The sequence below is a fragment of the Escherichia whittamii genome (genome assembly GCF_014836715.1).
In the GTDB taxonomy this organism is placed as follows: domain Bacteria; phylum Pseudomonadota; class Gammaproteobacteria; order Enterobacterales; family Enterobacteriaceae; genus Escherichia; species Escherichia whittamii.
The window spans coordinates 119,233-349,918 of sequence record NZ_JACSQI010000003.1; the positions used below are offsets into that span (position 1 = coordinate 119,233).

General features: G+C 49.4%; 202 protein-coding genes, 5 tRNA genes, 1 other RNA gene and 4 pseudogenes (2 of these 212 running past the window's edge). 87 read left to right on the plus strand and 125 right to left on the minus strand.

The genetic code is table 11. The annotated features are described in order from the left end of the window. Together csdA and csdE are read left to right on the plus strand one after the other, a co-directional pair. Nucleotides 1-245: the end of a cysteine desulfurase CsdA gene (gene csdA / locus H9644_RS06325; protein ID WP_191773797.1), read on the plus strand. It extends 961 nt beyond the left edge of the window; only the last 245 of its 1,206 coding nucleotides appear in the window; its start codon lies beyond the left edge, outside the window; its stop codon occupies nucleotides 243-245. Beyond that, nucleotides 245-688: a cysteine desulfurase sulfur acceptor subunit CsdE gene (csdE, locus tag H9644_RS06330; RefSeq protein ID WP_064528274.1), complete on the plus strand. Its 444-nt coding sequence runs from the start codon at nucleotides 245-247 to the stop codon at nucleotides 686-688. The genes csdA and csdE overlap by 1 nt, the downstream gene beginning before the upstream one ends. Before the next feature lie 56 nt (nucleotides 689-744). Here csdE and tcdA read toward each other — a convergent pair whose 3' ends face one another. Continuing rightward, nucleotides 745-1,551: a tRNA cyclic N6-threonylcarbamoyladenosine(37) synthase TcdA gene (tcdA, locus tag H9644_RS06335; protein ID WP_064528276.1), complete on the minus strand. Its 807-nt coding sequence runs from the start codon at nucleotides 1,549-1,551 to the stop codon at nucleotides 745-747. A 238-nt stretch (nucleotides 1,552-1,789) separates the two neighbouring features. Beyond that, the gene (gene mltA / locus H9644_RS06340) at nucleotides 1,790-2,887 is read right to left on the minus strand and encodes a murein transglycosylase A (protein WP_130235985.1); all 1,098 of its coding nucleotides are present in this window, start codon (nucleotides 2,885-2,887) and stop codon (nucleotides 1,790-1,792) included. A gap of 209 nt (nucleotides 2,888-3,096) precedes the next feature. On the opposite strand from mltA, the gene H9644_RS06345 reads away from it, so the two are divergent. The 3 genes from H9644_RS06345 to H9644_RS06355 all read left to right on the plus strand — a co-directional run bounded on the left by H9644_RS06345 (nucleotide 3,097) and on the right by H9644_RS06355 (nucleotide 3,393). Beyond that, nucleotides 3,097-3,173 (plus strand) — tRNA-Met (locus tag H9644_RS06345). 33 nt (nucleotides 3,174-3,206) lie between these two features. After that, a tRNA-Met gene (locus H9644_RS06350) sits at nucleotides 3,207-3,283 on the plus strand. Between the two features lie 33 nt (nucleotides 3,284-3,316). Then, nucleotides 3,317-3,393, plus strand: a tRNA-Met gene (locus tag H9644_RS06355). A 79-nt stretch (nucleotides 3,394-3,472) separates the two neighbouring features. Here the strand turns inward: H9644_RS06355 and H9644_RS06360 are convergent. The 6 genes from H9644_RS06360 to amiC all read right to left on the minus strand — a co-directional run bounded on the left by H9644_RS06360 (nucleotide 3,473) and on the right by amiC (nucleotide 10,217). Then, nucleotides 3,473-4,420, minus strand: a complete 948-nt coding sequence (locus tag H9644_RS06360) for a phosphoglycerate dehydrogenase (protein ID WP_191773799.1) — start codon at nucleotides 4,418-4,420, stop codon at nucleotides 3,473-3,475. A gap of 71 nt (nucleotides 4,421-4,491) precedes the next feature. After that, the gene (locus H9644_RS06365) at nucleotides 4,492-5,088 is read right to left on the minus strand and encodes a KpsF/GutQ family sugar-phosphate isomerase (protein ID WP_105289274.1); all 597 of its coding nucleotides are present in this window, start codon (nucleotides 5,086-5,088) and stop codon (nucleotides 4,492-4,494) included. Nucleotides 5,089-5,090: 2 nt separating this feature from the next. Continuing rightward, entirely contained in the window at nucleotides 5,091-6,266 is a 1,176-nt protein-coding gene (locus H9644_RS06370) for a MalY/PatB family protein (protein WP_064529847.1), read from the minus strand. Continuing rightward, nucleotides 6,266-7,846 carry a PTS transporter subunit EIIC gene (locus H9644_RS06375; RefSeq protein WP_105289273.1) on the minus strand — a complete coding sequence of 527 codons (1,581 nt, stop codon included), beginning with the start codon at nucleotides 7,844-7,846 and terminating at the stop codon, nucleotides 6,266-6,268. Before H9644_RS06375 ends, H9644_RS06370 begins: the two co-directional genes overlap by 1 nt. Before the next feature lie 31 nt (nucleotides 7,847-7,877). Further along, complete coding sequence (locus H9644_RS06380; RefSeq protein WP_064529880.1) at nucleotides 7,878-8,702, minus strand: PRD domain-containing protein; 825 nt, start codon at nucleotides 8,700-8,702, stop codon at nucleotides 7,878-7,880. A 261-nt stretch (nucleotides 8,703-8,963) separates the two neighbouring features. Beyond that, the gene (amiC, locus tag H9644_RS06385; protein WP_044189882.1) at nucleotides 8,964-10,217 is read right to left on the minus strand and encodes an N-acetylmuramoyl-L-alanine amidase AmiC; all 1,254 of its coding nucleotides are present in this window, start codon (nucleotides 10,215-10,217) and stop codon (nucleotides 8,964-8,966) included. A 231-nt stretch (nucleotides 10,218-10,448) separates the two neighbouring features. On the opposite strand from amiC, the gene argA reads away from it, so the two are divergent. After that, the gene (gene argA, locus H9644_RS06390; RefSeq protein WP_064529846.1) at nucleotides 10,449-11,780 is read left to right on the plus strand and encodes an amino-acid N-acetyltransferase; all 1,332 of its coding nucleotides are present in this window, start codon (nucleotides 10,449-10,451) and stop codon (nucleotides 11,778-11,780) included. 286 nt (nucleotides 11,781-12,066) lie between these two features. On the opposite strand, the gene recD is transcribed toward argA, so the two are convergent. The 13 genes from recD to H9644_RS21780 form a co-directional block, all read right to left on the minus strand. After that, complete coding sequence (gene recD, locus H9644_RS06395) at nucleotides 12,067-13,893, minus strand: exodeoxyribonuclease V subunit alpha (RefSeq protein ID WP_064529845.1); 1,827 nt, start codon at nucleotides 13,891-13,893, stop codon at nucleotides 12,067-12,069. Next, entirely contained in the window at nucleotides 13,893-17,435 is a 3,543-nt protein-coding gene (recB, locus tag H9644_RS06400) for an exodeoxyribonuclease V subunit beta (RefSeq protein ID WP_064529844.1), read from the minus strand. The genes recD and recB overlap by 1 nt, the downstream gene beginning before the upstream one ends. Next, on the minus strand, nucleotides 17,428-20,316 hold the full coding sequence (gene ptrA, locus H9644_RS06405; protein ID WP_064529843.1) for a pitrilysin: 2,889 nt from the start codon (nucleotides 20,314-20,316) through the stop codon (nucleotides 17,428-17,430). Before ptrA ends, recB begins: the two co-directional genes overlap by 8 nt. Nucleotides 20,317-20,491: 175 nt before the next feature. Beyond that, the gene (gene recC, locus H9644_RS06410; protein ID WP_064529842.1) at nucleotides 20,492-23,860 is read right to left on the minus strand and encodes an exodeoxyribonuclease V subunit gamma; all 3,369 of its coding nucleotides are present in this window, start codon (nucleotides 23,858-23,860) and stop codon (nucleotides 20,492-20,494) included. A gap of 12 nt (nucleotides 23,861-23,872) precedes the next feature. Beyond that, entirely contained in the window at nucleotides 23,873-24,196 is a 324-nt protein-coding gene (locus H9644_RS06415) for a prepilin-type N-terminal cleavage/methylation domain-containing protein (RefSeq protein WP_064529841.1), read from the minus strand. Next, entirely contained in the window at nucleotides 24,181-24,588 is a 408-nt protein-coding gene (locus H9644_RS06420) for a DUF2509 family protein (RefSeq protein WP_064529840.1), read from the minus strand. The genes H9644_RS06415 and H9644_RS06420 overlap by 16 nt, the downstream gene beginning before the upstream one ends. Then, on the minus strand, nucleotides 24,585-25,148 hold the full coding sequence (locus H9644_RS06425) for a prepilin peptidase-dependent protein (RefSeq protein WP_064529839.1): 564 nt from the start codon (nucleotides 25,146-25,148) through the stop codon (nucleotides 24,585-24,587). Before H9644_RS06425 ends, H9644_RS06420 begins: the two co-directional genes overlap by 4 nt. Further along, on the minus strand, nucleotides 25,139-25,609 hold the full coding sequence (locus H9644_RS06430; protein WP_064529879.1) for a prepilin peptidase-dependent protein: 471 nt from the start codon (nucleotides 25,607-25,609) through the stop codon (nucleotides 25,139-25,141). The genes H9644_RS06425 and H9644_RS06430 overlap by 10 nt, the downstream gene beginning before the upstream one ends. A 185-nt stretch (nucleotides 25,610-25,794) precedes the next feature. Continuing rightward, nucleotides 25,795-26,589 (minus strand): thymidylate synthase, encoded by a 795-nt coding sequence (gene thyA / locus H9644_RS06435; protein WP_000816232.1) that lies wholly within the window; start codon nucleotides 26,587-26,589, stop codon nucleotides 25,795-25,797. 6 nt (nucleotides 26,590-26,595) lie between these two features. Then, nucleotides 26,596-27,471, minus strand: a complete 876-nt coding sequence (gene lgt, locus H9644_RS06440; RefSeq protein WP_191773801.1) for a prolipoprotein diacylglyceryl transferase — start codon at nucleotides 27,469-27,471, stop codon at nucleotides 26,596-26,598. Between the two features lie 150 nt (nucleotides 27,472-27,621). After that, the gene (ptsP, locus tag H9644_RS06445) at nucleotides 27,622-29,868 is read right to left on the minus strand and encodes a phosphoenolpyruvate--protein phosphotransferase (protein WP_064529838.1); all 2,247 of its coding nucleotides are present in this window, start codon (nucleotides 29,866-29,868) and stop codon (nucleotides 27,622-27,624) included. A 12-nt stretch (nucleotides 29,869-29,880) separates the two neighbouring features. After that, a complete protein-coding gene (gene rppH, locus H9644_RS06450) occupies nucleotides 29,881-30,411 on the minus strand; it encodes an RNA pyrophosphohydrolase (RefSeq protein WP_064529837.1) in 531 nt (176 codons plus the stop codon). A 352-nt stretch (nucleotides 30,412-30,763) separates the two neighbouring features. Beyond that, nucleotides 30,764-30,910 carry a hypothetical protein gene (locus H9644_RS21780; RefSeq protein WP_274540061.1) on the minus strand — a complete coding sequence of 49 codons (147 nt, stop codon included), beginning with the start codon at nucleotides 30,908-30,910 and terminating at the stop codon, nucleotides 30,764-30,766. Nucleotides 30,911-31,095: 185 nt separating this feature from the next. Here H9644_RS21780 and mutH point away from each other — a divergent pair, with 185 nt between their 5' ends. The 5 genes from mutH to H9644_RS06475 all read left to right on the plus strand — a co-directional run bounded on the left by mutH (nucleotide 31,096) and on the right by H9644_RS06475 (nucleotide 35,886). After that, nucleotides 31,096-31,797 carry a DNA mismatch repair endonuclease MutH gene (gene mutH / locus H9644_RS06455; RefSeq protein WP_064529834.1) on the plus strand — a complete coding sequence of 234 codons (702 nt, stop codon included), beginning with the start codon at nucleotides 31,096-31,098 and terminating at the stop codon, nucleotides 31,795-31,797. A 59-nt stretch (nucleotides 31,798-31,856) separates the two neighbouring features. Beyond that, entirely contained in the window at nucleotides 31,857-32,570 is a 714-nt protein-coding gene (locus tag H9644_RS06460) for a TerC family protein (RefSeq protein ID WP_064529833.1), read from the plus strand. A 137-nt stretch (nucleotides 32,571-32,707) separates the two neighbouring features. Beyond that, nucleotides 32,708-32,926, plus strand: coding sequence for a lipoprotein YgdR (ygdR, locus tag H9644_RS06465; RefSeq protein WP_061090702.1), 219 nt, complete (start codon nucleotides 32,708-32,710; stop codon nucleotides 32,924-32,926). A gap of 107 nt (nucleotides 32,927-33,033) precedes the next feature. Then, complete coding sequence (locus H9644_RS06470; protein WP_191773804.1) at nucleotides 33,034-34,074, plus strand: NADP(H)-dependent aldo-keto reductase; 1,041 nt, start codon at nucleotides 33,034-33,036, stop codon at nucleotides 34,072-34,074. Nucleotides 34,075-34,230: 156 nt separating this feature from the next. Then, complete coding sequence (locus tag H9644_RS06475; protein ID WP_225221309.1) at nucleotides 34,231-35,886, plus strand: DUF4139 domain-containing protein; 1,656 nt, start codon at nucleotides 34,231-34,233, stop codon at nucleotides 35,884-35,886. Nucleotides 35,887-35,924: 38 nt separating this feature from the next. Here the strand turns inward: H9644_RS06475 and lplT are convergent, their stop codons facing one another. Together lplT and aas are read right to left on the minus strand one after the other, a co-directional pair. After that, entirely contained in the window at nucleotides 35,925-37,118 is a 1,194-nt protein-coding gene (gene lplT, locus H9644_RS06480; RefSeq protein WP_191773806.1) for a lysophospholipid transporter LplT, read from the minus strand. Further along, nucleotides 37,111-39,270: a bifunctional acyl-ACP--phospholipid O-acyltransferase/long-chain-fatty-acid--ACP ligase gene (gene aas, locus H9644_RS06485; protein ID WP_064529830.1), complete on the minus strand. Its 2,160-nt coding sequence runs from the start codon at nucleotides 39,268-39,270 to the stop codon at nucleotides 37,111-37,113. Before aas ends, lplT begins: the two co-directional genes overlap by 8 nt. 586 nt (nucleotides 39,271-39,856) lie before the next feature. Here aas and galR point away from each other — a divergent pair. After that, nucleotides 39,857-40,888: an HTH-type transcriptional regulator GalR gene (gene galR / locus H9644_RS06490; protein ID WP_191773809.1), complete on the plus strand. Its 1,032-nt coding sequence runs from the start codon at nucleotides 39,857-39,859 to the stop codon at nucleotides 40,886-40,888. 6 nt (nucleotides 40,889-40,894) lie between these two features. Here the strand turns inward: galR and lysA are convergent, their stop codons facing one another. Next, on the minus strand, nucleotides 40,895-42,157 hold the full coding sequence (gene lysA, locus H9644_RS06495) for a diaminopimelate decarboxylase (protein ID WP_064529828.1): 1,263 nt from the start codon (nucleotides 42,155-42,157) through the stop codon (nucleotides 40,895-40,897). A 121-nt stretch (nucleotides 42,158-42,278) separates the two neighbouring features. Here lysA and lysR point away from each other — a divergent pair, with 121 nt between their 5' ends. Next, on the plus strand, nucleotides 42,279-43,196 hold the full coding sequence (lysR, locus tag H9644_RS06500; protein ID WP_191773811.1) for a DNA-binding transcriptional regulator LysR: 918 nt from the start codon (nucleotides 42,279-42,281) through the stop codon (nucleotides 43,194-43,196). A 4-nt stretch (nucleotides 43,197-43,200) separates the two neighbouring features. On the opposite strand, the gene ygeA is transcribed toward lysR, so the two are convergent. The 5 genes and pseudogenes from ygeA to H9644_RS06525 form a co-directional block, all read right to left on the minus strand. Beyond that, a complete protein-coding gene (gene ygeA, locus H9644_RS06505) occupies nucleotides 43,201-43,893 on the minus strand; it encodes an amino acid racemase (protein WP_064529826.1) in 693 nt (230 codons plus the stop codon). Nucleotides 43,894-44,011: 118 nt separating this feature from the next. Continuing rightward, nucleotides 44,012-44,188, minus strand: a pseudogene (locus H9644_RS06510) (MFS transporter); the annotation flags it as partial. A gap of 489 nt (nucleotides 44,189-44,677) precedes the next feature. Beyond that, nucleotides 44,678-45,439, minus strand: a complete 762-nt coding sequence (gene kduD, locus H9644_RS06515; RefSeq protein WP_064529824.1) for a 2-dehydro-3-deoxy-D-gluconate 5-dehydrogenase KduD — start codon at nucleotides 45,437-45,439, stop codon at nucleotides 44,678-44,680. 28 nt (nucleotides 45,440-45,467) lie between these two features. Continuing rightward, a complete protein-coding gene (gene kduI / locus H9644_RS06520; RefSeq protein ID WP_064529823.1) occupies nucleotides 45,468-46,304 on the minus strand; it encodes a 5-dehydro-4-deoxy-D-glucuronate isomerase in 837 nt (278 codons plus the stop codon). 278 nt (nucleotides 46,305-46,582) lie between these two features. Then, nucleotides 46,583-47,770 carry an acetyl-CoA C-acetyltransferase gene (locus H9644_RS06525; RefSeq protein WP_064529822.1) on the minus strand — a complete coding sequence of 396 codons (1,188 nt, stop codon included), beginning with the start codon at nucleotides 47,768-47,770 and terminating at the stop codon, nucleotides 46,583-46,585. Nucleotides 47,771-48,024: 254 nt separating this feature from the next. Here H9644_RS06525 and H9644_RS06530 point away from each other — a divergent pair, with 254 nt between their 5' ends. From H9644_RS06530 to H9644_RS06550, 5 genes are all read left to right on the plus strand, one after another. Continuing rightward, a complete protein-coding gene (locus H9644_RS06530) occupies nucleotides 48,025-49,254 on the plus strand; it encodes an amino acid permease (protein ID WP_064529821.1) in 1,230 nt (409 codons plus the stop codon). 460 nt (nucleotides 49,255-49,714) lie between these two features. Continuing rightward, nucleotides 49,715-50,347 carry a helix-turn-helix transcriptional regulator gene (locus H9644_RS06535; RefSeq protein WP_191774059.1) on the plus strand — a complete coding sequence of 211 codons (633 nt, stop codon included), beginning with the start codon at nucleotides 49,715-49,717 and terminating at the stop codon, nucleotides 50,345-50,347. A gap of 335 nt (nucleotides 50,348-50,682) precedes the next feature. Then, nucleotides 50,683-51,498: a winged helix-turn-helix domain-containing protein gene (locus H9644_RS06540; protein WP_191773814.1), complete on the plus strand. Its 816-nt coding sequence runs from the start codon at nucleotides 50,683-50,685 to the stop codon at nucleotides 51,496-51,498. Further along, complete coding sequence (locus H9644_RS06545; protein ID WP_191773816.1) at nucleotides 51,485-51,967, plus strand: hypothetical protein; 483 nt, start codon at nucleotides 51,485-51,487, stop codon at nucleotides 51,965-51,967. Before H9644_RS06540 ends, H9644_RS06545 begins: the two co-directional genes overlap by 14 nt. Before the next feature lie 601 nt (nucleotides 51,968-52,568). Then, nucleotides 52,569-53,975: a winged helix-turn-helix domain-containing protein gene (locus tag H9644_RS06550; RefSeq protein WP_191773818.1), complete on the plus strand. Its 1,407-nt coding sequence runs from the start codon at nucleotides 52,569-52,571 to the stop codon at nucleotides 53,973-53,975. 164 nt (nucleotides 53,976-54,139) lie between these two features. Here H9644_RS06550 and H9644_RS06555 read toward each other — a convergent pair. Both H9644_RS06555 and actS read right to left on the minus strand, forming a co-directional pair. Then, nucleotides 54,140-54,213: transfer RNA gene (locus H9644_RS06555), tRNA-Gly, on the minus strand. A gap of 78 nt (nucleotides 54,214-54,291) precedes the next feature. Continuing rightward, the gene (actS, locus tag H9644_RS06560) at nucleotides 54,292-55,050 is read right to left on the minus strand and encodes an amidase activator ActS (RefSeq protein WP_191773820.1); all 759 of its coding nucleotides are present in this window, start codon (nucleotides 55,048-55,050) and stop codon (nucleotides 54,292-54,294) included. A 376-nt stretch (nucleotides 55,051-55,426) separates the two neighbouring features. Here actS and xdhA point away from each other — a divergent pair, with 376 nt between their 5' ends. The 3 genes from xdhA to xdhC are packed head-to-tail and all read left to right on the plus strand — an operon-like array spanning nucleotide 55,427 to nucleotide 59,089. Continuing rightward, entirely contained in the window at nucleotides 55,427-57,724 is a 2,298-nt protein-coding gene (gene xdhA, locus H9644_RS06565) for a xanthine dehydrogenase molybdenum-binding subunit XdhA (RefSeq protein WP_191773823.1), read from the plus strand. 10 nt (nucleotides 57,725-57,734) lie between these two features. After that, nucleotides 57,735-58,613 carry a xanthine dehydrogenase FAD-binding subunit XdhB gene (gene xdhB / locus H9644_RS06570; RefSeq protein WP_191773825.1) on the plus strand — a complete coding sequence of 293 codons (879 nt, stop codon included), beginning with the start codon at nucleotides 57,735-57,737 and terminating at the stop codon, nucleotides 58,611-58,613. Beyond that, entirely contained in the window at nucleotides 58,610-59,089 is a 480-nt protein-coding gene (gene xdhC / locus H9644_RS06575; protein ID WP_191773827.1) for a xanthine dehydrogenase iron sulfur-binding subunit XdhC, read from the plus strand. Before xdhB ends, xdhC begins: the two co-directional genes overlap by 4 nt. Nucleotides 59,090-59,129: 40 nt before the next feature. Here xdhC and H9644_RS06580 read toward each other — a convergent pair whose 3' ends face one another. Beyond that, nucleotides 59,130-60,908 carry a sigma-54 interaction domain-containing protein gene (locus H9644_RS06580; RefSeq protein WP_064529814.1) on the minus strand — a complete coding sequence of 593 codons (1,779 nt, stop codon included), beginning with the start codon at nucleotides 60,906-60,908 and terminating at the stop codon, nucleotides 59,130-59,132. Nucleotides 60,909-61,386: 478 nt separating this feature from the next. Between H9644_RS06580 and ygeW the strand changes: the two genes are divergently transcribed. From ygeW to arcC, 5 genes are all read left to right on the plus strand, one after another. Further along, nucleotides 61,387-62,574, plus strand: a complete 1,188-nt coding sequence (gene ygeW, locus H9644_RS06585; protein ID WP_001360948.1) for a knotted carbamoyltransferase YgeW — start codon at nucleotides 61,387-61,389, stop codon at nucleotides 62,572-62,574. Nucleotides 62,575-62,631: 57 nt separating this feature from the next. Beyond that, on the plus strand, nucleotides 62,632-63,828 hold the full coding sequence (dpaL, locus tag H9644_RS06590; RefSeq protein WP_105289272.1) for a diaminopropionate ammonia-lyase: 1,197 nt from the start codon (nucleotides 62,632-62,634) through the stop codon (nucleotides 63,826-63,828). 57 nt (nucleotides 63,829-63,885) lie between these two features. After that, nucleotides 63,886-65,097 carry a YgeY family selenium metabolism-linked hydrolase gene (locus H9644_RS06595; RefSeq protein ID WP_064529812.1) on the plus strand — a complete coding sequence of 404 codons (1,212 nt, stop codon included), beginning with the start codon at nucleotides 63,886-63,888 and terminating at the stop codon, nucleotides 65,095-65,097. Nucleotides 65,098-65,312: 215 nt separating this feature from the next. Then, nucleotides 65,313-66,698: a D-phenylhydantoinase gene (hyuA, locus tag H9644_RS06600; protein ID WP_064529811.1), complete on the plus strand. Its 1,386-nt coding sequence runs from the start codon at nucleotides 65,313-65,315 to the stop codon at nucleotides 66,696-66,698. A gap of 47 nt (nucleotides 66,699-66,745) precedes the next feature. Next, nucleotides 66,746-67,678, plus strand: a complete 933-nt coding sequence (gene arcC, locus H9644_RS06605) for a carbamate kinase (RefSeq protein ID WP_064529810.1) — start codon at nucleotides 66,746-66,748, stop codon at nucleotides 67,676-67,678. Between the two features lie 157 nt (nucleotides 67,679-67,835). Here the strand turns inward: arcC and yqeB are convergent, their stop codons facing one another. After that, nucleotides 67,836-69,461, minus strand: coding sequence for a selenium-dependent molybdenum cofactor biosynthesis protein YqeB (gene yqeB, locus H9644_RS06610; RefSeq protein WP_191773829.1), 1,626 nt, complete (start codon nucleotides 69,459-69,461; stop codon nucleotides 67,836-67,838). 47 nt (nucleotides 69,462-69,508) lie between these two features. Then, a complete protein-coding gene (yqeC, locus tag H9644_RS06615; protein ID WP_064529808.1) occupies nucleotides 69,509-70,279 on the minus strand; it encodes a selenium cofactor biosynthesis protein YqeC in 771 nt (256 codons plus the stop codon). Nucleotides 70,280-70,380: 101 nt separating this feature from the next. Between yqeC and mocA the strand changes: the two genes are divergently transcribed. The 8 genes from mocA (at nucleotide 70,381) to ghxQ (ending at nucleotide 83,709) form a co-directional block, all read left to right on the plus strand. Further along, entirely contained in the window at nucleotides 70,381-70,959 is a 579-nt protein-coding gene (gene mocA / locus H9644_RS06620; protein ID WP_064529807.1) for a molybdenum cofactor cytidylyltransferase, read from the plus strand. 321 nt (nucleotides 70,960-71,280) lie between these two features. Further along, nucleotides 71,281-74,379: a putative selenate reductase subunit YgfK gene (gene ygfK / locus H9644_RS06625; RefSeq protein WP_064529806.1), complete on the plus strand. Its 3,099-nt coding sequence runs from the start codon at nucleotides 71,281-71,283 to the stop codon at nucleotides 74,377-74,379. A 2-nt stretch (nucleotides 74,380-74,381) separates the two neighbouring features. Further along, nucleotides 74,382-75,710: a putative aminohydrolase SsnA gene (gene ssnA, locus H9644_RS06630; protein WP_191773831.1), complete on the plus strand. Its 1,329-nt coding sequence runs from the start codon at nucleotides 74,382-74,384 to the stop codon at nucleotides 75,708-75,710. A 50-nt stretch (nucleotides 75,711-75,760) separates the two neighbouring features. Further along, complete coding sequence (gene ygfM, locus H9644_RS06635) at nucleotides 75,761-76,540, plus strand: molybdopterin-dependent oxidoreductase FAD-binding subunit (RefSeq protein WP_191773833.1); 780 nt, start codon at nucleotides 75,761-75,763, stop codon at nucleotides 76,538-76,540. After that, complete coding sequence (locus H9644_RS06640) at nucleotides 76,537-79,407, plus strand: molybdopterin-dependent oxidoreductase Mo/Fe-S-binding subunit (protein ID WP_191773835.1); 2,871 nt, start codon at nucleotides 76,537-76,539, stop codon at nucleotides 79,405-79,407. Before ygfM ends, H9644_RS06640 begins: the two co-directional genes overlap by 4 nt. A 164-nt stretch (nucleotides 79,408-79,571) precedes the next feature. Continuing rightward, complete coding sequence (gene xanQ / locus H9644_RS06645; protein ID WP_191773837.1) at nucleotides 79,572-80,972, plus strand: xanthine/proton symporter XanQ; 1,401 nt, start codon at nucleotides 79,572-79,574, stop codon at nucleotides 80,970-80,972. Between the two features lie 17 nt (nucleotides 80,973-80,989). Continuing rightward, the gene (gene guaD, locus H9644_RS06650) at nucleotides 80,990-82,306 is read left to right on the plus strand and encodes a guanine deaminase (RefSeq protein WP_064529801.1); all 1,317 of its coding nucleotides are present in this window, start codon (nucleotides 80,990-80,992) and stop codon (nucleotides 82,304-82,306) included. A gap of 35 nt (nucleotides 82,307-82,341) precedes the next feature. Continuing rightward, nucleotides 82,342-83,709: a guanine/hypoxanthine transporter GhxQ gene (gene ghxQ / locus H9644_RS06655; RefSeq protein WP_191773839.1), complete on the plus strand. Its 1,368-nt coding sequence runs from the start codon at nucleotides 82,342-82,344 to the stop codon at nucleotides 83,707-83,709. A 35-nt stretch (nucleotides 83,710-83,744) separates the two neighbouring features. Here ghxQ and H9644_RS06660 read toward each other — a convergent pair whose 3' ends face one another. Together H9644_RS06660 and ygfT are read right to left on the minus strand one after the other, a co-directional pair. Next, nucleotides 83,745-84,233, minus strand: coding sequence for a 4Fe-4S dicluster domain-containing protein (locus H9644_RS06660; protein ID WP_064529799.1), 489 nt, complete (start codon nucleotides 84,231-84,233; stop codon nucleotides 83,745-83,747). After that, nucleotides 84,233-86,152, minus strand: coding sequence for a formate-dependent uric acid utilization protein YgfT (gene ygfT, locus H9644_RS06665; RefSeq protein ID WP_191773841.1), 1,920 nt, complete (start codon nucleotides 86,150-86,152; stop codon nucleotides 84,233-84,235). Before ygfT ends, H9644_RS06660 begins: the two co-directional genes overlap by 1 nt. A 436-nt stretch (nucleotides 86,153-86,588) precedes the next feature. Here ygfT and uacT point away from each other — a divergent pair, with 436 nt between their 5' ends. The 3 genes from uacT (at nucleotide 86,589) to idi (ending at nucleotide 88,835) form a co-directional block, all read left to right on the plus strand. Then, nucleotides 86,589-88,037: a urate/proton symporter UacT gene (gene uacT / locus H9644_RS06670; RefSeq protein ID WP_064529797.1), complete on the plus strand. Its 1,449-nt coding sequence runs from the start codon at nucleotides 86,589-86,591 to the stop codon at nucleotides 88,035-88,037. Nucleotide 88,038: 1 nt separating this feature from the next. After that, a complete protein-coding gene (locus tag H9644_RS06675; RefSeq protein ID WP_064529875.1) occupies nucleotides 88,039-88,164 on the plus strand; it encodes a hypothetical protein in 126 nt (41 codons plus the stop codon). Between the two features lie 122 nt (nucleotides 88,165-88,286). After that, nucleotides 88,287-88,835: an isopentenyl-diphosphate Delta-isomerase gene (idi, locus tag H9644_RS06685; RefSeq protein ID WP_064529796.1), complete on the plus strand. Its 549-nt coding sequence runs from the start codon at nucleotides 88,287-88,289 to the stop codon at nucleotides 88,833-88,835. A gap of 43 nt (nucleotides 88,836-88,878) precedes the next feature. Here the strand turns inward: idi and lysS are convergent, their stop codons facing one another. The 5 genes from lysS to xerD form a co-directional block, all read right to left on the minus strand. Next, nucleotides 88,879-90,396, minus strand: coding sequence for a lysine--tRNA ligase (lysS, locus tag H9644_RS06690; protein ID WP_191773843.1), 1,518 nt, complete (start codon nucleotides 90,394-90,396; stop codon nucleotides 88,879-88,881). Nucleotides 90,397-90,405: 9 nt separating this feature from the next. After that, a protein-coding gene (prfB, locus tag H9644_RS06695) for a peptide chain release factor 2 (RefSeq protein WP_095522726.1) occupies nucleotides 90,406-91,504 on the minus strand; the annotation gives its coding sequence in 2 pieces (ribosomal slippage) (nucleotides 90,406-91,428 and nucleotides 91,430-91,504; 1,098 coding nt in all). 90 nt (nucleotides 91,505-91,594) lie between these two features. Further along, a complete protein-coding gene (recJ, locus tag H9644_RS06700) occupies nucleotides 91,595-93,328 on the minus strand; it encodes a single-stranded-DNA-specific exonuclease RecJ (RefSeq protein WP_064529794.1) in 1,734 nt (577 codons plus the stop codon). A gap of 5 nt (nucleotides 93,329-93,333) precedes the next feature. Continuing rightward, nucleotides 93,334-94,044 carry a bifunctional protein-disulfide isomerase/oxidoreductase DsbC gene (dsbC, locus tag H9644_RS06705; protein ID WP_064529793.1) on the minus strand — a complete coding sequence of 237 codons (711 nt, stop codon included), beginning with the start codon at nucleotides 94,042-94,044 and terminating at the stop codon, nucleotides 93,334-93,336. Between the two features lie 24 nt (nucleotides 94,045-94,068). Beyond that, nucleotides 94,069-94,965 (minus strand): site-specific tyrosine recombinase XerD, encoded by an 897-nt coding sequence (xerD, locus tag H9644_RS06710; protein WP_191773845.1) that lies wholly within the window; start codon nucleotides 94,963-94,965, stop codon nucleotides 94,069-94,071. A 111-nt stretch (nucleotides 94,966-95,076) separates the two neighbouring features. Here xerD and fldB point away from each other — a divergent pair, with 111 nt between their 5' ends. Continuing rightward, complete coding sequence (gene fldB, locus H9644_RS06715; RefSeq protein ID WP_191773846.1) at nucleotides 95,077-95,598, plus strand: flavodoxin FldB; 522 nt, start codon at nucleotides 95,077-95,079, stop codon at nucleotides 95,596-95,598. A 39-nt stretch (nucleotides 95,599-95,637) separates the two neighbouring features. On the opposite strand, the gene H9644_RS06720 is transcribed toward fldB, so the two are convergent. Further along, nucleotides 95,638-96,045, minus strand: coding sequence for a protein YgfX (locus H9644_RS06720; protein ID WP_191773847.1), 408 nt, complete (start codon nucleotides 96,043-96,045; stop codon nucleotides 95,638-95,640). Next, nucleotides 96,026-96,292 (minus strand): FAD assembly factor SdhE, encoded by a 267-nt coding sequence (sdhE, locus tag H9644_RS06725; protein ID WP_000354046.1) that lies wholly within the window; start codon nucleotides 96,290-96,292, stop codon nucleotides 96,026-96,028. Before sdhE ends, H9644_RS06720 begins: the two co-directional genes overlap by 20 nt. 251 nt (nucleotides 96,293-96,543) lie before the next feature. Between sdhE and ygfZ the strand changes: the two genes are divergently transcribed. Next, nucleotides 96,544-97,524, plus strand: coding sequence for a tRNA-modifying protein YgfZ (gene ygfZ, locus H9644_RS06730; RefSeq protein WP_064529789.1), 981 nt, complete (start codon nucleotides 96,544-96,546; stop codon nucleotides 97,522-97,524). Between the two features lie 418 nt (nucleotides 97,525-97,942). On the opposite strand, the gene trhA is transcribed toward ygfZ, so the two are convergent. Further along, nucleotides 97,943-98,602, minus strand: a complete 660-nt coding sequence (gene trhA / locus H9644_RS06735; protein ID WP_191773849.1) for a PAQR family membrane homeostasis protein TrhA — start codon at nucleotides 98,600-98,602, stop codon at nucleotides 97,943-97,945. Nucleotides 98,603-98,765: 163 nt separating this feature from the next. Continuing rightward, on the minus strand, nucleotides 98,766-99,077 hold the full coding sequence (gene yqfB / locus H9644_RS06740) for a N(4)-acetylcytidine aminohydrolase (RefSeq protein ID WP_064529787.1): 312 nt from the start codon (nucleotides 99,075-99,077) through the stop codon (nucleotides 98,766-98,768). A gap of 44 nt (nucleotides 99,078-99,121) precedes the next feature. Here yqfB and bglA point away from each other — a divergent pair, with 44 nt between their 5' ends. Further along, nucleotides 99,122-100,555 (plus strand): 6-phospho-beta-glucosidase BglA, encoded by a 1,434-nt coding sequence (bglA, locus tag H9644_RS06745; protein WP_064529874.1) that lies wholly within the window; start codon nucleotides 99,122-99,124, stop codon nucleotides 100,553-100,555. Between the two features lie 47 nt (nucleotides 100,556-100,602). On the opposite strand, the gene H9644_RS06750 is transcribed toward bglA, so the two are convergent. The 4 genes from H9644_RS06750 to gcvT form a co-directional block, all read right to left on the minus strand. Next, nucleotides 100,603-101,496, minus strand: coding sequence for a transporter (locus H9644_RS06750; RefSeq protein WP_191774061.1), 894 nt, complete (start codon nucleotides 101,494-101,496; stop codon nucleotides 100,603-100,605). A 458-nt stretch (nucleotides 101,497-101,954) separates the two neighbouring features. Beyond that, on the minus strand, nucleotides 101,955-104,828 hold the full coding sequence (gcvP, locus tag H9644_RS06755) for an aminomethyl-transferring glycine dehydrogenase (protein WP_191773851.1): 2,874 nt from the start codon (nucleotides 104,826-104,828) through the stop codon (nucleotides 101,955-101,957). Between the two features lie 118 nt (nucleotides 104,829-104,946). Further along, nucleotides 104,947-105,336 carry a glycine cleavage system protein GcvH gene (gcvH, locus tag H9644_RS06760; protein ID WP_001295377.1) on the minus strand — a complete coding sequence of 130 codons (390 nt, stop codon included), beginning with the start codon at nucleotides 105,334-105,336 and terminating at the stop codon, nucleotides 104,947-104,949. Between the two features lie 23 nt (nucleotides 105,337-105,359). Next, nucleotides 105,360-106,454 (minus strand): glycine cleavage system aminomethyltransferase GcvT, encoded by a 1,095-nt coding sequence (gcvT, locus tag H9644_RS06765; protein ID WP_191773853.1) that lies wholly within the window; start codon nucleotides 106,452-106,454, stop codon nucleotides 105,360-105,362. 288 nt (nucleotides 106,455-106,742) lie between these two features. Between gcvT and H9644_RS06770 the strand changes: the two genes are divergently transcribed. Then, a complete protein-coding gene (locus H9644_RS06770; RefSeq protein WP_123057965.1) occupies nucleotides 106,743-106,826 on the plus strand; it encodes a hypothetical protein in 84 nt (27 codons plus the stop codon). A 73-nt stretch (nucleotides 106,827-106,899) separates the two neighbouring features. Here H9644_RS06770 and ubiI read toward each other — a convergent pair whose 3' ends face one another. The 4 genes from ubiI to ygfB are packed head-to-tail and all read right to left on the minus strand — an operon-like array spanning nucleotide 106,900 to nucleotide 111,229. Next, nucleotides 106,900-108,102, minus strand: coding sequence for an FAD-dependent 2-octaprenylphenol hydroxylase (ubiI, locus tag H9644_RS06775; RefSeq protein ID WP_191773855.1), 1,203 nt, complete (start codon nucleotides 108,100-108,102; stop codon nucleotides 106,900-106,902). 22 nt (nucleotides 108,103-108,124) lie between these two features. Then, nucleotides 108,125-109,303 carry a 2-octaprenyl-6-methoxyphenyl hydroxylase gene (ubiH, locus tag H9644_RS06780; protein WP_191773857.1) on the minus strand — a complete coding sequence of 393 codons (1,179 nt, stop codon included), beginning with the start codon at nucleotides 109,301-109,303 and terminating at the stop codon, nucleotides 108,125-108,127. Then, a complete protein-coding gene (pepP, locus tag H9644_RS06785; protein ID WP_191773859.1) occupies nucleotides 109,300-110,625 on the minus strand; it encodes a Xaa-Pro aminopeptidase in 1,326 nt (441 codons plus the stop codon). Before pepP ends, ubiH begins: the two co-directional genes overlap by 4 nt. Nucleotides 110,626-110,650: 25 nt before the next feature. Continuing rightward, nucleotides 110,651-111,229 carry a UPF0149 family protein YgfB gene (ygfB, locus tag H9644_RS06790; protein WP_191773861.1) on the minus strand — a complete coding sequence of 193 codons (579 nt, stop codon included), beginning with the start codon at nucleotides 111,227-111,229 and terminating at the stop codon, nucleotides 110,651-110,653. Between the two features lie 167 nt (nucleotides 111,230-111,396). Between ygfB and zapA the strand changes: the two genes are divergently transcribed. The 3 genes from zapA (at nucleotide 111,397) to H9644_RS06805 (ending at nucleotide 112,574) form a co-directional block, all read left to right on the plus strand. After that, entirely contained in the window at nucleotides 111,397-111,726 is a 330-nt protein-coding gene (gene zapA / locus H9644_RS06795; protein WP_001276008.1) for a cell division protein ZapA, read from the plus strand. 41 nt (nucleotides 111,727-111,767) lie between these two features. Then, nucleotides 111,768-111,951: non-coding RNA, 6S RNA (ssrS, locus tag H9644_RS06800), on the plus strand. Between the two features lie 20 nt (nucleotides 111,952-111,971). Then, nucleotides 111,972-112,574, plus strand: coding sequence for a 5-formyltetrahydrofolate cyclo-ligase (locus H9644_RS06805; RefSeq protein WP_064529779.1), 603 nt, complete (start codon nucleotides 111,972-111,974; stop codon nucleotides 112,572-112,574). A 24-nt stretch (nucleotides 112,575-112,598) separates the two neighbouring features. On the opposite strand, the gene fucO is transcribed toward H9644_RS06805, so the two are convergent. From fucO to H9644_RS06860, 11 genes are all read right to left on the minus strand, one after another. Beyond that, a complete protein-coding gene (gene fucO, locus H9644_RS06810; protein ID WP_191773863.1) occupies nucleotides 112,599-113,750 on the minus strand; it encodes a lactaldehyde reductase in 1,152 nt (383 codons plus the stop codon). A 56-nt stretch (nucleotides 113,751-113,806) separates the two neighbouring features. Beyond that, the gene (locus H9644_RS06815) at nucleotides 113,807-114,073 is read right to left on the minus strand and encodes an HPr family phosphocarrier protein (RefSeq protein WP_191773865.1); all 267 of its coding nucleotides are present in this window, start codon (nucleotides 114,071-114,073) and stop codon (nucleotides 113,807-113,809) included. Nucleotides 114,074-114,106: 33 nt separating this feature from the next. Next, nucleotides 114,107-114,760, minus strand: a complete 654-nt coding sequence (locus tag H9644_RS06820; protein ID WP_191773867.1) for a class II aldolase/adducin family protein — start codon at nucleotides 114,758-114,760, stop codon at nucleotides 114,107-114,109. Between the two features lie 20 nt (nucleotides 114,761-114,780). Further along, nucleotides 114,781-116,838: a BglG family transcription antiterminator gene (locus H9644_RS06825; RefSeq protein WP_191774063.1), complete on the minus strand. Its 2,058-nt coding sequence runs from the start codon at nucleotides 116,836-116,838 to the stop codon at nucleotides 114,781-114,783. 41 nt (nucleotides 116,839-116,879) lie between these two features. Then, entirely contained in the window at nucleotides 116,880-118,247 is a 1,368-nt protein-coding gene (locus H9644_RS06830) for a PTS galactitol transporter subunit IIC (protein WP_064529776.1), read from the minus strand. 31 nt (nucleotides 118,248-118,278) lie between these two features. After that, nucleotides 118,279-118,557, minus strand: a complete 279-nt coding sequence (locus tag H9644_RS06835; protein ID WP_064529775.1) for a PTS sugar transporter subunit IIB — start codon at nucleotides 118,555-118,557, stop codon at nucleotides 118,279-118,281. A gap of 20 nt (nucleotides 118,558-118,577) precedes the next feature. Further along, nucleotides 118,578-119,060: a PTS sugar transporter subunit IIA gene (locus H9644_RS06840; protein WP_191773869.1), complete on the minus strand. Its 483-nt coding sequence runs from the start codon at nucleotides 119,058-119,060 to the stop codon at nucleotides 118,578-118,580. A gap of 339 nt (nucleotides 119,061-119,399) precedes the next feature. Beyond that, complete coding sequence (locus H9644_RS06845) at nucleotides 119,400-119,444, minus strand: hypothetical protein (protein WP_191774066.1); 45 nt, start codon at nucleotides 119,442-119,444, stop codon at nucleotides 119,400-119,402. A gap of 243 nt (nucleotides 119,445-119,687) precedes the next feature. After that, complete coding sequence (gene serA, locus H9644_RS06850) at nucleotides 119,688-120,920, minus strand: phosphoglycerate dehydrogenase (RefSeq protein ID WP_064529774.1); 1,233 nt, start codon at nucleotides 120,918-120,920, stop codon at nucleotides 119,688-119,690. A 254-nt stretch (nucleotides 120,921-121,174) separates the two neighbouring features. Next, on the minus strand, nucleotides 121,175-121,834 hold the full coding sequence (gene rpiA / locus H9644_RS06855) for a ribose-5-phosphate isomerase RpiA (RefSeq protein WP_024191163.1): 660 nt from the start codon (nucleotides 121,832-121,834) through the stop codon (nucleotides 121,175-121,177). Nucleotides 121,835-121,889: 55 nt separating this feature from the next. Continuing rightward, nucleotides 121,890-122,786, minus strand: coding sequence for a LysR family transcriptional regulator (locus tag H9644_RS06860; protein ID WP_191773871.1), 897 nt, complete (start codon nucleotides 122,784-122,786; stop codon nucleotides 121,890-121,892). A gap of 100 nt (nucleotides 122,787-122,886) precedes the next feature. Here H9644_RS06860 and H9644_RS06865 point away from each other — a divergent pair, with 100 nt between their 5' ends. From H9644_RS06865 to scpC, 8 genes are all read left to right on the plus strand, one after another. After that, nucleotides 122,887-123,513: an FMN-dependent NADH-azoreductase gene (locus tag H9644_RS06865; RefSeq protein ID WP_191773873.1), complete on the plus strand. Its 627-nt coding sequence runs from the start codon at nucleotides 122,887-122,889 to the stop codon at nucleotides 123,511-123,513. Nucleotides 123,514-123,529: 16 nt separating this feature from the next. Continuing rightward, nucleotides 123,530-123,790 carry a YdgH/BhsA/McbA family protein gene (locus H9644_RS06870; protein WP_064529772.1) on the plus strand — a complete coding sequence of 87 codons (261 nt, stop codon included), beginning with the start codon at nucleotides 123,530-123,532 and terminating at the stop codon, nucleotides 123,788-123,790. Between the two features lie 179 nt (nucleotides 123,791-123,969). Beyond that, nucleotides 123,970-124,407, plus strand: coding sequence for a ferredoxin reductase domain-containing protein (locus tag H9644_RS06875; RefSeq protein WP_225221310.1), 438 nt, complete (start codon nucleotides 123,970-123,972; stop codon nucleotides 124,405-124,407). A gap of 69 nt (nucleotides 124,408-124,476) precedes the next feature. Further along, a complete protein-coding gene (gene argP, locus H9644_RS06880; protein ID WP_000828349.1) occupies nucleotides 124,477-125,370 on the plus strand; it encodes a DNA-binding transcriptional regulator ArgP in 894 nt (297 codons plus the stop codon). Between the two features lie 203 nt (nucleotides 125,371-125,573). Beyond that, complete coding sequence (scpA, locus tag H9644_RS06885; RefSeq protein WP_191773876.1) at nucleotides 125,574-127,718, plus strand: methylmalonyl-CoA mutase; 2,145 nt, start codon at nucleotides 125,574-125,576, stop codon at nucleotides 127,716-127,718. Next, nucleotides 127,711-128,706, plus strand: a complete 996-nt coding sequence (gene meaB, locus H9644_RS06890; protein ID WP_191773878.1) for a methylmalonyl Co-A mutase-associated GTPase MeaB — start codon at nucleotides 127,711-127,713, stop codon at nucleotides 128,704-128,706. The genes scpA and meaB overlap by 8 nt, the downstream gene beginning before the upstream one ends. A gap of 10 nt (nucleotides 128,707-128,716) precedes the next feature. Beyond that, nucleotides 128,717-129,502 (plus strand): methylmalonyl-CoA decarboxylase, encoded by a 786-nt coding sequence (gene scpB, locus H9644_RS06895; protein ID WP_191773880.1) that lies wholly within the window; start codon nucleotides 128,717-128,719, stop codon nucleotides 129,500-129,502. A gap of 25 nt (nucleotides 129,503-129,527) precedes the next feature. After that, nucleotides 129,528-131,006: a propionyl-CoA:succinate CoA transferase gene (gene scpC, locus H9644_RS06900; RefSeq protein WP_064529767.1), complete on the plus strand. Its 1,479-nt coding sequence runs from the start codon at nucleotides 129,528-129,530 to the stop codon at nucleotides 131,004-131,006. On the opposite strand, the gene srsR is transcribed toward scpC, so the two are convergent. From srsR to argO, 3 genes are all read right to left on the minus strand, one after another. Next, complete coding sequence (gene srsR / locus H9644_RS06905; protein WP_064529766.1) at nucleotides 131,003-131,899, minus strand: LysR family transcriptional regulator SrsR; 897 nt, start codon at nucleotides 131,897-131,899, stop codon at nucleotides 131,003-131,005. The genes scpC and srsR overlap by 4 nt on opposite strands. 170 nt (nucleotides 131,900-132,069) lie before the next feature. Beyond that, complete coding sequence (locus tag H9644_RS06910; RefSeq protein WP_064529765.1) at nucleotides 132,070-132,810, minus strand: oxidative stress defense protein; 741 nt, start codon at nucleotides 132,808-132,810, stop codon at nucleotides 132,070-132,072. Nucleotides 132,811-132,902: 92 nt separating this feature from the next. Continuing rightward, complete coding sequence (gene argO, locus H9644_RS06915; protein ID WP_191773882.1) at nucleotides 132,903-133,538, minus strand: arginine exporter ArgO; 636 nt, start codon at nucleotides 133,536-133,538, stop codon at nucleotides 132,903-132,905. A gap of 115 nt (nucleotides 133,539-133,653) precedes the next feature. Here argO and dctP point away from each other — a divergent pair, with 115 nt between their 5' ends. After that, the gene (dctP, locus tag H9644_RS06920) at nucleotides 133,654-134,697 is read left to right on the plus strand and encodes a TRAP transporter substrate-binding protein DctP (RefSeq protein ID WP_105289267.1); all 1,044 of its coding nucleotides are present in this window, start codon (nucleotides 133,654-133,656) and stop codon (nucleotides 134,695-134,697) included. Nucleotides 134,698-134,738: 41 nt separating this feature from the next. Here the strand turns inward: dctP and mscS are convergent, their stop codons facing one another. The 4 genes from mscS to epd all read right to left on the minus strand — a co-directional run bounded on the left by mscS (nucleotide 134,739) and on the right by epd (nucleotide 139,377). After that, nucleotides 134,739-135,614, minus strand: coding sequence for a small-conductance mechanosensitive channel MscS (gene mscS / locus H9644_RS06925; RefSeq protein WP_064529763.1), 876 nt, complete (start codon nucleotides 135,612-135,614; stop codon nucleotides 134,739-134,741). A 361-nt stretch (nucleotides 135,615-135,975) separates the two neighbouring features. Next, nucleotides 135,976-137,055 carry a class II fructose-bisphosphate aldolase gene (gene fbaA, locus H9644_RS06930; RefSeq protein ID WP_000034372.1) on the minus strand — a complete coding sequence of 360 codons (1,080 nt, stop codon included), beginning with the start codon at nucleotides 137,053-137,055 and terminating at the stop codon, nucleotides 135,976-135,978. A gap of 90 nt (nucleotides 137,056-137,145) precedes the next feature. Beyond that, nucleotides 137,146-138,309, minus strand: a complete 1,164-nt coding sequence (gene pgk / locus H9644_RS06935) for a phosphoglycerate kinase (protein WP_064529761.1) — start codon at nucleotides 138,307-138,309, stop codon at nucleotides 137,146-137,148. A gap of 48 nt (nucleotides 138,310-138,357) precedes the next feature. Then, complete coding sequence (gene epd / locus H9644_RS06940) at nucleotides 138,358-139,377, minus strand: erythrose-4-phosphate dehydrogenase (protein ID WP_191773884.1); 1,020 nt, start codon at nucleotides 139,375-139,377, stop codon at nucleotides 138,358-138,360. Nucleotides 139,378-139,749: 372 nt separating this feature from the next. Here epd and H9644_RS06945 point away from each other — a divergent pair, with 372 nt between their 5' ends. Genes H9644_RS06945 through H9644_RS06965 form a run of 5 tightly spaced genes read left to right on the plus strand, consistent with a single transcriptional unit; the run spans nucleotide 139,750 to nucleotide 142,826 of the window. Next, entirely contained in the window at nucleotides 139,750-140,181 is a 432-nt protein-coding gene (locus H9644_RS06945; protein ID WP_191773887.1) for a PPC domain-containing DNA-binding protein, read from the plus strand. A gap of 22 nt (nucleotides 140,182-140,203) precedes the next feature. Then, entirely contained in the window at nucleotides 140,204-140,782 is a 579-nt protein-coding gene (locus H9644_RS06950; protein WP_064529758.1) for an ECF transporter S component, read from the plus strand. Beyond that, complete coding sequence (locus H9644_RS06955; protein WP_191773889.1) at nucleotides 140,783-141,490, plus strand: energy-coupling factor transporter transmembrane component T; 708 nt, start codon at nucleotides 140,783-140,785, stop codon at nucleotides 141,488-141,490. It begins immediately after the preceding gene. Next, a complete protein-coding gene (locus H9644_RS06960; protein WP_191773891.1) occupies nucleotides 141,478-142,155 on the plus strand; it encodes an ABC transporter ATP-binding protein in 678 nt (225 codons plus the stop codon). Before H9644_RS06955 ends, H9644_RS06960 begins: the two co-directional genes overlap by 13 nt. After that, complete coding sequence (locus H9644_RS06965; RefSeq protein WP_191773893.1) at nucleotides 142,149-142,826, plus strand: ABC transporter ATP-binding protein; 678 nt, start codon at nucleotides 142,149-142,151, stop codon at nucleotides 142,824-142,826. The genes H9644_RS06960 and H9644_RS06965 overlap by 7 nt, the downstream gene beginning before the upstream one ends. Here H9644_RS06965 and H9644_RS06970 read toward each other — a convergent pair. Genes H9644_RS06970 through cmtB form a run of 6 tightly spaced genes read right to left on the minus strand, consistent with a single transcriptional unit; the run spans nucleotide 142,798 to nucleotide 148,152 of the window. Next, nucleotides 142,798-143,511 (minus strand): nucleoside/nucleotide kinase family protein, encoded by a 714-nt coding sequence (locus tag H9644_RS06970; RefSeq protein WP_064529754.1) that lies wholly within the window; start codon nucleotides 143,509-143,511, stop codon nucleotides 142,798-142,800. The two genes, H9644_RS06965 and H9644_RS06970, sit on opposite strands and share 29 nt — an antisense overlap. Beyond that, nucleotides 143,508-144,017: a fumarase E gene (fumE, locus tag H9644_RS06975; protein ID WP_191773895.1), complete on the minus strand. Its 510-nt coding sequence runs from the start codon at nucleotides 144,015-144,017 to the stop codon at nucleotides 143,508-143,510. The genes H9644_RS06970 and fumE overlap by 4 nt, the downstream gene beginning before the upstream one ends. A gap of 21 nt (nucleotides 144,018-144,038) precedes the next feature. Further along, nucleotides 144,039-145,004 (minus strand): class II fructose-bisphosphatase, encoded by a 966-nt coding sequence (glpX, locus tag H9644_RS06980; RefSeq protein ID WP_191773897.1) that lies wholly within the window; start codon nucleotides 145,002-145,004, stop codon nucleotides 144,039-144,041. Then, the gene (locus H9644_RS06985; RefSeq protein ID WP_191773899.1) at nucleotides 145,001-146,278 is read right to left on the minus strand and encodes a zinc-binding dehydrogenase; all 1,278 of its coding nucleotides are present in this window, start codon (nucleotides 146,276-146,278) and stop codon (nucleotides 145,001-145,003) included. Before H9644_RS06985 ends, glpX begins: the two co-directional genes overlap by 4 nt. A 14-nt stretch (nucleotides 146,279-146,292) precedes the next feature. Further along, complete coding sequence (cmtA, locus tag H9644_RS06990) at nucleotides 146,293-147,681, minus strand: PTS mannitol transporter subunit IICB (RefSeq protein WP_191773901.1); 1,389 nt, start codon at nucleotides 147,679-147,681, stop codon at nucleotides 146,293-146,295. 27 nt (nucleotides 147,682-147,708) lie between these two features. Beyond that, nucleotides 147,709-148,152, minus strand: a complete 444-nt coding sequence (gene cmtB / locus H9644_RS06995; protein ID WP_064529749.1) for a PTS mannitol transporter subunit IIA — start codon at nucleotides 148,150-148,152, stop codon at nucleotides 147,709-147,711. Between the two features lie 377 nt (nucleotides 148,153-148,529). Between cmtB and H9644_RS07000 the strand changes: the two genes are divergently transcribed. Continuing rightward, the gene (locus tag H9644_RS07000; RefSeq protein ID WP_064529748.1) at nucleotides 148,530-149,438 is read left to right on the plus strand and encodes a prohibitin family protein; all 909 of its coding nucleotides are present in this window, start codon (nucleotides 148,530-148,532) and stop codon (nucleotides 149,436-149,438) included. Between the two features lie 217 nt (nucleotides 149,439-149,655). On the opposite strand, the gene tkt is transcribed toward H9644_RS07000, so the two are convergent. Further along, entirely contained in the window at nucleotides 149,656-151,647 is a 1,992-nt protein-coding gene (tkt, locus tag H9644_RS07005; RefSeq protein ID WP_064529747.1) for a transketolase, read from the minus strand. 277 nt (nucleotides 151,648-151,924) lie between these two features. Here tkt and loiP point away from each other — a divergent pair, with 277 nt between their 5' ends. Further along, on the plus strand, nucleotides 151,925-152,683 hold the full coding sequence (gene loiP / locus H9644_RS07010; RefSeq protein ID WP_064529746.1) for a metalloprotease LoiP: 759 nt from the start codon (nucleotides 151,925-151,927) through the stop codon (nucleotides 152,681-152,683). A gap of 246 nt (nucleotides 152,684-152,929) precedes the next feature. Here the strand turns inward: loiP and speB are convergent, their stop codons facing one another. From speB to yqgD, 6 genes are all read right to left on the minus strand, one after another. After that, complete coding sequence (gene speB / locus H9644_RS07015; protein ID WP_000105566.1) at nucleotides 152,930-153,850, minus strand: agmatinase; 921 nt, start codon at nucleotides 153,848-153,850, stop codon at nucleotides 152,930-152,932. A gap of 135 nt (nucleotides 153,851-153,985) precedes the next feature. Continuing rightward, entirely contained in the window at nucleotides 153,986-154,717 is a 732-nt protein-coding gene (locus tag H9644_RS07020; RefSeq protein WP_064529745.1) for a hypothetical protein, read from the minus strand. 145 nt (nucleotides 154,718-154,862) lie between these two features. Then, nucleotides 154,863-156,839, minus strand: coding sequence for a biosynthetic arginine decarboxylase (gene speA, locus H9644_RS07025; protein WP_064529744.1), 1,977 nt, complete (start codon nucleotides 156,837-156,839; stop codon nucleotides 154,863-154,865). 8 nt (nucleotides 156,840-156,847) lie between these two features. Beyond that, complete coding sequence (yqgB, locus tag H9644_RS07030; protein ID WP_002461303.1) at nucleotides 156,848-156,979, minus strand: acid stress response protein YqgB; 132 nt, start codon at nucleotides 156,977-156,979, stop codon at nucleotides 156,848-156,850. Between the two features lie 93 nt (nucleotides 156,980-157,072). Next, a complete protein-coding gene (locus H9644_RS21790) occupies nucleotides 157,073-157,216 on the minus strand; it encodes a hypothetical protein (protein WP_274540060.1) in 144 nt (47 codons plus the stop codon). A 110-nt stretch (nucleotides 157,217-157,326) separates the two neighbouring features. Continuing rightward, nucleotides 157,327-157,578 (minus strand): protein YqgD, encoded by a 252-nt coding sequence (yqgD, locus tag H9644_RS21795; RefSeq protein ID WP_064529737.1) that lies wholly within the window; start codon nucleotides 157,576-157,578, stop codon nucleotides 157,327-157,329. A gap of 55 nt (nucleotides 157,579-157,633) precedes the next feature. Between yqgD and metK the strand changes: the two genes are divergently transcribed. From metK to ruvX, 8 genes are all read left to right on the plus strand, one after another. Next, on the plus strand, nucleotides 157,634-158,788 hold the full coding sequence (metK, locus tag H9644_RS07040; RefSeq protein WP_064529736.1) for a methionine adenosyltransferase: 1,155 nt from the start codon (nucleotides 157,634-157,636) through the stop codon (nucleotides 158,786-158,788). A gap of 483 nt (nucleotides 158,789-159,271) precedes the next feature. Then, nucleotides 159,272-160,666: a galactose/proton symporter gene (galP, locus tag H9644_RS07045; protein ID WP_064529735.1), complete on the plus strand. Its 1,395-nt coding sequence runs from the start codon at nucleotides 159,272-159,274 to the stop codon at nucleotides 160,664-160,666. A gap of 76 nt (nucleotides 160,667-160,742) precedes the next feature. After that, a complete protein-coding gene (locus tag H9644_RS07050; protein ID WP_064529870.1) occupies nucleotides 160,743-161,240 on the plus strand; it encodes a SprT family zinc-dependent metalloprotease in 498 nt (165 codons plus the stop codon). Between the two features lie 94 nt (nucleotides 161,241-161,334). Further along, on the plus strand, nucleotides 161,335-162,042 hold the full coding sequence (gene endA / locus H9644_RS07055) for a deoxyribonuclease I (protein WP_191773902.1): 708 nt from the start codon (nucleotides 161,335-161,337) through the stop codon (nucleotides 162,040-162,042). A 78-nt stretch (nucleotides 162,043-162,120) separates the two neighbouring features. Beyond that, a complete protein-coding gene (rsmE, locus tag H9644_RS07060) occupies nucleotides 162,121-162,852 on the plus strand; it encodes a 16S rRNA (uracil(1498)-N(3))-methyltransferase (protein ID WP_130207905.1) in 732 nt (243 codons plus the stop codon). Nucleotides 162,853-162,864: 12 nt separating this feature from the next. Then, nucleotides 162,865-163,815, plus strand: coding sequence for a glutathione synthase (gene gshB, locus H9644_RS07065; RefSeq protein ID WP_064529731.1), 951 nt, complete (start codon nucleotides 162,865-162,867; stop codon nucleotides 163,813-163,815). 108 nt (nucleotides 163,816-163,923) lie between these two features. Then, complete coding sequence (locus tag H9644_RS07070) at nucleotides 163,924-164,487, plus strand: YqgE/AlgH family protein (RefSeq protein ID WP_191773904.1); 564 nt, start codon at nucleotides 163,924-163,926, stop codon at nucleotides 164,485-164,487. Next, nucleotides 164,487-164,903: a Holliday junction resolvase RuvX gene (ruvX, locus tag H9644_RS07075; protein WP_000017111.1), complete on the plus strand. Its 417-nt coding sequence runs from the start codon at nucleotides 164,487-164,489 to the stop codon at nucleotides 164,901-164,903. Before H9644_RS07070 ends, ruvX begins: the two co-directional genes overlap by 1 nt. Nucleotides 164,904-165,138: 235 nt before the next feature. Here ruvX and H9644_RS07080 read toward each other — a convergent pair whose 3' ends face one another. Then, nucleotides 165,139-166,119: a PilT/PilU family type 4a pilus ATPase gene (locus tag H9644_RS07080; protein ID WP_191773906.1), complete on the minus strand. Its 981-nt coding sequence runs from the start codon at nucleotides 166,117-166,119 to the stop codon at nucleotides 165,139-165,141. Nucleotides 166,120-166,136: 17 nt separating this feature from the next. Between H9644_RS07080 and yggS the strand changes: the two genes are divergently transcribed. Genes yggS through hemW form a run of 5 tightly spaced genes read left to right on the plus strand, consistent with a single transcriptional unit; the run spans nucleotide 166,137 to nucleotide 169,442 of the window. Further along, nucleotides 166,137-166,841, plus strand: a complete 705-nt coding sequence (gene yggS, locus H9644_RS07085) for a pyridoxal phosphate homeostasis protein (protein ID WP_191773909.1) — start codon at nucleotides 166,137-166,139, stop codon at nucleotides 166,839-166,841. A 17-nt stretch (nucleotides 166,842-166,858) separates the two neighbouring features. Continuing rightward, nucleotides 166,859-167,425, plus strand: a complete 567-nt coding sequence (yggT, locus tag H9644_RS07090) for an osmotic shock tolerance protein YggT (RefSeq protein WP_001094831.1) — start codon at nucleotides 166,859-166,861, stop codon at nucleotides 167,423-167,425. Continuing rightward, nucleotides 167,422-167,712, plus strand: a complete 291-nt coding sequence (yggU, locus tag H9644_RS07095) for a DUF167 family protein YggU (protein WP_191773912.1) — start codon at nucleotides 167,422-167,424, stop codon at nucleotides 167,710-167,712. Before yggT ends, yggU begins: the two co-directional genes overlap by 4 nt. Nucleotides 167,713-167,719: 7 nt before the next feature. Further along, nucleotides 167,720-168,313 carry an XTP/dITP diphosphatase gene (locus tag H9644_RS07100; protein ID WP_064529720.1) on the plus strand — a complete coding sequence of 198 codons (594 nt, stop codon included), beginning with the start codon at nucleotides 167,720-167,722 and terminating at the stop codon, nucleotides 168,311-168,313. Beyond that, nucleotides 168,306-169,442 carry a radical SAM family heme chaperone HemW gene (hemW, locus tag H9644_RS07105; RefSeq protein ID WP_191773913.1) on the plus strand — a complete coding sequence of 379 codons (1,137 nt, stop codon included), beginning with the start codon at nucleotides 168,306-168,308 and terminating at the stop codon, nucleotides 169,440-169,442. Before H9644_RS07100 ends, hemW begins: the two co-directional genes overlap by 8 nt. Before the next feature lie 64 nt (nucleotides 169,443-169,506). On the opposite strand, the gene H9644_RS07110 is transcribed toward hemW, so the two are convergent. The 5 genes from H9644_RS07110 to trmB form a co-directional block, all read right to left on the minus strand. Then, complete coding sequence (locus tag H9644_RS07110) at nucleotides 169,507-170,514, minus strand: DUF1202 family protein (RefSeq protein WP_191773914.1); 1,008 nt, start codon at nucleotides 170,512-170,514, stop codon at nucleotides 169,507-169,509. Nucleotides 170,515-170,630: 116 nt separating this feature from the next. Next, on the minus strand, nucleotides 170,631-171,677 hold the full coding sequence (gene ansB / locus H9644_RS07115) for an L-asparaginase 2 (RefSeq protein WP_000394132.1): 1,047 nt from the start codon (nucleotides 171,675-171,677) through the stop codon (nucleotides 170,631-170,633). A gap of 175 nt (nucleotides 171,678-171,852) precedes the next feature. Beyond that, nucleotides 171,853-172,572 carry a YggN family protein gene (locus H9644_RS07120; RefSeq protein WP_191773915.1) on the minus strand — a complete coding sequence of 240 codons (720 nt, stop codon included), beginning with the start codon at nucleotides 172,570-172,572 and terminating at the stop codon, nucleotides 171,853-171,855. A 183-nt stretch (nucleotides 172,573-172,755) separates the two neighbouring features. Beyond that, entirely contained in the window at nucleotides 172,756-173,082 is a 327-nt protein-coding gene (locus H9644_RS07125) for a YggL family protein (RefSeq protein WP_064529714.1), read from the minus strand. Further along, nucleotides 173,082-173,801, minus strand: coding sequence for a tRNA (guanosine(46)-N7)-methyltransferase TrmB (gene trmB, locus H9644_RS07130; protein ID WP_169018087.1), 720 nt, complete (start codon nucleotides 173,799-173,801; stop codon nucleotides 173,082-173,084). The genes H9644_RS07125 and trmB overlap by 1 nt, the downstream gene beginning before the upstream one ends. A 160-nt stretch (nucleotides 173,802-173,961) precedes the next feature. Between trmB and mutY the strand changes: the two genes are divergently transcribed. From mutY to nupG, 4 genes are all read left to right on the plus strand, one after another. Next, on the plus strand, nucleotides 173,962-175,014 hold the full coding sequence (mutY, locus tag H9644_RS07135) for an A/G-specific adenine glycosylase (protein ID WP_191773916.1): 1,053 nt from the start codon (nucleotides 173,962-173,964) through the stop codon (nucleotides 175,012-175,014). Between the two features lie 26 nt (nucleotides 175,015-175,040). Continuing rightward, nucleotides 175,041-175,316 carry an oxidative damage protection protein gene (locus H9644_RS07140; protein ID WP_000091700.1) on the plus strand — a complete coding sequence of 92 codons (276 nt, stop codon included), beginning with the start codon at nucleotides 175,041-175,043 and terminating at the stop codon, nucleotides 175,314-175,316. 64 nt (nucleotides 175,317-175,380) lie between these two features. Continuing rightward, a complete protein-coding gene (gene mltC / locus H9644_RS07145; RefSeq protein ID WP_130208053.1) occupies nucleotides 175,381-176,460 on the plus strand; it encodes a membrane-bound lytic murein transglycosylase MltC in 1,080 nt (359 codons plus the stop codon). 199 nt (nucleotides 176,461-176,659) lie between these two features. After that, nucleotides 176,660-177,916 (plus strand): nucleoside permease NupG, encoded by a 1,257-nt coding sequence (gene nupG / locus H9644_RS07150; protein ID WP_064529710.1) that lies wholly within the window; start codon nucleotides 176,660-176,662, stop codon nucleotides 177,914-177,916. Between the two features lie 48 nt (nucleotides 177,917-177,964). Here the strand turns inward: nupG and speC are convergent, their stop codons facing one another. Then, on the minus strand, nucleotides 177,965-180,100 hold the full coding sequence (gene speC, locus H9644_RS07155) for an ornithine decarboxylase (RefSeq protein ID WP_191773917.1): 2,136 nt from the start codon (nucleotides 180,098-180,100) through the stop codon (nucleotides 177,965-177,967). Nucleotides 180,101-180,262: 162 nt separating this feature from the next. Next, nucleotides 180,263-180,463, minus strand: coding sequence for a hypothetical protein (locus H9644_RS22045; protein ID WP_449757718.1), 201 nt, complete (start codon nucleotides 180,461-180,463; stop codon nucleotides 180,263-180,265). 38 nt (nucleotides 180,464-180,501) lie between these two features. Between H9644_RS22045 and H9644_RS07160 the strand changes: the two genes are divergently transcribed. Continuing rightward, nucleotides 180,502-181,209, plus strand: coding sequence for a DUF554 domain-containing protein (locus H9644_RS07160; RefSeq protein WP_064529708.1), 708 nt, complete (start codon nucleotides 180,502-180,504; stop codon nucleotides 181,207-181,209). A gap of 105 nt (nucleotides 181,210-181,314) precedes the next feature. Next, nucleotides 181,315-181,390 (plus strand) — tRNA-Phe (locus tag H9644_RS07165). 199 nt (nucleotides 181,391-181,589) lie between these two features. Here H9644_RS07165 and H9644_RS07170 read toward each other — a convergent pair. From H9644_RS07170 to tssB, 5 genes and pseudogenes are all read right to left on the minus strand, one after another. Then, nucleotides 181,590-182,696 (minus strand): annotated as a pseudogene (locus H9644_RS07170) (VasL domain-containing protein); the annotation flags it as partial. Nucleotides 182,697-182,801: 105 nt separating this feature from the next. Further along, complete coding sequence (locus H9644_RS07175) at nucleotides 182,802-183,041, minus strand: hypothetical protein (RefSeq protein WP_064529707.1); 240 nt, start codon at nucleotides 183,039-183,041, stop codon at nucleotides 182,802-182,804. Between the two features lie 9 nt (nucleotides 183,042-183,050). Beyond that, nucleotides 183,051-183,512: pseudogene (locus tag H9644_RS07180) on the minus strand (type VI secretion system ATPase TssH); the annotation flags it as partial. Continuing rightward, a pseudogene (locus H9644_RS07185) lies at nucleotides 183,509-183,673 on the minus strand (type VI secretion system contractile sheath large subunit); the annotation flags it as partial. The pseudogenes H9644_RS07185 and H9644_RS07180, both read right to left, overlap by 4 nt. Before the next feature lie 24 nt (nucleotides 183,674-183,697). Continuing rightward, on the minus strand, nucleotides 183,698-184,195 hold the full coding sequence (gene tssB / locus H9644_RS07190) for a type VI secretion system contractile sheath small subunit (RefSeq protein ID WP_064529705.1): 498 nt from the start codon (nucleotides 184,193-184,195) through the stop codon (nucleotides 183,698-183,700). Between the two features lie 643 nt (nucleotides 184,196-184,838). Here tssB and H9644_RS07195 point away from each other — a divergent pair. From H9644_RS07195 to H9644_RS07230, 8 genes are all read left to right on the plus strand, one after another. After that, entirely contained in the window at nucleotides 184,839-185,330 is a 492-nt protein-coding gene (locus H9644_RS07195) for a hypothetical protein (RefSeq protein WP_191773918.1), read from the plus strand. Further along, complete coding sequence (locus H9644_RS07200; protein WP_064529703.1) at nucleotides 185,327-185,662, plus strand: lysozyme inhibitor LprI family protein; 336 nt, start codon at nucleotides 185,327-185,329, stop codon at nucleotides 185,660-185,662. The genes H9644_RS07195 and H9644_RS07200 overlap by 4 nt, the downstream gene beginning before the upstream one ends. A 718-nt stretch (nucleotides 185,663-186,380) precedes the next feature. Continuing rightward, nucleotides 186,381-187,364, plus strand: coding sequence for a KpsF/GutQ family sugar-phosphate isomerase (locus tag H9644_RS07205; protein ID WP_191773919.1), 984 nt, complete (start codon nucleotides 186,381-186,383; stop codon nucleotides 187,362-187,364). 71 nt (nucleotides 187,365-187,435) lie between these two features. Further along, entirely contained in the window at nucleotides 187,436-188,584 is a 1,149-nt protein-coding gene (locus H9644_RS07210) for a capsule polysaccharide export inner-membrane protein kpsE (RefSeq protein ID WP_000905918.1), read from the plus strand. Between the two features lie 23 nt (nucleotides 188,585-188,607). Further along, nucleotides 188,608-190,284 (plus strand): polysaccharide biosynthesis/export family protein, encoded by a 1,677-nt coding sequence (locus tag H9644_RS07215; RefSeq protein ID WP_010348153.1) that lies wholly within the window; start codon nucleotides 188,608-188,610, stop codon nucleotides 190,282-190,284. A gap of 9 nt (nucleotides 190,285-190,293) precedes the next feature. Next, nucleotides 190,294-191,034: a 3-deoxy-manno-octulosonate cytidylyltransferase gene (kdsB, locus tag H9644_RS07220; RefSeq protein WP_191773920.1), complete on the plus strand. Its 741-nt coding sequence runs from the start codon at nucleotides 190,294-190,296 to the stop codon at nucleotides 191,032-191,034. Continuing rightward, nucleotides 191,031-193,058 (plus strand): capsular polysaccharide biosynthesis protein, encoded by a 2,028-nt coding sequence (locus tag H9644_RS07225; protein WP_191773921.1) that lies wholly within the window; start codon nucleotides 191,031-191,033, stop codon nucleotides 193,056-193,058. The genes kdsB and H9644_RS07225 overlap by 4 nt, the downstream gene beginning before the upstream one ends. 34 nt (nucleotides 193,059-193,092) lie before the next feature. Continuing rightward, nucleotides 193,093-194,334, plus strand: coding sequence for a capsule biosynthesis protein (locus H9644_RS07230; RefSeq protein WP_191773922.1), 1,242 nt, complete (start codon nucleotides 193,093-193,095; stop codon nucleotides 194,332-194,334). Between the two features lie 119 nt (nucleotides 194,335-194,453). On the opposite strand, the gene H9644_RS07235 is transcribed toward H9644_RS07230, so the two are convergent. The 28 genes from H9644_RS07235 to glcD all read right to left on the minus strand — a co-directional run. Next, on the minus strand, nucleotides 194,454-195,794 hold the full coding sequence (locus tag H9644_RS07235; protein ID WP_191774068.1) for a glycosyltransferase family 2 protein: 1,341 nt from the start codon (nucleotides 195,792-195,794) through the stop codon (nucleotides 194,454-194,456). 128 nt (nucleotides 195,795-195,922) lie between these two features. Continuing rightward, complete coding sequence (locus H9644_RS07240) at nucleotides 195,923-197,092, minus strand: nucleotide sugar dehydrogenase (protein WP_064529698.1); 1,170 nt, start codon at nucleotides 197,090-197,092, stop codon at nucleotides 195,923-195,925. Between the two features lie 137 nt (nucleotides 197,093-197,229). Further along, complete coding sequence (locus H9644_RS07245; RefSeq protein ID WP_064529697.1) at nucleotides 197,230-198,357, minus strand: polysaccharide pyruvyl transferase family protein; 1,128 nt, start codon at nucleotides 198,355-198,357, stop codon at nucleotides 197,230-197,232. Continuing rightward, complete coding sequence (locus H9644_RS07250; RefSeq protein ID WP_191773923.1) at nucleotides 198,354-200,423, minus strand: glycosyltransferase family 2 protein; 2,070 nt, start codon at nucleotides 200,421-200,423, stop codon at nucleotides 198,354-198,356. Before H9644_RS07250 ends, H9644_RS07245 begins: the two co-directional genes overlap by 4 nt. Before the next feature lie 409 nt (nucleotides 200,424-200,832). Continuing rightward, entirely contained in the window at nucleotides 200,833-202,602 is a 1,770-nt protein-coding gene (locus H9644_RS07255) for a hypothetical protein (RefSeq protein WP_064529695.1), read from the minus strand. Between the two features lie 44 nt (nucleotides 202,603-202,646). Next, nucleotides 202,647-203,672 carry a UDP-glucose 4-epimerase GalE gene (gene galE / locus H9644_RS07260; protein WP_191773924.1) on the minus strand — a complete coding sequence of 342 codons (1,026 nt, stop codon included), beginning with the start codon at nucleotides 203,670-203,672 and terminating at the stop codon, nucleotides 202,647-202,649. 20 nt (nucleotides 203,673-203,692) lie between these two features. Continuing rightward, entirely contained in the window at nucleotides 203,693-204,361 is a 669-nt protein-coding gene (locus tag H9644_RS07265; RefSeq protein WP_064529693.1) for an ABC transporter ATP-binding protein, read from the minus strand. After that, a complete protein-coding gene (locus tag H9644_RS07270; RefSeq protein WP_064529692.1) occupies nucleotides 204,358-205,134 on the minus strand; it encodes an ABC transporter permease in 777 nt (258 codons plus the stop codon). Before H9644_RS07270 ends, H9644_RS07265 begins: the two co-directional genes overlap by 4 nt. Nucleotides 205,135-206,272: 1,138 nt before the next feature. Then, nucleotides 206,273-206,809, minus strand: coding sequence for a GspM family type II secretion system protein YghD (gene yghD, locus H9644_RS07275; RefSeq protein ID WP_191773925.1), 537 nt, complete (start codon nucleotides 206,807-206,809; stop codon nucleotides 206,273-206,275). 1 nt (nucleotide 206,810) lies between these two features. Next, nucleotides 206,811-207,989 (minus strand): type II secretion system protein GspL, encoded by a 1,179-nt coding sequence (gspL, locus tag H9644_RS07280; protein WP_191773926.1) that lies wholly within the window; start codon nucleotides 207,987-207,989, stop codon nucleotides 206,811-206,813. Further along, nucleotides 207,986-208,963 (minus strand): type II secretion system minor pseudopilin GspK, encoded by a 978-nt coding sequence (gene gspK, locus H9644_RS07285; RefSeq protein WP_191773927.1) that lies wholly within the window; start codon nucleotides 208,961-208,963, stop codon nucleotides 207,986-207,988. The genes gspL and gspK overlap by 4 nt, the downstream gene beginning before the upstream one ends. After that, nucleotides 208,960-209,565 carry a type II secretion system minor pseudopilin GspJ gene (gene gspJ / locus H9644_RS07290; RefSeq protein ID WP_191773928.1) on the minus strand — a complete coding sequence of 202 codons (606 nt, stop codon included), beginning with the start codon at nucleotides 209,563-209,565 and terminating at the stop codon, nucleotides 208,960-208,962. The genes gspK and gspJ overlap by 4 nt, the downstream gene beginning before the upstream one ends. After that, entirely contained in the window at nucleotides 209,562-209,933 is a 372-nt protein-coding gene (gene gspI / locus H9644_RS07295) for a type II secretion system minor pseudopilin GspI (protein ID WP_191773929.1), read from the minus strand. The genes gspJ and gspI overlap by 4 nt, the downstream gene beginning before the upstream one ends. Then, complete coding sequence (gspH, locus tag H9644_RS07300; protein WP_064529687.1) at nucleotides 209,930-210,493, minus strand: type II secretion system minor pseudopilin GspH; 564 nt, start codon at nucleotides 210,491-210,493, stop codon at nucleotides 209,930-209,932. Before gspH ends, gspI begins: the two co-directional genes overlap by 4 nt. A gap of 3 nt (nucleotides 210,494-210,496) precedes the next feature. Further along, nucleotides 210,497-210,952, minus strand: coding sequence for a type II secretion system major pseudopilin GspG (gene gspG, locus H9644_RS07305; protein ID WP_001087296.1), 456 nt, complete (start codon nucleotides 210,950-210,952; stop codon nucleotides 210,497-210,499). A gap of 16 nt (nucleotides 210,953-210,968) precedes the next feature. After that, entirely contained in the window at nucleotides 210,969-212,192 is a 1,224-nt protein-coding gene (gene gspF, locus H9644_RS07310; protein ID WP_191773931.1) for a type II secretion system inner membrane protein GspF, read from the minus strand. Further along, on the minus strand, nucleotides 212,192-213,685 hold the full coding sequence (gene gspE, locus H9644_RS07315; RefSeq protein WP_191773933.1) for a type II secretion system ATPase GspE: 1,494 nt from the start codon (nucleotides 213,683-213,685) through the stop codon (nucleotides 212,192-212,194). Before gspE ends, gspF begins: the two co-directional genes overlap by 1 nt. Further along, complete coding sequence (gspD, locus tag H9644_RS07320) at nucleotides 213,685-215,745, minus strand: type II secretion system secretin GspD (protein WP_000498829.1); 2,061 nt, start codon at nucleotides 215,743-215,745, stop codon at nucleotides 213,685-213,687. Before gspD ends, gspE begins: the two co-directional genes overlap by 1 nt. A 29-nt stretch (nucleotides 215,746-215,774) precedes the next feature. Next, nucleotides 215,775-216,734: a type II secretion system protein GspC gene (gspC, locus tag H9644_RS07325; RefSeq protein ID WP_191773935.1), complete on the minus strand. Its 960-nt coding sequence runs from the start codon at nucleotides 216,732-216,734 to the stop codon at nucleotides 215,775-215,777. Between the two features lie 15 nt (nucleotides 216,735-216,749). Further along, a complete protein-coding gene (gene gspS2 / locus H9644_RS07330) occupies nucleotides 216,750-217,160 on the minus strand; it encodes a type II secretion system pilot lipoprotein GspS-beta (RefSeq protein WP_191773937.1) in 411 nt (136 codons plus the stop codon). A gap of 65 nt (nucleotides 217,161-217,225) precedes the next feature. Then, the gene (gene pppA / locus H9644_RS07335; RefSeq protein ID WP_191773939.1) at nucleotides 217,226-218,035 is read right to left on the minus strand and encodes a prepilin peptidase PppA; all 810 of its coding nucleotides are present in this window, start codon (nucleotides 218,033-218,035) and stop codon (nucleotides 217,226-217,228) included. Between the two features lie 329 nt (nucleotides 218,036-218,364). Beyond that, nucleotides 218,365-222,909 carry a lipoprotein metalloprotease SslE gene (gene sslE, locus H9644_RS07340; protein ID WP_191773950.1) on the minus strand — a complete coding sequence of 1,515 codons (4,545 nt, stop codon included), beginning with the start codon at nucleotides 222,907-222,909 and terminating at the stop codon, nucleotides 218,365-218,367. Nucleotides 222,910-223,404: 495 nt separating this feature from the next. Then, complete coding sequence (glcA, locus tag H9644_RS07345) at nucleotides 223,405-225,087, minus strand: glycolate permease GlcA (RefSeq protein ID WP_000259282.1); 1,683 nt, start codon at nucleotides 225,085-225,087, stop codon at nucleotides 223,405-223,407. Between the two features lie 355 nt (nucleotides 225,088-225,442). After that, on the minus strand, nucleotides 225,443-227,614 hold the full coding sequence (gene glcB / locus H9644_RS07350) for a malate synthase G (protein ID WP_191773952.1): 2,172 nt from the start codon (nucleotides 227,612-227,614) through the stop codon (nucleotides 225,443-225,445). Between the two features lie 21 nt (nucleotides 227,615-227,635). Beyond that, on the minus strand, nucleotides 227,636-228,040 hold the full coding sequence (locus H9644_RS07355) for a heme-binding protein (RefSeq protein WP_064529678.1): 405 nt from the start codon (nucleotides 228,038-228,040) through the stop codon (nucleotides 227,636-227,638). Nucleotides 228,041-228,044: 4 nt separating this feature from the next. Further along, nucleotides 228,045-229,268, minus strand: coding sequence for a glycolate oxidase subunit GlcF (gene glcF / locus H9644_RS07360; protein WP_064529677.1), 1,224 nt, complete (start codon nucleotides 229,266-229,268; stop codon nucleotides 228,045-228,047). Nucleotides 229,269-229,278: 10 nt separating this feature from the next. Continuing rightward, on the minus strand, nucleotides 229,279-230,331 hold the full coding sequence (gene glcE / locus H9644_RS07365) for a glycolate oxidase subunit GlcE (RefSeq protein WP_191773954.1): 1,053 nt from the start codon (nucleotides 230,329-230,331) through the stop codon (nucleotides 229,279-229,281). Next, a protein-coding gene (glcD, locus tag H9644_RS07370; protein ID WP_191773956.1) for a glycolate oxidase subunit GlcD crosses the window boundary here: on the minus strand, nucleotides 230,331-230,686 show its end. It continues 1,144 nt past the right edge of the window; only the last 356 of its 1,500 coding nucleotides appear in the window; its start codon lies beyond the right edge, outside the window; its stop codon occupies nucleotides 230,331-230,333. The genes glcE and glcD overlap by 1 nt, the downstream gene beginning before the upstream one ends.

Below are 230,686 nucleotides of genomic sequence, written 5' to 3' on the forward strand. Positions count from 1 at the left end.
TCCGCTGCCAGGACTCCAGCCTGCTGGCCTTTGATTTCGCAGGCATTCATCACAGCGATATGGTGACGCTTCTGGCGGGATATGGTATTGCCCTGCGCGCCGGGCAGCACTGTGCTCAACCGCTGCTGGCAGAGTTAGGCGTAACCGGCACACTGCGCGCCTCATTTGCGCCATATAATACAAAGAGTGATGTGGATGCGCTGGTGAATGCCGTTGACCGCGCACTGGAATTATTGGTGGATTAATGACGAACTCGCAATTCGCCGGACATCCGTTCGGCACAACTGTTACCGTAGAGACGCTACGCAATACTTTCGCGCCACTGACGCAATGGGAAGACAAATATCGCCAGCTGATTATGTTGGGGAAACAACTTCCTGCTTTGCCAGACGAATTAAAAGCCCAGGCCAAAGAGATTGCCGGATGTGAAAACCGCGTCTGGCTTGGATATACCGTCGCTGAAAACGGCAAGATGCATTTCTTTGGTGATAGCGAAGGGCGCATTGTGCGCGGCCTGCTGGCCGTGTTGCTGACTGCCGTTGAGGGCAAAACCGCCGCCGAGTTACAGGCACAGTCGCCGCTGGCATTGTTTGATGAACTGGGATTGCGTGCGCAACTTAGCGCCTCTCGCAGTCAGGGACTGAATGCGTTAAGCGAGGCAATTCTCGCCGCGGCGAAGCAAGCTTGATGTTACACAGTTCCAGGTCGGATAAGACACACCCGTCGTCGCATCCGACCTGATATTTACCCCTGACGCGCCGCTTTCGCCATCATCTTCTTCAGCGCATGAGAAACCGCAACAAACCCAAAGGTGGCGGTTACCATCGTCGCGGCACCAAATCCAGATGCACAATCCATCCGCTTCGGCCCTTCTGCCGTGGCTTTCATCGCACACACCGTACCGTCTGACTGCGGGTACACCAGCGCTTCGGTAGAGAACACACAATCCACGCCGAGCTTACCTTTACTGTTTTTCACCACGCCAAAATCGCTTTTCAGGCGCTCGCGCAGCTTCGCCGCCAGTGGATCCTGAATCGTCTTCGCCAGATCGGTAACCTGAATCTGCGTCGGATCAATCTGCCCGCCAGCACCACCTGTCGTGACCAGTGGAATCTTATTGCGACGGCAATAAGCAATAAGGGCCGCTTTGGGCCGTACGCTGTCAATAGCATCAATCACGTACGAATAACCGACGCTCATATATTGCGCTACATTTTCCGGCGTCACGAAATCATCGACGACTGTTACACGGCACTCAGGGTTAATCTGGCGAATGCGCTCCGCCATCACTTCTGCTTTTGCCAGCCCGACGTTATCGCGCAGGGCGTGAATTTGTCGATTAGTATTGGTGACGCACACATCATCCATATCAATAAGCGTTATAGCGCCAATCCCCGTTCGTGCCAGCGCTTCCGCCGCCCAGGAGCCGACGCCACCGATACCGACCACACAAATATGCGCATCAGCAAACAGTTGCAACGCTTTTTCACCATACAGACGCGCAGTGCCACCAAAACGCTGACGCCATGCATCACTAATTACAACAGACATAGCACCTCAGAATTAAAAAGGGCGAGGTTATCCCTCACCCTAAACGCATAAATGCCTGATGCGCTACGCTTATCAGGCCTACATAACTCCTGCAATATATTGAATTTGCATGATTTGTAGGCCGGATAAGGCGTTCACGCCGCATCCGGCATGAACAACGCGCACTTAGCTAACAATCAAAGGACGAGGTTATCCCTCACCCTGTCATATCCGTTAAAACGGCATAAAGAATAACACATCAGCCGCTAAAGACGTTACCTGCCCCTGGGGCCGTTTTCAGCACCCAGACACGGCCATAGTGGTTGTACCAACCTGCGCGGTGTCCGGCTTCTGGTCCAATCCCCTGGTAGATATCGAAGTGTTGGCCTTTGATTGCACCACCGACATCCAGCGCCACCATCAGACGCAGTTCGTACTGACCGTTAAATTTGCCGTTATTATCCAGCAGAGGAACTTCTGCCAGCAAGGTCGTCCCCGCCGGGATAATGCTGCGGTCAGACGCCACCGAAGCACGACCAACCAGCGGCACCGCACTTGCTCCTTTCACCGGTGCAAAAGACTGCGGTTTAAAGAAGACGAAAGACGGGTTCTGCTCCAGCAGTTCGCGAACTTCGGCTTCACTGTGTGTTTCCCCCCAGTGACGAATCGCCTGCATCGACATATCTTCTTTTTTCACTTCGCCACGATCGATTAGCACCTTGCCAATACTACGGTAGGCATGACCGTTCTTTCCGGCATAGCTGAAGAAGTTAAGCGGGCTGCCATCACCAAAATCAATATACCCGCTACCCTGCACATCCATAATGAAGTTATCCATCAGAGAGTTGCTGTAAGCGAGGATATATTTATCGCTCAATGCTCCGGCGTAGATCTCCGCACGAGACGGCAAACGCCCACGTTTTGGCGGCATACGGTAAATAGGATACTGGAACTCGCCCTGACGAGTATGGCGCGCCTGAATCACCGGCGTGTAATAGCCCGTAAACTGCACGTTACCGTAATTATCCGCACCTTCCATCTGCCAGGCGTCAATGCCGAACTGGCGCATATTGCGGGTATCACCGCCCGCACGCAGCCACTCCTGCACGGCGTTATAAACGCTACTCTGGTTGCCATACAGACGCGGCGACGCGTTACGGATATGGTTAATTTGTTCGGCAAAATCACCGGCGTTAATCGGCGCGCCAACGGCATCTGGTTGGTTCACCAGAGAGAAAGGCTGGGTAAATTTCCCGTCTTTATATTGCTGTCCGCGATCGGTTGGTTTGGAGGAGCAGGCGGCTAGTATCGTCACAACCGCGCCCATAAGAAGGTACTTTACCCAACGTCCTTTCATCGTTCTCTTCTTCAGGTTAAAAAAATAAGGCGTTAATGAAGATAACAAACCGTCGCCTTTAATGAAATCCGTAGTGTTACCTGATGCAAATTTTGTACAAAAAACAGACTTCAATGCTTTGTTTTTGTTCAAAGTCATGCCAAATACGTGATCCGGGTAAAAAAAAGGTTGCATGAAAACGCGAGCAGAGTATAGTGCGCATCCACGGACGCGGGGTGGAGCAGCCTGGTAGCTCGTCGGGCTCATAACCCGAAGGTCGTCGGTTCAAATCCGGCCCCCGCAACCAATTAAAATTTGATGAAGTAAAGCAGTACGGTGACGCGGGGTGGAGCAGCCTGGTAGCTCGTCGGGCTCATAACCCGAAGGTCGTCGGTTCAAATCCGGCCCCCGCAACCAATTAAAATTTGATGAAGTAAAGCAGTACGGTGACGCGGGGTGGAGCAGCCTGGTAGCTCGTCGGGCTCATAACCCGAAGGTCGTCGGTTCAAATCCGGCCCCCGCAACCAATTTATTAGAATGCTGATAAACCGCAATGTGTTTCACAGATTGCGGTTTTTTTGTACCCGAAATCTTCCTTTGCTGAACTCACAGCACGTTTTTTATCTCCCTTCCCGCAAAGAAATCAATTATCGACCTGGCTACGTGTATACCGGTTTGCTGGTATGACTCAACGGTGGCGGCGGCAATATGTGGCGTTGTAATGATATTTTTGGCATGCAGCAGTGGACTAAATTGCGCCAGCGGTTCAGTGCTAAATACATCCAGCGCCGCAAAAACATTCCGTTCCTCAATAACCTGAAGTAAAGCCTCTTCATCCAGCAGTTTTCCCCTGGCGGCATTGATGATCAACGAGCCGTTACGCATCATCGACAAATATTTGTGGCTAATGAAGTTCTCCAGATCAGGAGAAAAAGGCAGAAGAATTATGATGACATGCGACTGCATGAAGATATCTTCAATCGATACAAACTGAACTCCAGCTTTGTCGGCGAGCTGATAATCAGGTTGTTTGTCAAAAGCTAAAAGCTCAACATCAAAGCCAGACAACCTTTTCGCCAGTGTTTTGCCAATATTGCCGTAGCCAATCAGACCAATACGTTTCCCTTGTAACTCGCAGCCATGCGACTCACCCCAATAACCATTTTGCATCGCATGATAACTACCGGGGATATTTCTCATGCTCGCAAAAATAAGACCAATGATAAATTCCGCGACCGCATTTGAATTAATCCCAACCGCATTATTGACCACAATACCTGATTGTCGTGTCGCGCGAAGATCAATATTATCTATCCCCGTCCCGAATCTCGATATTATTCTCACACCAGGCAGCAGTGATAGTGTATCCACCTGATAACAATCTTTTCCGGCAATGACCGCGCAAATAGATTCCCGTAATACGGTGGATTCTGATTTAACCAGATGTTCAATATTATTCTTAATAATAAGGTTAAAATGATTTTCTCTTAGCAGCTTGCAGGCAGAAACACAACGCGCTGAAAAGCTGGGAACGGTGACCAGAACGTTTTTCATAGCTGACACTCACTTCAATGAACGCCACCCCAAAAGATGGCGTGACCGGTTACTGTATTTATATTTTGAAATTATGAATTTGCTTTAATGCCGAGCGCACCTCCTGGATGATATAAGCCGAAATCAGCACGAGTAAATTTTTTCAATTCGGAGAGTGCAAGCGCCACCGCATCACCAACAACCAGAACGACTGTCGATGAACATGATGGCGCTAAACCTAAATTATCCGCCTCACTTTTGACGGGAATTTCAACGGATAAATCACAACTTATCGCAAGCGATGAGCGATGACTGCGGGTAAAAGAGATCAAATAATTACCCATTTTTTTCAGACTAGGCAATGTCGCCAGGATTTCCGCCGTCTCACCACTGTTTGAAATAAGAATAATAATATCGTCTTTAGCCACCATACCAAGATCGCCGTGTACGGCTTCAGTACCGTGAACGAAAAACGAGGGAGTTCCGGTGCTGGCAAATGTTGCGGCGAGTTTCCTGGCAATAATACCGGACTTGCCAACGCCAATAAAAACAACTTTCCCCTGACAAGATTGTAATACTTTAATTAAATTTGCAACTTCCGAAAGGGGGGAATCAATAACTTCTTCAACTGCTTTATGTTCGTTACGCATAAAATGTTTAATAAGATGGATAAGATCCGTATTGTTCATTTTTATTTTTCCTGATTAATATTTTTAATTACACTCGCAAGACGCGTAAGCCCCATATATAATTTTTCTCGACCGCAGGCCAGGTTCAGACGAAGGTAGCCCTCCCCCTCCGTTCCGTAGACATACCCCGCCATAATGCCCACTTTACCTTCATGAATTAATCGACTGTAGAATTCATCAAAGGGATAATCAATAGCAGAGCAATCAATCCACGAAAAATAGCAGCCTTCAGCGGGCCTCACGATCAATTCTGGAATGTTTTCATTCAGATACTGCTGGGTGAATTGAATGTTAGAGGCAATATGTGCCTTCAATGAATTTAACCATTCCTCACATTCGTTATAGGCAACAATCGTTGCAATTATATTCAGTACTGATGGGGAGTTTACGAAATCGCGATACCTCGATATCGTTCTGAACTTATGATTAAAATTCTCGTCAGTTGAAATCATATATGATCCTGTTAGCGCAGGAACATTAAATGTTTTTGATATCGAATTAAACACCACTATTTTTTCTTTTTTTATTTTAAGCGCGGATGTGAAACTACGATTAAAAACAAAATCACTATGAATTTCATCTGAACATAACCAGACATTATGTCTTACACAGCTTGCAGCGATTTTATGCAGATCTTCTTCCGACCAGACTGTTCCTGTCGGGTTATGAGGATTACATAATAATACCATCTTTGCGCTTTTAATCTTAAGATCAAAATCTTGCCAGTTGATAGCATAGCCCCCCTCATTTTTTATGATCAAAGAGGTTGTCAAAATATTTCGCTCGCTATGTTTAATTACATCAAAAAATGCGTTATAGACAGGTGTAAAAATGAGGATGTTATCACCACGCGATGTCAATAACTCTATTGCTTTAGCAATGGAGTACATCACACTGGGGCTATAGGTTATCCATTCAGGTTTAATGTTTGTTTGATATTGTTGATGATACCAGTTTACTATTGCATTCAGATATTCATCATGTTGCCAACGACTGTACCCTAAAATCGGGTGTTCCAGGCGTTTTTTTAATGCCCTGACGATAGCTTCCGGTATCGGAAGATCCATATCTGAAATAGAGAATGGTAATACATCTTTTACACCAAATCGGTCCTCACAAAAGTCCCATTGGGTACAATATGTTCCTTTGCGGGAAACAGGAGTATTAAAAAAGTCCATCAGCTTATCCCCATATAGTTATCCATATCCCGACGCAGGGCGATGACTTTAGTGCCAATAATGACTTGTAAGGTATTTTGATCAAGTTTAACAACCGCGATCCCGCCGGCTCTTTTTATTGCAGACTCGTCAATCAATCCCATATCTGCGATTGTTAAACGTAAACGAGTTACGCAATTATCCAATGATTTAATATTCTCTTTACCACCAAGCGCCTTAACCATCTGCTCCGCCGCTTGCAGCTCTGATTTATTAAGAGTTGGGATATCCGCTATAGCCGTATGTTCTTGAGCGTTCACCGTGACAGGACTGGACTCTTCACGTCCTACAGTCATCAGGTTAAATTTGAGAATGGTCCAACGGAACACAAAGTAATAAATAAAGAAATAGGCCACTTCGACACACACCGCGATTGGCCAACCTGTTCTTGTGCCACGCAATACGCCAAAGCTAATAAATTGAATCAGGTCGCCAGTAAATCCCATCTTCACGCCCATATATGGCAAGACCATGTTGGCGAATCCATTCATAAAGGCATGGAAGACAAACAGCAGCGGACTGACAAATAAGAACAAAAACTCAATCGGTTCGCTAACACCACCAATAATCACCGTAAGCACACCAGAAATGAGCAATGCTTTGATAGCTTTTCTATTTTGTGCATGGGCGGTGCGATACATCGCCAGCGCGGCACCAGCCAGACCATACTGGATCATCAGTTTGCCCTGTTCCATTTTCCCCGCCAAATCCAGCGGAATGACCGTATTCTCTTTGACGTACGCCATAAACATGTTCAGGGTGCCGTAATACTCTTCGCCGCCAATCACTGCCGAACCGCCGATTGGAGTAAAGCGGAAAACTGACGTCACCAGATGGTTTAAGCCAAAAGGAATCGTCACGCGTTCGGCAACTGCATAGAAGAAATAACCGACAGGACCGGAAGTTGATATCCAGTGGCCAATGAGCATGAAGAGATTGAAAAACGGCGGCCAGATAAAAGGGATGATCAGGCCAAATCCGCTCATCACAATCAGTGTAATGATAGGCACCAGACGCGGACCACTATAAAAACCTAATGATTCTGGAATGCGTAAGTTAACGATCTTCTTATACATGCTGGCGACTAATAACCCAGCAACAATCCCCCCCAACACGCTGGTATTGTAGGACTGGATCCCCAGAATGATGGTTTGCCCATGTGTCGACATTTGGTCAGCAGCGACCAATAAGTCGTGCTGTTTAAGATAAAAGTTCGTTCCCAGATGCATTGCCATAAAACCAATTAAGCCAGAAAAAGCGCCATAGGCTTTATCCTCTTTCTCTTTTAATAATCCTAAGGGAATCGCTATCGCAAACAATACAGGTAAATTAACAAAGGCAAACAAACCAAGGCTAACAATGAAATCAAGTATGGTTTTAATTATTGGAATAGCCAGAAATGGAATTAACTTTGCCATATCATCACTGGCTAAACCACTTCCCAGCCCTAGCATCATGCCACATACACTTAGCAGAGCGATGGGATACATAAATGCCTTCCCCAGGCTCTGAAAAAAACTCCAGGCTTTCTTTTGTTTCATGCGGGTTATCTCATATAAATGTTATATATAATTAGTCCATTAATACTTTGGTGCGAATAGAGAGATATAATTTTTCTTCCAAAATCAATTCATATTTAAAAGTGGCGTACAGATACCTTTCAATTTCATGAATAGCGTGTTGCAACTGAATATCTTTCTCAAGAAACTGCTCATAGATATCACCAATATCTTTCTGTTTTATTTTTTCATTGCATAATACTCGACAAGAAAAATACTTAAGATGCATCATAAATCTTGAGTAGTTAAATGAACTCCTGTCCACCCTTCGGTTATAAACACCCTCGATAATCTCCGTAATTTTTTGAGACAACTCAATAATCCGTACCGATTCATAATCAATTGAGTTTTCATAGTTATTTAAAATATGTAATGCAATAAAACCAATCTCATCATCCGGAAGCTGAACGCTAAACTGATCATTGATGATGGTTAATGCATCCCGGCTTATAGCATATTCTGCTTTGTACAACGCTTTGATTTCTTCAAGGAAAGCATTATTAATTTGTATTCCGGCGGTGACTCGGGATATTGCATTCGAAATGTGATCGGCAAGAATAAGCAATAGCGATGGATTTAACTTTTTTTCAAGATTGTACTCCGCGTAGTGCACTATCTTTTCGGCGACAAACACATACTCAATATCCACATGTTCAATCAATTTATAGAGTTTATTTTTTTGCTCATTTCTGACATAAAAAATTCTGTTAGCAGGATGCTCAGGTACAGGCATGCCATATTTTTTGTTGTAACCGACGCCAGGTCCAGAAATGATAACCTCCTGTCCATTCATCGATGCCTGCACACAATTATTGTTCATGACTTTTTCGATGATCATTTCATGGCTCCAAAAAAAAAGGCAAGGCACGTCAGAAGTAATGATTACTTCAAACATTGCCTTGCCTGATTTAACAGTTACAAGATGACTAACTAATGCGTATACCTTACACGGGATTGTGTTTAATAAAAGAGACGCCAGACTTATTTTTCTGGCCAACTTTCAAATATTCGACAACAATCACAAAATCACTGTCTAATATTCATATCAATAATATTGACTCAATGAAACATAAACCCATTGAATAAATAAATTAAAACATCATCCCCTTCGCGCCAGCGTCGCCCCATCGGCAAAATACGCTTTAATACCCGCAAGAATAGACTCCGCAACTTCCTGCTGGAAAGTTGCCGTTTTCAATTTGCGCTCTTCTTCAACGTTACTGATAAACGCCGTTTCGACCAGAATGGATGGAATATCTGGCGCTTTCAGCACGGCAAACCCGGCCTGCTCAACCTGATTCTTATGCAGCTTGTTGATTTTACCCAGCTTATTTAGCACAGCCTTACCAAACTTTAGGCTGTCGGCAATGGTCAGCGACTGCACCATATCAAACATGGTGTGGTCGACATAGCGGTCGCCGCTTTTGCTCACGCCACCAATCAAGTCAGAGGCGTTCTGGGTTTGCGCCAGATATTTTGCCGCAGTACTGGTTGCGCCTTTGGTAGAGAGCGCAAACACCGAGGAACCGCTCGGCTGGCGACTGGTAAAGGCGTCGGCATGAATAGAGACAAACAAGTCAGCACGCTGTTTCTGTGCTTTTGCTACGCGCACTTGCAACGGAATGAAGATGTCTTCATTACGCGTCATGTAAACCTTCATATTGCCCTCTTTCTCGATCAGAGAGCGCAGACGGCGAGCTATTTGCAATACCACGTCTTTTTCGCGCGTTTTGTATTTCCCCACCGCGCCAGAGTCTTCGCCGCCGTGGCCAGGGTCAAGCATAATGACAATCGGACGATCGCGCCCTGCCTTGCCAGGCTGTGGGCCACTCTGTGCAGGCGGCACCTGCTTTTCGAGGTCGCCTTTATTGTAATCTTCCAGCAGTGCCAACAGTGGGTCCTGCATGTCCTGAGCATTGGCCGGATAAAGGTCCATCACCAGGCGTTCTTTAAACCCGGCGACCGGCGCGAGGGCAAACATCTGCGGTTTTACATTTTGCTTTAACTCAAAAACCATCCGCACGGTTTGCGGATCAAATTGGCCAACGCGTGCCGACTTGATGAACGGGTCGTCAGCGCGGATTTGCGCAGCCATCCCCTTGAGCACCGAGTTCAGGTTTACATCTTCGATATCCACCACCACGCGTTCAGGGTTACTCAACGCAAACTGCTTATATTTCAGCTGACGATTTGATTCTACCGTCACACGGGTATAGCTGGATGCAGGCCAGACGCGCACCGCCACGACCTGACTGACCGCAGCCAGACTCACCTGGCTTACGCTCAATAGCCACATGGCGCCCGCGCCTTGCAGTAAACGACGGCGGCTGATTGCAGTGTTGGATCCTGACATGCCTCTCCCGAGCAAAAGAAATCTAAGCTGTGTAACAAGTAAACGACCAATTTGACCGGAAACTTTAGCGAAAGACGCATAATCTGTCATCTATAAAAAGGTAAACATTCTATTTATATTCACGGTATTACTGATAAAAAAGTCGCTCCCGCATAAAATTCGCACTTGCACACGGCGAAAAAACAGAATAAAAATACAGTAATTTCGAATAATCATGCAAAGAGGTGTGCCGTGGTAAAGGAACGTAAAACCGAGCTGGTCGAGGGATTCCGCCATTCGGTTCCCTATATCAATACCCACCGGGGAAAAACGTTTGTCATCATGCTCGGCGGAGAAGCCATTGAGCATGAAAATTTCTCCAGTATTGTCAATGACATTGGGTTATTGCATAGCCTCGGCATTCGTCTGGTGGTGGTTTATGGCGCACGTCCCCAGATCGACGCAAATCTGGCAGCGCATCACCATGAGCCGCTATATCACAAGAATACGCGCGTGACCGACGCCAAAACGCTGGAGCTGGTGAAGCAGGCTGCGGGTACGTTACAGCTGGATATTACCGCTCGCCTGTCAATGAGCCTCAACAACACGCCATTGCAAGGCGCGCATATCAACGTCGTCAGCGGCAATTTTATTATTGCCCAGCCGCTGGGCGTAGATGATGGTGTGGATTACTGCCATAGCGGGCGCATCCGGCGGATTGATGAAGAAGCGATTCATCGCCAACTGGACAGCGGTGCGATTGTACTGATGGGGCCGGTGGCGGTTTCGGTCACTGGCGAGAGCTTTAACCTGACCTCGGAAGAGATTGCCACTCAGCTGGCCATCAAACTGAAAGCCGAGAAGATGATAGGTTTTTGCTCTTCGCAAGGTGTCACCAATGACGATGGCGATATTGTCTCCGAACTTTTCCCTAACGAGGCGCAAGCGCGGGTAGAAGCCCAGGAAGAGAAAGGCGATTACAACTCTGGTACGGTGCGCTTTTTGCGAGGCGCGGTGAAAGCCTGTCGCAGCGGCGTACGTCGCTGTCATTTAATCAGTTATCAGGAAGACGGCGCGCTGTTGCAAGAGCTGTTCTCACGCGACGGTATCGGTACACAGATTGTGATGGAAAGCGCCGAGCAGATTCGTCGCGCAACAATCAACGATATTGGCGGCATTCTGGAGTTGATCCGTCCACTTGAGCAGCAGGGTATTCTGGTGCGTCGTTCTCGCGAACAACTGGAGATGGAAATCGATAAATTCACTATTATTCAGCGCGATAACACGACTATTGCCTGCGCAGCACTCTATCCATTCCCGGAAGAGAAGATAGGTGAAATGGCGTGCGTGGCTGTACATCCGGATTACCGCAGTTCATCAAGGGGCGAAGTTTTGCTGGAACGCATAGCGGCCCAGGCGAAGCAAAGCGGCTTAAGCAAATTGTTTGTACTGACCACGCGCAGTATTCACTGGTTCCAGGAACGTGGATTTACCCCGGTGGATATTGATTTGCTGCCGGAGAGCAAAAAGCAGTTGTATAACTACCAGCGTAAATCCAAAGTGTTGATGGCGGATTTGGGATAAGCGATGGAAATCGCCGGATGCGGCGTGAACGCCTTATCCAACCTACGCAGCACTCCATAGGCATAATAAGACGCGCCAGCATCGCATCAGGCATTGGCACTCATCGTCGGATGCGGCGTGAACGCCTTATCCGACCTACGCAGCACTCCGTAGGCATGATAAGACGCGCCAGCATCGCATCAGGCATTGGCACTCATCGCCGGATGCGGCGTGAACACCTTATCCGACCTACGCAGCACACCGTAGGCATGATAAGACGCGCCAGCGTCGCATCAGGCATTTACGTTCACTCCCGCGCACCAAACAACGCTGCCAGCCCGCTACGCCGCTCGGTGCGCGTGGCGATTGCCGCACTTAAAATGCGTTCATCGGCATACAATGACAAACGTCGACGCGCGCGTGTCACTGCGGTGTAAACCAGCTCTCGCGTTACTACCGGCGTGCGTTGGCTCGGTAAAATCAACGCCGCATGGTCGAACTCCGATCCCTGCGATTTATGTACCGTCATCGCCCACGTAGTTTCGTGCTCCGGCAAGCGACTCGGTTGCACTGACTTGATATTGCCATCCGGCATCGCAAACCAGACGCGCGTCCCCTGCCCGCGATCCAGCGCAATACCGATATCGCCATTAAACAACCCAAGCGCGCTGTCATTGCGGGCAATCATCACTGGCCTGCCTTCGTACCAGCGTGAGTGCAGATGCCGATGGATTTTGCGCTTCTGTTGCATAAACTGCTCAATTCGCTCATTCAGTCCAGCCACGCCAAATGGACCTTCCCGCAGGGCGCACAAAAGCTGGTACTCATTAAACGCCTGAATGATTAAATCCGGCTCGGCACGCGCTTGCAGCAGATCCAGATAACGTCCGTAACCGGCAAGAGCTTCCTCAAGCATCGCAATATAATCTTCGCCGCTCTGTAAAAGCCGTTTTTCGATGTCAGTAAAATCCTGCTGAAAAACCGTTTTCATTGCCGTTTTATCGCCGCGATTGATAGCCGCAGCTAACTGACCAATGCCAGAGTTGCTGCCGAAACGGTAACTTTTTTGCAGCAGGCAGAGACTGTCGCGCAGTGATGCCGCTTCTGTGCCGCTTCCCGCTGGAACGTGACTTCCTGTTAAGCGACTTAACTGCCCGGCGCGCTCTGCGGTAAAGCCCGCATTGGCATAAGCGCAGATATCCCCCAGCACAGCTCCAGCCTCAACGGAGGCCAGTTGATCACGATCGCCGAGGAAGATCACTCGCGCATGATCGGGCAAGGCATCGATCAACCGCGACATCATAGGCAGATCGATCATTGACGCTTCATCCACCACCAGCACATCAAGATGCAGCGGGTTACCCGCATGGTGGCGTAAACGCTGACTACCCGGCTGCGCGCCCAGGAGGCGGTGCAAGGTACTGGCATCTTCCGGTATGCGTTTCTTTTGTTCATCGGTCAGCGGTAACTGGCGCAAAGCTTTGCCAAGCGATTCGGTTAAGCGCGCAGCAGCTTTCCCCGTTGGCGCGGCCAGGCGGATACGACAGCGTTCACCGTCGGCCATCTGAATTAACGCTGCTAACAACTTCGCCACGGTCGTCGTTTTACCTGTGCCGGGGCCGCCGGAAATTACCGAAATGCGCCGCGTCAGCGCCACTGCTGCCGCCACTTTTTGCCAGTTAATCTCATCACCTGGCGGGAAGAGTTTATCCAGCGTTTGCTTCAGCAACGTCTCATCCACCTCAATGGCATGATTCACTTCGTTGAAAAAGCGTGCCACTGTGCGCTCATTACACCACATGCGATTCAGATAAAGGCGATCGCCACAGAGGATCATCGGCGTTGGCTCATCTCCCCGGCTGACCGCTTGTGAAGCCAGCAAGCACTCTTCCCAATTTTGTAGCTCACCGATTTCACTGACACAGGTCGCCAACAGCGGATGCGAGGCTTCGTTATTTTCCAGTCGTGAAAGCGGCAAACAGACGTGCCCTTCTCCGGCGTCGTGGCTTAACAGTGCCGCCGCAAGGGTGACTGCAGGATGTTCATCTCCCGCCACGGTCAGGGCAAACTGCACGTCCAGCGGGCGTAGCTGTTTGTGCTCCACAGCTTCCAGTAATTGCTTTTGCAATTTCATCACGCCTCCTCCAGGGTCATACCGGCAAACATCTCATCCATCAGGGCAATCAACCCGGCGTTGGGTCGGGTCGCGTAGATCCCTTGTTGCGGATGTTCTTTATCAACGCCACGCAGAAACAGATAGATAACGCCGCCAAAGTGGCGTTCATAGTCGTAATCAGCAATGCGATGGCGCAGATAACGGTGCAGCGCCAGGGTATAAAGCTGATATTGCAGATCATAGCGGTGTGCCTGCATCGCCGCTGCCATAGCCTGTTGGGTGTAAGCCGAACTGTCTTCACCCAACCAGTTGGATTTATAGTCGAGCAGGTAATAACGCCCTTCGTGGCGAAACACCAGGTCAATAAAACCTTTTAACATGCCGCGTACCTGCATGAACTCCAGCGGCGGGCAGCCTGCGGATAGCGGGTCAAACTGGCGGATTAACGTATCAAGCTGACTGGCGATAAGCGGCTCGCTAATCGGCAGGTAAAACTCCATCTCCACCTGTTTATCACGGGCGGAAAGCTGACTCAGAGTAACGCCGGTTTCATTGAGCGGCGCCTGAAGAATAGCGCTGATCCACTCGGTTAACACCGGTTCCCAGTGCGCTTCAAAACCACCAAGTTCCAGTTTTTCCCGCATCCAGTTCGGGTCAATCGGCTGGGTAAAATCCAGGTCTTCAAACAAACTGTGCAAGAACGTCCCCGGTGACGCACCGCGCGGGAACTGATGCGGTGTTAACGTCGCTTCTTCAACGACGCTGGCAACGCCTGCGGCATCGACATCCAGCCGAGGCATCAAATCCTGGGCGATACCGTGACTACGCTGTTGCAAACCGGAGTAGCTGGTAACGCGCCAGTTATCGCCGGGCAATCGTTGTAATGTCCTGGCATTCAGTTCAGCAGTTAAAGCATCATTAACCTGCCATGGCTGGTTAGCGCCAGTTTGTGCCGTTTGCCAGGCAATATCCTTATCACACAATGCTTCAATACAGGCACGAAGCCCTGCCGCATCTTGCGGTTCCCCTTTTTGCAGCAAGCGCCCGAGCGCACTTTGATGAACGTCGGTGTCACCTTTTTTATCGCCACGACGGCGCACCAGCGGCGCAACACCGAGACTGCAGTGCCAGACCGAACGCGTGAGCGCCACGTAAAGCAAACGCAGATCTTCAGCCAGACGCTCGGCTTCAGCGAGATCCACGCTTTCTGGCGCAGAGTTAAGATCCAGAACAGCTTCAAACGAGCCTCGATCGTGATAGAACGCCTGATCCTGTACACGGAAATTGGTGATAAACGGCAGCCAGACCAGCGGATATTCCAGCCCTTTCGATTTGTGGATCGTGACGATCTGCACCAGATATTTGTCGCTTTCGAGACGCATTTGTTGGCTGGAGGCATTACTGTCGGGTTCGAGGATATGTTGCGATAACCAGCGTACCAGCGCATGTTCACTTTCCAGCTGCGTTCCAGCTTCTTGTAGCAGTTCGCTGATATGCAAGATGTCAGTAAGACGCCGCTCGCCACCTGCCGTTGCCAGCAGGTTTTCTGCAATGTTGCGCGCCGACATCAGCGCCCGCAGCATTGGCATGACGCCGCGTTTGCGCCAGATTTGCCGATAACCATCGAACTCTTCGACCACCGCGTCCCACGCATTTTCGTCATTGTTCAGCGTTTCGATATCCAGTGCGTTCAGCCCCATCATTGACGTTGCCAGCGCACTACGCAGGGTGTTCTCTCGTTCGGGCGTCATCACCGCCTGCAACAGCCAAAGCATCTCCTGCGCTTCCAGAGTTTCAAAAACACTGTCGCGGTTCGAAAGGTAAACGGAAGGGATTTCCAGCAGCGTTAAGGCATCGCGCACCTGGGCGGCCTCCTGGCGGCTGCGCACCAGCACACTGATGTCCGAAGCGCGTACCGGACGAGCATCATCGCCGTTCATCAGCAACGCTTCGCCCCGCTGCCCGGCCTGTAACCAGTCGCGGATTTGCGCGGCACATACCTGTGCCATGGTACTTTGATAATCGCCAACGCCGCAGCTTTCGCCTTCCATCAACCACATTTTCATCGCCGGCTGCGTTTCTCCTTTAAATACAAAACGCAGTGCCTGATTTTTCCCGGCTGATTTCACTGGGATAAACGGTATTTCGCGAAACATGAAAGCGTCATCAGTCTGGCTGAATAGCTTATTTACGCTGTTCACCATTCCCGGTGCGGAACGCCAGTTGGTATCTAAGGTGTAGTGCGCGTGAACTTCGCTGCGCGCCTTCATGTAGGTGAAGATATCCGCACCACGGAATGCATAAATGGCCTGTTTCGGGTCACCTATCAGCAACAATGCGGTTTCCGGCTGATGGTGCCAGATACGGCGAAAAATCCGGTACTGCTGCGGGTCTGTGTCCTGAAATTCGTCGATCATTGCCACCGGGAATCGCGTACGGATCGCTGTCGCCAGAGCCTCACCGCTTTCGCTACGCAGCGCGGAATCGAGCCGGCTTAACATGTCGTCAAACCCCAGTTCGCCACGGCGACGTTTTTCACGCGCTACCGTTTCGCGGATCTCAGCCAACGCGCGGGTGATCACCAGATCGCGGATCGACAATGGTTCTGCAAGCAGTTGATCGATCACCTCAAACAGCGGATGGCGCGGCGTCTCGCCCCCCGCTTTCGTGCGATCTTCTAAGAAACTCTGAGAGAATTTTTCCAGCGACTCCGGTAACTGATAACTGTTTGTCTCTTCTTCTGCCCAGGCACTGATCTTGTCTATCCATTTAGCCTGATTGCTACGGTTAAACTTGCGGCGATCAATACCAGAAGATTCGATCAGTGCATCCAGTTCGCCCACCGCATCACGCCACTGCTGTTTTACGCCATCGATACGCGCCACAATTTGCGCGTGGCGGGAAGCCAGCGTTTCATCATCGGGCGGCGGTGCTTTGATAACCGGCGCTTCCCCTTGCAGATAACGATTAATATCGCGCAGCAACGCCTGCGGCCCTTTCCAGGTTTCAAAGACTACCTGGGCAATTTCACGCGGCAGCGGGTAGCAATGGCGACGCCAGAAATCGGCGCAGGCCTGGTAGCGCAGTAGCGATTCATCTTCAATCAATTGCTGCTCAAACAACATGCCGGATTCAAAGGCATTCAGGTTGAGCATACGCTGGCAAAAACCGTGAATGGTAAAGACTGCCGCTTCGTCCATCTGCCGTTCGGCTAACAGCAACCACTGCGCGGCCTGTGCTTTATCGTCGATCTCTTCCAGAAGGCGCGCGTAAAGAGGGTTGTCGGTGGTTTCACGCAAACAGGCGATGCGCAACTCGTGGATATTGCTACGGATACGACCGCGCAATTCTGCGGTGGCAGCCTCGGTAAAGGTCACCACCAGCAGTTCTTCAACGGTCAGCAGGCGGGGAAAGGCGGCAGAACCGCCTAGTCCAAGTAACAGGCGCAAATAGAGCGCCGCAATCGTAAAGGTTTTGCCTGTGCCGGCAGAGGCTTCAATCAGGCGCTCGCCCAGTAAGGGCAAGCGCAAAGGATCTAGTGTCTCGGCGACATCACTCATTCTTTTCACTCATCAGGGGCATTGTTTGCTGCAACGCGCTGACGTTCTCCCACACTTTCCAGCCTTCAGGGTGTACATATTCTGCTTTCCCATTCTGGCTGCCGGAAATCTGCGACAGGATAGCCATGCCTTGCGGCTCGACTACCGCCTGATGGAAGAAATCGGCCAGTTTTTGCGGCGTCAGCAGTTTAATCTGTGCCACGATTTTATCACGCGAATCGAAGCGCATATTGCCGCGATCGAAATCTTTACTTAACTTCGATGCCTCTTCGCCGAGTGTTTGCGGTGCCTGCAGCATCTGGGTAATAACCGCCTGCTGGATTTGCGCAAACTCTTCTGGCTTCATCGCCCGCAGTTTCGCTTCTGCTGTCGGGAAAAAGGCCTTGTAACGCTCCCACAGGTACGATGGTTGTTTTTCGTTGCTTTGCAGCAGGAAGCCCATGCCCCACTGACGCCCTACGCTCATTGGGAACGCGAACACGGCATAGCCCAGCTGTTCTTCGGTACGCAACTGATTATAGAACCACGGCTGTACAATCTGCGCCAACAGAGAACTGTAGGCTGAACTGGTGTATTCATCGTAGCCGGTTGGTACAAATACCGCTGCCAGTGCGGAGTCGGTGCTGTTACCGGCTTTTTCAAAGATGACGGATTGTTTTTTATCGACCAGTACATCTTTGTTACGACACCACTCTGAACCATCAGCCCCTAACTGTTTTTGCACATCACGTGCCAGTGTTGTTGCCTGGTCTTCGGTCATGTTGCCAATAACCATAAACTCTGGTCGGGCCCCTGATTTTAAGGCGTCACGATAGGCCAGCACCTCTTTCAACGTGATGGAAGGCAAAATTTTGCGCCGTTCATCACGCGAGAAGTAAGGCACCTGGGAAAGCATCTGTGCGGGCATAATCGCCTGCTCAAACGCTTTGCCCTTTTCTGCGGAATCCATCATCTGGTTATACCAGGATTTCGCCTGCTCAAGCTGATCTTCCGTAGCGGTATAGCTAAAGTACCCCTCGAGCAATGCCTGAAACAGCTGCGGCAGACGCTGGGTGTAACCATTAGCATTAACCATAAGGCCGTTGTTAGCGTTGGTGGAAAAACTAATACCGCCAACCGACGCCTGGTTGCTTAACTGATCAAGCGCCAGCCCTGCGAGATAATCATTAAGCGCAAACATTACCTGATTACGGGCGCTGTCCATGGCTTTCGGGTTACGCAAAATCAGGCTGACATCGGCTTTTGGCTCGCTGGCAAAATAACGGCTCGGCGCATACACCACACGCAGGTTCGATTCATCCACAATCAACTCTGGATGGTCGTATTTCTTCTCTGTCTTAATCAGCGAGAAATCGTCAGGAATATAGGGGTTAAGCTCCGGCAAAGAGAGCGCTATGTCGGCGGCTTTCTTCTGCCAGTCAGCGAAAGTTTGTTCGCTGATTTTATCGACCTGATACGGCGCATCGACAAAGTAAGCTGTTTTGTTGTGCGGCTCTTTCGGGCTGATATACCAGATACGCGCGTTCTGCGGCGTCATCATCGCCAGACGTTCTTTTACTGCTTTTGCATCGTACTGATCGGCAATATTGACCGCATCCAGCGTATGCTCAACAGGAACGCGAATCATGGTATCCGCCAGCCATTCGACATAATCCATATCGCGGGTGATCGACGGATAGCGGAAGTCGATATCCAGCACATTCGCCAGTTCATCGAAGTATTGTTTATCAATGCCTTTTTCACGTAACAGATTGAGATAGCTAAAAATTGCCGCCACAACCTGATCACGATTAGCCAGACCTTTATCGGTTAAAGAGGCAGAGATCGCTAAAACGCCGCTGTTGCCGTTGACGATAGGATCGGAGTTGGCGCTAATGCCCTCAACTAATCCCTGTTTTTGCAGCCAGTCAGAAAGCGTTCCAGGGCTGCGATTGCCAATCAGATAGGTAATCAATTCATCGGTTTTACTACGGAATTTCGCCGAGTTGTTATCAATACGAAACTCGACGCGCAGCACTTTACGCGGCAGCGCCGGAACATAATGAATGATAATGCCCTTTTGCGCGTCGGTGACTACCGGCACGGTGATTTCCGGTTTTTTGCTCTCTTTGTTCGGCACGCGACCGAAGGTATCCGCCGCCATTTTTGCCAACTCCGGCAGCGGTTTATTGCTGTAAATAACCGCCTTCATCAGATTGGCAGAATAGTACTTCTCGTGGAAATCTTTCAGCGCCTGCTGCACAGGGTTACCAGGTTTGTCGCTTAAAGTTTCGAGGTTACCGCCAGAAAACTTTGAACCGGGGTGTGCCGGGTTAATGGTTTCTGCGCTGACCTGCGCCATGCGCATCCCGTCACGCGTACGCGCCATGGTTAATTCGGCATTCACCGCATTACGCTCACGTTCGGCGTATTTCTTGTCGAGCAAGGGGTCAGCGATAGCATCGGCCAGGCGGTCTACCGCACCGGGCAAGGCGTCGTTCTCAACTTCCAGATAGAAAGCCGTGCGATACGGCGCAGTGCTGGCATTGTGACTGCCGCCGTGCATTTTGAGATATTCGGCCAGGCTATCAGCCTGCGGGTATTTTTTCGACCCCATCAGACTCATGTGTTCAAGGTAATGCGCCAGCCCCTGATAAGCCTTGGGATCTTCCAGCGATCCAACAGGCACCACCAGCGCCGAGAGCGATTTAACCGCCTGCGGGTCAGAAACCAGCAAGACCACCATACCGTTATCCAGACGTACGGCCTGATACTGGCGGTTATCTTTATCACTTTTACGGATGGTTTCCTGAATCGGCTGCCATCCCGTTTCTGCCTGACTTAAGGGAACCCAGAGGGCAACAAACAACAATAATGCTTTGAACCAGGTGCTGCGGGGCATTCACGGACCTCATTATCAACTTTATTTTCCAACCAGATTCAACACGTTAACGATAATCATCCGGTAGAATTTAATCTTGTGCTGAACGAGTCAGCCTATGTCTATATATCCATCAGTCCGTGACTGGTGCGCATCATAAAGTAAGCGAATGAATTGCGCAATTTTTATACAGCACTCATGACTGATTAAAGCGAAACAGCGGTAACAGGAAACGTTGCGACTGTTTAACGATGGCTTCCATTGTCTCTGGCGTTAATTGCCGCCATAGCCTCTGATACCAGATATCATCACCTTCGCCACGCACCATCATGTTGCCTTCGTAAGCCTGAAGGAATTTCGTACGGGCTTTTTGCAACGTGGATTCGTCGTCCAGCATGGCATCGTTTTCTGCGTCATAACAGGTTTTTAGCCATGCGCCGCCGCTTTCAGGTAACACCAGCAACGGCGCGGACATACCTTCACGATACCCCTCAATCAGTTGTGAGAGGTAATGTAAAGCCTGCTCTGCTTCAAGTGGCGGAAAGCGCCATTCGCCATCTTTACGCAGAAAAAGGCGACTCACACCATTACCGCCGCTGGCACAGTAGACAAGGTGTTCCAGCCAAAGTTGCATCCCTTGCGCCACACTTAATAAAGATGGGCGCCAGCGCAACAGGCCATCCGACTGGACCTGCGGCAGCCAGCCCGTTATCTGCACGCCGTTGCAGGCGAGATCGATTTCCATGCTCTGGCCCGGCTGACGACAGGCAATAACTCTGTCGGCAAGTTGCTGCATCTCCTGACACTGCGTTTCCCAGAAAATTTCACCAAAGGCGCCATACGGCAAATCCCCTGCCGCCCGGAATCGGCGGAACAAGCGTTCGGCATCATCCTGCTCGACCAGTGCATTTAATAACTGCTGGTTGATTTGATAACGACTAAGCCCTTCCAGAATAAATGGTTCGGTGTCGGGGATTTCGCTGTCTTCGGTACGGAAGTTCACCTGCAAACGCATCTGAAAAAACGCCCGCACCGGATGCGCCCAGAATCGTTGTAGCGTCTCCAGCGGCACGGTTTCCGGCAAGGTAAACGGCAGCGGCTGAACAAATTCAGAATGTGCCTTACCTGCCTGACTGGCCGCGGGTAGCCACTCGCGCGCATAGCTTTGTAAGTTACCGGGCTGGTAGTTTTGTGGGTCAAACGGCATCCGGGTATGGAGACAAGTAAGATGCGCTTTTACCCTTGCCTCGCTTTCATCACAGTTAAGCGTTTCATCGCCCGGTAGATAATGGCTTTGCCCGATGTAGTCGATCAGTTCCTGCACCAGAACCGACGGGAATCGTTCGCTGTTATCCTGGATAGAGCGGCCAATATAGCTGATATAGAGTTTTTGTTGCGCGGATATTAACGCTTCCAGGAACAGATAGCGGTCGTCATCGCGACGGCTGCGGTCACCACGCTTCGGTTTCTGGCTCATCAGGTCAAAGCCCAATGGCGCAAGCTGCCGCGGGTAAACTCCATCGTTCATCCCCAGCAGGCAAACCACTTTGAATGGGATGGAACGCATTGGCATCAGAGTACAAATGTTGACCGGACCTGCGAGAAAACGCTGGCTGATACGTTCTTGATCCAGGCGTTGTGCCAGTTCATCACGTAACAACGATAGCGGCACTGCTTCGCCATACTGTGCACCCAAACCTTCAGCGATAATCGCCTGCCATTGTTGCTCAATAAGCGTCATCGCCGCTTCGGTTTCCGCATCCGGCAGGAAGAAGGCATTGAGCATATCGCGGCAAACCGGCAGCCACTCTTCAAGCGGTCGTTCCTGCGCCAACCCGCGACGCCAGATGTTTAGCTGCATTAGCAGTGACGCCAGGTGTCCTACCAGCTCCGCAATTAAGCCACTCGATTCATCGTAAGGAAGGACCGATTGCCATTCACCCTGTGCGCTTTCCATTGCGTAGCCTAGTAACATGCGCGTCAGACCAAATCGCCAGGTGTGTTGCCCGGTGGCGGGGAGTTCCAGCTCGCGCACGTTGTCGTCATCAATCCCCCAGCGAATGCCAGATTCATTAACCCACTGACGTAAATAACGTAGCCCTTCTTCGGTGATATCAAACCGCGCCGCCAGTACCGGCACGTCCAGCAGTGCTAACACGTCCTCCGACACAAAGCGGCTGTCCGGCAACGATAACAGGCTGATAAACGCTTCAAGTACAGGATGCGACTGCCGCGCCCGACGGTCGGAAATGGCATATGGCAGATACCGATCCGCTGGCGCACTGCCAAACACGGCCTGAATAAACGGACTGTAGCTGTCGATGTCGGCCACCATCACGATGATGTCGCGCGGAGTGAGTGTCGGATCTTCTTCCAGCATCGCCAGCAGGCGATCGTGCAAAACTTCAACTTCACGTTGTGGGCTATGGCAAACATGGAAGGTAACGCTGCTATCCTGTGGGTCAAGCGGGCGTTTGTTATCACTACGGGAAAACTCTTCGAGGTTCACGCCCGCAACGGCGTGGTTTTCCAGTTCCAGAATGTCGGACTGTATGTTATGCAACAGATTGTCTGGCGTGACATCGACAAAGGCGTCCAACTCCTGACTGTTCTCCAGATCGGAAAGAAGAAAGATATAGTCGCGCCCCAACTTGCCCCAGGAGGCCAGCAGCGGGTTGCCGACATCCTGTTCACCGTCGCTATTAAATAATTGTCCGGCATTTTCGCTATCGCGAAATAGCGGCAATTCACGATCTTCAAAACTGTGTCGACGCTGGCGGGTCAGCAGTTTTGCCAGATAAGCAGGATCTTTAATATCGCCCCAGTAATAACGGCAAGGGTTGGTAAACAGGAGATGGATTTCAATATGTTTACCCAGCGCCTGTAGCGCCTGGAGATAAACTGGCGGTAACGCGGAAATACCGCATATAAAGACGCGCGAAGGTAAGCCGGATGGGCAAGTCGTTGCAGACTCCAGCGTTTCGATAAAGCGTTGATAGAGATTGGCACGGTGCCAACGCGGTTGCCCGAGTTCATGGGTATATTCCACCAGCGCCTTCCACAACGGTGCTTGCCAGGCCTGCGCTTCTCCCAGCCCTTCAACCAAATGTCCTGCTTCCCACTGTGCCAGCCAGTCCGGACGATAGACCAGATATTGGTCAAACAGGTCCGCCGCTTTTGAGGAAAGCTGAAACAGTTTTCGCTTGTCGCTATCGTCAGTCAGGTAATGACGCAATAGTGTAAAATCTTCGCGCTCAAGTAGTTGCGGCAGCAGAGTCATCAGTTTCCAGCTCATACTCCGCTTGTTAAAGGCGCTCTCTTTGGGGATCTCCGGTAATACACGGACAAACATATCCCAGATAAAGCTTGCAGGCAGCGGAAAATCAATGTTTGCCGCAATGCCGAACTTCTGCGACAGGGTCATTTGCAGCCACTGCGCCATACCGGTACTTTGCACCAGAATCATTTCTGGCTCGAAAGGATCGTCCAGCCGTTCGCGTTCGACAATAAACTCCATCAACGCTTCCAGTACGTCCAGACGATTGGAATGGTAGACCCTTAACATAGCGGCTCCTGACTACTGACGATTCGGGCAATGCAGGCGGGTCATCTCGCCTTCTCTGCCCCCGGGTGAAAATAGCGTAACGCTGATGCTGACACATCCCGCCTGCGATGTCTGCATTCGGTTGACCTGCCAGTTTGCAGGTGGCGAAATCGCGCGCAGTTGCGTTTGCTGCCAGCCATGCCGCCAAAGTTGTTGGTACTGGTTTCTGCTGCCAAGACTGTTCATTAGTGTTCTCTGATACCCCGATAACGCAGTGACAATCATCACCATCAGCACCATTGCCAGCATCACTTCCGGCAGGCTAAAGCCTTGTTGATTCTTCAGGGAAGCTGACATAACGCCCCCTCTTTTTGCGGGCAGAAATCACTCCAGCCGCGTGGCGAAAAAACAATCTTTCCATCGTTCACTTCGCCTGTTCGCCACAATGAAACGCCTTCATAAACGGCAATCAGCAAGATTTCATTATCTGCCAGTAAACGCAGACAAACTCGGGCATCGGTTGCAGCGTACTGTGAGCACTGAACTGCAGGCTGTGTCTGCCAGGCATGCATTTTCCCCCACTCAAGCGCTGACTGCACAATGGCCTGACGGCGCAATGACTGGCTTTCCATAGTCACCCGAGAGGCAAAACTACGATCCTGCTGGCTCATTCCTTGTAACAGCAAGCTCCCCAAAACCAGCAGCATCAGGACCAGTGCCAACGATGAAACACCCTTTTCGCGGTTCACAGGTTGAATCCTGTCACGCTATAGCTGGCATCCACCACGGTTTGCGGATCAGCCTTGCTGGCAGCGTGCATATTAACCGTCAGCACCGGCGCGAAGCCGCTGTTATCCTGTCGGGTAACCTGAAAAGTTTCGATAGTGACGGCATCTGGATTAGTCAATTTATCCCACCCCTTACCTTCACAGGATGTCGTACCGCGTAGCGTTTCCAGAACATTGTCTTTTAGCCGAAATCCAATCTGGTCGGATTCTTTTCCCGGCTCATGCTCCCAGATGCCGTTACTGTTCGCATCCCACTGCACAATGATGCAGTCACCCTGTCCAACAATTTTCAGCCCTTCACCAGAGCAGGTTCCATGACAATAACCTGCTCTCTGGAGATGCTTCGCGACTGTAAATACTCGCAGCCATATTTCATCTTCCAGCGCCAGCTTGCGAGTAGTCATCAAACTTTCACGCTGTAATGCGGGCAGAAACCGTGCAGCCCCCAGCAACAGTACGCTGCTGATCGCCATAGCAATCAGCACTTCCAGCAGGGAAAATCCTTGCTCTTTTATAAGCATCCTTCTGTTTCTCCTTGCTGACAAAGTCGAAGCCTTCCCCATGGCGAAACCACCAACCACCACTCGCCCGTAGAATTTTTGAAGCGAATATGTCCGGCCCATGCGGTATTGCGTAGGCCAAAGAAAGTAAGCGAAGGTGTCAGGTCGCTCATTTCGACTTCGGGCCAGCGAGGCACAAAGACCAGCGGTGAACTGCCATGACAGGTATTCGCCCCAACGGCAGCACTTGCAAGACACCATGACGCTCCCTCCCTGATGACACTGATACTGTGGTCGCGGTTATGCCAGTTGGCATCCTCACGTAAATAGAGCAAATAGTCTCGCGCCTGGCTGGCGGTTTGCCATAACCGTTGCGACTGCTGCCAGTACTGCCAGCCATAGAGTCCACTTGCACTTAACATGACCAAAATCAGCATCGCGACCAGCGTTTCAATCAGCGTATAACCACGTTGTTTTTTCATGCTGGCAGTATGCGGCGCAAAGAAAAAAAGACGAGTGCCAGTTTCTATTTCTTCGGCGCGTCTTCCGGACAACTTACCCTGTTGCAGGGCGTTGCAAAATTTCGGGAAGGAGTCTCGAAGAATTTAACAGGGGATAAAAAAAAACCGACGCACGCTGGCGTCGGCTCTGGCAGGATGTTTCGTAATTAGATAGCCACCGGTGCCTTAATGCCCGGATGCGGATCGTAGCCTTCAATCTCAAAGTCTTCGAAACGGTAGTCGAAGATGGATTCGGGTTTACGTTTGATAATCAGCTTCGGCAGCGGACGCGGTTCACGGCTTAATTGCAGATGGGTTTGATCCATATGGTTGCTGTACAGGTGCGTGTCGCCACCAGTCCAGACAAAATCACCCACTTCAAGATCGCACTGCTGCGCCATCATATGCACCAGTAACGCGTAGCTGGCGATGTTAAACGGCAGGCCGAGGAAGACGTCACAGGAGCGTTGATAAAGCTGGCAAGAGAGTTTGCCGTCTGCCACATAAAACTGGAAGAACGCATGGCATGGCGCCAGTGCCATTTTATCCAGTTCCCCCACGTTCCACGCTGAAACAATAATGCGGCGGGAATCCGGGTCGTTTTTCAACTGGTTCAGCACTGTGGTTATCTGGTCAATATGACGTCCATCCGGCGTTGGCCAGGCGCGCCACTGTTTGCCATATACCGGGCCGAGATCACCGTTTTCATCAGCCCATTCGTCCCAGATAGTGACATTGTTTTCATGCAGATAAGCAATGTTGGTGTCGCCCTGCAGGAACCACAGCAGTTCGTGGATGATGGAACGCAGGTGGCAACGTTTGGTTGTCACCAGCGGGAATCCATCCTGCAGGTTAAAACGCATCTGATGACCAAAAATGGAAAGCGTTCCGGTTCCGGTACGGTCGTTTTTCTGTGTGCCTTCGTCGAGCACTTTTTGCATCAGTTCTAAATACTGTTTCATGGTTCCTCAGGAAACGTGTTGCTGTGGGCTGCGACGATATGCCCAGACCATCATGAAAACACCCGCGACAATCATCGGGATGGAAAGAATTTGCCCCATGCTGATGTACTGCACCCAGGCGCCGGTAAACTGCGCGTCGGGCTGGCGGAAAAACTCAACAATGATGCGAAACGCGCCGTAGCCAATCAGGAACAAGCCAGACACGGCTCCCATCGGGCGCGGTTTACGAATATACAGGTTGAGGATAATAAACAGCACCACACCTTCCAGCAGCATTTCGTACAACTGTGACGGGTGGCGAGGCAGCACGCCATAAGTATCAAAAATGGATTGCCACTGGGGATTGTTTTGCAGCAACAGAATATCTTCGGTACGGGAACCCTGGAACAGCATGGCAAACGGGAAGTTCGGATCAACTCGGCCCCACAGTTCACCGTTAATAAAGTTGCCCAGACGCCCGGCGCCAAGACCAAACGGAATGAGCGGCGCTATAAAATCAGATACCTGGAAGAAGGAACGTTTAGTGCGGCGGGCGAAGATAATCATCACCACAATCACGCCAATCAGGCCGCCGTGGAAGGACATGCCGCCGTCCCAGACGCGGAACAGATACAGCGGATCGGCCATAAACTGCGGGAAGTTGTAGAACAGAACATACCCAATACGTCCGCCAAGGAAAACGCCGAGGAAGCCCGCATAGAGTAAGTTTTCAACTTCATTTTTGGTCCAGCCGCTCCCCGGACGGTTCGCCCGACGTGTTGCCAGCCACATCGCAAAAATGAAACCCACCAGATACATCAGGCCGTACCAGTGAAGCGCTACGGGTCCTATTGAGAAAATGACCGGATCGAATTCCGGAAAATGCAGATAGCTACTGGTCATCTGTCACCACAAGTTCTTGTTATTTCGCTGAAAGAGAACAGCGATTGAAATGCGCGCCGCAGGTTCCAGGCGCTCCAAAGGTGCGAATAATAGCACAAGGGGACCAGGCTGGTTGCCGGATACCGTTAAAAGATATGTATATGATCCGCGCTACAGCCCTCCGCGAATCAGCCCGCCCATACCGCGACGCTCCATAAATGCTGCAACCTGATGACGAACTTCGGTCGCCAGTTGCGCTTCCAGACTACGCTGCGCAAGGTTTTCCGCTTCGGCAAAATCAATGCGCCGCAGCAAATATTTTACGCGCGCGACAGAACGCCCATTCATGGATAAATGGCGGTAACCCAGTCCAATGAGGATCGCTACGCACATAGGATCTCCCGCCATTTCGCCACACAAACGAAGATCTATCCCTTGCGTTTCCGCTTCCCTGGCGATCATTGCCAGCGCGCGTAACATCGCAGGATGCAGGCTGTCATAAATGTTCGCAACCCGTGTGTTGTTACGATCAACAGCCAGAATGTACTGAGTCAGATCGTTGGTGCCAACAGAGATAAAATCGACCCGTTTTGCCAGGTGAGGCAACATAAACACCATCGATGGCACTTCCAGCATGATACCGATGCGCGGTTTCGGGATCGCATAGCCAATCATCTCCTCGACTTCACGTCCGGCACGTTCGATCAGGCGACGCGCTTCGTCCACTTCATCGAGGCTTGTGACCATCGGCAATAAGATGTTCAGGTTGCCCGTTGCTGCATTGGCACGCAGCATCGCCCGCACCTGGATTAAAAAGATTTCCGGCTGATCGAGTGTAATGCGGATCCCACGCCAACCCAGACATGGATTTTCTTCGCTGATCGGCATGTAAGGCAGTTGTTTATCGGCACCGACATCCAGCGTACGCAGGGTGACGGGCTTATCATTGAACATTTGCAGCATGCCCTGATACTGCGCTACCTGCTCTTCTTCCGACGGGAAACCGCTTTGCAGCATGAAAGGGATTTCGGTGCGATAGAGTCCGATGCCATCAATGCGACTGCCCAGTTTTTCTTCATGTTCCGGGCTTAAACCTGCATTGAGCATGACTTTAATGCGCTCACCGCTTTTTAACTGTGCGGGTAAATTGACGTCATCTTCCGCCAGACGACTTAGCTCATTTTCTTCGCTAATTAGCCGTTGGTATTCTTGCAGCAGCACCGGTTCCGGGTCGACCAGTAATTCTCCGCGATAACCATCAACAATCAGCGTCCGACGATGCAGCACTGAAGGTTGAATATCCGCCCCCATCACGGTAGGAATACCCAGCGCGCGCACCATAATCGCAGCATGGGAGTTGGCCGCACCATCGCGCACGACGACGCCAACTAAGCGATCCTGGGGCAACTCCGCAAGGGTCGTCGCCGACAATTCATCTGCCACCAGAATGAAACGTTCCGGCCAGGCGTTCGGCCCCTGATTCGCATCATCAAGGTGAAACAGCAACCGCTGGCCCAGTGCGCGTAAATCGCCAGCGCGCTCTTTGAGATAGTTATCACTTAGTGCGGCAAACTGTTCAGCAAATTTTTCAATTACCGTTTTCACAGCCCACTCTGCGACCGAGCCTTTATCCACCTCGTCAAACAGTTCGCGACGCAAACGGGTGTCGGAAAGCAGGTGTGAGTAAAGATCGAAAATGGCCGCAGTTTCTTTCTGCGCCCCAGCAGCAAAGCGTTTGCTGTAGCGACGAAATTCGTTAGCTGCCTCTTCCAGCGCTCCGGTCAGGCGCTCACGTTCCAACGCTGGATCAAGCGTTGATGCCTGATACACCTGTTCCATTAAGGGTAATGTTGCATCCTGCCAGCCTTCGGCAATAGCCACACCAGGTGCTGCTGGTAATGCGCGGATTCGCGTCTGGCGATATTGCCCGAATAAGGCAGTCAACTGCGACTGGGAAAGAATGGCCGCCATCTGGGTGGCGAGCGTCACCAGGAAGGATTCTTCGCTTTCGTCGTACTGGCGTAGCTCTCTTTGCTGCACCACCAGCACGCCAAGCAATTGGCGACGCTGAATAATCGGAACGCCTAAGAAAGCACGGAAACGCTCTTCTTTTACGGAGGGGACATATTTAAAACTGGGGTGTTTTTGCGCATCCGCAAGGTTTATCGGTTCCGCCAGCCTGCCAACCAGGCCGACGATCCCTTCATCAAACGCGAGCGTTACGGTACGACCTCGCGGTTTTTTTAGCCCCCGAGTCGCCATCAGGTAGTAACAACGTCGGTCGTGATCGGCCAGGTAGACCGAACAGACCTCGGTATCCATCGCAAGACAGATGTCGGTAACCAGAATATTCAACGCCTCGTTAAGGCGAGGAGCACTGGCTACCTTTTCGACTATTTCGCGCAGGCGAGTGAGCATAATTGGCGTGACTTAACCTCTTTTACGTCGATAAGTAGATGCGTTTTGTGGTTTAGGCGCATTGTCCTGTAACGCCATCACAACACTCGCAAACTCTTTCATTACCCTGCGGTAGACATCACGTTTAAATGACACCACCTGTCTGACCGGATACCAGTAACTTACCCAACGCCAGCCGTCAAACTCTGGTGTACTGCTGGTTTGCATATTGATTTCCGCATCGCCGCTCACCAGCTGCAAGAGAAACCATTTTTGTTTTTGGCCGATACACACCGGCTTCGTGTCCCAACGCACCAAACGTTTTGGTAATTTGTAGCGCAACCAGTTACGTGTTGAAGCAAGGATTCGAACGTCTTTGCGGCTTAATCCTACTTCTTCAAACAATTCACGGTACATCGCCTGTTCTGCGGATTCTCCGGGGTTAATTCCGCCTTGCGGAAATTGCCAGGAGTGCTGACCAAATCGACGGGCCCACATTACTTGCCCCTGACGATTACAAATCACGATACCTACGTTTGGGCGGTAGCCATCGTCATCAATCACCGGACTACCTCAAAATAAAACTTTATATGCGAATGATTGTTTCATACTCCTGGAAGGCGGTAAACCACTCTCTGCAAGGCATTACACACTAATAACAATTGAATAACTCACAGTTAAGTGCAGAGTTATAAACAGCAGAGGGGGAACATCACCGTTTTTATTCACCTTTTCTGTGGATAGAGTTGTGAAGAACTACGGAATTACCACGGGAAAACCCAGAGCATTCTGAACAAGCTTGATTCAGGCACTACAAAATAATAATTACTAATCAATGAACTAGATGCCTAAATCACTACCAAACAGGTAAATTCGTGACCTGCATCACATTCGCCACACACGAGGTGGTGAAAGATCAACCAATGTCGTATTTATCCACAGAATGTGCCAATAAGTTAAGCACTGCCCCCCTAAAAATTGGAGTTTCGTCGCACGTCAAGGCTGTAAATGGAAACAGTAGTGAGGGTTTTTCACAGTTATCCCAGCTTTCTGTGGATAACATGGTGTAAGATCCTGTTTATTTTCAGTGACCAGATTTGGAAAACCTACCCATACGTTGCGCAACGTGGTTATCTGAAGACTAAAAATCAATATAAATCATGCAATTGAATAACACTCGTGGAAAAAGTTACACTCGGCATATCCGGTATAAAATTACTGCTCAATTTTTAATCAAGGTATAACGCCATGCTCCAACCTCGCCCATTGCTCTCTCCACCAGAAACTGAAGCGCAGTTATTTGCGCAAGCACAGCAACTTTCCGGTTACACATTGGGTGAGCTGGCGGCACTTGCCGGGCTGGTTGCACCGGAGAATTTAAAGCGCGATAAAGGCTGGATAGGCGTGTTGCTGGAAATTTGGCTTGGCGCCAGCGCGGGCAGTAAGCCTGAACAAGATTTTGCGGCCCTGGGGGTAGAGCTAAAAACGATTCCTGTGGATAGCCTTGGCCGTCCTCTGGAAACCACTTTCGTTTGCGTGGCGCCTTTAACCGGCAATAGCGGCGTCACCTGGGAAACCAGCCATGTACGCCATAAGTTAAAACGCGTGCTGTGGATACCTGTAGAGGGCGAGCGCAGTATTCCTCTGGCGCAGCGGCGCGTAGGGTCACCATTACTGTGGAGCCCAAATGAAGAAGAGGAACGGCAGTTACGCGAAGACTGGGAAGAATTGATGGATATGATTGTTCTCGGTCAGGTTGAAAGGATTACCGCTCGTCACGGGGAATATTTACAGATAAGACCTAAAGCGGCGAATGCGAAAGCGCTCACCGAAGCCATTGGCTCCCGGGGTGAACCGATTCTGACACTGCCGCGCGGCTTTTATTTAAAGAAGAATTTCACCAGTGCGCTATTGGCTCGTCATTTTTTGATCCAGCACCCATCGCTTTGACCTGCCGCATTCCGGGCATATAATTACCGCTTCATTTTTTTTTGGCAGGGCTTTGTTTGATGTTATTTGCATGGGTAACCGATCCTAACGCCTGGCTTGCGCTCGGTACGCTGACGCTGCTGGAGATCGTTCTTGGGATCGATAATATTATTTTCCTCTCGCTGGTGGTGGCAAAACTACCTACAGCACAACGTGGCCACGCGCGGCGTCTGGGTTTGGCGGCGGCAATGGTCATGCGTCTGGCGCTGCTGGCGTCTATTGCCTGGGTAACGCGTCTGACGAATCCACTTTTTACAATTTTCAGTCAGGAAATTTCCGCCCGTGATTTAATTTTGTTACTCGGCGGCCTGTTCCTTATCTGGAAAGCCAGCAAGGAAATCCACGAGTCCATTGAAGGCGAAGAAGAAGGGCTGAAAACTCGCGTTTCATCATTCCTCGGCGCTATCGTGCAGATTATGCTGCTGGATATTATCTTCAGCCTCGACTCGGTGATTACCGCTGTGGGCCTGTCAGATCACTTATTCATAATGATGGCAGCAGTAGTGATTGCCGTAGGCGTGATGATGTTCGCCGCGCGCTCGATTGGTGATTTTGTCGAACGCCACCCTTCGGTAAAAATGCTGGCGCTCTCTTTCCTGATTCTGGTGGGCTTTACCCTGATTCTGGAAAGTTTCGACATCCACGTACCGAAAGGTTACATCTACTTCGCGATGTTCTTCTCTATTGCGGTTGAAAGCCTCAACCTGATCCGCAACAAAAAGAATCCGCTCTGATATTCCGTTCGCTCTCCTGCGGGAGAGCGTTCGCCCCCCTTCCTCACAGTTTAAGATTTTCCTGCTTTCATGATGTATAACGTCAGATTATAAACAGTCTATTATCATTAATGGGCAAAATAGGTGAGGATGACCGGATGAAAAAATGGGCAGTATTAATTTCTGCAGTCGGACTGGTATTTGCCGTTTCCGGCTGTTCCAGTGATTACGTCATGGCGACCAAAGATGGCCGTATGATTTTGACAGATGGAAAACCGGAAATTGATGATGATACCGGGCTGGTGAGTTATCACGATCAGCAAGGTAACGCTATGCAAATAAACCGTGATGATGTCTCGCAAATTATTGAACGTTAAAAAATAAGGTCAGCATCCGGCTGGCCTTAAGATTTTTCTCTTTCCCTTTTCCCTTCCCTCTGCCATTTTTATATTCCTTATGTCGTGATTATAAAAAGGAAACGGCTATGCAATATCACCGTATACCCCACAGCTCGCTGGAAGTCAGCACGCTGGGGCTTGGCACGATGACGTTTGGTGAACAGAACAGCGAAGCCGACGCCCACGCACAACTCGACTATGCCGTTGCTCAGGGCATTAACCTTATCGACGTTGCCGAGATGTACCCGGTACCGCCGCGCCCCGAAACTCAGGGGTTAACCGAAACCTATGTCGGTAACTGGCTGGCAAAACATGGCAATCGCGAAAAGTTAATTATCGCCTCCAAAGTGAGCGGACCGTCGCGTAATAATGACAAGGGGATCCGCCCGGATCAGGCGCTGGACAGGAAGAATATTCGCGAAGCTCTGCATGACAGCCTCAAGCGTCTGCAGACTGATTATCTCGATCTCTATCAGGTGCATTGGCCGCAGCGCCCCACCAACTGTTTCGGCAAGCTCGGTTATAGCTGGACAGATTCAGCCCCTGCGATTTCTCTGCTCGACACGCTGGACGCGCTGACAGAGTACCAACGCGCGGGGAAAATTCGTTATATCGGCGTGTCGAATGAAACTGCATTTGGCGTAATGCGCTATTTACATCTCGCGGATAAACACGACCTGCCGCGTATCGTCACCATTCAAAATCCCTACAGCTTGTTAAATCGTAGCTTTGAAGTGGGACTTGCTGAAGTCAGCCAGTATGAAGGCGTCGAGTTACTGGCCTATTCGTGTCTGGGTTTTGGTACGTTGAGCGGGAAATATCTCAACGGCGCAAAACCGGCTGGCGCGCGCAATACGCTCTTTAGCCGCTTCACCCGCTACAGCGGTGAGCAAACGCAAAAAGCCGTCGCGGCGTATGTTGATATAGCCAAACGTCATGGTCTGGATCCTGCTCAGATGGCGCTGGCCTTTGTGCGCCGTCAACCATTTGTAGCCAGCACTCTGCTGGGCGCAACAACGATGGAGCAGCTGAAAACTAACGTCGAAAGTTTGCATCTGGAGTTAAGCGAAGACGTATTAGCAGAAATTGAAGCGGTGCATCAGGTTTATACTTATCCGGCACCGTGATCCTCTCGCCTGGTGTTTTACGCCAGGCGTCTTTTTCCCCCCACTTTTCAGAATATATTCACTGCTTTTCGCCGCATCTTTCCTGACAAAGCGCAATAGACTCTGTTGGTCAACGCCTGCGCGCGTTTCAATGTCTGCCCATTGTTAAGGATAACCATGTTGATTTTCAAACCTCTTCCCCTCGCCATGTTGCTTACTGGGTGTATCTCCTCCACCTGGGGGGCGCAGTTAACCCAACCGCTAACACTTAAAGACGTCACTGTTTATCTGCATGGTGCCAGCCTGCAAGGCGAAGAGACACTTAATTTACCAGCCGGAGAAAGCGAAGTTATCTTCACCAGGATTGCCAATTCGGTAACCGACGACAGCATCGCTATCTCTATCGATAACGGAGTGACGGTGCTTTCCTCACGTATCGCGCTACTGGAAACACAGCCAAATGCGCTGCCGTCAGATATTCAGCAACAGTTAAAATCAGCTAAGGTGGAACAGGCAAAATTGACCGCCGAGAAGAACAATATCGCGGCTCAAATTAAGGTATTAGAGGCAAATAGCACATTAACCAATAAAAGTGCCGCCGAAGTTGGCAAGTATCTGCAAATGGTGAAAGAGAAAAATGGTGAGTTATTACGGGCCGATAATGAGTTGACGCAGAAACTTGCTGATAACCAGCTTGAAATTGAAAAGCTGGAGCAACGCGAGAGTATGCGTAACGGCAATTCAGAGGCAGCCGATGATCCGCAGGTTATCATCGCTAAGGTCTATGTCCCCAAAGCCGTCACTGCGAAAGCAGTGGTGCGTTATATGACCCCAGATGCTACATGGACGCCGATCTATGATATTCACGCCACCGCCATAAACCAGCCGCTGCGTCTGGTTTATAAGGCTAATATTCGCCAGTATACGGGCTTGCCATGGAAAAACGTTAATCTGGTGCTCTCGACCAGTGAACCTGATACTCATCTCACCCTGCCGCAACTGGAAACACAGTATGTGGATGTACCAGAGTATGGTGGTATGAGTAGCTCGATTTCAGCATCACCCGTGATGAAACAGCGTTCGGAATACTCGTCTGACCAGGATGCATCAGAATTGCAGAAAGCCCTGGAGGCAGATATGCAAAAAGCAAGGGAGCAACAAGCCGGGCGCATGTATGCGGCATCGGCTGCGCCCGTTTCACCGCGCCCGGAAAGTTTCACCGCGCAAAATATTCGCTATGCGCTTTCGCTGCCGTGGCAAATCGACAGCGATAATACCGCGCGCACGGTGGTCATTAAGGAAGAGTCGATCAACGGAGAATATCGCTTCTTTGCCATTCCGAAAATCAGTAATGCCGCCTGGCTCCAGGTACAGATCAAAGACTGGGAACAGTTGAATCTGATCCCCGGCGAAAGTCAGATCTTCTTTGGCAATAACCGTACAGGTCTGGGCTATTTACAACCGCCGGAAGATGGTAAGTCGCTGGATATTCAGCTAAACCGCGATCCTAAGCTGATTATTCAGCGTAAAGCCGCACTCAAAAAAGAGAATGCGTTATCTATCTTTAACGACAGCGCAATACGTAACTTCAGTTACACCCTCAATGTGAAGAACAGCTACGGCGAAGCAGTGGATATCACTCTGCTCGACCAGATCCCAGTCAGTGCTAATAGTGATATTACTGTGGAAAAAATGCAGTATGGCCAGGCGCAGTTTGATGCGAAAACGGGTGAACTGTCCTGGACGCTGAAACTGTCAGGCAAAGAGAACGTGAGTCTGCCATTCTCATACAGCGTGAAGTATCCAAAAGGTATGCACCCTTCGGGAATGTGACCTTCACCAGATGGCGGAATGTGCCATCTGGTAAAAGCTTAATGACGGCGTTGCCAGACCCACAGCGCCGTTATTGCCAGCGCAAACAGCGCACCAAAGCCAATGCCTATGGGCACGACTGGGATGCCTACCATTACTGCCAGCGAGTAAATTCCCAACATCAGCAGCATGGCGCTGTTTTCGCCGAGATTCTGTACTGCAATCGCATTCCCCGCCCCGACGCTTTTTTTGCCTCGCTCCTGAAGTAACGCATTCAGAGGAACGACAAAAAAGCCCCCCAGCACGCCAATCAACATCAGCAAGGCATAGGCTGGCAGCAGCTCGTGTTGCAGGGAGAAAATCAGCACCACCACGCCAATCAAAATGCCGGCTGGCATGCAGCGTGATACGGTTTCCAGGGTGACCAGTTTTGCTGCCGCCCCCGCACCAACCACGATGCCAATCGCCACCATCGCGTTGAGGTAGGTCGGGGTCGCGTTATCGGTAATGCCCAGCGCCACCGGCACCCACAGCACCAACAGGAAACGCAACGTAACCCCCGCGCCCCAGAATAAACTGGTGCCTACCAGCGAAAAACGCGTTTCACCATTGCGCCATAGCGAGGTGCAGGCATTCAGGAAACTGCGGGTCATGTTGATAAGATTCCACGACTGCCCCGGACGCGCCGCCGCCAGTTTCGGAATGTAGAGATTTGCAGCTACCGCGCCAGCATAAGCCAGCGCACAGGCCGCCAGCGCGGCAAGAACATGCCAGTCCGCCAGCACGCCACCGGCTACGGAACCGAGTAAAATCGCCGCAATGGTGGAGGCTTCCATCAAGCCGTTAGCTTTCACTAACTGATTACCGGTTGTTAACTCGCCAAGAATACCGTATTTCGCCGGAGAATAAGCCGCTGCACCGACGCCCACCAGCGTATAACCGAGAAACGGATTAATGCCAAAACAGATACTGGCTGCCCCCAGCAACTTAAGGCCGTTGGCAAACATCATTACCCGGCCTTTCGCAAAGCTATCCGCCACCTGACCGACAAACGGCGCAAAGAGAATGTAAGCCCCCACAAACACCATTTGCAGGATTGGCTGGCTCCAGTCCGGGTAGAACTGCGCTTTCAGCAACGCCAGAGTGGCAAACAGCAGCGCGTTATCACCAAACGCAGAGAGAAACTGCGCGGCGATAACTGCTTTCATTCCCTTCGACCATAGTGAAGTGTTAGTGTGCACTGACTCACTCATCGTGTTTTTCCGCTTCGTCGACCCAACTTTTCAACGTGACAAAGTCAGGCTTGCCGCTGCCCAGTAATGGCATCTGTTTCAGATAGCGAATGTCACGCGGTACGGCAAGTTCCGGTACGCCGTGCTCGCGGGCGTATTGTTGCAGCTTATCGCGCGTCAGTTCGCTGTCTGTAGTGAACAGTACCAGCGCCTCGCCTTTACTGGCGTCGCTCTTAATCGCGGTGGCATGGACTTTATCTGGCGAAACACCAAGTGCCAGTTGTTCCACCATTTCCAGTGAAACCATCTCTCCGGCAATTTTGGCGAAGCGTTTCGCGCGGCCCTGAATCTGCACAAAGCCCTGCTCGTCGAAACGCACGATATCGCCAGTGTCATACCAGCCGCGCTCCATCTCACCGTGGATGTTCTCAGCCGTTGGCACTTCCAGCACGCCCGGTTTCTCCACCCGCAGGTAGCCGTTCATTATGTTCGGCCCTTTTAGTTGCAGGCGACCGCCTTCTTCAATGCCAGGAACCGCCAGCAGTCGCGCATCCATACCAGGCAAAATACGCCCTACCGTACCTGGTTTCGCTGCCATCGGTACGTTGATGGACACCACTGGCGCGCACTCGGTCACGCCGTAGCCTTCAAGAATGCGCAGGCCAAACTTATCCTGCCAAAGCTGTTTGGTGCTTTCTTGCAACTTCTCCGCACCTGCCACCACATAGCGTAGACGATAGAAGTCATACGGGTTGGCAAAGCGCGCGTAGTGACCGAGGAAGGTCGAAGTGCCGAAAAGCACCGTACAACTGCGGTCGTACACCAGTTCCGGCACAATGCGGTAATGCAATGGGCTGGGGTACAGGAAGACTTCTGCGCCCGTCAGCAGGGGCGTAAACAGGCCAACAGTTAAACCAAAAGAGTGAAACAGCGGTAACGCCGACATAAAGCGATCGTTGGTGGTGAAGTCGGCGATAGTTTTAATCTGCTCAACGTTCGCCAGAATGCTTTTATGGCTATGGACAACGCCTTTCGGATGGCCTTCAGAACCGGAAGTAAAGAGGATCAGCGCCTCTTCTTCTGGCTGCTGTTTTACCTGTGCCAGACGCGGCATCAACAGATGGGCGAAGATCCATACTTTGTCGACAGTGGTGACGTCCGCTTTTAAATCTTCCAGATACACCCAGCGCACCTGAGTCAGCTGCTCCGGCAGATGCCAGAGTTTGCCTTTGTCGAGGAACTGGCGGGAAGTGAAGATGGTTTTGATTTCGGCGGCAGTAATAGCACTGGTCAGCCCTTTTACCCCGGCGGTGTAGTTCATCATTGCCGGAATACGGCGACGGGCGATGGCCCCAAAAATCACTGCTGCACTAATGCCCGCATTGGGCAGCATTAAGCCGATTCTTTCCCCTTCAACGCTATATTTTTCGAGGATACGACCAACAAACAGTGTTTTAGTGAGCAATTTACGATAGGTATCCGGGGTAAAGTTGACGTCTTCGACACACTTTTTCCTGGCCCCAAAACGGTACATTGCGCTCAGTAGTGATTCGTACAGCGTTTCACGTGGGCGCACCGCCATACGCGCTTCCATCATAATTTGGTGCAGCATTTCCCCTGCGATTTTACGGCGGTCGCGGGCGCGCGGCGCATCAGGCATCGGCACCTGCGTGGGAGGCAAAATATGCAGATGAATTTGCGGGAACAAGCGCCGTTTAACCAGACCTTTCAGGCGACTGAAGTGCGTAAGCTCCGCCCCTTCAATACGCACCGGAATAACCGTCGCGCCTGACTTCGCCGCTACAAAACCAGCCCCATCGTAGATTTTCATCAGCGAGCCGGTGGTCGTGATGCGCCCCTCCGGGAAAATCACTACCGGACGGCCTTGCTCCACTAAACGAACCAGATGTTTGATTGCCATCGGCTGTGTCGGATCGAGAGGAACGAAGTCGATAAATGATTTCAACCAACGCATATACCACTGCTGGCTGATGGAGGTGTAAACAGCAAACACCGGGCGAACGGGTAAAAATAAAGCCAGCAGAATGCCATCAATAAAAGAGACGTGATTGGGCGTAATAAGAACGCGCTCGCCCTTAAGCGCCTGGGTGTCACCTGTCACGCGAACGCGGTACAGAGCAAGGCACAAATTTCGAAAAAAGCTAAAAAGCATTTCAACTCCCTTTGCTCATTAATTCATTTAATGCGAATGCGGTGAGATTACACGAGATGAAGAGATCGAGCGACAGTAAAGTCGGTGCGAAAAAAAACCTGCGCATCCGCGCAGGTTGGTGCAAGAGACAGGGTACGAAGAGCGTACCGAATAATCTCACCAATCAATACCTCTGGGATCTTGATTGTGGTCCGCACGGCGACGCTTCGCCAGCGAGAAAAAGCAAAGGAATGAAGGGAAATGCAACGAGGTGTGTAAATTGTCGGTTACTGTTACAGATTTGCGACAGGCAAAAAAAACCTGCGCATCTGCGCAGGCTGGTGTAATTCATGTGCTCAACCCGAAGTTGACTTCACCTATCAATACCTCTGGGATCACCACTTTATCAACCTGTAGACAAATGCCACCAGCAGTCAATCGCAACAGCGTTTCGCAAAGTGTAACCAAAGGTTTGCAATCTCTTTTTTTTCTTACTTATTCTCGTTTCGCGCACACTTCCCACGCTGAAATCACAACGCCCCTTGAACCAACGGGCGTTTTCCGTAAAACTGGCAGATTGTAAGCGTTTACCCACAAAGGTATTTTCATGGCGACCATTAAGGATGTAGCCCGACTGGCAGGCGTTTCAGTCGCCACCGTTTCCCGCGTCATTAATAACTCTCCAAAAGCCAGTGAAGCTTCTCGTCTGGCTGTGCATAGCGCAATGGAATCTCTGAGCTATCACCCGAACGCGAACGCCCGTGCGTTGGCGCAACAGACCACTGAAACGGTCGGCCTGGTCGTTGGTGATGTTTCCGATCCGTTTTTCGGTGCAATGGTGAAAGCGGTCGAACAGGTGGCTTACCATACCGGTAATTTCTTATTAATTGGCAACGGTTACCACAACGAACAAAAAGAGCGCCAGGCCATTGAGCAGTTGATTCGCCATCGCTGCGCCGCGCTGGTCGTCCATGCCAAAATGATCCCGGATGCCGATTTGGCCTCATTGATGAAGCAAATACCTGGCATGGTATTGATCAACCGGATCCTTCCGGGTTTTGAGAATCGTTGTATCGCTCTGGACGATCGCTACGGTGCCTGGCTGGCAACACGCCATTTAATTCAGCAAGGTCATACACGCATTGGTTATCTCTGCTCTAACCACTCTATTTCTGATGCCGAAGATCGTCTGCAAGGATATTACGATGCCCTTGCCGAAAGTGGTATTCCGACCAATGATCGGCTGGTGACTTTCGGCGAACCGGATGAAAGCGGTGGCGAACAGGCGATGACGGAACTGTTGGGAAGAGGCAGAAATTTCACCGCCGTGGCCTGTTATAACGACTCAATGGCGGCAGGCGCAATGGGCGTGCTCAATGATAATGGGATTGATGTACCGGGTGAAATTTCGCTGATTGGTTTTGATGATGTGCTGGTGTCACGCTATGTGCGCCCACGGCTGACCACGATCCGTTACCCAATAGTGACAATGGCGACCCAGGCTGCAGAACTGGCATTGGCGCTGGCGGATAATCGCCCCCTGCCGGAAATCACCAACGTCTTTAGTCCTACGCTGGTACGTCGCCATTCAGTTTCAACACCGTCGCTGGATGCAAGTCATAACGCAGCCAGCGACTAGCCACGATTAAAGCAACTCGAGCGCCAGTAATTCCTCAATGGTCTGGCGGCGGCGAATCAACCGCGCCCGACCATTATCAAACAGAACTTCTGGCAACAATGGGCGACTATTGTAGTTAGATGACATTGACGCACCATATGCGCCAGTATCATGCAGAACCAGATAATCGCCAGCCTTCACTTCCGGTAAGGCGCGGGTTTCGACATTCCCCCCTTCCTGCTGGGTAAAAACATCGCCCGATTCACATAATGGCCCTGCGACAACGGTTTCCACCGTTGGCGCATGTTCAAGAGAGCGACCATCAGCCGCCAGCGCGCTAATATGGTGGTAACTGCCGTACATTGCCGGGCGCATCAGATCGTTAAATCCAGCGTCAACCAGCACAAAGTGGCGACTCCCCATTTGTTTGACGCTCCGTACCTGGGTAATTAACACACCAGACTGCGCTACCAGGAAGCGACCCGGTTCAATTTCCAGTTTCACATGGTGACCGAGATGGCGGGCGATTTGCTCACGTGCAGCATTCCACAGACCATAATAATGTTCAGTATCAACCGCCTCTTCTCCCTGCTGATACGGAACAGAAAGCCCGCCCCCCGCAGAGATAGCCTGTAAATCCTGACCAAAATCGACAACCTGACGCACCATCGCACCACACACCTGCTCCAGATGCGCATAATCAACACCAGAACCGATGTGCATGTGAATGCCGACCAGTTGCAGATGATGACGTTGTATCACTTCCAGCGCGGCCGGAAGATCGGTATACCAGATGCCGTGCTTGCTGTTTTCGCCACCGGTATTGGTTTTTTGGCTATGACCGTGACCAAAGCCTGGATTAACGCGCAGCCATACCCGATGCCCTGGCGAAACCTGACCAAGTTGGTCGAGCATATCAACGGAGCCAGCATTCACTGGAATTTGCAATTCACTGACGCGATCGAGCGTCGCCTGATCGATAACATCCGCAGTAAAGACAATATCATCGGGATGCGTTTGCGGATTATATCCCGCCGCCAACGCGCGTTCGATTTCCCCTAATGAGACGGAATCCACTTTCACGCCCTGTTCGCGCATTAAGCGCAAAATATGAATATTGGAACAGGCTTTCTGCGCGAAGCGCACCACATCAAACTGTTTCAGCGCTGCAATCTGCCGACGGATAATTTGTGCATCGTAGACCCAAACCGGGCAACCGAATTCTGCAGGCAAGCGCAGCAGATTTTCGGCGGTGAGATCGGTATCAGTGCTGAATAGTGAATGTGGCATAACAAACTCCGAATAAGTGCTTTTTTATGATTACGCCACATCATAAAAAGAATAAAAAATATCGATTTATGCCGAGTCTATGCAAAAATGATATGGATCACCGAATTGCGAGAGAACGCCAATGGCCGCCGTTAACTTACGTCATATTGAAATTTTTCATGCGGTTATGACCGCCGGCAGCCTGACTGAGGCGGCACAACTGCTGCATACTTCACAACCAACCGTCAGCCGCGAACTGGCGCGCTTTGAAAAGGTGATCGGATTGAAACTGTTTGAGCGCGTTCGCGGACGATTACATCCTACCGTTCAGGGACTTCGGCTATTTGAAGAGGTTCAGCGCTCCTGGTACGGGCTGGATCGCATAGTCAGCGCTGCTGAAAGTCTGCGCGAGTTTCGCCAGGGAGAACTTTCTATTGCCTGCCTGCCGGTCTTTTCGCAGTCTTTTTTGCCGCCGCTGCTGCAACCCTTTCTGGCTCGTTATCCTGAAGTCAGCTTAAACATTGTGCCGCAGGAATCGCCGCTACTTGAAGAGTGGCTTTCGGCCCAGCGTCATGATTTAGGCCTCACCGAAACGCTGCATACACCTGCGGGTACGGAACGCACGGAATTACTCTCTTTAGATGAAGTGTGTGTTTTACCGCCGGGCCATCCGCTGGCGGTAAAAAAGGTATTAACGCCGGAAGATTTTCAGGGTGAGAACTACATCAGCCTTTCCCGTACTGACAGCTATCGTCAGCTGCTGGATCAATTGTTTACTGAGAATCAGGTTAAACGACGCATGATTGTAGAAACCCACAGCGCCGCGTCAGTCTGCGCGATGGTACGTGCGGGGGCGGGTGTTTCGGTGGTTAACCCGCTCACCGCTCTGGATTATGCGGCAAGCGGATTAGTGGTTCGGCGGTTCAGTATTGCGGTTCCCTTCACCGTCAGCCTGATTCGCCCTCTGCATCGTCCGTCATCAGCACTGGTACAGGCATTCAGCGAGCATTTACAGAGCGGTTTACCAAAACTGGTTGCCACTCTTGAAGCTATTTTGTAGCGAATTACGACAGCATAAAGGCAACTGCATCCTCGGCATGAATAGCCGTAGTATCAAACACAGGCAGAACACTGCGCTCTTCTGGCACCAGTAAACCAATTTCCGTACAGCCAAAAACGACGCCCTGCGCGCCCTGTTCTGCGAGGCGAGCAATCACCTGCGCATAATAAGCGCGTGATGTTTCGCTAAATTGCCCCAGACACAGTTCTTCAAAAATAATCTGGTTAATTTTCGCCCGCTCATCCGCTTCAGGGATCAGACAGTCGATGGAAAATTGCTCCGCCAGTCGCCCACGATAAAAATCCTGTTCCATGGTGTAGCGCGTACCCAGCAGCGCCACGCGAGTCATTCCGGCACGGGTAATTGCTCGTCCGGTGGCATCCGCAATATGTAAGAAAGGCAGTGAACAACGGGATTCGATAGCATCCGCCACTTTGTGCATCGTATTAGTACATAACACAATGCCTTCAGCCCCCGCCCGCTGTAAACCCAGCGCCGCTTCAGCCAGAATTTCTCCTGCTTTGTCCCACTCCCCGCGACGTTGACACTCTTCTATTTCATGAAAATCAACGCTATGTAACAGCACTTGCGCAGAGTGAAGCCCACCAAGTCGTTGTTTAATGCCTTCATTTATCAGACGATAGTAAGGAATAGTAGATTCCCAGCTCATACCACCCAGCAGACCAATTGTTTTCATTCCTTTCTCCTGACTTGTGAGTTAATGCAGCAAGGCTGAATAAGGAACTCAACGGCCTGGCGCCCGATCTCTATTAGCGAAAAAAAGGCCGGATGTACAGCACATCCGGCCTGTGACATCAGATGCCGATATTTCTCAATTTTTCGCCGGCCATCAGTTTGCGTTCGATATGCTCCAGCGTGACATTCTTGGTTTCCGGAATGAGCCAGAAGGTAATGCCCACAAACGCAATATTCAGCGCGGTGTAGAGCCAGAACGTACCGGCAGCACCAATGCTATTGAGCAGTGTCAGGAAGACTGGTTAGCACAAAGTGATCGGTAATGAACGGCAAGGCTCCGGCGATGACCCCGATATCAAGACCGAATAACAATCCTGCAACCGCAGCAGCTACCGAAACAAACATATTCATACGACGCGTATCTCGTAGAGGACGCGGCGTTAAAGCAGATTCCGTATTGATAGTAACCATTTTTTCCTGCCAGCAGAGAATAAGACATAGTGAAAAAATACGTGAACAACTCATACAGGTGTCAGGTCGGAATTAGCATAAATATGGATTAAATTGCTACGACATGCGGTTATGTGATGGACATTCCAATTTTCAAATTAAGTAAAATTATTGACGTTATTATTAACTACATAATTTTAAAGTAGATAAAACTCATAAAATTTATTAATTGATAATTTATATGGATTATTTCATAACCGAGATATGGATTATGATGATCTGCTGGTATAAAAAACCCTGCCATATGGCAGGGTCATAAAAATGAATTGAATAACTTAACGCGCCAGCCAGCCGCCATCTACGGCGATGGTATAACCATTCACATAGTCTGAAGCACTGGAGGCAAGGAACACCACTGGCCCCATTAGATCGCTCGGCAATCCCCAACGCCCTGCCGGGATGCGGTCAAGAATTTCCGCACTACGCTTTTCATCAGCCCGCAGTTGTTGGGTATTGTTGGTCGCCATGTAGCCCGGAGCAATCGCATTAACGTTGATGTTATGTTTTGCCCATTCGTTCGCCATCAGGCGGGTCACGCCCATCACGCCGCTTTTTGATGCGGTATACGAAGGTACGCGGATCCCGCCCTGAAATGAGAGCATCGAAGCGATATTGATAATCTTGCCGCCGTTGCCCTGTGCAATGAAGTGTTTCGCCGCTGCCTGGGACATGAAGAATACACTTTTGATGTTCAGGTTCATCACATCGTCCCAGTCTTTTTCACTGAAATCGAGAGCATCTTCACGGCGAATCAATCCGGCATTATTCACCAGGATATCAATATGGCCGAACTCTGCTACCGCACGATCCAGAAGTGCAGGAATGCCATCAATCTGACGTAGATCGGCGGTCAGGCTTAAAAAACGACGACCCAGCGCCGTGACCTGTTCAATGGTTTCTGTCGGTTCAACGATATTAATACCGACGATATCACAGCCCGCTTGCGCTAGTCCCAGCGCCATCCCCTGCCCCAGTCCAGTGTCACAACCAGTGACTACCGCAACTTTACCATCAAGAGAAAATTCTTTTAAAATCATAATAATACCTTATTCATTTTGCCCGCAATTAGCGCAGGTCTTTAACGGCAACGTGGTCCATATCATCAAAGACCTGGTTTTCACCTACCATGCCCCAGATAAAGGTATAAGCTTTGGTCCCTACGCCGGAGTGGATAGACCAACTCGGGGAAATTACTGCCTGCTCGTTATGCATCACAATGTGACGCGTTTCTTGCGGTTGCCCCATCATGTGGAAAACACAGGCGTCATCATCCATGTTGAAATAGAAGTAAACTTCCATCCGACGCTCGTGGGTGTGGCACGGCATGGTATTCCACAGGTTTCCCGGAGCCAGCTCCGTCAGCCCCATGCTCAACTGGCAGGTTTCCAGCACATCTGGCACAAAATATTTGTTAATTGTGCGACGATTACTGGTGATGTTATCGCCCAGCGTAACCGGAGCGACTTCAGCCGGGGTCACTTTTTTAGTGGGATAGGTAGTATGGGCAGGTGCGCAGTTGTAATAAAACTTCGCCGGAGTGGCACTATCAATGCTGGCAAAAACCACTTCTTTTGCACCTTTACCAATATAGAGAGCGTCGCGGTGACCGATTTCGTAGCATTGACCATCGACGGTAATCGTACCAGCGCCGCCAATATTAATAACGCCCAGCTCGCGACGTTCCAGGAAGTAGCTCACGCCCAGTTGTTTTCCAACTTCCCCACCAACGGAAACCGTTTTTGCTACCGGCATAATGCCGCCAACAATAATGCGGTCAATGTGGCTGTAAACCATCGTGTACTCATCCGCAACGAATACCTTTTCAACCAAAAATTCATTACGCAGCCCCTGGGTATCCAGCGTTTTTGCATGCGCACTGTGGATGCTCTGTCTTACGTCCACATCAACCTCCGATAATCATTGAACTGTAAAATCACAACGATTGTGAAACATCGTTTCGTTTTATTCTTTAAAGGATGATATGCCTGCACAGTGTGCTTTTCAATCAAAAATAAAACATTGTTTCATTTTTTGATAAGGGATTGAGAAAAGTGTCGCGTCGATCACGAATAGGTCAGGTGAAGGAAAAATTCAGAGTCTATAGGGTATGTGCGCAGACGTGCCAACCATCATCATGAAATTGCTTGATGGCGGCAGATGTTTAACGAATAGAAAGGAATTTAGATCTGGTCGTCACGTTCAATAGTTAACGCCACGCCCTGACCGCCACCAATACAAAGTGTAGCCAGTCCTTTACGCGCATTGCGTTTTACCATTTCATGGACCAAAGAAACCAGAATGCGGCAACCGGATGCGCCAATCGGGTGACCCAACGCAATTGCGCCACCGTTAACATTGACCCGACGTTCATCCCATTCGAGCATTTTGCCAACGGAAAGCGCCTGTGCGGCAAACGCTTCATTAGCCTCAATAAGATCGACATCAGAAAGCTGCCAGCCCACACGCTCAAGGCAACGGCGAGTCGCATATACCGGCGCAATCCCCATCAGTGCAGGATCGACACCAACACTGGCAAAGGCGCGAATACGTGCCAGCACGGGTAAATTCAATGCTCGCGCTTTGGCTTCGCTCATCATCATTACCGCAGCAGCACCATCATTAATCGATGAAGCATTACCCGCAGTAACCGAACCGTGGCTATCAAATGACGGATTTAAGCTAGCCAGCCCTTCTGCGCTGGCATCCGTACGCGGCTGCTCATCGGTATCAACAATCAGTAGCTGCCCATTGTTTTGCGTTCTTACCGGGACAATCTCATCTTTGAATCGTCCAGCGTCAATGGCCGCCCGCGCTTTTTGTTGTGAACTAAGTGCATAGGCATCTTGTAATTGACGACTGATACCATATTCACGCGCCAGATTTTCGGCAGTGACACCAATATGGTAATCATTGAACGCATCCCATAAGCCATCATGCACCAGACTATCAACCAGTTGGCTATCGCCAAGCTGTGCTCCGGTACGGCTATCAGTCAATACATGCGGTGCGCGACTCATGTTTTCCTGACCACCGGCGATAACAATATCAGCCTCGCCACATTGGATCGCTTGTGTGGCAAGATGCAGTGCTTTTAGCCCGGAACCACAAACATCATTAATTGTAATTGCCGAAACGCTGTTGGGTAGACCACCTTTAATGGCCGATTGCCGTGCTGGATTCTGCCCTGCCCCTGCGGTCAGAACCTGCCCCAGAATCACTTCATCTACCGCTGGTGCAGCAACGCCAGTGCGTTCTAATAACGCTTTCACGACCAGGCTACCAAGTTCCACGGCAGAATGGCCAGCCAACGCTCCACGAAAGCAGCCGATAGGTGTTCGTAACGCACCGACAATCACTACGTCTTTCATCACAACCTCGCACAGATTAACAGCGCAATAGTAAATGATTGTTAATGAAAATTATTTTAAATGTTTAAAAATAGTGATTTTTATCACAAAGGAAATTCACCGGAATGAGGGATGGATACCCAGCTGGCACGCAAGGTTTGCATCGACTAACACATGAATCCATGGGGAGATATGGCGTTAATCTCCCATATCTGACCTGGTTTATGGTAAATTGCCCTCCATTTTTCTTAATTTGTAGATGATACGTTCAAATAATGTCTAAAATTTGGTCAAAAGAAGAAACTCTCTGGAGCTTCGCACTTTACGGCACAGCCGTTGGCGCAGGCACGCTCTTTCTCCCTATTCAGCTAGGTTCAGCGGGAGCGGTAGTCCTGTTTATTACAGCACTGGTCGCATGGCCTTTAACATATTGGCCACATAAGGCCCTGTGCCAGTTCATCCTTTCGTCAAAAACATCCGCAGGTGAAGGGATTACTGGCGCAGTAACTCATTACTATGGCAAAAAGATCGGCAATCTGATTACCACTCTTTACTTCATTGCTTTTTTTGTCGTCGTGTTGATATATGCAGTGGCAATCACCAATTCGCTGACAGAACAGCTGGCAAAGCATATGGTCATCGACCTGCGCATTCGTATGCTGGTGAGTCTGGGGGTTGTGTTAATTCTGAATCTCATTTTTCTGATGGGGCGCCATGCCACAATTCGGGTAATGGGATTTTTGGTGTTTCCACTGATTGCCTATTTCTTATTTCTTTCTTTCTACCTCGTTGGTAGTTGGCAACCAGCTCTATTAACTACCCAGGTAGAGTTCAATCAGAATACCCTTCACCAGATATGGATATCGATTCCCGTGATGGTTTTCGCCTTTAGCCATACGCCCATTATTTCTACGTTTGCTATTGATAGACGTGAAAAATATGGCGAACACGCTATGGATAAATGCAAAAAAATTATGAAAGTCGCTTATCTCATCATCTGCGTGAGCGTACTGTTCTTCGTCTTTAGCTGCCTGTTATCAATACCACCGTCTTATATTGAAACAGCTAAAGAAGAGGGAGTTACTATTTTATCGGCACTTTCTATGCTGCCAAATGCCCCTGCATGGCTGTCGATTTCTGGAATTATTGTCGCGGTTGTAGCAATGTCTAAATCGTTTTTAGGTACCTACTTTGGTGTTATTGAAGGTGCAACAGAATTAGTCAAAACAACGCTACAGCAGGCAGGGGTTAAAAAAAGCCGTGCATTTAACCGCGCGCTGTCAATTATGTTAGTATCACTGATTACTTTCATCGTTTGCTGCATCAACCCTAATGCAATTTCGATGATTTACGCGATCAGTGGTCCACTTATTGCCATGATTCTTTTTATCATGCCAACGTTGTCAACATATCTCATCCCGGCACTTAAGCCCTGGCGTTCCATCGGAAATCTAATTACGTTGATCGTCGGTATCCTGTGCGTATCGGTAATGTTCTTTAGCTAATCACAGATGTGAATGGTTCAAAATAACCACTATTTTGAACCATTCCAATTCTTACCATGCATATCTTGCATTGTTCTCCCTCCCCAAGCGGCCCATAACTTAAACTAGCATTATCAAGCTGTTATCCTAAATAAAAATCTGAACATCTTAATTAAGACTATTTAAGATGCATCACTTAGATTTACAAGATATCTTCTGGTCATTCGAAAACAATTTGCAGTATAGATATTCTTAATACATTAGGCACTTGTCTGATTTGCAATAAGGTCGACATGATTAACTGAGTGAAATCCAATCATATTTAAAGCTTAATGATACACACTTAAATATGCCATTAAGAATAATATCAAATACGGATTAAACACAATTCCTCATAAAAATCTTACTAAATCAGAGTGTATTGACATCATCAATAACCAATGAAATTATGCAATTATCTATGAATAGGGAGGTTATTAACATGAGGCTTTGTAGTCGCTATAAAAGTCTTACATGCAATAGTTGCTCAATGCATTGCCAAATAATGCCAGAAAAATCACCACGTTTGCAGTATTGTGCAAATGCATGTTTTTGCATGTGGCCTGAAGATAGTTCTTACTTTAATCGTGGCGTGGTTGAAGATATATTAAGTAAAAACCACAATGCTCGATTAAGCGGATATATTTTTGTAGATTTTTCAGTAAGCTTTTTACGTCTTTTTTTAGAGCATGACTGGATCGACTATCTCACGAGTACTGAGATGGGAATTGTGTTAGTAAGCGATCGAAATATGCAATCTCTTGCTAATTACTGGAGAAAACACAACTCCTCGATATCAGCCATTATATATAATGACGATGGACTGGATGTTGCCAACGAAAAGATCAGGCAACTATTCATTGGCCGTTATTTGTCATTTACCAGAGGCAATACGTTAACTCAAATGGAATTCACCATAATGGGACATATGGTTTCTGGTTATAATCCATATCAGATTGCAGAGGTTCTTGATATGGATATCCGTAGCATCTACGCCTACAAGCAAAGAATTGAAAAAAGGATGGGTGGTAAAATAAACGAATTATTTATCCGTTCACACTCCGTTCAGCACTGAAACGTTACTATCGATAATAATAAGCATTGTATATACGGGCACTCCCGTATTTTATCACATGAACTTTTAATTCAGTTTATTAGAGCGCTTATTTAATTATGTAACCCTAGCGTACTACCGCAAAAATGAAGAGATATTGCGATAGAAAAATGCATCAAGACAACTGCCAGGAGTGTTAAATTTGTTAATCTGCATGGAATTTTAAGTTGCATTGACATGTTATAATTATAATTTGCATGATAAATATAAAATTAATATATATTTATTTCATGAATACTAATATACTTATCAAACTATATAATTTCAATTTACTTAATTTTGTGTTTTATTGACGTATGTACTGGATTATTAACAATAATATTGAGTTCTGGCCAGAGCACAAAAAACTAATTTCGGTACATGACGCCGAGCTTAACGCCATTCTGACAACGCCAGCAAGCAGGTGCTTATCGCTGCTACTCGAAGCCTTTCCGGATGTGGTTGCACAACAAGATTTTTTCTCCAGAGTCTGGGAAGAAGAAGGCATGCGAGTACCGGTCAACACGTTATATCAAAATATATCGATTATCAGACGCGGGTTTCGAACGGTTGGTGAAACCAATCATTCGCTTATTGCAACCGTGCCGAGAAAAGGGTTTAAGATCAGTAATGATATAAACATAGAAAACCATGTAATAATCCCTTCTGCAGATGCTCAAAAGACCATATCTCCCCAATGCTTGAACGTTAAAGATGAGTTTAAAGAGACAAGTGCTCAACCAAATAATCATCTCAGAAATATAGTCAGGCTATCTAAAAATTATTTACCCATGCTAAGTGCATTTAGTGTAGGTTTGCTTACCGCATTTTTTCTCTGGCACAATAGTCAACCCAAATCATTCTTTAAAGATTACAAAACTGTTGCACAAATAAATGGTTGCCATTTCAATGTTACAGAAGATAGCATTGATGGGTTGAAAGATCTCGATAAATATAAGAACCGTATATTAGGATCTGGAATTGATTGTAAAAAGTATCCCTGGCTATATTTACCTCTCGATAAGTCGTCTCCTGGATTGATTGTTATGGCATGCAAGAAAAACCACAGTAATAACACAGTTGCAGACTGTTTAACTCTATCGTATCGTGGAGTTAAACATGATTCGTTATAAAAAAATGCTGTTTATTATTATATGCTTTTTCAGTGGTTTCATTTTATTCATTGCCTATCATTATTCCAAAGAGCAAATAGTATACAATGAGAAATGCACGGCCAATTGGGTTATATTTAATGACCAGGGAAGGGCTAATCTCACGATTGACTTTATGTATAATAAAAATAAAAAGACAGGAACGGTTGCACTTAGCGGCACCTGGAAACAAAACACAAACACATATAAATCATTTCGCCGAGATATTGAATATACATGGATTGAAAATTATGACACTTTGCATCTTACCTCTACCAAAATAAATAAATTTGATATCATTGATCAAATTTCAGATGATAACCTGGCACAACTCTTGCCTGATTTTTATATATTTCCAGGAAAAATGATAAGCTATAACATACAAAAACAGAACAACCATGATTTTCTTTTTAGCATTGGCAATAGAGCAATTATGTATTGTGCAAGGTAATAAAACAACCTGATGCTATATCTGTAATTGAAAACCAAAATAACAAATGTAATATTTCTGTCGCCAGAATATAATCTTTATGTATTTTGATATCCATCATCATATCTGACATATCATACGGCAATCCTCTCTCCCATTCAAATTACATCCTTCATTAAAAAATCCTTCCGCACTCCACTATGACGATAATGGTATAAAAATAACGTCTGGTTCGCACAGGAATATTTAAGAGAGCAAATGAATACAATAGCTGTTAATAAATAAAATCACTATTGCAATAATTCTTGCAAATCAAATTGTCATTCGACGCATAACTATTCCTCACGGCATGTCATTTTATCTTAAATGTACAATCACATTAAGTTAAGAAATGTGATAATAATAATTTTATCAATACGTTCCAATGAGTTATATACTCACATGATTAACCAGCATTAATTAAGAATATTTCAGATTACAATCACATCAAGCTAATATAAATTAACTTAAACAATCATAATTAATTTCGTAAATATAAATATCAAATGAAATATATGAATATCAGTTATATCTGTTACTCATGCAGGATGCAAAAAACCACAAACTTAATAGAGGTGAGCTAATGGATTTAGAAAATAAGTTCTCATATCATTTCCCTGATGGAATCATACTTACAGAAGATGGCATTCTTACAAAAGGGAATGAGGAATTTTACATCCCGCCGAAAGAACTCGGTGTATTATTTGTATTGCTTGAATCTGCGGGAAACGTTGTATCCAAAGATACGATCATCGAATCAGTATGGAAAAATGTGATTGTAAGTGATGAGTCACTTACACGATGCATCTATTCATTAAGATGTATTTTTGAAAGAATTGGCTACAACCGTTGCATTGAAACCATATATAGAAAAGGTTATCGATTTAGTGGACAAGTATTCAAGATAAAAGAAAATCAAGATAATGATCCAGGCAGCACTATTGCCTTATTTCCATTTACAATATCTCACTGCAATCAGGATCCATTAGCACTTAATCAGGAACTTGTACAACTAATCTCAAATAAAAAAACAGATGATCTATATATATATCCAATGGCTGCAACCCAGTATTGCATAGATAATAAATCTCAGACAGCCTTTCTGGCCAGATTCAAACCAGATTATTTTGTAACGGGAAGAATCAGCCAATATGATGCTTCAAACAGTTTATATATTGAAGTAATCGATGCAAAAAGTTTTTATCTTATTGCCAGCACACATATTCAAGCAGATGACATACAAAAAATCTCACACTTTATAATTAGTAACTTATATCTGGCAATGAAGAAACCTAAAGCAGAACCAGAATTTATGACCCGATATATACCTTCTGATGAAAATATTTTATCAGCGGAAATGTCTGCCGGAAAAAGTGAACTGAATGAATTCACACCGGAAAACATTGCCAATGCAATAACTATATTTGAAAGTGTTAAAAATAAGTCTAATGCTCAGTCAATAACCAATGAATGCTATTGTCTGTTGGCTGAATGCCATATGTCTATGGCACTTCATGGTCTATACGAACTTAAACATGCAACACAAAAAGCATTGGCCTTTATAGATAAGGTTTCTGACAAAAATATTTTCGATGGAAATATTTTAGGAATTATGGGACTGATAACCGGCCTTTCCGGACAAACGACTGCATCACGCATTTTTTTTGACCATGCACAGACGCAAGTATTAGATGTAGCCTCCTTGTATTACTATAAGACACTGGTAAATATATATAACGAAAGAATTGAAGATGCCATCGCTTGTATAGACCAGTCACTGCGACTTGAACCCAAAAGACATAAATCCGCTGTAATAAAAAAATGCATTGATGTATATGTTTCTACAATACAAAATGAAAGAAACACATTCTCTTATCACGGAACTGAGAAAGAATATCATTTAGTTATTATCAATAACATCCAAAAATTGAAGCAATTGACAAAAATTAACAGCATTATTGATTTTAATGCTCAATTTGAGGTTGCCTGAACTGCAATAAATATCATAAGAAGAATAGCGCTCTATATTTTGAGCTATACACTCTATTTTTGTTGGGGATGTTGGATTTATCTACATCTGACGTGAATGTATCAACAATAACGGAAGAATTTGATGACTACAGAAAAAACAGAGAAAGAGAAAAATTAAGAAACTGGAGCGGGCGAAGGGAATCGAACCCTCGTATAGAGCTTGGGAAGCTCTCGTTCTACCATTGAACTACGCCCGCTTCGAGATGCGTAAGGCATTATAAACCTTACGCTCTCCTAAGCAAGTGCCTTGCTACTGACTGCTGATTAATTCGCCATCAGCACTTTGGCTTGCTGCCCTGTGGCGGCAAGTAGCGCAAAGGATCTATTGCCGTAGCACGGTAGCGAATCTGGAAATGTAGCCGCACGGATTCCGCATCAGTACTCCCCATAGTCGCTATCTTTTGCCCAGCTTTAACACTTTGCCCATTGTTCACCAGCATCGTGTCGTTATGGGCATAAGCAGTAATGTAATCTTCACTGTGTTTAATCATGATGAGATTACCGTAGCCACGTAGCTGATTACCCACGTATACCACTTTACCAGCACCTGCGGCGTATATTGGCGTTCCGCGCGCCGCCGCAATATCAATCCCTTTATTGCCGCCATCTGCCATTGAGTAAGGCATAATAACCTTTCCGCTCGTTGGCCATAACCAGCAACGTTGCCCAACCGGCGGCCATGAAGATTTCGAAACGGCCGAAGACGGTGTCACTGACGCTGTTTTTGTCGTCGATTTTCCGGTGGATTTACGCGTGCTGTTACTACTTTTTTTCGCCCCACCAAGTTTCAATTTTTGGCCGATTTCTATGGTATAGGGGGGTGAAATGTCATTGAGTCGGGCTAGCTCTTTTACGCTGGTCCCCGTGGTGCGTGAAATACGATAAAGCGTATCCCCCCGTTTCACGGTGTAAACGGAGCCGGAATACGTTCCTGTATCTGATGATTTGTTACCCGAACAGCCAGCCAGAAGCAGCCCTACTGATAACAGCATCACGATACCCAGAGTTTTTTTATTCAGGCGTCCTGCGCTCAAAATCTTTCCTCGCTAAAAAACAAGACGCTATATCATAGCAGCCCCCCGTCAGATCCCCAATCCATTGCGTGGGAACAGGCATGTACGAATCAATAACTGTTCAAGAATCTATTAGCACCGTTGGCAAACTATGACGAAATCGGAACCGTCCTGATTGACCTCTAACACTCATTTATCACAATGATTTTTATCACACTCATATTGATAAACTGCACTCACTTTCTTTGCTGATAAAAATGCATCATCCGTAGTATTTTTTTAACGACGTCACACTTCCCCCCTCCCCTCGTGCTTATAGTCGTTTCTGGCGTAATTCTTGCCTGCAAAGACTTAATCATTGCCATAAGAACCAAATGTTCAAATCAAGGGGATTTCTATGGAAGCGCGGGAAGCAACCGCTACAGGTGAATCATGCATGCGCGTCGATGCCATTGCGAAGGTCACCGGGCGGGCACGATATACTGACGATTATGTTATGGCGGGCATGTGTTACGCGAAATATGTTCGTAGCCCAATTGCACATGGTTATGCGGTAAGCATTAACGATGAACAAGCCAGAAGTTTACCAGGCGTACTGGCTGTATTTACCTGGGAGGATGTCCCTGATATTTCCTTTGCCACGGCGGGCCATGCCTGGACTCTGGATGAGAATAAACGCGATACCGCCGATCGCGCCCTGTTAACACGCCACGTCCGCCATCATGGAGATGCGGTTGCTATTGTCGTTGCCCGTGATGAGCTCACAGCGGAAAAAGCGGCGCAACTTGTCCATATCGAATGGCAGGAATTGCCCGTCATTACCACGCCAGAAGCGGCACTGGCAGAAGACGCTGCGCCAATCCATAGCGGTGGCAATTTACTGAAACAAAGCACAATGTCGACAGGTAATGTCCAGCAAGCAATCGACGCCGCCGATTACCAGGTGCAGGGGCATTATCAGACGCCGGTCATTCAACATTGCCATATGGAAAGCGTGACCTCATTGGCGTGGATGGAAGACGATTCACGAATTACCATCGTTTCCAGCACCCAAATCCCGCACATTGTCCGCCGCGTTGTCGGTCAGGCGCTGGATATTCCCTGGTCGTGCGTGCGAGTCATCAAGCCCTTTGTTGGCGGTGGTTTTGGTAATAAACAAGATGTACTGGAAGAACCGATGGCGGCATTCCTGACCAGTAAACTCGGCGGCATTCCGGTGAAAGTTTCCCTAAGCCGCGAAGAATGTTTTCTGGCGACCCGCACTCGCCACGCTTTTACCATTGACGGACAAATGGGCGTAAACCGCGATGGTACGCTGAAAGGCTATAGCCTGGATGTTCTGTCTAACACCGGTGCTTACGCTTCACACGGTCATTCCATCGCTTCTGCAGGCGGCAATAAAGTTGCTTATCTCTACCCGCGCTGTGCCTATTCTTATAGCTCAAAGACTTGCTATACCAACCTGCCCTCAGCGGGTGCGATGCGTGGTTATGGCGCGCCGCAGGTGGTTTTTGCTGTTGAATCCATGCTGGATGACGCTGCTGAAGCGCTGGGTATCGACCCTATCGAAATTCGTTTACGCAACGCCGCTCGTGAAGGCGATGCAAATCCGCTCACAGGCAAACGTATTTACAGTGCCGGATTACCAGAGTGCCTGGAAAAAGGGCGGGAAATCTTTGAATGGGAAAAGCGCCGTGTGGAGTGCCAGAAGCAACAAGGTAATCTGCGCCGCGGCGTTGGTGTTGCCTGTTTTAGTTACACCTCCAACACCTGGCCTGTCGGTGTAGAAATCGCTGGCGCGCGCCTGTTGATGAATCAGGATGGAACCATCAACGTGCAGAGCGGCGCGACGGAAATCGGTCAGGGTGCCGATACCGTGTTCTCGCAAATGGTGGCTGAAACCGTAGGCGTTCCGGTCAGTGATGTCCGCGTAATTTCGACGCAAGATACCGATATTACGCCATTCGATCCAGGCGCGTTTGCTTCACGTCAGAGCTATGTCGCAGCCCCGGCACTACGCAGTGCAGCGCTTTTGCTAAGAGAGAAAATTCTCGCCCACGCCGCAGTAATACTGCATCAGTCGGCGATGAATCTAACCCTGATAAAAGGCCATATCGTACTGGTTGAAAGACCGGAAGAGGCGTTACTGTCGTTAAAAGATCTGGCAATGGATGCATTTTATCATCCCGAGCGTGGCGGGCAGCTTTCTGCAGAAAGCTCAATCAAAACTACCACAAACCCACCTGCATTTGGCTGTACCTTTGTTGATCTGACGGTCGATATCGCGCTGTGTAAGGTCACCATCAACCGCATCCTCAATGTTCATGATTCGGGCCATATTCTTAATCCGCTGCTGGCTGAAGGTCAGGTTCACGGCGGGATGGGGATGGGCATCGGCTGGGCGCTTTTTGAAGAGATGATTATCGACGCGAAAAGTGGCGTGGTACGTAACCCAAATTTACTGGATTACAAAATGCCGACCATGCCGGATCTGCCACAACTGGAAAGTGCGTTTGTCGAAATAAATGAACCACAATCCGCATACGGACATAAGTCACTGGGTGAGCCGCCAATTATTCCTGTTGCCGCTGCAATTCGTAATGCGGTGAAGATGGCTACCGGTGTCGCAATCAATACGCTGCCGCTAACGCCAAAACGGTTATATGAAGAGTTCCATCTGGCAGGATTGATTTGAGGATAACATCATGTTTGATTTTGCTTCTTACCATCGCGCAACGACCGTTGCCGATGCAACCAACCTGCTGGCTCAAAATCCGCAGGCCAAACTGCTCGCCGGTGGCACTGACGTACTAATTCAACTCCACCATCATAATGATCGCTATCGCCATATTGTTGATATCCACAATCTGGGGGAGCTTCGGGGAATTACGCTGGCGGAAGATGGTGCACTACGCATCGGCTCTGCGACGACCTTTACCCAGTTAATAGAAAATCAGTTAACGCAACATCATCTCCCGGCGTTATGCGCTGCGGCTTCGTCTATTGCCGGCCCGCAAATCCGTAACGTCGCTACCTACGGCGGAAATATTTGTAACGGTGCCACCAGCGCAGACTCAGCCACGCCAACGCTGATTTACGACGCGAGACTGGAAATCCATTCACCGCGTGGGATCCGTTTTGTCTCGATTAATGGTTTTCATACCGGACCGGGCAAGGTTTCCCTTGAGCATGATGAAATTCTGGTCGCGTTTCATTTTCCTCCGCAGCCAAAAGAACACGCAGGTAGCGCACATTATAAATATGCCATGCGCGACGCGATGGATATTTCAACAATCGGGTGTGCCGCTCACTGTCGATTGAACAACGGCTACTTCAGCGAGTTGCGTCTGGCATTTGGCGTTGCTGCGCCTACGCCGATCCGCTGCCAGCACGCCGAACAGGCTGCGCAAAATGAGCCATTAAACCTGCAAACGCTGGAGGCCATCTGCGAATCTGTCCTGCAGGATGTCGCACCGCGCTCTTCATGGCGAGCAAGTAAAGAGTTCCGTCTGCATCTCATCCAGACGATGACCAAAAAAGTGATTAGCGAAGCCGTCGCTGCGGCGGGGGGAAAATTGCAATGAATCACAGCGAAAGTATTACTATTGAATGCATCATTAACGGTATGCCTTTTCAGCTTCACGCCGCGCCAGGCATGCCGCTCTCGGAACTGCTCCGCGAACAAGGGCTGCTTAGTGTCAAACAAGGATGCTGCGTTGGTGAATGCGGTGCCTGTACGGTGCTGGTTGACGGAACCGCGATAGACAGCTGCTTATACCTGGCCGCATGGGCTGAAGGAAAACAGATCCGCACGCTGGAAGGCGAGGCAAAAAGCGGCAAACTGTCTCATGTACAACAGGCTTATGCGAAATCTGGCGCTGTACAGTGTGGTTTTTGTACGCCGGGGCTTATTATGGCCACTACGGCGATGCTGGCAAAACCTCGAGAAAAACCGTTAACCATTACGGAAATTCGCCGTGGTTTGGCTGGGAATCTGTGTCGCTGTACCGGATATCAAATGATTGTGAATACAGTCCTGGACTGCGAAGAAACGAAGTAAAACGCAATCCGGCCTGAATTCAGGCCGGATTTTTTGATGGCTATGCGCTTAACAATTCATATTTCTTAATTTTACGATAAAGCGTGGCGATGCCAATTCCCAACTCATCAGCGACTTGCTTCTTACTGTTATGCCGTGAGAGCGCTTCGCGAATCATCTGTTTTTCCATCTCCTCTAGCGCCGTGCCGCCAGCATCATCGAGAGCCAAATGTGCCTCGCTGGCTTCTGGCGTCTCACTTTGCTCCGTCGTACCGTTATTAACCAGATTTGGTGGTAGTAGCGTACTGTCGATGACTTCGCCCGAAGGAACGACGTTAACCAGATATTCCATCAAATTACTTAACTCTCGCAGGTTTCCAGGCCAACGATGCTTACGCAGTAACTCAACAACATCGGGAGCAATACCAGGGTAAACCGATCCCAAGCGACGGGTATGGAGATGTAAAAAGTAATGCACCAGCAGTTCAATATCTTCCTGACGCTCACGTAGCGGCGGCAGAGTGATAGGAATAACGTTAAGTCGGTAGAAAAGATCTTCGCGGAATTTACCTTCGGCTATGAACTGAGCCAGATTCTGGTTAGTTGCAGAAATGATGCGAATGTCGACCTGTATTGGACTACTGGCGCCAATAGGCAGGATCTCACGCGCTTCAATCGCCCGCAGCAGTTTTGCCTGAAGCATTAAAGGCATATCGCCAATTTCATCAAGAAACAGCGTTCCCGTGTTTGCTGCCTGAATCAGCCCTGTTTTACCGTTGGCAGAAGCGCCAGTAAATGCGCCTTTAACATAACCGAACAGCTCGCTCTCCAGAAGCTGCTCCGGAATCGCCGCGCAGTTGATAGCGATAAAGGGTTTGTTCCGTCGCCCACTCAACTTATGAATAGCACGGGCCACCACTTCTTTTCCGGTCCCACTTTCACCAACGACCATGACGCTGGAGGGGCTGGGCGCGATGCGGCTAATAAGCTGTTTTAATTGCCGCATAACACGGCACTCACCAACCAATTGTTCAATATGCGGTTCATCAGATGCATTTGCCACGGAAAAACTGGTATGGGATTGGTGAAACGCCATTAAAAATAGCTGTCGTCCCTGAATGTTATGCAACTGACCAATTATCAATTCACTTTTATCATCCCACGAGACAATATGTTGCATATGTCCATGAGTAAAATTACTCTCAAATGTTAATGGCCTGAAACGAATAAGTTTCCCAACCATATTATTTTGAACTACGCCAAGTGTTTTTAATGCAGTCTGGTTAACGAACTGAACACGATTGTCCTCATCAATAACTAATACACCTTGATCCATATTATCGATCATGGTAGCAAATATTTTACTGATGTTATCTCCCGGCCCCTGCTCTTCCAGGAGTTTAGAGACAAAAATAGTCGATATATGGCGAACGTAATCTGAAAATTCGCGTAAATTATCACTGATATGTTCTTGTTGCTCATGAGTAACAGCAATCAAACTTATCACTCCGATACAACGATCCTGCAGAATAACGGGCGTCCCCAGGAACGCCTTCTCACGACAACTCTCTTTATTGTCACAGCCTTCACAAAGGGGATCGAAGCGAGAATGTGTCACGACCTTTTCGGTTTTCGTTTCGAGGACATAGCGGAGCAAGCGTGAGTTGCCACTCAACTGGCGACCAAGAGATTTCCCATATGCGCCGGTTCCAGCGACGCGACACAAGTTTTCATCAACGATCTCAACTTCAAGCTGCAAAACGCTGGCTAGCATTCTGGCAAAACGCTGAATTGTTGGTTGAATTTGCATCAAAACTGACTGCGTATTAGCAAGCTCCATAGCTTTACCTTCCAGAATCACTTAAAAGTCGATCATTGAAGACGTTGATGGTTCACAGATCATAACGATATTAACTCAGGCAAAAATCGCTTTGCTAAAAACATAAGATTTTTATCACTTTCTAATGAAATTATGGAAGTGATATCACATTTCTATATCAATATGAGAATTACGGGTGTGAGTTTATCAAACTGACGAGGTTTCACCTGCCCCTTTATCTTATTTCTGATACTTAGCAGCAAATAAATAACAGCGTTAAAAAAGCCAAACGTTTTCGTATATTCTTAACTTCCGTAGTGTGGCGATAATTTGTGATCAATCCCACATATCCCCTGTCAGATTAGCGTTTCATGACCGCGTAGATAATTCTGGCATGTTTATTGTTAGTCCCTGGTATAGCTGTGAAAACACCAATCACTTTGGCAAGTCACAGTGAAATAAACCACTTTGCCTGTCATTCCACTACCGGGACTTTATGATGAAAACTGTTAATGAGCTGATTAAGGATATCAATTCGCTGACCTCTCACCTGCACGAGAAAGATTTTTTGTTAACGTGGGAACAGACGCCAGATGAACTGAAACAAGTACTGGACGTTGCCGCAGCGTTAAAAGCACTGCGTGCCGAAAACATCTCGACCAAAGTCTTTAATAGTGGATTAGGTATTTCCGTATTCCGCGATAACTCCACCCGTACCCGTTTCTCTTATGCTTCCGCGCTTAACCTGCTCGGCCTTGCACAGCAGGATCTCGATGAAGGTAAATCACAAATCGCGCACGGCGAAACCGTCCGTGAAACCGCTAATATGATTTCCTTCTGCGCTGACGCTATCGGTATTCGTGACGATATGTATCTGGGTGCGGGTAACGCCTATATGCGTGAAGTTGGCGCGGCGCTCGACGACGGCTACAAGCAAGGCGTACTGCCGCAGCGCCCGGCTTTAGTTAACCTGCAATGCGATATCGACCATCCGACTCAGTCAATGGCTGACCTGGCATGGTTGCGTGAACACTTTGGTTCACTGGAAAACCTGAAAGGTAAAAAAATCGCCATGACATGGGCATACTCCCCAAGCTATGGCAAACCGCTGTCTGTACCGCAAGGCATCATCGGTCTGATGACCCGCTTCGGTATGGATGTCACCCTTGCCCATCCAGAAGGTTACGACCTGATCCCGGATGTCGTTGAAGTCGCTAAAAACAATGCTAAAGCATCCGGCGGTAGCTTCCGTCAGGTAACAAGCATGGAAGAAGCATTCAAAGACGCAGACATCGTTTATCCGAAGTCCTGGGCGCCTTACAAAGTGATGGAAGAGCGTACTGAACTGCTGCGCGCTAACGATCACGAAGGACTGAAAGCACTGGAAAAACAGTGTCTGGCACAGAACGCACAGCACAAAGACTGGCATTGTACTGAAGAGATGATGGAGCTGACCCGTGATGGCGAAGCCCTGTATATGCACTGCCTGCCAGCCGATATCAGCGGCGTATCCTGCAAAGAAGGTGAAGTCACTGAAGGCGTATTCGAAAAATACCGTATCGCGACCTACAAAGAAGCCAGCTGGAAGCCATATATCATCGCAGCGATGATCCTTTCCCGTAAATATTCCAAACCGGGTGCTCTGCTCGAACAACTGCTTAAAGAAGCGCAAGAACGCGTGAAATAACCCCTCGGGCCGATCGACAGGTCGGCTCTCTATTTCCAGAGGCCAAAAGGATAGGATATGTCCGTTTTCTCATTGAAGATTGATATCGCCGATAACAAATTTTTCAACGGCGAAACATCACCGCTCTTTTCGCAAAGCCAGGCAAAACTGGCGCGCCAGTTCCACCAGAAAATTGCTGGCTATCGCCCAACACCGCTTTGTGCGCTGGACGATCTCGCAAACCTTTTTGGTGTGAAGAAAATTCTCGTTAAGGACGAGTCAAAACGATTCGGTCTGAACGCATTCAAAATGCTCGGCGGTGCATACGCCATCGCTCAGTTGTTGTGCGAAAAATATCATCTTGATATCGAAACACTGTCATTCGAGCATCTGAAAAATGCCATCGGCGAAAAAATGACCTTCGCGACAACGACCGACGGCAACCACGGGCGCGGTGTTGCCTGGGCTGCACAGCAACTCGGTCAGAACGCGGTAATTTACATGCCGAAAGGTTCAGCTCAGGAACGCGTTGACGCCATTCTGAACCTCGGAGCCGAGTGCATCGTCACTGATATGAACTATGACGATACCGTTCGCCTGACCATGCAACACGCGCAGCAACACGGCTGGGAAGTGGTGCAGGATACCGCTTGGGAAGGCTACACCAAAATCCCAACCTGGATCATGCAGGGCTACGCCACTCTGGCAGATGAAGCCGTCGAGCAAATGCGTGAAATGGGCGTAACCCCGACTCACGTTCTGCTGCAAGCCGGTGTCGGTGCTATGGCCGGTGGTGTGCTGGGTTATCTGGTCGACGTCTACAGCACACAAAATCTGCACAGCATTATTGTTGAACCTGACAAAGCTGACTGTATCTATCGCTCTGGCGTCAAAGGCGACATCGTCAACGTTGGCGGCGATATGGCCACTATCATGGCGGGCCTGGCCTGCGGCGAACCTAACCCTCTGGGCTGGGAAATCTTACGTAACTGTGCCACCCAATTTATCTCCTGTCAGGACAGCGTTGCCGCATTAGGTATGCGCGTACTGGGTAATCCGTACGGCAACGATCCACGCATCATTTCTGGTGAATCTGGCGCTGTCGGTTTGGGCGTTCTCGCGGCTGTTCATTATCACCCGCAACGTCAAAGCCTGATGGAAAAACTGGCGCTGAACAAAGATGCCATCGTCCTGGTTATCAGCACTGAAGGCGACACCGACGTGAAGCACTACCGCGAAGTTGTCTGGGAAGGCAAACACTCTGTAGCACCTTAATCACCCTATTGGAACAGCTCCCCGCCAAACGGGGAGTAAAAAATCTGGAGAAAAATAATGGCTAAGAATATTCCATTCAAACTGATTCTTGAAAAAGCAAAAGATTACCAGGCAGACATGACTCGCTTCCTGCGCGATATGGTTGCGATTCCCAGCGAAAGCTGCGACGAAAAACGCGTAGTGCATCGTATTAAAGAAGAGATGGAAAAAGTCGGCTTCGATAAAGTTGAAATTGACCCGATGGGTAACGTTCTCGGTTATATCGGTCACGGCCCGCGTCTGGTGGCGATGGACGCTCACATCGACACCGTAGGCATTGGTAACATCAAAAACTGGGAATTCGACCCGTACGAAGGCATGGAAACCGACGAACTGATCGGTGGCCGTGGTACTTCCGACCAGGAAGGCGGCATGGCATCAATGGTTTATGCCGGTAAGATCATTAAAGACCTCGGTCTGGAAGATGAATACACCCTGCTGGTTACCGGTACGGTGCAGGAAGAAGACTGCGACGGTCTGTGCTGGCAGTACATTATTGAGCAATCCGGCATTCGCCCGGAATTTGTGGTCAGTACCGAACCAACCGACTGCCAGGTATATCGTGGTCAGCGCGGTCGTATGGAAATTCGCATTGATGTTCAGGGTGTTAGCTGCCACGGTTCTGCGCCAGAACGCGGTGATAACGCCATTTTCAAAATGGGCCCGATTCTTGGCGAGTTACAAGAACTCTCCCAACGTCTGGGCTATGACGAATTCCTCGGCAAAGGTACTCTGACTGTTTCCGAAATTTTCTTCACATCACCAAGTCGTTGCGCGGTAGCAGACAGCTGTGCCGTTTCCATCGACCGTCGTCTGACCTGGGGCGAAACCTGGGAAGGCGCGCTGGACGAAATCCGTGCTCTGCCAGCCGTACAGAAAGCCAATGCTGTCGTTTCTATGTACAACTATGACCGTCCGTCCTGGACTGGCCTGGTTTACCCAACCGAATGCTACTTCCCGACCTGGAAAGTGGAAGAAGATCATTTCACCGTTAAAACGCTGGTGAATGCCTACGAAGGTCTGTTTGGCAAAGCTCCGGTCGTTGATAAATGGACCTTCTCAACTAACGGCGTATCCATCATGGGCCGTCACGGCATTCCGGTCATCGGCTTTGGACCGGGTAAAGAACCTGAAGCACACGCGCCAAACGAAAAAACCTGGAAATCTCACCTGGTGACCTGTGCCGCTATGTACGCTGCAATCCCGTTAAGCTGGCTGGCAACAGAGTAATAATTCTCAGACTGATGACAAAGTCACAAAAACGCTCGGACGGACCCTCTCCCCATTGGGGAGAGTTAGGGTGAGGGGGAACAGGCCATCATCTTCCCCCCTCCCAAGTCAGGGAATAGCCCTACCCGCGTTGAAAATTAAACCGATTTGTCAGCATTCTGTTCACTCTTCACCTATTTCCCTCCGGTTTACCGGAGGGTTTTTTGGAGTTTGCTATGCGCGTATTGATTAAAAACGGCACTATCGTTAACGCAGATGGACAAGCCAAACAGGATTTGCTGATTGAAAGCGGCATTGTTCGCCAGTTGGGCTGCGATATTTCGCCGCAGCTCCCTTATGAAGAAATTGATGCCACTGGCTGTTTTGTTTTCCCTGGCGGCGTAGATGTCCATACGCATTTCAATATTGATGTCGGCATCGCGCGCAGTTGTGATGATTTTTTTACCGGTACCCGCGCAGCCGCGTGTGGCGGTACAACAACCATTATTGACCATATGGGATTTGGCCCAAATGGCTGCCGGTTACGCCATCAACTGGAAGTTTATCGTGGCTATGCCGCCCATAAAGCGGTCATCGACTACAGCTTTCATGGTGTTATCCAGCATATTAATCACGCCATCCTCGACGAAATCCCGATGATGGTCGAGGAAGGACTGAGTAGTTTTAAACTCTATTTAACCTATCAATACAAACTCAACGATGATGAAGTATTGCAGGCATTACGCCGCCTGCATGAATCCGGCGCGCTGACCACTGTACACCCGGAAAATGACGCAGCAATTGCCAGCAAGCGAGCGGAATTTATCGCCGCAGGGTTAACCGCGCCGCGCTATCACGCCTTGAGTCGCCCTCTGGAATGCGAAGCGGAAGCCATCGCCCGCATGATTAACCTGGCACAAATTGCCGGTAACGCCCCGCTCTATATCGTCCACCTGTCTAACGGCTTAGGTCTGGATTACCTGCGCCTTGCCCGCGCGAATCACCAGCCAGTCTGGGTTGAAACCTGCCCGCAATATCTCCTGCTGGACGAACGTAGTTACGATACAGAAGACGGCATGAAATTCATTCTTAGCCCACCGCTGCGTAACGTACGCGAGCAGGACAAACTGTGGTGTGGCATCAGCGATGGTGCGATTGACGTGGTGGCGACCGACCACTGCACCTTCTCGATGGCCCAGCGCCAGCAGATTTCTAAAGGCGATTTCAGTCGCTGCCCAAATGGCTTACCCGGTGTGGAAAATCGCATGCAGTTGCTGTTCTCCAGCGGCGTGATGACGGGACGTATCACACCGGAGCGTTTTGTTGAATTAACCAGTGCTATGCCCGCCAGGCTGTTTGGCCTGTGGCCACAAAAAGGATTATTAGCCCCCGGCTCAGATGGTGATGTGGTAATTATCGACCCACGTCAGAGTCAACAAATTCAGCATCGCCATCTCCACGACAACGCCGACTACTCCCCCTGGGAGGGCTTTACCTGCCAGGGCGCAATTGTCAGAACCTTATCCCGTGGTGAAACGATTTTCTGCGACGGCACCTTTACAGGCAAAGCCGGGCGAGGACGCTTCCTGCGACGCAAACCGTTTGTCCCTCCCGTGATCTAACCACTGCCAGGGATCTATACACAATCAAGAATGATGAGTGAGGAAAAATGAGTAAGAAAATTGTTCTCGCCCTCGGCGGGAATGCGCTGGGCGACGATCTGGCCGGACAAATGAAAGCGGTAAAAATTACGTCTCAGGCAATTGTTGATTTAATTGCCCAGGGACATGAAGTTATCGTCACTCATGGTAATGGACCGCAGGTAGGCATGATTAACCAGGCATTCGAAGCCGCTGCAAAAACTGAAGCGCACTCGCCGATGCTGCCAATGTCTGTCTGTGTTGCGTTGAGTCAGGGATATATTGGTTACGATCTGCAAAACGCTTTAAGAGAAGAACTGCTTTCTCGTGGCATTAATAAACCCGTTGCAACGCTGGTTACTCAGGTCGAAGTCGACGCTAACGACCCGGCCTTCCTCAACCCAACCAAACCAATCGGTTCGTTCTTTACCGAGCAGGAAGCAGAACAACTGACAAAACAGGGCTATACCCTGAAAGAAGATGCAGGTCGCGGCTATCGTCGTGTCGTTGCTTCGCCTAAGCCGGTAGATATTGTTGAAAAAGAGACAGTTAAAGCGCTGGTAGATGCAGGCCAGGTTGTGATCACCGTTGGCGGTGGTGGTATTCCTGTGATTCGTGAAGGTAACCATCTGCGCGGCGCCAGTGCAGTTATCGATAAAGACTGGGCCAGCGCCCGTTTAGCAGAAATGATTGATGCCGATATGCTGATTATTCTTACTGCGGTAGAAAAAGTGGCGATTAACTTCGGTAAAGAGAATGAACAATGGCTTGACCGTCTGTCACTGGCCGATGCAGAACGCTTTATCGAAGAAGGGCATTTTGCGAAAGGTTCTATGCTACCGAAAGTTGAAGCCGCCGCCTCGTTTGCCCGCTCTCGCGCTGGTCGTGAAGCACTGATTACCGTACTGAGCAAAGCGAAAGAAGGGATTGAAGGCAAAACCGGAACGGTGATTTGCCAGTAATTTAAAGGCCGGATGTCGACACCATCCGGCCTACAAAATACCGAAAATTCAATAGATTGTAATGCACCTGTAGGCCTGATAAGCATAGCGCATCAGGCAATTTAGCGTTTGTCATCAGTCTCTGGCCGGATGGGTAATACCATCCGGCCGTTTTCATTTAAGCCACTTCCAGCACTTCTTCCGTCGCTTTAACGCCCTGATGCATCAACATCATTAACGCCTCAAGTACGCCACCACCTATCGCCCGGGCTTTATCAGAAACGCTGGTGAAATCAGCCGTTTCACCACGAGGATCGATATCACCGATTTTAAAACCACCGACCACCGCCAGCCCGTCGTTAAGTAAACCACGCACCATTCCCGTCAGCGGAGCTTTAATTTCATGCTCGCCAATCCAGGCAATCACATCGCCCTCTTTCACCAGAAAGCCTAATTTCACGTTGGAACGCATGATACCTGCCGCCGGAGCGCGAATAACTCGCCGGGTGGTATGCCCCATAATATTGCCAGGAATGCCAGTATTCTCCTGTGCACAACCGGAGTAAATAACCTGTCCCAACCAATGCCCACGATTTGTTTCAATCACCGCATGACAATCTTTACCTGCGGTAAAGCCCGGCCCAAGCGCGATCGTCACTGGAGCCATATCTGCACGCGTACCCAAATTCTGTTTCGCCAGAATCGCGTCCACCACGCAAAGTGGTTTCAGCTCATCAAGCAGTGAACAGTCGGGGTCCACCATCACGGGAATAAACCCGCGCTCAGTCAGTTTCATCGCCTCTACAGAGCTGGTTGCCAGTCGGGCTGTGACGCCCTCAACCGTCATTTCGCCGTCGAACACGGCCTGGGCAAACGCCACGGTACAGCGAATCACCGTCGGTTTTTCCACTTCCAGCATGATCACTTTGAACCCCGCATGATACAGACGCAGCGCCACACCACTGGCGATATCCCCCGCACCGCGAATCACCACCAGCTGGTGTCCGGAAGGATGAGAAGGTTTCATCATCAGCCCTCCCGGCGCGTTATTTTTCACCTGTAATATTTCTGCCAGCACGCTGATGGCGATTTCCTGCGGTGTTTCCGCACCAATGTTGTAGCCCACCGGCGCATGTAAACGGGCAATATGTTCTTCAGCCACGCCTTTCTCACGCAACTGACGCAGGAAAAGCTGAACTTTGCGGCGACTGGCCAGTAACCCCAGCCATGCAATGGGCTGTTCAATGAGTTTGTCGAGGGCTTCACGATCCTGATTATTCGTGGCGATCAGGACAAAATTATCAGGCCGAATATCCAGTGCTTCCACTGCCGCGCCAAACGAATCGGCATGAACAAGCGCAGTTGATGGTGGGAATAGTTCAGGATTGAGGCTTTCGCGATAAATATCGGCAACGGCGATATCAAATCCTAATAGCGCCGCACTCTGGGCTATCGCCCGGTTGACATGCCCCGCGCCAATCAACACCAGACGAGGACGCATACCATGGACGCTGATAAACACTGACATTGCGCCTCCGCAATCTGACCCGACAGCATCCGCGCCGTTACGAGCCATACGCCCATGGAATAAGCGCGGCTTACGTTCCTGCAATGCCTGAAGCGACTCTTCAATCACCTTCCGCTCAACCATTCCGCCACCAATTGTACCGACGATAGAACCATCGGCGCGCACTAACATTTGTGCAGAATGGCGGGGAGTTGAGCCTCTGCTATCAACAATTTGCGCCATTGCAAACGGACAATTTTGCTCTTCTAGTTTTGCAGCCTCTGTGAAAATATTCATACCAACCTCAATGGATATCCTTTCAGTACCCCGGAATACCCGGGCCGCTAATTCACAAATCTGCGCGCGATTGCAGGATGTTCTTGTATATCGCCCAGCCAGATTGCCTCTACGTCGTGTTGTTGCAGCGGTTGAAGGAGCTCGCTTTGCGCAATCGCATTCTCACATTGAGAAAAACGGTTAATGAACCAGACTCGCCGACAGCCTTGCGGTACGTTTTTAAACGCGCCCTGAGAGTGGCGAACCAGCGCAACGAGATCGCTCAGTTGCAAGGCCGTATCAGGTGTTACCCCGGTAATATCAGCAAACTGCGACCAGCGATGGACATTTTCCGTGCTCACTTTAGCGCCCAAAATATGCCCTCCCATCACAGCAATCACGCAGCAACTGCTTTTGGGTATGCAAGGTTCATGCTCACCAGGCGCTTTTAATGGCATTCCACGTGAGCCGTCTGCCTCAATGAGAATTACGTCACATTCTGGTCGTTGCGCCAGTGCATCAATCGCTTCTGCCGTAAATCCCTGCGCTTTTCCCTGGTTCGCTTTCCAGTTGTAAAAGCAAAATGAAATGGGGGAAGTAAGAGACGCATGAGGAAGCATGGCGGGATTACGACAGAAAACCACGGGCCAGTGAGAATCTGGCATAAACATGTGTGTGGTCGTAGTGATTAACACGCGCCTACCGATGGACTGAAATAACTGCGCCAGCCAAAAAAGCAGACTGGTTTTCCCCCCGGCGCCAACAACAGAAATCACTGAGGGACGTTTCTGTGCGCCTAAATCAATGAATAACGCCGATGGGTCAATTATACTTTTCACGCGTTTTTATGACCTCTCTGGGGTAAATTATCCCCCTACTTAATCCATCAGGGAGTAACGCATTTTCAGGCGTTATTAACCCATATAATAATGGAACCACTATGTCAGCCATCGACTGTATAATTACCGCGGCCGGATTGTCATCAAGAATGGGGCAATGGAAAATGATGTTACCCTGGCAGCAGGGAACAATTCTTGACGCGAGTATCAAAAATGCGTTGCAGTTTTGTAGCCGAATTATTTTGGTCACTGGTTATCGCGGCAATGAACTGCATAATCGCTATGCAAGCCATAGCAACATTACTATTATTTTCAATCCAGATTATGCGCTGGGGTTACTGACTTCGGTAAAGGCCGCAGCACCCGCGGTACAAACAGAACATTGTTTTCTCTCTCATGGTGACATGCCAACCCTCAACAGAGATATATTCCTAAAAATCTGGAAGTTACGAAACAACGGAGCCATACTCCCGCTCCATAACGGTACACCTGGGCACCCAATTTTAGTGTCAAAATCCTGCCTGATGCAGGCGGTCAAACAACCTAATGTTACCCATATGCGCCAGGCATTACTCATGGGGGAACATTATTTCGTCGAAATGGAAAATGAAGAAATAATTTTAGATATTGATACCCCAGATGACTTTATTAATGTGCAAAAAAAGCATGCTAAATTTTAGAAAATCCAGTTAAACGATTGCGTTCAAATATTAAATCCACGCAGTGCATCTTTATCATAATGATACAGAATCACTGATTTTGAGAAATGAGAAAAAGTGATAAAACTCCTGACAACAATAAAACCAGGGAGTGATTTTAATTCTCATTTAACACCTGTGAGATCATTCACAAAAAGCCATTAAGTTTCGAGCCGCCTCACATTTTTTTATATTGCCCGGCAAACCTGGTAAGAGTGGTGCGATTGTTGCTCTATCCCCTAAACCACCGGATTTCTCAATACCGGTCACTCAATGATATCTGTGTAAGCTAAGGAGAGGGTTATGGGGGATATTATGCGTCCCATTCCGTTTGAGGAACTTTTGACGCGCATATTTGATGAATACCAACAACAACGCTCAATCTTTGGTATTCCCGAGCAACAGTTTTACTCACCCGCAAAAGGTAAATCTGTCAGTGTTTTCGGTGAAACCTGTGCGACACCTGTCGGCCCCGCCGCAGGTCCGCATACGCAACTCGCACAAAACATCGTCACTTCCTGGCTGACTGGTGGACGCTTCATCGAACTAAAAACCGTCCAAATTCTTGACCGACTGGAGCTGGAAAAGCCCTGTATCGACGCCGAAGACGAGTGTTTTAACACCGAATGGTCCACCGAATTTACCCTGCTTAAAGCGTGGGATGAATACCTCAAAGCCTGGTTCGCCCTGCATCTTCTCGAAGCAATGTTCCAGCCTTCTGATTCTGGTAAATCGTTCATCTTTAATATGAGCGTCGGTTACAACCTCGAAGGCATAAAACAACCACCCATGCAGCAGTTCATCGATAATATGATGGATGCGTCTGCACATCCGAAGTTTGCACAATACCGCGATACTCTTCATAAACTACTCCAGAATGACGCATTTTTAGCCCGCCACGGTTTGCAGGAAAAACGTGAAAGTTTGCAGGCCTTATCGGCACGTATCCCCACCAGCATGGTACAAGGCGTAACTCTCTCCACGATGCACGGCTGCCCTCCACATGAAATCGAAGCCATTTGCCGTTACATGCTGGAAGAAAAAGAGCTGAATACCTTCGTGAAACTCAACCCGACTTTATTGGGTTACGCGCGAGTGCGCGAGATTCTCGATAGCTGTGGTTTCGATTACATTGGCTTAAAAGAAGAGTCATTTGATCACGACCTCAAGCTAACCCAGGCGCTGGAAATGCTGGAACGCCTGATGGCGCTGGCGAAAGAAAAATCACTCGGCTTTGGCGTCAAACTGACTAACACCCTCGGCACCATCAACAATAAAGGCGCACTGCCTGGCGAAGAGATGTATATGTCCGGGCGTGCGCTGTTCCCGCTCTCCATCAATGTCGCAGCCGTTCTTTCCCGCGCCTTTGACGGCAAACTGCCCATCTCTTATTCCGGTGGTGCCAGCCAGTTAACTATCCGCGATATTTTCGATACGGGTATTCGCCCCATCACCATGGCAACCGACCTGCTGAAACCTGGCGGCTATCTGCGCTTAAGTGCCTGCATGCGCGAGCTGGAAGACTCAGACGCCTGGGGGCTTAACCGTGTTGACGTCGAACGGCTGAACAGGCTGGCAGCAGATGCGCTAACCATGGAATACACCCAGAAACACTGGAAGCCAGAAGAGCGTATTGAAGTGGCGGAAGACCTGCCGCTGACCGACTGCTACGTTGCACCCTGTGTTACTGCCTGCGCCATCAAGCAAGATATTCCGGAATACATTCGTCTGCTTGGCGAACACCGCTATGCTGACGCACTGGAACTTATCTACCAACGCAACGCCCTGCCCGCTATTACCGGTCATATTTGCGATCACCAGTGCCAGTACAACTGTACTCGTCTGGATTACGACAGTGCGCTGAATATCCGCGAACTGAAAAAAGTCGCCCTGGAAAAAGGCTGGGATGAATATAAGCAACGCTGGCACAAACCAGCCGGCTCCGGTTCACGCCATCCGGTTGCTGTGATTGGTGCAGGCCCGGCGGGTCTGGCAGCAGGTTACTTTCTTGCCAGAGCAGGCCATCCGGTCACGCTGTTTGAACGCGAAGCTAACGCGGGCGGCGTGGTGAAAAATATCATTCCCCAGTTCCGTATCCCGGCTGAATTAATTCAGCACGATATCGATTTTGTTGCCGATCACGGCGTGAAATTTGAGTACGGTTGCTCGCCGGACCTGACCGTCGAACAGTTAAAAAATCAGGGCTTCCACTACGTTCTTATCGCCACCGGTACTGACAAAAACAGCGGTGTGAAACTGGCGGGCGATAACCAGAATGTCTGGAAGTCTCTCCCCTTCCTGCGCGAGTACAACAAAGGCGCGGCACTCAAGCTGGGTAAACATGTGGTGGTTGTCGGTGCGGGTAACACCGCAATGGACTGCGCCCGTGCGGCGTTACGCGTGCCTGGCGTTGAAAAATCGACTGTGGTTTACCGTCGTTCATTGCAAGAGATGCCTGCGTGGCGCGAAGAATATGAAGAAGCGTTGCACGACGGCGTGGAGTTCCGTTTCCTGAACAATCCGGAACGTTTCGATGCTGATGGCACCTTAACCTTACGCGTCATGTCACTTGGCGAACCTGATGAGAAAGGTCGTCGCCGTCCGGTTGAAACCAACGAAACAGTAACGCTGCACGTAGACAGTCTGATCACCGCCATTGGCGAACAGCAGGATACTGAAGCCCTGAATACGATGGGCGTGCCGCTGGACAAAAACGGCTGGCCAGACGTCGACCATAACGGTGAAACCCGCCTGACTGACGTCTTTATGATCGGCGACGTACAGCGCGGACCTTCCTCCATTGTTGCGGCTGTCGGAACCGCGCGTCGGGCTACCGATGCCATCCTTAGTCGGGAAAATATCCGTTCCCACCAAAGCGATAAATACTGGAACAACGTCAACCCTGCGGAAATCTACCAACGCAAAGGCGATATCTCTGTCACCCTGGTGAACAGCGATGATCGTGACGCGTTTGTCGCTCAGGAAGCCGCTCGTTGTCTTGAATGTAACTACGTTTGCAGCAAGTGTGTGGATGTCTGTCCGAACCGTGCCAACGTCTCGATTGCAGTCCCCGGATTCCAGAACCGTTTCCAGACGCTGCACCTGGACGCCTACTGCAACGAATGCGGCAACTGCGCCCAGTTCTGCCCGTGGAACGGAAAACCGTACAAAGACAAAATCACCGTCTTTAGCCTGTCGCAAGACTTTGATAACAGCAGCAACCCTGGCTTCCTGGTGGAAGATTGTCGGGTACGCGTGCGTCTGAATAACCAAAGCTGGGTGTTGAATATCGATAGCGAAGGCCAGTTCAACAACGTACCGCCAGAGCTGAACGATATGTGCCGCATCATTAGCCATGTCCACCAGCACCATCATTATCTGCTGGGCCGCGTGGAGGTGTAATCATGTTGATTCTGAAGAATGTCACCGCAGTTCAGTTGTACCCGGCAAAAGTGCAGGAAGGCGTCGATATTGCCATTGAAAATGATGTGATTATCGCTATCGGCGACGCCCTGACACACCGCTACCCTGAAGCCAGCTACAAAGAGATGCATGGTCGGATTGTAATGCCAGGGATCGTTTGCTCGCACAACCATTTTTACTCGGGGCTTTCCCGCGGGATCATGGCGAACATTGCCCCCTGCCCGGATTTCATCTCAACGCTGAAAAATCTCTGGTGGCGACTCGATCGCGCCCTTGATGAAGAATCGCTCTATTACAGCGGACTGATTTGTTCACTGGAAGCGATTAAGAGCGGATGTACGTCGGTTATCGATCACCACGCCTCTCCGGCGTATATCGGCGGGTCGCTCTCAACGCTGCGCAACGCATTTTTAAAAGTTGGCCTGCGCGCGATGACCTGTTTTGAAACCACTGACCGTAACAACGGCATTAAAGAGTTGCAGGAAGGGGTAGAAGAAAACATCCGCTTCGCCCGTCAAATTGATGAGGCGAAGAAAGCGGCAAGCGAGCCGTATCTGGTGGAAGCGCATATCGGCGCTCACGCCCCGTTTACAGTGCCGGATGCCGGGCTGGAAATGCTGCGCGAAGCCGTGAAAGCTACTGGGCGTGGTTTACACATTCACGCCGCTGAAGACCTTTACGACGTTTCTCACAGCCATCACTGGCACGGAAAAGACCTGCTGGTACGACTGGCGCAATTCGATCTCATCGACAGCAAAACGTTGGTTGCTCACGGGCTGTATTTGTCGAAAGAAGATATTGCTCTGCTCAATCAGCATGATGCGTTCCTGGTGCATAACGCCCGTTCAAACATGAACAACCATGTCGGCTACAACCATCATCTTAGCGACATCCGCAATCTGGCGTTGGGAACGGATGGCATTGGTTCGGACATGTTTGAAGAGATGAAATTTGCCTTCTTTAAACATCGCGATGCGGGTGGTCCGCTATGGCCTGACAGTTTTGCCAAAGCCCTGGCTAATGGCAACGAACTGATGAGCCGCAACTTTGGCGCAAAATTTGGCCTGCTGGAAGCAGGTTATAAAGCCGATTTAACCATTTGCGATTACAACTCGCCGACGCCGCTGCTGGCAGACAATATCGCCGGGCATATCGCTTTCGGTATGGGTTCAGGCAGCGTTCACAGCGTGATGGTCAACGGCGTGATGGTCTATGAAGACCGTCAGTTTAACTTCGATTGCGATTCCATTTATGCGCAAGCCAGAAAAGCCGCCGCCAGTATGTGGCGTCGGATGGATGCGCTGGCATAAATGACAGATACCCTCTTTCTTCAGGGAAGAGGGTTAAATAAGGAAAGAAGATGATTGAACAATTTTTCAGGCCCGACTCTGTCGAACAGGCGCTGGAACTGAAGCGCCGCTACCAGGATGAAGCAGTCTGGTTTGCCGGGGGCAGCAAACTCAACGCCACACCAACTCGTACCGATAAAAAGATTGCCATTTCCTTACAGGATCTGGAACTGGACTGGGTTGACTGGGATAACGGCGCACTGCGTATTGGTGCAATGTCTCGCTTACAGCCACTACGTGATGCTCGCTTTATTCCTGCAGCACTGCGTGAAGCACTCGGTTTTGTTTACTCTCGCCATATTCGTAATCAGTCGACGATTGGTGGCGAAATCGCCGCCCAGCAGGAAGAATCGGTGTTGCTTCCCGTTCTGCTGGCTCTGGATGCTGAACTGGTTTTTGGCAATGGTGAAACACTATCGATTGAGAGCTATCTGGCCTGCCCATGCGATCGCCTGCTAACCGAAATTATCATTAAAGATCCGTACCGCACCTGTGCGACCCGTAAAATTAGCCGTTCCCAGGCGGGGTTAACGGTGGTTACTGCAGCCGTTGCGTTAACTGACCACGATGGTATGCGAATTGCGCTGGATGGCGTAACCAGTAAAGCACTGCGTCTGCACGATGTCGAAAAACAAAATCTGGAAGGCAGCGCGCTGGAACAAGCCGTCGCCAACGTCATTTTCCCCCAGGAAGATTTGCGGGGTAGCGTAGCGTATAAACGCTATATCACGGGAGTTCTGGTAGCCGACCTGTATGCCGACTGCCAACAGGCTGGGGAGGAAGCCGTATGATCATCCACTTTACTTTAAATGGCGCGCCCCAGGAGCTAAAGGTCAATCCTGGTGAAAACGTGCAAAAGCTGTTGTTTGGCATGGGCATGCACTCTGTGCGCAACAGTGATGATGGTTTCGGTTTTGCCGGTTCTGACGCGATTCTTTTTAACGGTAATATCCTTAACGCCTCCTTGTTGATTGCAGCACAGTTAGAAAACGCAGACATTCTCACCGCTGAATCCTTAGGCAAATGGAACGAATTAAGTCTGGTTCAACAGGCAATGGTTGATGTTGGCGTGGTGCAGTCTGGTTATAACGATCCGGCTGCGGCTCTGATTATCACCGATCTTCTCGATCGCATCGCCGCACCAACCCGGGATGAGATCGACGATGCGCTTTCTGGCCTGTTCAGCCGCGATGCTGGCTGGCAGCAATACTACCAGGTCATTGAACTGGCTGTTGCACGTAAAAATAACCCACAGGCCACTATTGATATCGCCCCGACTTTCCGCGATGACCTTGAAGTTATTGGTAAGCACTATCCTAAAACCGACGCGGCCAAAATGGTGCAGGCGAAACCTTGCTATGTTGAAGACCGCGTAACGGCTGACGCCTGCGTCATTAAAATGTTACGTAGCCCACACGCTCACGCACTGATTACCCATCTGGATGTCAGCAAAGCCGAAGCTTTACCGGGCGTTGTTCACGTTATTACTCACCTGAATTGCCCGGATATCTACTACACCCCTGGTGGTCAGAGCGCACCGGAACCGTCGCCGCTTGACCGACGCATGTTCGGCAAGAAAATGCGTCACGTCGGCGATCGCGTTGCTGCGGTAGTAGCTGAAAGTGAAGAGATCGCGCTCGAAGCACTGAAGCTCATCGACGTCGAATATGAAGTGCTTAAGCCGGTAATGTCGATTGACGAAGCAATGGCGGAAGATGCACCTGTCGTGCATGATGAGCCGGTGGTGTATGTCGCTGGTGCGCCAGATACTCTGGAAGACGACAACAATCATGCAACCCAGCGCGGCGAGCATATGATCATCAACTTCCCTATCGGTTCTCGCCCACGTAAAAATATCGCCGCCAGTATTCATGGTCATATTGGCGATATGGATAAAGGCTTCGCCGATGCCGATGTGGTCATTGAGCGAACCTATAACTCAACTCAGGCGCAGCAATGCCCGACTGAAACACATATCTGCTTTACCCGTATGGACGGCGATCGTCTGGTGATCCACGCCTCCACCCAGGTACCATGGCACTTACGCCGCCAGGTTGCGCGCCTTGTGGGCATGAAACAACATAAAGTTCATGTCATTAAAGAACGCGTAGGCGGCGGTTTTGGCTCTAAACAAGACATCCTGCTGGAAGAAGTGTGCGCCTGGGCGACCTGCGTAACCGGGCGTCCGGTACTTTTCCGCTACACCCGTGAAGAAGAGTTTATTGCCAACACCTCTCGTCACGTTGCGAAAGTCACCGTCAAACTGGGGGCCAAAAAAGATGGTCGCCTCACTGCAGTGAAGATGGATTTTCGCGCCAACACTGGCCCTTACGGCAACCACTCACTCACCGTACCGTGTAACGGACCGGCGCTGTCGCTGCCGTTATATCCGTGCGATAACGTCGATTTCCAGGTCACCACCTACTACAGCAACATTTGCCCAAATGGTGCTTATCAAGGTTATGGCGCACCGAAAGGTAACTTCGCTATCACCATGGCATTAGCGGAATTGGCTGAACAGTTGCAGATCGACCAGCTGGAAATTATCGAACGTAACCGGGTACACGAAGGGCAAGAGCTGAAGATACTCGGCGCAATTGGTGAAGGTAAAGCGCCAACCTCCGTTCCTTCTGCTGCCAGCTGCGCACTGGAAGAGATCCTGCGTCAGGGTCGTGAAATGATCCAATGGTCTTCGCCGAAATCACAAGAAGGCGACTGGCGCACAGGTCGTGGCGTCGCCATTATCATGCAGAAATCGGGGATCCCGGATATCGATCAGGCTAACTGCATGATCAAACTGGAATCGGACGGTACCTTTATCGTTCATTCCGGTGGTGCGGATATTGGTACCGGCCTGGATACTGTAGTGACGAAACTGGCAGCAGAAGTGCTGCACTGCCCACCGCAGGACGTGCATGTAATCTCCGGTGACACCGATCATGCGCTGTTTGATAAAGGCGCGTATGCCTCGTCCGGTACTTGTTTCTCGGGCAACGCGGCGCGGATGGCAGCGGAAAATCTGCGGGAGAAAATCCTGTTCCACGGTGCACAAATGTTGGGTGAGCCACTGGAAGATGTTCAACTGGCAACGCCGGGCGTCGTGCGCGGCAAGAAAGGCGAAGTGAGTTTCGGGGATATTGCCCATAAAGGCGAAACCGGTACCGGCTTTGGTTCACTGGTGGGAACCGCCAGTTACATCACACCTGATTTCGCCTTCCCGTATGGGGCAAACTTCGCTGAAGTGGCCGTCAATACACGTACCGGTGAAATCCGCCTGGATAAATTCTACGCCTTGCTGGATTGCGGTACTCCGGTCAACCCGGAGTTAGCGTTGGGGCAGATCTACGGCGCTACCCTCCGGGCTATCGGCCACAGCATGAGCGAAGAAATCATTTATGACGCCGAAGGTCACCCGTTAACGCGTGATTTGCGCAGTTACGGTGCACCGAAAATCGGTGATATTCCGCGTGATTTCCGCGCCGTGCTGGTGCCAAGCGACGATAAAGTCGGCCCATTTGGGGCGAAATCGATCTCGGAAATCGGTGTAAATGGCGCAGCTCCGGCGATTGCCACCGCAATTCACGATGCCTGCGGCATCTGGTTACGCGAATGGCATTTCACTCCGGAGAAAATACTCACTGCGCTGGAAAAAATATAAGTAATAAATGGCCGCTTCGGCGGCCTGTTTCTCTGTTTGAACGATAACTAAATAGTAACTGCGAAAATGAGATAGGCCGTTCTCAAGGCGTCCTGCGCCCCAAATTCGTGGGAATTTATTTTACTGATTCAGATGATCAAATTTACTTTAAAAGGAGTGAAGGGATGTCTGATATAAACCATGCAGGTTCTGACCTTATATTTGAACTGGAGGATCGCCCTCCCTTTCATCAGGCTCTCGTTGGTGCAATTACCCATCTGTTGGCAATTTTCGTTCCCATGGTAACTCCCGCGTTAATTGTGGGTGCGACCTTACAACTTTCCGCAGAAACCACTGCCTACCTGGTTTCCATGGCGATGATCGCTTCTGGTATTGGTACCTGGTTGCAGGTAAATCGCTATGGAATTATAGGTTCCGGTTTACTCTCTATTCAGTCAGTCAATTTTTCATTTGTGACAGTCATGATTGCGCTGGGTAGCAGCATGAAAAGCGACGGTTTTCACGAAGAGTTAATCATGTCGTCGCTCCTCGGCGTCTCCTTCGTTGGCGCATTTCTGGTTGTCGGCTCTTCTTTTATACTGCCCTATTTACGTCGGGTTATTACGCCTACCGTCAGCGGTATTGTGGTACTGATGATCGGCTTAAGTCTGATTAAAGTCGGCATTATCGATTTTGGCGGTGGATTTGCGGCCAAAAGCAGCGGCACGTTCGGCAATTACGAACATCTCGGCGTGGGTTTATTGGTTTTGATTGTGGTGATCGGCTTTAACTGCTGCCGCAGTCCGTTGCTACGCATGGGAGGGATCGCCATTGGGCTATGCGTCGGTTATATCGCATCGTTATGCCTGGGCATGGTGGATTTCAGCAGTATGCGCAATCTGCCTCTCATTACCATTCCCCATCCCTTCAAATACGGGTTTAGTTTCAGTTTCCATCAGTTCCTTGTCGTCGGTACTATCTACTTACTTAGCGTACTGGAAGCCGTGGGCGATATCACCGCCACGGCAATGGTTTCCCGCCGACCAATTCAGGGGGAAGAATATCAGTCACGCCTGAAAGGCGGCGTGCTGGCAGATGGCCTGGTTTCTGTTATCGCCTCCGCAGTCGGCTCATTACCATTAACCACCTTTGCGCAAAATAACGGTGTTATTCAGATGACCGGCGTCGCTTCACGTTATATCGGACGAACCATCGCGGTAATGCTGGTTATCCTCGGGTTATTTCCGATGATCGGCGGCTTCTTCACCACCATTCCCTCGGCAGTTCTGGGTGGCGCAATGACGTTGATGTTTTCCATGATTGCCATTGCCGGTATTCGCATCATTATCACCAATGGCTTAAAGCGCCGTGAAACACTTATTGTCGCCACTTCTTTAGGTTTAGGGCTTGGCGTCTCCTACGACCCCGAAATTTTTAAAATATTGCCAGCCTCTATTTATGTATTAGTTGAAAACCCTATTTGTGCTGGCGGGTTAACTGCGATTTTATTAAATATTATCCTCCCTGGAGGCTACCGACAGGAAAACGTTCTGCCTGGTATTACCTCAGCGGAAGAGATGGATTAAAAGTAAAGGAGTCAATGATGTCAGGAGAACACACGTTAAAAGCGGTACGAGGCAGTTTTATTGATGTCACCCGTACAGTCGATAACCCAGAAGAAATTGCCTCTGCGCTGCGTTTTATTGAGGATGGTTTATTACTCATTAAACAAGGGAAAGTGGAATGGTTTGGCAAATGGGAAGACGGAAAACATCAAATTCCTGACACCATTCGCGTTCGTGACTATCGCGGCAAATTGATAGTACCGGGCTTTGTCGATACGCATATCCATTATCCGCAGAGTGAAATGGTCGGTGCCTATGGCGAGCAGTTGCTGGAATGGCTGAATAAACACACCTTCCCTACTGAGCGCCGTTATAAGGATTTAGAGTACGCCCGCGAAATGTCGGCGTTCTTCATCAAACAGCTTTTACGTAACGGCACTACCACGGCACTGGTATTTGGGACTGTTCATCCGCAATCTGTGGATGCGCTGTTTGAAGCCGCCAGCCATATCAATATGCGCATGATTGCCGGCAAGGTGATGATGGACCGCAATGCGCCAGATTATCTGCTCGACACCGCGGAAAGTAGCTATCAACAAAGCAAAGAACTGATCGAACGCTGGCATAAAAATGGCCGTCTGTTATATGCCATTACGCCGCGCTTCGCACCAACATCTTCACCTGAACAGATGGCGATGGCACAACGCCTGAAAGAAGAGTATCCAGACACGTGGGTACATACCCATCTCTGTGAAAACAAAGATGAAATTGCCTGGGTGAAATCACTCTATCCTGAACATGATGGTTATCTGGATGTTTACCATCAGTATGGCCTGACAGGTAAAAACTGCGTCTTTGCTCACTGCGTCCACCTCGAAGAAAAAGAGTGGGATCGTCTCAGCGAAACCAAATCCAGCATCGCGTTTTGTCCAACCTCCAACCTTTATCTCGGCAGCGGCTTATTCAACTTGAAAAAAGCATGGAATAAGAAAGTCAAAGTCGGCATGGGGACTGACATTGGTGCCGGAACCACCTTCAACATGCTGCAAACGCTGAACGAAGCCTACAAAGTATTGCAATTACAAGGCTATCGACTCTCCGCGTATGAAGCGTTTTACCTTGCCACCCTTGGTGGCGCGAAATCTCTGGGCCTTGACGACCTTATTGGCAACTTTTTACCGGGCAAAGAGGCTGATTTCGTGGTGATGGAACCCACCGCCACACCACTACAGCAGCTGCGCTATGACAACTCTGTTTCTTTAGTCGACAAATTGTTCGTGATGATGACGTTGGGCGATGACCGTTCGATCTACCGCACCTACGTTGATGGTCGTCTGGTGTACGAACGCAACTAATAATAAAACCTTAACATCCTCGTGAGGACATCATTATGTCTGGAGACATCCTACAAACACCGGTCGCACCAAAGCCACAGGGCGCGCTGGATAGTTATTTTAAAATAACCGCTCGTGGCAGTACCGTTCGCCAGGAAGTACTGGCGGGCTTAACTACCTTTCTGGCCATGGTTTATTCTGTAATCGTGGTTCCCGGTATGCTGGGCAAAGCTGGTTTTCCTCCTGCTGCGGTCTTTGTCGCTACTTGTCTGGTCGCGGGCTTCGGTTCGCTGCTAATGGGGCTGTGGGCCAATTTGCCAATGGCGATCGGCTGCGCCATCTCCTTGACGGCATTTACCGCATTCAGTCTGGTCCTCGGGCAACAAATTAGCGTTCCTGTCGCACTGGGTGCGGTCTTCCTGATGGGCCTCATTTTCACCGCCATCTCCGTGACAGGTGTGCGAACCTGGATCTTGCGCAATTTACCGATGGGTATTGCCCACGGTACAGGTATCGGTATCGGCCTGTTCCTGCTGCTGATTGCGGCTAACGGCGTTGGTATGGTTATCAAAAACCCGGTTGAAGGCTTACCCGTTGCGCTCGGGGCATTTACCTCTTTCCCTGTGATGATGAGCTTACTGGGACTAGCGGTGATTTTCGGTCTGGAAAAGTGCCGCGTACCTGGCGGGATCTTGCTGGTAATTATCGCCATCTCAATAATCGGCTTAATCTTTGATCCCGCGGTGAAATACCACGGTCTGGTAGCGATGCCGAGCCTGACTGGCGAAGATGGTAAGTCTCTGATTTTCAGCCTCGATATTATGGGAGCTCTCCAGCCAACCGTTCTCCCAAGTGTACTGGCGCTGGTGATGACCGCCGTATTTGATGCCACCGGCACCATCCGCGCAGTCGCCGGTCAGGCGAATTTGTTGGATAAAGACAACCAGATCATCAACGGTGGCAAAGCCCTGACCAGTGACTCAGTAAGTTCAATATTCTCCGGTTTAGTGGGCGCTGCGCCTGCGGCGGTTTATATCGAATCCGCGGCAGGAACCGCAGCTGGTGGCAAAACAGGTCTGACAGCGACTATTGTTGGCTTACTGTTCCTGTTGATTCTGTTTTTATCACCGTTATCGTTTCTGATCCCCGGTTACGCCACAGCTCCCGCACTGATGTACGTGGGTCTGCTGATGTTAAGTAACGTCTCAAAACTGGACTTCAATGACTTTATTGATGCGATGGCGGGCCTGGTTTGCGCTGTCTTTATCGTCCTGACCTGCAATATCGTCACCGGCATTATGCTGGGCTTTGTGACTCTCGTAGTGGGTCGCGTTTTTGCTCGCGAATGGAGCAAACTCAATATTGGTACGGTGATCATTACTGCCGCACTGGTCGCGTTTTACGCGGGTGGTTGGGCAATCTAATAGATTCTCCGCGCCTTTCAGCGCGGCGATTTCTTTCAGAGAGGATTCTTGCCGCTGGCAGCAATACGCTGCTGGCGGACCCGCCTGAGTCCTCCTTCGGTTAACAACTGCAACGCCTGCGTCGGGCAAGATGCAACGCAAGCCGGTCCCTCTTCCCGCTGTTCGCAAAGGTCACATTTCACGATTTCTGGCCGAACCTTTCCCGGCAAAATTTGAACTGTGATCATCCCAAACGGACACGCACTGACGCAACTCTGGCAGCCGATACAACGGGCAGAATTTGCCTGCACCACCTGCTCGCCCATCGTCAGCGCCTGCACGGGGCATGCGCCAACACAAGGGGCGTTTTCGCACTGGTGGCACATCACCGGCGCACTGATGCTATCCAGTCGCTGTACCTTCAGCCGGGGTAAAAAGACATCTGCATTCAACTCCTGTTCTGACGGATGGGCGACAACACAGGCGACTTCACAAGTGCGACAGCCAATACAGTCAGCCGGATTAACGATAATTAACGATTTCATCACGATGCCTTCGTATCAAACATAGTTAACATATCGCGCGCCGCCTGCCGTCCAGCCGCCATTGCAGTGACAACCAAATCCGCACCATGAACCGCGTCACCGCCGGCAAAGACCTTTTTCAGATGCGTCTGAGTAGCGAAATATCCCTCGTCACCGGTTTTAATCAGTCCCCATTTATCGAGCTTAACACCACTGCCCTGCAACCACGGCATCGCATGAGCCTGGAAGCCAAAGGCCATAATCAGAATATCGGCGGGCAGCTCAAACTCAGAGCCCGCCACCGGACGTGGACGACGGCGCCCATCTGGGCCCGGCTCGCCCATTGCGGTACGAATCAGGCCCACCGCTGTTAAACGTCCATCATCGTCACAAGCAATATATTGCGGCTGAACATTGAACTGAAACTCAACGCCTTCCTCGCGCGCGTTAACCACCTCTTTGCGCGAACCGGGCATACTGACTTCATCACGGCGATACGCGCAGGTCACGCTGGCGGCATTCAGGCGGATGGACGTGCGCAAACAATCCATTGTCGTATCGCCGCCGCCCAAAACCACAACTCGTTTACCTTCAACATCTGTCAGCGGATACTCTTCAGACTCCGGCAATCCCATAAGCTGGCGGGTATGGGCAGTCAGAAACGGTAGCGCCTGAATGACGCCAGGCGCATCTTCATGCGGCAGATCAGCACGCATCATGCCGTAAGTCCCCATGCCGAGGAAAACGGCATCATATTCCGCCGTTAACTCGTTGAACGAGATATCGCGGCCAACTTCACAGTTGAGATGGAAATCGATTCCCATTGCGGTGAATATCTCCCGCCGCTGACTTAATACCATTTTATCGAGCTTGAACGGAGGAATGCCAAAAGTCAGCATACCGCCGATTTCTGGATGGCGATCAAACACATCAACATGAACACCTGCCCTCGCCAGAATGTCGGCACATCCCAGCCCCGCGGGTCCTGCGCCAATCACCGCCACTTTTTCTATGCGGGGAACAACCTGGCTGACATCAGGACGCCAGCCCATCGCCAGTGCGGTATCTGTAATATAGCGTTCCAGATTACCGATAGAGACTGCGCCAGAGTGATCTTTTAACGTACATGCGCCTTCACAAAGCCTGTCCTGCGGACATACCCTGCCGCAAATTTCCGGTAAGGAGCTGGTCTGGTGGCAGAGTTCCGCCGCTTCAATAATCTTCCCTTCCTGCACCAGACGGACATAATCAGGGATGGCGTTATGCAGCGGGCAATGCCAGTTACAGTTGGCTTTTTCGGCGCAATAGACACAACGGTCGCTTTCATACGCCGCTTGTTTTTGATCAAGGCCGCAATAAATTTCGCCAAAGTGGGTCTTCCGCTCGCTCGCTGCAACTTTATCCGCCCCTTTGCGTGGAGTGACGGGGAGCAATGCCTCGCGACGAGATGATTGTGGTTTTTCTGATGCTTTTCCCTCCGCCGTCCTGCGCTGTCGTAGCATTTTTATCTGCTGCAAACCGTACTCATCCATCAGCCACAACGCCTGGGTTGGGCAGACTTCAATACAGGCTTGTGCGCCGGAATTGCGCTGGTTACAAAGGTCACATTTCTGCGCAATAGCATCGACCATCTCAATTACCCCAAAGGGGCAAGCGATTGCGCATCTTTTACAACCAATGCATTTTTGTTCGTCCAGTTGTACGCTATCGGGCTGGAAAGTCAGAGCATTTACCGGGCAAGCCGTAACGCAGGGGGCATTGTTGCAATGATGGCAAGCCACTGGATTTGCAGCCAGACCTTTCCCAACAATGTGGATACGGGGTCGAAAATCACCGTGACTCTGCGGCCAGTTTTCTTGATTATGGACCACCGCACAGGCAATTTCACAGGCATGACAGCCTATACATTCCGCAGCATCAGCAGCGATAAACTTGTTCATTTGCATCCCTTTCATTTGATGAGTTATGTCTTCTCAAATGTCGCAATGCAATAAACGGGCATATATGAGCAAGCGAGTCAGTTTTAATTATAATTTTGTGACAGATATCAGATTATTACCCCTCAATCTGTGCCGCTTTCAATATTTAAACATCGCCGTTCAAAAGAGTGCCATCCAGATAAAAAGTATTAAATGCGAGAGTGCGACATGCCAGAATGATTAATGAAATATCAATATGAGAAAATTAAAGATAATTTCATTGTCAATTTTTATTCCCATTTTCTTGGTTTAATCACGATTATGTGATTGCCCCCGCATTTCCATCTTGTAACTTCCCCTTCTTGTGAAAACTGGCATCCCACGAGCATGTCATTAAAGAGTTTTAGTGAACGTAAACGGTTGCTTTTTACTCTGGCGAGCGAAAGGAGAAAGACTGATGAGCGCCATAGATTCTCAAATTTCCTCATCTTCAGGGCAAGACCGCCCAACGGATGAGGTGGACCGCATATTATCACCAGGAAAGCTGATCATACTCGGTCTGCAACACGTCCTTGTTATGTACGCAGGCGCAGTCGCCGTCCCACTTATGATTGGTGACAGACTCGGACTCTCGAAGGAAGCTATCGCAATGCTGATTAGCTCCGATCTCTTTTGCTGCGGTATCGTCACGCTATTGCAATGTATCGGCATTGGTCGCTTTATGGGGATTCGCCTGCCGGTGATTATGTCAGTGACTTTTGCGGCAGTAACGCCAATGATTGCCATTGGGATGAACCCGGATATCGGTCTGCTGGGGATTTTTGGCGCGACCATTGCAGCCGGCTTTATCACCACGCTATTAGCACCACTTATTGGTCGCTTAATGCCTTTATTCCCACCGTTAGTTACCGGTGTGGTTATTACCTCTATCGGCCTGAGTATTATTCAGGTCGGCATTGACTGGGCTGCTGGCGGTAAAGGCAATCCACAATATGGCAATCCGGTCTATTTAACCATTTCCTTCGCTGTCTTAATTTTCATCTTGCTTATCACCCGTTACGCCAAAGGATTTATGTCCAATGTCGCCGTATTGTTGGGGATTGTTTTTGGCTTCTTGCTGTCGTGGATGATGAATGAAGTGAATCTGTCTGGACTGAATGATGCTTCGTGGTTCGCCATTGTCACGCCAATGTCGTTTGGTACGCCAGTTTTCGATCCGGTTTCCATTCTGACCATGACCGCAGTGTTAATCATCGTATTTATTGAGTCGATGGGGATGTTCCTGGCATTGGGGGAAATTGTCGGTAGAAAACTTTCTTCACAAGACATTATTCGCGGGCTACGCGTAGATGGCATAGGGACAATGATCGGCGGTACGTTTAACAGCTTCCCACATACTTCCTTTTCGCAAAACGTTGGCCTGGTCAGCGTGACGCGCGTTCACAGCCGCTGGGTGTGTATCTCTTCCGGGATCATATTAATCCTGTTCGGGATGGTACCTAAAATGGCGGTGCTGGTGGCTTCCATTCCGCAATTTGTACTAGGCGGCGCAGGGTTAGTAATGTTCGGTATGGTGCTGGCGACGGGGATCCGTATTCTGTCGCGCTGTAACTACACCACCAACCGCTACAACCTGTATATCGTGGCTATTAGCCTTGGCGTGGGTATGACCCCGACGCTTTCTCATGATTTCTTTTCTAAGTTACCGGCTGTACTACAACCGTTGTTACATAGCGGCATTATGTTGGCAACTATCAGCGCGGTGGTGTTGAACGTCTTTTTCAATGGTTATCAGCATCATGCCGATCTGGTAAAGGAATCTGTCTCTGATAAAGATTTAAAAGTCAGGACAGTGCGCATGTGGCTTTTGATGCGCAAGCTAAAGAAAAATGAGCATGGTGAATGATATGAACCTATTAATGCGCACTATATTCAGTCTGTTATTGCTCTTAATGATCTCCATTCCTGTCATTTCTGACTGCGTGGCAATGGCTATTGAAAGTCGCTTCAAATATATGATGCTGCTTTTTTAAATAACCGTTCTCTGTCAGCATCCGCTCAAAACGGGCGGATGCCGATAAACACTCACTTGGTTAATCATTTTATTCTTCAGTTATCTATAATGACGAGTGATTAGAATTACATGTGAGAAATTATGCAAACGGAACACGTCATTTTACTGAATACACAGGGAGTCCCCTCGGGTACACTGGAAAAGTATGCCGCACACACGGCAGACACCCCCTTACATCTTGCGTTCTCCTGCTGGCTGTTTAATGCCAAGGGACAACTGCTGGTTACCCGGCGCGCACTAAGCAAAAAAGCATGGCCAGGTGTGTGGACTAACTCGGTGTGCGGTCACCCGCAACTGGGCGAAAGCAATGAAGAGGCGGTGATCCGCCGTTGCCGCTATGAACTGGGCGTGGAAATAACGCCACCCGAACCGGTTTATCCAGATTTCCATTATCGCGCCACTGACCCGAATGGCATTGTCGAAAATGAAATGTGTCCAGTCTTTGCCGCTCGAATTACCAGCGCGTTACAGCCCAACGGTGATGAAGTGATGGATTATCAATGGTGTGATTTATCAGATGTTTTACGCGCTATTGATGCCACGCCGTGGGCGTTTAGTCCGTGGATGGTGATGCAGGCAGCCAATAGCAAAGCCAGAAATGTATTATCTGTTTTCGCAAAGCGAGAATAAAAAACCCCGACAAATGCCGGGGTTATGTGCATACGCGTAACGCTTATTTTACCGGACGCATTGCCGGGAACAGAATAACGTCGCGGATGGTATGGCTGTTGGTGAACAGCATAACCATACGGTCGATACCAATCCCCAGACCGGCTGTCGGCGGCAAACCATGTTCCAGTGCGGTGACGTAATCTTCGTCGTAGAACATTGCTTCGTCGTCGCCTGCATCTTTCGCTGCAACCTGATCCAGGAAGCGCTGCGCCTGATCTTCTGCATCGTTCAGCTCGCTAAAGCCGTTACCGATTTCACGACCACCAATGAAGAATTCAAAGCGATCGGTGATTTCCGGGTTGGTATCGTTACGGCGCGCCAGCGGAGAAACTTCAGCCGGGTATTCAGTAATGAAGGTCGGCTGAATCAGATTAGCTTCTGCTACTTCGTCGAAAATCTCGGTGACGATACGGCCCAGGCCCCAGCTCTTCTCAACGTGAATGCCGAGAGATTCAGCAATCGCTTTCGCAGAGTCGAAGTTGTCCAGATCCGCCATGTCAGTTTCCGGGCGATATTTCTTGATAGCTTCACGCATGGTCAGTTTTTCGAACGGCTTGCCGAAATCCAGTACCACGTCACCGTAGGTCACTTCGGTCTTACCAAGAATATCTTGCGCCAGAGTACGGAACAGAGATTCGGTCAGTTCAATCAGATCTTTGTAATCCGCGTAAGCCATATAGAGTTCCATCATGGTGAACTCTGGGTTATGACGCACAGAAATACCTTCGTTACGGAAGTTACGGTTGATTTCGAACACACGCTCAAAGCCGCCAACCACCAGACGCTTGAGGTACAGTTCCGGCGCAATACGCAGGTACATGTCAAGATCCAGCGCGTTGTGATGGGTGATAAACGGACGTGCTGCTGCACCACCCGGGATCACCTGCATCATCGGGGTTTCAACTTCCATAAAGCCACGATTCACCATGAACTGGCGAATACCGGAAAGAATTTGCGAACGCACTTTAAAAGTGTTGCGGGATTCATCGTTAGAGATGAGATCCAAATAACGCTGACGATAGCGCGCTTCCTGATCCTGCAAACCGTGGAATTTGTCCGGCAGCGGACGCAGAGCTTTGGTCAGCAGACGCAGTTCGGTACAGTGGATAGACAGTTCGCCGGTTTTGGTTTTAAACAGCTTACCTTTTGCGCCGATAATATCGCCAAGATCCCATTTCTTGAATTGATCGTTATAAACGTCTTCCGGCAGATCATCACGAGCCACATACAGCTGAATGCGGCCACCGACGTCCTGCAAGGTAACGAAGGAGGCTTTACCCATGATGCGGCGGGTCATCATGCGGCCAGCAACAGCCACTTCGATGTTCAGCTCTTCCAGCTCTTCGTTCTCTTTCGCGTCGAAGTCTGCATGCAGTTGGTCAGAAGTATGATCGCGACGGAAATCGTTCGGGAAGGCAATCCCCTGCTCACGCAGGTTCGCCAGCTTTTCGCGACGAGTTTTCAGTTCATTGTTAAGATCGGTTACCGCGTCAGTGCCTTGTACGTGTTGTTCAGACATGTTGGTTCCTTATAACCCAGCTTTCAAACTTGCTTCGATAAATTGATCCAGGCTGCCATCCAGCACCGCCTGCGTGTTGCGGGTTTCAACCCCGGTACGCAAATCTTTAATGCGGGAGTCATCAAGGACATAAGAACGAATCTGGCTGCCCCAGCCGATATCAGATTTGTTGTCTTCCATCGCCTGTTTCTCAGCATTCTTCTTCTGCATCTCCAGTTCATAAAGCTTCGCTTTCATCTGCTTCATGGCCTGGTCTTTATTCTTATGCTGGGAACGGTCGTTCTGGCACTGAGTCACAATCCCGGTCGGGATGTGAGTAATACGCACCGCTGATTCTGTACGGTTAACGTGCTGACCACCCGCGCCGGATGCACGGTAGACGTCGATGCGCAGATCAGCCGGGTTGATTTCGATATCGATATCGTCATCCACTTCGGGGTAAACAAATGCTGAACTGAACGACGTATGGCGACGACCGCCGGAGTCAAACGGGCTCTTACGCACCAGGCGGTGAACGCCAGTTTCTGTGCGCAGCCAACCATAAGCATAATCGCCGGAAATCTTGATAGTCACGGATTTGATACCCGCCACTTCACCTTCCGACTCTTCGATAATTTCAGTTTTGAAACCGCGCGATTCTGCCCAGCGCAGATACATACGCTCAAGCATACTTGCCCAGTCCTGTGCTTCCGTACCGCCGGAACCAGCCTGGATATCAAGGTAGCAGTCGGCGCTGTCATATTCGCCGGAGAACATGCGGCGGAACTCAAGCTGCGACAGTTTTTCTTCCAGGGCGTCGAGTTCTGCAACGGCTTCGTTAAAGGTTTCTTCGTCGTCAGCTTCTACAGCCAGTTCCAGCAGACCGGAAACATCTTCCAGCCCTTGTTTCATTTGGTCGAGGGTATCGACGACAGCCTCGAGGGAGGAACGCTCTTTACCCAGCGCCTGCGCACGTTCGGGTTCGTTCCAGACATCCGGCTGTTCCAGCTCGGCGTTTACTTCTTCCAGACGCTCTTTCTTGGCGTCATAGTCAAAGATACCCCCTAAGAACGTCGGAGCGTTCCGTGAGGTCCTGAATGCGATTATTTACCGGATTAATTTCAAACATGGTCTGATTTCTTTTATTGAGCTAGTCAAAATGCGGTGATAAGAGCGGGATTGTACCCAATCCACGCTCTTTTTTATAGAGAGGATGACGCTAAATTGGCCAGATATTATCGATGATAATCTGTAGATTGCGGTTGCCGCGAAACTCGTTGATATCCAGTTTATAGGCTAGCTGTACTTCACGCACGCCGTTATCGGGCCAAAGGGCCGTATCAACGTTAAACGCAATACCATCCAGCAGCGGGCCGCCGCCGACCGGTTCGACCATCACTTTCAGATGACGCTCGCCCACCAGCCGCTGTTGCAGCAGGCGGAAATGACCATCAAACAGCGGTTCCGGGAACATTTGCCCCCACGGGCCAGCATCACGCAGCAGCTGCGCCACTTCCATGGTCATTTCTTCAGCGCTTAACGGGCCGTCGGAGACAACTTCACCCTGTAATAATGCGGGGTCCAGCCACTCGGTAACCAGTTCGCCAAAGCGTTGCTGAAAAAGTTCAAATTTATCCTCTTCCAGCGACAGGCCAGCCGCCATCGCATGGCCGCCAAACTTGAGCATCATGCCCGGATAGAGCGTGTCTAAGCGCTCCAGCGCATCGCGCATATGCAGCCCCTGAATAGAGCGTCCAGAACCTTTTAACGTACCGTCTCCTGCTGGCGCAAACGCGATAACCGGACGGTGAAAACGCTCTTTAATTCGCGAAGCCAGAATACCGACAACCCCCTGATGCCATTCAGGATGATACATTGCCAGCCCGCCGGGCAGCGTGTCGCGGCTGCGCTCTAGTTTCTCGCACAGGGTCAGGGCTTCAACCTGCATTCCCTGTTCAATCTCTTTGCGCGTCTGGTTTAGGGCGTCGAGTTCATTTGCCAGCACACGCGCTTCGCCGATGTTGTCGCACAGCAACAGAGCCACACCGACGGACATATCATCCAGTCGCCCGGCAGCATTGAGGCGTGGCCCCAGCGCAAAACCTAAATCGCTGGCGGCGAGTTTTTGTGGATCGCGGTTTGCCACTTCAAGCAGAGCTTTAATCCCCGGGCGGCACTTCCCGGCGCGGATGCGGCTCATGCCCTGCCAGGTCAGGATGCGGTTATTCGCATCCAGCGGCACCACGTCCGCCACCGTCCCGAGTGCCACCAGATCCAGCAACTCCGCCAGATTAGGGATTGCAATGCCACGGTCATCAAACCAGCCCTGATCGCGCAAAAAGGTGCGCAACGCCAGCATCAGATAAAATGCGACGCCTACGCCAGCCAGTGACTTCGATGGAAAATCGCAGTCACGCAAGTTAGGGTTAATAATGGCTTCCGCCGCGGGTAACGTATCGCCCGGCAAATGGTGATCGGTAACAATAACCGGAATGCCTAGCGTGCGAGCGTGTTCAACGCCCGCGTGAGAGGAAATGCCGTTATCCACCGTCACAATCAACTGCGCGCCACGAGCATGCGCTTGATCAACCACTTCCGGACTTAAGCCGTAACCGTCTTCAAAACGGTTCGGCACCAGGAAGTCGATGTTGGCGCAGCCAAGCGAACGCATCGCCAGCACGCTAAGGGCAGTGCTGGTGGCGCCGTCGGCGTCGAAATCTCCGACCACGATTATCCGCGTTCCTTCGCGAAAAGCGTTGTAAAGGATCTCAACGGCCTTTTCGACGCCGCTCAGTTGCTGCCAGGGCAACATGCCTTTAACACCGCGTTCCAGTTCCTGCGCACTACGCACGCCCCGACTGGCGTATAAACGACGCAGCAAGGGTGGCAGATCAGCAGGCAGGTCTGCCGTTTCATCGATTTCGCGGCGACGAAGTTTTATCTGTTGTTTCACGCGAATTATTTACCGCTGGTCATTTTTTGATGTTCGTCGAGGAATTCTTTCATCTCTTTGGGCGGCTGGTAGCCCGGAACAAGTGTGCCATTACTCAGAACAACTGCCGGAGTACCGCTAACGCCAAGCTGTACGCCAAGTGCGTAATGGTCGGCAATATCGATATCGCAACTTGCCGGGGTAACAGCTTTGCCTGCCATTACGTCATCGAAGGCTTTACTTTTATCTTTTGCACACCAGATGGCTTTCATTTGTTGCTCCGCCTGGCTTTCCAGCCCCTGACGCGGGAAAGCGAGATAACGCACGGTGATCCCCAGCGCGTTGTAGTCTGCCATCTGCTCATGCAGTTTGTGGCAGTAACCACAAGTAATATCGGTGAACACGGTAATGACGTGCTTTTCTTGCGGCGCTTTATAAACAATCATCTCTTTTTCAAGCGCGTTTAGTTGCTTTAACAGCATCTTATTGGTGACGTTGACCGGAGCCGTGCCGCTAACGTCATACATCGGCCCCTGAATGATATGCTTGCCGTCATCGGTGATATACAACACACCGCTGTTGGTCAGAACTGTCTTCATGCCAGCCACGGGCGCGGGCTGAATATCGCTGCTTTTGATGCCCATTTTGGCTAAGGTTTGTTGAATAGCCGCGTCATCCGCCTGAACAAAGCCTGAAAACGCCGCCAACAAAGTAAATAACATAAAACCTTTCTTCATAAATCTTCCTGTTCTTTTCAGACATCACGCCCGTGGGTGATGCTGTTGATGAAGTTGCCGCAGACGCTCGGTGGCGACATGCGTATAAATTTGGGTGGTGGAGAGATCGCTATGGCCCAACAACATCTGCACCACGCGTAAGTCCGCACCATGATTTAACAAATGAGTGGCAAAGGCATGACGCAACACATGCGGTGACAGCTTTTCGCTATCGATACCCGCCAGCACGGCATAATGTTTAATGCGGTGCCAGAAGGTCTGGCGCGTCATCTGCTGCGCACGCTGGCTGGGAAACAGCACGTCAATCGACACACCGTTCAATAGCCATGGCCGCCCGTGTTCCAGATAGTTTTCCAACCAGTAGACCGCCTCTTCACCTAACGGCACAAGGCGCTCTTTGTTGCCTTTACCAATGACTCGTACCACGCCCTGGCGCAGACTAATATCGCTCATTGTCAGCCCAACCAGTTCCGAGACACGCAGCCCGGTAGCATACAGCACTTCGAGCATCGCTTTATCGCGAAGCTCCAGAGGCTGATCGACTAAAGGTGCCTGTAATAATCTTTCAACCTGCGCTTCGCTTAAATCTTTCGGCAAACGCTGGGGCAATTTCGGCGAAGCCAGATGCGCGCTGGGATCGTCTTCACGAAATTTTTCGCGATAAAGATACTGGAACAATCGGCGCACCGCACTCAGCAAACGTGCTGAACTGGTGGCTTTATACCCGCCCTCCAGCCGTTCTGCCAGTAATGCCTGCAAATCATCACTTTGCACCGTTGCCAGCGTCAGCCCGCGATGATGCAGCCACTCCACCATCATTGACAGATCGCGACGATATGCGTTCAAAGTATTTTCGGCGAGATTTTTTTCCAGCCACAGGGCATCCAGAAACTGCTCGATGCGTGCCAGATCTTGTTTCACTTGCGCCCCTTATCGTTACTCGTTTGATCCATTATGCCTTATTGTGCCGTGACTAAAACGATTCTGATACACTAGCCGTAAAAGCCACAGCAGAATCGAGAAGCTTACGTTATGAATATGGGTCTTTTTTACGGTTCCAGCACCTGTTACACCGAAATGGCGGCGGAAAAAATCCGCGATATTATCGGCCCAGAACTGGTGACCTTACATAACCTCAAGGACGACTCCCCAAAATTAATGGAGCAGTACGATGTGCTCATTATGGGTATCCCGACCTGGGATTTTGGCGAAATCCAGGAAGACTGGGAAGCCGTCTGGGATCAGCTCGACGACCTGAACCTCGACGGTAAAATTGTTGCGTTATATGGGCTTGGCGATCAGCTGGGATACGGCGAGTGGTTTCTTGATGCGCTCGGCATGCTGCATGACAAACTCTCGACCAAAGGCGTGAAGTTCGTCGGCTACTGGCCAACGGAAGGATATGAATTTACCAGCCCGAAACCGGTAATTGCTGACGGACAGTTGTTCGTTGGTCTGGCACTGGATGAAACTAACCAGTATGACCTCAGCGACGAGCGTATTCAGAGCTGGTGTGAGCAAATCCTTAACGAAATGGCAGAGCATTACGCCTGACAGGACTGACGGCGTTGCACATTAGCATTGCCGTCATGTTTACCTTTGCGTCTCTTGTTGCAACAAAATTCGCCGCAAATCCCGCCATTCGGCTTCGTCCATGCTGTCTGCTGCCAGCCACAAATGTTGACGTTTGCCGCTATCAGCGCGTAAACGCAACATCATGCCGCTTTTAATCATCCACGGCGCTTTGACGATGCTCCACTCCTGATCTTGCCAACGCAATCGCCCGTCCACCAACAGGCGAATCTCCCCCTGGCGAGCATTAATGCGCCGCTGGCTGCGAACGCAATCAAATACCACCAGCGAAAGCAACACCATCCATAGCGGGGTGTAACTTAGCGGCCAGGGCATGAGTAAAATAACAGCGGCAACCAGCCCATGAATCAGCAAGGAAAGCCACTGCGCGCGCCAGGAGACGCGCAGATCAGATTGCCACAGGACCACGTTCCCGATTCCGTGTCTGGATGAGTCGGACCATCATTTCCAGTTCTGCATCGGCCGGTTTACCGTGATTCATCAGCCAGTTGAACAGATCGGGATCGTCACATTCCAGCAGACGAATAAAGATGCGTTTTTCGTCATCGCTTAAGCTGTCGTACTCATGTTCGAAAAACGGCATGATTGAAATATCGAGTTCGCGCATACCACGGCGGCATGCCCAATGAATGCGGGCTTTGTTGTTAATGTCCATCTTCTTCCTGTCTCACGAAAATCCAGTACCTGGATATTGTAACGTGTTTTTCGACTTCTTTTGCGGGAATATCGGTAAACACAATCACGATCGCGAAATTAATCCGCAACAATTCAATGGCTTCATTTTTTTGGATGTCACCTCGCAAAGCATATCAGAAGGCACAGATCGCGTAGTGAAAGCACTTGCATTGCCTCATAGCTCTTTTACCATTAGTCATTAATACGCCGTTTGTTACACAGGACACCATTATGGCTTTTACACCTTTTCCTCCCCGTCAGCCTACGGCTTCTGCCCGTTTACCGCTGACGCTGATGACGCTTGATGACTGGGCGCTTGCTACCATTTCTGGCGCGGACAGCGAAAAATATATGCAGGGCCAGGTGACAGCAGATGTCAGCCAGATGTCAGAAGACCAGCATTTGCTCGCCGCCCATTGCGACGCCAAAGGTAAAATGTGGAGCAATTTGCGTCTGTTCCGCGATGGCGATGGCTTTGCGTGGATTGAACGCCGCAGCGTGCGTGATTCGCAGCTGACTGAACTGAAAAAATATGCGGTGTTTTCTAAAGTGACCATCGCGCCAGACGATGAGCGTGTGCTGCTCGGAGTAGCCGGTTTTCAGGCACGTGCCGCGCTGGCAAATCTCTTTAGCGAACTGCCTTCGAAGGAAAAGCAGGTCGTCAGAGAAGGCGCGACCACCCTGCTATGGTTTGAACACCCGGCAGAACGTTTTCTGATCGTAACCGATGAAGCTACCGCCAATACATTGACCGATAAACTGCGCGGTGAAGCGGAACTGAACAATAGCCAACAGTGGCTGGCATTAAACATTGAAGCGGGTTTTCCGGTGATTGATGCCGCTAACAGCGGGCAGTTTATCCCGCAAGCAACCAATCTTCAGGCGCTGGGCGGCATCAGCTTTAAAAAAGGCTGCTATACCGGGCAAGAGATGGTGGCACGAGCAAAATTCCGTGGTGCCAACAAACGCGCGCTCTGGTTGCTGGCAGGTAGCGCCAGTCGACTGCCGGAAGCAGGTGAAGACATTGAGCTGAAAATGGGCGAAAACTGGCGCCGTACCGGTACGGTGCTGGCTGCGGTAAAACTGGAAGATGGTCAGGTCGTGGTTCAGGTGGTGATGAATAACGATATGGAACCGGACAGCATCTTCCGCGTGCGCGATGATGTAAATACCCTGCGTATCGAGCCGCTGCCGTATTCGCTGGAAGAGTAAATCTCTGTATCGATCCGCTCCGGGCATCCATTGCCTGATGCGACGCTGACGCGTCTTGTCAGGCCTACAACTCGGTGCCTTTTTCACAAAAGGGAAACGACCCGTAGACTAGATAAAGCGTTCACGCCGCATCCGGCAGTCGGCGCACGATGCCTGATGCGATGCTGGCGCATCTTATCAGGCCTACAAATGTGCCGGACCTGTAGGCCGGATAAAGCGTTCACGCCGCATCCGGCGGTTGTGCTCCAATGCCTGATGCGACGCTGACGCGTCTTATCAGGCCTACGATATGATACCTTTATCACAACAGGGACGCGGCCCGTAGGCCGGATAAGGCATTCACGCCGCATCCGGCAATTGTGCTCCGATGCCTGAAGCGACACTGGTGTGTCTTTTCAGGCCTACAAATGCACCGCAATTACGGCTGCCCAATATACAAATAGATCGCCAGAAAGTGGCACACACTGCCACCGAGCACAAAGCCGTGCCAGATGGCGTGGTTATATGGGATGCGTTTGCAGACGTAGAAAATCACCCCAAGCGAGTAAACCACGCCGCCTACTGCCAGTAAAGTAACGCTGCCCGCCGCGAGCTTAACAGCCATTTCATAAATCACTACCAGCGACAGCCAGCCCATCGCCAGATAGGTCACCAGAGATAAGGCTTTAAATCGGTGCGCGATGGTCAGTTTGAACAGAATCCCCAGCAATGCCAGGCTCCAGATAACAATCATCAACCCGTGCGCTAGTGGAGAATCCAGCCCCACCAGCAAAAATGGCGTGTAGGTTCCGGCAATCAACAGATAAATAGCGCAGTGGTCAAATTTCTTCAGCCACATTTTTGCCCGTTGATGGGGGATTGCGTGATAGAGCGTCGAAGCGAGGAACAGCAGGATCATACTGCCGCCATAGAGGCTGTAACTGGTTATCGCCGTGGCGCTGGCATTAAGATCCACCGCCTGAACCAGTAGCAACACCAACCCGACGATACCAAACACCAGCCCAATGCCGTGACTGATGCTGTTGGCAATTTCCTCTGCCAGCGAATATCCCTGCTTAATGAGAGGCTTCTGAACCATAACTTACTCCGGAGAAACGTACACGCACGTGTATACCTCTCCAGCGTAACTGAGAATAGTTCCAGTGAACACCTGTTAGCTAAAATAAATTCTGATTTGGGACTAATCTCCGAAAGATCATGAAATTAAATGCGAAATTTCAACTAACAGGCGTGAGTTCAATTTAAAGGCATTTAAATTCAATTACATAAAACTGTGTCTGACCAGGATAGATATCGGTAATGACCTTTTTCAGTTCAGCCAGAGTCATATTTTCCTGTTGTGCATGTTTTTCTGTGAGAGTATCCAGCGTTACGGTTGAAGTTGCGGTGACTTCAATGGTGCAAAAATAGCCGTCATCTTCAAAGCGCCCAACGCGGAGCACATCGCCCGATTTAAAGTGCGATTCAGACTCGTCGCGAATAGTGATGGTTTTACGCCCAGCCAGAATGTCATCCTGGAAACGTTGAAAAAAAGTGATGTCGTTTGGCTGCATGGTACTATTTCCTGTAAGAATTGATTCATTTGGAGCCTATGATAGTGAAAAAACTCACCTTACCGAAAGATTTCTTATGGGGTGGCGCAGTTGCCGCTCATCAGGTCGAAGGCGGCTGGAACAAAGGCGGCAAAGGGCCGAGTATTTGTGACGTGCTAACCGGTGGCGCACACGGCGTACCGCGCGAAATCACCAAAGAGGTTTTGCCTGGCAAATACTATCCGAACCATGAAGCCGTTGATTTTTATGGTCACTACAAAGAAGACATCAAGCTATTTGCTGAAATGGGCTTCAAATGTTTTCGTACTTCCATCGCCTGGACGCGCATTTTCCCTAAAGGCGATGAAGCACAACCTAATGAAGAAGGGCTGAAGTTCTACGACGATATGTTCGATGAACTGCTGAAACACAACATCGAACCGGTGATCACTCTCTCCCACTTTGAAATGCCGTTGCATCTGGTGCAACAATACGGTAGCTGGACCAACCGTAAAGTGGTTGATTTCTTTGTGCATTTCGCGGAAGTGGTATTCGAACGCTATAAGCACAAAGTCAAATACTGGATGACCTTCAACGAAATTAACAATCAGCGTAACTGGCGTGCGCCGCTGTTCGGTTACTGCTGCTCCGGCGTGGTTTATACCGAGCATGAAAACCCGGAAGAAACCATGTACCAGGTGCTGCATCACCAGTTTGTCGCCAGCGCCCTGGCGGTGAAAGCCGCGCGTCGCATTAACCCGGAGATGAAAGTCGGCTGTATGCTGGCAATGGTGCCGCTCTATCCTTACTCCTGTAACCCGGATGACGTAATGTTCGCCCAGGAGTCAATGCGCGAACGCTACGTCTTTACCGATGTGCAGCTGCGCGGCTATTACCCGTCCTATGTGCTGAACGAGTGGGAGCGTCGCGGATTTAACATCAAAATGGAAGACGGCGATCTGGATGTGCTGCGTGAAGGTACCTGCGATTATCTTGGTTTTAGCTATTACATGACCAACGCAGTGAAGGCTGAAGGCGGCACCGGCGATGCGATCTCTGGTTTTGAAGGCAGCGTACCAAACCCGTATGTTAAAGCATCTGACTGGGGCTGGCAGATTGATCCTGTGGGTCTGCGTTACGCGCTTTGCGAGCTGTATGAGCGTTATCAGAAGCCTCTGTTTATTGTCGAAAACGGTTTTGGCGCTTACGACAAAGTGGAAGAAGACGGTAGCATCAACGACGACTATCGCATTGATTACCTACGCGCCCATATTGAAGAGATGAAAAAAGCGGTGACTTACGATGGCGTGGAGCTGATGGGCTACACACCGTGGGGCTGCATCGATTGCGTGTCGTTCACCACCGGGCAGTACAGCAAACGCTACGGCTTTATCTATGTGAATAAGCATGACGACGGTACTGGCGATATGTCGCGTTCACGTAAGAAGAGCTTTAACTGGTACAAAGAGGTGATAGCCAGCAACGGCGAGAAGCTCTAATTCCCGCATGTTACCCGCCAGCAGGCGGGTAACATTCTGCACCGGATTTACCAGGTCTTACCGATTTTAAATTCCCAGCGAACATCTTCCATCTTAGCTGGCGACTTCGCTTCCTGCATTACCGGAAAGAAAGCCCCGGCACCAAACCATAATTTCAATGGTTCAACGGCAACGTTAAATGACGGGCCAACAACCCATTCGGTAGTACCTGAGTGGTTATTAATGGTGCTGCCATTAGGCAATTTTTTCGTACCTGAAGCGTTATTGCTGTAGGCACTTTCCAGACCAATATCCAGCGGAAAATCACTGAACATATACCGCACCTGGGTATTCCACTGGAATTCATTGCCTCGTTTCACGTCCTGGTTACCGCGCTCAAATGGTCCCTGATATACAAAATCCATATCCCCTTTAAAGTTAGGAGTGAATGATTTTGTTAAAGAGAGTGATACTCTTCCCCCCCAGGCGCTGTTCCCAGGCAAATGATTATCTCCATCTTGCCCGGTGGGTAGTAATAACGCCCCACCTACCGTAACCCAAAACGGATCACCTCTTCGCTGGCTCATTAAAGCATAAGTTGCGCCAACAGATTGATCGCCCATACCTTCAATATGTTCTGGCGATAAGTTATCTCGCTGGTTGTTGATATAAGAACCTACTGTGGAGAGTTCCAGCCTGTCGGTCAGACCATAACGAATCTTCAATAACCATATCTGAGAGTAAACATCCGGACTCCCGTGTCCCTCAATTTGATGGTCTTTATCACGAAATGAACTATTCACAGCAGTTAATAACATTCCTTCTGGCAATACTGAACCTCCAGAAATAGCGGTATTAACTGGCGCGCCTAACAGATTGCTGGGTTTGTTTTCTCCTTCAGCTGCCGCTGCATTCATTGATAAAAAACATGTTATTAATGGTAGAAATATAAATCGTTTCATCATTCCCTCCAGGTATGAAAAACAAAGCACTAAGGTGTGAATTATTCTCGTTGTTTATGTTTGTTTTATTTTTATTATTTAGGCGAATAATTTAACAGAATTAATATACGAAAATTTTTGTAATTATATTGAGAGATAAATAACGATTTCGGAGAGAAAGTATTTGTGATTACGTGTAAACATATAGTGTTATTTCTATTAAATAACGGCTCAATAAAAATAACTCTCGACAAATAACCAATCAGAAACGTAACAAAAACAGGGAAATTAAATTCCGACTAACAGACTGATGACAAGCGAAAAGTTGCCTGATGCGTTACGATTATCAGACATGTTTTTACAGCAATATATTTAATGTCGAAATGTTGTGGGGCGGATAAAGCGTTCACCTCGCATCCGGCATAAACAAAGCACAAAAAGGCGCCGAAGCGCCTTTAGAAGATAGTCGAATCAGTGAATTACTGGTATTCGCTAATCGGTACGCAGGAGCAGAACAGGTTACGGTCGCCGTACACATCATCCAGGCGTTTCACCGTCGGCCAGTATTTGTTTGCTACGCCTGCCGGGAATACCGCAACTTCACAGCTGTACGGATGCGCCCACTCTGCAACCAGTTCGTTCTGGATGTGTGGCGCGTTCACCAGCGGGTTATCTTCCAGCGGCCAGACGCCGGCTTTCACCTGATCGATTTCCGCGCGGATAGCCAGCATCGCGTCGATAAAGCGATCCAGTTCTACTTTGCTTTCGGATTCAGTCGGTTCCACCATCAGCGTACCCGCTACCGGGAACGACATGGTCGGCGCGTGGAAACCGTAGTCGATCAGACGCTTGGCAATATCCAGCTCGCTGATGCCAGTTTCTTCTTTCAGCGGACGAATATCGAGAATACATTCGTGCGCCACGCGACCATCACGACCGGTATACAGCACCGGAAACGCTTCTTGCAGGCGGCTGGCAATATAGTTGGCGTTGAGGATTGCCACCTGGCTTGCTTTTTTCAGCCCTTCTGCGCCCATCATGCGGATGTACATCCAGCTGATTGGCAGGATAGAGGCGCTACCGAACGGCGCCGCAGAAACCGCGCCCTGACGGGTTAACATGCCTTCGATTTGCACCACGCTATGACCCGGCACAAACGGCGCCAGATGCGCTTTCACGCCGATCGGTCCCATACCCGGACCGCCACCGCCGTGTGGAATGCAGAAAGTTTTATGCAGGTTGAGATGCGAAACATCTGCGCCAATAAAGCCCGGCGAGGTAATGCCAACCTGGGCGTTCATATTCGCGCCATCAAGGTAAACCTGGCCGCCGAACTGATGCACGATTTCACACACTTCACGGATAGTTTCTTCGTACACGCCGTGGGTGGAAGGATAGGTCACCATGATGCAGGAGAGATTTTCGCCCGCCTGTTCCGCTTTCGCACGCAGGTCAGCCAGATCGATGTTGCCATTTTTATCACACGCCACAACGACCACCTGCATTCCTGCCATATGCGCGGAAGCTGGGTTAGTCCCGTGTGCAGAGGCCGGGATCAGGCAGATATCACGATGCCCTTCGTTGCGGCTTTCGTGATAATGACGAATCGCCAACAGGCCCGCGTATTCGCCCTGTGCGCCAGAGTTCGGCTGCATACAGACGGCGTCGTAACCGGTCAGTTTCACCAGCCAGTCAGCCAGCTGCGCGATCATCTGCTGATAACCTTCGGCCTGCTCCGGTGGGCAGAACGGGTGCAGTTCGGCAAATTCCGGCCAGGTGATCGGGATCATCTCGGCGGCGGCGTTCAGTTTCATGGTGCAGGAACCCAGCGGGATCATCGCCTGATTCAGCGCCAGATCTTTACGCTCCAGCGAATGCATATAGCGCATCATTTCGGTTTCGCTGTGATAGCGATTAAACACCGGATGGGTGAGGATTTCGTCGTCGCGCTGCATTGCAGGCTGAATCGAGCGGCTGTCGTGAGCCACGTCTTTGTCCAGCGTGTCGATGTCCAGCCCGTGGTTATCGCCCAGCAGTACGCTGAAAAGCTGCATCACGTTTTCACGCGTGGTGGTTTCATCAAGGGTTACCCCAACCGCGTTCAGAATATCGCTACGCAGGTTGATTTCAGCCGCTTCGGCACGCGCCAGTACGCTCGCTTTGTCTGCTACTTCCACACACAAAGTGTCGAAATAGTGCGCATGGCGCAGCTTCAGACCTTTTTGTTGCAGGCCCGCCGCCAGGATATCAGTCAGACGGTGGATGCGGTTAGCGATACGTTTCAGGCCAACCGGACCGTGATAAACGGCGTACAGGCTGGCAATGTTTGCCAGCAGTACCTGCGAAGTACAAATGTTGGAGTTCGCTTTCTCACGGCGAATATGTTGTTCGCGAGTCTGCATCGCCATGCGCAGCGCAGTATTACCCGCGGCATCTTTCGATACGCCAATAATACGGCCCGGCATCGAGCGTTTGTATTCATCTTTCGCTGCAAAGAATGCCGCGTGTGGGCCGCCGTAGCCCATCGGCACGCCAAAGCGTTGTGCCGAACCAAAGACAATATCCGCGCCCTGTTTGCCCGGCGCAGTCAGCAGCACCAGCGCCATAATGTCGGCAGCGACGCTTACCACAATTTTGCGTGATTTCAGTTCGCTGATAAGCGTGGTGTAGTCGTGGATTTCACCGGTAGTGCCGACTTGCTGTAACAGCACGCCGAACACGTCCTGATGATCGAGCACTTTTTGCGCGTCATCGACAATCACTTCAAAACCAAAGGTTTCTGCGCGGGTACGTACGACATCCAGCGTTTGCGGATGAACGTCAGAAGCGACGAAGAAGCGGTTGGCATTTTTCAGTTTACTGACGCGTTTCGCCATCGCCATCGCTTCGGCAGCAGCAGTGGCTTCGTCCAGCAGAGACGCCGAAGCCATATCCAGGCCAGTCAAATCCAGCGTTACCTGCTGGAAGTTGAGCAGTGCTTCGAGGCGGCCCTGAGAAACTTCAGGTTGATACGGAGTATACGCGGTATACCAGCCAGGATTTTCCAGCATGTTACGCAGGATAACCGGCGGCAGCTGCACGGCGGTGTAACCCATGCCAATGTAAGACGTGAAGCGCTTATTGCGACTGGCAATAGCCTTGAGTTCCGCCAACGCGGCAAATTCGGTCGCCGGTGCGCCAACCTGCGGCGGGGTCGCAAGCTGAATATCTTTCGGCACAATCTGGCCGGTCAGCGCGTTTAACGATTGTGCGCCAACGGCATTCAGCATTTCTTGCTGTTGCGCGGCGTCCGGTCCGATATGGCGTTCAATAAAAGCGCCGCTGTTTTCAAGCTGGCTTAACGTCTGTGTCATGAGCGATGGTTCCTGAAACGTGCAGTGAATGGTGATCCTCTCTCCTTGCGAAGAGAGTGAGGGTGAGGCGTAAATGTTCCTCACCCTGATCCTCTCCCGAAGAAGAGGGATAAAGCCGTTACTCGTCTTCTAACAATGCTTCGTATGCGGTCGCATCCAGCAGTGATTCCAGTTCGCTTTCATCGCTGGCTTTGATTTTAAAGATCCAACCGCCTGCATACGGTTCGCTGTTCACCAGTTCCGGGGAATCGCTCAGTGCGTCGTTTACCGCCACGATTTCACCGCTTACTGGCGCATAAATGTCTGACGCCGCTTTTACTGATTCGGCAACCGCGCAGTCATCGCCCGCGCTTACCGTTGCGCCCACTTCTGGCAGATCAACAAACACCATATCGCCTAACAGTTCCTGAGCGTGTTCGGTGATGCCAACGGTATAAGTGCCATCTGCTTCTTTGCGCAGCCATTCGTGTTCTTTGCTGTATTTCAGTTCTGCTGGTACGTTGCTCATCAATCAATCTCCAAAAAAGTAAATCACGCGACGGCTTTGCCGTTACGCACAAAAACAGGTTTAGTCACTTTTACCGGCATTTCACGGTTGCGAATTTGCACAATCGCCGTTTCGCCAATGCCTTCAGGCACACGCGCCAGCGCAATGCTGTAACCCAGCGTCGGGGAGAAAGTACCGCTGGTGATAATGCCTTCTTGCTGGTTGCCCTGCGCGTCGGTAAAACGTACCGGCAGTTCATTACGCAGCACGCCTTTTTCGGTCATCACCAGGCCAACTAATTTTTCTGTGCCATGCTCACGCTGCATTTCCAGGGCTTCACGACCGATAAAGTCACGATCTGCCGGTTCCCAGGCGATGGTCCAGCCCATGTTGGCGGCTAAAGGAGAGATGGTTTCGTCCATCTCCTGGCTATACAGATTCATACCCGCTTCCAGACGCAGCGTGTCACGCGCCCCCAGACCGCAAGGTTTAACGCCCGCGTCCACCAGCGCTCGCCAGAAATCGGCCGCTTTTTCATTTGGCAGCGCAATTTCATAGCCCGCTTCACCGGTATAACCGGTAGTGGCAATAAACAGATCGCCTGCCTGAACGCCAAAGAACGGTTTCATCCCTTCCACCGCCTGACGTTGAGCGTCATTAAACAGGGTAGCTGCTTTTGCCTGAGCATTCGGCCCTTGTACGGCAATCATGGAAAGGTCATCACGAACGGTAATTTCGATGCCGAAAGGTTCAGCGTGTTGGGTAATCCAGGAGAGGTCTTTTTCGCGGGTGGCGGAGTTAACAACGAGGCGGAAGAAATCTTCAGTGAAGTAGTAGACAATCAGGTCATCTATCACCCCGCCAGAGGCATTCAACATCCCCGAGTAAAGGGCTTTGCCGCTTTTGGTGAGCTTCGCCACATCGTTCGCCAGCAGATAACGCAGAAACTCCCGGGTACGGCTGCCGCGAAGATCGACGATGGTCATATGTGACACATCAAACATTCCGGCATCGGTACGTACCGCATGGTGTTCGTCGATTTGCGAACCGTAATGCAGCGGCATCATCCAGCCGTGGAAATCCACCATGCGAGCGCCGCAAAGCGTGTGTTGTTCGTACAAAGGAGTCTGTTGTGCCATCTTGTCCTCATTGAATAAGCGGGGCTGACAACTTTTCGTGGTGAAATTGTCACCACGAAACCCAGCATCGGAGCCACTCCCGGTCCCCAACGCAATCGTTCTCTTTTCCCTGAACTTACCACCGAAACAGACGGTTAACCATAAGGAAAAATTGATCATCACATTAGCTTATGGTTAAAAATCGCCAGAATCGCAATAGAATAAAAAACTAAAAAACATGATACCTTTGAACAAATATTACGTATTAATAAAACGACTTTGAATAAACCAATATTAAGAACTAAAAAATTGTCTAAAATCACTAAATCAAAAATTAACGACATTAGAAAATATAATGCGAAATTGCGGGTGAAATTAGTTTATTTCAAATGAGGAAAATCCCCCGGTTAAAAAACCGGGAGACGAAAGTGTGATGGGTATCAAATAAACAAAAGAGGAGAAATTTTTAACGCAGCCATTCAGGCAAATCGTTTAATCCCATCGCCTGACGAATGAGTTGCGGTTTAACGCCTGGAAGCGTATCAGCCAGTTTCAGACCAATATCGCGCAGCAGTTTTTTCGCCGGATTAGCCCCGGAAAACAGATCGCGGAAGCCCTGCATACCTGCCAGCATCAGTGCCGCACTGTGCTTGCGGCTACGTTCATAGCGACGCAGGTAAATGTACTGCCCGATGTCTTTACCCTGACGATGCAACCGTTTCAGTTCAGCAATCAGCTCTGCGGCATCCATAAAGCCGAGATTTACCCCCTGCCCCGCCAGCGGATGAATGGTATGCGCGGCGTCGCCCACCAGCGCCAGACGGTGCGCAGCAAACTGGCGTGCATAACGCCCTGTCAGCGGGAACACCTGACGTTCACTCTCGACCTTGCATAAGCCCAGGCGGTTATCAAAAGCGATATTTAACGCACGATTAAATTCGTCTTCACCTGCCTGCTGCATCCGCTGCGCTTCCTCTGGCGACAGGGACCAGACAATCGAGCAAAGATGCGGATCGCTAAATGGCAAAAAAGCCAGAATGCCCTCGCCATGGAAAACCTGTCGCGCTACCGCTTCATGCGGTTCTTCAGTGCGAATGGTCGCTACCAGGGCGTGATGCTGATAATCCCAGAAAGTCAGCGGGATATCGGCTTTGTTGCGCAACCAGGAATTAGCGCCGTCCGCACCAATCACCAGACGCGCCGTTAACATGCTGCCGTCTTTCAGCGTCAGGAAGGTTTCATTTTCTCCCCAGGCGACCTGCTGTAATTCTGCGGGGGCCAGCAGCGTGATATCTGACGACTGTTGCGCTTTGTTCCACAACGCGTAGTGAATAACTGAATTTTCAACGATATGCCCAAGATGGCTATAGCCCATGCTTTGGTCGTCAAAAGAGATGTGACCAAAACTGTCTTTGTCCCACACTTCCATACCGTGATAGCAACTGGCTCTACGGGAGAGAATGTCCTGCCAGACGCCAAGACGGGTGAGCAATTTTTCGCTGGCGGCATTTATAGCCGAAACGCGCAGTTGTGGTGGTGCATCCGCCGCCAGAGGTTCCGGTAAGCGCTGCTCAAGTACGGCGACGCGTAAACCGCTACCCTGTAAGCCGCAGGCAACCGCCAGCCCCACCATGCCGCCGCCAACAATGGCTACATCAACACTTTGCATTGTTTATTCCTTAAAACCGCCTTCAACGCGCGACCCAACCGAGGGTGCGCTGCGCCAGCACATCGCGTGCCGGAGTGAATAATTCCATCGCCATCAGCCCGATGTTGCGCCCGACAACCAGCGGCGCCCAGCGATTGGCAAAAAGATGCACCAGACTGTCCGTGACGCCGACGGTCGCTTCGCGATCGCTCTGTCGACGCTGCTGATAGCGGCACAATACGCCGTAATCTCCAATATCCTCTCCGCGTTCCTTCGCCTGAGTCAGGGTTTCGGCAAGACTCATGACATCACGCATACCGAGGTTAAATCCTTGCCCGGCGATCGGGTGCAGAGTTTGCGCCGCATTGCCCACCAGCACGGTGCGATGGGTAATCGGTTTGGCTGCGCGGGTTAACGCCAGCGGATAAGCACTGCGTTTTCCGGCGTGGGTAATTTTCCCAAGTCGCCAGCCAAAGGCAGACTGGAGTTCACAGCAAAACTTCTCGTCGCTCCACGCCAGCACATCTTCACGTCGTTCCAGTGGATGACACCAGACCAGCGAACAGCGTCCGTCAGACATCGGTAACATCGCCAGTGGGCCATATTGCGTAAAGCGTTCAAAAGCGCGGCCTTCGTGCGCAACGGAAGTTGCAACGTTGGCAATCACTGCCAGTTGCTCGTAAGGCTCCTGCTGCCAGTCAACGCCGCACGCGGTTGCTAACGCTGAATGGGTGCCGTCAGCGGCTACCAGCACTCGGCCCGTCAGCGTCTCGCCACTCTCCAGCGTCACTTCAACGTTACTTGAGGTACGGACAACATTAGCTACGCGATCCGGGCAGTGAAGCGTGACACCAGGTGCTTTGCGCAGTTGCGCAAACAGTCGTTGCCCGACATTGTGCAATTCGACAACCTGCCCTAGCGCCGCGAGTTGATAATCTTCTGCGGCAAGGGTGACGAATCCGGCGTGGCCGCGATCGCTGACATGAACGGTAGTGATGGCGGTTGCGCAATCAGCCAGAGATTGCCAGACACCGATGCGCGCCAGCTGCTGACAGGTACCCGCCGCCAGCGCAATAGCCCGGCCATCAAAACCTGGATGGGCATGTGACTCTGGTGCAGTCGCTTCAATCAGATGTACCGGCAGCGCCCCGTGACTTAGTCGGGAAATAGCCAGCGCCAGCGTCGCGCCCGCCATGCCGCCACCGACGATGATTACGCTCATTGCTTTCTCGCAGCTGCCATCAACGCTTCGATCTCTTCCGGCTTTTTCACCACGCTGGCAGTGAGGTTTTCGTTGCCGGTTTCGGTAATCACAATGTCGTCTTCAATACGAATGCCGATACCGCGATATTGTTCTGGCACATCCGCATCCGGCGCAATATACAGCCCTGGCTCTACGGTCAGTACCATGCCGGGTTCAAGAATGCGCGAGCGATCCTGGCCATAAACGCCAACGTCATGAACATCCAGACCTAACCAATGGCTAAGGCCATGCATAAAGAAAGGACGATGTGCATTCTGGGTGATGAGTTCATCAACATCACCTTTCAGTATCCCCAGTTTTACCAGGCCGCTAATCATGATACGCACCACTTCACCGGTGACTTCCTGAATAGAGGTTCCCGGACGATACAGGCGCAAGCTGGTTTCGAGAGATTCCAGCACAATGTCGTAGATTTCACGCTGGGCCTGGGTGAATTTGCCATTGACCGGGAAGGTGCGGGTGATATCACCAGCGTAACCTTTATATTCACAACCAGCATCAATCAGCACCAGGTCGCCGTCGCGCATTTCACACTCGTTTTCGGTGTAATGCAAAATGCAGCCGTTTTCACCGCTGCCAACAATGGTGTTATAGGAAGGGTAACGTGCGCCGTGGCGGTTAAATTCGTGGTGTATTTCGCCTTCCAGATGGTACTCAAACATCCCCGGACGGCATTTTTCCATCGCCCGTGTATGCGCCAGTGCGGTGATTTCCCCCGCGCGGCGAAGTACGGCGATCTCTTCCGGCGATTTGAACAGGCGCATTTCATGAACGATGGGACGCCAGTCGATCATCGTTGCTGGCGCGGTGAGATTTTGCCGCGAGCCTTTACGCAGTTTTTCCAGCGCACTATTCACGATTTCATCAGCATACGCATATTCGCCCTGAGCGTGGTAAACCACATCCAGGCCATTAAGGAGTTGATAAAGTTGCTGATTGATTTCGCTGAACGCCAGAGCGCGATCAACGCCCAGTTTCTCTGGCGCGGCATCCTGACCTAAACGACGACCAAACCAGATCTCCGCCGTCAGGTCACGCACGCGGTTAAACAAAACGCTGTGATTATGAGTGTCATCGCTTTTAATCAGCACCAGCACCGCTTCCGGTTCATTAAAGCCGGTGAAGTACCAGAAGTCGCTGTTCTGACGATAGGGGTATTCGCTGTCGGCGCTACGGGTCACTTCTGGTGCTGCAAAAATCAGCGCGGCGCTACCGGGTTGCATTTGCTCCACCAGGGCCTGACGGCGGCGCTGAAATTCCTGCTGAGATATCTCACTCATAACACTCTCCTTACGTTTTTTGTTTTTAGTGTAGAGTTGGTTTTTGTACTTCTGGCGCGGTCGGTTGCGGATGAGTAAAGGTGTCGTGGCATAACAGTGCAGCAACACGGACGTACTCGATGATCTCTTCAAGCGACATTTCCAGCTCTTCTTGATCTTCGTCTTCGTCGTAGCCCAGCTGCGCGATGTTACGCAGATCGTCAATGGCTTCACCGGTTTCGCCAGTCACTTTATCCAGCTTCGGCTGAGTGACGCCAAGACCGAGCAGGAAGTGGTTTACCCAGCCTGCCAACGCATCAGCGCGATCGAAAACGCTAACGTCATCGCCATCAGGCAGATAAAGCTGAAAAAGGAAGCCGTCATCTTGCAAGGCATCACTGGTGGCAGAGTGCATTTTGCGCAATGCCTGGGCAAGTTCATGCCCGAAAGCCATACCTTCGTTCGTCAGGTCGTGAAGCAGCGGCAGCCAAGAGCTGTCATCATTACCGCCACATATCATCCCGCTGATTAAACCATGCATTTCAGCTGGGGTCAGACCTGTCCCTTGTTGGTTCAGATACTGGTTCATTTCTTTGTAACCAGGCATTTCGTTCTGTATTGACATAAGCATTCGGCATCAAAGGGAGGAAGATTCATGATATGCTATCACTTTGGACCCTGGTGGACCAGAAAAGGGCTTGTCTCATTGCACCAGGGTAGCTATAGTTTCGCCCCTTCGCAGACCAAAGGTCTGAAGGCGAAGGCAGCGCAGTCAATCAGCAGGAAGGTGGCATGTCTGCACAACCCGTCGATATCCAAATTTTTGGCCGTTCACTGCGTGTGAACTGCCCGCCTGACCAAAGGGATGCGTTGAATCAGGCTGCGGACGATCTGAACCAACGGTTGCAAGATCTGAAAGAACGCACTAGAGTCACAAATACTGAACAGTTGGTCTTCATTGCCGCATTGAATATCAGCTACGAGTTAGCGCAAGAAAAAGCGAAGACTCGTGACTACGCGGCAAGTATGGAACAGCGTATTCGGATGCTGCAACAGACCATAGAACAAGCGTTACTTGAACAAGGTCGCATCACCGAAAAAACGAACCAAAACTTTGAATGACACTTTTCGGTTTACTGTGGTAGAGTAACCGTGAAGACAAAATTTCTCTGAGATGTTCGCAAGCGGGCCAGTCCCCTGAGCCGATATTTCATACCACAAGAATGTGGCGCTCCGTGGTTGGTGAGCATGCTCGGTCCGTCCGAGAAGCCTTAAAACTGCGACGACACATTCACCTTGAACCAAGGGTTCAAGGGTTACAGCCTGCGGCGGCATCTCGGAGATTCCCTTCTTATCTGGCACCAGCCATGACACAACTACCAGAACTCCCACTGACATTATCCCGACAAGAAATCCGTAAAATGATTCGGCTGCGTCGTCGTGCGTTAACGCCGGAGCAACAACTCGAAATGGGTCAACAAGCCGCCACGCGGATGATGAGTTATCCCCCTGTAGTGATGGCGCATACGGTCGCTGTATTCCTCTCTTTTGATGGCGAACTCGACACTCAACCGCTCATTGAGCAACTCTGGCGCGCGGGTAAGCGCGTGTATCTTCCCGTTTTACATCCCTTCAGTGTCGGTAATTTACTCTTCCTGAATTACCATCCACAAAGTGAACTGGTGATGAACAGGTTGAAGATCCACGAGCCAAAACTGGACGTACGCGATGTGCTTCCCCTTTCCCGGTTGGATGTGCTGATCACGCCGCTGGTCGCCTTTGATGAGTACGGTCAACGCCTCGGAATGGGCGGTGGATTTTATGATCGGACATTGCAAAACTGGCAGCACTACAACATGCAGCCAGTAGGTTACGCCCATGATTGCCAGTTAGTGGAAAAACTCCCCGTAGAAGAATGGGACGTCCCGCTGCCTGCGGTGGTTACGCCATCGAAAATCTGGGAGTGGTGAGAGCGAGTCACTCCCAGTGCGTAATTAATACAGTCGGCGATAAAGCTGCAGGATATCCGTCAAGGTCACAGGCCGAGGATTGCCCCCAGTACAGATGTCAGCCAGAGCAGCAGTCGCTAAAGCCATTGCATCCTCTTCTTTCATCCCAATGTCACGTAAGCGTGATGGTATCCCGATATCCTGATTAAGCCTTCGAACTGCGTCCACCGCCTCGCTACGCGCTTCGGATAACGGCATGGTATACGCTTGCGGTATATCAAACGCTGCCGCAATACTGCGATATTTTCCCTCGGTAAACGCCGAATTCCATTCCATGATATGCGGGAGCAGAACAGCATTCGCCATGCCGTGAGGCGTGCCGTAAAATGCACTTAATGGATGCGCCATGCCGTGCACCAGCCCCAAACCAACATTTGAAAATCCCATCCCGGCAATATATTGTCCCAGCGCCATATCTTCACTTGCCTGGGCATCTCCTGCCACGGAAGCCCTCAGCGCAGCGGCGATGAGCTCAATCGCTTGTAAATGGAACATATCAGTTAATGTCCACGCCCCGAGAGTGATGTAACCCTCAATCGCATGCGTGAGGGCATCAATCCCGGTCGCCGCTTTTAATGATGGAGGCATAGAAGACATCATGCCTGCATCAATAATTGAAACCACCGGCACGGAATGTGGATCGTAACAAACAAATTTACGCCTATTTTCTACATCCGTGATGACATAGTTAATGGTCACTTCTGCCGCTGTGCCTGCCGTAGTTGGTACTGCAATGGTCGGTATGGCTGGGTTATCTGTAGCTGCAGCGCCTTCCAGTGAACGCACATCGGTGAAGCCAGGATTAGCAATAATGATTCCGATTGCTTTAGCCGTATCTATTGAAGATCCGCCCCCTACCGCAATCAAATAATCCGCATCGCTGCACTCAAAAGCGCTGACGCCAGCCTGTACATTATCAATTGTTGGGTTAGCTTCAACACCATCAAATACGGTGTAAGCCAGATTATTTTTTTCTAATAAGCGGGTTATTTTTTCGCTTACGCCGCATCTAACAATCTGTGAATCAGTGACAACAAATGCTTTAGATAATTTTCGTGTTTGCACTTCATCTATAATATGTTTTACCGCCCCATTACCAAAATAGGCAATAGGATTAAATACGTTTCTATTTATCACAATAGCTTCCTTATTAAACGGATATTGTGTTATCAATGCATTAATAAGCTTTTTTCTTAATCATGCCCAAACCCTATTGCAAATAACCTTTTCAATTCCGCAATTGCTTGCTTTTCATCAACACCATCACAAATCAATTCGATTTGGGAGTTGGCTTTAATTCCTGCAGTCAATAAGGCCATGGCACTATATGGCTTTATTGCTTTCCCCTTATAATTTAAAGTTATGACACAGTGAAATTGTTTGACGGCTTTGGCCAGCACACTTGCTGGTCGGGCATGAAGCCCTGTTTTGTTTGTCACCCTCACTATTTCCTTAATCATATACCACCTTATTTCCTTGTGATTTATAATGGATTATCTAATCACCAGTGGGTACGACCAGCGTGCAAGATCCTCGCCGCTAAATACTTTCGGTTCCTGCAACCCATTAACCAGTAGCATGTGATAATAAATTTCAGCCAGTTCTTCCAGATAAGCTGATTTTAAAACAGCATCATAAGATGACACATCAACGGTCATCGCGCCATGACGCCCCAATAAAATGGCATCAGATTGTTTCAGGGGCTCAATAATACTTAATGCCAGTTCTTGAGTTCCAGGTAGTGCAAATGGTGCAACGGGTACAATCCCCTGTTGTAGATTCAAAATTGCACATTCATAAATAACTGCCGGAATACTTTTTTCCAGTGCTGCGAAAATAGAAGCAAAGCGCGAATGTGTATGACAAATAGCGTGGATGTCCGGCCGTGTCCGGTAAGCCTGTAGGTGCATCATACATTCACTGGTGGGCCGAAGCCCGGAAAGGTTTTCGACAATATCACCCTGGGGAGATAGTATAACAATATCCCGAACGGTTAATTCATTTTTATCAACAGTGGTCGGTGTAACACAAATAAGTCCTGTTTCTGGGTCACGGACACTAGTATTCCCGGCTTTGTGTTTACACATCCCCCATAGTTGGGTTGTTTTTGCCATTTCTACAACTTGCTGCTTTAATATTTCTAACATAATAATGCTCCTTCTGTTGATTACGAATAGAACTGTAACGCACGTACAATCTCTTCTTTATCTACCGCGTCACGGATGAATTTTGCACCATTGCACTCTTCAAGGTAATTATTTAACTGTGATAAAGCTTTCAAATGACCTTGCGTATTATGGGTTGCGCAGGTAATGATAATGTCTGCATATATATAATCATTTATCAGCACCGGATGCGGCAACCGACACAATGAAAAACCAATTTTATTTACGCCTTCATCAACTCCGGCATGAGCAATTACCACACCTTCCCCTAACATAATATAGGGTCGCTCGTTCATTATTTTATTTATAATCGCAGATATATAACATGGCTCGATTACTTTATTTTTCAGTAATGGCGACGCGGCCAGATGGATCACTTCTTGCCATGTCTCCGGGATATCCATCTCAAGAGTGATAAAATCTTTCTGCAACAAACTGGCCAAAGAGGGTAAAGGATGGGATGTCACTAAATTACTAACGGGTCTTGAATGGCTATAGAGGTAATCTTCCAGAGCAGTCCGAAGATCCTTTCGTTGTTGGATAGTGCCATACCGTTCAACAATTGCCAGGACATTCTCAACCTGCACAGAGTCATTATCCTGATACCCCAATAACGAAAGAGTCTGACAGCGCAGCGTATTTTTTTGTCCATTATCAAAAGGTAAATTAATCAGTAGTAAAGGACGATGAGTAGAAAAAAGACTGGTGCTAAAAATAACGTCATGCTCTTTGGTATATTTTTCATACTCACGAAATGACAAGGTATCCTGAAAGTAGATTTCTGGCAGCAGTGATTGTAACGTTAAGAAAATCCATGTAGAAAAAGTGGCATTACCTGAACTCACCACAACTCCAGACTTTTTCACTTTAACCTTGTACAGCAATCCCTCACGTGTTAACCATCCCCCCAATATGACCGTCAATGAGGCAACTTCCTCTTCCGGTAGCGCTTGCTGCAGCAAACTCTCCAGCGGGCTAATGGAACGAATGACAAGCTGATGAAGATAGTTAAACTCCTGAGCAATTAATTCATAAACCCCAGAATCATAAGTGAAGTTATAAATAATGCGATAATAAGCTGGCTTCCAGTGTTGATAAATTTTGTTAATCAACTCATCTTTGTCACGAAAGGCAATGCAGCATAATTTTTCAAAGTTATTGATAACAGCCACTATCCCTTCTAACAACAATGGTTCCAGATTAAAATAACGATCTGAAATTGTCTGGATATTTGCACTACGGATTATTGCTGTCAAAAATAATTGTTCAGAAACTTGATTAATACCCGCCTTATTTAAAATATCACCAATAATTAAAAATTCACGTGTCCGACAGACTTCATGAATATGCTCTGGCAAAACATGGAGAATTTTTCCAGCACTAATTCTTAGAGCGACCAGACTCATGTATAAAGTAAGTTGCTGGACTTTTTCATCAGTCAGAAATATTTTGAATTCTCGCTCAATTAAGGTCAGCGCATCAGCAAAAACTTTCCGGTGCTGTTCAATATTTTTAGTTATCTCCACAGTGAAGTCCTCAAAAAATGGACTAGACAGGCAATAAGTCACGACTTCCAGTAATAGATATCTTTTTTGGATTTCACTGCCTTCAATAAAATAACCTTGTCTCCTTTCGTAAACGACCTGAACATCATAGCGATCAGTTATTGAATTAACTTTCTTAATATCATTAAGAATAGTATTCTGGCTTACATGCAATGTTTGAGTGAAGTGAAAAAGTTTGATTTTCTCACTACGGCACAATAGTAAAAATAATATAATATAATGTCTTTCTTTTTCACTATAAACATAACGCTCGTTAAGCTGATATTCAACATCGCTGTAAAAAAGTGATAATACATTCGTATCAACACTGAAGCCACCGTGGCGCTGGCGAGAAACAGGCAAAAGTTCTTTCGTCGCCAGATAATCATTTAGTTTATGTAATGTATAACTGAGTTGTTTTCTGGTTAATTCAAATTTCTTACACAACTCTCCACTGGTAATAAGAGGTTCACGTACTATGGCATTCAGCACAGCATAAATACGGTTATCAATCATAGTAGTAACCTCTTTATTATAAGCATTGCGAGTCAGGATTTTCACTCTACACGTTTTGAGTCCTGTGATAGCTCTCGACAATAAAAGTAAAAACAAATACTCCAGATTATTGCCATCACTAATGGAACAAAATTTCCTTGCATAAATTGAAATAGATGAGAAAACGAATAGGTAAATACAGGCGCATCAATACTGCTATTGGAAATAAGTTCACCGGGGGGAATACTTATTGCTTTGGTCGCATTCCCTAACTCAGTAATTATTGGTGCAAACTCAGTACCTACAAATAAAAAGAACGGAATACCAATAAAACTAAGAATGACCATGCGCAAAGTGTTACCCTGCGTTAACAGATAAGCCGGAACCACTAACACTATATTGATAATGCCAGCAAAAGGCAGGATTTTATTACCCGGTAAAACTATAGCCCAAAACAAGGTGAGAGGAATCGCAACAATGATAACGAACCAAATTTCACTAGCACCGCCAAGAAATGGCCAGTCAATACCGACAAAAAGCTTACGCCCTGAAAATCGCTTATTCATGTAATCGCTAATAGCTTCAGAGAGTGGCGATAATGCCTGCATAAAAAACTTAGAAATGACAGGAAATAGATGTAACGCCGTAGCCGCCTGTATTCCCAACATCAGTGTTTTTGCTACATCGTAACCCGCGACTATGCCAAACAGTATCCCAAGGATAAATCCAATAACATGGTTTTCAGCAAAGATCCCAACTTTCTTACGTAGAGCTGCAGCATCCATCGGTTTATTCAGTAAAGAAATTTTACGTAGCAGTACATCAAAAGGATAGTAAATGGCACCGAGAAACATCATCCTGTGCGTACAGGTAATTCCCGGGATCCCTGTCATTTTTTCAATGCGATACTGGTGCAGGTCACCAGACTTCAGTTCGAGGATTATTTGCAAAGAGGAAATAATAAATGCCATCACCAATGCCCATGTTGAGCCAAATAATGGTGTTACCGAACCCACAACAATAAATGCGGTAAATATTTTTCCCCAGACATTCCATAAATCGGCATTGAAAGTATCGGTTTTTTTCAGTACCAACATCAAAATATTAATACCAATCTGCAATGGAAACATTAAAAAAGCATAAGGCCAGGCCCAGGAGATATTTGCCATAGTGGTCCAGCCACCATCAATGATGCTAAGTTCAATTCCTGTTCGCTTCATCATTGCTTCAGCAGCAACGCCAATTGCCCCAACCATAAAGCCAATGAGCATACTCATGCCCACAAAAGCCACACCAAGTGTTATTGCTGCTGAACTGGCTTCTTTAAAACGCATTTTCACACATAGCCCAGCCAACAACATGATAAATGGTACAAAAACCGGCGCGCCCAGGTTCAGGATGTAATTAATAATTTGCGCAAGAAAATCCATAATATTGATTCCTTGTAGATGGGATTATTATCTATTGGCAAAGATTAATAATTTTTTGTAATTCTTGTTCCATACCTATCCCTGTTAGAAATGCAATGCCATTTATAACAGGTACAGGGTACTCTTTATCTATTTTTGTAATCGCCACATAAGCCACCGAATCACGCAGATGGCTATCCAGTGATTTTAGATCGACTACCTCAATTCTAATATCTTCAAAGCCTTTTTCTTTTAACAGGCGTCCCACTTTACTTGCTACTGTTTGAGACGTTGCAACGCCACTGCCACAGGCCACGACAATCTTTTTCATGATAATTCCTTATAGTTTAATTAAATATACTTATTAAGGTAATTAGTAGCATCATGGCTACTTTGGGTTTCGCTTAACCAATAAGCATGATTTTCAGTTGAAAATAAGGTGATCAGATTTTGCAGAAAATCAATATGACTGGAAGTATCTACCAGACCTAACAATATAATAAACTTTACTTTTATCTTATTTTCGTCTGCGCCCATTTCATTCCAGCACATCTCATCGGCAAGTTGATAAAAAGCGATAAATGGTTCTTTTACAAATTCAGTATCAGTATGAGGTATAGCAATTGAAAATGGATTCAGCACCAACCCGGTAGGATATTCTCTCTCACGCAAAGCAATGCGATGAGGAAAGTTGCTCGTTACTAAATTCGCAGTCAGAATTTTTTCGCTTACTTTAAGAAAGAAATCATCAGTATCAGTGAAGTATTGATTCAAAAAAACCAACTCCTCTGTAAACCTTATGATATTTGTCGAACTCTGATTAATTACATTCATAATAATACCCCGCCAGATCTTAATAACTGGATAATAAAATTACCCACAAAAACCACAAGATTATTTGATCACAAATTTTCGGCACCGCGTTGTGCATCATTGTGATAAAAGGCGCGATTAAAATCACATATTTACGAATATGAAATTTCAGCTACATTCATAATGTGAATAATATGCTGGCGAACGAAATATGACTTATATAATTTTGAATGTGGTTTCTGTACAAAAAGATCAGTTCAGGGCGACGCGCCTGCATCGCCCTGATTGACATCGTTGATTCTTTAACCTAATTTAGTGAGTAAGGGTAAGGGAGGATTACTCCTCCCCTGAGACTGACTGTTAATAAGCTGGCAAACTTATCAGTAACAGTACAATCAGTATGATGACAAGTCCTTCTCCTTTAAGCCCTCGCTTCGGTGAGGGCTTTACCGTTACAGCCCTGTGCTGCCCCGCCATCGTAAATCCTCTTTGAATAAACACAACGCATTGATCTGGCTTTAATTTATTTCTTCGAGCAGGCTCGCAAAGGCGATTACACGGCGGTGCAAATGCAGTAATTAGCGCAGTAAAAGGGATAAAAAAACGGGCAAGTCAGTGACCTGCCCGTTGATTGTCAGAGAAGGGGAATTAGTACAGTAGACGGGCGCGAATGGTACCCGGAATAGCTTTCATTGCCTGCAATGCTTTTTCAGCAACGTCTTCGTCAGCTTCAATATCGATGACCACGTAACCCATCTGAGCGGAGGTTTGCAGATATTGCGCGGCGATGTTGACGCCCTGCTCGGCAAATATTTTGTTCAGCGCAGTCAGCACACCCGGACGATTTTCGTGAATGTGCATCAGACGGCGACCACCATGTAGCGGCAGCGAGACTTCCGGGAAGTTCACCGCAGAGAGCGTAGAACCATTGTCAGAGTACTTGATCAATTTACCCGCAACTTCCAGGCCGATATTCTCCTGAGCTTCCTGAGTCGAACCGCCAATATGTGGCGTCAGCAGAACATTGTCGAATTCGCACAGCGGAGAGGTAAACGGATCGCTGTTGGTCGCCGGTTCTGTCGGGAACACGTCAATTGCTGCCCCTGCCAGATGTTTGCTCGCCAGGGCGTCACACAGCGCCGGAATATCGACCACCGTTCCGCGCGAAGCGTTAATCAGCAGCGAGCCGGGCTTCATCAGCGAGATCTCTTTCGCGCCCATCATGTTTTTGGTAGACGCATTCTCTGGCACATGCAGACTTACTACATCGCTCATATTCAGCAGGTCGGAAAGATGTTGCACCTGAGTGGCGTTGCCCAGTGGCAGTTTGTTTTCAATATCATAGAAGTAAACATACATCCCCAGCGATTCCGCCAGAATGCCCAACTGCGTACCAATATGACCATAACCAATAATGCCCAGCTTTTTACCGCGCGCTTCAAAAGAACCTGCGGCCAGTTTGTTCCACACGCCACGGTGCGCTTTGGCGTTGGCTTCCGGTACTCCGCGCAATAGCAGCAGAAGTTCGCCAATCACCAACTCAGCAACGGAACGCGTATTTGAGAACGGGGCATTAAATACCGGGATTCCGCGTTTTGCCGCAGCATTTAAATCGACCTGGTTTGTCCCGATGCAGAAACAGCCAATAGCGACCAGTTTTTCTGCGGCGTTGATCACGTCTTCGGTCAGATGGGTACGGGATCGCAGGCCGATGAAGTGGGCATCGCGGATGGATTCTTTTAATTGTTCATCATCCAACGCGCCTTTGTGAAATTCGATGTTGGTGTAACCTGCTGCACGAAGGCTTTCGAGTGCCTTTTGATGCACGCCTTCTACCAACAGAAACTTAATCTTGTCTTTCTCCAGCGATACCTTTGCCATTTACCCAATCCTGTCTTTGAAATGTTGTGTGCGGATTTGCATCCGCCTTTCAACATATCAAAAAATAATATTGCGGCAATATGAACGTTTGCGTCGCGAAGATGACGAAATATCAGATGACAATGATTATTAGAGCAAAATGCTGGAAATCAGACTTTATTTAGCAAGTTCGGCAACGGTCAGGCAAAAACGTGACACATGTCACCAAATTTAACGAAGAGAATTTTTTTAACGGGGGAGGTTCCCCCGTCAGATCATTTCACAATAGTTTTGACGCCGTCAGGCGTGCCGATCAGCGCAACATCCGCACCACGGTTAGCAAACAGACCAACAGTAACCACGCCAGGAATGGCGTTAATCGCGTTTTCCATCGCTACCGGGTCAAGAATTTCCATTCCATGGACGTCGAGGATAACGTTGCCGTTATCGGTCACAACGCCCTGACGGTATTCAGGGCGGCCACCCAGTTTCACCAGTTGACGAGCTACCGCACTACGCGCCATCGGGATAACTTCTACTGGCAGCGGGAATTTACCCAAAATATCGACCTGCTTGGAGGCGTCCGCGATGCAGATAAATTTTTCTGCGACCGAGGCAATGATTTTTTCACGGGTCAGCGCCGCACCGCCGCCTTTGATCATCTGCATGTGGCCGTTGATTTCATCTGCGCCATCAACGTAGATGCCGAGGCTGTCTACCTCGTTGAGATCAAAAACGTGAATGCCGAGGCTTTTCAGTTTTTCAGTGGATGCATCAGAACTGGAAACCGCCCCCTCAATCTGGCCTTTCATTGTGCCGAGCGCATCAATAAAGTGTGCGGCGGTGGAACCTGTACCTACGCCCACAATGGTACCGGGCTGAACATACTGAAGTGCCGCCCATCCTACTGCTTTTTTCAATTCATCCTGCGTCATGATCGTTTCGCCTGTGGTATGAAATTTCACTCGCATTATATACAAAAAAAGCCAATCAGACCCCGTTGGCAAGTCGCGCGGTTAACTCATCCATAAAATATCGCGCAATGGCGGGCATCCCCTTTCGCCCCGCAAATAAAGCATACAACGGTCTGGGTATGCCGCTCCACGGTGCAAACAGGCGCACCAGCTCCCCGTTCGCAAGCCCCTGTTTACAGGCAAACTGAGGCAATAACGCCACGCCATTCCCGCCAAGCACGGCCTGCAACATGGCGCGAAGGTTATTTGACTGCAAACGCGCTTCGGGATGCAGCGTAATTTCCTGTTCGCCATTAATTAACTGCCACTGGCTCCCGCCATTGTTTGCCAGGCGAAGGATCCCGTCGACGTGGTTAAGATCGTCAATGGCCTTCACCTGCGGATGGCGGGCTAGCCACTGCGAACTGGCAACTAAAATATCAGTCTGGGTATGTAATTTTTTATAATGCAGCGTCGAGTCCGCAAGCGCGCCGGAAGCCGTAACCAGCGCGATATCAATGCCTTCAGCGACCATATCCACTGGGCGATTAATTGCCAGCAGTTGCACCTTCGTCAGGGGCCAGCGGGCAATAAACTCACTGACAAACTCACCAAACCATGTTTCAGCCATAAATACCGGTGCGCTGACGCGCAGCATTCCCTGTGGGCTTTCCTGGGCGGCCATCACCACCGCTCTGGCCCGTTCCCCCTGCGCCACCAGCGCCCGACACTCGACGGCAAACTGTTCTCCTGCTGCAGTCAGGGCCAGACGCCGCGTGGTTCGCTGGATCAGCCGCACGCCAAGGCGCTCTTCCAGCGCTGTCATTCGTCGACTTAATACCGATTTCGACACGCCCGCACGCAGCGCTGCCTGGCTGTAACTGCCTTCATCGGCAATCAGGGCAAAGTAGTAGTAATCATTCCAGTCGATCATGATTGTTCTATTTTCGCAACAATGAAGTTCAATTTTGTCTATTTAATCACCATATCAACAACAGTTAAACTTCTCTCATCGCAAAAATGAGAGCAACCCCATGAAAATTCTCCATATCGACAGCAGCCCAATGCTTAAACATTCAAGTTCGCGGAAATTAAGTCAGGCGTTGGTAGAAGCGCTTTCCCTACGCTTCCCGCAAGCCTCAATTATTCATCGCGACGTTGGCCTGACACCGCCGCCCCATTTGCGTGAAGAAACCTTTCTGGCGCTTTGCGGTAAAGCAGAGTGCAGGAACACACAAATTCAGCAAGAGGTGAATGATATTCACGCCGCTATTGAAGAGCTGGCATCGTGCGATGTGCTCATTATTGGCGCGCCGATGATTAATCACAGCGTTTCATCCGGCCTCAAAACCTGGATAGATCAGGTCTGTCAGGCTGGTTTAACGTTTCGTTTTACCCCGGCAGGCGCCGTTGGGTTACTGACGGATAAACCCACATTTATTGTCTCGACGCGCGGCGGTATCTATTGCGACGAGGCACATCTGGCACTGGATCATCAGGAAAGCTATCTGCAAACCACGCTGAAATTAATGGGAATTAGCAGCACGTCTATTTTGCGCGCCGAAGGCGTCGACAAAACCCAGCCGGGGCGCGAACTTGCTGAGAGAAATGCATTAGCGCAAATCCCTAATCTCATTACACAAGTATTTAATCATCTTTAATATAAAAGGAGTTATTATGTCTATTAAGCAAAATTTATTTGCTGCGCTGTTTCTTTGCACTCTCACTGGACACGCATTTGCAGCAACCGAGATACAAAAACCGGACAATAACCTTGAACAGCTATCAAAAGTGAGCATGTCTACACACAATAGCAATCCAGCGGGTGTTGAAAGTCAAATCAAAGAAAAGGCGGAAGAGTTACAAGCCAGCAATTATTACATCAGTTCTTTCTCCGGTAAAAATTATATCCACGCCACTGTGATTTTCTATAAATAATCACCCTATTTAACGGGAGCATAGAATTATTCTATGCCCCGCTACCAAAACGAAATCAAAAATGAAAAAGCTAATCTTACAGGTACGTTGGTTTGCTTTGTCGCATGCCTTATTTTTTTTCGTCCGGTGCTATTTTTCGTGAAAAGCCAATCACGCCAGTATGGTTCTTCCGGCAAAATATGTTCTTTTTTACGGGGACCATTGCATGGTGTCTGATGACGCTGACGATGTGTTTACCGTTGCGTTCATCACGGCTTAACAAGGTGCCGGGCATCGGCATTACTCTCTTTATAGCCCAGCTTGAGTATTTGAGCCAGCATGGTGCGTCCCCTGTTCCTGTAGATCTCTGGTATTGCATCAGCCGAGGCGAGGATGCCTGGTATGTTGATAAACTTACCTCACTTTGTATCCTTGCCGGTGTCACACTGCATCTGCTTGATGCGCATAAAGGTGAGTACCTACAGGTGCAAAATCTGACTGATAAAATAGCAGATAGATGCGATACCCATTTCTGGTTTTGCGGCCCACAGAGTTTTGCCAAAGCGCTCGGCAAAGGATTACGTGAAAATGGTATTGCCAACCAAAATTTCCACTATGACCGCTTTTGTATGCGTTAAATACTCTGTACCCAAAGCAAAATTATGTCATAGTTCGGCATGAGAATATTTGAGGAGCAGGTTAGAGAAATGAAACGCCCGGACTACAGGACATTACAGGCACTGGATGCGGTGATACGTGAACGAGGATTTGAGCGCGCGGCACAAAAGTTGTGCATTACGCAATCAGCCGTCTCACAACGCATTAAGCAGCTGGAAAATATGTTCGGGCAGCCGCTGTTGGTGCGTACTGTTCCCCCACGCCCGACAGAACAAGGGCAAAAATTACTGGCACTGCTTCGCCAGGTCGAGCTGCTGGAAGAAGAGTGGCTGGGCGATGAACAAACGGGTTCCACCCCACTACTGCTCTCGCTGGCAGTCAACGCCGACAGTCTGGCAACCTGGTTGCTTCCGGCACTGGCTCCTGTACTGGCTGATTCGCCCATTCGCCTGAACTTACAGGTGGAAGATGAAACTCGCACCCAGGAACGCCTGCGTCGTGGTGAAGTGGTCGGCGCGGTGAGTATTCAACATCAGGCGCTGCCTAGTTGCCTGGTTGATAAACTTGGCGCGCTCGACTATCTGTTCGTCAGCTCCAAACCGTTTGCCGAGAAATACTTCCCCAACGGAGTAAGCCGCTCTGCGCTGCTCAAAGCACCGGTAGTCGCCTTTGACCATCTTGACGATATGCATCAGGCATTTTTGCAGCAAAACTTCGATCTGCCGCCAGGTAGCGTACCGTGCCATATCGTTAACTCGTCCGAAGCTTTCGTGCAACTCGCTCGTCAGGGTACAACCTGCTGTATGATCCCACACCTGCAAATTGAAAAAGAATTGGCCAGCGGAGAGTTGATTGACCTGACGCCCGGGCTATTCCAACGGCGAATGCTCTACTGGCATCGCTTTGCCCCAGAAAGCCGCATGATGCGTAAAGTCACTGATGCTTTGCTCGACTATGGTCACAAAGTGCTTCGTCAGGATTAATCAATCAGTTAACGTCTGGTAGCACATATCAGGCGTTTTTCTTTTTTCCTTTTTTATTCTTTGAATAACGTCACAAAACAGACAAATCTCACACGGCAAAAAAAGACGCCCCATTACATTTTTTTTGCTGGCGACAAACCCGTATAAAAAGCTCACCGTAAGCGCAAACCCCCTAATTTTTATTGCGTTTTATGGAGCAAATAATGTCAAACGTGCAAGAGTGGCAACAGCTTGCCAACAAGGAGTTGAGCCGTCGGGAGAAAACCGTCGACTCGCTGGTTCAGCAAACGGCGGAAGGGATCGCCATCAAGCCACTGTATACCGAAGCCGATCTCGACAATCTGGAAGTGACCGGTACCCTTCCTGGCTTGCCGCCCTACGTTCGTGGTCCCCGCGCCACTATGTATACCGCCCAACCGTGGACCATCCGTCAGTATGCCGGTTTCTCGACAGCAAAAGAGTCCAACGCTTTTTATCGCCGTAACCTGGCTGCCGGACAAAAAGGTCTTTCCGTGGCATTTGACCTTGCCACCCACCGTGGCTACGACTCCGATAACCCGCGCGTGGCGGGCGATGTTGGCAAAGCGGGCGTCGCTATCGACACCGTAGAAGATATGAAGGTGCTATTCGACCAAATCCCGCTGGATAAAATGTCGGTTTCGATGACCATGAACGGTGCAGTCCTGCCAGTGCTGGCCTTTTATATCGTGGCGGCAGAAGAGCAAGGCGTTCCCCCTGATAAACTGACGGGTACAATTCAGAACGATATCCTCAAAGAGTACCTCTGCCGCAATACCTATATTTACCCACCGAAACCTTCTATGCGCATTATCGCTGACATTATCGCCTGGTGTTCCGGCAATATGCCGCGCTTCAATACCATTAGTATCAGCGGCTACCACATGGGCGAAGCTGGTGCGAACTGCGTGCAACAGGTGGCGTTTACTCTCGCCGATGGGATTGAGTACATCAAAGCCGCTCTCTCTGCTGGCTTAAAAATTGATGACTTCGCTCCGCGCCTGTCATTCTTCTTTGGTATCGGCATGGACCTGTTTATGAACGTCGCCATGCTGCGCGCCGCACGTTATCTCTGGAGCGAAGCAGTAAGCGGATTTGGCGCCAAAGATCCGAAATCGCTGGCGCTGCGCACCCACTGTCAAACCTCCGGCTGGAGTCTCACCGAACAGGATCCCTATAACAACGTTATCCGCACCACCATTGAAGCGTTGGCAGCCACCCTTGGCGGAACTCAGTCGCTGCATACAAATGCCTTTGACGAAGCGCTTGGTCTGCCGACCGATTTTTCGGCACGTATTGCCCGTAACACCCAGATCATTATTCAGGAAGAGTCAGAACTCTGTCGCACCGTCGATCCACTGGCCGGTTCTTATTACGTTGAGTCGCTAACCGATCAGATCGTGAAACAGGCCAGAGCCATCATTGATCAGATCGACGAAGCCGGAGGCATGGCGAAGGCGATCGAGGCAGGTCTGCCAAAACGGATGATCGAAGAAGCGTCTGCCCGTGAACAGTCTTTGATCGATCAGGGTAAACGCGTGATCGTCGGCGTCAACAAGTACAAGCTGGATCACGAAGATGAAACTGATGTCCTTGAAATCGACAACGTGATGGTACGTAACGAGCAAATTGCTTCGCTGGAACGCATTCGCGCCACCCGTGATGATGATGCCGTAACTAGCGCGCTGAACGCCTTGACTCACGCTGCACAGCATAACGAAAACCTGCTGGCTGCCGCAGTTAATGCGGCTCGCGTTCGCGCGACGCTGGGTGAAATATCCGATGCGCTGGAAGCCGCTTTTGATCGTTATCTGGTACCGAGCCAGTGTGTTACCGGCGTCATTGCGCAAAGCTATCATCAGTCGGAAAAATCAGCCTTCGAGTTTGATGCAATTGTTGCGCAAACGGAGCAGTTCCTCGCGAATAATGGCCGTCGGCCACGCATTCTGATCGCAAAAATGGGACAAGATGGACACGATCGCGGGGCGAAAGTCATTGCCAGCGCCTATTCCGATCTTGGTTTCGATGTTGATTTAAGTCCCATGTTCTCCACGCCGGAAGAGATCGCCCGCCTGGCAGTGGAAAACGATGTTCATGTGGTGGGCGCGTCCTCGCTTGCAGCAGGACATAAAACGCTGATCCCGGAACTGGTTGAAGCCCTGAAAAAATGGGGGCGCAAAGATATTTGCGTGGTCGCCGGTGGCGTTATTCCGCCGCAAGATTATGCCTTCCTGCAAGAGCGTGGCGTGGCGGCGATTTACGGCCCTGGTACTCCCATGCTCGACAGCGTGCGTGATGTGCTAAACCGGATTAGCCAACATCATGATTAACGAAGCCACGCTGGCAGACAGCATTCGGCGCCTACGTCTGGGTGAGCGTGCTACGCTCGCCCAGGCCATGACGCTGGTTGAAAGCCGCCACTCTCGCCATCAGGCACTCAGCACTCAACTGCTTGATGCCATCATGCCGTTTTGTGGTAACGCCCTGCGACTGGGCGTTACCGGCACGCCAGGAGCAGGAAAAAGTACCTTTCTTGAAGCCTTTGGCATGTTACTGATTCGCCAGGGGCTTAAGGTCGCAGTGATTGCCGTCGATCCCAGCAGTCCAGTGACCGGTGGCAGCATCCTTGGGGATAAAACTCGTATGACCGAGCTGGCGCGTGCCGATGCAGCGTTTATTCGCCCGGTTCCGTCATCTGGTCACCTTGGCGGCGCCAGTCAGCGGGCGCGGGAGTTAATGCTGTTATGTGAAGCGGCGGGTTATGACGTGGTGATCGTTGAAACCGTCGGCGTCGGGCAGTCAGAAACGGAAGTCGCCCGCATGGTGGACTGCTTTATCTCGCTACAGATTGCCGGTGGCGGCGATGATCTCCAGGGCATTAAAAAGGGTTTGATGGAGATGGCAGATCTGATTGTCATCAACAAAGATGATGGTGATAACCACACGAATGTCGCCATTGCCCGCCATATGTACGAAAGCGCTCTGCATATTCTGCGTCGAAAATATGACGAATGGCAGCCCCAGGTCCTCACCTGTAGTGCACTGGAAAAATGCGGCATCGATGAGATTTGGCGCGCAATTATCGATTTCAAAACCGCGCTGACCACCAGCGGTCGTTTACAACAGGTGCGGCAACAACAATCGATGGAATGGTTGCGTAAACAGACCGAAGAAGAGGTGCTGCACCACCTGTTCACTAATGAAGATTTCGATCGCTATTACAGCCAAACGCTATTAGCGGTCAAAAATAATATGCTCTCGCCGCGCACAGGTTTACGGCAGCTCAGTGATTTTATCCAGACTCAGTATTTTAATTAAGGGAATTTTTATGTCTTATCAGTATGTTAATGTAACCATCATCAGCAAAGTGGCGGTCATTGAGTTTAACTATACCCGCAAACTCAATGCGTTAAGTAAAGTCTTTATTGATGATTTGATTCAGGCATTAAACGATCTCAACCGTCCAGAAATCCGCTGCATCATTCTGCGCGCCCCAAGTGGTTCCAAAGTCTTTTCCGCAGGTCACGACATTCATGAGTTGCCATCAGGAGGTCGCGATCCGCTCTCTTACGATGATCCACTACGTCAAATTACCCGCGTGATCCAAAAATGCCCTAAACCGGTAATTTCGATGGTCGAAGGTAGCGTCTGGGGTGGCGCATTTGAAATGATCATGAGTTCTGATCTGATCATCGCCGCCAGTACTTCTACCTTCTCAATAACGCCAGTCAACCTGGGCGTACCGTATAACCTGGTGGGGATCCACAACCTGACTCGCGACGCGGGTTTCCACATTGTCAAAGAGCTGATTTTTACCGCTTCGCCAATCACCGCCCAACGCGCGCTGGCTGTTGGCATTCTCAACCACGTTGTTGAGGCCGACGAACTGGAAGATTTCACCTTACAAATGGCTCACCACATTTCCGAAAAAGCACCGTTAGCCATTGCAGTAATCAAGGAAGAGCTGCGCGTACTGGGTGAAGCACACACCATGAATTCAGATGAATTTGAGCGTATTCAAGGGATGCGTCGGGCGGTTTATGACAGCGAAGATTATCAGGAAGGTATGAACGCCTTCCTGGAAAAACGTAAACCTAATTTCGTCGGTCATTAATGATCCACGAACTAAGGAGCAAAGGATGAATATTACCCGGACAAGGATGACCGCCGATGAAGCGGCGGAAATTATCCAGCACAACGATATGGTGGCATTCAGTGGTTTTACCCCTGCGGGTTCGCCCAAGGCTCTTCCTGTCGCCATTGCCCGTCGCGCCAATGAACAACATGAGGCGAAAAAACCGTATCAAATTCGCCTGCTGACCGGAGCGTCGATTAGTGCCGCCGCCGATGACATTCTCTCTGAAGCTGACGCCGTTTCATGGCGCGCGCCATATCAGACATCATCGGGATTACGTAAAAAGATCAATCAGGGGGCGGTTAGTTTTGTTGATCTGCATTTGAGCGAAGTGGCGCAAATGGTCAACTACGGCTTTTTCGGCGACATTGATGTTGCGGTAATTGAAGCCTCAGCCCTCGCTCCGGATGGTCGCGTCTGGTTAACCAGTGGGATCGGTAATGCCCCGACCTGGTTGCTGCGTGCAAAGAAAGTGATCATTGAGCTCAATCATTATCACGACCCTCGCGTCGCAGAACTGGCGGATATTGTGACTCCTGGTGCACCACCGCGGCGCAATAGCGTTTCGATCTTCCATGCGATGGATCGCGTCGGTACACGTTATGTACAAATCGATCCGAAAAAAATTGTCGCCGTCGTGGAAACCAACTTACCTGATGCAGGTAACTCGCTGGATAAACAAAATCCCATGTGCCAGCAAATCGCCGACAATGTGATCACCTTTTTGTTGCGTGAAATGGCGCAGGGGCGCATTCCGCGGGAATTTCTGCCACTGCAAAGTGGGGTAGGCAACATCAATAATGCGGTAATGGCGCGCCTGGGTGAAAACCAGGATATTCCTCCGTTTATGATGTATTCGGAAGTGCTACAGGAGTCTGTGGTTCATCTTCTGGAAACCGGTAAAATTACCGGCGCCAGCGCCTCCAGTCTGACAATTTCTGCCGACTCACTGCGCAAGATTTACGCCAATATGGATTACTTCGCCAGCCGCATTGTGTTACGTCCGCAGGAGATTTCCAATAACCCAGAAATTATCCGCCGCCTTGGTGTTATCGCTCTGAATGTCGGCCTCGAGTTTGATATTTACGGACACGCCAACTCAACGCACGTAGTCGGCGTTAATTTAATGAATGGTATCGGTGGTAGCGGCGATTTTGAACGCAATGCTTACTTGTCGATCTTTATGGCGCCATCTATCGCCAGGGAAGGTAAAATCTCAACCATCGTGCCTATGTGCAGCCATGTTGATCACAGCGAACACAGCGTGAAAGTGATCATCACAGAACAAGGGATCGCCGACTTGCGTGGCCTCTCTCCACTTCAGCGCGCGCGCACAATCATCGATAACTGCGCGCATCCTATGTACCGTGACTATCTGCATCGCTATCTGGAGAATGCGCCCGGCGGGCATATTCACCACGATCTTAGCCACGTTTTCGATCTGCATCGTAATTATCTCGAAACTGGCTCAATGCTGGGTTAATCGCTCGTACCGTCACGATCTTCAGCAATTTGCTGTAGCAGCGTGGCGGTATAGCGATGATTTTTCAGTGAATAAAGATATTCCTGCATATACATTGGCGTATGCGGTGCATCAAAATATTTCAACGTAGCTGGGTTCACCAGCCGCCATGCAAAATGTGGGATCACCGTAAGAAAATGTCCATGCTCAACGGCGCTGATTTTGGCCATAAAACTGTATGGGCGATAAATAATTGTTGGATTGATCCCACAAGGGCGCATGTTCGCATCAATCATCGCTTCATAATTAGCACGGTTTTGAAAGCGCATCTGTAACCAGGGCAGCTCCTGTAATAACTCCTGCTCCTGACGCTCTTCATAACGGCGAGAAACGAGAAACCCCAGTCGTAGCGGCGGTAGTTCACTCATTGTTAGATTATCCAACCCCTGTACACGAGCGGAAACATGCTGCGGAGAGATAATAAAATCAAGCTGACGATAGAACAGATTGTCGATAACCTCATTTTCGCTGAACTCAACCGGCTGGGCCGTCACACCTTCATACTTATCCCCCAGGCTAATTAACTGATCAAAAATAATCGTCGGATAAGTATTATCGATACCAATCACAATTTCACGAGAACGACGTCCGGAATTATGAATTTCATTATCGATAGCAGAAAGCCGTTGGTAAACCGGGAAGAGTTTTTGATAAAGCTCCTGCCCGGCTTTATTAAGACTGATATTATTATCTTTACGGGTAAATAATGTATAACCAATTTGTTCCTCCAGGGCGGAAATACTTTTGCCGAACGGTGAAGCAGTCATATGTAACTTTTCTGCCGCCCGGGCAATATTATTGGTTTGCGCTAATAAAATAAAATTGCGCATCTTTTTCGAAATAAAAATATCCATCGCCGCTTCCTCCAAACATCCCTGTCCGCTTAACCGTTTCAGTCAGTTCATCCTTAATGAAATCGCAAGCAAAAATAGGTGCTTACGTCATGGTTTTACAGAAAATTACAGAAAAAAGAGGCGATATCAGATAAAGACATTAGCCCGACAAATAAGTCGGGCTACAAGTATTATTGTGCGGCAGGTGTTTTAGCGGGCTGTTGATCCACTGGTTCTAACTGGAAGACCACATCGACCTGATCATCAAACTGAATAGCGGCCTGCTCGTAAGTTTCCTGGGCGGAAACCGGCGCGGCATCGGCTTTCATCATGCGTACCATTGGGCTGGGCTGATAATTGGAAACATGGTAGCGCACGCTATATACCGGCCCCAGTTTGCGATTAAAGCCGTTCGCCAGCTCCTGAGCCTGATGAATCGCGTTATCAATCGCTGCCTTACGCGCTTTGTCTTTATAGGCATCCGGCTGCGCCACGCCCAACGACACAGAACGAATTTCGTTGAGTCCGGCCTTCAACGCGCCATCCAGCAAGGAATTCAGTTTGTCTAACTGACGAAGCGTGACTTCCACCGTTCTCACGGCACGGTAGCCTTTCAGGATACTTTTACCATCCTGGTAATCGTAGTCTGGCTGGGTACGCAAATTCGCGGAACTGATATCTTTTTTCGCGATCTGATTGAGTTCAAGGAAAGAGATATATTGCGCGACGCGCTCATCCGCCTGCTTCTTGGCAGACGCGGCATCCTTCGCCGTCACGTTAACTTCAATAGCAAGAATAGCGATATCAGGCACCGCATCAACGCTTGCCGTTCCTGAAGTGACAATGTGCGGACCATCCGGTAGTTCATTGGCCTGTACTGCCATCCCGCTGAAACCCATCAATGCCGCCAGGGCGATAACTTTGAACTTCACGTTAGTCTCTCCGTGTTAATTGACTTGCCCAAAATTCAGGACCTCTGGAGGCAAGCTTAACGTCTCTGTTTTATTTTTCCATCAGATAGCGCCTAACTGAACAAGGCTTGTGCATGAGCAATACCATCTTTCGCCAGTTGCAGAGCAATAAACCACATAACGCAGCCCACCACAAAATTGATGATGCGCTGTGCTTTTGCCGTGCGCAGACGCGGTGCCAGGCAGGCCGCTAATAACGTCAGGCCAAAAAACCACAGGAAAGAGGCGCTAATCGTCCCGAGCGCAAACCAACGTTTTGGCTCGACATCAAGCTGCCCGCCCAGGCTGCCCAATACCACAAAGGTATCCAGGTAAACATGCGGATTCAGCCAGGTTACCGCCAGCATAGTGGCAATAATTTTCCAACGTCCCTGCTTCCTCACTTCAGCACTGACCAGCTCAATATTACTGCTCATCGCCGTTTTAAAAGCACCAAAGCCATACCACAGCAAGAAAGCCACACCGCCCCAGGTCACCAGCGCCAGCAACCACGGTGACTGCATCAATAACGCGCTACCACCAAAAATCCCGGCGCAAATCAGGACCAAATCGCTCATCGCGCAGAGCAAGGCAATCATAATGTGGTACTGGCGGCGAATGCCCTGATTCATCACAAAAGCATTTTGTGGGCCGAGCGGCAGGATCATAGCCGCACCAAGTGCAAGGCCTTGAAAGTAATAAGATATCACGTAATTTATTCCGGGCTAATTATCTGATGCGCAGACTATAGCGCGGGAATAACATTAGGGATAATTGATAATATTAATATAGTATAAGTTTAATTAATAAACTGAGGGAACAGATATGCACTACCGACAATTACTCCCCTTTCTTTTATCAGGATTACTTCTGATATCTCCCCCCAATTTTGCCACAGAAAAAATCCTGCGCTATACCGATCATGAACCCTTTGGTGGAATGCGTACCCAACTGATTCAAGAGACATTTTTTGCAGAAATTGAAAAAGAGTCGCAGGGACGTTTGAAAATTGAACCACACTGGAACGGTGAAACCGCCATCAGCTATGATGCACTGGCGACGATAAGCGATGGCGGCAAAGCTGATATGGGTATAGTGGTGCCGGAATACACAGCGAAACAATTACCGCTTCATCAAATCTTCAAGAGCTTTGCTATTGGCCCGGATCATGGAGCCAGTCAGGTTGAATTCTTTCGTCGCGTATATGCGGAAATTCCCGAATTTAACGCTGAACTTGAGCGTAACAATGTCGTGAACTTACAATTTTTCCTTGGCTACCCGGTAGGCTTTTTTTCCACCAAACCCATTCAGACATTAACCGATCTTCAGGGAACCACCTGGCGCACAGCCAGTTTCTGGCATCGGGCTTATTTAAGTCATACGGGAGCAAAAACCGTAACCTTACCGTGGAATGAGCAAATCACAACAGCCCTCCGTGACGGGCAACTCGATGGCTTAATGGTCAATCTCGATAGCGGATATGACATCCATGCTGAACGTGCTGCGCCGAATGTGTTGCTATCTCCTTCGCTCTGGCTCGGCCATGTTTATCTTTTGACGATGAATAAACACACCTGGGAAAGCCTCAGTACTCAAGATCGCGAGGCGATTCAACGAGCAGCCATTACAACCCAGAAGGCGCTAGGCCAGGCATTAGATAACAATCTGATCAACATGGTAAAAACGCTCGAGCAGGAAGGTGCACATGTTCGCTATCTGAAAAAATCAGAACTGGACGCCTGGCAGAAAGCGATTGATTATCAGCAAGAGCAAACTCAGTGGGTAGAAAAGCAAAAGACTGAAGGCGTGGACAATGCCGGGGAAGTCATACAAAAAGTTGCCAATATACTTGATGAAACAATGCGTTAATTGGGTAATGCGCCCATAACTTCTATGGGCGCTTTACATGATTAACGTGTTACCGCTTCGCGCTCTTTATTTTCTTTCACTCGCTTGAAGTTCACATCCATTTGCGGATACGGGAAGCTGATACCTGCGGCATCAAACTCGCGTTTAATACGTTCCAGCACATCCCAGTAAACGTTTTGCAGATCGCCGCTGTTGCTCCAGACACGGACGACGAAATTAATCGACGATGCACCAAGTTCGTTCAGGCGTACGGTCATTTCGCGATCTTTCAGAATACGATCGTCAGACTGAATAATATCGGTCAGGATTTGCTTAACCTGATCGATATCGGAATCATACGCCACGCCAATAATAAATTCGTTGCGGCGTGCAGGCTCACGGGAGAAGTTAATAATATTTCCGGCAATAATTTTTCCGTTCGGAATAACAATTATTTTACCGTCTGCAGTACGCATAGTGGTGGAGAAAATCTGTACGCTCTGCACTGTACCGGCAACACCGCCGAGGTCGACATATTCACCGGCACGGAACGGGCGGAACAGCACCAGCAACACGCCAGCGGCCAGGTTAGACAGAGAACCCTGCAACGCCAAACCTACAGCCAAACCTGCGGCACCCAGCACGGCGATAACCGATGCGGTTTGAACGCCCACGCGACCTAACGCTGCGATCAGCGTAAAGGCAATAATCGCATATCGGGCTAATGCAGAGATAAAATCAGCAACGGTGGCATCTATGTTACGGGAGATCATCAGGCGATTCACCGCGTTGGAGATCATCCGCGCGATAATCAAACCAATGATGATGATCGCGAGAGCCGCCACGATGTTTACAGCATAACTCAGCAACAGCGCCTGGTTGTTCACCAACCAGGAACCTGCACCGTGTATGCTATCGACAACATTCAAATCTTCCATTCAATATTCCTTTTCAACTGACTCAAAATGGAGAAATACACTCCGCCGCCTTATGACGGGCTGTCTGACAAGGGTAAACAATAAAGCATAATTTTGCCAAATAGATCACAGATTTCTTAGGTGCATCACCTTGCTTTTGGCGAAAAAATCCCCTCTATCCTGGCGGCCTCAGATTGTTGACAAAGTGCGCTTTGTTCATGCCGGATGCGGCGTGAACGCCTTATCCAGCCTACGCAAGCATGCAAATTCAATATATTGCAGAGATCACGTAGGCCTGATAAGCGCAGCGCATCAGGCAATTTTGCTTTTGGCGAAAAAAAGACCCGCAGAGCGGGCCTTGAGAAAAGCAGAAAGGAATATCTTACAGAACGTCGATCGCGTTCAGTTCCTGGAATGCTTTTTCCAGACGAGCGATCATTGAAGTCTGACCGGCACGCAGCCATACGCGCGGATCGTAGTATTTCTTGTTCGGCTGATCTTCGCCTTTCGGGTTGCCCAGCTGGCCCTGCAGGTAAGCTTCGTTCGCTTTGTAGTAGTTCAGAACACCTTCCCAGGTCGCCCATTGGGTGTCGGTATCGATGTTCATTTTAACTACACCGTAGCTTACAGAGTCTTTGATTTCCTGAGCAGTAGAACCGGAACCGCCGTGGAATACGAAGTTCAGGCTGTTGTGCGGCAGGTTGTGTTTCTTGGAAACATATTCCTGAGAGTCGCGCAGGATGGTCGGGGTCAGAACGACGTTACCCGGCTTGTATACACCGTGTACGTTACCGAAGGAAGCTGCGATGGTGAAGCGCGGGCTGATTTTGCTCAACTCGGTGTATGCGTAATCAACGTCTTCCGGCTGGGTGTACAGTGCAGAAGCGTCCATGTGGCTGTTGTCCACGCCGTCTTCTTCACCACCGGTGCAACCCAGTTCGATTTCCAGAGTCATGCCGATTTTGGACATGCGCTCCAGGTATTTAGAGCAGATTTCGATGTTCTCTTGCAGAGATTCTTCAGACAGGTCGATCATGTGAGAAGAGAACAGCGGCTTACCAGTAGCAGCGAAGTGTTTTTCACCCGCGTCCAGCAGACCGTCGATCCACGGCAGCAGTTTCTTCGCGCAGTGGTCGGTATGCAGGATAACCGGAACACCATAGTGTTCAGCCATCTGGTGAACGTGATGCGCACCAGAGATCGCCCCCAGGATAGCAGCGCCCTGCGGAACGTCAGATTTCACGCCTTTACCAGCGATAAAGGAAGCACCACCGTTGGAGAACTGAACGATAACCGGCGCTTTAACTTTAGCAGCGGTTTCCAGTACGGCGTTGATGGAGTCAGTACCGACGCAGTTTACTGCTGGCAGTGCGAAGTTGTTTTCTTTTGCTACCTGGAAAACTTTCTGTACGTCATCACCAGTGATTACGCCAGGTTTTACGAAATCAAAAATCTTAGACATGTCTCTTGTCCTGTATCGTCGGGCTGTAGAAAAAGTGCGTGCTACATGAGCGCGCTGAAACAAGGGCAGGTTTCCCTGCCCTGTGATTTTTTACTTCTTAGCGCGCTCTTCGAGCATCGCTACTGCAGGCAGTACTTTACCTTCCACGAATTCGAGGAATGCGCCGCCGCCAGTGGAGATGTAGGAGATTTTGTCAGCAATGCCGAACAGGTCGATTGCTGCCAGAGTGTCACCGCCACCAGCGATGGAGAACGCTTCGCTGTCTGCGATAGCGTTAGCCACGATTTCAGTACCTTTACGGAAGTTCGGGAATTCGAACACGCCAACCGGGCCATTCCACAGAATGGTTTTCGCATTCTTCAGGATTTCAGCCAGTTCCTGAGCGGAAGCGTCGCCGATATCCAGGATCTGCTCGTCAGCTTTCACGTCGTTAACAGATTTCAGAGTAGCCGGAGCAGTTTCAGAGAACTCAGTTGCTACGCGAACATCAGACGGAACCGGAATGTTGCAGGTAGTCAGCAGACGTTTAGCTTCGTCAACCAGGTCAGCTTCGTACAGGGATTTACCCACATCGTGGCCTTGTGCCGCGATAAAGGTGTTAGCGATACCACCACCAACGATCAGCTGGTCAGCGATTTTAGACAGGGAGTCCAGAACGGTCAGTTTGGTAGAAACTTTAGAACCACCAACGATAGCCACCATCGGACGAGCCGGTTCTTTCAGTGCTTTACCCAACGCGTCCAGTTCAGCAGCCAGCAGCGGACCTGCGCACGCAACGTCTGCGAACTTACCGATACCGTGAGTAGAAGCCTGCGCACGGTGAGCAGTACCGAATGCGTCCATTACGAATACGTCGCACAGTGCAGCGTATTTTTTGGACAGGGTTTCGTCGTCTTTCTTCTCGCCTTTGTTGAAGCGAACGTTTTCCAGAACAACCAGTTCACCTTCAGCAACGTCAACGCCGTCGAGGTAATCTTTAACCAGGCGAACCGGGTTAGACAGTTTTTCTTTCAGGTAGTTAACAACCGGCAGCAGAGAGAATTCTTCGTTGTACTCGCCTTCGGTAGGACGACCCAGGTGGGAAGTGACCATCACTTTTGCGCCTTGTTTCAGGGCCAGTTCGATGGTTGGCAGAGAAGCACGGATACGCGCGTCGCTGGTTACTTTCCCGTCTTTTACTGGTACGTTCAGATCCGCACGGATAAATACACGTTTCCCAGCAAGATCCAGATCGGTCATCTTAATTACAGACATGGTGAATCCTCTCGTTGATTCTAAAAGTTTTGTAGACGCGCACGCGTCTTACCTGAAAGCAACAGCGGCCATGGCTAACGTTGTGTCTAGCATTCGGTTAGCAAAGCCCCATTCGTTATCGCACCAGACCAACGTTTTGATCAGGTGTGCGCCACTGACCCGGGTTTGAGTGCCATCGACAATGGCACTGTGCGGATCGTGGTTAAAATCTATCGAGACTAACGGCAATTCCGTATAGTCAACTATACCATGAAATGCACCTTGTGCTGCTTTTTGCAGCAACTGGTTGACTTCATTGGCTTTTACAGGTTTCTTCACCGTCACGCTTAAATCGATTGCCGTCACATTAATGGTTGGCACACGCACCGCAATCGCTTCAAAACGATCGTTAAACTGCGGAAAAAATCGTGTGATACCCGCGGCCAGTTTGGTATCGACCGGAATGATCGACTGGCTGGCTGCCCGGGTGCGGCGCAGGTCAGGATGATACGCATCAATAACCTGTTGATCGTGCATGGCGGAGTGAATTGTGGTCACAGTGCCGGACTCAATACCGTACGCATCATCTAACAATTTGATGACGGGAATTATGCAATTCGTGGTACAGGAAGCGTTAGAAACGATGCGGTGTTCCGCACGAAGTTGATCCTGATTGACGCCATAAACAACGGTAGCATCGAGATCGTTACTGCCAGGATGTGAAAAGAGCACTTTTTTGGCCCCGGCGACAATGTGCGCTTCGCCATGCTCGCGGGTGCCATATACGCCGGTGCAGTCGAGAACCACATCAACACCGAGTTCACGCCAGGGAAGCGATTGCAGTGAGCGTTCATGCAATACGCGGATGGCATCATCACCAACAAAAAGTTGGTCGCGTTCCTCACGGACTTCCCATGCAAAACGGCCATGGCTGGTGTCATATTTCAACAAATGCGCCATGCCCGCAGCATCCGCCAATTCGTTGATTGCCACCACGGTAATTTCCGCCCGACGTCCTGATTCATACAAAGCACGAACCACATTACGCCCGATGCGACCGAAGCCATTTATCGCTACGCGTACGGTCATAGATCTCCTGCAAGGCTTTCCCTGAGCAAATTTGCCAGACAGAGTAATCCAGCAAATCGTTCGGGGAAACCTTACCTGTCGCAAACTGCGACTGATTGGTTAATTGTCGAACATTTAATCGACTGAAACGCTTCAGCTAGGATAAGCGAAACATGGAATAAAAGGAATGATTGTCCAGTCAAAGAAGACAATTATCTGACTTACGTCACATTTTCAGGCCTGATGCGTTGGAATTTATTCCACTTTTGCAGAATCACGAATAAGCGTAGCAAAATCTTTTCGTTGTGCCGTCACAAACCCTGATTTATATCAGAATATGACTGATACAGCGTCGATATCATCCGCAATACGTCCGAGTTTCGGAGTACTCCAATGATGACATTGCCCTACCCTTATTCTTCCTCCGCACGCTTTTTCACGCTGCGCCTGCTCCCCGGGCAGGAAGTTCTCTCCCTATTACATTCCTTCGCGCAACAGCAACAGCTCCACGCCGCGTGGATTGCCGGTTGTACCGGCAGTCTGACTGACGTCGCCTTGCGCTATGCCGGGCAAGAAAACACCACTCTCCTCAGTGGGAAATTTGAAGTGATCGCACTGAACGGCACGCTGGAACACACTGGCGAGCATCTTCATCTCTGCGTTTCGGACCCACACGGCGCGATGCTTGGCGGCCACATGATGCCTGGCTGTACCGTTCGTACCACGCTTGAACTGGTGATCGGCAGCCTTGAGGAACTGGCGTTTAGCCGCCAGCCTTGCGCGCTTTCTGGTTACGACGAGTTGCATATTTCCCCCATTAAATAACTATTTTCAGAGAGGTTTTCTTATGGCGCGTCGCCACTTTTCCAGTCAGGCTCTGGTGCTGATCGTTATCTCTATCGCCATCAACATGATCGGCGGTCAACTTGCCAGCATGGTTAAATTACCTATTTTTCTCGACTCCATCGGCACACTTATTAGCGCGGTACTGCTTGGTCCGGTTATTGGAATGTTGACCGGCTTACTAACCAATTTACTCTGGGGATTACTGACTGACCCAATCGCCGCTGCATTTGCTCCTGTGGCAATGGTTATTGGTCTGGTTGCAGGTTGGCTGGCGCGGGCGGGTTGGTTTCGCACTCTGCCGAAGGTCATTGTCAGCGGCGTGATGATTACCCTGGCGGTCACCGTCGTTGCTGTGCCACTCCGTACTGCGCTGTTCGGCGGCGTGACAGGAAGCGGAGCCGATTTGTTCGTCGCCTGGATGCACTCGATGGGGCAAAACCTGGTGGAGTCGGTGGCAATTACGGTAATGGGCGCGAACCTGGTCGACAAAATTCTCACGGCGGTGATTGTCTGGCTTTTACTCCGACAACTGCCGATTCGCACCACTCGCCATTTTCCGGCAATGGCTGCCGTGCGCTAAATGCATCCGTTTACTTCCTTAACGCTGTGGGCGCTGGCGGCCTGCACCACGCTTATCCTGCCCGCACAGACAATATTGCCGGTCTATAGCGCGGCGACTTTTTTCTGCCTTATTGCGCTAAAGGCCACGCGGCGGCGAGCAAAATATGTCGCCTGGCTGATGTTCTCGCTGGGGGCCGGGCTATGGCTGGTGCACGGTGGCTGGCTGACTGAATGGATAAGTGGCACACCGCGCTCTGCAGAACGGTGGGCGCATGCAATTACGCTCTGGCTGCGGATTCTGGCTATCGTCTCAACCTCGCAGTTGTGGATGCAATACGTCCCCGTGCAACGTTTTATCCGCGCTTTGTTTGCTTCTCGCCTGCCGCCGGGCGTCGCTTATCTTTTTGCCGGGCCGTTGTTGGTCGTGGAGCAATTAAAACGGCAATTAGCGATTATTCATGAAGCGCAGTGCGCTCGCGGCGTGCCGCTGGATGAGAGCTGGTATCAGCGTTTACGCGCGATGCCCGCGTTAATTATTCCGCTAACACACAATGCGCTTAACGATCTGGCAGTCCGTGGTGCGGCGCTGGATATGCGGGCATTTCGAATCCGCAACCGACGAACAACGTTGTGGGAGCCGCCTGATAGTAACCTGGAAAAAATGGCTCGTTACATCATGATCTTGCTGATGCTGGCAGAACCCGGAGTGTGGCTATGGTTACGTTAGAACAGTTTTGCTATTTCCCTGCACACCCAACAAATCCTCCGTTCATTTATGACTTTCACTATGCCAAACCGGGGATGATCGCCATCTTTGGTAACAACGGCAGTGGCAAAAGTACGCTGGCGCAACTGATGGCGGGCTGGTATCCGGATTTTCTGCCTGGAGAAATTGCAGGCACGGGAACGCTTCTCGGTACACCCATTGGGCTGCTCCCGCTCAATGAACAATCCGCCACTATCCAACTCGTCCAGCAATCGCCCTATTTGCAGCTCTCCGGCTGTACCTTTAGCGTGGAAGAAGAAGTTGCCTTTGGACCAGAAAATCTGTGTCTTGCTGAAGCAGAGATTATGGCGCGAATTGACGCTGCCCTGACCCTGGCTGAGTGCCTGCCGTTGCGCCATCGCCACCCTGCAACACTCTCCGGTGGGGAAACCCAACGCGTGGTGATTGCCTGCGCCATCGCCATGCAACCAAAGCTATTAATTCTTGATGAAGCCTTTAGCCGCCTGACGCCGCAGGCCAGCGAAATGTTGTTGCAGCGTTTGCAACACTGGGCGCTGGAACGCGGTTCGCTGGTTATTCTTTTTGAACGTCATCGCACACCTTTCCTGAACTATTGCCAACAAGCGTGGCAACTGCAAAACGGCGCGATCCAGCCATTATGTTAACGTTAAATCAGGTAACTTATCGCTGGCCTGGCGCGGCAACGGATTGTCTTTGCGACATTTCTCTGCAACTCAAACAAGGTGAATGGCAGGCGCTGACTGGCGACAATGGCGCGGGAAAATCGACACTGTTGCGAGTAATGGCAGGTCTTCTTACGCCCACAGCCGGTACGGTTATGCTGCAACAACAGGCGATGAAAAACCTGAAGAACCGCCAACGTGCGGCAAACATTGGCGTACTGTTTCAGGAAGCGGAAAACCAGTTGTTTCACAGTACCGTCGCCGAAGAAATCTCATTTGGTTTGAAACTACAAAAATGCCCGGCGGATGAAATCGCTCAACGCACCAATGCTGCCTTGCAATGTTGTCAGTTAGCAGACGTTGCCAGCGCGCACCCGTTAGATCTGCATAGTGCGCAGCGACGGATGGTCGCCGTCGCCTGCCTGGAAGCACTCTCTCCGCCACTATTACTACTGGACGAGCCGAGTCGGGATTTTGACGAAAATTGGTTGAGCGCGTTTGAAAGCTGGCTGGAAAAGTGCCGCCAGCGAGGCACGAGCGTCGTAGCAATCAGTCATGACGCCGCATTTACCCGGCGTCATTTCTCTCGCGTTGTGCGACTGGAAGGCGGTGTAATAAGAAACGTTAATCCACCAGGCGATATTCACCCGTAGCGGTCATCATTAAGGTTAAATTTGCGGGCTGACTCTGTTCAAGCACCCGACGAACATTCGGCCCGTCGGTACGTTCATAAAAGGCTTCTGCGTCTGCCTGCGATAATCCGCCCGCCAGCTTGCGCCCCACCAGACGCTCCCGCAATGCAGATGCGGGCGCTTTGATAAATATCGAGAAATCACAAAATTGCGCTAACGTGCGCCACTGCTCGTCATCCAGTAATAGCCAGTTTCCTTCGACGATGACGAGCGGCGCGGTAACGTGCAACGCATCTTCAACAGGATCATGCTTTTGTCGATCATACTGCGGCCACGTACAGTTACCCTGCGCGGCCTGACGTAAATTCTCCGCCAGTTTTGCCACATCGAACGTCTGCGGCGCACCTTTGTAAGGGCGTAGCTGATGTTCATCCAGCCAGGTGTTGTAATGGTGAAAGCCATCCATCGGTAGCGTCTGAATAGCGGGTAGTTCGGGGTCTTGTTGCGCGAGATATTCCCAGAAGGTAGTTAAGGTGGACTTACCCGTCCCCGGTGGAGCACACAGAAATACCACCGTACGTCGCTGCGGATTTACCGTCTGTAAGGCCGCCAGCATACGCAGTAGCGGTTTATGTACATTTTCAATTTCATCATCAGAGTACTGCGCCTGTACCTTTAGTCCATTCACCGTCAGTTCGATTTTCACGGCGTTAATTCCTTTAAAGTTGTCGTTACTGCCAGCGTCAGCGCCGTTTTGACCATCCCGCTAAAACGTGCCTCTGACCAGACGGCGAAATCGGCGAACTTCATCGCTTTTAACGCGTCATAGAGCGTCGCATTGCGGGTTATGCTATTGAGGTTGCTGATAAAATCCCAGGTAATGTCATCGTTAAATCCGGGCATTTCATCCTGTTCATTCAGGTAATGCCAGAACTGGGAAAAATGCGTGATATCGGCGTACAGCCATTTATCCATTTTCCCCAGCGCATAAATCAAACGCAGCGCAACATCAATATCGTCAAGCGGGCCGCTTTGGGCGAGCAACGGCTTCACTGCATATTCGACGATCTCTTCATCGTTATCGACAAACAGCGACGGCAGAAACTGGCGTATCCCCTGGAGCAAAATGGCATGCGCAGTTTTCATAAATGAAAATAAATTGTCCTGTGCATCCAGTTGCTCAAGCACATCATCTTCTGTCAGCGTCGCCATTGGTCTTCCGATAGATCACCATCAATGCAGGGAGTCTATTATATTACACGTTTGGTCCGCGCCGCCGATTAGTAATGTCTGCGTCCGCACCCCATTCGCCGTCTGTTGGATACCGTTCACCAGCTCTCCGCCCGTTACACCCGTGGCGCTAAAGAGGATATCGTTACCCTTCACCAGTTCGTCGAGCGAGTACACACGGTTCACTTCAACACCCATTTCCCTGCAACGCTGGCGTTCCTGTTCAGCCACCTGGCGATTTTCCGTGTAATCTCCTTTGGCCTGACAAAAATCAATCAGCTCGGCCTGCATATCCCCGCCTAACGCTTTAACAGCACAGGCAGAAATAACGCCTTCCGGCGCACCGCCGATGGTGTACATCACGTCGTAAGGATTGTCCTGCCAGCAGGTCAGCACGCTGGCGGCGACATCGCCATCTGGCAGAGCAAAAACCTTCACGCCCAGTTGTGCCGCTTCCTCAATTGCGGCCCGAAGACGGGGTTTATCCAGCGTAACCATGCGAAGCTGGTCCAGTGGTTTACCCAACACGTTTGCCACGTTGCGCAGGTTGTCCGTCAGAGGCAAAGACAGATCAATCGCGCCCGCCGCCAGTCGATTAACAACCAGCTTTTTCATATACATATCGGGCGCGTGTAACAGGCTGCCTCGTGGGGCAAAGGCCATGACCGCCAGCGCATTGCTCTGCCCCATCGCCACCATCCGCGTGCCTTCAATCGGATCAACCGCGATATCGACTTCTGGCCCATCACCCTTACCCACCTCTTCGCCAATCCACAGCATCGGCGCATGGTCAATTTCCCCCTCGCCGATAACTACTCGCCCACGAAAAGCAACGTCGTTCAACGCCTGACGCATCGCGGCAACCGCCAGACCATCAATTTTATTTTTGTCGCCACATCCGGTTTGCGGCCAGGCAGCCAACGCTGCCTGCTCCGTAACGCGAAATAATGGCCACGCCAGGGACATCATTGCGCGGCCTCCCCGATATCAACGCCAAATTGCGCCAGCAGATATTTCTCGGCCTGCTCATTCCAGATACCGTGCGTTTCCTCAACCAGCCGCGCCAGCTCTCTAAACAACGGATCGGTTTTGCCTTTTTCGGCAAAATCGGCAATGGCGGTGAGCGGCATGGTGACGCCGTTATAAATGAGTTTTTTACCACCTGGGATATCCGGCAAATTGAGCACTGTTTCTGGCACCGCATCCAGCCCACCGATATGCGTCACCATAAACGACGGCTGCAACTGCCCCGTGGCGCTAAGGGTAATCGCCTCTTTCATATCGTCCGTTGAACCGCCGGATGTACCGACGACGTGCGTGCTGTTGTAATGGACGTTGTAGAAATTAAACGGCACTTTGAAGTTTTTATCCGTCGGCCCGGCAAAGAAGTTCAGGCAGCCATCTTCCGCCAGTAATTCGTCAGCCATCTCAACGACAGCAGGCACCGCCGCATAAACAAAAATGTCATCGAACCCGGCATCTCCTGTCAGCGCCCGCAGCATCTGGACTGGATCGCTCATCCCTTTGGTATTCACATATACCAGCTCAATGCCTTTACTGGCCGCCAGTTCCACCGGCAACAGCTTCTGCACCTGCGCCAGGCGTTTTTCGTCGATATCGACCACCACCACCCGCGACGGTTGTATATCGCCGTTAATAGCATAATCGATAGCGCCAATCCCCATCGGGCCAGCACACGCCAGCAGAGCAATATTGCCGCCAGGTTTGACGCCCATGCGATGTTCATAAACATATTGCGTAGTGTGATAATTGGCATGATAAGCGCCAATAATGCAGCACATCGGCTCCGCCAGCGACGCCGCAGCAAAATAAGAGCCGTGATACGGTAATACGCAGCCCAAATTAATCGCGATTTCGGGAATAATCATATAGGTGGCGTTACCGCCAAAATACTCGTAACTGTAGCCCGCTGAATATCCGCTTGGTAGCCCCATTGCCGGTTGCAATACAAATCGCTGACCTTTTTTATATTTGTCGGTGAGATTTTTACCCACCTCAACAATCACGCCAGCGCATTCATGCCCGGTAATGACCGGATGATTTTCTAAATCATCCGGCACTCGTTTATGTTCGCTGCCGAGCAACGCCGCTTTCCATGTCGATAAACAGACGCTGTCGGAAATAACACTGACCAAAAGTTCGTTATCAGTAATTTCGGGCAATTCAAATTCGCGCAGACGGACATCCCGCTTGCCATAAATAGCAGCAACTTTAGTTTTCATTTTTACCTCGGCAATCAGTTTTTATGTTCAGCGGTTAATTGGCTAAATAAAGTGTCGAGTTTTGGATCGCCAATATAGTTATTAATCAATATCAGCGGCTTATCCGTCACGCGCTTCACTCGCCCTTCCAGACTGGCGTGAGTGACGACGATATCAGCATCCGCAGGTACGTTTTCGATGGCGTAATGTTTTACTTCAATTGCCAGCCCTGCTTTTTCCAGACGCTTACGGAAGGTGGTTGCGCCCATCGCGCTAGAGCCCATCCCCGCATCGCAAACAAAGGCAATACGCTTAATACGGCTTAACGAGAATGCACCTTCCTGCTTCATTGCTTTAACCGCATTGGCAGACTCGGTAAATTCATCTTCACTCTCAGTTTCCACTGTTTTTTCCATCTTCAGTATCAGGGAAGTGATGACAAAAGACACCAGCGTGCCTACCGTAACTCCGGCAATCGTCGCCAGGAACGAGCCTTTCGGCGTCAGCGCCAGGTAGGCAAAGATAGACCCCGGGCTTGGGCCAGCAACCAGACCACCGTCCAGCAAATTAAACATCCAGGTGCCAGACATACCGCCCACAATCATGGCGATAATGGTCAGCGGCTTCATCAGCACATACGGGAAATACAGTTCGTGTATCCCACCGAGGAAGTGAATAATCATCGCACCAGGTGCAGAGCGCTTACTCATCCCTTTACCAAACAGAGTGAATGCCAGCAGCAGCCCTAAGCCAGGCCCCGGGTTGGACGCCACCATAAAGAAGATGGATTTACCGTTAACCGAAGCCTGTTGCATCCCCAACGGGTAATAGACGCCTTGATCGATCGCGTTATTGAGGAAAAGCACTTTCGCCGGTTCATTGATAACAGACAGCAGAGGCAGATAGCCCGCATGTACCAGCGCCTCAATACACTCTTTGACGAAAGTATTGGCAATTAACACCGCCGGGCCGATAACTTCAAAACCCAACAGACAGAGGATCATCCCCGCGATACCTAATGAGAAGTTATTGATAACCATCTCAAAACCAGCAGGTATACGTTTTTCCAGTGCCTTATCGACATATTTGATGACCAGACCACCTAACGGTCCCATAATCATCGAGCCCAGGAACATCGGAATTTCAGCACCGACAATAACACCGATAGTACCGATTCCGCCCATGACCGCGCCGCGTTTACCGCCGACCAGATGACCACCGGTAGAACCAATCATCACGGGCAATAAATAGGTAATCATCGGGCCGACAATTTTGGCGAAATGTTCGTTAGGCAGCCAACCAGTAGGAATAAATAATGCAGTAATAAAACCCCAGGCAATAAAAGCACCAATATTGGGGATGACCATTGCAGTCAAAAATCCCCCAAAAGCCTGGACCTTTGCACGAGCAGACTTGTTTTCCATAATATTATCCTGTAGAGGAGAGAGTCATTATCCGCGGTTGATAATGTCCGCTAATTGTTTTTCTGATGTTGCTGTTAATAGTTGTTCGAGTATTTCTTCTTCGCACAGTAATTCACTTAACGCCTGAATAGCGTCAATGTGTGAATCGGCATCGGCAGCCGAAAGCCCGATGAGTAATTTAATCGGTTCGTCATTCTCAGGAAAATACACAGGCTGTTCGAGTAATGTCAGCGACATCCCGGTTTTAAGCGCCCCACATTCCGGTCGCGCATGAGGCATTGCTACACCTGGGGCGAGAATATAATAAGGGCCATTGTTAATAGTGGAATCTTTAATGGCCTGAATGTAATTCTCGCTGATATAGTTTTTATCCAGCAATGATGCCATCGAAAAATCGATAGCTTCCTGCCAGTCTTTTGCTGAATGTATAACTGAGATTGATGACTCTGGAAAATAATCAATAAGCCGCATAAATCATCCTTATTTTATTTTTAGGGTACCGTCCAGCGGTAAAAATAAAATACGCGTGAGATTTAATGAAAGCAATTGGGTGCGTGAGAATAAAAATCCCACAAACCAAAATAATAAAACGTTAAATAACAATTAGATGGAATTGATATTTTTAAAGTCAACTTTGTATTTGTTATATACATCACATAATTAACATTTTATGCGTTGCCATATTTGTGATAAATATCACTATTTGTTTATTGAATGTTCGAAAACGTACTTATTTAACCCAATGTTTTTTCGTTCGCCCTCTTTATAGATTCTGAATTCTCACCTGTTGGCTGTTTTCTCTTCACCTTATGTGACATATTCCCACACTTTACTCAAGGAAGATTCACATGAAAGCGCCTGTTTCAATAACCGCATTTCGCCCACAAAAATCTATTGCTATCGCCATTGGCGTTCTTGCCGTGGTTGTGCTGCCATTTCTCTCATATTACACCGTTAATGAAGGCGAACGCGGCATTTTGCTGCGCTACGGAAAAATAGTAAAAGTCGCCGAGCCGGGTCTGGGTTTTAAGATCCCGTTTATGGAAAGCGTGGAGAAAATTTCCACGCGTAATCAGGCCGTGGTCTATCAGGGATTACAGGCCTACAGCCGCGACCAGCAACCGGCACAAATGACAGTATCAGTCAGCTTCCACATTAAACCTTCAGAAGCTGGCGCGGTATATACCACCTATAACACCATTGAAGCATTAAAAGATCGCCTGATTGTCCGTCAGTTGCCAACTCAACTGGAGAACGTTTTCGGCCAATATACGGCCATCAGCGCCGTGCAGGATCGTACAAAGCTGGTTCAGGATCTGCAAAATGCCATGCGTAAAGCCGTTGTTGGGCCGGTGGTGATTGACGGGGTACAAATTGAAAATATCGATTTTTCTGACGCTTATGAGAAGTCGATTGAAGATCGAATGAAAGCGGAAGTCGCCATTGCCACACGTAAACAAAATCTGGAAACGGAGAAAATCCAGGCGCAAATTGCGGTAACTCAGGCTCAGGCAGAAGCTGACAGTAAACTGGCCGCAGCTAAAGCGGAAGCGGAGACTATTCGCGTAAGAGGCGCGGCTGAAGCTGAAACTATTCGTTTAAAAAGTGCGGCAGAAGCAGAAGCTATCCGCCTGCGCGGTGAAGCCCTGCGGGACAATCCGGGTCTTGTGGCCCTCACCACTGCCGAACGCTGGGACGGCAAATTACCCGATACTATGATCCCCGGCAGTACCGTTCCGTTTATCTCCACCAAGTAAAAAGAGCCGCGTTTGCGGCTCTTGAGACTGATGGCAAAGGCTAAATTGCCTGATGCGCTATGCTTATCAGGCCTACACAGTCCCTGCAATATATTGAATTTGCATGATTTCGTAGGCCGGATAAGGCGTTCACGCCGCATCCGGCATGAACAACGCGCACTTTGCCAACAATATGAAGGGCCGCTTTCGCGGCCCTTCTCACAAAGCATCTTACCGATTACAGCAGTTCTTTTGCTTTCGCAACAACGTTGTCAACGGTGAAGCCGAACTCTTCAAACAGCAACTCTGCCGGAGCAGATTCACCGAAGGTGGTCATACCGACGATAGCACCGTTCAGGCCAACATACTTGTACCAGTAGTCAGCAATGCCTGCTTCCACTGCAACACGCGCGGTAACCGCTTTCGGCAGTACGGATTCACGGTAAGCCGCATCCTGCTTGTCGAATGCGTCGGTAGACGGCATGGAAACCACGCGCGCTTTGACGCCTTCGGCAGTCAGTTTTTCGTATGCAGCGACAGCCAGTTCAACTTCAGAACCGGTAGCGATGAAGATCAGTTCTGGCTGACCAGCGCAGTCTTTCAGCACATAGCCACCGCGCGCGATGTTTGCCAGCTGCTCTTCTGTACGTTCCTGCTGCGCCAGGTTCTGACGGGAGAGGATCAGCGCAGTCGGGCCGTCCTGACGCTCAACGCCGTATTTCCACGCGACCGCGGATTCAACCTGGTCGCACGGACGCCATGTAGACATGTTCGGGGTCACGCGCAGAGAAGCCACCTGCTCAACCGGCTGGTGAGTCGGGCCATCTTCGCCCAGACCGATGGAGTCGTGGGTGTAAACCATCACCTGACGCTGTTTCATCAGCGCAGCCATACGTACGGCGTTACGTGCGTATTCCACGAACATCAGGAAGGTGGAGGTATACGGCAGGAAGCCACCGTGCAGGGAGATACCGTTGGCAATCGCGGTCATACCGAACTCGCGAACACCGTAGTGGATGTAGTTGCCCGCAGCATCTTCGTTGATTGCTTTAGAACCAGACCACAGAGTCAGGTTGGATGGCGCCAGGTCAGCGGAACCGCCGAGGAATTCCGGCAACAGCGGGCCGAACGCTTCGATAGCATTCTGAGACGCTTTACGGCTGGCGATTTTCGCCGGGTTAGCCTGCAATTTAGCGATGAACTCTTTCGCTTTCGCGTCGAAGTCAGACGGCATTTCGCCTTTCATACGACGAGTGAATTCAGCAGCTTCCTGCGGATAAGCTTTCGCGTAAGCTGCAAACTTCTCGTTCCATGCGGATTCTTTCGCCTGGCCTGCTTCTTTCGCATCCCACTGAGCATAGATTTCAGACGGGATTTCGAACGGCGCGTATTTCCAACCCAGCTGTTCGCGGGTCAGTGCAATTTCAGCGTCGCCCAGCGGCGCGCCGTGGGAGTCATGAGTACCGGCTTTGTTTGGTGAACCGAAACCGATGATGGTTTTACACATCAGCAGGGACGGTTTGTCAGTCACTGCGCGCGCTTCTTCTACGGCGCGTTTAATGGATGCTGCGTCATGACCGTCGATGTCGCGAATAACGTGCCAGCCGTAGGCTTCGAAACGCATTGCGGTATCGTCGGTGAACCAGCCTTCAACGTGACCATCAATAGAGATGCCGTTGTCATCGTAGAACGCAATCAGTTTACCCAGCTTCAGCGTACCTGCCAGAGAGCAAACTTCGTGGGAAATGCCTTCCATCATGCAGCCGTCGCCCATGAAGGCGTAGGTGTAGTGGTCGACAATGTCGTGACCCGGACGGTTAAACTGCGCCGCCAGCGTTTTTTCTGCAATCGCCATACCGACTGCGTTGGCAATACCCTGACCCAGCGGACCAGTGGTGGTTTCTACACCAGCGGTGTAACCCACTTCCGGGTGGCCCGGCGTTTTGGAATGCAGCTGACGGAAGTTTTTCAGCTCGGATATCGGCAGATCGTAACCAGTGAGGTGCAGCAGGCTGTAGATCAGCATGGAGCCGTGGCCGTTGGACAGCACGAAGCGGTCACGGTCAGCCCAGGACGGATTCTGCGGGTTGTGTTTCAGGAAATCACGCCACAGGACTTCGGCAATGTCAGCCATACCCATCGGGGCGCCCGGGTGACCGGATTTGGCTTTCTGTACTGCGTCCATGCTCAGCGCACGAATAGCATTGGCAAGCTCTTTACGTGAGGACATTTTGACTCCAGATCGGATGATGAAGGGCACGCCCTTAACGACTTGACGACAGCGCGTTTTGGGCTACGCCGGAAAATTTGCCAACAATTTACCGCAAGCCGCGCGTCATGTACATGGAACATCCTTTTGCCGTTTCAGAAATCTCTGGATCATGCTCGCATGTTGCGCAATCTGCTCGCTCGTCCGCTGCGCTTTTCCTTATACTCAGGATGAGCGTCGATTCACCTGCAAACGGCGCATTTTTAGAATAATCCTGACCTTGTGCGGAAGAGAAAACATGAAAATTCGCGCCTTATTGGTAGCAATGAGTGTGGCAACGGTGTTGACCGGTTGCCAGAATATGGACTCCAGTGGACTGCTCTCATCAGGAGCGGAAGCTTTTCAGGCTTACAGTTTGAGCGATGCGCAGGTGAAAGCCCTGAGCGATCAGGCATGCCAGGAGATGGACAGCAAGGCGACGATTGCGCCAGACGGTAGTGAATATGCTAAACGTCTGACCACCATTGCTACTGCACTGGGGAATAACATCAACGGTCAGCCAGTAAATTACAAAGTGTATATGGCGAAGGATGTGAACGCCTTTGCAATGGCCAACGGCTGCATCCGCGTCTATAGCGGCTTAATGGATATGATGACGGATAACGAAGTCGAAGCGGTGATCGGTCACGAAATGGGGCACGTGGCGTTAGGCCATGTGAAGAAAGGGATGCAGGTAGCACTTGGTACCAACGCTGTGCGAGTTGCGGCGGCATCGGCGGGTGGAATTGTCGGCAGTTTGTCACAGTCACAACTCGGTGACCTGGGCGAGAAATTAGTCAATTCGCAATTCTCCCAGCGCCAGGAAGCAGAAGCGGATGATTACTCTTATGATCTTCTTCGCCAGCGTGGCATCAGCCCGGCAGGCCTTGCCACCAGCTTTGAAAAACTGGCGAAGCTGGAAGACGGCCGCCAAAGCTCAATGTTTGACGACCATCCGGCCTCCGCCGAACGCGCCCAGCATATTCGCGACCGTATGAGCGCGGATGGGATTAAGTAAGCGTTTTATTACGCCGGATGCGGTGCCTGGTGCATCTTATCCGGCCTACGGGTGCCGAGCGTAGGTCGGATAAGGCGTTCACGCCGCATCCGACATTAATGGCACATTTGTTACCCTGTGCGCATTGCCGGATGCGATGCCTGGTGCATCTTATCCGGCCTACGGGTACCGAGCGTAGGGCGGATAAGGCGTTCACGCCGCATCCAACATTAATAGCACGTTAGCCGTGCGCATCTTATCCGACGCTTACTCGCCCTTTTTCGCCGCCTGAATATACAGCATCTCCAGCGCCAGCGTCGCCGCAGCCAGAGCGGTGATTTCTGACTGATCGTATGCCGGAGCCACTTCCACTACGTCCATCCCAACGATGTTGAGATCTTTCAGACCACGTACCAGTTTAATGGCGCGATCGGAGGTCAGGCCGCCAATCACCGGCGTACCAGTTCCCGGCGCAAATGCAGGATCCAGGCAGTCGATATCAAAGGTCAGGTAAACCGGCATATCACCTACAATCTGCTTCACCTGAGCGATAACGTCATCCACGCTGCGATCGTTCACCTGGCAGGCGTCCAGCACGGTAAAGCCGTTGTCTTTATCGAACTCGGTACGAATACCAATCTGTACGGAATGATTCGGGTCGATCAGACCTTCTTTCGGCGCGGTATAGAACATGGTGCCGTGGTCAAATTCACAACCGTTAGCGTAGGTATCGGTGTGGGCGTCAAAGTGCACCAGCGCCATTTTGCCGAAATGTTTCGCATGGGCGCGCAGCAGCGGCAGCGTAACAAAGTGGTCACCACCGAAGGAGAGCATACGTTTACCAGCAGCCAGCAGTTTTTCTGCGTGCGCCTGCAGTTTCTCGCTCATTTCACGGGCATCGCCGAAGGCATACACCAGATCGCCGCAGTCCACGACGTTCAGACGCTCACGCATGTCGAAATTCCACGGGAAGCGGTTGTGTTCCCAGGCCAGATTAGTTGAAACCTGACGGATCGCCGCCGGACCGTGGCGTCCACCCGCACGACCAGAGGTGGCCATATCGAACGGCACGCCGGTAATCACCCAGTCAGCGTCACTGTCGTACGGCTGGAAGTTCATCGGCAGGCGTAAAAAACCAAAGGCGTTGGAAACCAGTGAGTTATCGTATTGATGACCTAAGGTGCTCATGGATGGACTCCTATTACAAAGTCGATATAAAAAAACCCTTCCGCGTCGTTAGGCCCGACGAGGAAGGGTTGGATTTGCGAAACACAAGTTTGTGCTAATTATCGCCTTAAATGGGCGAGGCATCAAGCGAGGTTGCTATTTACGACACGGTGGCGGCGCATAGCCATTGTTGTCTGCCGGAAAGGCTTGCGCAGAGCACGGCGGCAGCGAGTTTTTCGCCGGGCCTTGCAATTCAAAGGCGGCAAAGCCGATTACCCCGGTATTACGCACATCGCCTTGCGCTGAATTAGCGGCGTAGGAATCAGCAACGTTGGCGAACTGAAAGGCTGCTTCGGTATGTTTATCTTTACGGAAACCTTTAATCGCTAACGACTCACCGGCATTCACAATATAGCCATTGTTATTCAGCGAACCTTGTTTACCATTCAGAACATCCAGGCCATCAACCGTAGCAACAATCTCGTAGTTGGTGTTACGACTGTAATTACGGACATATAATTGATAATTCATTCCTACCCTGGCATGAACAATATATCGCGGTTCATTATTTGATGAATCATACACTCGCGTAATAGGTAACGAATTAAAATTAGCATCGCGAATAGCATATTCCAGTTCGTTAATCCGAATGCTATAAACGCGGTCGTAGCCGGAAGGAACATTAGTCGAATAACTAATAACGATCATCTCTGCCGGATCGCGCCAGGCGCGTTCAGCAGATACGCCCTGAACCGTTGAGTGCACATCCCCACCCCAGGCGGTGCCGACATTGCCAGATGCGCTGCTATTATACTGCGCATTACTGGCGCACCCCGCCAGCAGCACAATTAATCCTATCAATGCACCGCGTAGTTTCCATTTTTTCATAACCGTTCCCTCTGCATTTAATTAATGCAGCGATTGTAGGGAGATTATTTAAGAAGAAAAGCAGCCAATTTATTTTTAAGAATATATAAAAAGAAAACGGGCCGATTTAATCATTTAAATCGGCCCGCCAGTGGAATAATCTTAATTATTCATCTTCAAGATAGGTATAACCGTACAAACCTGCCTCGAACTCTTCCAGGAACTGTTGTTGCAGTTCAGCATCAAGATCGGTGTTCTTCACTTGATCACGGAACTGGGTTAACAGTGTTTTCGGATCGAGCTGCACATATTGCAGCATATCCGCCACGGTATCACCTTCATCAGACAGTTCCACTTCTACGCTACCGTCAGGGAAGACAAACACATCAACCGCTTCGGTATCACCAAACAGGTTGTGCATGTTGCCGAGGATCTCCTGATATGCGCCGACCATAAAGAAACCGAGCATCGGCGGATTCTCCGGATCGTATTCCGGCATTGGCATTGTCGTGGCAATACCGTCACCATCGATATAGTGATCGATAGCACCGTCAGAATCACAGGTAATATCCAGCAGCACAGCGCGGCGTTCCGGCACTTGATCCAGCCCTTCCAGCGGCAGAACCGGGAATAGCTGGTCGATCCCCCATGCATCCGGCATCGACTGGAACAACGAGAAGTTGACGTACATCTTGTCCGCCATACGTTCCTGCAATTCGTCGATAATCGGACGATGCGCACGGTTTTGCGGATCCAGTTGCTTCTGCACTTCGTGACACATACTCAGATAGAGCTGTTCCGCCCATGCGCGCTCTTGCAGGCTAAAGGTGCCGGAAGAGTATCCGATGTGGATATCGTGCAAGTCCATCTGGCTGTCATGCAGCCACTCACGAAGAGAGCGGCGAGTCCCCGGTTCGTGCATTTCCTGCCAGGTTTCCCACATGCTTTGCAGTGCGCGCGGCGCGTCATCTGCGGGCGCGGTCGGCACCGTGTATTCGTTACGTTCCACGCCGATGATATTAGACACCAGCACGGTATGGTGAGCAGTCACCGCACGACCCGATTCGGTGATCACCGTCGGATGCGGCAGACCATTTTCTTCACAGGCATCGCCAATCGCCCAAATGATATTGTTGGCGTATTCATTGAGGCCGTAGTTCACCGAACAATCGGACTGCGAACGAGTACCTTCATAATCCACGCCCAGACCGCCGCCGACGTCAAAGCACTGAATATTAACGCCGAGCTTGTGCAGCTCAACATAGAAGCGCGCGGATTCACGAACGCCGGTGGCGATATCGCGAATATTCGCCATCTGCGAACCAAGGTGGAAGTGCAACAATTGCAGGCTGTCAAGACGCCCTGCTTCACGTAGCGTTTCAACCAGTTGCAGTACCTGAGTCGCAGCCAGGCCGAACTTCGATTTTTCCCCGCCGGAGGACTGCCATTTGCCCGAGCCCTGTGAAGCCAGACGCGCACGCACGCCCAGACGAGGAACGACATTCAGACGTTCTGCTTCATCCAGCACAATGGCGATTTCTGACATCTTCTCAATGACCAGATAGACCTTGTGACCCATCTTCTCGCCAATCAGCGCCAGACGGATATATTCGCGGTCTTTATAACCATTACAGACGATGACGCTGCGGGTCATGCCTGCATGCGCAAGCACCGCCATCAACTCTGCTTTCGAGCCGGCTTCCAGTCCCAGCGGTTCGCCAGAATGAATCAGGGACTCAATCACGCGGCGATGCTGGTTAACTTTAATTGGATAAACGAGGAAGTAGTCGCCGTTATAGCCGTAAGATTCACGCGCACGTTTAAACGCGGCGTTAATGGAACGCAAACGGTGCTGCAGGATCTGCGGGAAACAGAACAGTGCAGGCAGACGCTGGCCCTGTGCTTCGCGGGTTTTCACCAACTGCGCGAGATCAACGCGAGCTTCCGGGACGTCCGGGTCCGGGCACACGCTGATGTGGCCCAACTCGTTAACGTCATAGTAGTTATTGCCCCACCAGGCAATATTGTAAGTACGCAGCATCTTGCTGGCTTCCTGGGAGCTCATTGCAACCTCCTGCATGGAGCGTAGTACACCGTGTTCGCCCGCTGACGAAGGCAAACTCATAGACATGTCGTCAGACATAGCGAACCTCAAATTATTTTATTAAGTGTAAAACAGTTAACCACTATCGCAGCCTCAAACTGCGATAACAACCCATAAGCACACGGATTTTCCAGCAGCGTATGCTGACGCTCCGACTGCGCAATCGGTTTCTTTTTCATAACATTATTAAGCACATAACCGAACGTAAGTGTGACAGTTCGGCGAAACCACGAGAAAACTCTTGTTTTTACAAGAGCGCCCTTGTTCAGTCCTCAATAACTGTTGCCAGCTCTTGAATCCTGAGAAGCGCCGAGATGGGTATAACATCGGCAGGTATGCAAAGCAGGGATGCAGAGTGCGGGGAACGAATCTTCACCAGAACGGTGAGACTGATTAAGCAGCAGACAACGGTTCATTATTTCGTATCACCTCCACGGCCGCCTGTTAAGACGAACCAACAAGCCAAAACTCTGATTTCAACCCGGCTGGAAGTGGCAACACGAAAGAATCGTCGTGTGCTTTTTATTTAAGCCGCGCGCCGCGTTTTATACCCCACAATGGCAGAAAATTGCAAAAGATAAATACGCAGAATGCCAGCATTGTCAGGAAAAATTTCCAGCCACGTTTTTAACAGAATGAGACACGATTCAAAAAAAAGTGGAAATCGGGTGAAGGATTGACCTAAAATAGCCATCCAGATGTTAATCCATCCATACTGATTAACACTCAGACTGCCAGTGTTTTTAACCTGTCGAGTCGTGGTAGGATCCGCTACCACAGAAAATCCACACAACAGTTTGAGCTAACCAAATTCTCTTTAGGTGATATTAAATATGGCAAAACACCTTTTTACGTCCGAGTCCGTCTCTGAAGGGCATCCTGACAAAATTGCTGACCAAATCTCTGATGCCGTTTTAGACGCGATCCTCGAACAGGATCCGAAAGCACGCGTTGCTTGCGAAACCTACGTAAAAACCGGCATGGTTTTAGTTGGCGGTGAAATCACCACCAGCGCCTGGGTAGACATCGAAGAGATCACCCGTAACACCGTTCGCGAAATTGGCTATGTGCATTCCGACATGGGCTTTGACGCTAACTCTTGTGCGGTCCTGAGCGCCATCGGCAAACAGTCTCCTGACATCAACCAGGGCGTTGACCGTGCCGATCCGCTGGAACAGGGCGCGGGTGACCAGGGTCTGATGTTTGGTTACGCAACCAATGAAACCGACGTGCTGATGCCAGCCCCAATCACCTATGCACACCGTCTGGTACAGCGTCAGGCCGAAGTGCGTAAAAACGGCACTCTGCCGTGGCTGCGCCCGGACGCGAAAAGCCAGGTGACCTTCCAGTATGACGACGGCAAAATCGTCGGCATCGATGCTGTCGTGCTTTCCACTCAGCACTCTGAAGATATCGACCAGAAATCTCTGCAAGAAGCGGTGATGGAAGAGATCATCAAGCCGATTCTGCCGGCTGAATGGCTGACTCCCGCTACCAAATTCTTCATCAACCCGACCGGGCGTTTTGTTATCGGCGGCCCGATGGGCGACTGCGGCCTGACTGGTCGTAAAATTATCGTTGATACCTACGGCGGCATGGCACGTCACGGTGGCGGCGCGTTCTCTGGTAAAGATCCATCAAAAGTGGACCGTTCTGCAGCCTACGCAGCACGTTATGTAGCGAAAAACATCGTGGCTGCGGGCCTGGCTGACCGTTGCGAAATCCAGGTTTCCTACGCAATCGGCGTGGCAGAGCCGACTTCCATCATGGTGGAAACTTTCGGTACTGAGAAAGTGCCTTCTGAACAGCTGACCCTGCTGGTGCGCGAGTTCTTCGACCTGCGTCCATACGGTCTGATTAAGATGCTGGATCTGCTGCACCCGATCTACAAAGAGACTGCAGCATACGGTCACTTTGGCCGCGAACATTTCCCGTGGGAAAAAACCGACAAAGCGCAACTGCTGCGCGATGCTGCCGGTCTGAAATAATCTTTCATTACCCGCTTTCAAAGGCCAGCCTCGCGCTGGCCTTTTCTTTTCCAGAAAAATGCCTGCTGCGCTACGCTTATCAGACCTACAACCATCGCTACATGTAGACTGGATAAGGCGTTCACGCCGCATCCGGCAAAAAAGCCGCCCGCAATATAACTTCATTCTTCCTGAACACCTTTACCCGTAAATTATCACCACCACTGAAACCGATTACATCAACGATACCAGCCAATCATTCCTACTATTTTCATCGTATTATTAAGTTTTCACAGTTGTTACATTTCTTTTCAGCAAAGTCTTAATTGCAGATGACATCACTTAATCTATGATGATATAACTCAATTATTTTCATGTACTTAAATTATAACAATAATGAATGTTAGTGTAATCGATTACACTGATGTGATTTGCTTCACATCTTTTTACGTCGTACTCACCTATCTTAATTCACAATAAAAAATAACCATATTGGAGGGCATCATGCCTGACGCTAAAAAACAGGGGCGGTCAAACAAGGCAATGACGTTTTTCGTCTGCTTCCTTGCTGCTCTGGCGGGATTACTCTTTGGCCTGGATATCGGTGTAATTGCTGGCGCACTGCCGTTTATTGCAGATGAATTCCAGATTACCTCGCACACGCAAGAATGGGTCGTAAGCTCCATGATGTTTGGTGCGGCGGTCGGTGCGGTAGGCAGCGGCTGGCTCTCCTTTAAACTCGGGCGCAAAAAGAGCCTGATGATCGGCGCAATCCTGTTTGTTGCCGGTTCGCTGTTTTCTGCCGCTGCGCCGAACGTTGAAGTGCTGATTCTTTCCCGCGTGTTGCTGGGACTGGCGGTGGGTGTGGCCTCCTATACCGCGCCGCTTTACCTCTCCGAGATTGCGCCAGAGAAAATTCGCGGCAGTATGATCTCGATGTATCAGTTGATGATCACTATCGGGATCCTCGGTGCTTATCTTTCTGATACCGCCTTCAGCTACACCGGCGCATGGCGCTGGATGCTGGGTGTGATTATCATCCCGGCAATTTTGCTACTGATTGGCGTCTTCTTCCTGCCAGACAGTCCACGTTGGTTTGCTGCCAAACGCCGCTTTGTTGATGCCGAACGCGTGCTGATGCGCCTGCGCGACACCAGCGCGGAAGCCAAACGCGAACTGGATGAAATCCGTGAAAGTTTGCAAGTTAAACAGAGCGGTTGGGCGCTGTTCAAAGAGAACAGCAACTTCCGCCGCGCGGTGTTCCTTGGCGTACTGTTGCAGGTGATGCAGCAATTCACCGGGATGAACGTCATCATGTATTACGCGCCGAAAATCTTCGAACTGGCAGGATATACCAACACAACTGAACAAATGTGGGGGACCGTGATCGTCGGCCTGACCAACGTACTCGCCACCTTCATCGCTATCGGCCTTGTTGACCGCTGGGGACGTAAACCAACATTGACGCTGGGCTTCCTGGTAATGGCAGTGGGCATGGGCGTACTGGGTACAATGATGCACATCGGTATTCACTCACCGTCGGCGCAGTATTTCGCCATCGCCATGCTGCTGATGTTTATTGTCGGTTTTGCCATGAGTGCCGGTCCGCTGATTTGGGTACTATGCTCCGAAATTCAGCCGCTGAAAGGCCGCGATTTTGGCATCACCTGCTCCACTGCCACCAACTGGATTGCCAACATGATCGTTGGCGCAACGTTCCTGACCATGCTCAACACGCTGGGTAACGCCAACACCTTCTGGGTGTATGCTGCTCTGAACGTACTGTTTATCCTGCTGACATTGTGGCTGGTACCGGAAACCAAACACGTTTCGCTGGAACATATTGAACGTAATCTGATGAAAGGTCGTAAACTGCGCGAAATCGGCGCTCACGATTAATCTCCTCAGGCTTCCTCCCGTCATGGAGGAAGCCACCTCTTGCAGTCATCTTTTCTTCGCTCTATCCTCTGCCGCTATGAAAACATCCCGTCTCCCTATCGCCATCCAACAGGCCGTTATGCGTCGCCTGCGGGAAAAACTCGCCCAGGCCAACCTGAGGCTGGGGCGTAACTATCCGGAGCCAAAACTCTCTTACACCCAGCGCGGAACCTCTGCCGGAACAGCCTGGCTGGAAAGCTATGAAATTCGCCTCAATCCCGTTTTGCTGTTGGAAAACAGCGAGGCTTTTATAGAAGAAGTGGTGCCGCACGAACTGGCACATTTGCTGGTATGGAAACATTTCGGCCGCGTAGCGCCACATGGCAAAGAGTGGAAGTGGATGATGGAAAGCGTGCTGGGCGTTCCCGCCCGCCGTACGCATCAGTTCGAACTGCAATCCGTGCGCCGCAACACCTTCCCTTACCGCTGCAAGTGCCAGGAGCATCAGCTTACCGTACGCCGTCATAATCGCGTAGTTCGTGGCGAAGCCGTCTATCGCTGTGTTCACTGCGGCGAACAGCTGGTTGCGAAATAACCACCTGAACTATCAGGAACTTTCCTGATCTGGTTGATTGCATACCAAAACAACTTTCGCTACGTTGCTGGCTCGTTTTAACACGGAGTAAGTGATGTACCGTTATTTGTCTATTGCTGCGGTGGTACTGAGCGCAGCATTTTCCGGCCCGGCATTGGCCGAAGGTATCAATAGTTTTTCTCAAGCGAAAGCCGCGGCGGTAAAAGTCCACGCTGACGCGCCCGGTACGTTTTATTGCGGATGTAAAATTAACTGGCAGGGCAAAAAAGGCGTTGTTGATCTGCAATCGTGCGGCTATCAGGTGCGCAAAAATGAAAACCGCGCCAGCCGCGTAGAGTGGGAACACGTCGTTCCCGCCTGGCAATTCGGTCACCAGCGCCAGTGCTGGCAGGACGGTGGACGTAAAAACTGCGCTAAAGATCCGGTCTATCGCAAGATGGAAAGCGATATGCATAACCTGCAGCCCGCGATAGGCGAAGTGAACGGCGATCGCGGCAACTTTATGTACAGCCAGTGGAATGGCGGCGAGGGTCAGTACGGGCAGTGCGCCATGAAGATTGATTTCAAAGAAAAAGTTGCTGAACCGCCGGCTCATACACGTGGCATCATTGCACGAACTTATTTCTATATGCGTGACCAGTACAACCTGACACTCTCACGCCAGCAAACGCAGCTGTTTAACGCTTGGAACAAGATGTATCCGGTCACCGACTGGGAGTGTGAGCGTGACGAACGCATCGCGAAGGTGCAAGGCAATCACAACCCGTATGTGCAACGCGCTTGCCAGGCGCGAAAGAGCTAACCTACACTAGCGAAATTCTTTTTGTTAACCCTACCCCACGCGCGCAACCGCGTGGGGAGACGACGCGGATTTTTAACCATGCGTATCCCCCGCATTTATCATCCTGAACCACTCACCAGCAATTCGCAGATCGCGCTTTGTGAAGATGCCGCTAACCATATCGGGCGCGTCCTGCGTATGGGGCCGGGTCAGGCATTACAGTTATTTGACGGCAGCAACCAGGTCTTTGATGCAGAAATCACCAGCGCCAGCAAAAAAAGCGTGGAAGTTAAAGTGCTGGAGGGCCAGGTAGACGATCGTGAATCCCCCTTGCATATTCACCTCGGTCAGGTGATGTCGCGCGGAGAAAAAATGGAATTCACTATCCAGAAATCGATAGAACTTGGTGTAAGCCTCATTACGCCACTTTTTTCTGAACGCTGCGGCGTTAAACTGGATAGTGAACGTCTGAACAAGAAGCTCCAGCAGTGGCAGAAAATTGCAATTGCCGCCTGCGAGCAGTGTGGTCGTAATCGGGTACCTGAAATCCGTCCGGCAATGGATCTGGAAGCCTGGTGTGCAGAGCAAGATGAAGGCTTGAAACTCAATCTTCACCCGCGCGCCAGTAACAGCATCAACACGTTGCCGTTGCCGGTCGAACGTGTCCGCCTGCTGATTGGCCCGGAAGGCGGTTTGTCGGCAGATGAAATTGCCATGACTGCCCGCTATCAATTTACTGATATCCTGTTGGGACCTCGCGTTCTGCGTACTGAGACAACAGCGCTCACCGCCATTACCGCGCTACAAGTGCGTTTTGGCGATCTGGGCTAACGGAGAAGAATAATGATCAAGCTCGGCATCGTGATGGACCCCATCGCAAGCATCAACATCAAGAAAGATTCCAGTTTCGCTATGTTGCTGGAAGCACAGCGTCGTGGTTACGAACTTCACTATATGGAGATGGCCGATCTCTATTTGATCAATGGTGAGGCTCGCGCTCGTACGCGTACTTTGAGCGTCGAACAGAACTACGACAAATGGTACGAGTTCACGGGTGAGCAGGATCTGCAACTGGCCGATCTCGACGTGATTCTGATGCGTAAAGATCCGCCGTTTGATACCGAGTTTATCTACGCGACCTATATTCTGGAACGCGCCGAAGAGAAAGGGACGCTGATCGTTAACAAGCCGCAGAGCCTGCGCGATTGTAACGAAAAACTGTTTACCGCCTGGTTCTCAGACTTAACGCCAGAAACGCTGGTCACGCGTAATAAAGCGCAGTTGAAAGCGTTCTGGGAAAAACACAGCGACATCATTCTTAAGCCGCTGGATGGTATGGGTGGTGCATCTATTTTCCGCGTGAAAGAAGGCGATCCGAACCTTGGTGTCATTGCCGAAACCTTGACCGAACACGGCACTCGCTACTGCATGGCACAAAATTATCTGCCAGCTATTAAAGATGGTGACAAGCGAGTGCTGGTGGTGGATGGCGAACCAGTACCGTACTGCCTGGCGCGTATTCCGCAGGGCGGTGAAACCCGTGGTAATCTGGCTGCCGGTGGTCGTGGCGAACCTCGTCCGCTTACTGAAAGCGACTGGAAAATCGCCCGTCAGGTAGGACCGACGCTGAAAGAAAAAGGGCTGATTTTTGTTGGTCTGGATATTATCGGTGACCGACTGACTGAAATTAATGTCACCAGCCCAACCTGTATTCGTGAGATTGAAGCAGAGTTTCCGGTGTCTATCACCGGAATGTTAATGGATGCTATTGAAGCACGATTACAGCAGCGATAACCCTGTTTAGCGAGAGGGATCTCGTTGAGACTATGAGTGACAGCGCCCTTCTTTCCACGCATACTGGGCGCTGTTGCTTTTTTGAACCAGGAAACAGAACCTCTGACAATGAATTTACAGCATCACTTTCTTATTGCCATGCCTGCTCTCCAGGATCCGATTTTCCGTCGTTCCGTGGTCTACATTTGCGAACATAATACCAATGGAGCAATGGGGATCATCATTAACAAGCCACTGGAAAATCTCAAAATTGAAGGGATTCTGGAAAAGCTGAAGATCACGCCGGAGCCGCGTGATGAATCTATCCGTCTGGACAAACCGGTTATGCTTGGCGGCCCGCTGGCTGAAGATCGCGGGTTTATTTTGCATACTCCGCCCTCCAATTTTACGTCCAGCATTCGCATTTCAGACAACACGGTGATGACCACTTCCCGCGACGTGCTGGAAACACTCGGCACCGATAAACAACCTGCTGACGTGATAGTAGCTCTTGGTTACTCCTCCTGGGATAAAGGTCAACTGGAACAAGAAATTCTCGATAATGCCTGGCTAACCGCCCCGGCAGATCTGAATATTCTGTTCAAAACGCCGATAGCCGACCGCTGGCGCGATGCGGCAAGATTGATTGGTGTTGATATTCTCACCATGCCTGGTGTGGCAGGGCATGCCTGATGAGCGGAACCTTACTCGCCTTCGATTTTGGCACTAAAAGCATTGGCGTGGCGGTCGGTCAACGCATTACCGGCACCGCTCGCCCTTTGCCTGCAATTAAAGCACAGGACGGTACGCCGGACTGGAACCTTATTGAGCGTTTACTAAAAGAGTGGCAGCCAGACGAAATCATTGTCGGTTTGCCGCTGAATATGGACGGCACCGAGCAACCATTAACCGCCCGGGCGCGTAAATTCGCCAACCGTATTCATGGCCGTTTCGGTGTTGAAGTGAAGCTACATGACGAGCGTCTTAGCACCGTGGAAGCGCGTTCCGGTCTGTTTGAACAGGGCGGCTATCGGGCGCTCAACAAAGGTAAAGTCGACTCAGCCTCTGCGGTTATCATTCTCGAAAGTTATTTCGAACAGGGATATTAAGGCGATTCACAAACCTGGTGGATTGTAGTTAACGTCATCGTTCCGTCTTGCCGGATGCGGCGTGAACGCCTTATCCGGCATACATGTGACAACGAACGTAGGTCTGATAAGACGCATCAGCGTCGCATCAGACGTTCATTGCCGGATGCGGCGTGAATAACTGCGTTTGTAGTTTGTAGGCCTGATAAGCGTAGCTCCTCAGGCATATTTACGAAGCTAATCAACTACTTTAGCCTCACAAGCGCCCTTCCCCTACCCGCTGCTGATAACTCTGCTGAAACGTTAACATCCCCACCTGCTGCCCGGTTTGAATAACATGTGGCAACTGGTGGGTTTTCCCTTCGCGAATCAAATTCCCCACCGCTGGTGTGTTAATCAGCAATTCAAACAGCGCCACACGTCCTTGCTGCTTATCCACTTCCAGCTTTTGTGACAACACCGCCCGTAAACTACCGGCCAGTTGATTACGCACGGGATCTTTTTCCTGCGCCGGAAACGAATCTACCAGTCGCTCAATCGCTTGCGCTGCGCCGCGCGTGTGTAATGTCGCCAGCACCAGATGCCCGGTTTCTGCCGCCGTCAGCGCCAGACGTATCGTTTCGCTGTCGCGCAACTCTCCTAGCAAAATCACATCAGGATCTTCCCGCAATGCCGCGCGAAGCCCCGCTGCAAACGATATACAGTGCAAACCAATCTCCCGCTGCTGGATCAAACACCGCTGGCTGGCATAGAGATATTCGACAGGATCTTCCAGCGTCAGGATATGCGCATCGGCATGTTGATTAAGATAGCCAACCATTGCCGCCAGCGTGGTGGATTTGCCACTCCCCGTCGCCCCCGTCACCAGAATCAGGCCATTTTCACTCTTGAGTAATTCCGGCAATATCGGTGGTGCGCCAAGCTGTTCGAGTTGTGGGCAATGCGAAGGCAATAGCCGTAATGCCAGCGAAATGCCTTGCCGCTGCGCGAATGCGCTGCCACGCAACCGCTGTTTTTCGGCCAACGACACGGCAAAATCAAGCTGACCATTCTCAAGCAACATCGCCCGCTGATCGTCATCCAGCCACTCCCGTAGCAACTCTTCGACGTCCGGCACGTCAAACGGCGCGGCCTCCATTCTCCCATGAATGCGCCATCGTGCGGGCCAGGCGCTGCACAGGTGTAGATCAGAGACGTTATGCTTTACACTAAGGGCCACAATTTCTTCCATATTCATACTAAGATCCTCGGAAAATGAACGATATTGCGCATAACCTGGCACAGGTCCGGGACAAAATCTCAACGGCTGCAACGCGTTGCGGCCGTTCTCCAGAAGAAATTACGCTGCTTGCAGTCAGCAAAACAAAGCCTGCGAGCGCCATCGCAGAAGCCATTGATGCCGGGCAGCGTCAATTTGGTGAAAACTACGTTCAGGAAGGGGTAGATAAAATTCGCCACTTTCAGGAGCAGGGCGTAACAGGATTAGAATGGCATTTTATTGGCCCGTTGCAGTCCAACAAAAGCCGCCTGGTGGCAGAGCATTTCAACTGGTGTCATACCATTGACCGCCTGCGTATCGCCACCCGCCTTAATGATCAGCGTCCGGCAGAACTTCCGCCTCTTAACGTACTGATTCAAATAAATATCAGCGATGAAAACAGTAAGTCAGGCATTCAACTGGCGGAACTGGACGAACTGGCGGCAGCGGTCGCAGAATTACCGCGTCTGCGCCTGCGTGGACTGATGGCTATCCCGGCGCCTGAGTCAGAATATGTAAGGCAGTTTGAAGTTGCACGCCAAATGGCTGTAGCATTTGCCGGACTGAAAACGCGCTACCCGCATATCGACACGCTCTCTCTGGGAATGTCGGACGATATGGAAGCCGCTATTGCGGCAGGTAGCACGATGGTTCGCATCGGCACTGCCATCTTTGGTGCACGTGATTACTCTAAAAAATAAGGAATCTTAAGAACGCCATGAATACGTTGACTTTCCTGCTTTCAACGGTCATTGAGCTGTATACCATGGTGCTGTTATTACGCATCTGGATGCAGTGGGCTCATTGTGATTTTTATAACCCTTTCTCACAGTTTGTAGTGAAAGTGACACAGCCGATTATCGGGCCACTGCGCCGCGTTATTCCGGCAATGGGGCCGATTGACAGCGCCTCACTGCTGGTCGCGTACATTTTGAGTTTTATCAAAGCCATCGTGCTGTTCAAAGTGGTGACCTTCCTGCCAATCATCTGGATTGCAGGTTTACTGATTCTGCTGAAAACCATCGGCCTGCTGATTTTCTGGGTCCTGCTGGTGATGGCGATTATGAGCTGGGTAAGCCAGGGTCGTAGCCCAATTGAATATGTGCTGATTCAACTTGCCGATCCACTGCTGCGTCCGATTCGCCGCCTGCTGCCGGCTATGGGTGGGATTGATTTCTCGCCGATGATCCTCGTTCTGCTGCTGTATGTCATTAATATGGGCGTCGCAGAAGTGCTGCAGGCGACCGGAAACATGCTGCTGCCGGGGCTGTGGATGGCGTTATGAGTGCCGTAACAGCAAACGATGACGGTCTGGTTTTACGGCTCTATATCCAGCCGAAAGCCAGCCGTGATTCTATTGTCGGTTTACATGGCGACGAAGTAAAAGTCGCCATTACCGCGCCGCCAGTTGACGGCCAGGCCAACAGCCATCTGGTAAAGTTTCTCGGCAAGCAGTTCCGGGTCGCGAAAAGCCAGGTGGTGATTGAGAAAGGCGAACTTGGCCGCCATAAACAAATTAAAATCATTAATCCGCAACAAATCCCGCCAGAAATCGCGGCGTTAATTAATTAGGTATCCTATGCAAAAAGTTGTCCTCGCAACCGGCAATGCCGGTAAAGTGCGTGAGCTGGCGTCGCTACTCAGCGACTTCGGTCTTGATATCGTGGCCCAAACAGAACTCGGCGTAGATTCAGCTGAAGAAACCGGCCTGACCTTTATCGAAAACGCGATTCTGAAAGCACGCCACGCGGCAAAAGTGACCGGTTTACCGGCGATTGCCGACGACTCTGGTCTGGCAGTTGATGTGCTTGGCGGTGCACCAGGCATTTACTCCGCGCGTTATTCCGGTGAAGACGCGACCGATCAAAAGAATCTGCAAAAACTGCTGGAAACACTAAAAGACGTACCGGACGACCAACGTCAGGCGCGCTTCCACTGCGTGCTGGTATATATGCGCCACGCAGAAGATCCGACTCCGCTGGTGTGCCACGGCAGCTGGCCGGGGGTGATTACTCGTGAACCGGCGGGTACTGGCGGCTTTGGTTATGATCCAATCTTCTTCGTGCCTTCCGAAGGTAAAACCGCTGCCGAACTGACCCGTGAAGAAAAGAGCGCCATTTCTCACCGTGGCCGGGCGTTGAAACTGCTGCTGGACGCTTTACGTAATGGTTAAATTGCCGCCGCTGAGTCTCTACATTCACATCCCATGGTGCGTGCAGAAATGTCCGTACTGCGATTTCAACTCTCACGCGTTGAAAGGGGAAGTGCCGCACGACGATTATGTTCAGCATCTGCTTTGCGATCTGGACAACGATGTGGCTTACGCCCAGGGCCGTGAAGTGCAGACAATCTTTATTGGCGGCGGTACGCCGAGCCTGCTTTCTGGCCCGGCGATGCAAACGCTGCTGGACGGCGTGCGTGCGCGTTTGCCGCTGGCAGCGGATGCAGAAATTACAATGGAAGCGAATCCTGGAACGGTAGAAGCCGATCGCTTTGTCGATTATCAGCGTGCTGGTGTGAATCGCATCTCCATCGGCGTTCAGAGTTTTAGCGAAGAAAAGCTGAAACGACTTGGGCGCATTCATGGCCCGCAAGAAGCGAAACGGGCTGCGAATCTGGCAAGCGGGCTGGGGCTGCGTAGTTTTAACCTCGATTTGATGCATGGGCTGCCAGATCAATCACTGGAAGAGGCGCTGGGCGATCTGCGCCAGGCCATTGAACTGCATCCGCCGCATCTTTCCTGGTATCAACTGACCATCGAACCCAATACGCTGTTTGGCTCGCGCCCTCCTGTACTGCCGGACGACGACGCGTTATGGGATATTTTCGAACAGGGGCATCAGCTTTTAACCGCAGCGGGCTATCAGCAGTATGAAACTTCCGCTTACGCCAAACCCGGTTATCAGTGCCAGCACAATCTCAACTACTGGCGATTTGGCGACTACATCGGTATTGGCTGCGGCGCGCACGGAAAAGTGACCTTCCCTGATGGGCGCATTCTGCGTACCACCAAAACGCGTCATCCGCGTGGTTTTATGCAGGGACGGTATCTGGAAAGCCAGCGCGATGTTGAAACCGCAGATAAACCGTTCGAATTCTTTATGAATCGCTTCCGTTTGCTGGAACCTGCGCCGCGCGTGGAGTTTAGCCAGTATACTGGCCTTTCTGAAGAAGTTATTCGCCCACAGTTAGACGAGGCTGTCGCTCAGGGCTATCTCACCGAATGTGCGGATTACTGGCAGATAACGGAACATGGGAAGTTGTTTTTAAATTCACTGCTGGAGCTTTTTCTGGCGGAGTAAATTTGTGTAGCCGGATGCGGAGTGAACGCTGCATCCGGCTACAAGTCATGCGTCATCGCAATAATTATTTAATCACCCCATTGCGCCGCAATTGATCGGTATCTTTTTTCCAGCGATCGCTGGCCTGGTTGATATCGTCAATCTTCATTAATATCGTGACTTTTTTACTGTTTATTTCTGAAACTTTCATCGTTAATGGATATTGCCCTTTTTCGAGCTTGATCCAGTCATCCTGCAATTTACGGCTGAGTTTTTGTGATTGTAGAAAAGTCTGTCGCCGCTGTTCGTTGATATCAAAATCCCGTTTCTGCTGAATCGGCACTTCATAACACTCTTCACTCTGTTTATGACATGCCGCAATCGCCGGTTGATAAACCTCTCTGTCATATTTAACTGCGAACGCCTCGCTATCATTCTGTTTATTAAAATCATCCCGCTGTTGGTGTATTTTTTTAAAGGCGTCTTCGCGGGTCATTTGTTTGCCATTTACGTCTTTTCCCCAATAAGCATCTGCTGCTTTCTGCGCCGCCACCATTTGCTTATCAAGTTCTTTTACATCCTTTTCCAGCGCTGGAATCGAGTTCTTCTGGGTATTCAACGCTGACTCAAGCTGACTAAAGCGATAGTTGAAATCTTCACTATTCACAATCAGGTACTTATTATTCGTTTTGATATCGTCGACCACCCGCCCACTATCGCTGGCTGCCGCCTGAAAAGAGTAAAAGTTCACCGTCCAGCCTGACGCGGGCGTTCCTTTACTGGTTAACATCGCAGAGAATTTTACCGGTTTATCTTTCGTCCAGGTCTGTTCCAGCAGTTCATAATCTGTCAACTGACCGACCCAGGTATAGAGATCGTCATTGGAAGAGACATCGCCTTCCGCTGACCAGGTGGCCTGATTGCCCTTTGCATCAAGATTTTTTAAGGTGATGGCATCAAGCTTGAGAATACCGTGATACTGCTTTTTGAATTGAGCTTTTAAGACATTTTCAGTTGGCGGTTCGCCATCGGCCCAGCTGTAACCTGACGTCAACACGAGCAACGCCGTGCCTACAATCCATTGCTTTTTCACCGGAACACCCTCACGCGGAATAATTTATTCCAGTGATTATCATTAGGGTAATAAAAATTGGCAATGGACGTGAGTCTGAAGTGAAAAAGCCCCGGCACGATACCGGGGCGAAGTAATTAGTACTGATTGAAGATCTGCTGGATCTGCTGCGGATCTTTGGTTTGCGTCAGAGCCAGTTGCAGCAGAACGCGCGCTTTTTGCGGGTTCAACGTGCCAGAGGCAACGAAACCGTATTTCGCATCATCCACTTCGGCATCCTGAGTGGTAGCGCCCGTCGGTACGCGGGAAGAACGCACTACTGCAGTGCCGTTTTTCGCGGCGGTTGCGAGGGTGTCAAATACGGTTTTATACAGATTGCCGTTACCCACACCGGCGCTAACGATACCGTCGTAGCCTGCATCTACCAGTGCTTTTGCCGGAAGATCGGATGCGTTGGCGTAGTTATAAACGATGCCGACTTTCGGCAGTTCATTTAGCTTAGAGACATCGAACGGCGTGTCGCTGGTGTGCTTACGTGCCGGGGTACGCTGGTAGTCAATCTTACCGTTGTGAATGTATCCCAGCGGACCGTAGTTAACAGACTTAAAGGTCGCTACGTCGGTGGTATTGGTTTTGGTGACGTCACGACCATCCAGCACGGTGTCGTTCATCACCACCAGCACACCACGATTAGCAGAGGCTTTATCTGCCGCAGTTACTACCGCGTTATACAGGTTGAATGGACCGTCTGCGCTCATGGAGGTGGACGGGCGCATTGCGCCAACCATCACCACCGGCTTGTCGCATTTCACGGTCAGGTCGAGGAAGTAAGCGGTTTCTTCCATCGTGTCAGTACCGTGGGTAATAACGAAGCCGTCAGTCTTATCGCAGTCGGTGTTAATTTTTTTCGCCAGCGTCAGCCAGACATTATCGTTCATGTCCTGGGAGCCGATATTAACAACCTGCTCGCCTTTAACGTTCGCAATGTCCTTCAGTTGCGGCACCGCATTGACCAGATTTTCTACGCCAACTTTACCCGCTGTGTAGTTAGATTTGGTTGCGGAGTCACCACCACCGGCAATCGTCCCGCCGGTCGCTAAAATGGTGATATTCGGTAATGCTAATGCTGCACCACTAAAACCCATAACCAGTGCGGCAAGTGCCGTCTTTTTGAAAAACTCCATTTCATTCCTCCAGTTACGTGAACGCTACGTATTATCCCTTAGCTTTGCATGGGAAATTTGACGTTAAACAATTTACAACGTGAATGATTTTTGGAGTTCTATAAAGTTAGAGGCAGGTAACAAAATGAAGAATTAAGCGGCATAAAAAAGCTTTATGCCGTCTTAAACTAGAGGATTATTTCAAATTCCCGACCAGGGCTTTACGGCTGTCTTCCAGAGTCACAACACGGCTACAGACATCTTTGCCAAATTGCTGGAAATCTTTTTCCTGCTTTTTCCACTCGGTTTGGATTGAGGATTGCAGTCCCCCCAGGCTTCCCAGCACATTCTGTAACGGGTTACCGCCGCTTTTCAGCACCGCTTTCGCGCCCATTTCGTTAATGCTGTCCTGCAATATTCCGCCCATCGCCTGATTCACTAACTGCTGGCCTTCGGCGCGAACCTGATCAATGGCTTTATAGTGGAACGTCAGGCCATCGCTGCGCGTTTCGATAATGCGATTCATCTGTTCTTTCAGTTGCGCATCAAGTTTGGTCAGACGGCTGCGCATTTTGCTGCTTTCGCCCATCTCCTGAACGATAATTTTATCCAGCGCCACGCGCGCTTTCTCTACGCGGCTTTTCGCGCCTTCATCAATCCACGGCAGCGTGCTGCGCAGTTCCGCCTGATAATCCTTCGCCTGTTCGCGCTGGGCGGCGCTCAGAGAATATTGCTTGCCGTTGTACATCACATTGCCGTCTGGCGTGATCACCAGGTTGCCATTTTCGCCCTTCACCTGCACGGTTTGCGGGCTGACAATCACATCGTCACGCGGCGTAACGCTGCACTGGTAGTCGGCGTGAGCGGTCATTGTCGTCACTGAAAGTGCTGCCGCCAGCAGCATTTTGCGCATCATAGTCTTCCCTCAAGAACAAATCAGGCCAGCATTTGCTGGCCCCAGATTGATAACAAAGTGCGCGTTGCCCATGCCGGATGCGGCGTAAACGCCTTATCCGGCCTACCCGATCGAGCATCTTTCCAGGCCTGATAAGCGTAGCGCATCAGGCAGTTTTGCATTTGTCATCGCCCGTATGCTTTCTTAGTCCCACCAAACGTCGAAAAGTTCGCTGGTGCGTACTTCATCCAGGTTGCGCTCTTCCAGCCACTTACGCACGACAGCCTGATGTTCTTCGGTGCATTTGCCGATTTCCTGCATGCAGATCAGACCTTCCCAGGCCAGATAACCGCTGCCGTCAAAGGCCAGTTTGTTCGGTTCGATAACCTCGTTAATAAAGTCATCAACGGTTTTATCAATCTGTTCTTCCGATGTACCTTCCGGGAATCGCCATGCCACCGAAAATCCTAATTCCTGGAATTCGTCGATGTGCATTTTTTTACGCAGACGACGGCTACGGTTCTTTGCCATTATTTCACCCTCTCGAACATTAAGTCCCATACTCCGTGACCAAGACGATGACCACGTTGTTCAAATTTCGTTACCGGACGAGATGCCGGGCGCGGTACGTAATCATTGCTCTCAGACAGGTTTTTATAACCGTCAATGGAAGACATGACTTCAAGCATATGTTCCGCATAAGGTTCCCAGTCGGTCGCCATATGGAATACGCCACCCAGCTGCAGTTTGCTTTTTACCAGTTCAGCAAACGGTACCTGAACGATACGGCGTTTATTATGGCGCGCTTTGTGCCACGGGTCAGGGAAAAAGAGCTGAACCATGCTCAATGAATTGTCAGGAATCATTTTATGCAGCACTTCGACTGCATCGTGACACATCACGCGCAGGTTGCTTAAGCCCTCTTCATGTGCAGAAGCCAGACACGCACCAACGCCTGGTGAATGCACTTCAATGCCGAGGAAGTCCTGCTCGGGGCGATCTTTGGCCATTGCCACCAGCGACGCGCCCATGCCAAAACCAATCTCAAGCGTCACCGGCGCTTCACGGCCAAAAAGCGCAGGGAAATCCAGCATATCTTCGCTGAACTCAACGCCCATCACCGGCCAGTAGTTTTCCAGCGCATGTTCCTGGCCTTTGGTCAGTCGCCCCTGGCGGCGCACAAAACTACGGATACGGCGCAGTGGGCGGCCGTTTTCATCAAATTCCGGTGAGATGACGTCGTTTTTCATAAAGATTTAGTCGCTTGTGAAAGTGGTCTGAAAACGGGCATTATCCAAAGTTAGTTGCCGGATGCAAGCATGATAAGCCCGTGGCTGCGGAAAGTTCCGGTTTACACCCCGCCGCTGCTGTGCTGCAATCTTGCCCCCAACAACAGTGAATTCGGTGACCATGCAAGCGTCGCAATTTTCAGCCCAGGTTCTGGACTGGTACGATAAATACGGGCGGAAAACGCTGCCCTGGCAAATTGATAAGACGCCCTACAAAGTATGGCTCTCAGAAGTGATGTTGCAACAAACTCAGGTTGCGACCGTAATTCCCTATTTTGAACGCTTTATGGCGCGCTTCCCGACGGTGACCGATCTCGCCAACGCACCGCTGGACGAGGTTCTGCACTTATGGACCGGGCTTGGCTATTACGCCCGCGCGCGCAATCTGCATAAAGCGGCACAGCACGTTGCCACCTTACACGGTGGTAAATTCCCGGAAACCTTTGAGGAAGTCGCTGCGCTGCCTGGCGTCGGACGCTCCACCGCAGGCGCGATCCTCTCGCTTTCTCTGGGTAAGCACTTTCCGATTCTCGACGGTAACGTCAAACGCGTGTTAGCACGCTGCTATGCTGTAAGCGGCTGGCCTGGGAAAAAAGAGGTCGAGAATAAACTGTGGAGTTTGAGCGAGCAGGTTACGCCCGCCGTCGGCGTGGAGCGGTTTAATCAGGCGATGATGGATTTGGGCGCGATGATTTGCACGCGTTCGAAGCCGAAATGTTCGCTCTGCCCGCTACAAAATGGTTGTATTGCCGCCGCCAATAATAGCTGGTCGCTTTATCCCGGCAAAAAACCCAAACAGACATTACCGGAACGTACGGGCTACTTTCTGCTGTTACAGTACGAAGATGAAGTGTTGCTGGCGCAGCGTCCGCCAAGCGGATTGTGGGGTGGCTTATACTGTTTCCCGCAGTTTGCCGATGAAGAAAGTTTGCGACAATGGCTGGTGCAACGGCAGATCAATGCCGATAACCTGACGCAACTCACCGCGTTTCGGCATACCTTCAGCCATTTCCATTTAGATATTGTGCCTATGTGGCTTCCCGTGTCGTCATTCACCGGCTGCATGGATGAAGGCAATGCGCTCTGGTATAACTTAGCGCAGCCGCCGTCAGTTGGCCTGGCGGCACCCGTGGAGCGTTTGTTACAGCAGTTACGCACTGGCGCGCCGGTTTAGCGCGTGAGTCGATAAGAGGATAATTTATGAGCAGAACGATTTTTTGTACTTTCCTGCAGCGTGAAGCAGAAGGTCAGGATTTTCAGCTGTACCCCGGCGAACTGGGAAAACGCATCTATAACGAGATCTCCAAAGAAGCCTGGGCACAGTGGCAGCACAAACAAACCATGCTGATTAACGAAAAGAAACTCAACATGATGAATGCCGAGCACCGCAAGTTGCTGGAGCAGGAGATGGTCAACTTCCTGTTCGAAGGTAAAGAGGTGCATATCGAGGGCTATACGCCGGAAGATAAAAAATAAAAACAGTGCCGGAGCACGCCTCCGGCAACTTGCATAAAAACAAACACAACACGCACCCGGAATGATGAAAAAATATCTCGCGCTGGCTTTGATTGCGCCGTTGCTCATCTCCTGTTCCACGACCAAAAAAGGCGATACTTATAACGAAGCCTGGGTCAAAGATACCAACGGTTTTGATATTCTGATGGGGCAGTTTGCCCACAATATTGAGAACATTTGGGGATTCAAAGAGGTGGTGATCGCCGGTCCTAAGGACTACGTGAAATACACCGATCAATATCAAACCCGCAGCCACATCAACTTTGACGACGGTACGATCACTATCGAAACCATCGCCGGGACAGAACCTGCTGCGCACTTGCGCCGGGCAATAATCAAAACGTTATTGATGGGGGATGATCCGAGTTCGGTCGATCTCTATTCCGACGTTGATGATATTACGATTTCGAAAGAACCTTTCCTTTACGGTCAGGTGGTGGACAACACCGGGCAGCCTATTCGCTGGGAAGGTCGTGCGAGTAACTTCGCAGATTATCTGCTGAAGAACCGTCTGAAAAGCCGCAGCAACGGGCTGCGTATCATCTACAGCGTCACCATTAATATGGTGCCGAATCACCTTGATAAACGTGCGCACAAATATCTCGGCATGGTCCGCCAGGCATCACGGAAATATGGCGTCGATGAGTCATTGATTCTGGCGATTATGCAGACCGAATCCTCCTTTAACCCGTATGCGGTCAGCCGTTCCGATGCGCTGGGATTAATGCAGGTGGTACAACACACTGCCGGGAAAGATGTGTTCCGCTCGCAGGGGAAATCCGGCACGCCGAGCCGCAGTTTCTTGTTTGATCCTGCCAGCAATATTGATACTGGCACCGCGTATCTGGCGATGCTGAATAATGTTTATCTCGGCGGCATTGATAACCCAACGTCGCGACGTTATGCCGTCATCACCGCCTATAACGGTGGTGCAGGCAGCGTATTACGCGTCTTCTCGAACGATAAAATTCAGGCTGCAGCTATTATAAATACTATGACGCCGGGCGATGTTTATCAGACGCTGACGACCCGCCATCCGTCTGCGGAATCTCGCCGCTATCTTTATAAAGTGAACATGGCGCAAAAATCTTACCGCCGTCGATAATTTCACCTTTGCCTCTGACAATACTCCGAGGCAAAGTGTTATACACATCACAATTTTGCCCTGCAAATTGAGATTATTTGCAATTATTTGCCACGGGTAACAAAAAAACAGTCAGTGAAGTTGATAGAATCGCATCATCTTGCACGGTCAAATGTGCTTTTTAAAACACTCATCCGCATTATGATGTGAGGAAATTAACATGAATCTTAAGCTGCAGCTGAAAATCCTCTCTTTTCTGCAGTTCTGTCTGTGGGGAAGTTGGCTGACGACCCTCGGCTCATATATGTTTGTTACCCTGAAGTTCGACGGTGCTTCCATTGGCGCAGTTTATAGCTCACTGGGTATTGCTGCGGTCTTTATGCCTGCGTTGCTGGGGATTGTGGCCGACAAATGGTTAAGTGCGAAATGGGTGTATGCTATTTGTCACACCATCGGCGCAATCACCCTCTTCATGGCGGCACAAGTCACCACGCCGGAGGCGATGTTCCTCGTTATCCTGATTAACTCGTTTGCCTATATGCCAACGCTTGGGTTAATCAACACTATCTCTTACTATCGCCTGCAAAATGCCGGGCTGGATATTGTGACTGATTTCCCACCAATCCGTATTTGGGGCACCATCGGCTTTATTATGGCGATGTGGGTGGTGAGCCTGTCTGGCTTCGAATTAAGCCACATGCAGCTGTATATTGGCGCAGCCCTTTCCGCCGTTCTGGTGCTGTTTACCTTTACGCTGCCGTATATTCCGGTTGCTAAACAGCAAGCGAATCAGAGCTGGACGACGTTGCTGGGGCTTGATGCTTTCGCGTTGTTTAAAAACAAGCGTATGGCGATTTTCTTCATCTTCTCGATGTTGCTGGGTGCGGAACTGCAGATTACCAACATGTTCGGTAATACCTTCCTGCACAGCTTTGACAAAGACCCGATGTTTGCCAGCAGCTTCATCGTGCAGCATGCGTCAATCATCATGTCGATTTCGCAGATCTCTGAAACTCTGTTCATTCTGACCATCCCGTTCTTCTTAAGCCGCTACGGCATTAAGAATGTAATGATGATCAGTATCGTGGCATGGATCCTGCGTTTTGCGCTGTTTGCTTACGGCGACCCGACTCCGTTCGGCACCGTACTGCTGGTGCTGTCGATGATTGTCTACGGCTGCGCATTCGACTTCTTCAACATCTCTGGTTCAGTGTTTGTCGAAAAAGAAGTTAGCCCGGCAATTCGCGCCAGTGCGCAGGGGATGTTCCTGATGATGACCAACGGCTTCGGCTGTATCCTCGGCGGCATCGTGAGCGGTAAAGTGGTTGAGATGTACACCCAAAACGGCATTACCGACTGGCAGACCGTATGGCTGATTTTCGCAGGTTACTCCGTGATTCTGGCCTTCGCGTTCATGGCGATGTTTAAATACAAACACGTTCGTGTCCCTGCCGGCACACAAACTGTTAGCCACTAATTACGCAAAGAAAAACGGGGCGCCAGAAGGTGCCCCGTTTTTTTATTCTTACTTCAACACATAACCGTACAACCGTTTCATTCCATCCGCATCGGTTTCGCTATAGACACCTTGTAGCTCCGGCGAAAACCCCGGCAGCAAATTCACGCCTTCTTCAAGCGCGAGGAAATAACGCTGGACCGCTCCGCCCCACATTTCTCCAGGCACCACGCAAAGCACGCCAGGTGGATACGGCAGCGCGCCTTCCGCCGCAATTCGCCCTTCGGCATCACGGATGCGCACCAACTCCACTTCACCACGAATATAGGCGTTATGCGCATCCTGGGGATTCATCACCACTGGTGGGAAACTCTGCTGGCGGAACATCGCTTTTTGCAGGTCTTTGACGTCAAAACTGACATAAAGATCATGCATCTCCTGACACAGCTGGCGCAGAGTGTAGTCGCGATAGCGCACCGGATATTTGTTATAAACACTCGGCAGCACCTCAGACAGCGGCGAGTCATCCTCAATATGCTGTTCAAACTGCGCCAGCATCGCCACCAGTTGCGCCAGCTTCTCATGACTTTCCGCCGGAGTTAATAAGAACAGAATGGAGTTGAGATCGCACTTCTCCGGCACAATGCCGTTCTCACGCAGATAATGCGCCAGAATCGTCGCCGGAACGCCAAAATCGCTATATTCGCCGGTTTCGGCATCGATTCCCGGCGTGGTCAGTAACAGCTTGCACGGATCAACAAAATACTGGTCTGCGGCATATCCCTCAAAGCCGTGCCACTTCTCCCCTGGCTCAAAGCTGAAGAAACGGCGGTCACTGGCCAACACTGATGTCGGATAATCCTGCCACAATTTGCCATCAACAACAGGTGGAATAAACGGGCGGAACAGCTTACAGCGCGCAAGAATCGCCTTCCGCGCTTCAATCCCCATCGCAACACACTCTGCCCACAGCCGACGCCCGCTCTCTCCTTCATGGATTTTGGCATTCACGTCCAGTGCAGCAAACAGCGGGTAAAACGGGCTGGTAGAGGCGTGTAGCATAAAGGCATTGTTCAACCGCTTATGCGGGCAAAAACGCGCCTGCCCGCGAATATGGTTATCTTTTTTATGGATCTGCGACGTCTGCGAGAATCCCACCTGCTGTTTATGCACCGACTGGGTAACAAAGATCCCCGGATCGTTTTGATTAAGTTCTAACAGCAGTGGCGAGCTATCTGCCATCATCGGGATAAACTGCTCGTACCCGACCCATGCAGAATCAAATAGAATGTAATCACACAGATGCCCAATGGTATCGATCACCTGGCGGGCGTTGTAGATAGTGCCGTCATAGGTTCCCAGCTGAATAATCGCCAGGCGGAACGGGCGCGGCAGTTCGGCTTTTTCTGGCGCAACGTCGCGAACTTGCTGGCGCAGATACTCTTCATTAAAACAGTGCGCATCAATCCCGCCGATAAAACCGAATGGGTTGCGTGAGGCTTCCAGATACACCGGCGTCGCCCCGGCCTGAATCAGCGCACCGTGATGATTCGACTTATGATTGTTACGATCGAATAGCACCAGATCGCCACGCGTTAACAGTGCATTTGTCACAACCTTATTCGCCGCCGAGGTGCCATTAAGGACAAAATAGGTTTTATCGGCATGAAAAACTTTGGCTGCGAATTTCTGCGCATCCTTCGCGGAACCTTCATGAATAAGCAAATCACCCAGTTTCACATCGGCATTACACATATCGGCGCGAAAGACATTCTCGCCAAAGAAATCGTAAAAATGACGTCCTGCAGGATGCTTTTTAAAGAACGCGCCATGTTGATGCCCTGGACAAGCGAAAGTGCTATTGCCCATCTCAACGTACTGGGTCAGCGTGTCATAAAATGGCGGCAGCAAATTCTCTTCATACTGACAGGCTGCGGATTCCAGCTCCAGCCACTGCTGCTCGTTGCCGTTGATAATCGCCGTAACACCCGCGGGTAGTTCAACAGCATCTTCGGAATACAAAAACACCGGCAGATGAAAACCGGTGCGCTTAAGTAACGCAAGAATGCCACTGCGACTATCCGCAGCGGTAATGACGACTGCCGCGACGTCCGTAAAATCAGTATCTTCCAGCGCCACCACGCGGCGATGGGTAGAAAGTCGGGAAACCAGTTCACCACTGGCGGCAATACTCATTGATTTCATAAGCGCAAAACCCGTTTCGGGGAAATAAAAATACCGGGCAAGGTGGAAAACCCTGCCCCATGAGATGTGGGTCAAACTGGTAACCAGCTCCGACCGCCAGACATCAGTAAAAGCAGAAACGCTCTGATTTTACTGTTGTCCTGCAGTGAGCGTGCGTTAACGTCACCGCATAAAAAGCAGCGTCGCAGAACAGGAGACATTTCGCGCGAAACGGCGATAAGCGAAAGGATGTAAGGAGGCGGCGTGCATCAGGCAAACTCCGTACAGGAAGGAGAAAATTCGCGCAATCATTGCACCTTTCACCAGCGTGTGCAAGCCAGGACTTTGCGACCAGACAAGCCATCTGACGGCGAATACGTTCATAATAGAGAAATCTGATAATACAGTTAACAGGAACTCTTGTGGTCATCGGTCCTTTTATCAACGCAAGTGCAGTACTCATTGGCGGCGTACTTGGCGCTCTACTTAGCCAACGCTTACCGGAGCGGATCCGCGTCTCGATGACGTCCATTTTTGGGCTGGCATCGCTGGGAATTGGTATTTTACTGGTGGTGAAATGCGCCAACCTTCCCGTCATGGTATTAGCAACACTGCTGGGAGCATTGGTTGGCGAGTTGTGTTTGCTGGAGAAAGGAATCAATAACGCAGTAAGCCGAGCGCAAAGTCTGTTTCGCTCCTCACATAAAAACACAGCGCATGAATCGTTTATTCAGAATTTTGTGGCGATCATTGTTCTGTTCTGTGCCAGCGGTACGGGTATTTTCGGCGCGATGAACGAAGGGATGACGGGCGATCCGAGTATTTTAATCGCCAAGTCGTTTCTCGATTTCTTTACTGCAATGATTTTCGCCTGCTCGCTTGGCATTGCGGTATCGGTAATAAGCATCCCGTTATTGATCATCCAGTTAGCCCTCGCCAGTTGCGCCACACTGATACTCCCCATGACCACACCGTCGATGATGGCTGACTTCAGCGCCGTCGGGGGATTACTGTTGTTAGCAACCGGCTTGCGTATCTGCGGCATCAAAATGTTTCCGGTGGTCAACATGCTACCCGCTCTGCTACTGGCAATGCCTCTTTCCGCCGCCTGGAGCGCCTGGTTTGCCTGACAATATGTGCAATAGCGGCAAAGTGATGATAGATTGTGCAGTCTGCAGTAAATTGAAGAAATTTGATTGACGAGACGAGGCGAATCAGGTTTAATGCGCCCCGTTGCCCGGATAGCTCAGTCGGTAGAGCAGGGGATTGAAAATCCCCGTGTCCTTGGTTCGATTCCGAGTCCGGGCACCAAATTTATAAGGCCTCGCTGCAAAGCGGGGCTTTTTCTTTTTCTGCCTGTAGTAGATTTCTTTTAGTTCCCCCGATCAGATGATGTTGTACACGGCATTCCTTGCGCATCAGATTGCTCAATGATTATTACGAGCGTTCATAGTGATATTCAGTCAGCCGCCAATCCCGGAAGGCATGGTTATTCCGATAAAGGGCAAAGTCACTCATAAACATTCGCGCCTTTTATCTTCAAAGCATTCTGTCTAATGTCGGCATATCTGGTGATGAGCTGTTTCAGGTGCATCTCTGCCTCAGCCCCTGCGGCAGGAGGAAGCGGTTGTCCTGCCGACGACTGTTCCAGTATCCGCAGCTGCTCTTCAGCCGGAATGGATTGATTAAAAAACTGCATCGTTGAAAACACCACTGACTTCAGCTCACTGACCGTCATGTATTTCCCCTTATGCTCATCCAGCCCGTTCAGTCGTTCACTCAGTTTCTGTAGAGTAACCATTCCCTGATGCCAGCCATTCAAATTTCCTGTTGGCAATGCAGCAATATTAAATTGTTGCTGCCACTGCTGTATCAGGGGCTTTGCGCGCTCCGGCCATATCGCCTGGGCCTGTTCGACAAGCTGCCTTTCCCGGGTTATGAGCCAGTCCGGCGGTAGCTTGTCCAGAAACGTAAGCTGCTGCAGTGTTTGCGTAATTAAAGTTTGTGGCAACGGAGATTGCTGACGCAATAGATCCAATTGTTCAGGCGTGAGTACTGCGGGTAACGGTGCCAGAGAGGCAGTAAACTGGGTTTGTAACGGGTCCAGGCGATGAAAAAACTGCCAGGCCCATACCGTTGCTGCACCTATCACCAGCATGGTACACATCCCGCCGACAAAAGATTTCCATTTTTTTACTGGCGCAGGTATTGCCGGCAGTACCTCCACGTTCGGCTGCGTAACATATACCCACTGCACTGCACTGTCTGGCGCCCGGATATCTTCAAACGAACGACCAGTATGGGAAGCTGTTGTTATACCCACGTCATTCATGACCGGATCATGCGAAACGATACCCGACTGAATTGTCGCCCCTGTGCAGATTGTGTCATCGCTGTTCTCCAGCCTGACAGCGTTGTTATGCATCAGGGTACGCAATGTATCCAGCTGACTAAGATGTCTGAGCTCCAGGCGCTGTAAAACCATCCCCAAACGGGTAAGCAGCTGCTCTGCTCGATACAGTTGGCTAAGGTCGCTGTATTTCAGCGGGAGTGAGCGCATCCGTTGTTGCAAACGCAGGCTCAGATTACTGAGGATCTCAATCCTAATATGGACAGGCTAACGGCTGCAGCCAATTGCTCCACTGCGCCACACGTTCACGGCTAGCATCAAGGCGTGTTGTCGGCTCTGTCTGACAAGCGCTAACCTGGGCATTTAACGTGCTCATAAATTAACCTCAGCTGCATCACTGTTTGTGCTGGCGACCGGGTCTGTCACTGCCACTTTCGCCGTGCTGAAGATGGAATCTGGCAGACGGAAGTTTCGCAGTTTCAACAACGCTTTACCGCTGAATGTCTCCACATCCAGCAATGCACCGCAGGACGGAATGTCCAGACGGTAGCGGTTCAGCCCGCCTTCAGTTAATGCAGACAACGCGTTCTTCAGCGTATCTGTCAGACTCATAAGGTTCCTTCAGTCATATTTAAACTCCAGCACAATCCCTTCTTCATCATTCCAGCAGAGCACCAGGGAGTGTGGTTTCTTTTTCGCCGCCATATGAACCAGCAATTGCTGACTCAGCATCGGCAGAATTTGTTGGTTGAGTAGGCTGTCAACATTACGCGCCCTGGTGTCCGGTAGCAGGCAGGCAGCGGTCAGCGCGTCGAACAGGCTTTCATCAATCTGCGTAGTCAGACCATAGTGACGATGTAAGCGCTTGCTGACCTGGGAGAGTTTCATCTCCACAATTGTGTGCATCGCTGCTTCCACCAGCGGACGGTAAATCACGGTCTGGAAACGGGCGAGCAGCGCAGGCTGGAAGTGGTCGCGCAGTATCGGGCGCAGCAGTTCGTGCAGGTCGGCCTCGGTGGCTTCCGGCTGTTCGTTCAGCAACTGCATCAGGTGGTCGCTACCGAGGTTGGATGTCATCAGGACATCGCCTGTGCATCCTGCCAGATATCCTGTGCACTCAACTCTGATACTGGACTCAGATTAACTTTTTCAAACAGAGACGCATAAACTCCACTTGCAACAGGACGTTCAAGGACCACACTCTCGCCACCAGTGGCATTCTCATTATTTACAGACATCAACATATTCCTTATTAATCCGTTAAATCGTTATGGCTGTTTTGGTGCCAGGGCTGAGAGTTCGGCTCTGAGTTCTGCGCTTAATGCCGGGTCCAGCAGAATATTTTCCAGTTCTTTGCGGAAAGCCTGGTTATCCAGAAGATTTGCTTTTAAATCACGAAGTAAATTACGCATGGAAAGCATGGCCTTCAGCTGCGGTATTTGCCGGGAGACTTGTTCCGGGGAGAAATCCTTTATACTGCGGAATGTCAGGTTGATGCTGTCTTCGCTATCGTCATCAGCAAGTGTATTTTTAACGATAAGATTTACTTTTGGGGAATAATCAAAAAGGACTGCATCAAAGTTATTTTTGTTAAGATTAACCTTTTTACGCTCTGATAATGGCGCGGATTCCTGACCATTACTGAAATCACCCGTAATAAGTAACTTAAGGGGTAATTCCATTTTTTTGCTTGCGCCCCCTGTATGCAAATCTAATTTTAGATTAATACGGGCCTTCGGGATCTCCCGCTGGAAGCTGTCACTCATATTTCCCTCACGTAATTCAGTTAAAGTCAAATTAACAACAATATTTCCCTAACCGAATACTAGGCTAATATTAAGTTCAAAAAAAACAATACAGATCAATAAATTGAATTTAAAAAACAGTAAGAAAGCTATCAAACAACAAGAATAATCCCATACATATCAACTAATTAAAAACGCATTTATATATGTTCTTAATTATATTTTCATTACGTAACTAAATTATTTTTATACCCTAATCCAGATTGTACAAAGTGCGAAATGCCTATTTATTAGATAACAACGCTCCTCATGATACTCATGCAGCAGCCCTGAATGTTTTTGCGATGTAATATCAAAGTAATTCGTTTGTATATAAAATCCATCACTATAGTAAACCGTGAATATTCACCGTTCTCTGGCATTTCCTCTTTTCGCCCCCCAGCTCAAAGTCAAACCAGTTTCTATTAGGTTAAAGACCGTAGAAAGAAAGTTTATTTATTAGTACTTTTATTTCAGGAAATCGGAATTTTACATTTTTTGCATCCGCAAACTGCTTCAGGAATACTTTGATTACGCATAAACATTGACGCAGCGCAGCATATTATTTATTTTCACCACATATATTCAAATAGACATTGTAATTGCACAGTAAAAGTAGGTACTTATGCGTAATGGAGTATTTCGGATTAGTAAGTATTTGGTTGTTATTACTGCGATATCCTGTATGTATACCGGATTTGCATTTGCAACGAACGTCGCATTGAATTCTGTCCAGGTAGAACATCTGAATAGTGTTATCAATCGTGAGGTAAAAGGGAAGAATGACCGTAATTTTGTCGATACCAACTGGACTGAAGCTCAACGCGTAGCCGAATTTATTTGCCGACCGCTCGCACTAAAAGAGCTGCAGAAGCAGTACCCCGACGTAGATAAGGTTATTTTCGATCAGGGAAAACATAATATGCAGAGGCTGCTTTCACCTGCACTACTGACAGGCAATGGCCAGTACCGTAGGGGTATTAACTGGACGACGTTTCACTTCGAATGTGAACTGTCAGTAAAAACCGGGGAAGCAACAGGATTCAGGTTGACGAGAAACAGAGTCCTGACCATGGCTCCAGGGCCAGTTATTCGATCTGAAGGAGTCAGCCAGTGAAAAATATACTTACGGCATTTCTCATCATTACGTTGCCTGTTTTCTCTGTCACGGCAGCCAGTTTTGACTATCGCCAGTCCCGCAGTGCGGATGAAAAAGCGATTTGTGCATCGCGTACCCTGAATGACATGGATGTGGAGATGAGCGTTAAATACAAATTTCTCCATGGACTTTACGCAATGGGTGCCGCCGGGGAACTAAAAGAATCACAGGCACAGTGGCTGGCTGAACGACGCCATTGTGGCAGTGACAAACCCTGCCTGAGAGAAATATACAGAAAGCGCTTAACAACCTTGAACCATCTTTATGACGCGATTAACAAACCACTCTGAATCTAAAGTGGCCTCGTTGGTTGTCGGAAGTGCCTTAATGTGAGGCACTTCCTTACCAGTGCGCGCAGCCATTGGTTAACGCGTGATAATCCCCGCCATTATTTTTTAATTTAAAAATAGTTTCCATAGAAAATATACGCAGTGATAAATGTGACCTGGATTTAAAAACATATTTATCGCCATAAATAGTCAAGCGCAAAACTATCATATTGATCAATATTCACCGCAAGAATTTTATTATTTTCTTCTGCTTTACCAGGGGATTGTCAACATGTTTATTATGTCCAACTTAAATAGTTAATCACTAAATATCATCGCCATTACTGACGTGTTTTATTTATTGATAACAGTGACATACGTTCTTTTTTTACAAGCAAACAATCAATCGCTAAATTGTTTTTCGACTCAATAGTTAATCGCGAAACATTTTAAGGATTGATAAAAATCCTAAATTCCTTGTTCATAATGTAGGGGTGTGTTAAATAGGTGGGCAAAATTTGGTTCCCCCTTCTCGCCTGTAATATTGCAGCATCTTCGCACTTCCACGAGACATTGCGACTTAATAAGAAGGTGATAAGCCCTACATAAGCGCATGGGCTGACCATGGTTTTATATTCATTAAAAGACTTCGTTATAACTAATTGATTTAATATCAATAATTTATTGTGGGTTCGGGTTTGTTGTGACTATGGCATTATTTCCGAGCAAAGGAGTTGATATGTCTGAAAGACATTTACCTGATGACCAGAGCAGTACTATCGATCCATATTTAATTACTTCGATTTGCCAGACTCTGGCAGAACAAGGTGCCGCATTACAAAACTTGTCCAAACAGTTGGATTCCGCTCAGTACCAGCGTGCTCTTGAATTGATCATTAATTGTAAAGGACACGTTATTCTTTCGGGGATGGGTAAATCCGGGCATGTTGGTCGAAAAATGTCTGCCACGCTGGCCTCTACAGGTACGCCGAGTTTCTTTATTCATCCCGCAGAAGCTTTCCATGGCGATCTGGGCATGATTACGCCCTACGATCTTCTGATCCTTATTTCCGCCAGCGGTGAAACAGATGAAATCCTCAAGCTTGTCCCGTCACTGAAGAATTTCGGCAACCGGATTATCGCCATTACCAATAATGGGAATTCTACCCTGGCGAAAAATGCTGATGCCGTGCTGGAACTTCACATGGCGAATGAAACCTGCCCGAATAATCTTGCACCAACAACGTCGACCACGCTGACCATGGCGATCGGCGATGCATTGGCGATTGCCATGATCCACCAACGCAAATTTATGCCGAATGATTTTGCGCGCTATCACCCGGGCGGTTCATTAGGTCGTCGCCTGCTGACCCGCGTTGCGGATGTCATGCAGCATGATGTCCCTTCGGTTCACCTGGATGCGCCATTTAAAACCGTGATTCAACGTATCACCAGCGGTTGTCAGGGAATGGTGATGGTAGAAGACGCAGAAGGCGAGCTGGCGGGCATTATCACCGACGGTGACCTGCGTCGCTTTATGGAAAAAGAGGATTCTCTGACATCCGCCACGGCGGCGCAGATGATGACGCGTGAACCGCTGACGTTACCAGAAGACACCATGATCATCGAAGCGGAAGAAAAGATGCAAAAACACCGCGTCTCGACGTTATTGGTGACCAACAAGGCGAACAAAGTCACTGGCCTTGTGCGCATTTTCGACTAATTAAGCAACAGGGCGCGAGAGTTAACTCTCTCATTGAATTTGCGCCCCACTGAAACTCTGATAATCGTTACATGTTGATAAAAGTGAAGTCTGCCGTATCCTGGATGCGTGCTCGTTTGTCTGCCATCTCCCTGGCAGATATCCAAAAACACCTGGCGAAAATCATCATTCTGGCACCGATGGCAGTGCTGCTGATCTATCTGGCTATCTTCAGCCAGCCTCGCTATATGAGCGAATCGAAAGTTGCCATTAAACGCTCAGATGATTTAAACAGCGGCAGCTTAAATTTTGGTCTGCTGTTGGGTGCCTCTAACCCCAGTTCCGCAGAAGATGCGCTGTATCTGAAAGAGTACATCAACTCTCCAGATATGCTGGCGGCGTTAGATAAGCAACTGAATTTTCGCGAAGCGTTTAGCCACAGCGGGCTCGATTTTCTTAATCATCTTAGCAAGGATGAAACTGCAGAAGGTTTCCTGAAGTACTACAAGGACCGTATCAACGTTTCGTATGACGATAAAACCGGATTGCTGAATATTCAGACGCAGGGCTTTAGCCCGGAGTTTGCGCTTAAGTTTAACCAGACCGTGCTGAAAGAGTCAGAGCGCTTCATCAATGAGATGTCACATCGCATTGCGCGTGACCAGCTTGCCTTTGCAGAAAGCGAGATGGAAAAAGCACGCCAGCGTCTGGATGCCAGCAAAGCGGAGCTGCTCTCTTATCAGGATAGCAACAACGTCCTGGATCCACAGGCACAGGCAGAGGCGGCGAGCACGTTAGTCAATACGCTGATGGGTCAGAAGATCCAGATGGAAGCAGACCTGCGTAACTTACTGACGTATCTGCGTGAAGACGCGCCACAAGTGGTAAGTGCGCGTAATGCGATTCAGTCATTGCAGGCACAAATCGACGAAGAAAAAAGCAAAATCACGGCGCCACAAGGTGACAAATTAAACCGTATGGCGGTGGATTTTGAAGAAATCAAATCAAAAGTAGAGTTCAACAGCGAACTCTACAAACTGACCCTGACCTCCATTGAAAAGACCCGTGTAGAAGCGGCTCGTAAGCTCAAGGTGCTGTCTGTGATCAGTTCGCCACAGTTGCCGCAGGAATCATCTTTTCCAAACATCCCTTATTTGATCGCCTGTTGGTTACTGGTGTGCTGCCTGCTGTTCGGCACCCTGAAACTGTTGCTGGCTGTTATTGAAGATCACCGAGATTAACGCTGTCGCTGAATGAGTTTGTGATGAAATTATTTAAATCAATTTTACTGATTGCCGCCTGTCACGCGGCGCAGGCCAGCGCGGCCATTGATATTAACGCTGACCCAAACCTGACAGGAGCAGCGCCACTGCCCGGTATTCTGAGCGGACAAAAGTCGGATACGCAAAACATGAGCGGCTTCGACAATACCCCACCGCCAGCGCCGCCGGTGGTGATGAGCCGTATGTTTGGTGCCCAACTATTTAATGGCACCAGCGCGGATAGCGGTGCGACGGTAGGATTCAACCCTGACTATATTCTGAACCCGGGCGATAGCATTCAGGTTCGCTTGTGGGGGGCGTTCACCTTTGATGGTGCGTTACAGATTGATCCCAAAGGTAATATTTTCCTGCCGAACGTCGGTCCGGTGAAAGTTGCCGGGGTAAGCAATAGTCAGTTGAACACTCTGGTCACATCCAAAGTGAAGGAAGTGTACCAGTCCAACGTCAACGTCTACGCCTCCTTATTACAGGCGCAGCCAGTAAAAGTGTACGTGACCGGCTTTGTGCGTAATCCAGGTCTGTATGGCGGTGTGACGTCTGATTCGTTACTCAATTATCTGATCAAGGCTGGCGGCGTTGATCCAGAGCGCGGAAGTTACGTTGATATTGTGGTCAAGCGCGGCAACCGCGTGCGCTCCAACGTCAACCTGTATGACTTCCTGCTGAACGGTAAACTGGGGCTTTCGCAGTTCGCCGATGGTGACACCATCATCGTTGGGCCGCGTCAGCATACTTTCAGCGTTCAGGGCGATGTCTTTAACAGCTACGACTTTGAGTTCCGCGAAAGCAGCATTCCTGTAACAGAAGCGTTGAGCTGGGCGCGCCCTAAGCCTGGTGCGACGCACATTACGATTATGCGTAAACAGGGGCTGCAAAAACGTAGCGAATATTACCCGATAAGCTCTGCGCCAGGCCGTATGTTGCAGAACGGCGATACCTTAATCGTCAGCACTGACCGCTATGCCGGCACCATTCAGGTGCGGGTTGAAGGCGCGCACTCCGGTGAACATGCCATGGTGCTGCCTTATGGCTCCACCATGCGTGCGGTTCTGGAAAAAGTCCGTCCGAACAGCATGTCGCAGATGAACGCGGTTCAGCTTTATCGCCCATCAGTGGCCCAGCGGCAGAAAGAGATGCTGAATCTCTCGCTGCAAAAGCTGGAGGAAGCGTCACTTTCTGCCCAGTCCTCCACCAAAGAAGAAGCCAGCCTGCGTATGCAGGAAGCACAACTGATCAGCCGCTTTGTGGCGAAAGCACGCACCGTGGTTCCGAAAGGTGAAGTGATCCTCAACGAGTCCAATATTGATTCTGTTCTGCTGGAAGATGGCGACGTCATCAATATTCCGGAGAAAACGTCGCTGGTTATGGTTCACGGCGAGGTGCTGTTCCCGAACGCGGTGAGTTGGCAGAAGGGTATGACCACCGAGGATTACATCGAGAAATGCGGTGGCCTGACGCAGAAATCGGGTAACGCCAGAATTATCGTCATTCGTCAGAACGGTGCTGCGGTCAACGCGGAAGATGTGGATTCACTCAAGCCGGGCGATGAAATTATGGTTCTGCCGAAATATGAATCGAAAAACATTGAAGTTACCCGTGGTATTTCCACCATCCTCTATCAGCTGGCGGTGGGTGCAAAAGTGATTCTGTCTTTGTAAGGAGTTGAGATGAGCAAAGCAGTTATTGTCATTCCGGCTCGCTATGGCTCCTCGCGCCTGCCGGGTAAGCCACTGCTCGATATTGTTGGTAAACCGATGATCCAGCATGTTTACGAGCGTGCGTTACAGGTGGCGGGCGTTGCGGAAGTTTGGGTGGCAACAGACGACCCGCGCGTTGAACAGGCCGTGCAGGCGTTCGGCGGGAAAGCCATCATGACGCGCAACGATCATGACTCCGGCACCGATCGGCTGGTCGAGGTGATGCATACGGTGGAAGCAGATATCTACATTAACCTGCAGGGCGATGAACCAATGATTCGCCCGCGGGATGTAGAAACGTTGCTACAAGGAATGCGTGATGATCCCGCATTGCCAGTGGCAACGCTATGCCACGCGATTTCTGCCGAAGAAGCGACAGAGCCAAGCACGGTAAAAGTGGTGGTAAATACCCGCCATGATGCACTTTATTTCAGCCGTTCGCCGATTCCCTATCCGCGCAATGCTGAAAAAGCGCGCTACCTGAAACACGTTGGTATTTACGCTTATCGTCGCGATGTGCTGCAAAACTACAGTCAGTTACCGGAGTCCATGCCGGAGCAGGCGGAGTCACTGGAGCAGCTACGGTTGATGAACGCGGGGATCAACATTCGCACATTTGAGGTTGCCGCAACCGGGCCGGGCGTCGACACCCCGGCATGCCTTGAAAAAGTGCGCGCCCTGATGGCACAGGAACTGGCTGAAAACGCATGATTGGCATTTACTCGCCTGGCATCTGGCGTATTCCGCATCTGGAGAAATTTCTGGCGCAGCCGTGCCAGAAACTTTCTCTGCTGCGCCCTGTTCCGCGAAACGTCGATGCTATCGCCGTGTGGGGACATCGCCCCAGCGCGGCGAAACCAGTCACCATCGCCAAAGCAGCGGGAAAACCCATCATTCGTCTGGAAGATGGATTTGTGCGCTCGCTGGATCTTGGCGTTAATGGTGTGCCACCGCTCTCCCTGGTGGTGGACGATTGCGGCATTTACTACGATGCCAGCAAGCCTTCAGCGCTGGAGAAACTGGTACAGGATAAAGCCGGAAATGCGGCATTGGCAGATCAGGCCAGAGAAGCGATGCACACCATCGTGACCGGGGATTTGTCGAAATATAACCTGGCGCCTGCGTTTGTGGCTGATGAGCCGGAACGTGCAGACATCGTTCTGGTTGTCGATCAGACATTTAATGATATGTCCGTGACGTATGGCAATGCTGGCCCGCATGAGTTTACCGCCATGCTGGAAGCCGCAATGGCGGAAAATCCTCAAGCCGAAATTTGGGTGAAGGTGCATCCGGATGTACTGGAAGGAAAGAAAACAGGTTATTTCGCTGACCTGCGCGCCACGCAACGAGTACGTTTGATTGCCGAGAATGTCAGCCCGCAATCGCTGTTGCGGCACGTTTCCCGGGTTTACGTCGTGACCTCCCAGTACGGCTTTGAAGCCTTGCTGGCAGGAAAATCAGTGACATGTTTCGGTCAGCCCTGGTATGCAGGCTGGGGCTTAACCGACGATCGTCATCCACAATCCGCTTTGTTATCTGCCCGACGCGGTTCTGCCACGCGGGAAGAACTTTTTGCCGCAGCATACCTGCGTTACTGTCGCTATATCGACCCGCAAACGGGGGCCGCGAGCGATCTGTTTACCGTGCTGCAATGGCTACAATTACAGCGCCACCATCAGCAACAGCGTAATGGCTATTTATGGGCGCCGGGCTTAACGCTGTGGAAGTCGGCGATCCTGAAACCTTTTCTGCGAACGGCGACAAACAGACTGAGTTATTCACGTCGCTGTACTGCGGCCACCGCTTGCGTGGTATGGGGTGTAAAGGGAGAGCAGCAATGGCAGGCCGAAGCGCAGCGAAAATCACTGCCGTTATGGCGAATGGAAGATGGTTTTCTGCGTTCATCCGGACTTGGCTCTGACCTGTTGCCGCCGCTATCGTTGGTACTGGATAAACGCGGGATTTACTATGACGCCACGCGCCCCAGCGACCTGGAGGAGCTGCTTAATCATAGCCAGCTAACGCTGACACAGCAGATGCGAGCTGAAAAATTACGCCAGCGACTGGTTGAAAGCAAACTGAGCAAATACAACCTGGGAGCCGATTTCTCTCTGCCAGCCGAAGCCAAAGGTAAAAAAGTTATCCTGGTGCCGGGGCAGGTAGAGGACGATGCCTCTATTAAAACAGGCTCCGTCTCGATTAAGAGCAACCTTGAGTTATTGTGCACCGTACGTGAACGTAACCCGCACGCCTACATCATTTATAAACCGCACCCGGATGTACTGGTGGGAAATCGCAAGGGCGATATCCCGGCAGAAATGATTGCTGAACTTGCCGATTATCAGGCACTGGACGCAGATATTATTCAATGCATTCAGCGCGCAGATGAAGTGCATACCATGACGTCGCTGTCGGGGTTTGAAGCGTTATTACATGGCAAGCAAGTTCATTGTTACGGCCTGCCCTTCTATGCCGGTTGGGGTTTAACCATTGATGAACATCACTGCCCTCGCCGCGAGCGAGAATTAACGTTAGCAGACTTGATCTATCAGGCGTTGATTGTTTACCCAACATACATTCACCCAACACGGCTACAACCTATTACGGTTGAGGAAGCTGCGGAATATTTGATTCAGACACCGCGCAAGCCGATGTTTATTACCCGAAAAAAAGCGGGGCGAGTAATACGCTATTACCGCAAATTAATTATGTTCTGCAAAGTCAGATTCGGCTAAACAATTTCATAGTTGACTATTACGCAAATTATTTATGCAAGACAACGCACTAACCATTTTATTATCGGGTAAAAAATATCTGCTTTTGCAGGGACCGATGGGACCTTTTTTCAATGACGTCGCCGAATGGTTAGAGTCATTAGGCCGTAGCGCTGTGAATGTTGTCTTCAACGGTGGTGATCGTTTTTACTGCCGCCATCGACAATACCTGGCTTACTACCAAACGCCGAAAGAGTTTCCTGGTTGGTTGCGAGATCTCCACCGACAATATGACTTTGATACCATTCTCTGTTTTGGTGACTGCCGCCCATTGCACAAAGAAGCAAAACGCTGGGCAAAGTCGAAAGGGATCCGCTTTCTGGCATTTGAAGAAGGATATTTACGCCCGCAATTTATTACCGTTGAAGAAGGCGGAGTGAACGCATATTCATCGCTACCGCGCGATCCGGATTTTTATCGTAAGTTACCAGATATGCCTGCGCCGCACGTTGAGAACTTAAAACCTTCAACGATGAAACGTATTGGCCATGCGATGTGGTATTACCTGATGGGCTGGCATTACCGTCATGAGTTCCCTCGCTACCGCCACCACAAATCGTTTTCCCCCTGGTATGAGGCTCGTTGCTGGGTTCGCGCATACTGGCGCAAGCAACTTTACAAGGTAACACAGCGTAAGGTATTGCCGAGGTTAATGAATGAGCTGGATCAACGTTATTATCTTGCCGTTTTGCAGGTATATAACGATAGCCAGATTCGTAACCACAGCAATTATAACGATGTGCGTGACTATATTAATGAAGTCATGTACTCATTTTCGCGTAAAGCGCCGAAAGAGAGTTTTTTGGTGATCAAACATCATCCGATGGATCGTGGTCACAGACTCTATCGACCATTAATTAAACGGTTGAGTAAGGAATATGGCTTAGGTGAGCGAGTCATATACGTGCACGATCTCCCGATGCCGGAATTATTACGCCACGCAAAAGCGGTGGTAACGATTAACAGTACGGCGGGGATCTCTGCGCTGATTCATAACAAACCACTCAAAGTGATGGGCAATGCCCTGTACGACATCAAGGGATTGACGTATCAAGGGCATTTGCACCAATTCTGGCAGGCCGATTTTAAACCGGATATGAAACTGTTTAAGAAGTTTCGGGGGTATTTATTGGTGAAGACGCAGGTTAATGGGGTTTATTATGGGGAGATGTTTTTTAACAAGATAAAAAATGATAAAAAAGATTGTATTATGCTATCAAAAAAAACATTACAATGAATGGCATTAAAATAATCATTCATTAGTACCCATCCATCAAATAAAAATCAATATGCTATAATTGGAAAACACAAAAAAACATTAAAATAAATAGAATAGGTTATACATTTCCAAATAAGTTATATACTGGTAAAGTTAACATGAGCACTTCGTAATGCAGCTTTGATGGCATTAGTTTCAACTAATATTGAGTCAGGTGCAGAAAATGGTCGATTTTTATTGGTAAAATCAGAATTTCCGATATAAAGACTTTCTTTATTTCTTAACGCCTGAATGTGCCATCGCGACCAGGAATCCCAATACTTTTGGCGATCCAGTGAAATTCCCTGAGATGTATATCCTGTTGTAGATGAATTCATTAACGAGTCGGTACGATGGCTTCCTAGTGTCAAAGGCAATTTAATACGATGTATAGAGGAAGCACCAAAAATTAGCTTAAGTCGAGCAATGAATTCACTATCAGCACCCGTTTTAACACAGTCCCAAACGCCCGCTTTTTGCAATACATCCGCTCTTCTAAACAGCAGAGAAGAAGGATTCAGTCTTTTTAGCGGATAGACCGCACGCGCATAAAAAATCCCATTATCTTGCAACCTTACCCAATCAGAGATCGAACAAATTAGTTTAGGGTTTAACAATAAAGGTGATATCTGTCTAAATAATTTTTCAGGATGGGACCAGTCATCTGAGTCATGGCATGTCACAAACTCTCCCTTTGCATGTATTAAACCTATTCGTTTTGCAGCATATGTTCCAACATTTTGTGGCAGGCTAATAATTTTTATTCGAGTATCTTTGAGTGCTAATCTCTGAAGACGAAATAGCGTATCATCAGTGCTGGCATCATCAACAATAATTAGTTCAAATGAACGGTATGTTTGATTAAGCAATGATATTACTGCATTCTCCACCCGTCTGCCAGTATTGTATGTTGTCATTAAAATAGAAATCAAAGGGCCTGTATGGGTAGAAGAAGGAATCGATGTAATAACATTACAAGGCGATAAGGGGGATGCAATGTCTGCAAGCGCGACCGGAGATAAACCAAAATGAGTATAGTATGCGTTAAGTCTATTTAAAGATATTTTTGGTGTTTCTCTAAAAGCATTATTTTGCAAGAGTAATATATCAGGAGAAGAAACAATACTACTGTAATCAATCTGAGCAAGTGTTGATATGGCTCTTTTAGATAAGCCAACTCTTAATTGAAGAGCTGCATATAAATCTAAAGGATAATTATCCACATCATCTAACAATGATAAAGAAAACGCAGGAGAGTATGATGCTAAGTTTTTTGCCAACTCAACTCTTTGATATATTTCCGCGAATTCATTTTTAAATTTCGCTAATAAATCCGGAGTTAGACTTATGTCACCACAAGCAACTTTAGCCACTTTAACTGCTAACTTACACCGCCATTCTGGCGGTGTATCGTTGATATTACGCAATGACCAATACATATTAAGATCATACATTGCTAAGATACGTTTTGACTGCCAAAACTGGCAGTCATCGTGTATTGCTGCTAAGGCAAAAACATATCGTTTATTTTTTAAGTGCCATAAGAATTTTAAATTCCTGAACATAATTAAGAATCGACACCAAATAAATCACGGGTATAAATTTTCTCGCCTACATCTTCTAATTCTTGTGTGCGACGGTTTGCTACTATAACATCAACACGTTCTTTAAACGCATTAATGTCGCGCTCAACATAAGAACCAAAGAAATACGATTCTTTTAGTACAGGTTCATACACAACTATCTCAATTCCTTTGGCTTTGAGTCGTTTCATTACACCTTGAATACTACTTGCTCTAAAGTTATCACTACCTGCTTTCATTATGAGGCGATAGATTCCTACAACTTTTGGTTTACGACTTAATATATCCTCCGCAACAAAGTCTTTTCGAGTAGTATTGGCATCGACAATTGCCTGGATTAAGTTCTGCGGAACATCACGATAATTTGCAAGTAATTGTTTAGTGTCCTTTGGTAGACAATAACCTCCATAGCCAAAAGAAGGATTATTATAATGTTGACCAATTCTGGGATCTAAACCAACGCCCTCTATGATTTGTTTTGTATCTAAGCCATGAACTGCAGCATAAGTATCCAGCTCATTAAAATAAGCTATCCGCATTGCAAGATAAGTATTTGCAAAAAGTTTAATGGCTTCAGCTTCAGTGCTATCCGTTAACAATATTGGAATATCTTTTTTTATAGCGCCTTCACAGAGAAGCTCTGCGAACTTTCTTGCTCGTTCACTACGCTCTCCGACAACTATGCGAGATGGATATAGATTGTCATAAAGAGCCTTACCTTCACGTAAAAATTCAGGGGAAAAGATAATGTTATTCGTGTTTAGATCGCGTTTTAGTCGTTCAGTAAAGCCGACGGGGACTGTAGATTTGATTATGATAGTTGCATCAGGATTTATACTTAGTACGTCACATGCCACTGATTTGACAGAGTGTGTATCGAAGTTATTATTAATAGGGTCATAATTGGTTGGTGTCGAAATAATAACATAATCAGCATCTCTATAAGCTTCATATTTTTCTGTTGTAGCATATAGATTCAACTTTCTATTTGATAAAAAATCTTGTATTTCAGGATCACATATTGGTGATAGCCTTTTATTAATTAACTGAACTTTCTCAAGATCTATATCCAGAGCAATAATATCGTGTTTTTGTGAAAGCAATGTTGCAATTGACATGCCAACATAACCAACACCTGAGATTGTAATTTTCACAATTAACTCACAATTTATATTATTTATATTGTCTTTACTGACATTAATACCAAGCGAAAATTTATGATAAGGGCAAATAATAGAATAAATTAAGTCAATTTTACCAAGGTAAAGATCATAAAATTTTATGGCTTACATTAAACTTCTTCAAATGTTTTAATTTTGGGCAACCCATTGACTTCAAGATATTCGTTAAAATTATCAAATAATTTGTTTATATTCTTAAAAAATCTGTCATAATTCATATATGACTTAATTTGACTTAATGACATGGAATAAATATCCTCTAAGTCAATGCTGGGCAGATTAAAAAACTCAGTCAATTCTTGCGTTCTAGCATCGTGAGTTAACCATAATGCAGGAACACCACTAAGAACAGAGGCCATATTCACGTGAAATCTAGTTCCGAATGTATAATCTACACATTCTCGATTGAATTCATACCACGCTTTCGTATTTCTAAATAACCTATATCTTGTTTTTATATACATATTTAATTGTTCTTTATTAAGTAAAAATTCATCATTATTAATCATTGATTTAAAGTAGTATGGTATCTCAAGGTCTTCTTTCTCTTTAATGAGATCAATATAATATTGATGAGTACGTTTATTTACTGGCTCAATAAAAAATGCATTGCTTAGCACTGCTCTTTCAAAAAGTTGTCTCTCTGATGCTCGTGACAAATTTGTCACATTTATAGATGCCACATTAAAATCTCTTTTAGAATATTTTTCATAAAGAGCACGTAATGCTATTGGATCAGAAAATAAAGATGGACAACCAGTAACAAACACATTTTTTATATTGGTGCACTTTTCTATTACTTGCTTTGTAAACTCACCTCTTACGCCCAGATACATTGATTTGAAAGACAAAAAATCCAGTAACTCAATAGCCTCCTTACAAAGCTCTGCTTTATTTATATCTCGAACACTTGATTGAATACCAAGTCCAAAAACAATAATAGGCACATCATACTGCTTAAGAGAGTCAAGAAGCCTTTTATATTTATCTGGACTTGGTTCTTCTAATGAAAGAGAGTTAGCAAGGGTAATAATCAAATGAGAACATGTTTTATTTACAAAATCTTTAAAATTTGTTTCTCCTGATAAAATAAAACTACTATCTTTGTAATGTACTGCCCTTGAAAACATCCTTAATGGTGCTTCAGCGTGAATCATGTTCCCAGAATTTTCTGGAATTAAAAGTGGAAAATCGACAGGAAGTTCAGGTAAGCAGCCTATAACGCCTATATTTTTCATTCAAACTTATCCGCCATGCTAACTTTCACAATTGAATATTTCCTGCTTGAATCATCACTATTTACAGGCTTAAAACAATATGATTTTATACCTTGACGAGCCAAAGATTCATTTATCACTTTAAAGTGATTATTTTTCTGCACGCCTATTTTTTTTATAGATGTATTATCTCCATGCAATACCCTGTTATAGCATATTTTATTTATATGTTTGAATGGACCTACCTCGCTAAGTTTTAGATAAATATCATAATCAACAGCATTGCTAATCTGTTCATTAAATCCATCCGTTAAATTCCATGCCCTGGCCGTAAACATTCTAAAATGATGACAAATCATTGCCGTGGTAAGTTTCTCTCGCGAGAATTCTGGCCAGTTATAACCATTTTCAATCAACTTTCCTTGACTATCAACATTTCTGTTCGTTGTGTAAACACATGCCAAGGATAGATCTCTTTTAAACTCATTTAAACAAAGTTCCACAGCATCAGGTTCCAGGTAATCATCGGAGTCAAGTTGACCAATATAAAAACCACGACACAATTTTACCGCTGCATTGGAAGCAGCTCCAATACCTTTATTTTTTTGTGTAATAAAACGTACTCGCGGGTGATTTCCATAATATTCTTCTAGAATTTTTAACGTGTTATCCGTAGAACCGTCATTACAAATGCATACTTCCAGGTCAGTGATTGTTTGATTCAATGCACTATCGACACAACGTACAATATGGTCTGCACAGTTATAGGCTGGAATATAAATTGATACTAAAGGAACCTTCTTGAGTGTTGAATTTTCAATTTTGTCTATTTTTCTATAATAATATGGAACTTTTTCTTGTATTAATTGAATAGTGATAGATTTTCCAGTTTCTCGGTCTGTTTCATTTTCTTTACCTGGCGGTTCCTGATGATATGCCATTGCACCATCTACAGAACGAAAATAACATCCTTCCCTGTACAGACGGTATCCAAACTCGTTATCCTCCCCTCCCCAGTGTGTGAATTCCTCATCAAACCAACTTGCACGCTCAAGCCATTTTTTTGCAAATGCCACATTACCACCGCTGAAATATCGAAATGGAGTATTACAGAGCCTTAAGTTATCTGTTTTCTCAAAATGTTCTAACCGCCAATCAACTGATTTGCTTCGTTCAATTTTTCCCGCAACTTGGTTATTTGTAATAATTTCGGGTAGTTTCTCAAGCAAGCTTTCGTCTTCAAGGAACTCTAAATAATTATATTCGGTAGTGTCAATGTATTTTCTTGGACCGATCAGAGCCACATCATCATCTAATTCAAGTAACTCCATATAAGATTGTACCCAAAGAGGATTTGGAGCCATATCGCAATCAAGTATAGCAACGAAGTTGTATCGTGCGGTTCTAAGTCCTAAATTTCTTACTGCACATAATTGATAGCCATTATCCTTCTGGCGTACATACTTAATATCAATTAGCTGCTCAAACTTTCTAATCACTTGTTCTATATTTTCTTTACTTCCATCGTCGGCAACAATTACTTCATAATTAAATTTTGTTTTTTGGTTACAAAGACATGCTAACGTTATTTCCAATATTTTTGAACGATTGAAGGTTGGTACGACGATACTGAGACCATCAATGTTTTTATTCTTACGCCTCCCATCTTTCACTAATTTTTTATTGGCAAGCCATTTAAAATCATTAGTACTCTCTGGCAATTTGGATAAATTTAAATCTTTTGGCCAATCAGAAGGAATAGGATTTATAGTTTTCGTTTCTGCTGTTTCTGACTTTCTTAAAGTTGCTTTATTATATTTTTTTATTAATTCACTAATCTCCTTTTCACTCAATTTTTTAATATTAGAATTTGAATACATGATCTGTGTTGCAGGGTCCCACTCTATATTTTTTTGTGCTGAGATAGTGTGAACATCACCCAAATCTTGCAATGCTTTTTTACATAAAATTATATTTGCCTTAACCCAACTAGCATCATATATTTCGCTTGCTTTTTCAAATAATAGCAATGATTTATGATATTCACCATTCTTATACAATTTAATTGCTTCGTTTAAAATACTCATATTTTTATAACCACCTTAATTTCAGCATATCTATTGCAATTTTTTTAGTTATTAAGTTATTGTTATGTTTTCCGATATGATTGGTAAATTCATAAAATGTATATTATTTTAAAAGAGTTGAAACATATGAGTAGATCAAATAGTACCATTTGCAATGGCATACATTAAAAAACTGTCATACTCAGCAGCGTAAATTTAAGATTATCTTTTGCACTTACAATATTTTGCTATAATTAATATTATGAACAAAACAACATCCTTCCTTTTATATCTTATCATTAATTTAATTGATACTTTCTATTGCCGTGAACTTAAGCAATCATTTTAACTGATTAATAGCTATATCTATAATATTATGCGTTACTAAATTAGCATAATAAAAATCATTATGCATAATAATTTCTACATTTTACTTTATAACCTTATCCTTTTTGATTTTCTTAAATTGACGAACAGTTCTGTATATAGAAAATGGAAGAGTAATGAATCCAAAAAATGATCCTTTTTTCTGTACTAGTATTTTCCCCAACATATAAGATAAATGCTGCTTAACTCTATCCGCTTCATGGGCATCACGGTACATACACAGTGCTGGAAGATTACTTTGTTTTTCAGCAGTATACTGCTTATGCCATATTTTTCGCTCTTTTACTATGGCTTTTGGCATACTAATTACACCAAATAAAGATTTAGAATGTTGAATCATGATAGCGCCGAGACGATATTCCAGCCCTTCTTTAATTCGCTTTGCTGCCCCATATAGTTCTGGTAATTGATGTTGTTTCAGTTTTTGATTTTCCAAATAATATTGTTCTAGTTTTTCCTGAACTAGATGTAACTGAGTTAGCATCAAGTCTTTTTCTTTAGTAATTCTATCTAAATTTTGTTTTTGTTGATCTTGATTAGATTTTTCTTTCACCAATTGATTATTAAGAACATCTATATGTTTTTTTAATTCTTTAACATCAAAATCATCTTTCTCTTTAATCTTTTGATTATGTTCAACTTCTTCTTTCAAATTATGGAGTTCACGTTCAATAAATAGTAACTCTTTTTCTTTTTTGCTAATAAAAGAAACTTGTTTTTTTAGTTTCTTTTTTAACTTCCTGTTTTTTGCATATAATTCTTTTTTTCGTACATTATAATATTCAAGCTTTTCTTTCATCTGATTTAATTGTGATGAAAGTAGATAATGCTCCTCTGCTTGTTGAGTAAGGTTAGCTTTATAGTCAATAAGAGAATTTTTATAAAGTTGATGTAGTTTTGAAATGATTTCTATTGTAACCAATCTTTGTTGAACTAAACTAGCCCAAATAATATTAGGATTAAATTTTTTATCATTACCTGAAAGTGCAGGGATATTTGCTTCTGATTGAAGTTTACTGTAGAGGCATTGACTCTCAGGATATTGAGTGAGTACGATTTTTAATAAATAATCTTCAGCAACATTGTCATTGAAGCATTTATCACCTATTTTAATATCAATACCAGAAAGGGCCATAACTTCTTGTTTTGCCTCTTCATCTATTAATAAAGGTGATGCGGATGATTGTTCGCTACAAGAATAAATGCTTGTATTTATACATTCTTGAAAAGAGCATATATTTAGCGGTATCTTTAGTACTGACTGTAATTTCTCTACAAGATTTTTTGTGTTTTTTTTAATTTGCCCCGAGCTGATTAACAGGCAGCGCTTCCGGTTATTAGAGTAAAAATCAAGCAATGCCGTATTATAAGCTATCCAGTTATCAATTAAATGCTCTACCGTGTTATTAACAAATGACTCTCGGCTATTAGCTGCTTGCTCTAGGACAGACCTTGGATGATCATAAACCAGAATGAAAGTTAGGTTTTCATCAAGTGATGCCCAGTAGTCTAAAGTATAAATAGCATACGGATCTGACCATCCCCAAAATTGTCGCTCTAAATTATTAAGAAATAAGTCTAGTGCCATACCATGCCAGACACCGGAGACATTTAAAGGAGAGAATCCAGATATATTGGTAACTTCACTGATCTTGGGAACATTATATGCTTTACAAATAATGTTGGTTATATCTTGCGGAGTTAAGCGTTCTCGTTTTGATGCACTAGGAATCTCCATCCCATATTGAAGGAATTTTTTCTCGACAATATCAAAATTTGAATTAGGGTGCCCAACTATAATTATTTTGTTCATCAACTTCCTCTGCTTAATACATTATGCAATTTTAATAATGAATATTATCTATCATTATAACCATTGGGGTTTTTCAATTGCCATTGCCATGCATCAGCTAACATTTGATCTAAACTTCGTTTAGCTTGCCATTTTAAATATTTATTGGCTTTCAACGGAGATGACCAAGACTCGGCAATATCCCCCTCTCTCCTTTCCGCGATTTCATAAGGAATAGTTATGCCTGATACCTTTTCAAAGCAAGAGATTAGTTCTAAAACAGAATACCCTTTACCCGTCCCTAAATTGAATGCATGATAATTAGTTTGATGGTTTTTAGTAATATATGATAGAGCGGCTTCATGTCCCTCTGCTAAATCCATTACATGTATATAATCTCGCACACCTGTACCATCTTTTGTAGGATAGTCTCCCCCAAAAACCATAAGCTTTTCTAGCTTACCAATTGCAACTTGTGTTATATAAGGAACTAAATTACTCGGTATATCAGATGGGCTTTCTCCAATCATTCCTGATTCATGAGCACCTATTGGATTAAAATACCTCAGGCAAATGAAATTTATATTGCGATATGTTTTTGCAATATCCATAATCATTAACTCTGATATATATTTCGATGTACCGTAAGGATTTAAAGTACCACCTATAGCGCAATTTTCAGTAATAGGTATTATATTAACATTACCGTAAACTGTTGCAGAAGAACTAAAAATAAAGTTAGCAACGTTATTATTGATGGCAAGATTAATTAGATGTAATGTCCCAGACACATTATTAGCATAATAAAAATCTGGTTTTTTTAATGATTCAGCAACAGATTTCGCTCCGGCGAAATGCATTATACATTCAATCTTATGTTTTTTTATTATTTCAGAAACTCTGTCTTCATCATTTATATTTAACTCATACAATATAACTTTTTTTTTAGTGATAGCTTCAACTCTTACAATGGACTCTTTGGATGAATTACTAAAATCATCAATTATTACAACATTATGCCCTTTATTTAATAGACATAAAGTCGTATGTGAGCCAATATAGCCTGCCCCACCTGTTACCAATATATTCATTATCACCTCAAAATAAAATATCAGTGTTTATTTCTTTCTTTTCTATACTCCTCCATCCCCTCCTGAACATCCTCATGAAAACTAACCCTATTATCGTCTTTAAAAACAATCGCCACATCACAAAACTCTTTCAATAAATTCAAGCTATGTGAAACCATCAAAAAGCTAGACTCTTTATGCCTTTCTTTAAACAATTGAGCGCACTTCTCTTTAAACCTGGCATCACCGACCGCTGTTACTTCATCGACGATATAATAATCAAACTTAAATGCCATGCTTAAACCAAAGCCTAAACGCGATCGCATACCAGATGAGTAAGTTTTAATCGGCATATCAAAATACTTGCCGAGTTCGGCAAATTCTTCAACAAACTCTATTTTCTCTTTCAATTCTTCTTGCTTCGCATATAAACGCGCAACAAATTTTACGTTTTCGCGTCCGGTTAAACTTCCCTGAAATCCACCTGCGAGGCCGACTGGCCATGATATCGTTTTATTGGTGATGATCTTTCCACTATCGGGGCGGTCAATGCCGCCAATCATTCTCAGTAACGTTGATTTACCTGCACCATTACGACCAATAAAGGCAACGCTTTTTCCCGAAGGGATTTCGATGTTTAAATCCTTAAACACATAGTGTCGCCCCGTTGGCGTGCGATATGACTTCGTCAAATTCTCAATCTTAATCATGATGTCAGCATTGCCTCCTCACGAGTTCGGTATAATGCCAGACCAATGAACAGAGTTATCAATGTGAACATTGCCAGGTAGTTCAGACTCACGCCTTCGCTGATATAGCCAGGCATAACTGCCTCGCGGCTTAACTCCACGACATGCACTAATGGGTTCCAGAGCAGATATGACCAGTATTGCTTAGGAATTGAGTGCAGAGGGAACATAATGCAGGAGATGAAATAAAGAGGCTTAAGAAGTATCGGCAGAACCTTTTGCATTTCGGGGAAGGTTTTACCAACGACCATGAATATTAAGCCAATGCTGCATGAAAATATGATCAGCAGACTCCAGGTGCCGACAAGTTGTAAAAAATTTGTTATCTCGAAATATTCACCTGCCATCCAGACGATAAGCATGAGCAATATATAAACAGCAACGTAAATCAGTGTCTCAAGCAGTGCACGTGCAATGATCGTATCGATGGGTTTTACTGGTCGATAATTAAACAGCCCCTGGTTCGCTTCAATAGCACCTACAGAACGATTGCTGATACTGCTAAAGATAAAAAAGGGAATCAGACCATTAAGTAAAAACACCGGGAACGAGATATCTGGCATCGTGCGGTGCATAATGTAACCAAAAATGCCCAACAGTATCAGCAAATGCGCGGAGGGTTCGAGAATCGCCCACAGATATCCCAGACGAAACTTACCAAAGCGTGTTCGTATTTCTCGTAGAAATAATGCCTCTACGGTGACTTTCTGGACTTCAAATCCACTTCTTGCCATTTGATGATGTGATCCTAATCTCTTCAGGTACGCTACCGCCCTTGGCTTAACAGCTACCAATACACTGGAAGTAATACTTGTTTGTAATTGGATAAAATTCGTTCAGACGGTTTAACTTTTTAATAGTCGCGAACAATTTCAGCAGAAATTATTTCCGCAGGGATAAATTAAGCTATTTCCGCCTCGTTTCTTCTATTCCATTCTTCAGGCATAAATGTATTCGGTCTTCTGGTAATTTCAGAAAACTGGCCGTTTTAGAATGTAGAGTTAATTTCTCAGAAAATTATGCGTAACTCTTTTTGCTTAACCCACATGGTTTAAAAAGACGTAAAACACCATGCGTTCTGGATTACTCCGGAACACATGAGTCACTAATTCCCTGAGAAATTATTTTCATTATTACTATTAACTACTTGATTATAATGCTCCCCTATGAACTTTATACGTAGCAACATCTGCAACCTGCCTTACACCAGAACGCACGCGATTTATTACCAATAAATTGTTTACCGAGAAACTATTTCCCTATTTAAAATTCACTCATGTACTTCTTATTTATATCTACAGCCCCCTCTTTGCGGTCATATTTGTGATTTCAATCACATTTAAACGATGTTATTTAAATCGCGTAAATAATCCCGACGGCAATTATTGTTGTCGATTAAAATACATGTCTTGATTATTTAGTGTGTTTATTTTAACCAGCATTATAGCCAGCACCATCCCTCAGTAGATATACCTGAGCAGACATTGTTTCAAACCGACGGATAGTTTCTGTGGAAATTATTATACTTATTTAAAATTTCCCTTCTGATTGTATCCAGGAATTTTAGTAATTTCCAGGCTACACAAAATACAGATCACACAAGAATTATCCTATATGTTTTGACCTATCAATTGCCACCTAATGATTTATTGCATCTATTAATAATCATGATGTATTGCCACACGTAAGCATATTTACAGGACGCTAGGCTGTTTCAGGAGAGAACTCGTATCTGTCGTTTTGCAGAACATTCAGTGATGGCGGGAATGGGATATTTCTTATTGCAAAAATATTTAACTCGGTGAGTGGATAAGAAGATTATACACTCACCTTTCGGACTGAATTTCACAGGTAAGGAATTTACCGAAACACTTATCCTCTTATCAACTCCAGTCGCTGCACATTCACCATCCCTGGCTTCTCACCCGCACTGACATCAATTTGTGTCACCCGCAGCGCAAACTTTTCATTCAGCGTATTGAGCCAGTTCAGCAGGTCATTAAACACCACAGGTTCTATCCAGACCTGGATATTCTCCCCGCGCTCGGCTATCCGCTTGATGACCACAGAATGCGCAGAAGCACTGTCACTGATGACCCGCGATACCTGTGCAGGCGTGGTTGTGGTGGATTTTCGCGCCGCATTAATGTCCGGCGCGGCGCTCTTCAGTCGCGCGTTCATCGCCACCAGCTGTTGCAACATCGTCTCCTGTTGCTCAATCCGTTCGCTCAAAGGCTGCCAGATGAGGACGTAATATCCGGCGCTAAACAGAAACACCGCCGCTGCCAGTAACATGCCCTTTTCACGCGGCGAACGCCCCGCCAGGTGTTGTGCCAGCCAGTGTTCGCCACGGCTTAACTGGCGCTCACGCCATTGCTGAAAATAGTGAATAAATTTATCGCGTAACATGTTATTTCCTCCGCAACGTTACGCCGCCGGAAACCGCATCACCCTCTTTCTGTAACGCGTCCTGTTGCACAACATAATCAGCCGCCAGTGCGCTACGCAGTTTGTCGAAGCTGGCAAAGTTCGCGGCCCGCAACTGGAGGTGAAGAGTCTGGCGTTTTTGATCAAAGGTGAAACCACGCATCTCGATGTCGGAAAGTGACGCCGTTTTCAGGGTGCTGGCGATCGCTGACAATTCTGCGAGCAGCCAGGTATCGTCGGCCTGTGGGCGATATTTTTTCAGTGCCATCGTCACCTGGGAGCGCAAATTCACAATCCGTTTTTGCTCCGGGAACAGCGTTAAGAACTGTTTCTCAGCCTGGGCGCGGCTTTGCGCCACCTGTTCGCTGACACTCCATAACGTCACGCCCCTTTCCACGACTAACGCCGCCAGGATAATCAATACCGGCAGAATCATCACCCGCCAGCGCGCCCACTGTTTTCGGTAGCTGACACGAGGCTGCCACGGTCCAGTTAGCAGGTTCCCTTCCGGTTCGCCATAAGCGGTAATGGCGGGCAGAGTCGTAACTGTCAGGTGTTCAGCATCTGCGCCAGCCCATGCAGATAGCTCTCCCTGCGCGATCCCGACCACGGTTAGCGAAAGCGGTAAATCCTGCTCATTGAGCTGGGCGCGGAACATCACCGGAGCCAGCGCCCGCCCGGCGCTCCATCCCCGGCATTCATCGATGCGGCAGATAACCCGTTGCGCATCGCCAGCCATATAGCCACAAGGAATGGACATCCAGTCCGGCGCAACGGTAGCGCGGGTAATGCCGTTTTCCTGCAACCATTGCGCAATGTTGCGCATATGCTGCTGGTGAATCACTGCCACGGTTGCCAGTTGCTGGTCGATTTTCAACGGCGCAAAATGCAGTTCGTCGATATCCTGGTTCAGCTCTTCTTCCAGTAAGGCGGGCAGAATAGTGGGTATCTGCTTGCGAGGGACATCAGGCAGTTCAACCTGCCAGACGCTGATCCATTCGCCGGGAATGTAGACTCGAATCGCATCAGTTTGCAGCCATTGCTGGAGCTGTTCGTTGTCAACGTCAGACCAGATGCCGTGCTCCACGTCGGTGGTACGGTGCTGCCAACGGATGGGATCGGAGGCGCAAAGCGGGATAAAAATCTCAAGCATGGAACTCACTCACTTTCTCCTGTCTGATGCCAGAGAACCGAAAAGTGTTGTGGTCCCATACGGACAATTAACGAGTTCATCGTCAGTTCAATCTCATTCACGGTGATATCTGAACGCAGCCAGAAGTAATTGCTGTCCACGCTCAGGACGGTTTTTAGCTGTTTTTTAGTACGCTCATCGACGTCAGCAAGTAGCGGCTGCGCGAGAAACTGATCGACATCTTCCCAGCCCTTCGCCGGACGTTGTTGTAATAATGCCCGCGCCTGAACAGGGCTTAACCATGGGTCAAACAGTGCCTCAAGAATCACGCTTTGCGTGACGTCTAAGGTGTTGATGTTGATTTGTTGGCGGGTCATCGGTAACGCACAGACCAGCGGTTTGAGTTTTTGATAAAGTCCGGCGTCCATTCCCTGTACCACGCGCATCTCGCTGATTTCAGCCAGCGGTTGATTAGCGGCGTAGAACGGCACCGAGCGGGCGAGATACTCGCTGTCTTCACGACCCAGACGCGTCTGCACGCTGCGGTCCTCGTCAATAAACTCCCACAGGCTTTCGGCTATCAGTTCGGCCCGATAAGCAGGTACGTCGAGGCGCGAGATCAGGGCAATCAGTTGTTGTACCGCGAGCGGACGCGACGCCGTTGTCGGTTGAGCAAGGGCATTCAGGTTGAAGCAGGCCTGTGCGTCGCGCAGGGTAACGGCAATTTGCCCCTGGGGCAGAGGGAAAAAACGAGGGCCAGAAGCCCACGGCTGTGCCAGATGCACACGTTTTTCATTTTTCAGGCTCAGACTGAGCGCACTCAGCGCCAGGCTTTCTGCACTGGCGCTATACCACAGCGCCTGCTGGTACTCCTGCTGGCTGCGCGTTCTTCCCAGTTGCTGCTGCATCCGGCCCGAAAGCGTGATGGTCACCAGCATCATGACCGCCAACAATACCAGCACCACGACCAGTGCCATTCCGCGTTTTGGTGGTGAGGTGATCATGATAATTGCGGCCCGCGTAACAACCAGATGCGTTCAATCTCGCCCCATTGTGGCGAATGCAGAGTCATGCGCACCGCCACAGGGATCGCCTGCCCTGACGACCAGCTCGCCTGCCAGCGCGTGCCGTCGTAGAACTGCAAACGAAGCGAATCCGCCGGGATTAATTTTTGCGTTGTCGGCTGCACGCTGCCTGCTGCATCGGTCAGCGGCCAGGACAATCGTTCAAGATAACCGTCATGAATGCGGTAACCGACGGTGAGCAGATGACTGCGCGGCAGGCGCATCAACGGATTAACCACGCCGCCACGCACAAAGCGCATTCCTTCACTCTCAGACGCCAGCACGCCAACGCCCGCCAGTAACGCAGGTTCTCGCTGCCCCTGCTCGCCTCTTACCGTGCGCGGCATCATTTGTGTCAGATCGTGGGTCAGAAAACTCATCGTTTGCTGCATGAGGTTTAGTTTTTGATCGTGTTCGTCGACGGCGCTATTCACGCGCGTGACGCAGTTTGTCACCTGCTGCGCCATCAGCGCCAGTGAGGCAAAAATGGCGATTGCCACCAGCATTTCCAGTAACGTAAAACCAGCGTGGGTCCTTTTCACTGTTGGCCTCCCACGGCGCTAAACCAGGCGCGTCGTGACTGAATCACCCGCGAAAAGTCTTCGTGAAGACTGACTTCAATATCCACCGCCTGGAGCAGCGCATTGCCTGTATTCAGTGGAATCGTTCGCCAGTACCAGCGGTTTCCGGCCATATCACTCTCGCCCTGATGCCTGACCGCCCGCTGCTCGCGGGTCATCAGGTAGAGCAATGCGGTCTGGTTTTCGGCCACCCAACCAGCCACCGTTTTCTCCTCAAGAACTTGCTGATTACTCAGCGCACCGCTGGCAATCTGTAGTACCGCCGTGACCGCCAGCGCAAAAATCGCCAGCGCGAGCATCACTTCCAGCAACGTAAATCCGCGCTTCATGGCAACTTCTCATCACATTGATTGAGGGATAACGCGCCATCGTGCGCCAGCTTTACCGCCCAACATGCGTTTTGCGCAGCAGCGTAAAAACGCAGCGTAAACGGCGTGGCGGGTTCAAAAGGCGAAAAACGGATCTGCGGCGTCTTCTTTTTCGCCTCTTTTTGCAGCTCCAGTTCAATATCATGCAGCGTCAGGCGGCGACGTTGCAGCTCCAGCGCATACTCCTTCTGCCAGATATCACTTCCGGGTTGTAACAGCATCTGCACCTGTTTCGGCACCGTAACCTGTGCCGATAACCGGGTCGCAGAAACAGGCAACCACTGCCCCTGACGACGCTGCATAAACTGGTAGCCTGGTGGGTCGATTAACACACCGAGTGTTTGTCCTTCAATCACCGCCCTGTCCTTAAACTGCGCAAAGCGAGTCAGAAAATCCTGTGCCGCTTTTTTCGCGGGCGGTTCAGAACGGCTCGCAAAAGTCTGCACCACGCCAGCACTGGCAAGGCCGATAAGGAAAATCACCAGCATGATTTCCAGAAGAGTGAATCCGCGTCTGGGCACTGATTACTGAAACTCCTGCAAATTCCAGTTACCGATATCTGCGCCAGCGCCTTCTCCGTTTTCCTGACCATCCGCCCCTAAGGTGTAAACATCAAACAGTCCTTTTTCACCGGGGCTGAGATACTGATAATCATTGCCCCACGGATCCTTTGGCAGTCGTTTGATGTATCCACCGGTACGGTAGTTGCGGGAATCCGCCATATTAGCCGGTTGCTGGATCAGCGCCTCCAGCCCCTGCTCGGTGGTCGGATAACGCCCGTTATCCAGTCGGTACATATCCAGCGCGTTTTCCAGCGCCACGATATCGCTAATGGCTTTTTGCCTGTCTGCTTTCTCTTTGTTGCCCAACAGGTTAGGCACCACCAGGCTTGCCAGAACGCCAAGAATAACAATCACCACCATTACTTCCAGCAGGGTAAAACCTGCCCGTGGTTTTTGCGTGCGAGATAACGAATTCATGTGATAACTCCGTAAATTACATTCCAACCATATTGTTCAGTTGCAGCATCGGTTCAAGGATGGCGATGACGATAAACAGCACCACGCCCGCCATCATCACCACCAGCGCAGGCTCAAACAGTCCTAATGCCAGTCCTACCTGGGTATCAAATTCCCGTTCCTGGTTAACTGCGGCCTGCTCAAGCATGGTTTCCAGTTCGCCGCTCTGTTCGCCGGAGGCGATCATGTACAGCATCATTGGCGGGAACAGCCGCAACTCCGCCAGCGCGGCGCGCAGACTGCTTCCTTCGCGGACGCGATCTGCCGCCAGCAGCAGTTGTTGTTCGACATAGCGATTTGCCGACACGGCGGCGGCGGTCTGAATGCCTTCCAGTAGCGGAACACTGCTGGCGGTGAGGATGCTTAACGTGCGGGAAAAGCGCGCCGTATTCAGTCCGCGCGCAACACGCCCCGTCACGGGCAGGCACAGCAAAGTTTTATCCCAGCGCAGGCGCATAGCAGGGTTTTTGAGTAGCCGTTGCCCCAGCACCAGAAGCCCCAGCAGGCCCGCCAGCCAGTAAACGCCGCTGGTCTGTAACGCGTCGCTCATGGCAATAAGCGCGCGGGTGGAAGCGGGCAGCGCGTGTCCAAGATGATCGAACTGTTCGATGATTTTCGGCACTACCGCCGTCAGCAAAATAGTGACCACGCCCGTTGCCACCACCAGCAATACCAGCGGATAGAGCATGGCCTGCAGCAGGCGTGATTTCAGGCGCTGGCGCTGTTCGGTGTAATCCGCCAGGCGATTGAGCACCACGTCGAGATGCCCGGATTTTTCTCCGGCAGCCACCATCGAACAAAACAGGGAATCAAAGACGCGGGGATGTTCGCGCAGGCTGTCCGAGAGGGTGTAACCTTCCTGAATCCGGCTGCGTAGCGCCATTCCGAGACTTTTTACATGCAGTTTTTCACTTTGCTCACTGACCGCCTGTAAGCAGGTTTCCAGCGGCATTGCTGCCTGCACCAGCGTTGCCAGTTGGCGAGTGAACAGCGCCAGATCTGCCGCCGCCACGCGACGATGTGCGTGCCGCCGACGCTGCAACATTCCCCCTGACGAAGCATTCAGCCGGGCTTCAATGTGCACGGGAATGAGCTCTTTACCGCGTAACAACTGGCGGGCATGACGCGCGGAATCCGCCTCAATCATGCCTTTGGTTTTGCGACCATTGCGCTGTAGCGCCTGATAGTAAAACAGTGCCATTACGCCTCCATGGTTACCCGCAGCACTTCATCGAGAGAGGTTTCTCCGGCAAGCACTTTCTCAATGCCGTTGCTGCGGATACCCGCAGAGTGTTGCCGGACATAACGTTCCAGCTCCAGCTCCCCGGCCTGACGGTGGATCAAATCACGCAGCGTGGCGTCCACTACGATCAGCTCATGGATGGCGGTACGTCCGCGAAAACCTTTGTGATTACAGGCGGGGCAGCCCTGCGGATGGTACAACGTGACGGTACGCGCATCGGTAATCCCCAGCAGGCGTTTTTCTTCGTCAGTGGCAGGCGCGGACTGGCGGCAGTCGGTACACAGCGTGCGAACCAGTCGCTGCGCCATCACGCCCGTCAGGCTGGAAGAGAGCAGGAAAGGCTCAACGCCCATATCCTGCAAACGCGTGATCGCCCCTACCGCCGTGTTGGTATGCAGCGTGGAAAGTACCAGATGCCCGGTCAGTGAAGCCTGAACGGCGATTTCTGCGGTTTCGGTATCGCGGATTTCACCGACCATCACTACATCCGGGTCCTGACGCAAAATCGCGCGCAGGCCGCGGGCGAAGGTCATGCCGACGCGGGTGTTAACCTGTGTCTGACCGATCCCTTCAATCATGTATTCGATAGGGTCTTCAACCGTGAGAATGTTACGCGAGTGGTTGTTCAGCTCCTGCAATCCAGCGTACAGCGTGGTGCTTTTGCCGGAACCGGTCGGCCCCGTCACCAGAAAGATGCCGTGCGGTTTGTGTAACAGCTGACGCAACTGCGCAGTCAGTTCGAGACTTAAACCCAGACGCTCCAGCGTCAGGCGGGCCTGGTTTTTGTCCAGCAGTCGCAGCACCACGCGTTCCCCCCAGGCGGAAGGCATGGTAGATACACGGACGTCGATCGCCCGACCACCCAGCAGCAGCGCAATACGGCCATCCTGCGGTACGCGCTTTTCGGCGATATCCAGCCGCGCCATTACCTTGATACGTGATACCAGCAGCGAAGCCAGTTTGCGCCCCGGGCGCAGCATTTCATGTAATGTGCCGTCAACGCGAAAACGGATCACCAGACTCTTTTCAAACGTCTCAATGTGGATATCCGAAGCGCCTTCTTTAATCGCCTCTGCCAGCATGGCGTTAATCAGTTTGATGATCGGCGCATCGTCGTCGCTTTCCAGCAAATCTTCCGTTTCCGGCAGCTCTTCTGCGAGGGTAAAAAAGTCCTCGGCAGAGCCGAGATCTTCCATCAACTGGCGAGCTTCGGAAGAGTCCCGCTGCCAGACCGCATTCAGTCGCTGTTCAAACTCGGCCTCATCGATTTGCCGCAGCGTAAACGGCGCGTTCAGCCCCCGCTGCAGCTCCTGCAAAACAGAGAGCGACAACGGGTGGACGTGGAGGATCTCCAGCGACGCTTCGCACCATGCCACCAGGCTAAACCGACGGCTGAAACTGTAAGGCAGACGCACGGTGTTAGCGGTGGTTTCCTGTGCTACAGGCACCATTAACGCGTTCTCCCGGCATTAAGAAACGCGCGGACTTCCGGCGGTAAGGCCTGGTTTTGCGCTGGCAGTACCGGCTGCGCGGTGTGCGGCATCAGGCTTAAGCCTTGCTCATCGCGATAGATCTGCTCGGCGCGCATATAGTTATATTTGCGCTGCGAAACGCCGTCTGCCGCCATACCGTCACGCAGAATCGTCGGGCGAATAAATACCATCAGGTTACGTTTTTCTTTTTTATCCGCCGTCGATTTAAACAGGTTACCAATCAACGGGATATCGCCCAGCAACGGCACTTTCGCCACGCTTTCTCCCGCCTGGTCGTCCATCAGACCACCAAGCACAATCAGCTCGCCATCGTTAGCCAGCACGGTGGTTTTCAGTTTGCGCTCACCAAATACCACATCGAGGCTGGTCTGCCCTTCCACCTTCGACACTTCCTGTTCAATCACCATCTGTACCGCGTTACCTTCGTTAATCTGCGGCGTGACTTTCAGCATGATGCCGACTTTTTTCCTCTCTACGGTGTTGAAAGGGTTGCTGTTATTGGAGCCAACGGTAGAGCCGGTTAATACCGGAACATCCTGCCCCACCATGAAGAAGGCTTCCTGGTTGTCCAGCGTGGTGATGCTCGGTGTGGAGAGGACGTTCGAGCTGGAGTCGTTTTTAACCGCCTGTACCAGCGCCATCCAGTCGCCTTTTACCACGCCAACCGCCGTACCGCTAAAGCCGGAAAGTAGCTGGGCGAGCGTGGAGAGATCGCCATTGGTGTCCGGGTTAATGGTGGTAGCGCCGTTTTCGCTGATCACCGTGGAGCCTTTCTGCGGCTTCGCCTGAGATATCGCCGCTCCCAGCGTGCCAATTGGGATCTGCGTACCGTTGGCAAACTGCATTAATCCGGCATCTTTCGACGCCCACTGCACGCCAAAGTTGATATTGCTGCCTTCGGCAACTTCCACGATCAACGCTTCGACATGCACCTGAGCACGGCGAATATCCAGTTGTTCAATCACGCTTTGCAGCGACTGCATGATGTCCTGCGGCGCAGTAACAATCAGGGCATTACTGTGTTTGCTGGCGGCGATAGAGACGACCTCACGCCCACTACCGACCGTACCTTCCGCCTCTTCTTTAGCCGCCGTGAGCGTGCCGCTGACCTGTTTCAGAACATCGACCAGATCTTCCGCTTTGCTGTATTTGAGATAGAACACCTGGCTGTTGCCGCTGCGTTCCATTTCTGAGTCCAGGCGACGGATCAGGCGGCGCATTTTGTCCCGCGTGGCGGGGTCACCGCTGACAATTACGCTGTTAGTGCGTTCATCAGCAACAATTTGTGATTTCAGCGTCGCAGGCTGGTTCTCGCCGCTATTTTTGGTCAGGCTTTCCAGCACGCGGGCAATTTCCGAAGCCGAGGCGTTATCCAGCGGGATAACCTCTTCGGTGCGATTTCCTGCGTGATCCACGCGCTGGATCACTTCCGTCAACCGCTCCACGACTGAGGCGCGTCCGGTAAGCATAATCACGTTGGAGGGATCGTAATTAACGACGTTGCCTGAGCCCGCGCTGTCGATCATCTGGCGCAGAATCGGTGCCAGTTCGCGTACCGACACATTGCGTACCGGCACCACTTTAGTGACCATTTCATCGCCTGCGTAGTTGTCGCTGCCTTCACCGACCAACGGCAGCGGCTCGACTTTTGCGGCGCTGGATTTCACCACCTTCAGCACGTCGTTTTCCATCGGTACGACCGCATACCCCTGCGCTTCCAGCAGGTTAAGGAATAGCTGGTAATACTGGCGTTCATTGAGCGGGGTCATGGTGCGAATACTCACTTTCCCCTGCACGCCCGGCCCCATAATGATGGTTTTATTGAGATTAGCGCCGACGGTTTCGATGAACGATTTCAGGTCGGTATCTTTAAAATTAGCGGTAAAAGTGGCTTCTTCCGCCCAGACCGGTGAACTACATAATGCCGCTGCCAGCACCAGCGGCAGTAAACGCTTTTTTGTTTTGAGGCCAGTTGTCTTTTTACGCCAGACCGACAACGTAATATCACGCCAAAACACGATGAATGATTCTCCTGGATTAAATGCGGTTAGCGCAGCGCGATGGAAATGTCGTAGCGCGCACCCTTGCGTAAAACCGTAAGTTGAATGGAATCCATTGAAGGTAACTGCCGCATCAGAGCAATCATTGCTCGTGGATCAGTGAAATCCTGCTGATTTAACGCAATGGCGATATCGCCTTCCTTGAAACCGCTGGCATCGAACAGAGAACGATCTGCCCCCGGTTTCACTGCATAACCGACAATCCCCTCCTTACGCACAGGCGTAAGTTGGATATAGTTAAAAATTTTCTGCGGATCTTTCGCCAGTGCCTGACGCACAGCCGTCGGGATCTCAACTGGCGCACTGACAGCAGGCTCAACAACAGCTTGCTTTGCTTCGTCACTGGCGGTTTTTTTGTTGGTCACAGCAACAGTGGAACGTTCCTCTTCTGCCAGACTCAGACGCTCCATTTTTCCCTGATAGCGCAGCATCACATGGTCGCGGTTGATTTCCTCAATCACCGCGTTGTGAGAACCAAGCCGTTCGCCCTGCAAATAAACCTGTTGTTTGCCGCCTTCTTCAATAACCGCACCGGGTCTGGCGCCAAAGGCAATCCCGCGCAGTACCACGTTAAGACGCGTTTCTGCCACTGGCGCAGGTTCGGGTTGTTTTACGGGCGCGGCAACGGGCTGATATTTGCCAAACCAGTTTTGCTGGCTGATTAATTGCACGTCGTTTTTATCGAACGTTTTTGCATCCGCACGGGTCGGTTTATTCACCGATGGGGAAACCGATGCATATTCCGCAGAAAAGGAGATATAGCGCCAGAATGAGTACGCCATTTTTGCAGAAATAATAAGCAGCATCAGCCAGAACATCCCGCGTACAATTTTTCGCAGATGCTCTTTGTCTGTATTAAGAGATTGTCTCTGGTTAAGAGTGTGACGAATTTTAGTCAACCACTGAATGAGATAAATTCGTGCGTCACGAAAAACAACCCGCGCCAATTTATATACCCGACGTTATGCTTTGACTATTCCACAGGTGGTACGATCCAGTTTCCGCTGATACTGGTTACCTGTACGTGTATCATTAATCGTTATGCTGTAATTAATTCCCTCGGTGATCATTAATTTCACCGTTGGGTCTGCGCACATTTGTCGTTGATAGCTGGTTAAAAAGGCGTCAGGCGTCTGCGTGGTCTGAGAACCCGCTTCGCTGATAATGGTCATTTTTACCGTCGTGCCGCTACTTTGCGCCAGCACTAAGGTATATCCCGCAGATTTAATTGGCAGGTTTTGACTGATATTTTGCGCCTGTTTTTTCGCCAGTAAACTGGCGTTTTCATTATGGCTGACGCAGCCACTTAATAATCCTGTAACGCTCAACAATAGCGATATTAATACCCTCCCTGGCATCTTTTTTATCGACATGGTTAATAATCTCTAAGGTTATTAATAAGAGTAAAAATGTCACTTCGATAATGACGTGGTTATCATTAAAGCAATGCCTGTAGATAAAGTGTTGCTATACCGCCCAGACTTAAACACGGTCCAAAAGGCAGTGTGGTTGACCCTCTTTTTGTAATAACGGCATATATCAGGCCGCAGCATGAGGCAATTAAAGCCACATTGGGTAACGACAACGCCCCTACCCAGCCACCTAAAGCGGCGAAGAGTAATACATCGCCCATGCCTAATGCTTCTTTACGCAGAACTATTCCGGCTACCCAGCGCAGAGAGTAAAACGTAATAAACCCCACCAGAACGCCGGTGACTGCGTCTTGTAGCGTGAGCGGACTCTGCTGCGCCCATGCCGCAATCAGCCCTGTCCACAATACGCCCTGCGTAAAAACATCAGGCAGCCATTGGTGATCAAGGTCGATGATACTCGCGGCAATCAGCCAGGCGGATAATATCATCACCGCCAGCCCCCATCCACTTTCCGGCCAGACCAGACTCGCCAGTAAAAAAGCGAGTGCCGTCAATAACTCCACCAGCGGATAACGTTTGCTGATTTTTGCCTGACAGTCACGGCAACGCCCTTTGAGCATTAGCCAGGAGAGCAGCGGGATGTTGTCACGAACGCGGATGGTCTGCTGGCAATGCGGACAGTGCGAACGCGGCAGCGCAAGGCTTATTTTTGACTGCGTACTCGGCGTTTCACCGTGAAACTCCGCCATTTGTTGGCGCAGCATGATGGGGTAACGCCAAATCACCACATTCAAAAAACTGCCGATAATCAATCCTCCGACGGTAGCCAGTATGGGCATCGCCGCGGGGTATTGCTGAAAAACATCAAAATGCATGGTTAAAGGCTATTTGTTGTAACTTGCCGGATGCGGCGTAAAACGCCTTATCCGGCCTACAGGAGTCAGCCAACGCAAATAATCGCGGCTTTCCCCGTCTGTAGGCCCGATAAGCTGGCGCATCGGGCATATGTGTTAACCCGGTGCGCCTTATTTCATGCCGGATGCGGCGCGAGCGCCTTATCCGGCCTACGGGTGTCTGCCAACGCAAATAATCGCGGCTTTCCCGTCTGTAGGCCCGATAAGCTGGCGCATCGGGCAAATGTGTTAACCCGATGCACCTTATTTCATGCCGGATGCGGCGCGAGCGCCTTATCCGGCCTACGGGCTTACTCGGCTGACATCTTATGCTCGGTAACCTGATTAATGGTTTCCGGCCCTTTTACCGGTTTCGGCAGACCAAGCGACGCCAGCGTCTTGTAAGCCGACTGGCTCACACCGCCTTCGAAGCTCATCTCGCTCGCTCCCGGAAGCTGGTAAGCATTCGCGCCCGGATTCCATTTCTTAAAGAACTCCGAAAGATCCGTCTGGGCTACCCAGGAGGCGCACAGCATCAGCGTGTCCGCAGCGTTACCGTTGGATTCGGCACAGTAATTCTTGCCACCAAAGGTCTTGTCACCAACATCATCGCCGCGTGCTTTACGGTGCATCAACTGGAACAGGTTCCAGCCTTTCATCCCTTCACGATCGCTGTAGAACGCTGGCAGCTTGCTATCTGGATACCACTTCGTGATATCAAAGTTTTTCTCTGCCCACTCCTTCAGCTGTGCGTACATCAGCAGACGGTCACCCGCACCGCCGCGCGCCCATGCCTGACCGTTGCTCTCGTTCAGATATTCCGGCGCAACGGTAATATCTTCAGCGACACGGTTCATCTTGCCGAGATAGCGATCCTGCATGTACAGCGCCAGCACGTTGTTCGCGACTTCAGTTGCGCCCGGTACAGTCAGCGGCGTTTCTGCAGCGTTGTGACCTACTTCGTGCCAGATCAACCAGTCGTTCAGCGGTGTCGTCGGCAGCGTGGTGCTGTTCGTCGAGAAGCTGCTGTTCATTACCGGATAACCAGAGTGCGCATCACCAATGGAGATCTGCACATCGTTGGCGAAACGGTGTTTATGCCCCGTCAATGCTTTATAGGTAAACATCCGGTGCTTACCTTGCTCGCCATCACGACCGTAGAAGTCATTCATCGAGCTGGCAAAGGTATCCAGATCTTTAGCGAATTGCTCCAGTCCGCCAGTGTAATTGCTGGCATTCAGGTTGTTCTTCGGTGTGGTGTAGACGAAAGAGTCTGACTCCAGCTCGCCCAACGGCGCAGGAGATTTCAGATCGTTTATCCATTTACCGTCTTTATAGAACGGCGCTTTCACCACACCAGTAAAGTTGAATTCAGCTGATTTCTCCTCCTTGCTGTCGCCCTTGATATAAATCAGACCACCGTAAGGAACCGTAAACTTCACCTCACCATTGGCTTTCAGATCATAGGTTTTAGTCACTCTTGGCGGACGGTTCAGAGCAACTTCATGCTTCTCACGTCCGGTCAGGTCGTCAGCCAGCGCCACGGTGACAGTTACAGGAACGTTCGCATTGGACTTAATGGTGACCTCTTTCTGAGCCGGAGCCCACAGACCAGTAGACTGCATGTTACCCGCAAACCATTTGGTCGGATTCGAGTACAGGCTGATAGTTTCAGTAACCTCCTGCCCCTCTTCCGATACCGCCCCCGGATACTTCTCGACATCAACCTTAATGTTCAGATCCCACCAGGAACGGCCCAGCATCAGGCGTGTCAGCGGTTTTTCCATATAGTTGAGCGGATAGCTCGGATTCATCATGCCCGCTTTATTAACGCTCTTCTCGCCGTAGATCATGTTGTTATCGACCAGCGATTTTTTCAGCTCATCAGAACACTGCGTGCCGCCAGTATAGGCATTGTTGGCGTAGCAGTTCAGGAACTCGGTGAACGTTTTAAAGCCCAGCTCGTCTTCCTTGCTGCTGTCATAGCTATATTTAATGTCGTTCCACAGCCAGACCGACATGTTCTGGTACAGACGTTCCAGATCGACGCTGCTCAGACGCTCACCTTTGCGACCATTGGTACGGAAGTAAAGCTCATGCTGATACAGGCGCTGAATGTTAGTTCCCAAATCCGCTGCCTGTAGCATCGCTTTTGCAGTGTCGGCGCTGAGATTCAGTTGCGTATAGCGCGGAACATACATGCTACCAGTAACCGGAACCCCCGTGCCAGGACGATGTTCCAGGCAGTTGATTTCGTAGTGGTAGTCAGGATCCTTACACACCTCTAATCCAGGAAATGCCTTAATGATTTTTGCCTTGGCCGCCTCCAGAGATTCTTTTGTTTCATGCTCTGCCTCATCGATAAAGGCATAGCGCTTGACCTGTTTGCCATCAACATCTTCCAGCCAGCTGGCCACTTCCAGTTTCGGCTTGTCATCAGGCTTATTTTCTTCCTGATATTTCCAGGTCACTTTCCCCGTATCTGGGTCGATGGTGTACGGCGGCTGCGCACCGTCTGCGGCTGGATAACGTTCATATACCCAGATACCTTTTTCGCGCTGCTGACGAACGCGATCCGGATACCCTTGAGGATCGTTATTCACCACCGACTTGTTCAGTGCCATTGACAGGCCTGCGGCATCCAGCAGACGCACAAAGCCAGACGCGCTCTCTTCCTTAAGATTGCTCATCACGTTTTCCATGATCAGCACCGAGCCACCTTTGTTCATATAGGCGATCAAATCGGTCACATCCTGCTGAGTCAGCTTCGGTTTGCTGGTATCTGCACGCAGAGGCACTGCATAGGGATCGCCCCCCACCTGAGTCACATACTCAAAGCCGTTGAGGATCAGCAGCGGCATTTTCTGCGGATCGAGATCGCCATAGCTACTTAAATGCTCAACGGAGATACCCGCAAAATCCGGATGGAAGCCGAACTCAGCACTGTTTCCTGTAACCTGACCATGACGTTTGAAATAGACGGTATCCAGGTTGGTACCTACAGTCATGCTAGTTTTCGCGTCTGGCGTCCAGCTATTGTTAGACAAATAGCGCAACACGTTCTGCATAAAGTGCTTCATGTCATTTGAATCACTGTTACGCATACACTGACCGCTTTTATCAACACCGCCTTCCCAGCTGTAACCGTTCGGACAGCGGAGAATGCTGTTGTAGTGCGGGTTACCGATAACCATCAGCTTGCCTTCGCCTACTTGTCCCAGCGAGATAAACGGCAGGTTGAAGGTGGCAGTTTCGCGTGTCACGTTCTCCGGGCGCACAATGGAAGGCGCTTCAGTAATGTACGCCAGCTCATTTTTATCCCAGGCGCGTTTTTCGCCGAAGGCCAGCCAGTAGTTTTTATCATTACGCGCCATCAGAATCGGGAAGGCCGCGTTGGAGATATTCACCACCGCCTGACCGCGCGCATTACCCGTGCTGCCATAGAAGTTGGTAGAGTCATGGAAGACGTGGAATTTCGTCACAGATTTGTAATCTTTATCCACACCCCACAGCTTGTTGATTACGCCCTGAATCTGACCTTCATTAACATTGCGTGCTGTCAACGAGAACCAACGTTGAGAGTTGCAGCCCCCAAGGGAGTCACAAATTGCTGTATCAATCTCTTTAGCCTGCCCGGATTTAAGCTGCTCAAGAAATTCGTTTTTCCGCTCAAAGGTTTGATCGCCTTCGCTCAACGCCTCACCATTGGATAACGAGAGATTGATAATCTCGTTGATCACGTTGGGATATTCAGCAAAGACCTTACGCACTACGTCCGGCACTTCACGCTCATCATTTTTTCCGGCCTGGGAGTAACGATGAATAAGCTGATCGATATTCGCGCCGCGAACTTCGTCGCCCAGTTCCGTCAGCGCAATAGTCGACTTGTTACCGCGCACTGAGCCCAGTTCAAAGGTGTCGATGCCAAAGGAGATGGTTTCACCCCAGCTGAAGTTGAATTTGCCGTTTTCGCCAGTTACGCCACGGCCTGAGCTGGTGTAGTAATTGACGCCAACCACACCATTGCCCATGCTATCTACCAGTCGACCTTCGGAGAGAATGATTTCCGTAGGTTGATACTGATAAAACTGTTCCGCGTTAGCCGACACGAAGGAGGCGTTCAGATCCGGTTTTGTTCCCGGCGTGGTGACTGGCACGACCGGTGAAGTATGAGTGGATGGCGCTTTATCGGTCGCGGCATTGTTTTCCACCTCTTCATTGACCAGCTTTTTGAACTCTTCCGGTGCCAGATCGATTTGCTTATACAGCGAGTCAAAGCGTTTACTCTCGATCACCGAGGAGAACGTCAGGCAAACCTGCTCTGTATCCGCCGGACAACTGTTCATGGAGGTTACCAGCGAGAGCGCATTGCTTTTCTTGTCGTCGGAACCCGCCAGTTCTTGCGCGTCCTCAAGGCTAAATGACACTTTTTCAACCGCACGCAGGCTACGCGCAGCTTCTGACTGGGTGTCGAAGGTGGCAATTGTCGTGTTGTTCCCTGCCACACAGGTGACTTTGTCGCCTGGCGTAAAGGTAAAGCCGTCGCTGGATTCACCATTACATTTAGCACCAGTTACCCGCTGGCTTCCGCCCAGGGTCAGGTAACCTGTTTTCGTAGGAACAGGTTCTGGCTCCGGTTCTGGTGTTGGCTCTGGATCAGGTGTCGGGTCCGGAGTAGGTTCAGGCTCCGGGGTTGGCGTTGGATCGGGTTTCACTTCCGGCAAAGCCCCTGTTCCAGAATCTACAGGCGGGTTATCGGAGGAAGAACCTGAACCGCCGCCATCACAACCGGTTAATAAGGTTGCGCTTAAAATAGCCGCTAAAAGCGATTTTTTATATTTAAATTTCTTATTCATTAATAACGCAAGTGACAAAAAGTAGTTAAAAAATTCGTAACTGAGGAAATAGTTTTATGTTTTATCTTCTCTAATAACTTCCTCCATTCTTAAAAAAACTGCATTATTGATAACGAAACAGGTGAAATTTATAAGAATATCCCCTATTCGAGGTCAGACAGGGTATTCATAAAAAGATTCAACAAACAAAAAAGTAACAATTATTCACAATGTAACTATCCCAAGTTGTTGATAGTTTTAACGATTGCGATTGCAAAAGCAACAGATAGCACGGTGTTTACTCATCAAGCGAACACAATTAATACAGACTTGTTTTGCGTGGCAAAAAAATAGATGTTCTCACTCCCTTAATTATTTAGCGAGTTATCTGAACACGAAATATTATTTATACATGGATAATAAACCACGAAATGATTTTGCAATTATTTAGTCAGGATAATGAAACGAGAGTAGAAAGAAGCCGGATGATATTTACGATCATCCGGCTTTATTGATTTACGAAACTAACATCCCGGTAAACACATACGCCTGCAGCAGGGTGATAATGCCGATAACGCTGGCAAAAATCAGACTGTGCTTCACGGTGTAGCGGAACAGTTCAGATTCTCGGCCCACCATGCCCGTCGCGGCGCAGGCCACGGCGATAGATTGCGGGGAGATCATCTTGCCGGTTACGCCACCGCTGGTATTTGCTGCCACCAGCAGAGTGTCAGAGACGTTAATTTGCTGTGCCGTGGTCGATTGCAGTGAACCAAACAAGGCGTTAGAAGAAGTGTCCGAGCCGGTAAGGAAGACCCCCAGCCAGCCGAGGAATGGCGAGAAGAACGGGAACATCACGCCTGTACCCGCCAGTACCAGCGCCAGCGTGGTGGACATACCGGAATAGTTGGTCACGAAGGCAAATGCCAGCACCATGCCAATCGACAATATCGGCCACTTCAGGCTAATTAGCGTTTCTGCAAAGACGCCAATACCTTTCTTGATCCCCACGCCGAGGATGAAGATAGAGATAATCGCCGCAATAAAAATAGCGGTGCCGCCAGCGGAGAGCGGGTCGAATTTAAACACCGCATCCATTGGCGTTGGCTGGGCGACAATGGGTGCCGCTTTCAAGACTTGTTGATGCAAATGGGGGATCTGAAAATTAATCACCAGCGAATAAAACGCGCCGCCCGGAGCAAATAACGCTTTAAACGGTTTCATGGTCCAGATGGTGACCAGTACCGTTAAGATTAAAAATGGTGACCACGCGCGAATGATTTGCCCAAGGCTATATTCTGAGGGTACTGGGCCGCCAGAAGATGGCTTATTCACTACCATCGCACCTGCGGATTGCCCCATGCTGATTGCCGTTTCAGTATTTTTTGGCCGCCAGACTTTAAGGAATAAAGAGAGTGAGACGATACTTACCAGCGCCGAAGTAATATCCGGCAGCTCAGGACCAATGTAGTTAGAAGTAAAGAACTGGGTAACCGCAAAGCTACCACCCGCAACCAGCGCCGCTGGCCACGTCTCTTTCACCCCTTTCCAGCCGTCCATCATTGCCACCAGCCAGAACGGCACCAGTACCGACAGGAACGGCAACTGCCGTCCCGCCATTGCGCCAATGTCGAACGGGTCAATGCCAGTCACCTGCCCGGCAACCAGAATAGGCACGCCCAACGCACCAAACGCCACCGGCGCGGTGTTGGCTATCAGACACAGTCCCGCCGCGTATAACGGTTTGAAGCCCAGCCCCACCAGCAGTGCGCCAGTAATCGCCACTGGCGCGCCAAAGCCCGCGGCACCTTCTAACAGCGCGCCAAAGGAGAAACCAATCAGTAACACCTGCAAACGCTGATCGTCGGTGATGGAGATAACCGAGCTGCGGATAATATCAAACTGACCGCTGGCAACGGTTAATTTATACAGGAATACCGCCGCGACAATAATCCAGGCAATAGGCCATAATCCATAAATAAAGCCATAGCCCGCAGCAGCAAATGCCATATCAATCGGCATTTTAAAGGCGAATATCGCAATCAGGATAGATAATATAAGGGTTATCGCTCCGGCGACATGTCCTTTCAGACGTAATACCGCGAGTGCAACGAAGAAGAATATTATCGGGATCAGGGCAACCAGAGCGGATAGCCCTAGTCCTCCCATCGGCATATACATTTGAGTCCAGGTAACCATATTGTTCAGTCTCTTATTATCTTTATATGCTTGATATGATTAAGGTTGTAATAAGCAAAAGAGGACTGAACTGTAAAATATAGGCGTTATACTTTACAGCAACAGTACGCTGCTAACGCAATTGCTACCTCTGGCATAACAAGTATATCGGGTAAGGGTTTCTGTTCCGCACACGCAGGCGCAGAGTATCGTTAAGATGTCCATATTGTTGTTTTAGGCCCGCTAGTAATGCGCTACGGGTATTTAATTTTGTTAAACCCTGATAATCGCTCCGGTTATTTCCGGGATAAATGTACTACCGCAGTTACTATAATAGCCCCGACAATAAAACTTGCCGGGGCTTTTTTTGACGCTATTAATGACTTTCTTTTTCGCGTAAACGCCAGGCGTGTAATAACGGTTCGGTATAACCGTTTGGCTGTTTCACACCGAGGAAGATTAAATCGCTGGCGGCTTTAAACGCACACGAGTTAGCGAAATTCCCCACCATCGGACGATACGCCGGATCGCCAGCGTTTTGCTGATCAACCACCTTCGCCATATTCTCCAGCGACGCCTGCACCTGTTCTTTAGTCAGAATGCCGTGGCGTAACCAGTTGGCAATATGCTGGCTGGAGATGCGCAGCGTTGCGCGGTCTTCCATCAGCGCCACGTTGTGAATATCCGGCACTTTTGAACAACCAATCCCCTGCTCGACCCAGCGCACCACGTAGCCCAGAATTCCCTGCACGTTGTTATCCAGCTCTTGTTGGATCTCTTGCGCCGACCAGTTAGCGTTTTCAGCAACCGGAATGGTCAGCAAATCGTCCAGCAGCGGTTCAAATTCAGCATTGAACTCGGTCTGAGCAATGTTAGCTTGCACGCTCTGCACGTTGGTTTGGTGGTAATGCAGCGCATGCAGCGTAGCCGCGGTTGGTGACGGAACCCAGGCCGTGTTCGCCCCGGCACGTAACTGATCGCCCTTCTGGCTGTACATGTCTGCCATCAGGTCCGGCATTGCCCACATTCCTTTACCGATTTGCGCTTTGCCACGCAGCCCGCAGAACAGGCCGGAGAGCACGTTGTTGCGCTCGTAGGCTTTGATCCACGGCGTCGATTTCATCTGGTTTTTACGCAGCATTGGCCCAGCTTCCATCACCGAATGCATTTCATCGCCAGTACGGTCGAGGAAGCCGGTGTTGATAAACGCCACGCGGTTGCTCGCCTGAGCGATACAGCTACGTAAGTTCAGCGAGGTCCGGCGTTCTTCATCCATAATGCCCATTTTCAGGGTGTTCGGCGCCATACCGAGCATTGTCTCAATGCGAGTAAACAGTTTGTTGGCGAACGCCACTTCCTGCGGACCGTGCATTTTCGGTTTCACAATGTAGACGCTGCCGGTGCGCGAGTTTTTCTGCACTTTTAAGTCGTAGAGGGCAATCGCGCCAGTCATGACGCCATCAAGGATCCCTTCCGGAATTTCATTGCCTTCGCTGTCCCAAATTACGGGAATGGTCATCAAATGACCTACGTTACGGATAAACAGCAGCGAGCGTCCGTGCAGAGAAATTTCAGAGCCATCGGCGGCGGTGTACTGACGATCGTCATTCAGTTTACGCACGATCTGCCGACCGTTTTTCTCCATTTTCTCTTGCAGAGTCCCCTGCATCAGGCCCAGCAGGTTGCGGTACAGCAGGATTTTATCTTCCGCATCAACCGCCGCGACCGAGTCTTCACAGTCGAGAATGGTACTGATGGCGGCTTCGACGATTACGTCGTTAATATGCGCCGGATCGTCTTTGCCAATCCGCCCGTTGGCATCAATTTGCAGTTCAATATGCAGACCATTATTTTTCAGCAAAATGCAGGTCGGCGCAGCGGCATCGCCACGGTAACCGACAAACTGCGCCGGAGTACGTAACGTGGTTTCTGTGCCATTTTTCAACTGGATGCGTAATTGTTTGTCGACCACCTTAAACGTCGCCACATCCTGATAGCTGCCATTTTCCAGCGGTAGTGATTCATCGAGGAAGCGACGAACCCAACGAATAACCTGTTCACCGCGCTGCGGATCGTAGCCGCTGACCATCGCCCCTTCCTGCGGGATGATGTCGCTGCCGTATAGCGCGTCATACAGTGACCCCCAGCGAGCGTTCGCCGCGTTCAGCGCGTAACGGGCGTTCATCGCCGGAACCACCAGCTGTGGCCCCGCCTGATGGGTAATTTCACTGTCGATCCCCGTGGTTTCCACCGTAACGTGGTCCGGCTGCGGTACGAGATAGCCCAGTTCACGCAGGAAAGATTTATAAGCCGCTTTGTCTTTTACCGGCCCCGGATTGCTGCGATGCCACTCGTCAAGCGCAGCCTGAATGCGATCGCGTTCTGCCAGTAATTGACGATTTTCTGGCGCCAGATCGTGAACTATCTCATCAAAATTGCGCCAGAACGCGGCAGCGTCCAGTTCCACGCCCGGTAAAACTTCTTCATCCACAAAACGTTTAAAGTCGGCGTCAATGCGTAAACGGCCCTGGGTTATGGTTTGACTCATTGTTTATCTCCTCGTTTTCGCTTATTTCGCCAACACCGCTGCTGCCGCTTTCGCGACCTGCGCATCCTGTGCTCCGGTTAAACCAGAAACGCCCACGGCACCAATAATTTGTCCATCAACAACAACCGGTACGCCGCCTTCCAGCGACGTAAGTAACGGCGCAGTCACAAATGCCGCGCGTCCATTATTTACCATCTCTTCATAGCCCTTGGTTTCGCGGCGCCCCAGCGCGGCGGTACGTGCTTTCTCCTGGGAGATATAGGCCGCTATCGGTGCGCAATCGTCCATGCGACTCAATGCCAGCAGATGACCGCCGTCATCAGCAACAGCAATGGAGACAGACCAGTTATTTTTTTGCGCCTCTTCCTGACCTGCGGCAATAATTGCACTCGCCATTTGCTGGCTAAGAATGACTTTAGTTTTCATTTTGTTATTCCTTTTCAAGGGCTTGTTCTACAATTTCAATCCAGTGACGCACAGAGGTACGACCGGCGCTCGCCAGATGCGTCTGGCACCCGATATTGGCGGTGACGATCATTTCCGGTTTGCCGCTTTCCAGCGCATTCATTTTGTTATCCCGTAGCTGGCGCGCCAGATCGGGATGCGTTAACGCATATGTTCCCGCCGATCCGCAGCACAGATGGCTGTCGGGAACGTCGGTTAAGGTAAATCCCAGCCGCAGTAACACTTTTTCTACTTCGCCATTCAGCTTTTGCGCATGTTGCAGAGTGCACGGGCAGTGAAAGGCCAGTTTTTTATCACCGCGAATCGCCAGCGTTTCCAGCGGCTCCTCACGCAAAAGTTCGACTAAATCGACCGCCAGCTTGCTGACCTGACGCGCTTTATCGGCATACAGCGCATCGTTTTTCAGCATCTGCCCGTACTCTTTGACGAACGCGCCGCAACCGCTGGCGGTTTGCAAAATCGCCTCGGCCCCCGCTTCAATCGCTGGCCACCAGGCATCGATATTATTTCGCGCGCGCGCTAGCCCTTTTGCTTGCGCATTAAGATGATAGTCCACCGCGCCGCAACAGCCCGCTTCGCTGGCAGGCGTGACGCTGATCCCCAGACGATCCAACACCCGCGCGGTTGCCGCGTTAGTGTTGGGCGAAAGCGTAGGCTGGGCGCAGCCTTCCAGCATTAAAACCAGACGCTTATGGCGCAGCGGTGGACGCGGTTTGGCTTTCACGGTTTCAGCGGGCAGTTTTGCTTTTATCTGTTCCGGCAGCAGTGGTCGCAGCACCAGCCCTACCTGCGTCAATGCGCGAAAGATCGCCGGACGCGGCACCACCTGACGCAGCCCTTCGCGCAGCATTCGCTCCGGCAGTGGACGTTTCACTTTCTGCTCGACAATATCACGCCCGATATCCAGCAGAGTGTGATAGCGCACACCAGAAGGACAGGTGGTTTCACAATTACGGCAAGTGAGACAGCGATCGAGATGCTCCTGCGTTTTAAGCGTGACTTCGTTGCCTTCCAGCACCTGTTTAATCAGATAGATGCGCCCGCGCGGCCCGTCCAGTTCATCGCCCAAAAGCTGATAAGTTGGGCAGGTTGCGGTACAAAATCCGCAGTGGACACAGGCGCGCAGGATGCTGTCGGCTTCCAGCGCCCGCGCGTTCTGGCGCATCTCTTCGGTTAATCGGGTTTGCATAGCCTGCTCCTCAAAGTTCCGCGTACATGCGACCGGGGTTAAACACGCCGCAAGGATCGAGCTGCTGTTTAAGCTGCTGGTGATAGCGGAATAAAGGAGTCGGTAGCGGGGCAAAGCCGCCATCTCCGGCACTAAAACGGGTAGCATGTCCGCCAGCGTTGCTGGCGATACGATGGATTTGATTGTCATCGGCTGTCGATTTCAGCCAGCGTAACGCCCCGCCCCAGTCGAGCAGTTGCTCGCCGGGTAAATCCAACATCGGCGAATCGGTGGGGAGTGAAATACGCCATAAAGTACCAGGTAACGAGAAGAACGGCAGTTGTTGTTCACGCAATTGCTGCCAGAACTGACCCGCAACCTCTTCGCCACCCAGCAGTTCACGCGCCGCTTTTACCGATCCTTCACCGCCTTCAAGGCGGAGCCACAAGGCGTTGTCGAAATAACATAAGCCGCTAATGGGAAGTGGCTGGAGTTGCCACTGGGCAATTTCACTCATGGCTTCTTGCAGGCTGATTTCCCGACGCAGGCTCAGGGTGGCGCGCGGTCGCGGCAACACTTTCATTGAGATTTCAGTGAGTACGCCAAGACAACCGTAGCTTCCGGCCATTAACCGCGAGAGATCGTATCCGGCGACGTTTTTCATCACTTCGCCGCCAAAGCGCAGATGTTTTCCAGTGCCGGTAATGATGCGCGTACCGAGGACAAAATCGCGTACCGATCCGCTCCACGGGCGACGCGGCCCCGCCAGCCCGCAGGCGACCATCCCGCCCCAGGTGGCTTCTTCACCATAATGTGGCGGCTCGCAGGGCAGCATTTGCCCGGCGCTCTCCAGCGCAGCTTCAATCGCCACCAGCGGTGTTCCGGCACGCGCGGTGATCACCAGCTCCGTCGGGTCGTAATTAACAATGCCGCGATGACAACGCACATCCAGCGTTTGCCCGGTGACAGGGCGACCTAAAAAGGCTTTGCTATTGCTGCCTTGAATTACCAGCGGCGTTTTATCGCTAATCGCCTGATTCACCTGCTCCAGCAGCGCCTGGCTGTAATCGCACTCGCGTAGCATCAGAAACGCTCCAGTTCAGGGAAAGGTAAATGACCGTGATGCACGTGCATGGCACCAAATTCAGCGCAGCGGTGCAGTGTGGGAATGTTTTTCCCTGGGTTCAGCAAACCATCCGGATCAAACGCCGCCTTAACTGCATGGAAGGTAGTGATTTCATCGCTGTTGAACTGGGCACACATTTGATTAATTTTTTCCCGTCCGATGCCATGCTCCCCACTAATGCTGCCGCCCACTTCGACGCAAAGCTCGAGGATCTTCCCGCCCAGCGCTTCTGCGCGGGCAAATTCGCCAGGTTCGTTGGCATCGAAAAGGATTAACGGGTGCATGTTGCCGTCTCCGGCATGAAAGACGTTGG

Excerpts from the sequence above, each read along its gene's own strand:
- H9644_RS06860 (WP_191773871.1), bottom strand. The coding sequence starts at position 122,786 with ATGATCGACTGGAATGATTACTACTACTTTGCCCTGATTGCCGATGAA.
- H9644_RS06950 (WP_064529758.1), top strand. The coding sequence starts at position 140,204 with ATGGCGCGTCGCCACTTTTCCAGTCAGGCTCTGGTGCTGATCGTTATC.
- galP (WP_064529735.1), top strand. The coding sequence starts at position 159,272 with ATGCCTGACGCTAAAAAACAGGGGCGGTCAAACAAGGCAATGACGTTT.
- H9644_RS07255 (WP_064529695.1), bottom strand. The coding sequence starts at position 202,602 with ATGAACAAAATAATTATAGTTGGGCACCCTAATTCAAATTTTGATATT.
- xdhB (WP_191773825.1), top strand. The coding sequence starts at position 57,735 with ATGTTTGATTTTGCTTCTTACCATCGCGCAACGACCGTTGCCGATGCA.
- H9644_RS06375 (WP_105289273.1), bottom strand. The coding sequence starts at position 7,846 with ATGAAACAAAAGAAAGCCTGGAGTTTTTTTCAGAGCCTGGGGAAGGCA.
- guaD (WP_064529801.1), top strand. The coding sequence starts at position 80,990 with ATGTCAGGAGAACACACGTTAAAAGCGGTACGAGGCAGTTTTATTGAT.
- gshB (WP_064529731.1), top strand. The coding sequence starts at position 162,865 with ATGATCAAGCTCGGCATCGTGATGGACCCCATCGCAAGCATCAACATC.
- idi (WP_064529796.1), top strand. The coding sequence starts at position 88,287 with ATGCAAACGGAACACGTCATTTTACTGAATACACAGGGAGTCCCCTCG.
- trmB (WP_169018087.1), bottom strand. The coding sequence starts at position 173,801 with ATGAAAAACGACGTCATCTCACCGGAATTTGATGAAAACGGCCGCCCA.
- yqeB (WP_191773829.1), bottom strand. The coding sequence starts at position 69,461 with ATGAATATTTTCACAGAGGCTGCAAAACTAGAAGAGCAAAATTGTCCG.
- tssB (WP_064529705.1), bottom strand. The coding sequence starts at position 184,195 with ATGAGTGACAGCTTCCAGCGGGAGATCCCGAAGGCCCGTATTAATCTA.
- pgk (WP_064529761.1), bottom strand. The coding sequence starts at position 138,309 with ATGTCTGTAATTAAGATGACCGATCTGGATCTTGCTGGGAAACGTGTA.
- H9644_RS07265 (WP_064529693.1), bottom strand. The coding sequence starts at position 204,361 with ATGATTAAGATTGAGAATTTGACGAAGTCATATCGCACGCCAACGGGG.
- yghD (WP_191773925.1), bottom strand. The coding sequence starts at position 206,809 with ATGTTACGCGATAAATTTATTCACTATTTTCAGCAATGGCGTGAGCGC.
- H9644_RS07230 (WP_191773922.1), top strand. The coding sequence starts at position 193,093 with ATGCAAGACAACGCACTAACCATTTTATTATCGGGTAAAAAATATCTG.
- gspF (WP_191773931.1), bottom strand. The coding sequence starts at position 212,192 with ATGGCACTGTTTTACTATCAGGCGCTACAGCGCAATGGTCGCAAAACC.
- galR (WP_191773809.1), top strand. The coding sequence starts at position 39,857 with ATGGCGACCATTAAGGATGTAGCCCGACTGGCAGGCGTTTCAGTCGCC.
- scpB (WP_191773880.1), top strand. The coding sequence starts at position 128,717 with ATGTCTTATCAGTATGTTAATGTAACCATCATCAGCAAAGTGGCGGTC.
- H9644_RS07070 (WP_191773904.1), top strand. The coding sequence starts at position 163,924 with ATGAATTTACAGCATCACTTTCTTATTGCCATGCCTGCTCTCCAGGAT.
- ghxQ (WP_191773839.1), top strand. The coding sequence starts at position 82,342 with ATGTCTGGAGACATCCTACAAACACCGGTCGCACCAAAGCCACAGGGC.
- H9644_RS07245 (WP_064529697.1), bottom strand. The coding sequence starts at position 198,357 with ATGAAAAATATAGGCGTTATAGGCTGCTTACCTGAACTTCCTGTCGAT.
- glcB (WP_191773952.1), bottom strand. The coding sequence starts at position 227,614 with ATGAGTCAAACCATAACCCAGGGCCGTTTACGCATTGACGCCGACTTT.
- H9644_RS07210 (WP_000905918.1), top strand. The coding sequence starts at position 187,436 with ATGTTGATAAAAGTGAAGTCTGCCGTATCCTGGATGCGTGCTCGTTTG.
- H9644_RS07205 (WP_191773919.1), top strand. The coding sequence starts at position 186,381 with ATGTCTGAAAGACATTTACCTGATGACCAGAGCAGTACTATCGATCCA.
- H9644_RS06470 (WP_191773804.1), top strand. The coding sequence starts at position 33,034 with ATGCAATATCACCGTATACCCCACAGCTCGCTGGAAGTCAGCACGCTG.
- aas (WP_064529830.1), bottom strand. The coding sequence starts at position 39,270 with ATGCTTTTTAGCTTTTTTCGAAATTTGTGCCTTGCTCTGTACCGCGTT.
- H9644_RS07140 (WP_000091700.1), top strand. The coding sequence starts at position 175,041 with ATGAGCAGAACGATTTTTTGTACTTTCCTGCAGCGTGAAGCAGAAGGT.
- H9644_RS07355 (WP_064529678.1), bottom strand. The coding sequence starts at position 228,040 with ATGAAAACTAAAGTCATTCTTAGCCAGCAAATGGCGAGTGCAATTATT.
- hemW (WP_191773913.1), top strand. The coding sequence starts at position 168,306 with ATGGTTAAATTGCCGCCGCTGAGTCTCTACATTCACATCCCATGGTGC.
- sdhE (WP_000354046.1), bottom strand. The coding sequence starts at position 96,292 with ATGGACATTAACAACAAAGCCCGCATTCATTGGGCATGCCGCCGTGGT.
- xdhA (WP_191773823.1), top strand. The coding sequence starts at position 55,427 with ATGGAAGCGCGGGAAGCAACCGCTACAGGTGAATCATGCATGCGCGTC.
- ygfM (WP_191773833.1), top strand. The coding sequence starts at position 75,761 with ATGATTGAACAATTTTTCAGGCCCGACTCTGTCGAACAGGCGCTGGAA.
- H9644_RS21790 (WP_274540060.1), bottom strand. The coding sequence starts at position 157,216 with ATGAACCGTTGTCTGCTGCTTAATCAGTCTCACCGTTCTGGTGAAGAT.
- uacT (WP_064529797.1), top strand. The coding sequence starts at position 86,589 with ATGAGCGCCATAGATTCTCAAATTTCCTCATCTTCAGGGCAAGACCGC.
- H9644_RS07270 (WP_064529692.1), bottom strand. The coding sequence starts at position 205,134 with ATGGCAAGAAGTGGATTTGAAGTCCAGAAAGTCACCGTAGAGGCATTA.
- H9644_RS07020 (WP_064529745.1), bottom strand. The coding sequence starts at position 154,717 with ATGAAAAAATGGAAACTACGCGGTGCATTGATAGGATTAATTGTGCTG.
- cmtA (WP_191773901.1), bottom strand. The coding sequence starts at position 147,681 with ATGGAAAACAAGTCTGCTCGTGCAAAGGTCCAGGCTTTTGGGGGATTT.
- H9644_RS06875 (WP_225221310.1), top strand. The coding sequence starts at position 123,970 with ATGTTCTTTTTTACGGGGACCATTGCATGGTGTCTGATGACGCTGACG.
- gcvH (WP_001295377.1), bottom strand. The coding sequence starts at position 105,336 with ATGAGCAACGTACCAGCAGAACTGAAATACAGCAAAGAACACGAATGG.
- gspS2 (WP_191773937.1), bottom strand. The coding sequence starts at position 217,160 with ATGTCGATAAAAAAGATGCCAGGGAGGGTATTAATATCGCTATTGTTG.
- tkt (WP_064529747.1), bottom strand. The coding sequence starts at position 151,647 with ATGTCCTCACGTAAAGAGCTTGCCAATGCTATTCGTGCGCTGAGCATG.
- kduD (WP_064529824.1), bottom strand. The coding sequence starts at position 45,439 with ATGATTTTAAAAGAATTTTCTCTTGATGGTAAAGTTGCGGTAGTCACT.
- argP (WP_000828349.1), top strand. The coding sequence starts at position 124,477 with ATGAAACGCCCGGACTACAGGACATTACAGGCACTGGATGCGGTGATA.
- gspK (WP_191773927.1), bottom strand. The coding sequence starts at position 208,963 with ATGATCACCTCACCACCAAAACGCGGAATGGCACTGGTCGTGGTGCTG.
- thyA (WP_000816232.1), bottom strand. The coding sequence starts at position 26,589 with ATGAAACAGTATTTAGAACTGATGCAAAAAGTGCTCGACGAAGGCACA.
- gcvT (WP_191773853.1), bottom strand. The coding sequence starts at position 106,454 with ATGGCACAACAGACTCCTTTGTACGAACAACACACGCTTTGCGGCGCT.
- fbaA (WP_000034372.1), bottom strand. The coding sequence starts at position 137,055 with ATGTCTAAGATTTTTGATTTCGTAAAACCTGGCGTAATCACTGGTGAT.
- H9644_RS06535 (WP_191774059.1), top strand. The coding sequence starts at position 49,715 with ATGAGGCTTTGTAGTCGCTATAAAAGTCTTACATGCAATAGTTGCTCA.
- mutY (WP_191773916.1), top strand. The coding sequence starts at position 173,962 with ATGCAAGCGTCGCAATTTTCAGCCCAGGTTCTGGACTGGTACGATAAA.
- gspI (WP_191773929.1), bottom strand. The coding sequence starts at position 209,933 with ATGAAGCGCGGATTTACGTTGCTGGAAGTGATGCTCGCGCTGGCGATT.
- serA (WP_064529774.1), bottom strand. The coding sequence starts at position 120,920 with ATGGCAAAGGTATCGCTGGAGAAAGACAAGATTAAGTTTCTGTTGGTA.
- lysA (WP_064529828.1), bottom strand. The coding sequence starts at position 42,157 with ATGCCACATTCACTATTCAGCACTGATACCGATCTCACCGCCGAAAAT.
- H9644_RS06580 (WP_064529814.1), bottom strand. The coding sequence starts at position 60,908 with ATGGAGCTTGCTAATACGCAGTCAGTTTTGATGCAAATTCAACCAACA.
- yqfB (WP_064529787.1), bottom strand. The coding sequence starts at position 99,077 with ATGCAGCCAAACGACATCACTTTTTTTCAACGTTTCCAGGATGACATT.
- ygfK (WP_064529806.1), top strand. The coding sequence starts at position 71,281 with ATGGGGGATATTATGCGTCCCATTCCGTTTGAGGAACTTTTGACGCGC.
- recD (WP_064529845.1), bottom strand. The coding sequence starts at position 13,893 with ATGAAATTGCAAAAGCAATTACTGGAAGCTGTGGAGCACAAACAGCTA.
- mscS (WP_064529763.1), bottom strand. The coding sequence starts at position 135,614 with ATGGAAGATTTGAATGTTGTCGATAGCATACACGGTGCAGGTTCCTGG.
- yggS (WP_191773909.1), top strand. The coding sequence starts at position 166,137 with ATGAACGATATTGCGCATAACCTGGCACAGGTCCGGGACAAAATCTCA.
- H9644_RS06550 (WP_191773818.1), top strand. The coding sequence starts at position 52,569 with ATGGATTTAGAAAATAAGTTCTCATATCATTTCCCTGATGGAATCATA.
- H9644_RS07215 (WP_010348153.1), top strand. The coding sequence starts at position 188,608 with ATGAAATTATTTAAATCAATTTTACTGATTGCCGCCTGTCACGCGGCG.
- H9644_RS06545 (WP_191773816.1), top strand. The coding sequence starts at position 51,485 with ATGATTCGTTATAAAAAAATGCTGTTTATTATTATATGCTTTTTCAGT.
- H9644_RS06660 (WP_064529799.1), bottom strand. The coding sequence starts at position 84,233 with ATGAAATCGTTAATTATCGTTAATCCGGCTGACTGTATTGGCTGTCGC.
- H9644_RS06595 (WP_064529812.1), top strand. The coding sequence starts at position 63,886 with ATGGCTAAGAATATTCCATTCAAACTGATTCTTGAAAAAGCAAAAGAT.
- fumE (WP_191773895.1), bottom strand. The coding sequence starts at position 144,017 with ATGGCGACGCTGACAGAAGATGATGTGCTTGAGCAACTGGATGCACAG.
- H9644_RS06675 (WP_064529875.1), top strand. The coding sequence starts at position 88,039 with ATGAACCTATTAATGCGCACTATATTCAGTCTGTTATTGCTCTTAATG.
- srsR (WP_064529766.1), bottom strand. The coding sequence starts at position 131,899 with ATGGATATTTTTATTTCGAAAAAGATGCGCAATTTTATTTTATTAGCG.
- meaB (WP_191773878.1), top strand. The coding sequence starts at position 127,711 with ATGATTAACGAAGCCACGCTGGCAGACAGCATTCGGCGCCTACGTCTG.
- ygdR (WP_061090702.1), top strand. The coding sequence starts at position 32,708 with ATGAAAAAATGGGCAGTATTAATTTCTGCAGTCGGACTGGTATTTGCC.
- H9644_RS21780 (WP_274540061.1), bottom strand. The coding sequence starts at position 30,910 with ATGTTATCCACAGAAAGCTGGGATAACTGTGAAAAACCCTCACTACTG.
- ygeA (WP_064529826.1), bottom strand. The coding sequence starts at position 43,893 with ATGAAAACAATTGGTCTGCTGGGTGGTATGAGCTGGGAATCTACTATT.
- H9644_RS07125 (WP_064529714.1), bottom strand. The coding sequence starts at position 173,082 with ATGGCAAAGAACCGTAGCCGTCGTCTGCGTAAAAAAATGCACATCGAC.
- yggU (WP_191773912.1), top strand. The coding sequence starts at position 167,422 with ATGAGTGCCGTAACAGCAAACGATGACGGTCTGGTTTTACGGCTCTAT.
- endA (WP_191773902.1), top strand. The coding sequence starts at position 161,335 with ATGTACCGTTATTTGTCTATTGCTGCGGTGGTACTGAGCGCAGCATTT.
- ubiH (WP_191773857.1), bottom strand. The coding sequence starts at position 109,303 with ATGAGCGTAATCATCGTCGGTGGCGGCATGGCGGGCGCGACGCTGGCG.
- tcdA (WP_064528276.1), bottom strand. The coding sequence starts at position 1,551 with ATGTCTGTTGTAATTAGTGATGCATGGCGTCAGCGTTTTGGTGGCACT.
- H9644_RS06430 (WP_064529879.1), bottom strand. The coding sequence starts at position 25,609 with ATGAAAAAACAACGTGGTTATACGCTGATTGAAACGCTGGTCGCGATG.
- speA (WP_064529744.1), bottom strand. The coding sequence starts at position 156,839 with ATGTCTGACGACATGTCTATGAGTTTGCCTTCGTCAGCGGGCGAACAC.
- H9644_RS06460 (WP_064529833.1), top strand. The coding sequence starts at position 31,857 with ATGTTATTTGCATGGGTAACCGATCCTAACGCCTGGCTTGCGCTCGGT.
- H9644_RS06965 (WP_191773893.1), top strand. The coding sequence starts at position 142,149 with ATGTTAACGTTAAATCAGGTAACTTATCGCTGGCCTGGCGCGGCAACG.
- gspE (WP_191773933.1), bottom strand. The coding sequence starts at position 213,685 with ATGGTGCCTGTAGCACAGGAAACCACCGCTAACACCGTGCGTCTGCCT.
- xanQ (WP_191773837.1), top strand. The coding sequence starts at position 79,572 with ATGTCTGATATAAACCATGCAGGTTCTGACCTTATATTTGAACTGGAG.
- H9644_RS07225 (WP_191773921.1), top strand. The coding sequence starts at position 191,031 with ATGATTGGCATTTACTCGCCTGGCATCTGGCGTATTCCGCATCTGGAG.
- H9644_RS06425 (WP_064529839.1), bottom strand. The coding sequence starts at position 25,148 with ATGCTTATAAAAGAGCAAGGATTTTCCCTGCTGGAAGTGCTGATTGCT.
- dsbC (WP_064529793.1), bottom strand. The coding sequence starts at position 94,044 with ATGAAGAAAGGTTTTATGTTATTTACTTTGTTGGCGGCGTTTTCAGGC.
- lplT (WP_191773806.1), bottom strand. The coding sequence starts at position 37,118 with ATGAGTGAGTCAGTGCACACTAACACTTCACTATGGTCGAAGGGAATG.
- H9644_RS07195 (WP_191773918.1), top strand. The coding sequence starts at position 184,839 with ATGCGTAATGGAGTATTTCGGATTAGTAAGTATTTGGTTGTTATTACT.
- ptrA (WP_064529843.1), bottom strand. The coding sequence starts at position 20,316 with ATGCCCCGCAGCACCTGGTTCAAAGCATTATTGTTGTTTGTTGCCCTC.
- recB (WP_064529844.1), bottom strand. The coding sequence starts at position 17,435 with ATGAGTGATGTCGCCGAGACACTAGATCCTTTGCGCTTGCCCTTACTG.
- dctP (WP_105289267.1), top strand. The coding sequence starts at position 133,654 with ATGCACTACCGACAATTACTCCCCTTTCTTTTATCAGGATTACTTCTG.
- gcvP (WP_191773851.1), bottom strand. The coding sequence starts at position 104,828 with ATGACACAGACGTTAAGCCAGCTTGAAAACAGCGGCGCTTTTATTGAA.
- H9644_RS06530 (WP_064529821.1), top strand. The coding sequence starts at position 48,025 with ATGTCTAAAATTTGGTCAAAAGAAGAAACTCTCTGGAGCTTCGCACTT.
- sslE (WP_191773950.1), bottom strand. The coding sequence starts at position 222,909 with ATGAATAAGAAATTTAAATATAAAAAATCGCTTTTAGCGGCTATTTTA.
- ubiI (WP_191773855.1), bottom strand. The coding sequence starts at position 108,102 with ATGCAAAGTGTTGATGTAGCCATTGTTGGCGGCGGCATGGTGGGGCTG.
- nupG (WP_064529710.1), top strand. The coding sequence starts at position 176,660 with ATGAATCTTAAGCTGCAGCTGAAAATCCTCTCTTTTCTGCAGTTCTGT.
- speC (WP_191773917.1), bottom strand. The coding sequence starts at position 180,100 with ATGAAATCAATGAGTATTGCCGCCAGTGGTGAACTGGTTTCCCGACTT.
- lysS (WP_191773843.1), bottom strand. The coding sequence starts at position 90,396 with ATGTCTGAACAACACGTACAAGGCACTGACGCGGTAACCGATCTTAAC.
- H9644_RS06945 (WP_191773887.1), top strand. The coding sequence starts at position 139,750 with ATGATGACATTGCCCTACCCTTATTCTTCCTCCGCACGCTTTTTCACG.
- H9644_RS07120 (WP_191773915.1), bottom strand. The coding sequence starts at position 172,572 with ATGATGCGCAAAATGCTGCTGGCGGCAGCACTTTCAGTGACGACAATG.
- mltA (WP_130235985.1), bottom strand. The coding sequence starts at position 2,887 with ATGAAAGGACGTTGGGTAAAGTACCTTCTTATGGGCGCGGTTGTGACG.
- ptsP (WP_064529838.1), bottom strand. The coding sequence starts at position 29,868 with ATGCTCACTCGCCTGCGCGAAATAGTCGAAAAGGTAGCCAGTGCTCCT.
- xdhC (WP_191773827.1), top strand. The coding sequence starts at position 58,610 with ATGAATCACAGCGAAAGTATTACTATTGAATGCATCATTAACGGTATG.
- ruvX (WP_000017111.1), top strand. The coding sequence starts at position 164,487 with ATGAGCGGAACCTTACTCGCCTTCGATTTTGGCACTAAAAGCATTGGC.
- ygfZ (WP_064529789.1), top strand. The coding sequence starts at position 96,544 with ATGGCTTTTACACCTTTTCCTCCCCGTCAGCCTACGGCTTCTGCCCGT.
- rsmE (WP_130207905.1), top strand. The coding sequence starts at position 162,121 with ATGCGTATCCCCCGCATTTATCATCCTGAACCACTCACCAGCAATTCG.
- H9644_RS06540 (WP_191773814.1), top strand. The coding sequence starts at position 50,683 with ATGTACTGGATTATTAACAATAATATTGAGTTCTGGCCAGAGCACAAA.
- H9644_RS06815 (WP_191773865.1), bottom strand. The coding sequence starts at position 114,073 with ATGATTAAGGAAATAGTGAGGGTGACAAACAAAACAGGGCTTCATGCC.
- rpiA (WP_024191163.1), bottom strand. The coding sequence starts at position 121,834 with ATGACGCAGGATGAATTGAAAAAAGCAGTAGGATGGGCGGCACTTCAG.
- glpX (WP_191773897.1), bottom strand. The coding sequence starts at position 145,004 with ATGATGTCCCTGGCGTGGCCATTATTTCGCGTTACGGAGCAGGCAGCG.
- lgt (WP_191773801.1), bottom strand. The coding sequence starts at position 27,471 with ATGACCAGTAGCTATCTGCATTTTCCGGAATTCGATCCGGTCATTTTC.
- arcC (WP_064529810.1), top strand. The coding sequence starts at position 66,746 with ATGAGTAAGAAAATTGTTCTCGCCCTCGGCGGGAATGCGCTGGGCGAC.
- H9644_RS07000 (WP_064529748.1), top strand. The coding sequence starts at position 148,530 with ATGAAAGCGCCTGTTTCAATAACCGCATTTCGCCCACAAAAATCTATT.
- H9644_RS06985 (WP_191773899.1), bottom strand. The coding sequence starts at position 146,278 with ATGAAAACTAAAGTTGCTGCTATTTATGGCAAGCGGGATGTCCGTCTG.
- pppA (WP_191773939.1), bottom strand. The coding sequence starts at position 218,035 with ATGCATTTTGATGTTTTTCAGCAATACCCCGCGGCGATGCCCATACTG.
- mutH (WP_064529834.1), top strand. The coding sequence starts at position 31,096 with ATGCTCCAACCTCGCCCATTGCTCTCTCCACCAGAAACTGAAGCGCAG.
- glcE (WP_191773954.1), bottom strand. The coding sequence starts at position 230,331 with ATGCTACGCGAGTGCGATTACAGCCAGGCGCTGCTGGAGCAGGTGAAT.
- H9644_RS06525 (WP_064529822.1), bottom strand. The coding sequence starts at position 47,770 with ATGAAAGACGTAGTGATTGTCGGTGCGTTACGAACACCTATCGGCTGC.
- ansB (WP_000394132.1), bottom strand. The coding sequence starts at position 171,677 with ATGGAGTTTTTCAAAAAGACGGCACTTGCCGCACTGGTTATGGGTTTT.
- trhA (WP_191773849.1), bottom strand. The coding sequence starts at position 98,602 with ATGGTTCAGAAGCCTCTCATTAAGCAGGGATATTCGCTGGCAGAGGAA.
- H9644_RS06380 (WP_064529880.1), bottom strand. The coding sequence starts at position 8,702 with ATGATCATCGAAAAAGTCATGAACAATAATTGTGTGCAGGCATCGATG.
- H9644_RS06830 (WP_064529776.1), bottom strand. The coding sequence starts at position 118,247 with ATGGATTTTCTTGCGCAAATTATTAATTACATCCTGAACCTGGGCGCG.
- recC (WP_064529842.1), bottom strand. The coding sequence starts at position 23,860 with ATGTTAAGGGTCTACCATTCCAATCGTCTGGACGTACTGGAAGCGTTG.
- lysR (WP_191773811.1), top strand. The coding sequence starts at position 42,279 with ATGGCCGCCGTTAACTTACGTCATATTGAAATTTTTCATGCGGTTATG.
- zapA (WP_001276008.1), top strand. The coding sequence starts at position 111,397 with ATGTCTGCACAACCCGTCGATATCCAAATTTTTGGCCGTTCACTGCGT.
- ygfB (WP_191773861.1), bottom strand. The coding sequence starts at position 111,229 with ATGTCAATACAGAACGAAATGCCTGGTTACAAAGAAATGAACCAGTAT.
- hyuA (WP_064529811.1), top strand. The coding sequence starts at position 65,313 with ATGCGCGTATTGATTAAAAACGGCACTATCGTTAACGCAGATGGACAA.
- fldB (WP_191773846.1), top strand. The coding sequence starts at position 95,077 with ATGAATATGGGTCTTTTTTACGGTTCCAGCACCTGTTACACCGAAATG.
- H9644_RS06835 (WP_064529775.1), bottom strand. The coding sequence starts at position 118,557 with ATGAAAAAGATTGTCGTGGCCTGTGGCAGTGGCGTTGCAACGTCTCAA.
- mocA (WP_064529807.1), top strand. The coding sequence starts at position 70,381 with ATGTCAGCCATCGACTGTATAATTACCGCGGCCGGATTGTCATCAAGA.
- H9644_RS06955 (WP_191773889.1), top strand. The coding sequence starts at position 140,783 with ATGCATCCGTTTACTTCCTTAACGCTGTGGGCGCTGGCGGCCTGCACC.
- H9644_RS22045 (WP_449757718.1), bottom strand. The coding sequence starts at position 180,463 with ATGAACGTATTCGCCGTCAGATGGCTTGTCTGGTCGCAAAGTCCTGGC.
- H9644_RS07100 (WP_064529720.1), top strand. The coding sequence starts at position 167,720 with ATGCAAAAAGTTGTCCTCGCAACCGGCAATGCCGGTAAAGTGCGTGAG.
- cmtB (WP_064529749.1), bottom strand. The coding sequence starts at position 148,152 with ATGCGGCTTATTGATTATTTTCCAGAGTCATCAATCTCAGTTATACAT.
- scpA (WP_191773876.1), top strand. The coding sequence starts at position 125,574 with ATGTCAAACGTGCAAGAGTGGCAACAGCTTGCCAACAAGGAGTTGAGC.
- glcF (WP_064529677.1), bottom strand. The coding sequence starts at position 229,268 with ATGCAAACCCGATTAACCGAAGAGATGCGCCAGAACGCGCGGGCGCTG.
- yggT (WP_001094831.1), top strand. The coding sequence starts at position 166,859 with ATGAATACGTTGACTTTCCTGCTTTCAACGGTCATTGAGCTGTATACC.
- ygfT (WP_191773841.1), bottom strand. The coding sequence starts at position 86,152 with ATGAACAAGTTTATCGCTGCTGATGCTGCGGAATGTATAGGCTGTCAT.
- H9644_RS06865 (WP_191773873.1), top strand. The coding sequence starts at position 122,887 with ATGAAAATTCTCCATATCGACAGCAGCCCAATGCTTAAACATTCAAGT.
- epd (WP_191773884.1), bottom strand. The coding sequence starts at position 139,377 with ATGACCGTACGCGTAGCGATAAATGGCTTCGGTCGCATCGGGCGTAAT.
- H9644_RS07235 (WP_191774068.1), bottom strand. The coding sequence starts at position 195,794 with ATGTATTGGTCATTGCGTAATATCAACGATACACCGCCAGAATGGCGG.
- H9644_RS06360 (WP_191773799.1), bottom strand. The coding sequence starts at position 4,420 with ATGAAAAACGTTCTGGTCACCGTTCCCAGCTTTTCAGCGCGTTGTGTT.
- glcA (WP_000259282.1), bottom strand. The coding sequence starts at position 225,087 with ATGGTTACCTGGACTCAAATGTATATGCCGATGGGAGGACTAGGGCTA.
- metK (WP_064529736.1), top strand. The coding sequence starts at position 157,634 with ATGGCAAAACACCTTTTTACGTCCGAGTCCGTCTCTGAAGGGCATCCT.
- gspG (WP_001087296.1), bottom strand. The coding sequence starts at position 210,952 with ATGAATTCGTTATCTCGCACGCAAAAACCACGGGCAGGTTTTACCCTG.
- H9644_RS06820 (WP_191773867.1), bottom strand. The coding sequence starts at position 114,760 with ATGTTAGAAATATTAAAGCAGCAAGTTGTAGAAATGGCAAAAACAACC.
- H9644_RS06825 (WP_191774063.1), bottom strand. The coding sequence starts at position 116,838 with ATGATTGATAACCGTATTTATGCTGTGCTGAATGCCATAGTACGTGAA.
- speB (WP_000105566.1), bottom strand. The coding sequence starts at position 153,850 with ATGAGCACCTTAGGTCATCAATACGATAACTCACTGGTTTCCAACGCC.
- H9644_RS06370 (WP_064529847.1), bottom strand. The coding sequence starts at position 6,266 with ATGGACTTTTTTAATACTCCTGTTTCCCGCAAAGGAACATATTGTACC.
- galE (WP_191773924.1), bottom strand. The coding sequence starts at position 203,672 with ATGAATATATTGGTAACAGGTGGGGCAGGCTATATTGGCTCACATACG.
- H9644_RS06640 (WP_191773835.1), top strand. The coding sequence starts at position 76,537 with ATGATCATCCACTTTACTTTAAATGGCGCGCCCCAGGAGCTAAAGGTC.
- H9644_RS07175 (WP_064529707.1), bottom strand. The coding sequence starts at position 183,041 with ATGAGTCTGACAGATACGCTGAAGAACGCGTTGTCTGCATTAACTGAA.
- ssnA (WP_191773831.1), top strand. The coding sequence starts at position 74,382 with ATGTTGATTCTGAAGAATGTCACCGCAGTTCAGTTGTACCCGGCAAAA.
- ygeW (WP_001360948.1), top strand. The coding sequence starts at position 61,387 with ATGAAAACTGTTAATGAGCTGATTAAGGATATCAATTCGCTGACCTCT.
- H9644_RS07250 (WP_191773923.1), bottom strand. The coding sequence starts at position 200,423 with ATGAGTATTTTAAACGAAGCAATTAAATTGTATAAGAATGGTGAATAT.
- H9644_RS06750 (WP_191774061.1), bottom strand. The coding sequence starts at position 101,496 with ATGAAACGATTTATATTTCTACCATTAATAACATGTTTTTTATCAATG.
- dpaL (WP_105289272.1), top strand. The coding sequence starts at position 62,632 with ATGTCCGTTTTCTCATTGAAGATTGATATCGCCGATAACAAATTTTTC.
- H9644_RS06365 (WP_105289274.1), bottom strand. The coding sequence starts at position 5,088 with ATGAACAATACGGATCTTATCCATCTTATTAAACATTTTATGCGTAAC.
- H9644_RS06960 (WP_191773891.1), top strand. The coding sequence starts at position 141,478 with ATGGTTACGTTAGAACAGTTTTGCTATTTCCCTGCACACCCAACAAAT.
- H9644_RS06475 (WP_225221309.1), top strand. The coding sequence starts at position 34,231 with ATGTTGATTTTCAAACCTCTTCCCCTCGCCATGTTGCTTACTGGGTGT.
- H9644_RS07050 (WP_064529870.1), top strand. The coding sequence starts at position 160,743 with ATGAAAACATCCCGTCTCCCTATCGCCATCCAACAGGCCGTTATGCGT.
- H9644_RS06415 (WP_064529841.1), bottom strand. The coding sequence starts at position 24,196 with ATGTCAGCTTCCCTGAAGAATCAACAAGGCTTTAGCCTGCCGGAAGTG.
- amiC (WP_044189882.1), bottom strand. The coding sequence starts at position 10,217 with ATGTCAGGATCCAACACTGCAATCAGCCGCCGTCGTTTACTGCAAGGC.
- H9644_RS06805 (WP_064529779.1), top strand. The coding sequence starts at position 111,972 with ATGACACAACTACCAGAACTCCCACTGACATTATCCCGACAAGAAATC.
- yqgB (WP_002461303.1), bottom strand. The coding sequence starts at position 156,979 with ATGAAAAAGAAACCGATTGCGCAGTCGGAGCGTCAGCATACGCTGCTG.
- H9644_RS06840 (WP_191773869.1), bottom strand. The coding sequence starts at position 119,060 with ATGAATGTAATTAATCAGAGTTCGACAAATATCATAAGGTTTACAGAG.
- H9644_RS07080 (WP_191773906.1), bottom strand. The coding sequence starts at position 166,119 with ATGAATATGGAAGAAATTGTGGCCCTTAGTGTAAAGCATAACGTCTCT.
- pepP (WP_191773859.1), bottom strand. The coding sequence starts at position 110,625 with ATGAGTGAGATATCTCAGCAGGAATTTCAGCGCCGCCGTCAGGCCCTG.
- loiP (WP_064529746.1), top strand. The coding sequence starts at position 151,925 with ATGAAAATTCGCGCCTTATTGGTAGCAATGAGTGTGGCAACGGTGTTG.
- mltC (WP_130208053.1), top strand. The coding sequence starts at position 175,381 with ATGAAAAAATATCTCGCGCTGGCTTTGATTGCGCCGTTGCTCATCTCC.
- kdsB (WP_191773920.1), top strand. The coding sequence starts at position 190,294 with ATGAGCAAAGCAGTTATTGTCATTCCGGCTCGCTATGGCTCCTCGCGC.
- H9644_RS06870 (WP_064529772.1), top strand. The coding sequence starts at position 123,530 with ATGTCTATTAAGCAAAATTTATTTGCTGCGCTGTTTCTTTGCACTCTC.
- csdE (WP_064528274.1), top strand. The coding sequence starts at position 245 with ATGACGAACTCGCAATTCGCCGGACATCCGTTCGGCACAACTGTTACC.
- scpC (WP_064529767.1), top strand. The coding sequence starts at position 129,528 with ATGAATATTACCCGGACAAGGATGACCGCCGATGAAGCGGCGGAAATT.